A 230,686-nucleotide genomic window follows, 5' to 3' on the forward strand; every position below is an offset into this window, starting at 1 on the left:
TGCCAATGAAGAAAAAGCCATTTTAGATTACGCCCGGGAACATAACCTAGGTAAAATTGTCATCGGCCGTAAGCAAAATACGACCTGGAAACTGCTCAACTGGAAAATACGCCCTGATTTTGCTGAACGCTTAGGTAGACTAGGACCGGATTTAGATCTGATTATTATTGCGTTAGATGAAAATACCGCGTGGGAAAAAGAGACCGAACGCCGGCCACTAAATGACAAATGGCGAGGAAATATTCAGGGTTACCTATTCGCCGCTCTGTTATGTATTACCATCACCCTATTTTCTAATCGCTTTTTGCTTAATTTTGATCAGGCTAATGTTGTTACTGTTTATGTATTAGCGGTGGTTATTATCGCTCTGCTGTATGGTCGCAATCCTTCTATTTTTGCCGCATTTATTAATGTTATTGGTTTCGATCTTTTTATTGTCCAACCCCATTTTTCCTTTGTTGTTTTTGACATGCAATATTTGATAACCTTCATTGTTATGCTGGTTGTTGGTCTTTTAGTGGGCAATCTCGCAGCGGGAGTGCGCTATCAAGCCAGAGTCGCTCGTTATCGTGAACAACGGACTCGCCATCTTTACGAAATGACCAAAGAGTTAAGCCGAGCGCTGAATGAAATTGATATTGCAAAAACGGGTTATCACTTCCTTTCCAATGCCTTTAAAGCAAAAGTTAGCCTGTTGTTGCCTAATGATCAGCAACAACTGGTTGCGCTTAAATTGGCCGACTATGGACAGGTGCAAATTGATCAAGCCATTGCATTATGGAGTTTTGATAAAAATCAACCAGCAGGTGCCGGCACGGATACATTACCTAGCGTGCCTTATCAATTACAACCGATTGCAACGTCAAATGAAACTTTAGCTATATTAGCTATTGAACCGCAAAATTTGCGTCAATTACTGATCCCAGAACAGCAAAGACTACTACAAACTTTTACTGGCTTGATTGCCAATGCATTTGAACGATTACAGCTTGCTAGACAGGCAGAATCAGCCAAACTGGATGCTGAACGGGAACAACTGAGAAACTCTTTATTGGCCGCTCTTTCTCATGATTTGCGCACACCTTTGACGGTAATATTTGGCCAAACAGAAATATTGATGCTGGAATTAAGCGCTGAGCATTCACCCCATACGGAAAAAGTTAACCAAATTCGTCAACATATCCTAAGTACCTCAAGATTAGTCAATAATCTGCTTGATATGGCGCGGATCCAATCTGGTGGCATTGTACCAACTCTTGCCTGGGAATCATTACAAGAAATTATTGGCAGTGCATTACGTTCTCTCGAATATGCCTTAAAAAGCCATCCAACTAAAATTAATGTTCCTGCTGAACTATTACTTTATTGTGATGCCAATTTACTCGAACGTGTAATCATTAATTTACTGGAGAACGCGATAAAATACTCTGCTGAAAATTCACCGATCGGTATTGATGCCTATCCACAAGGTAAATATGTCCATATTGAGATTTGGGATAAAGGTATTGGCATACCAAAAGGACAGGAAGAACTTATTTTTGATAAATTTTCACGGGCTAAAAAAGAATCGTCCATTCCTGGGGTTGGTCTCGGGCTGGCTATTTGCCAGGCTATTATAAAGCTTCATAACGGCGAAATTTGGGCGGAAAATAATAAAAACAGTGGAGCTATTTTCCACTTTGTTTTACCTTTAATAGAAGTTCCTGCAATAGAGGAGGCCATTGAGACAGAGTGATTCAACACAATATTTTAATAATTGAAGACGAAAAAGAGATCAGACGATTTGTCAAACTGGCACTTGAAGGTGAAAATTTTCGCGTATATGAAGCCGAAACTTATCAGCGAGGACTTATCGAGTCAGCGACCCGCAAACCTGATCTCTTGATCCTTGATCTAGGCTTACCTGATGGTGACGGTATTAATTTGATCCGTGACTTACGTCAATGGAGTCAAATTCCTGTATTAGTACTGTCGGCAAGGGCAGATGAAGCAGACAAAGTCATGGCACTTGATGCTGGTGCTGATGATTATCTAACCAAACCTTTTGGTATCAGTGAACTGTTGGCCAGAGTAAGAGTTGCCTTACGCCGCTATACGCGTAAAAACCAACCAGATCCCGTATTTCGGTTTGGTGATATTAGTGTTGATTTAATCAACCGACGAGTAACTAAAAAACAGCAAGAACTCCACCTTACGCCAATTGAGTTTCGTTTACTGAGTGAATTTATCACTAATAGCGGCAAAGTCTTAACGCAACGTCATCTGCTACGACAAATATGGGGACCTAACTATATTGAACATAACCATTACTTACGTATTTACATGGGACATTTAAGGCAAAAGTTGGAAGACGATCCCACTCAGCCAGTACACCTGCTCACTGAGACAGGAATAGGTTATCGCTTTATGCCTTAATGATAATTCACTTTATCGAGATTAAGATAATGCACTTAATTATTGCATTATCATTTTCGTTATCAATATTTAACTCAGCAAATCTATTATGTCGTTTTTATTGAATAATAAACTGCTCAATCTGCAATAACTTGATTAACAATCTGAATAGCTTCCTGCTCAATTAACTTAAGATGCCCCTTACCACGAAAACTTTCACAGTAAATTTTATAAGCTTCTTCGGTGCCTGACGGTCGCGCAGTAAACCAACCATAATCCGTTATTACTTTTAAACCACCAATAGCCGCACCATTACCTGGTGCTTTGGTTAAGCGGGCAATAATCGGGTCACCAGCCAACATATCTGCCGTAACCATTTCAGCGCTCAGTTTAGCTAAACGCTGTTTTTGTTTATGGCTCGCTTTGGCTTGAATGCGACTATAGCAAGGTTCACCAAAACGCTGAGCAAGTTCTTGATAGTACTGCTGCGGATTTTTCCCAGTCACTGCGGTTATTTCGGCCGCTAATAAACAGAGAATGATCCCATCTTTGTCAGTCGTCCAGGGTGTTCCATCAAATCGGAGGAAAGTAGCACCCGCACTCTCTTCACCCGCAAAACCATACTCACCCTGATATAAACCATCAACAAACCATTTGAAACCAACCGGTACTTCAATTAATTTACGGCCTAAATCGGCCACCACCCGATCAATCATGGCACTAGAAACTAACGTTTTACCTACCGCGACCTCTTTTTTCCATTGTGGTCGATGGCGAAATAGATAATCGATAGCAACAGCAAGATAATGATTTGGATTCATTAATCCCGTTGGCGTTATAATTCCATGACGATCATAATCAGGATCATTAGCAAAAGCTAAATCAAATTTATTGCGCAAATCCAATAAACCTTTCATCGCCCAAGGCGAAGAACAATCCATTCGGATCACCCCATCATGATCTAACGGCATAAAACTAAATGTTGGATCGAGCTGTTCATTAACTAACTCTAAATCGAGTTGATAATATTCAGCAATGCGTTTCCAATAATTTATTCCAGCCCCCCCTAATGGATCGACACCTATTTTTAATCCAGCTTTTTTAATCGCCGTCATATCGATAACTTCACGCAAAGCAATGACATAAGGCTCAATAAAATCATGTTGCTGATAATGAGGATCTTTAATAGCAATTTGATAATTGATGCGTTGGATAGTTGATAATTGACATGCAATGATTTGATTCGCTCGCTGCTCAATTTCAATTGTCAGGCGCTCATCAGCTGGGCCACCATGGGGCGGATTATATTTGATCCCACCATCCTCTGGCGGATTATGTGAAGGCGTGATCACAATACCATCCGCTTTTTTTTCATGCTGGCGATTATAATCCAATATAGCGCGAGAAATAGCCGGTGTTGGTGTGAAACCGTCCTGTTGCTGCGCGATGACATTAACCCCATTTGCTATCAAGACTTCCACAACCGTCATAAAAGCCGGTGCGGATAAGGCATGAGTATCTTTTCCTACCAAACAGGGGCCAGTAATACCATTTAATCGACGAACTTCTACGATAGCTTGGGCGATAGCTAAAATATGTTGTTCATTAAAACTATGACGACATGCACTACCACGATGACCTGATGTACCAAATTGAACGTTTTGAGCAGGGTTTTTTATTTGCGGTTGTAGCGAATAATATTGTGCAACCAGTTGTTCAACGTTAATTAAATCACTTTGTTGGGCAGATTGCCCAGCACGTTTATGCAATGCCACTTATTTTCTCTCCGAAGGGGCAACGGTACACATAGCTTTAATCACTAAGTGACCAATAATATTTATTTAAATCGTACCACACACCTTCTCAACCAATTCAACTGGAAACTTCATATCTTGCATAATTTGTTCAATCATATTGCGTTTACGATTGGTATTGGTATTGGTGATCACCCAATAAGGCGTATCGGGTATCAGGCGAGGTTTTGTTTGCTTACCACTGGCTAATAAGGTCTGTTTATCGCTAGCAAAATAAATACGCGTTCTGCCATGGGTTGCTTCTGTTGCTGCCACAAAAGCGGGTTTATTTAAATTGTATAGGGTGGATAGAATAAGCATAAAGCGATCAATCGCTTTGTTTTTAGTAGCATAATTGTTGGAAAGCAATAAATCATGCATCACACTTGCAGCATCGTGGCAAGAAACTGATTCATTTTTTTTCCCTTCTGCCGCGATATTACTTACAGTTATCGAAAGTGGCATATGCGACTGACTAACGTCAAACCCTAACAGACGTCGTAATATAACCGATGCATTTTCACCTATATGCTGGGTATGGCTCGCGATATAGCGGTAAAGTTCTTCGTCAACTTCAATCGTTTTCATGTTATTTCAATCTATTTTAATTAAAATTACCTGCCAATTATAAGATATAAACCTAAAAAACAAAACAATGAATATTTCAATTACTTAACTTAGTCTTTTAATAAAAAAGTTTCCGCTTGATTGTCAATCCGTATAGAAATAGCTTAATAACTTTAGCTTGCCAAGCACAAAAATATCTTTATTGATATTGGAGATTAGTCACATTATTTATATAAATAGCAAAATATTATCGTGTCACTTACGCTTTTCAACCACTAACAATAGCGTAAATTTTAATAATCCCTGAGTTGATAATTGTTGGTTTCTGGCAATATCCATGTCATCATACTAATTATTGATTAATGAAATGTAATATGACTATGTCGCTAAATAACTGGCTAAATTATCGTATCCATCAACCGGAAAATCCTATCTCTTCTAGTGCGATTGTACTTATCCATGGCTTGTTTGGTGATAGGCAAAATTTAGGCGTATTAGCTCGCAATTTACAAAATTACTTCACCGTTATTCAACTAGATATTCGTAATCATGGTAACTCACCACAGGCAGCAACAATGCTTTATTCTGAAATGGCAACAGACATTTTAGCGCTGCTTGCTCATTCAAAGCAAACCAGCATTATTGCTATCGGACACTCTATGGGTGGAAAAATCGTCATGGCGATGACGGCAATAGCGCCTCAATTGATAGAAAAAATTATCGTTATAGATATTGCGCCAGTCACTTATCAAATTAATCGTCATGAAAATATATTTTCTGCTTTAGACGCAGTAACACAAGCAGGCGTAACTTCTCGACAGGAGGCTGCTGTTATTATGCGTAATACCCTTACTGAAGAAAGTGAAATTCAATTTTTATTAAAATCATTTGATCAAGGCAAATGGAAATTTAATTTACCGGTTTTAAAAAAACAATATAACCAATTGATGGGTTGGAAAACGATCCCAGCTTGGCCTCACCCAGCACTCTTTATCCGTGGCAGCCTTTCCGATTACATTAGCGAAAATTACCGCAAAGATATTCTTACTCAATTTCCGCAAGCTCAAGGCCAGATTATTTTAGGATGTGGTCACTGGGTACATGCTGAAAATCCAGCAGCTGTCATCCGAGCTATTCATCGTTTTCTGGCTATTCCTTCTGATAAATAATCAATCGCATACCATAATATTGCTTTTTTAATCTTGTTCATAAACTAATTTAAAACAAATAGTGACTTTAATTCAGTCTAAAAATATAACTAGTCTTAAAAACAGTAAGATCCTTTTTTTACACTTTTCATAATAAAATAAGTCGATAGAATAAACTTTCTAACTAAGTAATATAATAAAGCATTTTATTAATATTAAATATATTTATATGGCTTTATATTTTAATTTGTGGCTATTGACTATGGATGAAAATAATAAAAAAACGCTTTAATTAATTTCTATTATCATAAGACTAAATAATAAAATAAATATTAATGAATATAATAAAGAAATAATTCAAAATGATAATTTTGTTGATTGCACAAAAAAAATTCAACAAAAGTATCAAATTATATTAAAACAAAAACGCTGCCATAAAAAAGAGTTATCGCGTCTGATTCTACCTGCTATTTTTTATGATAATGATAATGTTCCATATATATTAGCCAGTTATAATGATGAACAAGTGTTAATACAATCTGCTGGCAATAAACCACCGGAAATTTGGCAGAAACAAGATTTTCTGCAACGTTGGAATGGCAATTGGCTTAAAATAAACCAAAAACAATCCCGCTTTGATATTCGTTGGTTTGTGCCTGAATTCTTAAAGCATAAACAGATATTTTTTGAAATCTTGTTTTTTTTCATTTGTATTACAAATATTAGCGCTGTTATCACCGATTGTTATTCAAGTTATTATGGATAAGGTGCTGATCCATCAAGCCTTTAGCACCTTAGATGTGCTTATTTTTACCTTAATAATAGCCGCTTTTATTGAAGTTATTTTAAAAGGTTTCAGAGAATATATTTATATCCATACCGCCAATCGTATTGACATCCGACTCGGATTAAAACTGATCAGGCATCTATTACACTTACCACTCTCCTTTTTCAAAAGCCGTCAGGTCGGCGCAATTGTAAACCGTGTTAGAGAACTAGAAACCATCCGTGAGTTTTTAACTGGTAGCATGTTTACTTTGCTGGTCGATGTTCTTTTCTTATTCGTCTTTATTTATGTAATGTCAATTCTATCAACAACATTAACACTTATTTTTCTGCTCTCAATTCCCTTTTATTTATTGCTGGCCTGGAAAATAACCCCAAAGATAGAAAAAGCAGCCGAAACACAATTTATGCATGCCGCAATCAATACCTCTTTTTTAACCGAGAGCGTGGCCGGCAGTGAAACCATTAAAAGCCTAGCTGTTGAACCACGTTTTATCCGCCGCTGGGATACACAAACTGCCGATATGGTTGCCAGTAATTTTCAAGCTCAACAAATAAACTCACAAGGCAGCCATATTGTTATTTTAATTGAAAAATTGACTATGGCGGTGATTTTATGGATTGGTGCAGCGGAAGTCCTAGCATTAAATATGACCATAGGCCAATTAATCGCTTTTCAAATGATGGTCTCTCACAGTAGTCAACCTTTAGGGAAATTGGTGCAATTATGGGGCGATTATATCCGTACTCGCGTTGCAATTGACAAACTAGCACAAATCATTAATTTACCAACCGAACAACATAGTGAAGGCTTACAACCGCAGTTAACCGGCAAGATCCACTTTCAAAATGTCGATTTTCGCTATCAACCAAATCTTCCTCTTACTATTAATCAATTTAATTTATCCATCAAAGCTGGAGAGATGATCGGCATTGTCGGTACTTCAGGTTCCGGTAAGAGTACTTTAGCACGTCTCTTATTACGTCTTTATACCCCAGAAAAAGGTAGCATATTACTTGATGATATCCCCCTTTATCAGCTCAATATCGCTACGTTACGCCAACAAATTGGTATCGTACTACAGGAAAATTTTCTCTTTAACCAATCTGTTTTTAACAATATTGCTCAATCAAAACCTGATGCAACTTTAGATGAAGTGATTGCTGCCGCCAAATTAGCAGGTGCGCATGATTTCATCTTAAAAATGCCTTTAGGTTACGACTCATTGATTGCTGAAGGAGGCCAATCATTATCAGGTGGCCAGCGCCAACGTATCGCTATTGCTCGTACATTACTAAGCAATCCTCGCATTCTGATCTTTGATGAAGCCACCAGCGCTTTAGATGATCAAACCCAAGCCATAATCCAACAAAATATGCAAAAAATTGCCCAAGGGCGGACCGTAATTACGATTGCTCACCGCTTATCAACAGTCAGTCATCACCATCATATTATTGTCATGGATCAGGGCAAAATTATTGAGCAAGGAAGCCATACACAATTATTGCAACTTAAAAAACATTACCACTATCTGTGGTCATTACAACAATCATTAAAGCAGCAGTAGGACACTTCATGACAAATCGCATTACACGGAAGTTTAAACAATTCTTTGTGCAATATAATTATGACTTCTTGCCCTCACATTTGGCGTTGATGAATAGCCCACCATCACCTTTTGCTCGTTTAACCGCACTGACCTTAAGTATGGGTGTTGTTATCACTATTGGTTGGGCCTACTGGGGGCTGCTAGATGTTCAAGCCACCTCAACCGGACGGCTTATCGTTTCCGGACACTCACAAGTTATTCAAGCTTATGAGCAGAGCCGATTAACGGAATTACATGTAAAAAAACGGGCAACATGTAAAAAAAGGGGAACCTCTGCTCACCCTTGACGCTCTAGGTGTTAGTCAGGATATCATCGGTATTTCTCATCAAATTGAGTATCATACGATTGAAAAATTGCTTTACCAATCGCTACTGGAAAACAAAATTCCCCATCAACAACTCAGCTTTCATCAATTAACAAAACGCCAACAAGAAAAAATTAGCAAAAACTATCACCATGAAAAAGCCCAGTTTGATGCGCAAGTTGCTAGCTTAACCTTTGAAATTGAAGTTAACCATACGTCGCAAAAAGCAAAAACCAATGATCTCAATGTGCTCTTTTTACTACAAAAGAATATCAAGCAGCGTTTAGAAGCCCGTAAAACATTAAGTCAAAAACAGATGATTAGTAAATCAGAATATTTAGAGCAGGAAAAAGAGTTATTAGAAATTAAACGTTTAATTGCCCAACAAAGCTCTGAACTAAATATTTTAAATTCGCAAGAAAAAAACCTAAAAGAACGGCTTAATGCTTTCCAATCACAAAAACAGCATGAATGGAATGATAAAAAAAAACAATCAGAGATCCAGCTCTCAATGCTAGAACAAGAATACGCAAAATTTGATGAGCGCGAACAGTTAGAAATTGTACGCTCACCGGTTACTGGCACCGTGCAACAATTAGCCACTTATACCTTAGGGGCAGTATTACAACCGGCACAAAATTTGATGGTCATTGTACCCGATAACGATGTACAACTTGCCGAAGTTAAGATCTTAAATAAAGATATTGGCTTTATTCGCCCTGGGCAAAAAGTTGCTGTCAAAGTCGACGCCTTTCCTTACACACGTTATGGCACTATTGAGGGAGAAGTATTATCAATTTCACGTAATTCGGCTCAAGATGAACAACTAGGTCTTATCTTTCCAGCGCAAATCAGTCTGAAACAAAATAATCTAATGGTTGATGGTCATGCAATTGATATCACCCCAGGTATGTCTATTGTGGCAGAAATCAAAACCGATAAACGGCGTGTGATAGATTATCTATTAAGCCCAATTCGTGAATACCTGTCTGAATCCATGCGGGAGAAATAAGCAATGGAAACTTTTTCTACCGTAGCAATAGCTAACAACACCACTAACCAAGCCTTAGATGCCATAACTTGGCTTGGTAAACAACTTAGTAAATCCATTACAATTAAACAATTAACTCACTCCTTAGGATTAGAATCTCAACATCTAACCGACTGGCAATTACGAGAGTGTGCGGATTTTATGCAATTAAAAAGTAAAGTAAACTTTCTTACACCTACTGAGCTGGAGCATATCCCGTTACCCGCATTAATTGAAATAGAAGGAATATGGTGGGTATTTACCCATATAACGCACCAAATCATTGAAGTAATAAATCCGTGTTCAGAGAAAACATTAACTTTTCCTCATCATAATAATCCAAATAATCCAATCAAATTTAAAGTATTGCTGGTTGCAGAAAAAAAATTAACTACCAAAAAAATCAAGTTTGGATTAGATTGGTTTTCCCCATCGGTTCTTAGACAAAATAAACAACTAAGAGATATTTTTATACTCGCCAGTGTAGTGCAAATATTTGCCCTTATTCATCCAATCCTTTTTCAACATCTCATTGATAAAGTCTTGGTAGGTCGTAGCCTAAATAGCTTACATGTTTTGGCATTTGCTATGGTTTCATTAGCCATAGCCGAACCTATTTATAGCTTTATTCGTAATAAAATTTTTAATCATACCTCTGGCCAAATTAATGCTGAATTATCTGGCCGCTTATATCGTCATTTATTAGGACTACCACTCGATTATTTTAGACAGCGACAAACAGGACAAATTATTGCCCGAGTTCGTGAAATGGCGCAAATTCGGCAATTCCTCACTGGCTCAACTTTAATGTTGTTTATCGATCTGTTTTTTGTCACCTTATTCATTGCTGTGTTGTTCAATTACAGTGCACTGCTCGCTGGTATCGTCGTTGGTTCATTAATAATCTATTTTATCTTTTGGTTATTAATTGGTCCCATTATCCGAAAACGGGTAGAAAAAGAGTATGAAGCTCAAGCCGATAATACGACTTTTCTTACTGAATCAATAACTGGCATTGAAACCATTAAAACAACTGCCACAGAGAATAGGTTTTTACAACGCTGGCAGAAAATTTTAAGTCACCAATTACAAAAGAGCTTCCAGGTGCAAAAAAGCGGTGTGATAGCCAGTCAAATCATTACCCTGGTTAATAAAATAACTACCGCTATTTTATTATGGTTTGGTGTTAAAGCCGTCATGCAAGGCCAACTCAGTCCAGGAGAATTAATTGCTTTTAATATGCTTAGTGCCCATGTTACCCAACCGATTCTTCGGCTGGCGCAGGTATGGCAAGATTTCCAACATACCCTTATCGCCCTTAAACGTGTTGGTGATATTCTTGATGAACCTACCGAATTTGGCCAAAAAGGGTTAACTAATACCGCATCTATTGAGGGTAATATTGAATTTAATCATATCAGATTTCGTTATGCTAACGACATGCCAGAAGTATTGCAGAATCTATCCTTGTCAATTAAAGCCGGACAATTTATTGGTATCACGGGCCCTTCAGGATCAGGAAAAAGTACCTTAACGAAACTATTACAACGACTTTATATTCCCCAGCAGGGTCAAATTACGATTGATGGTATGGATCTGGCTGTCGCCGATCCCATGGCTTTACGTCTTAATATGAGCGTAGTACTGCAAGAAAGTGTTTTGTTTGCTGGCTCCATAGCAGACAATATCCGCTTAAGCCAGCCGGCAGCTTCTGACGAAGCCGTGACCCAGGCCGCGCAAATGGCAGGCGCACTGGATTTTATTCAACAACTTCCGCACGGTTTCAATAGCCAGTTAGCAGAAAGGGGGATGAATTTATCAGGTGGCCAACGGCAACGTATAGCGCTTGCCCGTGCCCTGTTAACACAACCACGCATTTTAATTCTTGATGAGGCCACTTCTGCGCTAGATTATGACTCAGAAGCCGCTATCATGAAAAATATGCATTATCTGTCTGCTGGTCGAACCGTAATTAGTATTGCCCATCGGCTTAATACCATCCGTTATGCTGACAAAATTTGTGTGATAAATGAAGGACAAGTCGTTGAATGCGATAGCCATGATAATCTACTTAGGTTAAATGGGTTTTATGCTCAACTCTGGTATCAGCAAATAGGATCAAAGGCAAAAATAAACGCTTAAACATGACATGAGTCGCCAGTAAGCTCACATGTATCTGTTTTACTGGCTATGTCTAATTTAACTTGCTCACTAATAGATTGCTTTATCAATAGGATATATTTTATCTGATAGTAGCGATAGTTATCATGCTAGGGTATGATTGTTTTAAGTAACTAGCAAATTTCCATCAACATTTAAATTATGGCAAAAGAGCAGACTGATCGCACAACCCGGGATCTATTCGCCGATGAACTTAGACCAGGGCGTCCGAAAACCAATCCCTTATCTCGACATGAACAATTAAAAATCAATAAACGAAATCAATTAAAACGTGATAAGAGCAAAGGCTTACGTCGTGTCGAATTAAAAATCAATGAGCGTGCTGTTGCAACATTAAATATGCTAGCGCAAGAACAGAAAATAAGCCGTAGTGAACTAATAGAACAAATATTACTGACACAATTAGCAAAGAAAAAGCAATGAATTGCAGTTTTATTGGTTTATTTTGTCTAAAACACACAAAATTGACAGAATTATGCAGTTATTTTCGTCAAAATAATGGTCATTTAATTATTTATTAATCAACTGTTATTATCTTTCCTATTACTACTATTAGTAACAATAAGATAACTAAACAACGCAAATTAAAATTAAGAGGTTTATTTACTTTATGGCAATCATAGGTATCTTCTTCGGCAGTGATACTGGCAATACAGAAAATATTGCCAAAATGATCCAAGAAAAGCTTGGCGGCACTGATATTGCTGAAATTCATGATATTGCTAAAAGCAGTAAAGAGGATATTGAAGCATTTGATATTTTACTATTCGGTATTCCTACCTGGTATTATGGTGAAGCACAGTGTGACTGGGACGATTTCTTTCCGACATTGGAAGAAATTGATTTTGACGGTAAGCTGGTCGCTATTTTTGGTTGTGGCGATCAAGAAGATTATGCCGAATATTTTTGTGATGCTATGGGTACCGTAAAAGAGATTATTGAACCTAAAGGGGCTAGCATTATTGGCCACTGGCCAACTGAAGGTTACCACTTTGAAGCATCAAAAGGACTTGCTGATGACAATAACTTTATTGGTCTTGCCATTGATGAAGACCGGCAACCGGAACTAACCGATCAACGCGTGGAGTGTTGGGTAAATCAAATAATCGACGAGCTTGAATTGCAAGCCATCATTGATAGATAAATGTCATTTTTTTGTACATGATAATTCCTGCAAATTGTGTAATGATATTAAGACATATATAATTGTAAAATTAGTTTGAAAGAAACAGTATGCTACTGTTAACAATGTTTTGATATTATTGAATTCACTACTAATGCAACAAGGTAGGATCCGCATGACCGACAACAATAAAGCATTGAAGAATGCAGGGCTTAAAGTAACGCTTCCACGTTTGAAAATTTTAGAGGTATTACAAGAGCCAGAGTGCCATCACGTCAGTGCGGAAGATCTCTATAAAAAACTCATTGATATGGGGGAAGAGATTGGCCTCGCAACGGTTTATCGTGTTCTAAACCAATTTGATGAAGCGGGTATTGTTACTCGCCATAACTTTGAAGGCGGTAAATCAGTTTTTGAACTGACACAACAATATCACCACGATCACTTAATTTGTTTAGATTGTGGTAAAGTTATTGAATTTAGTGATGAATCGATTGAAACAAGACAAAAAAACATCGCCGAACGTCATGGTATTAAACTCTCTAATCACAGTCTCTATCTCTATGGACATTGCTCAAAAAAAGACCATTGTGATGAAAACGACTTGGGGCACCCTGCCCGCAATAGTAAAGAAGAAAAATAACCCTGCCTATCACTGTTTTTGTTATTAATCAGATAAAACAACGAAGCCCGCAGGTGCTAGCAACACCTACGAGCCTCTGACCACAACATTAACAGGAGTAATGCTATGGCTAGTAGCAATAGTATTATAAACACATATCTAAAGCGCAATACTTTCCTTCACTATCATACCCATAAGATAGGCTCGAAAAGCTAGTTATTACGCTTGATTTTCATATTGGTGAGAGAAAAAGTGCAAGCCCACGCGATATTGACCACGTTTCCATTATTACTTATCTGTCGTCAATCATTGGGGGTGCACAATGCTGTCTGATAGCAATATTCTTTTTTCCGAATTAGCTAATGTGCTTCGCAAGCTAGATATCTCACATTTGAGTACCGATGATATCCTACAGTTAGCAAATAGCAGCAAAGAGTGTTGCGCTGGATTATGCCATAATTTACATTTTCTGGCGAAAACCTTGCTTTCTTTGGCAGATAATAAAGTATCAAAGTTCTCTATGGCTAGCCTATGTCAATTAGGTCATGGATTGTCAGCTATTGCTATTTTGCTACCTGCTTTAATTCAACTACAAAAATCTGTTGAACAACAAATTAGCAATATTCCCGAGGATTAATATTAATCGTCGCTTCCATTTTGATTATCAATGGAAGCGTCAATAACGTTTATTTCTCTTTTACAATCCTGCGCACACAGCTTGAAAATGTATTCATTACATCAAAGAAATATTTTAACACTGATAAAAATAGGGTTAAAAAACGCTAGCAGCTATGTTCTCAAACTGCTTGCTGATACAAAGTACGAATATGATTTACATATCTGCTATGTGCGGCTAAGGCGCTATCTTTTTTCTCCGCTATCTGCGGAATAATTTTAACGCTACCAATATGATCAACCGCAAAAAATTTATCTAACTTTGGAATAATATCACCATCGATATAGTAGTGATTAATATTAGCCTTAACTTTTTTTAAGTTGGCTAAATTGCTATATTGCGCTAACAAGTCGTTCTGTAAACCTAAGCCAAGTTGAGCGCTGCTAAAACATTCTGCTCGAATAGCCTTTTCTGTAGTAGATACTTTCAGCGCAGAATAAGCGGCTAAGCCTCCGCCTAATGAATGACCGCTGGTTGAAAGACTATATTTTTGCCATTTCTCATGTTGCATAAGTAGTTGCAAATGATGCAGTAGCTGGCTAGCTTGCTTATAACAAGCAGGAATGTCACCAAACACATTATTAATATTCGCATTGCATTGATTAATAAAAGTTCTCGGATTCTTCATATAACGCGGCGCTCCACCACTTACCGCTTCACCACTGGTGGTACCACCAAAAACTAAGCGAATTTCCTGCCTAACTTTATTGTGAAAAATATAAGCGACTAATCCGGTTTTACTATCATTTAATAAACCATGCTGCGGATACAGTTTTATATTGCTCTTTTTAGATAGGAAGCTGGCCAATTCACGATCGATCCCCCACTGGGTGGCTTCTAATGTGGCAAGGTTACGGTTGTACACAAAATCAGCTAATAACGCATCATGATAATGTTGCTTGATGCTGGCTTTATTTAACAGGAGACTTAATTTTTGACAAGTATGCAACTTATTTAACGACGTTTTTTGTTGTAATATTTCCACATTACTATTATGGATAGTCTTTAATGAAGAGAGCATATTGTCCTTAGGAGATATTAGCTGCGACTCTTTAGGCAAAAACACATTTTTTATTAAATAGCTTGAATTGATAAAGTTTGGCATGGCATAACATCCTTATTAATGGCCAATGGGTCAGTTTAATAATTATATTTGCCAAAGAGTGATTATCTTGTTTTAACCAACTAGAAATCTATGACTTAAAGCCATATTTTTCTATTTAAAAAATATACTACCCAAATAAACCCTCTCTCTTCTTTTTAATAAAAAAAGCGTGGTTATCAACCACGCTTTTTATAGTGACTATCAATGATATAATTTCTTAGCTGGCTATTTTTGCCCAACTATCTCTTAACCCTACCGTGCGATTAAATACCAACTGTTCAGCCGTATGATCATGGCTATCAGCACAAAAATAGCCCTCGCGTTCAAACTGATAAGCTTTTCCAGCTTGCGCGGTAATTAAACTTGGTTCAACAAACCCACGCCGAATCACTAAAGAATCTGGATTAATAACGGCTAAAAAGTCCTCTTCTGCGGCAGGATTAGGCACCGTAAATAAGCGATCATACAACCTGATTTCTGCTGGCAGCGCATGTAATGCACTTACCCAATGGATAACCCCTTTGACTTTACGTCCGTCGGCAGGATCTTTATTTAATGTATCAGCATCATAAGTACAATAAATCGTAGTAATATTACCTGCTGCATCTTTATCAACCCGATTAGCCTGTACAATATAAGCATTACGTAAACGCACCTCTTTACCTAAAACTAAGCGCTTATATTGCCGATTAGCTTCTTCACGAAAATCAGCCCGATCAATATAAAGTTCTCGACTAAATGGGACTTGACGGGTACCCATCTCAGGTTTGTTCGGGTGATTATACATTGTCAGCATCTGCTCACTAGCAAGCATATTTTCAATCACTAATTTTATTGGATCTAATACCGCCATGGCTCGTGGTGCATTTTCATTTAGATCATCACGAATGCAAGACTCCAATGCTGCCATTTCAACCGTATTATCTTGCTTGGTAACGCCAATACGCCGACAAAACTCACGAATTGATGCAGCCGTATAGCCACGCCGACGTAAACCTGAAATAGTTGGCATTCTAGGATCATCCCAATTTTCAACCCTGTTTTCTGCCACTAACTGATTTAGTTTACGTTTTGACATCACCGTATAGGCAAGATTTAAACGTGAAAACTCATACTGTCTTGTATGACAATCAATGGTAATATTGTCTAATACCCAATCATATAAGCGGCGATTATCCTGAAATTCAAGGGTACAAAGTGAGTGAGTAATCCCCTCTAATGCGTCCGAAATACAATGGGTAAAATCATACATTGGATAAATACACCATTTATTACCTGATTGGTGGTGCTTAGCATATTTTATTCGATATAAAACCGGATCACGCATAACTATAAAAGGAGATGACATATCAATTTTAGCGCGCAAACAGGCCTTACCCTCTTCAAATTCACCCGCTCGCATCTTGTCAAATAGCTGCAAATTTTGCTCAATACTGCGATCACGATATGGACTATTTTTACCTGGCTGCTTTAAAGTTCCTCGATATTCACGAATAGCATCAGGACTTAATTCATCAACATAAGCTAAGCCTTTTTTAATCAGCTCAATAGCATATTGATAAAGGTCATCAAAATAATCTGACGAATATTTAACGTTACCACTCCAATTAAAACCTAGCCACTTCACATCTTCTTGAATAGAATTAACATATTCAACATCTTCTTTAACTGGATTAGTATCATCAAAACGCAAATTGCATTGACCCTGATAATCCTTAGCAATACCAAAATTCAGACAGATTGATTTCGCATGACCAATATGTAAATAACCATTTGGTTCAGGTGGAAAACGGGTATGTACATGAGTATGTTTACCTGTAGCCAAATCTTCATCAATAATCTGGCGAATGAAATTTGTTGGGCGAGTATCTGCCTCATTCATTGTCATAGTTCCTCAATGCAAAAGCATGTTAATAACGCTTTTATCATCTACGATATCCGAATTAGAAACAACCGTTTATTAACACATATTATTAGGCTTTATTGAATTAATGAAAAGCGCATAAAGGAAAAACGGGAGGTTCATAACCCTTCCCGTTTTTATCCATTATTAATTCTACGGTTATTATATCAAATCATAATAATAAAACACATCACTTCAATATATCATAAATTGGCGTTATTCCCGCGATTACTTCACCCGTTGCCACTATTGTCAATCCCTGATAATCATCAATATTACTGATAATAATTGGACTTATCATTGATTTAGCATGCTGCTCTAAGTAAGGCAGATCTAGTTTCAGGATTGGCTGACCTACCTTTACGTCACTATTTTCTGCAACTAAACGCTCGCAACCCTGCCCCTTTAACGCCACAGTATCAATACCCATATGAACGATCACTTCAACACCTTCATTCGTCACAATACAGAAAGCATGATTGGTAGCAAAAATTTTTACAATCTTACCCGCGACAGGCGCTAACACCTCACCATTCGTTGGCTTGATCGCTAAACCATCACCGACAATACGGCTGGCAAAAGCTTCATCAGGAACTTCATCAAGGGAATAAATTTCACCACTAACCGGCGCAACCAACGTTAAAATCGTTTGCCCAGCAGGTTTATTTTTTACTTTTAGTGCTGATTGTCGATTATCTTTCTCAACAAAATTTGATGGTGCAACAACTTCTCTTGCGGCAATCTTTTTCATTGCTTCTGCTATCATTTCTGCTCGCGTTCCAACAATAATTTGCACATTATGTTTATTTAAACGAATAATGCCTGATGCACCCAATTTTTTTACCAAATCATCATTAACAATATCAACGGTTTTTACACCTAGACGTAAACGAGTAATACAAGCATCGATTACTGTTAAATTATCGGTTCCCCCTACCGCCGCAAGATATTGGTATGCTTCATGGGTAATATTTTTATCACTGATCGTGATATCTTTGTCATAATCATCAACCTCTTGCTGCTCGTTTGTCATTTCGCGACCAGGAGTCATTAAATTGAACTTATTAATCACAAAACGAAATATGACATAATATAAACCAAAGAAAATTAAACCCTGGAAAATCAACATATACCAATGCACTGCTAATGGATTATGACTCTGCAGTAACATATCGACTAAACCCGCACTAAAGCCAAAACCCGAGATCCAATGCATTGCAGCGGCAATATAAACAGAAAATCCAGTTAATAGCGCATGAATGACATAAAGAATCGGCGCAACAAACATAAATGAGAATTCGAGTGGCTCAGTAATGCCAGTAAAAAAGGCGGCAAAAGCACCCGCCATCATGATACCAGCGACTTTTGCTTTATTTTCCGGGCGGGCACAGTGATAAATGGCCAATGCCGCGCCTGGCAAACCAAACATCATAATGGGGAAAAATCCAGCTTGATAACGCCCCGTAATCCCTTTTTCGGCCATACCTGCTGCCAACGATTTAGCTCCCGCCAAAAAGTTGGGAATATCATTAATACCCGCCACATCAAACCAAAATACTGAATTTAATGCATGATGTAATCCAACCGGGATCAACAGACGATTGAAAAAAGCATAAATACCGGCACCTAATGAACCCAAATCTTTAATATTTTCACCAAACACCACTAATACATTATAAATGAATGGCCAAACATACATCAGAACGAAGGACACCAGGATCATCAAAAATGAAGTCAATATAGGTACTAAACGGCGGCCACTAAAGAACGACAAAGCTTTTGGTAACTCGACACCACTATAGCGATTATAAAGTTCCGCAGCCAATACACCGACCAATATCCCGATAAACTGATTATTAATTTTGTTAAATGCCGCTGGGACCTGCTCGCTAGCAACGCCCATGATCATCGAAAAAGCAGTCGGAGAACATAGGGTGGTTACCACTAAAAAACCAACAAAACCGGTTAATGCCGCTGAACCATCTTTATCTTTCGACAAACCATAAGCAACACCAATTGCAAACAGGGTTGACATATTATCTATAATTGCCGCGCCAGATTTGAACAATAAAGCGGCAATGGTACTATTAGCCCCTAAGCCGTTAGGATCAATCCAATAACCAATCCCCATTAAAATGGCAGCGGCAGGTAACACAGCAACAGGTACCATTAGAGCACGACCTATTCGCTGCAAATAACTTAACACATTCACTCTGTTTTCCCCTTGAATAACCTCATTACTGAGATCTTATGGCTAAATATTATAAATATTCAATTTTTTGCATATATTATCATTAAGTCACTTAGACCCTATTATTTTGCATCACAAATTAAATCAGCTAAAGTTGTGATAAAAGTCTAAATGTCACTCTGTTATTTGATTAAAATAGTGGCTAAACAAAAAATCTTTTTTTTTTATGAAAAATATCTTATTTTTACTAGATTTCAGACGTTAACAAATAGACAATCTTTGCGTTATAAAAACTGAATTAATAGCAAAGAATAATACAAAATCATTAAAATATAGCTGATATGCAGCAAAATTAAGTGAGGTAAAAAATAATGAGGCTGATTCCTCTAACAACTGCAAAAAATGTCGGTCTTTTTTCCGCTAATTACATTGCAAATAAAATTAACCAATTCAATCCAACGGCTGCACATCCATTTGTATTAGGACTGCCCACAGGCGGAACACCTCTAGCTACTTATCATGAGCTGATTAATCTTTTTAAGGCAGGTAAAGTTAGTTTTAAAAATGTGGTTACTTTCAATATGGATGAATATGTCGGGATCCCGCAGAATCATCCCCAAAGCTATCATACTTTCATGTATGAAAATTTCTTTAACCATATCGATATCTCGAAAAATAATATTAACTTACTTGATGGTAATGCAAAAGATATCGACGCTGAATGTAAACGTTACGAAGATAAAATCAAGTCTTATGGTAAAATACATCTATTCATGGGGGGGGTTGGTAGTGATGGCCATATAGCCTTCAATGAGCCAGCTTCATCGCTTTCTTCTCGAACCCGGATCAAAACGCTAACACCAGAGACTCGGCAGGCAAATTCTCGTTTTTTTGACAACAATATCGATCTAGTGCCTAAATATGCTGTCACGGTTGGTGTTGGGACCCTACTTGATGCCGAAGAAATTTTAGTCCTGGCAACCGGTGCCAATAAGGCATTAGCCGTTGAAGCTGCGGTAGAAGGCTCGATTAACCATATGTGGACGATTAGTTGCCTACAAATGCATGCAAAATCAGCCCTGGTTTGTGATGAACCAGCAACCCTTGAGTTAAAAGTAAAAACTTTAAAATATTTCCGTCAATTAGAATCTGACATCATTAATCAATTTGCTAGTTAAATTAAGATAGTAAAATTCAATACTATCGCCTAGCTAAAAATAGGCTAATAATTTGATAGATTATCCTATTTTCTGTTTCTAATAAAAGAGTAAAATATCATGTATGCATTAACCAACTGCATTATTTATACAGGTTATGAAAAGCTTGACAATCATGCAGTTATTATTGAAAAAGAACAAATAAAACAGGTTTGTCCAATTGCAAAATTACCTCAGGATATTGAAATTCGTGATCTACAAAATGCCATTCTCGCGCCAGGATTTATTGATTTACAAGTTAATGGCTGCGGTGGCGTACAATTCAATGATAATCCAGCAGATATCTCAATTAAGACGCTGGAGATTATGCAAAAAACCAATGAACGAAATGGCTGTACTAGCTTCCTACCTACCTTGATCACTAGCCCTGATCCGTTGATCAAAACAGCCATAGAAACGATGCGTGATTATCTGGCCAAATATAAAAATCAGGCATTAGGGTTACATATTGAAGGACCTTACATTAACCCAGTCAAAAAAGGTACACATAATACCGAATATATTCGTAAACCTTCTGCCGAAATGATCAACTATTTATGTCAAAATGCCGATGTGATCACTAAAATTACCTTAGCACCAGAAATAGTTGCAGAAAAATATATTCATCAATTAGTTGAAGCAGGTATTGTTGTTTCAGCCGGTCATTCCAATGCAACTTACGAAGAGGCTCAGAATGGTTTCAAGGCAGGTATTCAATTCTCAACTCATATTTTCAATGCTATGCCTGCTATTTCAGGTCGTGCTCCTGGATTAGTTGGTGCTATTTACAATACACCAAATGTATATGCTGGAATTATTGCCGATGGTTTACATGTTCACTGGGCTAATATTCGTGATAGTAAACAATTAAAAGGCGATAAATTAATTCTAGTAACAGATGCCACCGCACCTGCTGGACTTGATCCTAATGGTAATGAAATGGATTATTTTACCTTTGCTGGTAAAACCATATATTATCGTGATGGATTATGTGTTGATAAAAATGGTACATTAAGCGGTTCATCTTTAACGATGATAGATGCTGTCAAAAATAGCGTTGAACATGTAGGTATTGCATTAGATGAAGCGCTACGAATGGCTACACTTTATCCGGCTCGTGCTATTGGTGTCGACAAAAAACTTGGGAGCATAGAAAAAGATAAAGTTGCCAACCTTATCGTATTTAATCGCGACTTCATTATCCGTAAAACCATTGTTAATGGCCGTGAAATCGAACTGTAACGAGCATATATACTGATGAGTCACAATTACATTTTGAAACAAATTGGTAATATTGATTTAGTTAAACAATTAAATAGTGCTGTGGTATATCGAATTATTGATCAGAATGGCCCTATTTCTCGAATTCAGATCTCAGAACAGAGCCAACTGGCGCCTGCTAGTGTAACCAAAATAACGCGCCAATTACTTGAGCGCGGCTTAATTAAAGAAGTCGCTCAACAAGCCTCCACCGGAGGTCGCCGACCCATTTCAATTATCTCTGAACATCACATTTTCATAGCATTGGCGTAAGATTAGGTCGTCGTGATTGTACATTAGCACTTTACGCCTTAAACGGCAAAATGCTTGCTGAAGCCCATTCACCATTACCCGAAACCGGCCAACAAGAAATAGAAAATCATTTAATCGCAGCTATTGAAAATTTCATTCAACAATATCAACGTCCTAATCGCGAGTTGATTGCTATTTCAGTCATTTTACCGGGCTTAGTCAATCCTAAAGCAGGAATTGTCCATTATATGCCCCATATAAAAGTACATAACTGGCAGTTACTGCGTAATCTGAAAGAGCATTTCAAAATGACCTGTTTTATCGGTCACGATATTCGTAGTTTTGCACTGGCAGAACATTATTTCGGTGCAACACAAAATTGCGCCGATTCAATTTTTGTACGCATCCATCATGGCGCTGGAGCAGGTGTGATTATGGGAGGTGAAATTTTATTGAACAACCGTTATAACCTGGGTGAAGTCGGTCATATACAAATAGATCCATTAGGTGAGCGTTGTCATTGCGGTAACTTTGGTTGTCTGGAAACAATTGCAGCTAATAGCGCTATTGAAAATAGAATTAGGCAACAACTTGAACAAAATTATCCAAGCCAATTAAAACCCAATAATTGTTCTATTAAAGCAATTTGCCAGGCAGCAAATAAAAACGATCCGTTAGCAATTGAAGTAATTAAACATGTAGGTCATCATCTTGGTAAAGCGATTGCCATTATTATTAACCTATTTAATCCACAAAAGGTTGTCATTGCAGGGGAAATCACAGCAGCCGAAAAAGTTCTCCTACCCGCCATGCAAAACTGTATCAAAACCCAAGCACTAAAAGATTTTCGTAATGATTTACCGATTGTTACTTCACAACTGGTACATAATTCAGCTATCGGCGCTTTCGCATTAACTAAACGTGCTATGTTAAACGGCGAACTTTTGCAACATTTGCTTGAATAGCAATAACGGTGTAATACATTGTTGGATATTTTTTACTAGCAGCAATATAAAAAATTTATGCTGCAAATAACATTTATCTATTAATTAAAAATTTTTAATACACAATAGCAATTATTAATCGCTGCAAAAGTTGCAGCTTAGATATACAATATTATGCGCTAACTAATAAATTGCTCAATCAACATTAACTTTTTATCTCAATAAATTAATAAATGCTTTTGGTTGTTAATGAAGATTATCACTATCATTGCAGTAAAAAGCATCGTTTATTTCATTAGCAAAAATGTCTTAACTTAATTAGTTTTTATATTTGCCATATCAAGCTATTATTATTTGGCGATAACACCGTTATTTTTTGTCGATTTTATCGACAAAATGATTACAAGCCAAACAAACAGATATTTTTCTGTGTAAATCGTAAAAAAATCAGTTGACGACTCGGGGCGATATACGCATAATGCGCCCCGCAACGCCAATAAAGGTTGTGCAAAAAGATGGCTACGTAGCTCAGCTGGTTAGAGCACAGCACTCATAATGCTGGGGTCACAGGTTCGATTCCCGTCGTAGCCACCATAATTTGCGGGAGTGGCGAAATTGGTAGACGCACCAGATTTAGGTTCTGGCGCCGCAAGGTGTGCGAGTTCAAGTCTCGCCTCCCGCACCATTCTTTATAAAAATAGTTTATATTCTTGTTGGGGTATCGCCAAGCGGTAAGGCACCAGGTTTTGATCCTGGCACTCCCTGGTTCGAATCCAGGTACCCCAGCCAATTTATAGATGTTAGTTAGTTTATCGTTTATTAAGTTGGGGTATCGCCAAGCGGTAAGGCACCAGGTTTTGATCCTGGCATTCCCAGGTTCGAATCCTGGTACCCCAGCCATATTATAAATTTCAACTATTATATCAACTATCCCCGATTGGGGTATCGCCAAGCGGTAAGGCACCGGATTCTGATTCCGGCATTCCCAGGTTCGAATCCTGGTACCCCAGCCATTGTTTGCAGTAAATTTTGTAAACGCTAAAGCATTTAAACCTCAATAAATCAAAAATTGCACCTTAATACACCATTGGTTAAAAATAGTATGCCGCGTATAAAAGCTGTAAAACCCGAAACAGTAAATACATACACTTCAGTTAACATGTGAGCTGTTAACTAAAGGAACACCGAAGAAGGTTTCAAAATGAAAAGTGGATTAATTAAAGATATTATTGAATGGGATATAGATAACTGGAAAAAATGTTTAAATTACTGGCCAAAAAACAGCGATATAAATCTTGATAACGCTTTAGTATTGGAGTTAGGCAGCAGAAATGGTGGGTTGTCATTATGGGCTGCAATGAATGGAGCAAACGTTATATGCTCCGATAAAGATGGACCTACTGATGATGCCAAACGAAAGCATAAAAAATATAGTGTTAGTCAATTAATACAATATAAAGAAGTGGATGTGCTAAAAATTCCATACGAAAATGAATTAGATGTCATCATGTCAAAATCCATACTAGGAGCACTAGGTTATGATGATAATATTACTAACCAAAAAATTGCCATATCTGAAATATATCGTGCGTTAAGAAAAGAGGGTGAATTTTGGTTCATAGAAAATCTTATTGCATCACCATTACATCAGTTGATGAGAAAAAAATTTGTAAAATGGGGTGATAACTGGAGATATGTTTCAATAAATGAAATGATGTTATTTTTAAATCAATTCTCATCTGTAAAATATAAAACATTTGGGGTTACTTCATGTTTTGGAAGAAACGAAAAGCAACGAAAAATATTAAGTAAATTTGATGATGTCGTGGCAAAAATTACTCCAAATGATTGGAAATACATTATTGTTGGCGTTGCTACCAAGTAAAAGAAATATGTACTATAAATTACAAATAAATTAAAACGATAATACAATAGCGTTAACAGCCATTAATTTTAATGGTTGTCGATCTAAAATCTGAGTTCAAACTTCCGTTATTTCTACTTTATTGATAAATCTTAGTTAAAATGGCACTTTTGCTGTGACAAAAACGAAGTAATTTTCGATTATAATTTATTCAAAACTAATGGTGCTATAAAGGCAAAGTATAAAAATAAAGATATAATTGTTATTTCTATTTTAGATACACGTTGTGACAGAGATATTTGTTTAGCAAAAATTGATAATCATAATATACCTATCGTTTGGGACTATGGATACTTAACATTAGAAGGTTCTGAATTTATTTCTAATAGTATTATTTATCCTGTATTAAAAAATTATTATCTAATTAGTTAACTAAAGATGGCTCATTCAAATACCGATCGTATCTTAAAACTTTTATTATATTAATTTGGGCTTTAAGCGGCTCAACCTCTAAAGGAGGTAGAGGTTAGCCTATACGGTTGAGAAAGCCTAACCATATCCCCTTGGAAGCTAAATTAAAATATAAGACATCGATAGCAAATGTTTTTATAAATTAGTGAGTAGTGAGTAGATACATAATTAACAACGCCGCTGAAAAACAGCGGCGATTTACTTCAAACGCATAAAATAAAAACATCAAAATAGGGCTATTAAAATCACACCAATATGATAGAAATAGTCAAAAATATATGCCAAGTTGACTGCCAACACCAGTAAAAAACGATAACTTTATGAACAAAAACAAATAACTATATACAGTATAACACGTGATTCACAAAGAAATGACAAAAATGATGGTTTTTTGATCCGTCTCACAATTTAATTAATTTTGTCATGGTGTTAGTCTAAAAAAAAGATTTGACGATACCGCAGTCAAAAAAACCATAACTGTCTTTATTTCATAAACCTAAAGCATATTTTAGTACCCTTTTCTTAACGCCATTTAGTCTTTGTACTAGCATTAAGGCTAAATTTCGGCCAGATTTTACAGCCGCTAATTGGGAACTAAACAGTGTATAGATAGTATCCATGCCTGCCTGCATCAATTTATTATCTAGCATTCTATCTTTTTGATAAATCAGCAAAGTGTTTTGGGCATAGCAAGGTAATAAATGCGCCTTGGCATCAATCAACACCTTTAATAGACTATCAACTTCACGGTAACCGAGATTTACGCCCTGCCCCGCAAGTGGGTTAATACTATGAGCAGCATCGCCAATCAACGCTAGCCCTTCGTCAACATAACGATTAGCATGATGGCGGTTTAGTGGAAAACTACCTTTAGCAACTACTTGCAGTGAGCCAAGGCGAGCTGGAAAAGCTGACATAATTTCTTGCCTCAGTTGCTCCAAAGACATAGCTTGCAGTTGTCTAATTCGGGCAGGTTTATCATACCAAACCAAACAGGCCCAATGATCAAATAAAGGCAAAAATGCGCGCGGGCCAGAAGGAAAAAATTGTTGCCAAGTAATATCCTGTTGTGGTTGTTCCATCTTAACCGTAATAAGCAGACATGATTGACCATATTGCCAACCACTACTACCAATTCCAGCTAAAGAACGCACCTGTGAACGGGCACCATCAGCAGCAATAATTAAATTTGCCAAAAATTGCTGGTTGTTATTTAAGGTAATTTTCCACTGTTGATGGTGACGCTGCATTGCAACCAATTTGGCGGGGCATAGCAAGGTAAGATTGGGATATTGAGAAAATTGTTGCCATAATGCCAATTGCAAAATACGGTTTTCAACCATATAACCCAGTTCAGGTAAACCAAGGCTGTTTGCTTCAAACATCACATGGGCATTATCTCCTTCCCATGTTTCTAATCTTCGATAAGGCGCAACCCGCATCTTTAAAACACTATTCCACACCCCAAGTTGCTTAAGTAGATCCACGGAAGTACAACTTAGCGCTGAAACCCGTAAATCAGGCTGTGCTAACGGATCGAAAGGTGCAGGTTTAATATGTTCAATTAATAGGATCCGCCAACCTTCTTTGGCTAATCCAATTGCCATAGCTGCACCTATCATACCCGCACCAACGACGACAATGTCATAATTTTCATCTATTTTATTCATATCATCTTAACTATCAATAGTTATCAATCTAATAGTAGGGCTAGTTTTTCTTAAGTCATTTACTAATAATCTATTCTACATACTGGTCAGCGATGCTCCAAACGAATACAATACATATCAAAATTTTCTAATTTAATACATAATGTTTTCAGTATGACAGATTTTGCTGCTGAAAACTTCGGATAGACAAAATGTTGACGAATAAAAAACTATACATTAAAACCTGGGGCTGCCAGATGAATGAATATGATTCATCAAAAATGGCTGACCTGCTCAACAGCACCCATGGATATCAATTAACAGAGATTGCCGAAGAAGCCGATATTCTACTACTAAATACCTGCTCAATTCGTGAAAAAGCGCAAGAAAAAGTATTTCATCAATTAGGACGCTGGAAAAATTTAAAAGAGGTTAATCCTGATATTATTATCGGAGTTGGTGGTTGTGTCGCTTCACAGGAGGGGGATTTCATTCGTCAACGTGCCCCTAGTGTTGATATCATTTTCGGCCCACAAACTTTGCATCGTCTACCAGAGATGATCAATCAAGTTAAAGGTACGCGTAGTCCAATTGTCGACATCAGTTTTCCAGAAATTGAAAAATTTGATCGATTACCGGAACCTCGAGCAGAAGGCCCTTCCGCTTATGTTTCCATTATGGAAGGCTGCAATAAATACTGCTCATTTTGTGTCGTGCCTTACACGCGGGGTGAGGAGGTAAGCCGACCATGTGATGATGTTTTATTTGAAATCGCACAGTTAGCGGCGCAAGGAGTACGTGAAATTCACTTATTAGGTCAAAACGTTAATGCCTATCGTGGAGCAACTTTTGACGGTAACATTTGTTCATTTGCGGAATTATTACGTCTGGTTGCCGCCATTGATGGCGTTGATCGCATCCGTTTTACCACCAGTCATCCAATTGAGTTTACCGACGATATTATCGCTGTCTATGAAGATACCCCTGAACTTGTTAGCTTCTTACATCTTCCCGTTCAAAGCGGCTCAGATCGTATTTTGACAATGATGAAAAGATCACATACGGCCCTGGAGTATAAAAGTATTATCCGTAAATTACGTAAAGCACGACCTGATATTCTCATTAGTTCCGATTTTATTGTTGGTTTTCCTGGTGAAACAGAAGATGATTTTCAAAAAACCATGCAACTAATTGCTGATGTTAATTTTGATATGAGTTTTAGTTTTATCTACTCACCACGCCCGGGTACCCCTGCTGCTGATTTGCCTGATGATGTGAGTGAAGATGAAAAGAAACAGCGCCTCTATCTACTTCAGCAACGTATTAATCAGCAAGCAATGAATTATAGCCGAACAATGTTGGGTAGCATTCAACGTATTCTGGTTGAAGGACCTTCCCGTAAAAATATTATGGAACTTTCTGGCCGCGCCGAAAATAATCGGGTGGTAAACTTTGAAGGTACACAAAATATGATCGGAAAGTTTGTCGATGTCGAAATTGTCGATGTCTATGCCAATTCTTTGCGCGGAAAGGTTGTCAAAAATGAAGATAGCATGGCGTTAAGGAGCCAAGAATCACCCGAATCGGTTATTGCTCGGACACGTAAAGAAGATGATCTTGGTGTAGCAAATTACCAACCTTAATATTAAATAGAGAGACTCTGTGACCCCAAAAGATAATTCACACATTGCCACTAGCGAAATATTTTTAGAACCGGCTGATAATCAACGGTTAATTAGCCTTTGTGGGCCGTTCGATGATAATATAAAGCAATTGGAGCGCAGACTCGGTATTGAAATTAATCGTCGAAATAACCGTTTCAAACTAATTGGCAAACCACTTAATATCAACGCAGCTAGTAATGTTTTACGCCGTTTATATGTTGATACAGCCCCTATTCGTGGCATTATCCCTGACATTGTCCCTGAACAAATCCACTTATCTATTATGGAAAGTAAATTTGTTGAACAATCAGTTGAAAATGTTGGCAATTACGATAAATTCATCAACATTAAAACCAAACGAGGCGCTATCAAACCACGCACAGCCAATCAGGCACAATATATTGCTAATATGCTTAGCCACGACATTACTTTCGGCATTGGTCCCGCCGGAACAGGTAAAACCTATCTCGCCGTTGCAGCTGCTGTTGATGCTTTAGAAAGACAAGAAATACGTCGAATCCTACTCACTCGCCCAGCTGTCGAGGCCGGTGAAAAACTTGGCTTTCTACCAGGTGATCTCAGTCAGAAAGTTGATCCTTATTTACGCCCTCTTTATGATGCCTTATTTGAAATGCTTGGTTTTGAAAAAGTAGAAAAATTGATTGAGCGCAATGTGATTGAAGTCGCACCCTTAGCCTATATGCGAGGTCGTACCCTGAATGATGCTTTTATCATTCTTGATGAAAGCCAGAATACCACGATTGAACAGATGAAAATGTTTTTGACCCGTATCGGGTTTAACTCTAAAACCGTGATCACTGGAGATTTAACGCAAATTGATCTATCGCGTGGCCATAAATCAGGTTTACGCCACGCAATTGAAGTACTTTCTGAAGTTAAAGAACTTAGCTTTAATTTCTTTCATAGTGATGATGTAGTACGTCATCCTATAGTGGCAAAAGTGGTTATTGCCTACGAAAATTGGGAAGCAAAAGAACAAGAACGCAAACAGTTACTTCGTCAACAAAAAGAGCCTTCAGGCGCTCTATAAAAAGGGAGATATTAGCTTGCAATCCGTTATTCTTGATCTCCAGCTTGCCTGTAGCGATCATCATGGCTTACCCGATGAAACGACATTCCAACATTGGCTTGAGTCTTTTCTGCCACAATTTCAAGCTGAAAGTGAAGTTACAATTCGTATTGTCGATATTACAGAAAGCCAATATTTAAATCTGACCTATCGAGGAAAAGATAAGCCAACAAATGTGCTATCCTTTCCATTTGAGGCATTAGATAATATTACATTACCCTTACTCGGTGATCTGGTTATTTGTCGTCAAGTAGTTGAAAAAGAAGCCATTGAACAACACAAAACCTTAGATGCTCACTGGGCGCATATGGTAATACATGGTTGTCTTCATCTACTAGGTTATGATCATCAGAATGACTTTGAGGCAGAAGAAATGGAGACAATAGAAACTGAAATTATGCAAAAATTAGGTTATCCTGATCCTTATCAGCATGAAAAAGCGTGATCATAATGCTAATTTCATGCTAAACAATGTATGATACGATTAACTACCGAGAGAAATATTAATAAAACGCCATGAGCGACGACCATCCTACCAACAATGACAATCACTCGAAAAAGAGTTTTTTCGGGCGCCTAAATCAATTATTTCACGGTGAACCAAAAAATCGTGATGACTTAGTTGAACTAATTCGTGATTCAGAACAAAAAGATGTTATTGATCCTGATACCAGAGAAATGCTTGAAGGCGTAATGAATATTTCTGACGAACGTGTTCGGGATATTATGATCCCACGCTCGCAGATAGTAACCTTAAAACGAAATCAATCGTTAGATGAATGCCTTGATGTAATTATCGACTCAGCCCATTCTCGTTTTCCAGTAATTAGTGAAGATAAAGATCATATTGAAGGTCTATTGATGGCGAAAGATTTACTGCCATTTATGCGTACCGATGCTGAACCTTTCAATATTGATAAAGTATTACGCCCTGCCGTAGTGGTACCTGAAAGTAAACGTGTTGATCTGTTATTAAAAGAGTTTCGCTCACAACGCTATCATATGGCAATTGTCATCGATGAATTTGGTGGTGTTTCCGGCTTAGTTACCATCGAAGATATTCTTGAATTAATTGTTGGTGAGATTGAAGACGAATATGATGATGAAGATGACATTGATATTCGCCAACTAAGCAAACATGCTTACTCTGTTCGTGCGTTAACCCAAATTGATGATTTCAACAAAGCATTTGGCACACGCTTTAACGATGAAGAAGTTGATACCATTGGTGGTTTGGTGATGCAAGCATTCGGCCATTTGCCCGCGCGTGGTGAAATTATCACGATTGATGGTTATATCTTTAAAATTACCATGGCTGATAGCCGTAAAATCATTCAAGTTCAGGTAAAAATCCCTGATGAAGCACCTATTCCAAATCTTGTAGAAGAATAGCATTAATGAAAAAAAAACCACTCTATCAATGTCAGTGGTTACGAGCCTTGATCGCGTTATTTTTCGGGCTCTGCGGAACACTGGCTTTTTCACCTTTTGATTTTTGGTTAGCCGCTCTTTTTTCTCTGTTTGGCCTACAACTGCTAATTGTTACCCGCTCGAGCAAACAAGCCAGTTTGATAGCATTTTGCTGGGGTATTGGTTTATTTGGCAGTGGTATTAACTGGGTTTATGTGAGTATTGCCGATTTTGGCGGTATGCCATTGCTGGTTAATGTCTTTTTAGTTATCTTATTGGCGGCTTATTTATCACTTTATCCCGCGCTATTTGCTTATCTGCTCAATAGATTCTTTTCACGCCTTAATATTGCACGCTTTTTTTTTGCCGCGCCAGCAATATGGCAAATAACTGAATATTTACGTGGCTGGATACTAACTGGTTTCCCTTGGTTGCAATTTGGTTACAGCCAAATTGATGGGCCACTTAAAGGCATTGCACCGATATTTGGCGTGGAGATGATAACCTTGCTATTGCTGATTATTAGCAGTTGTTTGGTTTTTGCTTGCATAAAACGTCGAGTTATTCCGTTAATCACGGCCGTGATCTTATTATTTTTACCGCTAGTAATTAAAAATTATCACTGGTTTACACCGGTCGCAGAAAAGAAATCACAAGTTGTTTTAGTTCAAGGTAATATTCCGCAAAGCTTAAAATGGCAACCAGGATTTCTCGAACAAACTATTAGCACCTATCTCGATCTATCCAGACCTTATTTTGGCAACGCTAATATCATTATTTGGCCTGAATCGGCTATACCCTCGATCGAATTAGATAATTACATTTGGCTAACCTCATTAGATAAGCTACTACACTTACAAAATACTCGCTTAATTACTGGCATTGTTGATGCCAAACCAAGCAAACAAGGCGTGAGTGATTTTTTTAATAGTATTATTGTGCTGGGAGAAAATAAACCTTATCAATATCCAACCAGTAACCGTTATCAAAAACACCACCTAGTGCCTTTTGGTGAATTTGTGCCATTAGAAGATATTCTTCGCCCCATTGCCCCTTTATTCAATTTACCCATGTCAGGTTTTAGTCGTGGTGATTATGAGCAACAGCAGTTATCTGCTGGCAATATTCATTTAACTGCCGTTATCTGCTATGAAATTATTTTAGGCTCCCAAGTCAGAGATAACTTTAAATCAAATACTGATTTTCTATTAACAGTTTCAAATGATGCCTGGTTTGGCCATTCTATCGGCCCATGGCAACACTTTCAAATGGCGCGCATGCGTGCGCTTGAGCTTGGCCGACCACTATTGCGTGCCACTAATAACGGTGTTACGGCAGTGATCACAGCCGATGGAGATATTCAGGCTAAACTTCCTCAATTTACTCGCTCAGTATTAAATACCGAGGTAACACCAACATCAGGTCTTACACCTTATGCACGTTGGAGTAACTGGCCTATGTGGGCCTTGGTGACTCTATTTCTTATATGGGCATGCTTTATTAAGCGAAAAGAAGATTAACTAATTTAGCATATATTAATTATCATCATGGATTAAACCACCGATGATCCGGTTTTATCTTGCTTATTAATATTTATCATTAAATTAATGTTCTCTTTTATTATAATAATTTATTATTTGTTAAAAAATTTGATTTTTTATTGATTTATTTAGATTTATGCTGGTCAGTTATCTGAAAAAGGACTATTAATGATTTCTTTAAAAAATGTTTCTAAATGGTATGGACAGTTTCAGGTGCTTTCTGATTGTTCGATGGATGTCAAAAAGGGGGAAGTTGTCGTTATCTGTGGCCCCTCTGGTTCAGGTAAATCAACATTAATAAAAACCATTAATGGTTTGGAGCCAATTCAAAGCGGTGAAATATATATTGATAATGTTCATGTTAATGACAAAAAGACCGATTTGGCTAAATTGCGGTCAAAAGTAGGTATGGTATTTCAACATTTTGAACTATTCCCTCATCTATCAATTATTGAAAATTTAACACTAGCACAAATAAAGGTCTTAAACAGAGATAAAAAAACCGCTGAAAGCACCGCCTTAAAACTATTAGAGCGAGTTGGATTAGCTAACCACACCAATAAATTTCCAGCTCAATTATCTGGTGGGCAACAACAACGCGTTGCCATTACCAGAGCACTCTGTATGGATCCGATTGCGATGCTATTTGACGAGCCAACCTCAGCATTAGATCCAGAAATGATCAACGAAGTACTTGATGTGATGATAAAGCTTGCTAATGAAGGCATGACCATGATAGTCGTCACTCACGAGATGGGATTTGCTAAAAAAGTTGCTCATCGAATGATTTTTATGAACGAAGGAAAAATTATTGAAGATAGCAATAAAGACGATTTCTTTGCTGCGCCGAAATCAGAACGTGCTAAAGAATTTCTTGCTAAGATCATACATTAATTCAACTATCCGTTATTGGGTGACAAAAACCGTTGCCCAATTAGCTAAATAATAATATAAAAAAAGGCCTAATTCGGGCTAGACGGATAATTTAAAACTTTACTCTTTGAATCTACAGAACTTTTGTCTAGATAAAATTAATTTAGCCTGGCCACTAAATATTCATCAATAGTTGTTGTTAGGGTCAATTATCCGCTATTCTATGCAGATCTATAATTCACAATTTTATTCGCGGCTAATGCCGCATTTTTCGCCATAGGAACATCGGTATCATGCAAGAACAATATCGACCAGAAGAGATAGAACAATACGTACAACGTCGTTGGGAAGAAAAACAAACATTTAAAGTATTAGAAGATAATAACAAAGAAAAATACTATTGCCTGTCAATGTTACCTTACCCATCTGGTCAACTACATATGGGCCATGTTCGCAACTATACCATTGGTGATGTTATCTCTCGTTATCAACGCATGCTAGGCAAAAATGTGCTGCAACCTATCGGCTGGGATGCTTTCGGTTTACCAGCAGAAGGGGCGGCGGTAAAAAATAATACCGCCCCAGCGCCTTGGACTTATGCCAATATTGATTACATGAAAAATCAATTAAAAATGCTCGGATTTGGTTATGACTGGAGCCGAAAAATTACAACTTGTACTCCTGAGTATTATCGTTGGGAGCAATGGTTTTTTACTAAGCTTTATGAAAAAGGTTTGGTTTATAAAAAAACCTCCGCCGTTAACTGGTGTCCAAATGATTTAACGGTCTTGGCTAACGAGCAAGTCATTGATGGTTGCTGCTGGCGTTGCGATACTCCTGTCGAGCGCAAAGAAATTCCCCAATGGTTCATAAAAATTACCGCATATGCTGAAGAGCTTCTCAATGATTTAGATAGACTCGATGGCTGGCCAGAACAAGTTAAAACCATGCAGCGTAACTGGATCGGCCGCTCAGAAGGGGTTGAAATTACCTTTGCACTGGCAGGCAAGGATGAAAAACTAACTGTTTATACTACGCGACCTGATACTTTTATGGGAGTGACTTATCTCGCTATTGCAGCCACTCATCCGCTAGCAAAAAACGCGGCAGAAAAAAATACTAAACTTAGCGCTTTCATTGATGAATGTCGCAATACCAAAGTTGCTGAAGCTGAAATGGCAACCATGGAAAAAAAAGGTATCGCCACCGATTTGTTCGCAATTCACCCGCTAACTAATGAAAAAATTCCGATCTGGATAGCCAATTTTGTATTAATGGAATATGGTACAGGCGCCGTCATGGCGGTTCCAGGGCATGATCAGCGCGACTGGGAATTTGCCAGTAAATATCATTTACCGATTAAAGCAGTTATTGTTGATAATGAAGGCCGGCTCCCCGATCTAAAAACTGGTCCATTGACTGAAAAAAATGCACTAATCAATTCAGGCGTATTTAGTGGTATGGACAACCAAACAGGCGCTAATGCGATAGCCGATAAACTGGTTGCACAAGGTACTGCTCAGCGTAAAGTTAATTATCGTCTACGTGACTGGGGCGTGTCTCGCCAACGTTATTGGGGAGCCCCCATTCCAATGGTAACCATGGAAGACGGCTCTGTTATGCCAGTACCAGAAGAACAACTACCTGTCATCTTACCTGAAGATGTTGTGATGAATGGGATCACAAGTCCAATCAAAGCCGATCCCCAATGGGCCAAAACCGACATCAATGGTCATGCGGCATTACGTGAAACCGATACCTTTGATACCTTTATGGAGTCATCCTGGTATTATGCTCGTTATACTTGTCCTAATTATGAGCAAGGAATGCTGGATCCGGCCGCGGCCAATTACTGGCTACCCGTTGATCAATATATCGGTGGTATTGAGCATGCCATTATGCATCTATTGTACTTCCGTTTTTTCCATAAATTAATGCGAGATGCTGGCTTAGTTAATTCCGATGAGCCAGCTAAGCGCTTGTTATGTCAAGGAATGGTTTTAGCCGATGCTTTTTATTACTTGGGTGAAAATGGACAACGGGTTTGGGTATCACCTGTTGATGCAACGGTTGAACGCGATGAAAAAGGTAAGATTGTCAAAGCAACCGATCAACATGGACATCAACTCTTCTATACCGGAATGAGTAAAATGTCCAAATCAAAAAATAACGGCATCGATCCACAATTAATGGTAGAAAAATATGGAGCTGATACGGTCCGCCTATTTATGATGTTTGCCGCTCCACCGGAACTAACTTTAGAATGGCAAGAATCCAGTGTAGAAGGTGCCAATCGTTTTGTTCGTCGTCTCTGGCGCACGGTTTTTGAACATACACAAAAAGGTAAAACAGCGCCATTAGATAGCACTAGTCTCACGCCAGAGCAGAAAAATTTACGGCGAGATCTGCATAAAACCATCGCTAAAGTGACCGATGATATCGGCCGTCGTTATGCCTTTAATACTGCGATTGCCGCTATTATGGAGTTTATGAATAAACTGACGCGTGCCCCCCATGACAGTGAGCAGGATCGTGCGTTACTCCAAGAATCTTTAGAGGCTATCGTGCGGATGCTGTCACCTATTATTCCTCATGCCTGCTTTATGATGTGGAAAGCACTTGGTCACCAGGAAGATATCGATAATGCGCCTTGGCCGATTGCGGACGAACAAGCAAAAATAGACGATACTAAATTAGTCATTATTCAAGTTAATGGTAAAGTGCGTGGACGTATTACTGTCGATATCAATGCATCACAAGATTCTGTTTTAGCTTTAGCAACGCAAGAATATGGTGTAGCAAAATACCTGGAAGGTATGAATATCCGTAAGGTAATTTACGTGCCTGGCAAGCTATTAAACCTGGTTGTCGGCTAATTTAATAAGGAGACAATGTGCGTTATTTAATTACCTTATTTCTAAGCTTAGCCGTGTTGATCACGGCTGGTTGTGGATTTCGCTTACAAGGTACGACGCAAGTACCTGAAGAACTAAAAACATTAAGATTAAGTAGCGGTGACCCTTATGGTCCGCTGGCACGCGCAATTAGACAGCAATTACGCCTGAATAATGTCAACTTAATCGATGATAATCTGCAGAATGTGCCCTTTTTAAAAATTGTCGGTTCATCGGAAAACACCAAAACTGTTTCTATCTACCAAGATGGTAAAAGTGCAGAAAAACAGTTAAATTTTTGGGTTAGCGCACAAATTATCCTACCCAACGGCGCTGTTTACCCAATCAAAACCCGTGTCGAGCGCGCTTTCTTTGATAATCCGTTAGAAACACTGGCAAAAGACGCCGAAAACGAACTTGTTAAACAAGAAATGCGTGAACAAGCTGCTCGTCAGTTAATTCGTAAGTTACTGATCGTTCATAGCACTATTCAAAATGAGCCTGAAGAATCAGTTGCTGTTGAAAAAGCGCTAGCGGAAGACTCAGAATGATCCGTCTTTACCCGGAACAGCTAACTTCGCAGCTTGCTGATAAGCTGCGAGCTTGTTACCTGATTTTTGGCAATGACCCTTTTTTAGCACAAGAAAGTGTGGATAAAATTTGTCAAGTAGCCAAGCAGCAAGGTTTTACAGAACGTTATAGCTATTCGCTAGATACAAACACCGAATGGGACACAATTTATCGTTTGAGTCAATCGCTTAGCCTGTTTGCCAGCCGACAAATCCTTATCTTGCTATTACCTGAAAGTGGCCCTACCACAGTCATAGCTGAAAAGCTGCTTAAGTTGGCTGAATTATTACATCCTGATTTATTACTTATATTACGCGGCGGCAAATTAACTAAAGCACAAGAGAATAGTGGCTGGTGTAAAAAAATAGGCCAAGATGGGATCTATATTAATTGTCTGACCCCAGAACAGTCCAGACTGACTCAATGGGTAACGCAACGAGCAAAAGCGATGTCTGTTACCTTAGATAAACAAGCTAATCAGCTTCTTTGCTATTGCTATGAAGGCAACTTACTGGCCCTTAATCAAGCATTAGAGCGTTTATCACTATTATATCCTGACGGTAACCTCACCTTACCGCGTGTCAAAGAAGCAGTAAATAATGCTGTTAATTTTACACCTTATCATTGGGTTGATGCACTACTTGCAGGCAAAATTAAACGCAGTTGGCATATCCTGCAACAATTACAACGCGAAGATTATGAAGCAGTGATTCTATTGCGTATAATTCAACGTGAGCTCATATTGCTTTGGACATTAAAACAACAAAGTAACGATAAAAATTTAAAAAAATTATTTGATCAGCATAAAATTTGGCAAGCGCGCCGCCCTCTTATTAGCGCTACGCTACAACGCTTACCACTGCGCGAACTACAACATGCAATACAGTTAATTACCCAAGCTGAATTACATTTAAAACAAGATTATGGTCACTCAATTTGGCCAAAATTAGAAACTTTATCTATGCTATTGTGCGGTAAATCACTGCCCGAGAGTTTTATTAATGACTCAACAAACTAAACAAACAACTAATTCCCCATCTATTCAAGCACTTTTCGGTGGCACCTTTGATCCGATTCACTATGGTCACTTACTTCCCGTAGAAGCGCTAGCCAAACAAGTTGGCTTACAACAGGTTGTTTTACTTCCTAATCATGTGCCACCACACCGCCCACAACCTGAAGCAACCGTTCAACAAAGACTCGCAATGATAAAATTAGCGATCAAAAATAATCCTCTATTTACTATTGATACCCGTGAGCTTAAACGCACAACCGCCTCCTATACTGTTGAAACATTACTCTCTTTCCGGCAACAGATCGGTTGGCAAAAACCATTAGCTTTTATTATCGGGCAAGATTCATTACTGTCGATCGATACCTGGTTTGATTGGCAAAAAATTTTAGATCTTTGTCATTTATTAGTTTGCGCCCGCCCAGGCTATACCACCTATTTTCCAACATCATCAATGCAACAATGGCTAAAACAACATCAAGTGCATGATCCGCAAATACTCAGCCATAAACCCTGTGGTGCCATATATCTGGCTGATACTCCCTTATTAAATATTTCCGCAACTGAAATTCGCGAACGAAAACGTAATAGGAAAAGTTGTAAAGATATATTGCCACCCGCAGTTTTGCGCTATATTGATAAACATCATCTTTATCAAAATTGCGCATAATTAACCAATAAATATAAAAAATTGACAAAAGTACCCTTAAACTATTGTGAGTATATAAGGTGATTGGTACTATCTTGGCGCTTTTTACACTACTGTTGAAAATAGAGCATAATTTCCGATAATTTATCCTAAAACTAATTATAAATATTCAACTGGTTTTACTAAAAATTAGATTAAAATATAGATTATCTTATGCTTATTTCTTTCAACAAAATTTTATAACTGAATAATATAAAACATTAATATTTTTTTTAACTTGAAATTAAAGGTGAACCTTTGCAAGGAACTGAACTCCAACAATTTATTATCGACCAACTGGTCGATACAAAAGCGCAAGATATTGTCACTATTGATGTAAGTGGAAAATCTAGCATTACTGATTGCATGATAATCTGTACCGGAACATCTAATCGTCACCTGACATCGGTTTCGGACAAATTAATTGAAGCATGCCGCAAGACAGGAATAATTCCTCTTGGTGTTGAAGGACAAGGTATTTCGGATTGGATCGTGGTTGATTTAGGCGATGCAATTGTTCATATCATGCAAGAAGATAGTCGCCGCATGTATGAACTTGAAAAACTCTGGAGTTAAATTTGAAATTACAACTGATTGCGGTTGGTAGCAAAATGGTTGATTGGATCCAAACAGGTTTTCAAGATTATCTTCATCGTTTTCCAAAAGATATGGCTTTTGAACTCATTGAGATCCCCGCGGGAAAACGCGGGAAAAATGCGGATATTAAACGTATTATCGAGAAAGAAGGAGAACAAATGCTGGCTGCTGTAGGCAAAGGTAACCGCATAATTACCCTAGATATACCTGGCACAAGCTGGACAACTCGACAACTTGCCGAACAATTAAATCAATGGAAACAAGATGGACGCAATATTAGCTTTCTCATTGGTGGCCCAGAAGGTCTTGCTCCTGCCTGTAAAGCAGCAGCAGAGCAAAGTTGGTCACTGTCATCCTTAACAATGCCTCATCCTTTAGTTCGAATATTTGTTGTTGAAAGCCTTTACCGGGCATGGAGCATTACAACAAATCATCCTTACCATCGGGAATAACATATATATGTAGGTTATGAGTGTGAATGCGAAGAAAGAAACAAAAAAAAAGAAGCGCACCCCTTTTCGCGATTACACCGCTGAATCTACTCTATTCATTCGTCGGGCGTTAATAACTTTTATTATCATCGTAATATTAGTCAGTATTTTAATTGCTAATCTTTATCATATACAAGTGGTTCGCCATGAAGATTACCAGACGCGCTCCAACGATAATCGGATAAAACTGGTTCCTGTTCCACCAAGTAGAGGTATTATTTATGACAGAAATGGTATTCCTCTCGCGTTAAATCGAACATTTTATCAATTAGAAGTCATTCCTGAGAAAGTCACTAATTTACCAGAGATATTAGCCCAATTGCGTGATGTGGTTGATCTTACTGACGACGACATTGCAAACTTCAAAAAAGAGCGTAAACGTTCACGCCGCTTTACCTCTATCCCATTGAAAACCTCATTAGATGAAGTACAAGTTGCACGTTTTGCCGTTAATCAATACCGGTTCCCCGGGATTGAAGTCAAAGGTTACCAACGCCGTTATTATCCTTATGGCTCGGCGCTAACCCATGTTATCGGTTATGTCGCCAAAATTAATGATAAGGATATAGAACGTCTAGAAAATGACGGTCTACTAAAAAATTACACTGCCACCCATGATATTGGTAAATTAGGTATTGAACGCTATTACGAAAATATTTTACATGGTAAAACAGGTTATGAAGAAGTTGAGGTGAATAGTCGGGGAAAAGTCATACGCCAACTACATGAACAACCACCGCAAGCTGGCAAAGATATTTATCTTACTATCGATCTCAATTTACAAATTGAGATTGAAAAATTGCTAACCACCAGCCGAGCTGCCGTTGTTGTCACCGATCCCCGCAACGGAGAAGTACTGGCTCTGGTATCCACTCCTAGCTATGATCCTAATCTATTTGTTAATGGTATCTCTAATAAGGATTATCAAGCTTTATTAAATAATCCCAATCGCCCACTAATTAACAGAACGACGCAGGGATTATATCCACCCGCCTCTACCGTTAAACCGTTTATTGCCGTTGCCGCATTAAGTGAAAATGTTGTCACCCCTAACTCAACAATTTTTGATCCTGGTTGGTGGCAGTTACCAAATTCCGAAAAACGTTATCGAGATTGGAAACGTTGGGGACACGGTAGATTAAATGTTGTCAGAGCCATTGTCGAATCAGCCGACACCTTTTTCTACCAGGTTGCTTATGATATGGGTATCGATCGTATCTCCGATTGGATGCAAAAATTTGGCTATGGTCACTATACTGGTATTGACCTGTCGGAAGAACGTTCAGGTATTATGCCAACGCGTGAATGGAAACAAAAACGTTATAAAAAACCCTGGTATCAAGGAGACACAATTCCAGTAGGCATTGGCCAAGGTTATTGGACGACAACACCAATCCAAATGGCCAAAGTATTAATGACGTCAATTAATGACGGCGTGGTTAAAATTCCCCACCTACTTTATGGCACTAAATTAGGTAACGCTATGCTACCCTATGAACAGAAAGAACATATCCAAATCGGCAATATTCATTCAGGCTTTTGGGAATTAGCTAAAGAAGGTATGTATGGGGTTGCTAATGCACCAAACGGTACAGCACGTAGAAGTTTTGCCAACACACCCTATAAAGCGGCAGTCAAATCAGGTACGGCACAGGTATTCAGTTATGAAACCTACAATGCCAGTAAATTGGCTGAGCACTTGCGTGATCATAAATTAATGATTGGATTTGCGCCTTACCAAAATCCAACCGTTTCCGTAACTATTATTTTGGAAAATGGTGGTGCCGGACCGGCCGTTGGCGATCTTGTTCGCAGTATTTTTGATTATGTATTGCTTGGTAAAAAAACGACATCACAAACACCGGATACGAATGTATCTCTAGAAGAAGATCAGTAATATATGAGCGATAATTCACGTAAATTACCTATTTGGACACGTTTACATATTGATATTCCAATGTTGCTGATTATTCTTGCCTTAACAATATATAGTGTCATGATCATGTGGAGCGCGAGTGGGCAAGATATTGATATGATGCAACGTAAACTAATACAAATCGCGATTGGATTTGTTGTTATGCTTGTTATGGCGCAAATTTCACCGCGTATATATGAAAATTGGGCGCCTTATCTCTATATTTTCTGTCTAATTTTATTAGTTTTTGTCGATGCATTTGGTCAAATCAGTAAAGGTGCACAAAGATGGTTAGATCTTGGCTTCATTCGTTTTCAACCCTCTGAAATTGCTAAAATTGCGGTTCCATTGATGGTAGCACGTTTTGTCAATCGCGATCTCTGTCCTCCCACACTAAAAAATACGCTATTAGCATTGATACTTATATTTCTGCCTACACTACTTGTTGCCGCTCAACCTGATCTGGGTACATCTATTCTAGTTGCTGCTTCCGGTTTGTTTATCCTTTTTTTAGCAGGCATGAATTGGAAATTGATTGCCATTGCAGCCACAGGTATTGCTTGTTTTATTCCCATTCTATGGTTCTTTTTGATGCATGATTATCAACGAGATCGCGTTATGATGTTACTCGATCCAGAAACGGATCCACTGGGAGCGGGTTATCATATTATCCAATCAAAAATTGCTATTGGTTCAGGGGGATTATTTGGCAAAGGCTGGTTACATGGCACCCAATCGCAATTAGAATTTCTACCAGAACGCCACACTGATTTTATTTTTGCAGTACTAGCTGAAGAGCTTGGCTTAATTGGCGTCGTTATTTTACTTGCATTATATCTATTGCTAATTATGCGCGGACTAATAATTGCTGCCAATGCACAAAATACCTTTGGTAGAATGATGGTTGGTGGCCTAATGTTAATTTTATTTGTCTATATATTCGTCAACATTGGCATGGTTAGCGGTATCTTACCTGTAGTGGGTGTTCCTTTACCATTGGTAAGTTATGGCGGCTCTGCATTAATCGTTTTAATGGCTGGGTTCGGTATTATTATGTCAATCCATACCCACCGAAAATTTCTGTCAAAAAGTTTATAACCATGAGGTCTGTAATGCACTATCACGGGCTTATGCTTAGCATTATAATAGCAATTTTAGCTGGCTGTGCTTCCCAAACTCAACAAAATACCGATATGCCTAAGATGCCGGTACAAGATATATTAGGAGCAGAGCCCCGTTACGAACCTTATCATGCTGGCGCTAATAATGACTATCAACTGAATGGTCTAACTTATCAAATAGTAAAAGATCCTGCTCATTTTAGTGAAACAGGTTTTGCCAGCATTTTTGGCTCTGAAGTTATCGGTAAAATAACTGCAACAGGTGAAAAAGCCAGCCCTTATGCGTTCACAGCTTCACACCCTACTTTACCTATTCCAAGTTATGCCCGCATTACTAATTTAATTAATGGCAGAATGATAATAGTACGCATTAATGATCGAGGACCCTATATATCAGGTAAAATTATTGCCCTATCACGAGCAGTTGCCGATAGATTAAATTTAATGCAAACGGCGCGTATTAAAATTGATCCGATCTTAGTTTCCCCTGCCGGCACTTTAACCGGACCTGGTACACTTGGTGTCAATATTGCTAAACAAAGTTATGCTTTACCTAAACCACCGAAATTAGAAACCCATTCCATAAACTTGGCTGCAAGCACCAATCAATCAACAGCGGGGAATCAGCCTCACCACCCAGCCGCTTTATCTCAATCAACCCAACCAATGACAATCGGCAATACGCTAGCAACGAATGGGATTGTTGAAAATAACCATCCTAAGCCGTCGCCAGTGAAATCAGCTAGTGGAGCTGCTAAACATTACTTTGTACAAATAGGTGCATTAAGTGATCAAGCAAAAGCAGAAGCATGGCAACAGTCTGTTTCGAAACAACTGAACACACCTGGCCGTATTCAAGCATTTAACAATATCTATCGCGTACAACTTGGCCCATTTCAAGATCCTCATACAGCGGAACAAATAAAAAATAAAATATTAACAGAGTTACAACAATCGAGCATTATCATAAATAGCGAATAATTTATTGATTAATCAATAAAATCTAATTAGAGTAAAACAAAAATCAACTAAGCTGGCATCTCTGTTTTAGAATAGAATATTGCTTTTTTATGCTGATAATAGGATGCCCACTCTATTAACATATTGCCCGCGGATCTCGTATATTATTATGAACTATGCAATTTTCTCCCGTTCTATCGGTAGTCTAATATTAATTACTAGTCTTATATTTTCCAGCACTCTATTAGCTAATAGCAATAATCCGATGCAAATCAATATGATACCTTCAGCACCAAATATTGACGCTGAAGCTTATATTCTTATTGATTATTATTCAGGCAAAGTTTTAGCAGAAAAAAATGCCGACCAACGTCGTGATCCTGCCAGTCTAACTAAAATGATGACCAGTTATATCATTGGTCAAAGCATTAAAGCCGGCAAAATTAGCATGAATGATATTGTTACTATCGACGAAAATGCTTGGGCTACTGGTAATCCGGTTTTTAAAGGCTCTTCGCTAATGTTCTTAAAACCCGGTGATCGCGTCTCTGTATCTCAACTGATACGTGGTATTAACCTGCAGTCTGGGAATGATGCATGTGTTGCAATGGCCGAGTATGTAGCGGGTGACGAAGCGAGTTTTGTCAAATTAATGAACGATAATGTGCAACGGCTTGGATTAAAAAATACTCACTTTCTTACTGTCCATGGCTTAGATGCCGATGGGCAATATAGTTCCGCACGTGATATGGCGTTAATCGGTCAAGCCTTGATCCGCGATGTGCCTGAAGAATATGCCATTTATAAAGAGAAAGAGTTCACCTTTAATAAAATCCGTCAATTAAATAGGAATGGTTTGTTATGGGATAAAAGTCTGAATGTAGATGGTATTAAGACCGGACACACTAGTGCTGCCGGTTACAATCTAGTTGCCTCTGCTACCGAGGGTAATATGCGACTAATATCTGTTGTATTAGGTGGTCATAGCAGTAAAGGGCGTGATGCAGAAAGTAAAAAATTACTCACTTGGGGCTTTCGCTTTTTTGAAACTGTTAACCCATTACAAGGCGGGATGGAATTTGCCTCTCAACCTGTTTGGTTTGCTAATACTGATCAAGTAAAGCTAGGTATTGAAAACGATCTTTATCTGACCATTCCCCGTGGCCGTATGAAAGATTTAAAAGCCAGTTACATATTAAACAATACTGAACTACAGGCGCCTTTAGCCAAAAACCAAGTGGTGGGCACGATTAACTTACAATTAGATGGTAAGATCATTGAACAACGGTCGCTGGTGGTATTGAAAGAAGTCGATGAAGGTGGATTTTTTAGTAAGATATTAGATTATATTAAATTGTTTTTTCAGCGCTGGTTTGGCTAAATATTGAAAAATTACATTGCAACCTTGATTATAGTAAATATGTTCAATTTATAACTTAATTTTAATTAAGAAATATGAATAAGTATACTATCTAAATCATATAACATTTAATATTGTAATAAGGGTGGTGGTAGTATTTTAGGAGAACCTATGAAAACCAGACTACATGAACTACTAGAGTTCCCTTGCTCATTTACATACAAAGTGATGGGAGTCGCTAAACCTGAGTTAACTGATCAAATTATTGAAGTGGTTCAACGGCATGTTCCGGGTGATTATGTACCATCAGTTAAACCAAGCAGTAAAGGTAACTTTCACTCAGTATCAATTACCATCACAGCAACCAATATTGAACAGATAGAAAAACTGTATGAAGAATTAGCTAAACTAGAATTAGTTCGTATGGTGTTGTAGACACAATTTATTACTGTGCTTGAAATTATAAACCGGAAAAACTGATATTTTCGAGTTTTATAATTTCAAGTGCCCTACTAGCTATGCTAGTAAGAATAATTTGCGCAGGTTATACTGCATAATTAGTGCATATACCCCTATCAGCGGCAGAAAAAGATTGTTAAAAGAAACTATTATATTACGTCAACTTGGGCTTCATACTTACCAACCCATTTCCGATGCGATGCATCAGTTTACTAAAAAACGCACGGTTGATACGCCAGATGAACTTTGGTTAGTGGAGCATTACCCTGTTTTTACCCAAGGCCAAGCTGGTAAAAAAGAGCACCTACTGGCGCCTGGAAATATTCCCGTTATCCAATCTGATCGTGGCGGACAAATCACCTACCATGGCCCGGGTCAGCAAATAATGTATGTTTTATTAGATCTAAAGCGTAATCAAATGAGTGTAAGAGAGCTGGTTACTACACTGGAAGATACGGTAATTAATACTTTATCTGAATTTGGTCTTTCCGCTTATGCACAGCGCGAAGCTCCCGGTGTTTATGTTGAACAAAAAAAAATATGCTCTGTCGGATTACGTATTCATAAAGGTTGTTCGTTTCATGGCCTAGCATTAAATATTAATATGGATCTTGCCCCCTTTCAGCGTATTAATCCTTGTGGCTATGCCGGTATGCAAATGACTCAACTTAATGATTTAGTTCCTGGCTGTCAGGTTAAAGATGTCGAACCTTTACTAGTAAAGCATTTCTGCAACCTATTAGGATTTCAACTTGCAGAATAAGTTGTTATAATTTTTTTATAATTATTAAAAAAAAATTGAAACATGGCATAAATAATGAGCATCTGTGTTAGCATAAAATATATCTATTATTGATCCGCAGCAGGAACCTAATGGAACTGGCATAATTATGAGTAGACCAATTCAAATGGAGCGTGGCGTTAAATATCGTGACGCTGATAAAATGGCACTGATCCCTGTCAAAACAGTTAGAACGGATCATACAGAAATTTTACCTAAACCTAAGTGGATGAAAATAAAACTTCCCGCTGATTCCAGTCGAATAAAAGAAATCAAAAACGCAATGCGTAAAAATGGCTTACATTCAGTTTGTGAAGAAGCCTCTTGTCCTAACCTGGCTGAATGCTTTAATCACGGTACTGCCACTTTTATGATTTTAGGTGCTATCTGTACTCGTCGCTGTCCATTCTGCGATGTTGCCCATGGACGACCTAATGCTCCTGATCCCAATGAACCCGAAAAATTAGCAGCAACCATTAAAGATATGGGATTAAAATACGTTGTCATTACTTCCGTTGATCGTGATGATCTGCGTGATGGCGGAGCCCAACACTTTGCTGATAGCATTACTGCTATTCGAGAGAAAAATCCAAACATCAAAATAGAAACGCTAGTGCCTGATTTTCGTGGCCGTATGGATCGCGCCTTAACAATTTTAGCCACCGCGCCACCTGATGTCTTTAATCATAACCTTGAGAATGTTCCGCGTATCTATCGCCAAGTGCGTCCTGGCGCTAATTACGAATGGTCATTACAACTACTTGCAAAATTCAAGCAAATGCATCCTGAAATACCCACAAAGTCAGGATTAATGGTTGGATTAGGTGAAACTAATGAAGAAATTGTTGATGTTATGCGTGACTTACGCCGCCACGGCGTTACCATGCTAACCTTGGGTCAATATCTGCAACCCAGCCGTCATCATCTGTCAGTAAAACGTTACGTCAGCCCGAAAGAATTTGAAGAAATGAAAAATGAGGCAATCGCAATGGGTTTCACGCATGCCGCCTGTGGCCCATTAGTTCGCTCATCTTATCATGCAGATTTACAAGCGAAAGGCATAGAAATTAAATGATAAATCATTTAATTTCATACCAACATAAAAACCCGTCTCATTAATTGAGACGGACTATTATAAATTCTTAAAGTAAATCAAATGGCGACAACGTTGATAGCAGATGGCCCTTTCTCCCCCTCAGTAATATCAAACTCGACTTTCTGACCTTCGGCCAAAGTCTTAAAACCTTCGGATTTAATAGCGGTGAAGTGAACGAAAACATCTTTACTGCCATCTTCTGGAGTGATAAAACCAAAACCTTTAGCTTCGTTGAACCACTTAACGTTACCTTTAACTTTTGACATCAAAATTACCTTTACTTAATAAAAACACACAGTTTGTGCCGCATATAGTACAGCAAAAATTATGCTTGATTGTCTACTACCAAGATCACGAAATTAATCAAAAACCTAAATTATCATTGTATATAGGATAACAACCTAAAAAAACAATAAAAAAAACTAATAATCGTGTTTATTAATATTTATTATAACATTTTTAGCCAATTTTTCGATTATTTCTATTCTTTTCATAACCTATAAGCCAGCTTTTGATATCTAACCCGCCGCTGTAACCTACCAATTTACCATCATGACCAATAACGCGATGACACGGAATAATAAGTGCAATAGGATTACGTGAATTGGCCATACCAACTGCTCTACAAAAATTAGCAGAACCTAGCGCAATTGCCAGTTTCTTATAACTCCAACATTGGCCATATGGAATTTCACTAAGTTGCTGCCAAACTCTTTTTTGAAAATAGCTACCGGTAGGATTTAGTAGTACAGAGAAATTGTTTCTTTCACCATTAAAATACTCCTGTAATTCTTTTATACACTGTTCGATATGCGCATTTTTACCTTCTTTTTCAATTATATTTTTAACAAAATTAACACTGGTTACTCCATGATTATCAGCGCTAATGTGAATGAAAGGTCTTGGAAAATCACTGGGAGTGGAAAAATAATGGTGGTACATAACAACTTCCTTAAAATAGAGAACTATTTTAACAATTCATTTTATTCCTCAAGCAAAATTAACTCTATTTGCAAAAATATTTCTGCCTATTGGAACATTGTTAAAAAAATATTATAAAAATACAAATTTTTTATTTCTTGTTGAAATAACAAGTTAGATATAATTCCTGCCACAAATCAGATAACACTATATATAGTATGGTTGAATAAAAATAAATCAAGATATAGTATTTATAATAATTGATCGATTGTAAACTTAGTCATTATGCATTAAGGAGCTAACAATGATTATTACCGTCTACAGCAAACCAGATTGTGTACAGTGCAATGCTACTTGTCTAGCACTAAAACGTAAAAACTTACCTTATGATGTTGTGGATTTAACCCAAGATCATGAAGCACTGCGTTTTATTACCAAATTGGGCTATCAACAGGTGCCCGTGGTTATTGCAGGTAAGCAACATTGGTCAGGCTTTCGTCCAGATATGATCAGTCAATTAGCCAGTAACTAAAACAATATCATGAAAACACAGTCGCTTATTTACTATTCCAGCAAATCGGAAAATTGCCATCGCTTTGTGCAAAGATTGGGGATCCCGGCTACCCGCATTCCCATGGATGCAAATGAAATGCTAACAAATGCGACACAGCCTTACGTTTTACTGCTACCTACCTATGGTGGTGGTGGCACATTAGGAGCTGTGCCTAAACCTGTTATTTACTTTTTAAATCAACAACAGAATCGAAAATTTTTACGAGGCGTCATTGCTTCAGGAAATAGTAATTTTGGTGAAACTTATGCTATAGCAGGCAACATTATTTCCGCTAAATGCCAAGTACCATTGCTCTATCGTTTTGAATTACTCGGTACTGAATGGGATCTTCAACAAGTACGCCAAGGGTTACAACAATTTTGGCAACAACAAATGCAGTAAAGTAATACGGAGCTTCCTTTATGACAGTACAGCCTCAAGAACAACTCGATTATCATGCGCTTAATGCCATGCTAAATCTGTATGATAACGATAATAAAATTCAACTCGATAAAGATAAGCAGGCGGCACATCATTACTTCCGCCACCATGTCAATCAAAACACGGTTTTTTTTCATAATTTACAAGAGAAACTGGATTTTTTATTAGCAGAAAATTATTACGAATCGGCAATACTGGCACAATATGAATTTACTTTTATAAAAAAACTTTTCCAGCAAGCCTATAACCACAAGTTTCGCTTTCAAACATTTCTTGGCGCTTTTAAATATTATACTAGTTATACCTTAAAAACTTTTGATGGTAGACGTTACTTAGAACGTTATGAAGATAGAGTATGCATGGTTGCTCTGACACTTGCACAAGGAAATCAGGAGTTAGCTAGCCAACTGGTAGATGAAATCATTAGTGGCCGCTTCCAACCAGCAACTCCCACTTTTTTAAATTGCGGTAAAAAACAGCGCGGTGAACTGGTATCTTGTTTCTTACTACGCATAGAAGATAACATGGAATCGATAGGCCGCTCTGTTAATTCGGCTTTACAACTGTCAAAACGTGGCGGCGGTGTGGCTTTCTTACTGACTAATTTACGTGAGGCTGGAGCCCCAATAAAGCTGATTGAGAATCAATCTTCTGGTGTCATACCTGTAATGAAAATGTTAGAAGATGCCTTTTCTTATGCCAATCAACTTGGTGCAAGACAAGGCGCTGGAGCCGTTTATCTTCACGCCCATCACCCCGATATTTTAAGCTTTTTAGATACTAAACGTGAAAACGCCGATGAAAAAATCCGCATTAAAACCTTATCACTAGGAGTAGTGATCCCGGATATTACCTTTCATTTGGCTAAAAATAATCAAGATATGTACCTATTCTCACCTTACGATATTGAGCGCTGTTATGGTGTCCCTATGTCAGAAATTAACATCACTGAAAAATATTCAGAGATGGTAAATAATAAAAACATTCGCAAACAGAAGATCAACGCCCGTGAGTTTTTTCTCACCTTAGCAGAAATTCAATTTGAATCAGGCTATCCCTATATTTTATTTGAAGATAATGCCAATCGTCTAAATCCTATTTATGGCCGAATTAATATGAGTAATCTGTGTTCAGAAATCTTACAAGTTAATAATGCCAGTATTTACGACGAAAATTTAGATTATCGCCATGTAGGTAAAGATATTAGTTGTAATTTAGGCTCAATGAATATTGCTAAAACGATGGATTCCCCAGACTTTGCACATTCAATTGAAATTGCTATTAGAGCATTGACGGCAGTTTCAGATATGAGCCAGATCCAATCAGTGCCTTCGATTCAAGAAGGTAATAAAAAATCACATGCTATTGGTTTAGGGCAAATGAATTTACATGGCTACCTAGCACGTGAACATATTTATTATGGTTCAGAAGAGGGGATTGATTTCACCAATATCTATTTTTATACCGTAACTTACTACGCATTGCAGGCCTCAAATAAGCTGGCTATTGAGCGTCAACACTATTTTAGCGGTTTTGAGCACTCTAAATACGCCTCTGGCGAATATTTTGAAAAATATATCAATCAGCAGTGGCAACCTAAAACTGAAAAAGTAAAACAGCTATTTCAACACTCGGCCATTCATATTCCCACTTCTAAAGATTGGCAAAAACTCAAGCAATCTATTATGGAGCATGGGATCTACAATCAGAATTTACAAGCCATTCCGCCAACTGGCTCTATTTCTTATATTAATCATTCAACTTCAAGTATTCATCCTATTGTTGCGCGTATTGAAATTCGTAAAGAAGGTAAAATTGGCCGCGTCTATTATCCTGCGCCTTACCTAACGAACGAAAATTTAGAGTATTATCAAGATGCTTATCAAATAGGCGCTGAAAAAATCATCGATACTTATGCGGCTGCTACTCAACATGTCGATCAAGGACTATCATTAACCCTTTTCTTTACTGATAACGCAACCACACGAGATATTAATCGCGCTCAGATATATGCCTGGAAAAAAGGTATAAAAACCCTTTATTACATTCGTATCCGCCAATCAACTTTAGAAGGAACTGAAGTCAAAGGCTGCGTTTCATGTGCACTATAATTTATAGGTTTAACAAATGGCGATAACAAATTCGATAGTACGAGCAATCAACTGGAACCGTATTGAGGATGATAAGGATCTAGAAGTATGGAATAAATTAACCACCAATTTTTGGTTACCAGAAAAAATTCCGCTTTCAAATGATATTCCAACTTGGAATACATTAACAAAAGAGGAAAAGAAACTAACAATACGTGTTTTTACTGGCTTAACCCTATTGGATACTATCCAAAACAACGTAGGAGCGCCTGCATTAATGGCAGATGCCTTAACACCTCATGAAGAGGCTGTCATGTCAAATATCAGCTTTATGGAGGCCGTTCATGCTCGTTCTTACAGCTCTATCTTTTCAACCCTTTGTCTGACTTCTGATGTTGATGATGCTTATCAATGGAGTGAAGAAAATAGCGCTTTACAAAAAAAAGCCCATTTAATACTGGAGCACTATTGTAATACTCATCCACTTAAGAAAAAAATTGCCAGTGTCTTTCTCGAATCCTTCCTCTTCTATTCCGGATTTTACCTGCCAATGTATTGGTCAAGCCGAGGCAAATTAACCAATACTGCCGATCTTATTCGGTTAATAATCCGTGACGAAGCAATCCATGGCTACTATATCGGTTATAAATTTCAAAAATCATTAATCAAATATAGTGCGAAAGAAAAAGACGAAATAAAAGATTTTGCTTACTTCTTATTATTAAACTTATATGAGAACGAAATTAAATATAGTGAATCTTTATATGATGACGTTGGTTGGACAGAAGATGTAAAAAAATTTCTTCACTATAATGCCAATAAAGCATTAATGAATTTGGGTTATGAGTCACTTTTCCCGGAAACAATGACTGATGTTAGCCCGGCAATCTTGTCAGCACTATCACCAAATGCCAATGAAAATCACGATTTCTTTTCTGGTTCAGGTTCTTCTTACATTATTGGTAAAACCATTACTACAGAAGATGAGGATTGGAATTTCTGATTTTTTAATATTTTTTTAAATAATGATAATAAAGCAGCTAAATAAATGCAGTTTAGAATATTATATATGCATACTTTATTTAGCCTGCTTTTTATTATCAATAACAGATATCAAATCAATTTCTCTCTTATCTTGATAACCGAAAACAAACCTATTTTCGCAATAATTACCCATAGCATTTGACTATAAAAAATAAAATTAATTAAATTCATAAATTAATTTAATTGGTAAATAAAAATTTATACTAAAGATCACTTGATAAAGCCAAAAATAACAGCCTTAATGAGAAATAAATATATTTACATTAATATCAATTAGTTATAAAACAAAACCTTATTATTTCAAAAACAAGTTGCGCCAAAATTAAGGCTCCATCCACATTCTCTCCAAAAAAACACCCTTCTTTTTGATTAATTTTATTAAATATAGGGTTGTCAGCATATTTCATTATGTTAGGTTATATAAAGCATAAATTTAAATAAGGATACGAAGAATTAATACACCATTAATTAACTAATCAAAGGATATTATTATTACATGTCATTTAAAATTGAAGTGAAAAATTTATACAAAATATTCGGAGATCACCCTAAACAAGCTTTTAAACTTATCGATAAAGGCTTAAATAAAGAACAAATATTTAATAAAACCGGTTTAACTGTTGGTGTCAAAAACGCCAATCTGGCCATTGAAGAAGGCGAAATCTTTGTCATTATGGGTCTATCGGGATCAGGAAAATCTACCCTAGTGCGCCTCCTCAATCGCCTAATCGAACCGACCAAAGGTCAAGTCTTAATCGACGGCGAAGATATTGCTAGCATTTCGCAGGAAAAATTACGAAAAGTCCGGCGTAAAAAAATTAGTATGGTATTTCAATCCTTTGCGTTAATGCCCCATCTCAATGTATTAGATAATGTCGCATTTGGTATGGAATTAGCCGGTGTTGCCAAACCAGAACGAACAGAAAAAGCATTAGTCGCATTACGACAAGTTAATCTTGAACAATGGGCACAATCTTTTCCAAACGAACTATCAGGAGGAATGCGTCAACGTATCGGTCTTGCGCGGGCATTGGCTAATGATCCTGACATTCTGCTGATGGATGAGGCCTTTTCTGCATTAGATCCGCTAATTAGAACAGAAATGCAAGATGAATTACTGTCTTTACAAGGTGATAAACAACGCACAATTATCTTTATCTCTCACGATCTAGATGAAGCGATGCGGATCGGCGATCGAATCGCTATTATGCAAGATGGCATTATTATCCAAGTCGGTACTCCTGATGAGATCTTAAATAATCCAGTTAACAATTATGTTAAAACGTTTTTTCGTGGCGTCGATATTAGCCAAGTCTTCTCTGCCAAGGATATTGCCCGCCGTCGACCTGACGCCCTATTACATGTTGCTCCTGGTTTTGGACCACGTTCAGCACTAAAAATACTGAATGATGAAGATCGTGATTATGGCTATCTAATTGAAAGAGGACAAAAATTTGTCGGTATCGTTTCGATTAGCTCATTGGAACAAGCATTACACGATAAAAAAAATATTGAGCAGGCAATTCTAACCTCACCTGGTGCTATTGATGCCAACACGCCACTTAATGAACTTATTTCAACCATTGCTCAATCTCCCTGTGCAGTTCCTGTCATTGGTGATAATCAACGTTATATTGGCGTTATTTCCAAAGGGATCTTACTGCAAGCATTAGATAAGGAGACAATAAATGGTTAATCAAGCTCACCTAAATCAAGAAATAATTAATGATCCTTGGAACACGGTAACGACAGAAAGCGCTACAGATTGGTTAGATAACCCCGTAGATGTAGCAACGGAACATTTTGATATCATGCATCCCTTCCAGCAGCCACTAATACCGCTGGACTCATGGGTTTCGCAGGCTATCGATTGGATAGTTTTACACTTTCGCCCATTGTTTCAGGGGATCCGTCTGCCAATTGATTTTATGTTAAGTCGTTTTGAACATATCCTAACCACATTACCTGCTACTTTTATCATTATTTGTTTCGCTCTGTTAGCCTGGCAGTTAGCAAATAAAAAAATAGCAGTAGCGACGTTTATCTCATTGGTTTTCATTGGAGCCATCGGCACCTGGTCAGAAGCAATGATCACTTTATCTCTGGTATTAACTTCCTTATTTTTCTGTCTGTTAATTGGTTTACCCTTGGGAATATGGTTAGCAAATAGCAAACCTGCAAGTCAAATAATTCGGCCGCTATTAGATGCAATGCAAACTACACCCGCGTTTGTTTATCTGGTCCCTATTGTCATGTTATTTGGAATTGGTAACGTCCCTGGTATTGTCGTTACAATTATTTTTGCTCTACCACCAATCATTCGATTAACTATTTTGGGAATAAGGCAAGTTCCTGATGATCTTATTGAAGCAGCAGAATCGTTTGGTGCCAGTCGAAATCAACTTTTATTTAAAGTTCAACTACCTCTTGCTGCGCCAACTATTATGGCGGGAGTTAATCAGACATTGATGTTATCACTTTCGATGGTTGTTATTGCCTCTATGATTGCTGTTGGCGGTTTGGGACAGATGGTACTAAGGGGAATTGGCCGATTAGATATGGGATTAGCGGCCGTAGGCGGTACAGGTATTGTCATATTGGCAATTATTCTGGATCGACTAACACAATCATTAGGTGAAAAAGCCAGCATTAAAAAAAATATCGCTTGGTATCACACGGGACCTATTGGCTTAATTATCTGTTTATTGCAAAAAACTAAAAGTCGCTTTGGGCAATAAACATAATGTTATTTTCATCAGCTAAAAAATTTTTAGCTCGCTCATCTGTCTGTGATCCCTAGAGAGGAAATAGCAATGCGCAACTCTGTTTTTCTGGCTGCGGTTTTAACAATATTAATTAGTATTAAACTTTCTGCTACTGAACTACCTGGCAAAGGTATAAAAGTACAACCTATTCAAAGCACCATTGCGGAAGAGACTTTCCAAACTTTGATCGTTAATAAAGCATTGCAGAAATTAGGTTACCAAATATTACCGACTCAAGAGGTCGACTATAACGTTGCTTACGCATCACTCGCTGCCGGTGATGCAACTTTTATGGCTGTCAATTGGCAGCCATTACACAATGCTCAATATGAAGCAGTTGGTGGCGATAAACGCCTATACCGCAAAGGTATCTATATCAGTAATGCAGTTCAAGGTTACCTAATAGATAAAAAAACGTCTGATAAATACCACATCACCAACTTAGCCCAATTTAAAGAAGCGAATATTGCTAAATTATTCGATACTAATGGTAACGGTAAAGCTGACCTCACTGGCTGTAACCCAGGTTGGGGTTGTGAAGCCGCAATTAATAACCATTTAAATGCTTATCACTTAAATACAACCGTAGAGCACAATCAGGGTAACTATGCGGCGATGATTGCAGATACCATCACTCGTTATAAAGAAGGTAAACCCATCCTCTACTATACCTGGGCACCTTATTGGGTCAACGCCTTGCTTAAACCGGGTAAAGACGTTGTCTGGTTGCAAGTTCCTTTTTCTTCACTACCAAACAATGATAAAAGTGATACCACTTTAGCAAATGGTAAAAATTATGGTTTTCCACCTAGCACAATGCATATCGTCGCTAATAAAATTTGGGCGGAAAAGAATCCTGCTGCGGCAAAACTATTTGCCATTATGAAAATTCCAATTACAGATATTAATGCCCAGAATCTTCGTATGCATAATGGTGAAGCTTCGCAAGCTGACATTGAACGTCATGCTCAAGGTTGGATAAAAGCTCATCAACAACTTTTTAATAACTGGATAAAGATGGCTTTAGAAAGCTAGCTTGTAAAAATCCTATCGTTACACATTTTATGTGATTTTCCATAAATAGGTTGAATGCTCTCTTTTCAACCTATTTTTATATTGTATTGCAACTTAATGACGATAAAGACATTCACCTATATTTAAATGAATAAGGAAATTAATTTTTACTTATTATCTTACAATCAAATAGATAGCTAGTTTAGATTAACCATTGTTTATTTTAATTTATATATGGTTAATTTAATGTTAGTGTTATAACAAAACAATCAATTAATATTAAATGTATATAATTTATTACAAATGATATTTATTTTTTATTAATTTGATAATGAAATTATTTTGCAAATAAGAAGTTATGGCCTATTTAAATCTATTTTAAAATTTATTTTTCTTATATTAACATTCAAAATATTTATGAATTAAATACCAATAACAAAATAAATTTCGCGATAATAAATAACTATAATTGATAATTTTAGCTTTTGATATACCATTTAGATTGATTATGACAGTTGCTATCTTACCAACTGAAACTAATAAGGTATATAAATAATGGAAAGCACACAAACACAAAAAGAAACTTCATTTTCTCCCATAGAGCAATTACTTAATGAGCGCAAACAACAACAACAAAAATCAATGATTCCGTTACCCTATCAGCAAATTTTACTAACACGCTTATGTATGCATGTTCAAGGTAAACTGTTAGAAAATAGAAATAGTATGCTTAAAAAACAAGGAATTAATGAAACGTTATTTATGGCATTAATAATTCTCGATACCCAAAAAACCCATAGTATACAACCCTCTGAACTTAGCGATGCTTTAGGTTCTTCGAGAACAAATGCAACGCGCATTGCAGATGAACTAGAAAATCGCAAATGGATTGAACGTAAGGAAAGTCACAATGATCGCCGCTGTTTACATCTCCATTTAACCGAAGAGGGGGCGAACTTTTTAAAAAAAATACTTCCTCGCCAAAACGAAAACTTAGAAAAAATTTGGTCTGTTTTTAGCGCTGAAGAAAAAAATACTATCGAAAAATTGATGAGAAAGTTATTAGTTAAACTTGATGATCTTGACAATCAAACAGTATGTTGATGATTACCATAAAACCAATCCCAATCATAAAAAATTATTAATAATAACCATACCGTTTCCAGTGGTATAATAGTAAGCTACTGGAAACTTTTGCTTATTAAGCGTAGATTAAACATTAGTAAAATGAATAATATGGAGTTTGATACAACATGGGCGTTAATGAACAACAAATAACAGCCACTAAAACACAAAAACGCCGAACTATAATTATACTAGTCAGTATTTTTTTTATTATTACTGCATTAATATGTGGAATTTATTGGTTTTTAGTGCTTCGACACCATCAAAGTACAGATAATGCTTACATTGCAGGCAATCAAATCCAATTAATGTCTCAGGTGCCTGGCAGCGTTATTACCGTTAACGTTGAAAATACTGATTTTGTAAAAAGTGGCACAGTGCTGGTAATGCTTGATCCCAAAGATGCTATTTTGGCATTGGAAAAAGCAAAAACTAATTTAGCTAATAGCGTGCGGCAAACCCATCAACATATGATTAATAGTCGACAGTATCAAGCTAATATCTCTCTTCGTCGTTCTGAACTAAATAAATTACAACAAGATCTTCAACGTCGTGAAATACTTGGCCAATCAAACGTTATTGGTAAAGAAGAATTACAACATGCTCGTGAAGCAGTGACCAGCGCTAAAGCCGCCTTAGATGTTGCTGTTGAGCAATTTAATGCTAATCAAGCTATCGTGTTAGATACCCCGCTTGATAAACAACCCGCGGTTTTACAAGCGGCCACTGAGCTTCGTAACGCTTGGTTAACTTTAAAACGAACTCAAATTGTTACCCCAATTGATGGCTATGTTTCACGTCGTAGTGTTCAAGTCGGTGCTCGTATTACCCCAGCAACACCGCTTATGGCGGTAGTACCCAGCGATAATATGTGGATTGACGCAAATTTTAAAGAAACCCAACATGCTGATATACGTATCGGTCAACCAGCAAAAATCACTACCGATTTTTATGGTAAAAGTGTTGTTTACCAAGGAAGCGTTGAAGGCTTAGATATGGGAACCGGTAGTGCTTTTTCACTATTACCGGCCCAAAATGCAAGTGGTAACTGGATCAAAATTGTTCAACGCTTACCCGTTCGGATAACCATTGATGCGGAACAGTTAAAGAAATATCCTCTAAGGATTGGACTATCAAGTGAAGTTACCGTCGATACAAGTAATAAAAATGGCCTGACACTTTCACAAAAAATTCGCGCTAATCCTGTTTACCATACTAATGTATTTAAAATTGATATGGCTCCCGTCGATCAACTCGTTACCGATATTATTAATAATAATTCAGGAACAAAATAAAAGGAGCTTATCGTGGCTAAAGAGCCATTACAAGGCGCAAAACTGGCATGGATGACATTAGCACTATCATTAGCGACCTTTATGCAGGTTTTGGATTCTACCATCGCTAATGTTGCAATCCCAACAATCGCAGGTAATTTAGGTGCTTCCAATTCACAAGGTACCTGGGTAATCACCTCCTTTGGAGTAGCTAATGCCATTTCGATCCCAATTACAGGTTGGTTGGCGAAACGTGTTGGCGAAGTTAAACTTTTTCTTTGGTCAACCGGGCTATTCACCCTGACATCATGGTTATGCGGTATTGCTGGCAGCTTGGAAACATTGATCTTCTTTCGCATCTTACAAGGAATGGTCGCGGGCCCACTGATTCCTTTGTCACAAAGCTTACTACTTAATAACTATCCTCCGCTTAAACGTAATATGGCGCTTGCGCTTTGGTCAATAACCATCGTCATTGCCCCTATTTGTGGTCCGATCTTGGGGGGTTATATTAGTGATAATTATCACTGGGGTTGGATTTTCTTTATTAATGTCCCGTTCGGTTTCGCTATTATTTTCATTATTATGCAAACACTCTCTGATCGTGAAACAGCAACCGAAATAAAACCCATTGATACTATTGGATTAACATTACTAATCATTGGTATCGGTGCATTACAAATTATGCTTGATCGAGGTAAAGAGCTAGATTGGTTTAATTCCACAGAAATTGTTGTGCTTGCGATAACCGCAGTAATTGCATTGAGCTTCCTTATTATTTGGGAATTAACAGATAATAACCCGGTTATTGATCTTTCACTGTTTAAAGAGCGTAACTTCACCATTGGCTGTTTATCACTCAGTCTGGCTTATATGCTCTACTTTGGTACGATTGTACTACTTCCGCAGTTATTACAGGAAGTGTTTGGCTATACGGCAACTTGGGCAGGTTTAGCCTCAGCGCCGGTCGGAATTTTACCCCTATTAATAACGCCGTTAATTGGGCGATTTAGCCATAAAATTGATATGCGTGTCATCGTTACCTTCAGCTTTATTGTTTACGCCATATGCTATTATTGGCGCGCGTGGACATTTGAGCCGGCAATGGATTTTGCCGCCGCAGCCTGGCCGCAATTCGTGCAAGGATTAGCTATTGCTTGCTTTTTCATGCCACTTACCACCATTACTTTATCTGGCTTGCCAGCTGAAAAGATCGCTTCAGCATCCAGTCTATCAAATTTTACCCGCACACTTGCCGGCGCGATAGGAACGTCTGTGACAACGACTTTATGGACACAAAGGGAAGCGATGCATTATGCCCATTTTACGGAGATTATTACCCCCTATAATCCAGAGTCACAACAATTCTACGCAAAATTATCCGCTCTAGGATTAAATGAGCAACAATCATCAGCTTATCTAGCCAAAATGATTACCGATCAAGGATTAATTATCTCAGCTAATGAAATTTTTTGGTTATCAGCAGGTGTTTTTATTGCTCTTTTAGTTTTACTTTGGTTGGCAAAACCTCCTTTCACTGCAGGGGACAGCCAAAACAGCGGAGGCGCACATTAATAGAAGGCGTGATAAAAAATAAGTTAGGCAATAATTATGCTAGTTGTTGAGATAGTTTAGTTTTACTCGCTATCTCAATAATATATGACTAAATTTTATTTTGTTGCCACCATTTAGCCAATATAATACCGGCAGCGACCGAAACGTTTAGACTTTTAACCTGACCGGTGCCTCCAATAGATAAACTCATATCGCCCTTCTGACAAAGACTTGTCGTCAATTCATCACTTTCCTGTTCCAATAGCAGTACTATTTTTTCCGGTAACTCTGCTTTAGCAATATCAATATTATCTTTATGACTAGACGTTGTAACAATGGTATAGCCTGCATGACGGAATTTATTCAATGTGGTAGCAAAATTATCTGATTGAATGCATTTAATATACTCGGCACCACCTGCTGCGGTTCTAACTGCAGATCCTGACTCCATTGCTGCAACATTATGTAGAATAATGCCTTGTGCGCCAAAATGAGCGCAACTACGCATAATTGCCCCTAAATTATGTGGATTACCAATATCCTCAACGGCTAATACACAATCAACTTTAGTTGATTGGGCTAAATAAGCTTCAGCATCAAACCCAGCACGCTTTTTAATTAAGAAACAAACTCCACCGTGATGTTCAGTACCAGAAGCTTTTACTAGCTCTTCTTCGTTAACCACATGATAGGCTTTGCGATTTGCTGCCATCCACTTGAGTGCATCACGGAAATGAGGAGTAATAGACTGAACAAACCAGGCGCGAACAATTGCCTCCGGACGATGTTTAAACATCGCTTGACAGGCATGCTCACCATAGATACGTGTCTCTTCTAAACGCTGGCGACGAATTTGTTCTGGATCAAGTAGACTTTTACCACTAATACCACTATGGCTAGTAACAGGATCTCGGCGTTGAGAAATCGCTTTCCAGGGATCATCCGTTAAACGTTCATTATTACGATCATTACGGCGTGATGACGATTTCTTATTTTTAGTGGAAAGATGTTTATTCTTTCGTCGATCATTGGTGGTGTTGCTGTCGTTATTACGAACATACATCACTTTTACTTTACCGTTTTTACCGCTATATGAATCATTCATGAGTGCCTCCAGCCACGTTATGCCAGGCAGATTACATGATGTTAGGATCAAACGCTACTGACTTTTTATACTTTATTATTAACGCTAAAAATAGAAAGCTGACGAATTAATTCAGAAAGATTAAATTTTGCTGCTATGGAAAGATTTTCAGCCAACTAAAGCATAAAAGACATTTCCCTGCTTTGGCCTTATCTATTGATAAGTTGCTATAGTGTAGCTTGTATAGGCTGTATCTCTACTCTTACAAAAGTGTTTTACTGCTCGCTAAGTTCTAAAAGCAAACATAGTCATAGTGTTTTTCATTCAACGTCGGCCTTAGTCAAAAATATTATTTTTTATAACAGCGTTGTTTTTTTTAAATCAGGCTTATTTAATTATTTGCTCCCCTTTAGGTTTACCTTATTTTTAGCTACCAATGTGTATTTTGACAAAACATAAAATATTTCAGGTCTATACCTGATCATGATTAAATTCTATTCATTTAATAATTAAACCATCTAATTTGTATTATTCGCAAGGGATAAACACATGAGAGATGAATTTGCGACTCAATTAACATTACTGTATGAAAATATTGGACTGCAATTACCAATAAATTTTAATCAAATTGATTTTTCCATCAGAGTCGATGGAAAATTTTCTGTTAGATTAATTGAGTACCCGGTGGGTAGATTGGTTTTATGCACTGTATTACAAACTCTCAATCAAGAAAAAATTCTTGAGTTGATGAAATTTAATTTAATAAATCATCAACTCTATCAACCCGTATTAGCAATAAGTGATGATAGACAGTTAGTTATTTGGCAAGGATTTACTGATATGGTTTTTTCTGAAAAAAACTTAATCGGCCGGTTTGATGAGTTTGTTCAATTTTCTGAATTAATGCTAGAAATCATAGCATAATCAATTTGTCATCATGAACTTATTTGTTACAAAAAAAGCAACCAATTGCCATTACTTAAGCATGATGAGTAAGTTTTTAGCAAAAAATTTAAATACACATAACTAATTTTAGGCTCAACCTTTAAATACTTAACTAGGGGGAAAAATGAAGATACTTAATGATTTAGTTGTTGGTGTTAATCAAGCACTATTTCCAAACCAAGTCGCTCCTGAGCAATTGAGCCAAACTCGACAACTGCTTTCAGAACAGACTCAGAATTGCCATCAACCGTTTGGTCAAGCAATATACAATATAAACGGTAGTATGGGAACTTACGGGGTAGATATACCCAGTTGGAAAGCTCGGCAGTATGCACAGGATAGCTCTGAGGTTGAAAATGGTTTTAGGTCTAATACCTCAGCCTTTGCCAGATCATCGGTAGGCTGGGCAAAAATTGGTGATCCTGTTGGTACAATAATGAATTTAGGCGGTGCACTATTAGCCGGCGCAATAGATGGCACTAATTACAGTACAGGACATATTTTCCGTATGGAAAAGTTAGCTTAATATGTTCATATATCACGGTGAGTTCTCTGAGTATTAATTCTTATCATTAGCTATCATTGGGCCTGTATGTTATAGATATCATGCTAAGTTTTAGTTTTACAACATACCATTGATTGTAAACCATTCAAATCAAATGTTGATGGGTAAAATGGCAATATGAAAACCGCTGTTAACCTAAGTCAGAGAACTCGCTATTATTTGCTAATAGACACTCAAAATAATATATAACCTCGTCAACGATAAAGCTAAAAAATCATCTCGATAAAATTTAGATTAATGTTTAATACCAATCAGGCGGCAATACTGTTGCTAATTGATTAGGAAATTGTTTCCTTGCGTGATCTATCATTTCACTGAACAATAGCGAAGTACAATAAAACTTTTTTCTAAGCCAAGCAATCGACTTTTCCACTCGGTAACTTGTTGTTCGGAATCAAAAATAGACGGGCAAATTTCATAAGCTTTATTCAACATCGCACAGGAAAAATATCTTAAAGCATTAGGTGATTCGGTTTCAGTACCCAAAATAGCACTAGAAGTATATTTGACAAATACCGCTGATAAGCTAAATATTTTTTCTGCTTTTTCCTTATCGGTTGCTTCATTTAATTTATAAGTATTGAGAATATCCTGATAAAATTTTTCTGTTAATTGATAATTAATTGGCGTGAGAACCTGATAGGCTTTATTAGTTAATAGCTTTTCTAATTGAATTTGTTCTTCTGGGTTAACTAATTTCTCTGTTGAAATAGCTTTTTTTGTTACTGCAATAAATAAGTCATACAATTTTTCATCTAAGTCTAATAAATCAAGCAAACGGTTAAAAGTATTTATTCGAAGCAGAGATTGATATCCGCTATAAAATATTGGAAATTTATTTTTTAAAATATCCTCTAATTGATAATCAGCTTGATTTAAATTATTTTGTTGCTGGTAAAGAAAAAATTGGTTTAATACTTGATCTTTGCCTGTTAGATTTGGCATTAACATTCCAGTTAGTACATTTTGCGACAACATCATGGCATAACCCTGTTCGTTAGGAGAAAATAGAATATAGTTTGCCGCATTTTTGTCTGACCAATCAGTTTTATTATCACCATAACAGCCAAAATCATCCAACTGGACATAAGGTTGGATTTGGCTACTTTTTAGGTAATGCTCATAAATAGCGATCGCTTTTTCTTTTAATTGCGCTGAATCAACTTTATATATAGCTTGAGAAATAGTCTGTATAAAGGCTGAATTACCGCTAAAAAGTAAATCAGGATAATGTTGGAAAGTATCAATCATCAAATTAATAACCGATTCTTTTTGTAATGGCATCGGCCAATCATTAAATTTTTCAATATAGCTAGCACAAACACTTTTTAGCCAATTTGAAATTTCAGTATCAGCATAAAAGGGTGGTTCAGCTAAAATATCGATTAATGATGCTGCGACAGCGGACGTGTCAACTCGCTGATTTGTTAATGATGCAATAATTTGTTTTATCATATCTATTTTTGCCACATCGGGCATTTTATCAATGCTGGCAATCTGGGTTAAAACACTATTAGTCTCTCGATTATTTATATGATTTAAATATCGATCAAGGCTATTTTGTTCCCACTTTTACTCAATCGATAAATTAATGGCTTTATGCAAAATAATCGACTGGAGATCTAAGTTAATAAACGATTGCAAAGATATTGTCGCACCACTTAAATTGCTGTTAGTGAGTTTAACATTGGTTAGATTAGCATTTTTTAAATTTGCATCCGTGAGATTTGCATTAGTTAAATCTGCGCCACATAAATCGGTCTTAATTAAACTGGCATTGGTAAAATCTACATTTTGCATCTTAGCGCTACGAAAATGAGCTCGCGTTAAGTCTGCACCTATTAATTTAGCATTAGTTAATATTGAACTTACCCCCCTGGCCTGTTCTAAATTAGCGTTAGTCAAATTAGCCTCCGTTAAATCTGTATTGGACATCTCAGCATTTAACATATTTGCGGCAGTTAAATCAGCACGTTGCATAATGCTACACAATAAAAATGCTTGCGATAAATTTGCTCCCTTCAACTTAGCTCTCATTAAATCAGCATACTGTAGATGAGCTCTGCTCAAATTAGCCATTGCCAAATTGCAATATTTTAAATTAGCATTCATGAGATCTATGTCTTGCAAATCCGCATTAGCGATATTCGCATCTGTTAAAATCGTCCACTTCAAAATGGCATTATTTAATTTGGCATTCCTTAAATCTATTTTGCTCAAATCCGCGCTAGACAAATTACTATGTTGTAAATCAGCATTAATCATCTTAACCGCCACTAATTTACTGTGCATTAAATTAACGTTACTAAGATCAATCTCTGCGGGTAATTCCATACCCGTCAAATCAATTTCAACTAACTCAAAGCAATCACCCGCTTCTCTGATTTGTAATTTCTCCAGTAAGCTAGCTAATTTTTTATTTTGCAAATCTTGCCTATCACCTAAACCACTATCTAAAGTTAATTTTTCGCTTAAAATTGCCAAGTCCTTTTTTACTTTAGGCTGTTCTTCGCTAATAAGGTCGGGCTCTATGGGGGAAATTAAAATATTTTCGTTTTTAAAGATCTTAAACATGTTTACCTCTATGATGTTGAATTCTCCATTATTGCCAATACCGTATCGCTCAAAACACCGTTTTATTAATTTCTTTTTAGAGTAATAATTACCACCAGTAATATGATGAAATTATTTTTTATTTAACAAAAAACAACATAATATTCTTTACTTTTTAAAATAATAAACTTTTATATTTTTTTACTTTTAAATTCCGCTCTCAAAAGCAAGCTAATTTTTTTAACACCACTTAATCTTTATCGTGTGAATCTGTGTGATATTAAAATAACAACCATTAAAGAATGAAAAAAATATTCATAAGAAACTAATAATTATGAAATTATGATTTCATAATTTATTTTTTATAAATAGTATCTGACCAACAAACTTTGTCCTCTGGCGGCAAAAATCACAGAAAAATGCGAAAATATCAGCTACATTGATAGACAATACCCATGACAAGGTAAATATCTATGAGCCAGCGTGGACTCGACGCATTATTGCGACCTAAATCCATTGCAGTTATTGGTGCCTCAGAAAAACCAGAACGAGCAGGATCTGTGATTATCAAGAATCTACTTTCTAGTGGCTTTACAGGCCCGATCCTGCCGGTTACACCAAATAAAAATGCGGTAATGGGAATACTCACCTATCCTACAATTGATAAATTACCATTTTCACCAGATTTAGCGGTTATCTGCACAAATTCAGATAGAAATTTAGCTTGTCTAAAACAACTGGGTAAAATGGGTTGTAAAGCGGCCATTATCCTCTCGTCGCCACCTTCTCAGTTTGTGAAACTTAAAGCATTAACACAGCAGTACAATATAAGATTATTGGGGCCCAATAGTTTGGGGATCCTAGCCCCCTGGCAACAACTAAACGCCAGCTTTTCACCAATTCCAATCTTAAAAGGCAAACTAGCTTTTATTTCTCAATCTGCTGCAGTTTCAAATATTATTCTGGACTGGGCACAACAGCGTAAAATTGGCTTTTCTTACTTTATTGCGCTGGGAAATAGTTTGGATATTGATATCGATGATCTACTTGATTTTCTGGCTAGAGATAATAAAACCAGCGCCATATTACTTTATATAGAACATATTCAGCAGGCGCGAAGATTCCTTTCAGCTGCTCGCAGTGCATCACGTAATAAACCGATTCTAGTTGTTAAAAGCGGACGTACTCAACAAGCACAATATTTACTAGGTGAAGTCCAAAGCTTTGATGCTGCTTATGACGCAGCTATTCAACGAGCGGGATTACTTCGAGTGCAAGATACCCATGAAATGTTTTCCGCAGTAGAAACATTAAGTCACATGTCTCCTTTAAAGGGGGACAGGCTCTCTATTATTAGTAATGGTAACGGGCCCGCCGCAATGGCCCTCGATGAGCTTTTTCGGCGCAAAGGAAAGCTGGCAAAACTGAATACTAATACGCAACAAAAAATTCAAGCCATTTTTCCCAATCTTCACTCAAATCAAAATCCAATTAATATCGGTGATGATGCAACCATAGAATGCTACATCAAAATCCTTAATATTATGTTAGATAGCCAGGATCATGATGCTATATTACTTATTCATTCGCCTAGTACTATTGCCCCCAGTTTATTTACCGCTGAGAGGATCATTCACACCATTCAATCACATCCCCGCGGTAAATGGTTAACTATATTAACTAACTGGTGTGGCGAATATTCATCCCAAGATGCCCGTAAACGTTTTAGTGAAACGAGTATTCCAACTTATCGAACACCGGAAGGCGCCATTACTGCTTATATGCATATGGTAGAATATCGCCGTAACCAAAAACAATTGACAGAAACACCGGCATTACCTATTGGATTAACCGCTAACACAACAAAAGCCCATGCATTAATTCAAAAAGCATTAAAAAAAGGGATAACCCAGCTTGATACGCATGAGGTGGAACCTATTTTACGCGCCTATGGCTTAAAAATATTACCCACATGGATAGCCCATAATAGTGATCAGGCAATCGCTATCGCTGAAAAAATTGGCTATCCGGTTGCTTTAAAATTACGCTCGGCAGATATTCCTCACAAATCTGATATTCAAGGCGTTATGCTTTATTTACGCAATGCCAAAGAAGTGGCAGATGCTAGCCAGGGAATTTTTGATCGCGCCGCTCAACACTTCCCTAACGCCATGATTCAAGGCCTATTAGTACAAAGTATGGCAAATAAAGCAGGTTCTCTCGAGTTAAAAATAGCAATTGAACAAGATCCCATTTTTGGTCCTTTGATCTTATTAGGTGATGGTGATATTGAATGGCAGCCAGAAACCCATGCTGCGGTAGCGCTCCCCCCTCTCAACATGACATTAGCCAGATATCTAGTTATTCAAGCAATTAAAAATCAAAAAATAAAATCAACAAATTCATCCCATCAACTAAATATTGATGGTCTTTGCCAATTACTCGTCCGTGTTTCAAACTTACTGATAGATTGTCCGCAGATTGTACGACTAAATATTCATCCCCTGCTGGCTTTTGAGGATGAATTCACTTTACTGGATGTTGCAATGGAACTCTGCCCTATTGTTGGTGATCCTAAGGCAAGATTAGCAATTAGACCTTATCCTAATGAATTAGAAGAAATTATTTCTCTTAAAAATGGCATAAAGTGTCTACTTAGACCTATCCTACCGGAAGATGAACATCTACTTAAAGATTTTATTACTCAGGTAACCAAAGAAGATCTTTATTATCGTTATTTTAGTGAAATTAGCGAATTTACCCCTGATGACTTAGCAAATATGACCCAAATCGACTATGACCGCGAAATGGCTTTTATTGCGATTAAAAAAAATTCCGAGATCATTGGCGTAGTTCGCGTAGTAGAGGATCCTGACAATCAGCAAGCAGAATTTGCCGTTTTAGTCCGTTCTGATATGAAAGGTAATACACTTGGATATCAACTAATGGATAAAATTATCAGATATAGCCGTAGCCGAGGTACTCAGCGACTTACCGCAATTACCATGCCTGAAAATAAAAAAATGCTACAACTAGCACAAAAATTAGGTTTTAATCTCGATCTTCAATTTGAAGATAGTATTGTCAACCTAGATTTAGCACTATAAAGAAAATAATCTTATAACTATATAGGCCTAATAATGTAGTAAATAATGACTGAACAATCGCTCAACATAGCTGGGATTAATAGATACAAAAAATTAAACTAATGGTATCATGAATCACTAATTTTCAATAAACCTAAACAAGAGTATATAATCTACTCCCTTAATAAAAAAGAGAAAATTTACACTGTGATGTTGTCCAAATTAAAAAAAGCAAAGCATCAACAATATCTTGAGCAATTAGCAAAATTACCTCAGTCTGCCACTGGCGTTGTCACGCTTTACCAAACAGAAAGTTTCCGTAAAGCCCTGTTAGACAAAATTGCCAACGCTCAACGGTATATTTATATTACTGCACTCTATTTCGAACATGATGATGCTGGACGCGACATATTAAATGCGCTTTACCAAGCAAAAAGGGCGCGACCTGAATTAGATATCAAAATAATGGTTGACTGGCATCGAGCGCAACGTGGTCGCATTGGTGCAGATGCCAGCGCAACTAATGCTGATTGGTATTATCAAATGGCGCTGGCTCATCCAGGAGTGAATATTGCTATTTTTGGTATCCCTGTCAATACACGTGAAGCACTAGGTGTTTTACATCTAAAAGGCTTCATCTTCGATGATACCGTTATTTATAGTGGTGCCAGTATTAATGATGTCTATCTGCAACAACATCAACGTTATCGCTACGATCGTTATCATATATTAGATAATGCCCAATTAGCAGCGACAATGAAAAGTTTTATCGACCAAAGCTTGCTATCTTCACCCGCCATTCAGCGTCTAGATCAAGCACATCGCCCGCGAAATACTCAAATTAAAAGTTTGATTAAACAATTTCGTCATAGTTTAAAAAGTTGTCACTATCAATGGCACAATAATGCCACCAATGAAGAGTTAGCAGTAACTCCATTAATCGGTTTAGGCAAAAAAAATGAATTAAATAAAGTTATTATGCATTTAATGAACAGTACAGAAAAAAAAATGACTATCTGTACCCCCTATTTTAATTTACCTACTATTTTAACGCGTATAATTAGTAAATTATTACGTGATGGCAAACATATTGAAATTATCATTGGCGATAAAACGGCTAATGATTTTTATATTCCACCAGAAAAACCTTTCAAAATTATCAGTGCATTACCATATTTATATGAAATTAATCTACGTCGATTTATCTGTCGGTTACAACACTTTGTAGATAGCCAACAATTAACCATCAGATTATGGAAAGACGGGGACAATAGCTATCATTTAAAAGGAATTTGGATAGATAATAATTGGCAATTACTTACTGGCAATAATCTCAATCCACGTGCATGGGGACTGGATTTGGAAAATGCAATTTTAATTCATGATCCCCAAAAAGTTCTACTACAGCAAAAAAACAAAGAATTAAAATGTATCACAACAAATACTCATATTGTGAAACATTATCAAGAGCTTGAAAATATCCAACGCTATCCAGTAAAAATTAAAAAACTTATTCGCCGTTTACGCAGGATCCGCGTAGATAGGTTAATACGTCGCATTCTCTAATAGGCTAGCTCAATTTCCTACCGCTAAATATGATTTTATTTTTTATATCTAAAATCAAAATATTATCAGTAGATAAAACGTCAAAAAGCCACCCTTAGGTGGCTTTTTAAACATAATTAACGTCTGGCAGCTCCCTACTCTCACATGGGGAGACCCCACACTACCATCGGCGCTACGGCATTTCACTTCTGAGTTCGGCATGGGATCAGGTGGCACCACCGCGCTATTACCGCCAGACAAATTCTTTTTTCGCTATCCTGTTTCGTTACGCTACTGCCTCGGGCGCTCATCTCGGCTGCCTCTCGCTATGCGCAGGCCATCTCGCCCGTTGACTTCTAGCGCCGTAACCGCTTACAGGCACCAATCTCTGAACAAGCTAAAATCTCTTCTCTCTTCTCAAAACACCTTCGGTGTTGTCAGGTTAAGCCTCTCGGGTCATTAGTACTGGTTAGCTCAACGTATCGCTACGCTTACACACCCAGCCTATCTACGTCCTCGTCTCGAACACCCCTTATAGGACATTACTGTCAGGGAAGACTCATCTTGAGGCAAGTTTCCCGCTTAGATGCTTTCAGCGGTTATCTCTTCCGCACTTAGCTACCAGGCGATGCCATTGGCATGACAACCTGTACACCAGTGGTGCGTCCACTCCGGTCCTCTCGTACTAGGAGCAGCCCCTCAATCTTCCTTCGCCCACGACAGATAGGGACCGAACTGTCTCACGACGTTCTAAACCCAGCTCGCGTACCACTTTAAATGGCGAACAGCCATACCCTTGGGACCTACTTCAGCCCCAGGATGTGATGAGCCGACATCGAGGTGCCAAACACCGCCGTCGATATGAACTCTTGGGCGGTATCAGCCTGTTATCCCCGGAGTACCTTTTATCCGTTGAGCGATGGCCCTTCCATTCAGAACCACCGGATCACTAAGACCTACTTTCGTACCTGCTCGCGCCGTCACGCTCGCAGTCAAGCTGGCTTATGCCTTTGCACTAACCTCACGATGTCCGACCGTGATTAGCCAACCTTCGTGCTCCTCCGTTACTCTTTGGGAGGAGACCGCCCCAGTCAAACTACCCACCAGACACTGTCCTCAGCCCGGATTACGGGCCCAAGTTAGAACATCAAACATTAAAGGGTGGTATTTCAACGTCGGCTCCATGCGAACTGGCGTCCACACTTCAAAGCCTCCCACCTATCCTACACATCAAGGCTCAATGTTCAGTGTCAAGCTATAGTAAAGGTTCACGGGGTCTTTCCGTCTTGCCGCGGGTACACTGCATCTTCACAGCGAGTTCAATTTCACTGAGTCTCGGGTGGAGACAGCCTGGCCATCATTACGCCATTCGTGCAGGTCGGAACTTACCCGACAAGGAATTTCGCTACCTTAGGACCGTTATAGTTACGGCCGCCGTTTACTGGGGCTTCGATCAAGAGCTTCGCCTTACGGCTTACCCCATCAATTAACCTTCCAGCACCGGGCAGGCGTCACACCGTATACGTCCACTTTCGTGTTTGCACAGTGCTGTGTTTTTAATAAACAGTTGCAGCCAGCTGGTATCTGCGACTGGCTTCAGCTCCATGGGCGAACCACTTCACCTAACGCCAGCGTGCCTTCTCCCGAAGTTACGGCACCATTTTGCCTAGTTCCTTCACCCGAGTTCTCTCAAGCGCCTGAGTATTCTCTACCTAACCACCTGTGTCGGTTTGGGGTACGATTAATGGTTACCTATCGCTTAGAGGCTTTTCCTGGAAGCCGGGCATCAACTACTTCACCACCTTAGTGGCTCGTCATCACGCCTCAGTGTCTTGGTCATGCGGATTTGCCGGCATAACCCACCTACACGCTTAAACCGGGACAACCGTCGCCCGGATAGCCTAGCCTTCTCCGTCCCCTTCGCAGTCACCCTTAGTACGGGAATATTAACCCGTTTCCCATCGACTACGCTTTTCAGCCTCGCCTTAGGGGTCGACTTACCCTGCCCCGATTAACGTTGGACAGGAACCCTTGGTCTTTCGGCGAGCGGGTTTTTCACCCGCTTTATCGTTACTTATGTCAGCATTCGCACTTCTGATACCTCCAGCAGACCTCTCAGTCCACCTTCGACGGCTTACAGAACGCTCCCCTACCCAACAACATTGCTGTCGCTGCCGCAGCTTCGGTGCATGGTTTAGCCCCGTTACATCTTCCGCGCAGGCCGACTCGACCAGTGAGCTATTACGCTTTCTTTAAATGATGGCTGCTTCTAAGCCAACATCCTGGCTGTCTAAGCCTTCCCACTTCGTTTCCCACTTAACCATGACTTTGGGACCTTAGCTGGCGGTCTGGGTTGTTTCCCTCTTCACGACGGACGTTAGCACCCGCCGTGTGTCTCCCGTGATTACATTCTTCGGTATTCGGAGTTTGCATCGGGTTGGTAAGTCGGGATGACCCCCTAGCCGAAACAGTGCTCTACCCCCGAAGATGAGTTCACGAGGCGCTACCTAAATAGCTTTCGGGGAGAACCAGCTATCTCCCGGTTTGATTGGCCTTTCACCCCCAGCCACAAGTCATCCGCTAATTTTTCAACATTAGTCGGTTCGGTCCTCCAGTTAGTGTTACCCAACCTTCAACCTGCCCATGGCTAGATCACCGGGTTTCGGGTCTATACCCTGCAACTTGACGCCCAGTTAAGACTCGGTTTCCCTACGGCTCCCCTATGCGGTTAACCTTGCTACAGAATATAAGTCGCTGACCCATTATACAAAAGGTACGCAGTCACCCCATCCTCAAATGTCCCGCTTGTCTTTGCGGCCAATCTTGTCCGCTTTTTTAACTTCCGCTGCTCGTGTACTTTTAGGTACACTGCGCTGCGGCTTGAAAAAACCGAACAACCTTGTTGGCAAAGCCTGCGCTGTTATTGTGATGGTATGCCATCACCCAACTGCCGAGGCACTTGAGTGATGGGGCTCCCACTGCTTGTACGTACACGGTTTCAGGTTCTTTTTCACTCCCCTCGCCGGGGTTCTTTTCGCCTTTCCCTCACGGTACTGGTTCACTATCGGTCAGTCAGGAGTATTTAGCCTTGGAGGATGGTCCCCCCATATTCAGACAGGATAACACGTGTCCCGCCCTACTCTTCGAGCTCACCATACTAACATCTTCGGATACAGGGCTATCACCCTTTATTGCGCGCCTTTCCAGACCCTTCTCCTGATGCTAATATCGATGCTGACTCTGGGCTGCTCCCCGTTCGCTCGCCGCTACTGGGGAATCTCGGTTGATTTCTTTTCCTCGGGGTACTGAGATGTTTCCAGTTCCCCGGTTCGCCTCGTTTGACTATGTATTCATCAAACGATAGTGCATTAATGCACTGGGTTTCCCCATTCGGACATCGCCGGCTATAACGCTTCATATCAGCTTACCGACGCTTTTCGCAGATTAGCACGTCCTTCATCGCCTCTGACTGCCTAGGCATCCACCGTGTACGCTTCATTCGCTTAACCTCACAACCCGAAGGTGTCTTTATTTCACTATCATTCTGATAGGTTATGGCTGCGCGTACAGTAATTCTTTGTTGGGTAGTGCTCGCAATGCTCACGTACTTTTGTACGCTGCGCTTGCTGCGCGCTGGCCGCCTCGAATTCCTGACTGCTCGCTCATAACGCCTGCCTTCCTGACTGTGATGACACTTCACGTTGGAGTATTGAGAGTTCTCCACATTATTTTCTCAATAATGTGTGTTTCAATTTTTAGCTTGTTCCAGATTGTTAAAGAGCATAATTGTTAAACCAACTCGTTGAATTGGCTTAATCATTATCAAGTAAAGCACCGGCTTCACACATCGGTTCATGCGCGGCCTTTCTAATCACCGAAGTGGCGTCCCCTAGGGATTCGAACCCTGTTACCGCCGTGAAAGGGCGATGTCCTAGGCCTCTAGACGAAGGGGACTACAAGGTCTTCAGTCAATCTTAGATTGGCTTTACTCTCATCTTCATCAGACAATCTGTGTGAACACTCACATTCCATCTATCTCGGTAAGGAGGTGATCCAACCGCAGGTTCCCCTACGGTTACCTTGTTACGACTTCACCCCAGTCATGAATCACAAAGTGGTAAGCGCCATCCCGAAGGTTAAGCTACCTACTTCTTTTGCAACCCACTCCCATGGTGTGACGGGCGGTGTGTACAAGGCCCGGGAACGTATTCACCGCGACATGCTGATCCGCGATTACTAGCGATTCCGACTTCATGGAGTCGAGTTGCAGACTCCAATCCGGACTTCGACGTACTTTCTGAGTTCCGCTTCCCCTCGCAGGCTCGCCTCTCTCTGTATACGCCATTGTAGCACGTGTGTAGCCCTACTCGTAAGGGCCATGATGACTTGACGTCGTCCCCACCTTCCTCCGGTTTATCACCGGCAGTCTCCTTTGAGTTCCCGACCTAATCGATGGCAACAAAGGATAAGGGTTGCGCTCGTTGCGGGACTTAACCCAACATTTCACAACACGAGCTGACGACAGCCATGCAGCACCTGTCTCAGCGCTCCCGAAGGCACGCCTTTATCTCTAAAGGCTTCGCTGGATGTCAAGAGTAGGTAAGGTTCTTCGCGTTGCATCGAATTAAACCACATGCTCCACCGCTTGTGCGGGCCCCCGTCAATTCATTTGAGTTTTAACCTTGCGACCGTACTCCCCAGGCGGTCGATTTAACGCGTTAGCTCCGGAGGCCACAATTCATGACCACAACCTCCAAATCGACATCGTTTACAGCGTGGACTACCAGGGTATCTAATCCTGTTTGCTCCCCACGCTTTCGCACATGAGCGTCAGTCTCTGTCCAGGGGGCCGCCTTCGCCACCGGTATTCCTCCACATCTCTACGCATTTCACCGCTACACATGGAATTCTACCCCCCTCTACAAGACTCTAGCTAACCAGTCTTGAATGCCATTCCCAGGTTAAGCCCGGGGATTTCACATCCAACTTAATTAACCGCCTGCGTGCCCTTTACGCCCAGTAATTCCGATTAACGCTCGCACCCTCCGTATTACCGCGGCTGCTGGCACGGAGTTAGCCGGTGCTTCTTCTGTCGCTAACGTCAATTGCTAAGAATATTAACCTTAACACCTTCCTCACGACTGAAAGTACTTTACAACCCGAAGGCCTTCTTCATACACGCGGCATGGCTGCATCAGGCTTGCGCCCATTGTGCAATATTCCCCACTGCTGCCTCCCGTAGGAGTCTGGGCCGTGTCTCAGTCCCAGTGTGGCTGATCATCCTCTCAGACCAGCTAGAGATCGTCGCCTAGGTGAGCCTTTACCCCACCTACTAGCTAATCTCATATGGGTTCATCCGAAGGTGTGAGGCCTAATGGTCCCCCACTTTGCTCCTTAGAGATTATGCGGTATTAGCCACCGTTTCCAGTGGTTATCCCCCGCCTTCGGCCAGATCCCCATACCTTACTCACCCGTCCGCCGCTCGCCGGCAAGAAAGCAAGCTTTCTCCCGCTGCCGCTCGACTTGCATGTGTTAGGCCTGCCGCCAGCGTTCAATCTGAGCCATGATCAAACTCTTCAATTAAAAGTTTGATGCTCAAAGAATGTTTTACTGGCCGTAACGCTTCTTTTTGCCACTTTGTCGACGTTTTAACGCCTTCGCTGTGGCCCAAAATCACGTTACTGCTTATTAGTTCATATATGAATTAACTGTTTTGTCACTCTTCAAGACTTAATCTTCAAATAGTTTTTGATGATGTCTTGCGAGTGCCCACACAGATTGTCTGATTAATTGTTAAAGAGCGTGCGACCCAGGTCGCGAGGTGGCGTATATTACGCTTTTCACCTTAATTCTCGTTATACTTTTATTCACTCGTTGATGAATAAGTCGCGATAACAGGAAGGGCATTATAGGAGGTTTTCTGAAACTAACAACTATTATTTGCATTTTTTCTGTTTAAGTGCTCATTTATTGTGCTAGCTTTAAGTTGATAGTATCAAAGCTAGTTGTTGATCACTTAAGCTAATAATGTTTTTTAATCAAGGTTATTGAATAGCTATAATAGATTGAAGAGGCAAATATTGCCTCTTCAAATAGGATTAACAATTTAATTTTATTTATTGCTTAGCAACAATAACACCTTTTTTAATATCTAAAGTTACTTGTTTGCCGGGCACTAACTTGCCTGATAACATCTGTTCAGCCAATGGATTTTCTATCTCTTGTTGGATCGCACGTTTCAAAGGACGTGCACCAAATACCGGGTCAAAGCCCGCTTCACCCAATTTTTCTAACGCTGCTGGCGTTATTTTTACTTTATAGCCTTGCTCTTCCATACGTTTATATAAGCGAGATAGTTGGATCTGTGCAATGTCTGTAATTTGCTCTTTATTAAGTGGATGAAATACCACAACTTCATCAATACGGTTAATAAATTCAGGTCGGAAACTACGGCTAACAACTTCCATGACAATCTCTTTCATTTCGTTGTAGCCCAGACTCCCAAAACGCTCTTGGATCAAATCAGAACCTAAGTTTGATGTCATAATGACAACCGTATTACGAAAATCGACGGTTCTTCCCTGCCCATCAGTTAAGCGTCCATCATCCAAAACTTGCAATAAAATATTGAAAACATCGGGATGCGCTTTTTCAATTTCATCAAGCAAAATAACAGAATAGGGGCGGCGTCTGATGGCCTCGGTTAAATAACCACCTTCTTCATATCCTACATAACCTGGAGGTGCACCAACAAGTCTGGACACAGTATGTTTTTCCATAAATTCGGACATATCAATGCGCACCATCGCATCATCACTATCAAATAAAAAATTTGCCAGTGCCTTACATAGCTCAGTTTTACCCACACCAGTAGGACCTAAAAATAAGAATGAACCAATAGGTCGATTTGGATCTGATAAACCAGCACGACTACGCCGAATGGCATTAGATACTGCGTCAACAGCTTCATTCTGACCAATGACACGCTTATGCAGATCCTGTTCCATATGAAGAAACTTTTCACGTTCACTTTCTAACATTCTGGAAACAGGAATGCCTGTCCAGCGAGCTAATATTTCAGCAATCTCAGCATCAGTCACTTTATTACGCAATAACTTCATGGTGTTGCTTTCTGCTTTAGTGGCAGCTGCAAGTTGTTTTTCTAATTCAGGAATTTTACCATATTGCAATTCTGACATTTTAGCTAAATCACCACTGCGCCGAGCCTGCTCCAAACTTATACGTGCGTTTTCTAACTCTGCTTTTATATGCTGTGTCCCGGTAAGCTCTGCTTTTTCTGCTTTCCACTCTTCTTCTAGCTCTGAATATTCTCGTTCTTTTTCTGTCAGTTCTTCTTCTAACATTTTAAGCCGCTTTTTACTGGCTTCATCAGATTCTTTTTTTAGTGCTTGTTGTTCAAGTTTTAATTGTATAACCCGGCGTTCTAAGCGATCAAGGGCTTCCGGTTTAGAGTCCATCTGCATCCGTAAGCTAGCACCTGCTTCATCAATTAAATCTATGGCTTTATCAGGTAGCATACGATCCGAAATATAACGATTTGATAAACTGGCAGCAGCAACAATAGCAGGGTCAGTTATCTGTACATGATGATGCAGTTCATAACGTTCTTTTAGTCCCCTTAATATTGCTATGGTGTCCTCAACAGTAGGTTCAGCAACATAAACTTTTTGGAAACGACGCTCTAATGCTGCATCCTTTTCAATATACTGACGATATTCATCAAGTGTGGTTGCACCGACGCAATGTAATTCTCCTCGTGCTAGTGCTGGTTTTAACATATTACCGGCGTCCATCGCACCTTCAGCTTTACCCGCACCAACCATAGTGTGCAACTCATCGATAAACAGAATCACATTTCCTTCTTGCTTGGCCAGATCATTCAAAACCGCCTTTAAGCGCTCTTCAAATTCGCCGCGATATTTTGCGCCAGCCAGCAAAGCACCCATATCTAAGGAGAGAACACGTTTATTTTTTAATCCTTCGGGGACTTCACCATTAACAATGCGTTGAGCGAGACCTTCGACAATCGCGGTTTTACCAACTCCTGGTTCACCAATTAAAACCGGATTGTTTTTTGTTCGGCGCTGAAGAACTTGGATTGTTCGGCGGATCTCTTCATCACGTCCAATAACAGGATCGAGTTTGCCTTGTTCAGCTCTTTCAGTTAAATCAATTGTGTATTTTTTTAGTGCTTGACGCTGCTCTTCAGCACTTTGATCATTAACATTTTCACCACCACGCATTTGTTCTATCGCCTTTTCTATATTTGCTTTATTGGCTCCCATCGTTTTAAGGGTATCTGCCAGGGAGGTTTTGGCATCAAAAATTGCCAGAAGAAATAACTCTGAGGAAATAAACGTATCACCGCGCTGTTGTGCTAACTTATCACACAAATTTAAGTGCCGAATAAGATCATTTGAGGGTTGGATATCACCCGCAGTGCCGTGCACTTGCGGTAAGGTATTAAGAATATCGTTTAATTTGTTACTTAATTGACTGATATTAACCCCTATAGATGTCAATAAAGGGCGTAAAGTGCCACCTTCTTGATCTAACAAGGCAACGAGTAAATGTACTGGTTCAATAAATTGATTATCTTGTCCAATTGCTAACGATTGAGCATCAGCTAGTGCTTGTTGGAATTTGTTGGTAAGACGATCCAAACGCATAATACCTCCAAAATACAATTTCAATCATTTATGCAGATTAAATGAGGTTTTATTTCACATTATTCAAGTTACTTACGATAAAAATCAACTGTTGATGTAAAAATAATAACTAATATTGTTAAAGATTTATTTTAACCAGATTAATGATGCCATTCGTCCCGTTACACCATCACGACGATAAGAAAAAAAACGCGTTGGCTCACTCATAGTACAATAGGTTCCTCCATAAATATGCTGGACGCCCATTGCGTTCAATTTTATACGCGCTAGCAAGTAGAGATCAGCGAGATACTTACCCTGTGCAAAAGCTTTAAAGCCTTGCGCTAATTCTGCATTATGTTCAATAAAAGCACTTCTCACTTCACTACCTACTTCAAATTTTTCCGCGCCAATTGCTGGCCCGAGCCAGGCCATAATAGAGTAAGCCGGTGATTTAAATTGTTTTATCGCTTTTTCCAGGATCCCATCACATAAACCTCGCCAGCCAGCATGTACGGCAGCAATTTCCGTGCCTTGTTCGTTACAGAGTAAAACAGGCAAACAGTCTGCTGTCATCACAACACACACCTGTCCTTGTTCACAACTGTAAGCAGCATCCGCTGACAAATTACCCTTTTTTTCTTTATCCAAATCGATAATACGCGTGCCATGTACCTGAGTAAGCCAACAAGGCTGGGTTGGTAGTTGTGCAATTTTCATTAAGATATTGCGGTTTTGTGTCACTAATCGCGGTTGATCACCAACATGTAGCCCTAAATTGAGGCTGTCATAAGGTGGCAAACTATTACCACCAATGCGTGTTGTGCTACAAGCCATGACTGTTTCAGGTTGTGGCCAGTTCGGATATATTAAGCTATCCATTTACCAATCCATCTCATCTCTATGCATCACTGCATCTGCTTTGAGTATATTAATTAGTATAACCATATCTGCAGGAATATCTGCGTGCCACTCCATTTCAATACCAGTAAGAGGGTGATATAAACGTAACATTGTGGCATGGAGCGCCTGACGATTAAAATTGTTCATAATTTGCCGAAACTCTTCCGAGACACCCTTTAAGGGGCGTGGGCGACCACCATATACCGGATCGCCAACTAAAGGATGATTAATATGCGCCATGTGAACGCGAATTTGATGCGTTCTACCTGATTCTAACCGCAATCTAAGTCTGGTATGAGCGCGAAAATGCTCCATTACCCGATAATGGGTAATTGCAGGTTTGCCCATTGGGTGAATAGCCATATGTGTTCGTTTAGTTGGGTGACGAGCAATCGGCTCATCTACCGTTCCCCCAGCGGTCATACGACCATTTACTACCGCTTCATATTCACGGGTAATTTCTCTTCGCTGCAAAGCTTCTACCAAATGAGTCTGAGCAGGTATCGTTTTTGCAATAACCATTAATCCGGTAGTATCTTTATCCAGCCGATGAACAATCCCTGCTCGTGGAACATTAATAATCTCAGGATAACGATACAAAAGAGCATTTAGCACCGTTCCATCTGAATTGCCAGCACCGGGATGAACCACCAAATCACGAGGTTTATTTATAACCAGAATTTCGTCATCTTCATAAATAATATTTAATGGAATATTTTGTGGCTGCCAACGCATATCTTCTTCAATCAGTACATCAATGGCAATTTGTTCACTGCCAAATACTTTTTCTTTCGGCCTATTTATGATTTTGCCATTTACCAGCACTCTATTATCTAAAATCCACTCTTTTATTCGTGAGCGAGAATAATCAGGAAATAATTCAGCTAGAGCTTGGTCTAAACGTTGGCCAAGTTGCGATTCTAGAATTTGCGCCTGAAGTTGTAATTGTTGAGCCATAAAATTATCTACAGTAAAGTTTACATTTTGACGGCAGTGCCGTTTTAATTAAAATATGTGCTATTGTAACTCATATTTCGTTAGGGGGCTTTATGGAGATCGCCCCAAACACATTCAGAGGAAACAACCACGTGATTATACGTATAAAATATCTGCTGGCAGCAGCCACATTGAGTTTATTTGTTACCGGATGCTCCAGCAATAAGGATGCTATACCAGAAAGCTCTCCCACTGATATCTATACCAGCAGCCAAGAGAAACTACAAAGCGGTAATTATAAAGGGGCAATCAAATTATTAGAAACTCTCGATAATCGTTATCCATTTGGCCCTTATGCCCAACAAGCGCAACTGGATATGATTTATGCCTACTATAAATCAGCTGAGCTACCATTAGCGATAGCAACTATTGACCGTTTTATTCGCCTTAATCCAACACATCCTAATATTGACTATGTTTTGTATATGCGTGGTCTTACAGCACAAGCGTTAGACGATAGTGCACTACAAGATTTTTTTGGTATTGATCGTTCAGATCGCGATCCTCAACATGCGCTCGTGGCTTTTAGAGACTTTAGCCAACTGGTTCGTTTTTATCCAAATAGCCTTTATGCAACAGATGCTAGCAAACGTTTAGTTTTTCTAAAAGAACGTTTAGCAAAATATGAGCTGGCTATTATTAAATATTATAATAAACGTGGCGCTTATGTTGCTGTTATTAATCGCACTGAACAAATGCTAAAAAATTATCCCGATACCCAGTCAACACGCAATGCACTAAAATATATGGAGATAGCCTACGATAAGTTAGGCTTAACCCAGGAAAAAAATAAGGTTGCACAATTAATCGCCGCTAACTCAGCCTAAGGGAATAATAATCACTAATATTTATTGATTAAAAACAGCAAAGCTATTTTGCTGTTTTTAATGTTAATCAACAAAAAAATAGTTTTAGCCAGATAATAATTTTTTAAACCGATAAAATAGATCAATTCATCAATAATGCAAAAAACGAGTATCTTATGCAAGAAACAAGCATTTTTTTTGATAATACATCCACACTCCCATCATTACTTTAGTAAGAGAGCAAATAAAACCGATCGAGATCACGTTTTTTCTATTAATTATCGCTATCCTAAAAACATCCATAACTTAATGATAAGTGAGGTAGCGATATGATAGTAAGTATAACAAGTAAGTGCATAGAAATTACACCTGCTATACGTCACCATATTGAAGAACGTTTGAATAAACTTAGCAAATGGCGAGTTTCTTTAATTAATCCTCACATTGTGCTGTCAAAAGAGCCTCAAGGGTTTATTGTTGATGCCAATATTCATACACCAAATGGAAAATTATTTGCTAGTGCGAAACATAGTAATTTTTATATTGCAACCAATGAATTAATAAATAAGCTAGAAAAACAACTTAATAAACGTCAACATAAAAATGAGGCTAGACGTGCTTATCCAATAGCAAAAGAGATAGATCTAGCCATTCAGCCATAAGTGTGTGCCATTTTATTTTTCTCTAAGCGTACTTATAGAAGTGCGCTTTTTATTATTTTATTTGTTTTGCTTAACATAAAAATAAGCTTCATAATTCATATTGATTAAAACAATTATTAATAACCTAGCTTAATCCTTATACTTACTGAATTTTTGTTAGCTTCTTGATAATTTTGATAAAAGCGTTTTTTTATTCGCATTCGCTACACAATAATAAAAAATAAAACAACAGAGAAAATAATTATGGAAAGTATATCTAATCTATTAAACATGCAGAAAAAAATAAACGAACTTGATCATTTGTTATTAAATTTACTGGCTGAGCGACATCATTTAGCGACTCATGTCGCTCAGGCTAAATTAAAACTGCATCAACCTATTGATAATATAAATCATGAACAGCAATTACTAAATAGATTAATAACTGAGGGAAAGAAACTCGGTCTGGATGGCTTTTATATTACTCGCCTTTTTCAAATCATCAACCAAGATTGTGTGTTAACTCAGCAAGCTGTGTTTCAGCAACATTTAAATCCGGTAGCTCATGGTTCTGCCCGAATTGCTTTTTTAGGGCCCAAGGGATCCTATTCTCATCTTGCAGCACGCCACTATTCAGCGCGCCATTTTAGTCAATCTATCGAATAAAGTTGTGATAAATTCCAAGATATCTTTGCTTTAGTTGAAAGCAAACAAGCTGATTACGGTATTTTACCTTTAGAAAATTCCAGCTCAGGGGCAATTAATGACGTTTACGATTTGCTGCAAAATACCCAACTTTCAATCGTAGGTGAGATGCGTTTACCCATTAATCACTGCCTACTTGCGATAACTCAAGTACCATTGGAAAATATCGAAACGGTGTATAGCCATTCGCAACCATTTCAACAATGCAGTCAATTTCTACAACAATATCCTAATTGGAAAATTAAATATTGCGATAGTAGCTCTAGTGCCATGCAAAAAGTAGTTAAAATCAATTCAGCTAAAGTGGCTGCTTTGGGTAGCGAAATGGGCGGTTCATTATATGGTTTGACCATTCTTGAACAAAATATTGCTAATCAACCCGATAATATGACACGTTTTATTGTTATCGCGCGCAATGCTGTACAAGTTTCCGAGCAAATTCCGGCTAAAACAACATTGTTGATCGCGACTAGTCAACATGCTGGTGCTTTAGTCGATGCATTATTAGTACTGAAAGAGCATAATATTGTTATGAGTAAGTTAGAATCCCGACCAATTAATAATAAACCATGGGAAGAGATGTTTTACATTGATGTACAGGCAAACTTACGCTCATTAGATATGCAACATGCATTAGAAAAGTTAACTGCAATAACACGTTCAATAAAAATTCTCGGCTGCTACCCAGCTGATAATTTAGTACCTACTGGCCTTACTAACTAAAAAACCGGTTATATAACCGGTTTTTTAACAGTATTAATTACAGCAAATTAACGACTAATGTCATTAGCTTGTTGTAATAATGCATTACTTTCTTGCATAAACCTTTTAGCATCCTGACCAAACCATTGACTAATTCTCGCAAATTGGGAAATAAACTTTGCCTTATCTTGCTCTTTAAGCAATGCCACAGAATGACCAAAACTTTGGTAATATTTAACAATTAAATCAATGTTTTCATCAGATGCCATAATGATATCTGCATAAAGTTGTGGATCCTGAGCAAATAGACGTCCAACCATTGCTAACTCTAATCGATATATAGGCGATGAAAGAGCTAACAATTGTTGAAGATCGATTTTTTGTTCAGATAAATATTGTCCATAAGCAAAAGTAGTAAAATGACGAAGCGCCTGAATAAATCCCATACATTTATCATGTTCTGTGGCATTAATTTTATGTAATCTAGCGCCCCAAACTGTCAATTGTTCTAATAGCCATTGGTATGCTGCTGGATTTCGCCCTTCACAATAAATAATTACCTGTTTAGCAATACTATTAACATCTGAGCCGAACATTGGGTGTAAGCCAACAACAGGCCCATTATGCACTGATAACATAGCTTCAAGCGGTTGTTGCTTAATAGAAGAGATATCCATCAATAATGTATCTTTAGACAACTTGGGCAATCTATGAATAACTTCTACCGTGGAATGAATTGGGACACTAATCATGACTACAGCAGCATTAGCCAATAATTTATCGGCTGTATCCCAATCTTCTTCGTTCAAACTATAAACCTCATAGCCAGAGAGGGTAAATAATCGACTAAATAATTTTCCCATCCGACCTTCGCCACCCACAATGATAATAGGTCCTAAATCAGCATTTAATTTTTTAAAGCCTTGATTATTTTCATGCTGGTAAGATTCACGCATAATGCGGCGTAAAATATCTTCAATCAGATCAGGGGCAATACCTATTTTTTGCGCTTCTTTGCGACGCGCTTCTAACATTGAAGCCTCACGCTCTGGTACATAGATAGGTAACCCTTGCCGGCTTTTTACTTCACCCACTGCCGTCACTAATTGCTCTCTTTTTGCGAGTAATGCGAGTAATGATTTGTCGATTTCATCAATCTGTTGACGTAATTGTAATAATTCTGCTGACATCAATTTACCTTGTATTAGCTTGCCTTTTCTAGGGTCTTAATACGCTCTTTAAGTACCGAGCGAATTTTAGTATGTAATTTTCTTAATACTGCGTCTGTTGTTTCCCAACTAATACAAGCATCAGTAACAGAAACACCATATTTCATTTTAGAACGTAATTGTTCGGAAGATTGATTTCCTTCATTAATATGGCTTTCAAGCATCATACCTGTAATTGACCGATTACCAGAAGTAATTTGCTCAATAATCGATTCCACCACCAACGGTTGTCGACGAAAATCTTTTCTCGAATTACCATGGCTACAATCAATCATTAAAGAGGGTAATAAATTAGCATTGCGCATCTGTATTTCACAATTTGCAATATCTTGCGCACTATAATTTGGCTTTTGCCCTCCCCTTAAAATGATATGACCATTAGGGTTACCTTGTGTTTGTAATAAACAAACTTGACCTGATTGATTAATGCCCATAAAGCGATGCGGCATTGCTGCTGCTCTCATTGCATTAATTGCCGTAACTAAATTACCATCAGTACCATTTTTAAAACCAACCGGCATGGAGAGTCCAGAAGCCATTTCACGATGTGTTTGTGATTCAGTTGTTCTAGCGCCTATAGCGGACCAACTAAATAAATCACCTAAATATTGTGGATTATTTGGATCAAGAGCTTCTGTGGCTAATGGCAATCCCATATCCACGAGCGATAACAGTAATTTACGTGCAATATGCAGCCCTTTTTCCATATCAAAAGAACCATCCATCATCGGGTCACTAATCAAACCTTTCCAACCAGCCGTGGTGCGGGGTTTTTCAAAATAAACTCGCATAACAATATATAAACTATCAGCAAGTTCTATTGCTAACTGCTTTAATCGATGGGCATATTCCAGCGCTGCATCTACGTCATGGATAGAACATGGACCACAAATAACTAACAGCCGTGGGTCACGATGCTGAATAATATCAGCAATTATTCGGCGAGAATGGGTAATTTTTTGCTGATTATTATGATCTATTGACATCCTCCCCCACCTTCACACTTCGTGACTCAGGAGGGGGATTCCCGTTAGTCGGAGACTATCTGATCGCTCAGAAGCCTGGTTCCTGCTGCTGACGGCATTACTGCACCGTTCACTTCACAGGCTAACACGGCATGTCCTGCCGCTAAAATGTTACGAGCTCCGTTGATATCTGCGTTCTCTGTATACCCGCACTCAAGGCACTCGAATCTACTTTGTGATTGACGATTTTCTTTCGCTGTATGACCACAACATGCACACCGTTGACTTGTATATGCCGGAGGCACAGCTAATACCTGACCACCGCGCCATAGCTGCTTGTACTCAAGCTGACGGCGCATTTCATACCAACCCTGATCCAGTATCGAACGGTTAAGTCCTGATTTTGCCCTGACATTCCGTCCGTGCTGCTCTTGTGTACCTTTTGCCGATTTCGACATGTTACTGACCTTTAAGTCCTCAATGACGATCATCGCGTGGTTTTTGCTGATTTCACTGGTGACTTTGTGAAGGTAGTCTTTGCGGATATTGGTTATATGCGAGTGGAGACGTTGGATTTTTCGCTTCTGTTTTTTCCAGTTATTGCTGAATTTAACTTTACAGCTTAACTGACGCTGGAATTTCGCCAGCTTTTTTTGGTTGGTTTTAAAACTGTTTACAGGTTCAAACACTGTGCCGTCTGACAGCGTGGCGAGTCTGGTTACACCTGCATCCAAACCAATCATTGTTGCTGACGAATGAGGCTGAATGTCCATTTCCAGTTCGACCTGAAACGATATATACCAGTGTCCCGCATGTTGGCTAACGGTTGCGTTTTTAATCTTACCGTACAGCTTTTGCGACTGCCGGAACTTTACCCATACCAAACCTGACGGTAATCTCACTCTGCCATTATCGAGCTGACAATATTTATCAAAATTAACAAAACGAACTGAATCACGCCCGTCATTTTTCCTTTTAAATACAGGAGCTTTTGCTGCCAGTTTTTATCAAAGCAGCGTTTCCATGCCCCGTGCAGATCTTTGAGTTTCTGCTGAAGATTATCCGTGTAGGCTTCTTGCAAAAGGAATGTTCCGGCTTTTTTTCCATTCTGTGAGCATCCGATTTAGTTCAAACGCTGACGGTAGTTTACCGCCGGATTCAATAATGCGTTGCGTCTCTGCTAGCCCGTAATTCCAGATAAAACGAGCGCATCCGCACAACTGCCGCAAACGTTGCGACTGTTTTCGGTTGGTTCGAGTCTGAATTTGTAGGCTTTTAGAATTAGCATTATTACTCAGTGTGTAGTAAATTATCTCACTATCTTACCGTATATCCGGTTAATTTCAATGCAAAAATATAAAATCAACCGTTCAAGACATGCAGCGTTTCTTTTACATGTTCACCTTGTCTTTGTGACTAAGTACCGAAAGAAAGTACTCAGTGGCTTGCACTACAAAGCATTTCATCAGTATGCAGGTGAAGTGTGTCGCGACTTTGGGGCTGATTTAAAGGAAAGTAACGGAGAGTCCGATCACGTTCATATGCTGATCGAGTACCCGCCCACAGTGCAGTTGTCAGTACTAGTAAACTCGCTGAAAGCGGTAACGTCTCGTCGTCTGCGTAATGAGTTTCTAGACTTGCGTGGGGCTTACGGCAAGCCAGTGTTGTGGTCTCGATCATACTTTGCAGGTTCGTGCGGGGGAGCACCGCTGGAAGTTGTTAAGCAATACATTCAAAATCAGCGTGGCTGATCATTCTTCGGGCTTTTCAAGCCCGACCAAATTCCCCTCCCACCTTATGTCGGTGGGAGTACCCTTTGGAGGTTAAGATGGATACGCGGTAAGAAAGTCTTAGCTGTGACTGAAGCACAGTCTTGTGTTTCCTGATGAGATACCACACAAGCCACTTCGCAGGTACGACAACCAATACATTTATTTGCATCAGTAATAATGAAACAATTCATTCACTTCTCCAGCAATGACAGTCAATAGAGAAATATATTCATAAACTGTGCCAATTTTAAGTTAACAAAAAATTGGCACGTGCTTGTCATCATCACGATTGACGATGATAAATATCGAAGTAATTCGGTTAAATCGTATTAGTAGGATAAAAATGCCTGTCTAAAACGAGAAAGTCATGTTAGCCAAGCCTCTTGCTACTATATACGATGAAACATTTATAGTGGCCGGAACTGCCTTAGCTGCTGAATATCAGCCAGACTGGCATAAACTGTTGCAACGGCTATTTTTACCGCTGCCGTCATCGGGTAATAAAAGCCGACAATATCTGGCTGGATACCTAAGAAAATCACCTCATTAGTATCCTCTTTTAGCTGCTCAATAAGATAGCTAAGTGGCATATTATGGGTCGACATAATAAACATATCAGCAATATCTTGTGGATCGATCTGCCGGATTTCACCAGCCGCCAGTCCCATGTCGGTAGCATCGACAATCAATAAACGATTTGGCTGTAATTGGCGAATAACGCCGATATCATTTTCTGGCGCACTACCACCATCAATTACTATCCATTCCCCTTGTGGTGTAGCACGACACATCTGTGCCAGCAATGGGCCTGCGCCGTCATCACCCATCATGCTATTGCCGACACAGAGTAAAACATCAGCCACGCTCCCTCCTTACCATCAAATAGATAGCACTCTCCTGCTGAATATTGGCTAGCATACTCAACATCTGCTGGCTCCAACTTTGCTGTTGGTTAGTCTGTTGGTTTAGCGCCGCGCTAAAAGCCTTTGCCAGCATTGCCACATGGCTGCTATCAATAACAATTTCGCCATAACGCGTAACACCCGCCATTTTCCGCTGCGCTTCACTTCCTGCTTCGAGGGTAGCAATCCAGAGCTGATATTCTGGCCAGGGACAGCTAAGCACAGCTTGTAAACAATCTATCACGCCTAAATGGTGACCAATGGCAAGTCCGTAATAGATAACTTGCTGTGCCTGCGGTGGCGTAGCTTCATTTTCATCAATAAATTTACGGCTCAGTTGACTGAACACCACCTTGTCACTCATTTAACCTGCTCCCGCTTAACGATCTGGCTAAGATTGGCAACAATTTCACTTAAGCGCGGATCATTTTCATCAGCCAGCCACTGCGCCACCCGATCTTCACCCTGCATAAGATAATTGATAAAATTGTCGGTAATCTGACGACCATAGCGATAGCCGGCTAAACGACGGGCAGCGCGGTCGATACGCACTCGTAAGGGTTGCACCATATCTGGATGTAGCATTTCTGCCGGCTGATTATCTTCTTCAGAAGGTTTGCGCAGATGAATTTTTTGCTCCAGCAGCCCTAACGCCATGGCAAAACCGTATAGCGTCGCAGCAGGGGTGGGTGGACAACCAGGAATATATACATCGACTGGCACAATCTTATCCGTTCCGCCCCAAACACAATAGAGATCATGAAAAATGCCACCTGAATTACCACAGGCGCCATAGGATATCGCAATTTTAGGATCAGGAGCCGAGTGCCAGGCGCGTAACGCTGGCGTACGCATTGCACGCGTAACTGCCCCAGTGAACAGCAATATATCAGCATGACGTGGGGAAGGAACGACCTTAATGCCAAAACGTTCGGCATCAAAAATGGGTGAAATGGTGGCAAAAATTTCAATTTCACAACCATTACAACCGCCACAGTCAACCCGATAAACATAAGCCGAGCGTTTAATTTTCTTCAACAATAATGCTTTCATTCGTGCGATAGATTCATCTATTGCTAGCGGTACCGGCATACCTTGCTGATCACGCGATGGCAAAAACTGGCTCATCAAATTGTCTCCTTCATTTCACGGCTTAAATCGATTTTATCTGACGGAGTCAATCCCTGTAACCGCTTGCAATTAGGGCAAGTTTCAAAACTTTGTCGATGATGTTCAGTCCGTGGGTCGCCATTATGTTTGAGTATCTCGATGACGTAGTTGATCGCTTTTTTTACTGCCAAAGGACGCTGACATAGCCGGCAATAACAAATAGCAAATTGTGCTTGCTGGCAAAGATCTTCTTTGCGCCATACTGCTAGTTCATATTCCTGTGACAAACGAATGGCTGCCGTTGGACAAACCTCTTCACAACGACCACAAAAAATGCAACGACCAAGGTTTAATTGCCAGCGCAACTGGCCTTTTGGCAAATCAATTTCGGTGGTTAATGCATTGGATGGACAAGCGTTGACGCATGCCGCACAACCGATACATTGTTGTGAATTATGTTGCGGTTTACCGCGAAAGTTTTTATCCACTTCAATTGGCGTCAGTGGATAATCTTCAGTAACAATCCCGGTTTTTAAAGCTTTCTTAATAAAATTAAACATGATAACTCCAGTTGGCTTTTGCTAACTGCGTGCAACTGGCGAAAGAAATTGCACCAGTTAATCATAAACGGCTTACCATTACCCAGATAAGATTCAAAGGTAAATAGTCTCAGCAAAAGCAAAAGTTATTTCAGCGGTGAATTCTTACGTTCAATACTGTAACGTTCTAGTTCTTTATAAGGCACCACTTGACTCTTTTTCTTACGCACATCGACAACAGTCATACGATCAGTACAGGAATAACAGGGATCAAGACTACCAATTATCAATGGCGCATCAGACACAGTATTGCCACGTAGCATATAGCGCAGTGTCGGCCAATTGGCATAAGTTGCCGCCCGACAGCGCCAGCGCCACAGTTTTTGATTGTCGCCGGTCATGCTCCAGTGAATATCATCGCCGCGTGGTGCTTCAGTAAAACCTAAAGCAAAACGGTGTGGAATATAAGTAAATCCCTCTACCATTAATGCACCAGCAGGAAGATTATCCAAACCAAAATCAATCATATTGAGTGAGGTAAAGACTTCATTGATACGAACTTTGAGGCGAGCAAGTACATCGCATCCTTGTTCGCTATGCACCTCTAACGGTAGTAAACCGTAACCGATAAAAGGGTGATCCCTGCGCGTATCACGGGCATGACCACTGGCGCGGACCATCGGGCCAACATTGCTAAAATCACGTGCGACTTGCGGATCTAAGCGCCCAATGCCGACAGTACGCTGCTCAATATTGGGCGTCGTTAATAATATCTCCACCAGCTCTTGCACTTCACGCCGCATCTGCTGAGCCAATTGGCGGGTCTTTTTCATGTCATCTTTAAGCAGATCACGACGAATACCGCCAATTAAGTTAAGTCCATAGGTTTTACGTGCCCCGGTCAGGATTTCAGCCATCTTCATAGAAGATTCACGTACGCGAAAAAATTGCATAAAACCTGAATCGAAACCAACAAAATGGCAGGCCAAACCTAAGTTAAGCAAATGGGAATGCAAACGTTCGATCTCTAGCAAAATGGCACGGATCATTTGGGCTCGCTCTGGGACCACAATTCCCATTGCATTCTCAATTGAGGTGGCATAAGCAGTACTGTGAGCAAAACCACAAATACCACAGACCCGATCAGACAAAAATGTCACTTCGTTATAACCCATCCGTGTTTCAGCCAATTTTTCCATACCACGGTGGACATAAAAGAGGCGATAATCAGCGTCAACAATATTTTCGCCATCAACAAATAAACGAAAGTGACCGGGTTCATCAGAAGTGACGTGTAATGGGCCAATGGGTAGCACATTATTTTTTTTATTACCCAGCTCATTAATAAATTGGTAAGTTTCGCTGTCAGTGGTCGGTGCAGGACGCTGACGATAATCCATACTATCCTTACGCAATGGATAGAGATCATCAGGCCAGTCATCGGGTAGTACCAGACGACGCTCATCGGGCAAACCAACAGGCATCAAACCGTACATATCGCGGACTTCACGTTCGCCCCATACAGCTGCCGGAACACGTGGAGTCACTGATGGAAACTCCGGTTTATCGGCATCCACTTCAACTCGAACGGTGATCCAAAATTTAATTCCCTGCTCCATGGAAAGTACATAATAAACCGCGTAGTGACCGCACAATTTGCGTTCATCATTACCGAATAATACCGATAACCACCCTCCTTGCTGGTAGTAAAGATACGCTATCACTTCAGGTAATGCGTTGATTTTTATCGTAATGGTTAATTGATCTTTAGTCTGCCAACCTTCCTCCAACACAACGCCGGGAAATGCCTGGCACAAAGCCGTAAGATAGTGTTGACCTAATTTTTCTTCAGACATGGTAATTCTCTAAAATCCTATCGCTAACAAAGAGACGAAAGCTAAAAAGCCAAAGCCAAAACCGAACCAGGTAACTTGTGATGTGGCCAAAAAACGTAATCGCGCCATGCTATTTTCTAACAAAGCAATCACTGTTACGCCGGCCAACAGTTTTATCAACGCCACCACCACTGCCAGTAGCAAACCTGCTACCGACAGATGTTCAATTTGTCCCCACGGTATAAACACGCCAACAAACAGTTGCAATACCACGAGCTGTTTGAGGCTAATTCCCCATTTCAACAACGCAAAACTGGCACCACTATATTCATAAAGCGGCCCTTCCTGTAGCTCCTGCTCAGCTTCGGCAAGATCAAACGGTAGCTTAGCCATTTCAACAAAGGTGGCAAAAGCACAGGCACAAAATGCCAGCACTAAAGGAACGCTTTGTTCTACAGGCCAATGGTAAATCGTCGCGGCGATTAAACTGATGTGGGTTGAACCTGCCACTTGTGCAACCACCCATAAAGCTAATAGTAAAATTGGCTCAACTAATACTCCCAACACCGCTTCACGGCTGGCACCAATGCCCGTAAACGGACTACCGGTATCCAGACCGGCCACCGCAAAAAAGAAACGGCCAATAGCAAATAGGTAAATAAGTGTGATCAGATCACCAAGCGGAGATAATGGCGATGCCACTGTCACCACGGGCAATGCAGTCGCGATAGTAAACATCACGCCGATCATCAAAAACGGCATAAGTCGGAATAGCCAACCTGAGGCTGTTGGCGCGATACTTTGGCGACCCAGTAATTTGATTAGATCTCGATACTCTTGTAACACTCCGGGCCCTTTGCGGTTATGTAGCCGAGCGCGTGCCATGCGACTGACGCCAGATAGTAGCGGCGCCAATGCAAATAGCACTAAAGCCTGCACAAGGGCAAAAAACAGCGAATTCATATTAGGCTCCCTAAGAAATCACAACCACCAGCAGTACCGCCAGTTCAATAAAAGCCACACGGCGAAACAACACCGGCAGGCTAGTTGTTTGCCAACCTGGTAATAACGACGCCGGATTGAGTATCCGTCCTAATTTAAACACCAAAGCAAACATCACTTTTACCGGTTGGGCAAAACCGGATGCAGTGATACTCATCGCCTGTTCGTATTGATAACCACAAACCCACGCTGAACCACGAGAACGAAATGGCAAACGTCCATCTTTGCAGACAATTAATAGAACAACCGGCAATAGCGTTGCCGCAATCAACAATAGCGTGATAATCGGCTGCGACACCATGGTGTGATTAGTCACTAACGGTAAAGGCACGACGTAGCTTAGTAATGGCATAATCCAAGGCGCAGCAACCCCACCAACAATGCAAAAAAATGCTAACGCAGCGAGCGAAATATTCATTAGCCAGGGTTTAGAATAGGCTTTTTCAGCAGCTTGCGTGCGGGGCGCACCACAAAACATAACGCCATACACTTTTGCCATACACATCACCGCTAAGGCACCCGTAATGGCAAGCCCGGTTGCTAATAATGGCCCTAGCAAACGACTGACAAATGCTGGCTGTTCACCCAGACGGAAAAAGGCTTGATAAATAACCCACTCGCCGGCAAAACCATTGAGAGGAGGGAGCGCTGCCATTGACATTAAGCCAACCAGCATCGACATTGCGAGAAGCGGCATACGTTTACCTATGCCGCCTAATTTTTCGATATCCAGATAACCGGTACGGAACCATACTGCACCCGCACCAAGCAATAACGTAGTTTTAAATAAGCTATGGCTAAACAGATGGTATAATCCCCCTATCATGCCGAGGGCAATCAAAAGTGGTTCATGCAGGGAGACACCAATAAGCCCGGCACCAAGCCCCAGCAGTATGATGCCGATATTCTCAAGGCTGTGATAAGCCAGTAATCGGTTAATATTGTGCTCCATTAATGCATACAGTCCGCCAATAAATGCCGTCAGCATACCGAGCAATAACAGCACAATTGCCCACCATAATGGTAATGTGGTATTCAGTAACGAAAGTAGCAAAATGCCATAGACACCCACTTTCAAGACCACAGTAGAAAATAATGCTGCAGCTGGCGCAGCAGCATTGGCATGAGCTGGCACCACCCAGCCATGCAGAGGAATGATGCCGGCTAATAAACCAAATCCAATTAGCCCCAACATCCAAGTTACACTGCTCATTGGTAGCGTTACCATAAGCAGACGCAGCTCAGCAATATTTAAGGTGCCATAAGTTCGCCAGATAATGACGCACATCATAGCCAATAGCAGCGTACCCAACCGGCCTAATACAAACCACACTTTACTTGCCTGATGGCAACCGGTCAGAAACAGCGCACATAGCGCCATAATTTCTGCCATTATCACCAACATAACAAGGTGCCCGGCCACCACGGCCAATGTTGCCGCTGCCAAGAACATATTTATTAACAGCCCATTAGACTGCGTTGCAGGATGTCGATGCCAACTGATATTAAACAAGCTGACAAAAATTCCTGGTAAGCCAAAAACCACTAACCACAATCCATTAAGTGCCGTGATATGCAGTGACCAGTTACCAACAGGTAACATAAAATCGCTGGCACTAGTGCTACCCAGCAGTACTTGTCCGCCGGCCAATAGCATAGCAAGATTAGCTAAAACACCACCAAGCCCAGCGATTAATCCACTTAACGGCTTGTTGAACATCAGTAATGCGGCTAACAAACCACTGATGACCAAGGTAAAAATTGCTCCGTTAATCAACATCTCGACACTCATTACAACTCTCCATTCTGGCCGTTAATTAACGACAAATCGCCTAACACCATCTGGATAGTCAGCTCACGCTTACGTTTATTAGCGTTGGCAATATCATGGTTATCAATCAGACGTAGCGCTTTAGTCGGGCAGGTACGTACACATGCCGGACCTCGTTCATCGAAATAGCACAGATCACATTTAACAGCGATAGCGCGAACACCAGCTATCCAGTCTAAAAACGGACTAACACGTGTCAGTTCCGGTGGTGCCGGCGGGGCAATCGGCGTATCACTATCAGCAGGAATACCCTGTGGGCGACTGCCACAAAATTCGATAGTACCAAACGGACAGGCGAGACCACATAACTTACAACTGACACACAAACTTTCGTTTAATTGAATAGCATTATTGATCCGATTAATGGCATTAACCGGACAAACCTGCGCGCAAGGCGCATCTTCACACTGATGACAGAGTTGCGGGGCTGATTCTTTTTCATTTCGCATCACTTTCAGACGCGCTTGCGTTTGTAGTCCTTGTAAGCGGTGATTTTCCGAGCAAGAAGCTTCACAAGTACGACAACCAATGCAAAGCGTAGAGTCAGCAATAACAAAACGATTCACCGCTGATCCTGTGGTGATAGTCATTTTTGATCCTTAAGTGATAGTCATTTTTGACGAAACCGTGTCGAAATTGTCACTTCCGACATTATCCAATAATCTATTTAGGCGGTAGTACATTAACTCAACATGATTATTTGCCGTAACCTAGCTTGCCCGGCTTCGCCAGTTTCAATGGTATGCGGCAAAGTATGACTAATGGTAATTAATGGCGAGATGATAAGAATCAAAATGCCCGCAAATAAACGATAAATTAATCCATTACTAAAACCACAAAAGATAAAACGATGCAGATACCCTTTAGCAAAGGAGAGAAATTGGCAGATAAGATAACCGTCGCAGTTGTGATAGCGTGGAGCCAGACGAGCGAGAGAGTAGCCAGCCATAACATCAGTTTTCTGGCTTAATGGTGAAAAGATCATAGTGATTGACTCCATTTATAAAAAAATAACCTCACTAAGCAGTTCTCATGCCAAAATATAATTATTTTATTTTCATATAATTAAATAATAAAACAGCCAACAAGCCGGCCGGTTAAATTGTTATTTAGATCTCATCGACATGAAATATCAGCAGCGGCTCATAATCTTGCGCTGTTTATTTTGTTACCGTGATAATTAATAGCAATAAAATAAACCTAGCGGCTGCATAACCGTTGGATAACACTTTTTTAATCTCCCTATTTATGTCAATAAAAGACCTATCATTGCTAATGAATGGCATCCATATTGCATTAATCAATGCAAACAGATGCTGGAGGCGTTATGCACGAAATCACCCTCTGCCAACAGGCATTGGAACTTATTGAGCAACAAGTAGCACTAAGCAACGCAAAAAGGGTCACCCAAGTGTGGTTTAAAATTGGCGCATTTGCCTGCGTAGAAAGCAGTGCGCTGCAATTTTGCTTTGAGTTAGTCTGCCGAGGTACTGTCGCGGAAGGTTGCCAACTTCATTTAGAACAACAGCAAGCGGAATGCTGGTGCCGTCAATGTCAGCAATTTATAAAACTCATAACCCATCGTGTAAGGCTCTGTCCAAAATGTAATAGCCATAATCTCCATATTGTGGCGGATGATGGACTACAAATCATGCGGTTAGAAATAGAATAGGAGTAAACCATGTGCACCATTTGTGGTTGCGAACCAGGCAACCAATATATTGAAGGCGATCAGCGCAACCCACATTCGGCTTTTCGCAGCGCCCCGTTCTCTCCCGCGCCGCGTCAATCATTACAAATAAAAGCCATTCATAAAACTAGCCACATTGCTAGTGAACCGCTGGCCACTAACCTGGATTATGGCCAAGGTGAAGCGGGTACTCATGCGCCCGGTTTAAGTCAGCGCAAAATGCTGGAAATTGAAATTAATGTACTGGAGAAAAATAACCGCTTAGCGCAGCGCAATCGCCGCCAATTCATCGCTAATAAACAGCTAGCACTAAATCTGGTTTCCAGTCCCGGATCAGGCAAAACTACGCTACTGACCGAAACGCTTAAACTGTTACAAAACGATATTCCTTGCGCGGTTATTGAAGGCGATCAACAAACCACTAACGACGCCGAAAGGATCCGCGCCACAGGAACCCCAGCTATTCAGGTAAATACCGGTAAAGGGTGTCATCTTGATGCACAGATGATCTTTGATGCCATGCAACGACTTCCACTGGCTGAAGGTGGGATTATGTTTATCGAAAACGTTGGCAATTTGGTCTGTCCTGCTGGATTTGATTTAGGCGAACATCACAAAGTTGCCGTCTTGTCGGTAACGGAAGGCGAAGACAAACCGCTCAAATATCCGCATATGTTTGCTGCCGCCTCCCTGATGCTGCTAAATAAGGTCGATTTACTACCCCACCTTAATTTTGACGTAGAAAAATGTATAGCCAGCGCCCGTCAAGTAAATCCACAGATTGAAATTTTGCAGGTATCGGCCACCACGGGTCAAGGGATGGACAACTGGCTAGCATGGTTGGAGAACCAGCAATGTGTATAGGTATTCCCGGAAAAATTAGTCAACTAACTGACAGCATGTTAGCCAAGGTGGTGATCGGCGGGGTGATACGTGATGTCGATTTAACGCTTGTTGGCAAGCATGACGAAAAGGGTAATAGTCGCCTTGGCCAGTGGGTGCTGATCCACGTTGGCTTTGCCATGAGCGTGATCGATGAACAGCAAGCGTTGGATACACTGGCTGCATTGCAAAATATGTACGACTTAGAGCCCGATGTGGGTGTCTTGCTCTATGGTGAGGAGAAGGGTTAATGCGTTTCATTGATGAATACCGTGATCGACAAAAAGTGATGCAACTTATTGAAATTCTGAATCAGCGCGCTAAACATCTACCATACAGTGAACAACGACCTTTTCGCATTATGGAAGTCTGCGGCGGACACACTCATGCCATTTTTAAGTTTGGTCTGGATCAACTATTACCGAAAAATGTTGAGTTTATTCATGGCCCAGGCTGCCCTGTTTGTGTACTGCCAATGGCACGTATTGATAGCTGCCTGGAAATTGCCAACCAACCACAAGTCATATTCTGCACTTTTGGTGATGCCATGCGTGTGCCAGGGAAAAATGGCTCATTGCTAACCGCCAGAGCCGGTGGAGATGACGTACGGATTATCTACTCACCGATCGATGCACTAAAACTTGCCCAACAAAATCCGACCAAAAAAGTGGTTCTATTTGGGCTTGGATTTGAAACGACCATGCCAACCACCGCGATCACCTTAATACAAGCAAAAGCAGCTAACATTGATAACTTTTATTTCTTTTGTCAGCACATAACCTTGATCCCGGTACTAAAAAATTTATTACAACAGCCTGATAATAGTATTGATGCATTTTTAGCGCCCGGACACGTCAGTATGATTATTGGTATTCACGCGTACAACTTTATTACGACACAATATCAACGTCCACTTGTTGTCGCTGGTTTTGAGCCAATTGATCTGCTGCAAGGGGTATTAATGTTAATTGAACAAAAAATAGCGGGCGCCAGTTGGGTTGAAAATCAGTATCGCCGTGTGGTACCTGACGCCGGCAACAGTAAAGCGCAAGCAGTGATGAAACAAGTATTCAGTATTAAAGGAACCAGCGAGTGGCGTGGCCTTGGCATGATACAACATTCTGGCGTTTACCTTAACACAACATATCAGCAATTTGATGCTGAACAGCATTTTCACTTATGTCCACCAACCGGTTATGATGATCCGCAGACCTATTGTGGCCTAGTACTAACCGGGCGTTGTAAACCTGTTCAATGTCCACGCTTTGGTCGACAATGTAACCCGCAAAATGCATTAGGGGCTTTGATGGTTTCTTCCGAAGGTGCTTGCAGTGCTTGGTATCAGTACCGTTCTCAGGAGTATCAAGTATGAAAACTATCACCCTCGCCCATGGTAGTGGTGGGCAAGCGATGCAGCAACTTATCAATCAGCTGTTTATTCAAGCCTTTGCTAACCCGTTACTTAATGAGCAGGAAGATCAGGCGCGGATCCCATTACATTTATTAACTCAGCAAGGGGATAGACTGGCTTTTTCCACTGACAGTTATGTTATTGATCCGTTATTTTTTCCTGGTGGAGATATTGGTAAACTGGCTGTTTGTGGCACTAGCAATGATGTGGCGGTGAGTGGTGCTTTTCCTCGGTGGCTCTCATGTAGTTTTATATTGGAAGAAGGATTAGCCATCGCCACACTGGAACGCATTGTTCATTGTATGGCAGCAACGGCAAAAGTTGCAGGTATCAGTATCGTAACCGGTGACACCAAAGTTGTCCCTCGCAAAGCGGCTGATAAAGTATTTATTAATACTGCTGGCATCGGTGTGATCCCTTGCCATCTGAACTGGGGCATGCGTCAGATCCAAGCTGGCGATCTGTTACTGATTAGTAATTCGCTAGGCGATCATGGTGCCACCATTCTAAATTTACGAGAACAACTTGGTATGGAAGGCGATTTACAAAGCGATTGCGCCTTGCTAACCCCACTAATCGAAATACTGCGTAACGAAGCTGGGATCAAAGCAATGCGTGATGCGACTCGCGGTGGCGTGAATGCTGTAGTTCATGAATTTGCTGCTAGTTGCGGCTGTGGGATCGAACTCAATGAAAACACGCTACCGATAAAACCTGCTGTGCGCGGTATTTGTGAGCTATTAGGTCTGGATCCTCTCAATTTTGCCAATGAAGGAAAGCTGGTCATCGCAGTTGAACGCAGTGCAGCAGAACGTATTCTGACGCGCATACAACAACATCCCTTAGGCTTAGACGCGGCAATTATTGGCCAAGTGGTGGCCCAGAAAGGAGTAAAGTTAACCGGACTTTATGGTATCAAACGTACACTCGATCTGCCCTACAGTGAACCATTACCCAGAATTTGCTAATCAACCACGCCACTAATTGGCAATTAATTTTCGGAATATGAGGTATGTCGTATACACCGACAAGTATAAGCAGTGAACAAGATTTATTTGATATTACTCGCACTTTACTGCAACAACCTGATCTCTGTGCGTTAGTCCAAGCGGTCAAAACCCATGTTCGGCAACTAAAATTGGCCGATCACGTTAATATACTACTGTGGCAATTTGAACGCCGTAGAGTCTGCCTGTTCAGTGTTGACCATCAACAACAAGATATTCGCTATGAGGATGAAACCTTGCTAGCTTGTGGACCGATTCGCCATATGCTTTCACGTCCAGATGTACTACATTGCCGCTATCAAGAATTTAACCAAACCTTGCCCCAACTTAATGAATTAAATCTCTATCCACTATTCAATTATTACAGTCTGATGCCGTTAACAGCTGAAGGCAAAATATTTGGTGGCTGCGAATTTCTGCGCAGTACAAATGAACCTTGGACGGAAGAAGCCTTCTCACGACTACAAACTCTTGCTCAAGTCATTAGTCTAGCAGTGGAACAGATCCAATTGCGTCTGAACAATAATATTAATTATGGCCACCTATGTCGTGAACGTGACGATTTTCGCTTGTTGGTAGCCATAACCAACGCTGTTTTATCCAAGCTAAATCTGGATGAACTGATCACTGAGGTTGCGCAAGAAATTCAGGCTAATTTTGCTATCGATTCGATTAGCATCGTATTACGCAATAATCATAAAGAGAAACTTAGCGTATATTCAATCCATTATGTAGATAAAAATATTCCGCTCCATGATCAACGTGAGATAGACGAAAAAGGCACTTTATACCAAAAGGTTATGCAAAAAAAAGAGATACTGTTGCTAAATCTTCACCAGTGCGATAAACACTCAGCATGCGTTCGTATGCTATTTGAATTATGGGATAAACAGGAGCAAACCTTGTGTTTGTTGCCACTAATTTTTAGCAATCGAGTACTGGGGGTATTAAAACTGGCACAAGTTCAAGCGCCGGTTTTTAGCTCCTCGACGTTGAAATTACTGCGTCAAATCGCAGAACGTGTTGCGATTGCGGTAGATAATGCCCTTGCTTATCAAGAAATCCGCCGTTTAAAGCAACGATTGATTGATGAAAATTTAGCGCTGACGGAACAAATTAATAATGTCAGCACAGATTTTGGTGAAATCGTTGGTCAAAGTGACGCTATGATGACAGTTATGAAACAGGTTGAAATGGTAGCGCATAGCAATAGCACCGTTTTGATCTTAGGCGAAACAGGAACCGGCAAAGAGCTGATTGCGCGTGCAATACATAAACTTAGTGGTCGTAATAACCGGCGGATGGTAAAACTTAATTGTGCCGCCATGCCAGCAGGCTTACTTGAAAGTGATCTGTTTGGTCATGAGCGTGGTGCATTTACTGGCGCTAACAACCAACGTATTGGTCGGTTTGAATTAGCAGACAAAAGCACGCTATTTTTAGATGAAGTAGGCGATATGTCACTGGAACTTCAACCTAAGCTGCTAAGGGTATTACAAGAACAAGAGTTTGAACGTCTAGGTGGCAATAGGATCATTCGGACAGATGTGCGTCTTATTGCTGCCACTAACCGTAACCTTCGGCAAATGGTGGCAGATCGTGAATTTAGAGCCGATCTTTATTATCGACTGAATGTTTTTCCTATCTACCTGCCCCCATTGCGTGAGCGGCCAAAAGATATTCCATTTTTAGCCAAAGCGTTTACCTTTAAAATTGCCAACCGTCTTGGACGCAAGATTGACAGTATTCCTGCCCAAACCTTACGGCTATTAAGTAAAATGGATTGGCCTGGCAATATACCTGAGTTAGAAAACGTGATTGAACGTGCTGTTTTATTGACGCGTGGTAATGTACTTCAGCTCTCATTAACTGAAATCAACTTTAATGGCAATGAAACAAAAACCTCGATAAAGTGCATAAATAATAATTTTCATCCGATAGACGATGAATATCAACGTATTGTTGATGTACTAAAAGAGACGAATGGTGTTATTGCCGGCCCTAAAGGTGCAGCGCTACGACTGGGACTAAAACGCACAACATTACTATCACGTATGAAACGACTTGGTATTGATAAAAATAGCCTGGTCTAACGCTATTTTTGTTAAGCAAATAAATTTATTAAACAATCTTGCGGTCATGTAGGCAACAATGCGTGGCAATCTTGTTTTGCCTGTTAAGTTGATTACTATAAAACATAACAAATTACAGCCTATTTCCCTTAACTAGCAGTGTTCATTAACTTAATACTATTATTCTTCAGTCTATAAGATTTAATCAATTAAATGTTATTGAAATGTTAAATAATAAGTGTATTATTAATATCGATTTATATCACTTACTAATCGAGGTAATTTATGCAACTTTTAAAGAAGCACTTATTGCTCTTTTTTTTCTCCTATTTCAGTTTTTTTTTCATTGTCAATCATCAACCCAATAAAGAGTACATTCACTGCATACCAGCAAAAGAGGGGCATAATTGTATAGAAACAATAAATGGAAAAGCTACGCAAGCTGTTTACGTTATTGGATTAAAATTTTTAATTTAATAGCCATAAAACATCAATAATTAATAAATTAAACAGAGTAATTTTCTATTTTGCCTACTTTTTTATGCTATGAACAATTTGTTTTTCACTGGTAAGCAAATCCAGATAATTCGTAAAAATATTATCAATATTTAATTATTTTAGGAGAATAATTCATGAAATCACCCGTTCAAATTTTCATCATTATTACACTTTTAATATTCTACTCTCTGCCTTCCTATGCGGGTTTTACTCAATGTTGCTACGGGATAGCAACAGCCTATACCGTTAATAAATTATTAACTAGCAATAATAAAACAAAGGCCGTTAATTGTAATGAAGAACCTAAAGTATGCATCATTCAACCGCAGGATAAAAATAGTGCAAAATAAATTTATTCTAGTTTAACTTTTCATTAGTCATTTATTTTAAAATAATTTCGTTAAGTTAAATGAATAATCATTAAAATTACATTTTAGGTAAGACTTTAAAATGTTAATTAATTGACATCCTCCCCCACCTTCACACTTCGTGACTCAGGAGGGGGATTCCCGTTAGTCGGAGACTATCTGATCGCTCAGAAGCCTGGTTCCTGCTGCTGACGGCATTACTGCACCGTTCACTTCACAGGCTAACACGGCATGTCCTGCCGCTAAAATGTTACGAGCTCCGTTGATATCTGCGTTCTCTGTATACCCGCACTCAAGGCACTCGAATCTACTTTGTGATTGACGATTTTCTTTCGCTGTATGACCACAACATGCACACCGTTGACTTGTATATGCCGGAGGCACAGCTAATACCTGACCACCGCGCCATAGCTGCTTGTACTCAAGCTGACGGCGCATTTCATACCAACCCTGATCCAGTATCGAACGGTTAAGTCCTGATTTTGCCCTGACATTCCGTCCGTGCTGCTCTTGTGTACCTTTTGCCGATTTCGACATGTTACTGACCTTTAAGTCCTCAATGACGATCATCGCGTGGTTTTGCTGATTTCACTGGTGACTTTGTGAAGGTAGTCTTTGCGGATATTGGTTATATGCGAGTGGAGACGTTGGATTTTTCGCTTCTGTTTTTCCAGTTATTGCTGAATTTAACTTTACAGCTTAACTGACGCTGGAATTTCGCCAGCTTTTTTTGGTTGGTTTTAAAACTGTTTACAGGTTCAAACACTGTGCCGTCTGACAGCGTGGCGAGTCTGGTTACACCTGCATCCAAACCAATCATTGTTGCTGACGAATGAGGCTGAATGTCCATTTCCAGTTCGACCTGAAACGATATATACCAGTGTCCCGCATGTTGGCTAACGGTTGCGTTTTTAATCTTACCGTACAGCTTTTGCGACTGCCGGAACTTTACCCATACCAAACCTGACGGTAATCTCACTCTGCCATTATCGAGCTGACAATATTTATCAAAATTAACAAAACGAACTGAATCACGCCCGTCATTTTTCCTTTTAAATACAGGAGCTTTTGCTGCCAGTTTTTTATCAAAGCAGCGTTTCCATGCCCCGTGCAGATCTTTGAGTTTCTGCTGAAGATTATCCGTGTAGGCTTCTTGCAAAAGGAATGTTCCGGCTTTTTTTTCCATTCTGTGAGCATCCGATTTAGTTCAAACGCTGACGGTAGTTTACCGCCGGATTCAATAATGCGTTGCGTCTCTGCTAGCCCGTAATTCCAGATAAAACGAGCGCATCCGCACAACTGCCGCAAACGTTGCGACTGTTTTCGGTTGGTTCGAGTCTGAATTTGTAGGCTTTTAGAATTAGCATTATTACTCAGTGTGTAGTAAATTATCTCACTATCTTACCGTATATCCGGTTAATTTCAATGCAAAAATATAAAATCAACCGTTCAAGACATGCAGCGTTTCTTTTACATGTTCACCTTGTCTTTGTGACTAAGTACCGAAAGAAAGTACTCAGTGGCTTGCACTACAAAGCATTTCATCAGTATGCAGGTGAAGTGTGTCGCGACTTTGGGGCTGATTTAAAGGAAAGTAACGGAGAGTCCGATCACGTTCATATGCTGATCGAGTACCCGCCCACAGTGCAGTTGTCAGTACTAGTAAACTCGCTGAAAGCGGTAACGTCTCGTCGTCTGCGTAATGAGTTTCTAGACTTGCGTGGGGCTTACGGCAAGCCAGTGTTGTGGTCTCGATCATACTTTGCAGGTTCGTGCGGGGGAGCACCGCTGGAAGTTGTTAAGCAATACATTCAAAATCAGCGTGGCTGATCATTCTTCGGGCTTTTCAAGCCCGACCAAATTCCCCTCCCACCTTATGTCGGTGGGAGTACCCTTTGGAGGTTAAGATAGAATGAAAGCTATATTTAACGATTACTTAGTTTATGTCAGTTAGACTATTAATCTTTAACAATATTTTATATTTCACATTGCTAAATTAAAAAATTTAGTTATTTTCATCTGATTTTTTAATCTCTATTATCGACAATATAAAGAATTTCACCTCTAACAGAACGGATATATTGTATTGGGTCAACCTCTTTTGCTCGCAAATATCCTTGATTCAACTGATTAGACTCATAGATATCAGGGATCGCTGTTAATTCTTTTTCTAACAATTGAATTTGCTGTGGAGAGAAAATACCTGTAGGAACCCATACCGTGATCACTTCTCTGCTATCTTCTGCAACTGATAAATGGATTTGTATATTAATATCACCTTGATGGTATTTATGGACAACTTTAGCAATCGTTTCATATTCAATAAGATATCCCATAAAATTAAAACTAATATTATTTCTTTTAATATTTGTTAATCGAACAATATCACCTTGTAGACTAATATCTGCACTATCACCAAAACTATAGCGTAATAATGGAATAACATTCATATTATCCAGACTGGTTATTAATAATCGATCCTGATAACGCTCAATAAAAAATTGGTTTGTCAGTAATTCATAATTATTGTTATCCTCATCCAGACTAAAAGCAATTATTCCCGCTTCTGAACAGCCATAAGCACCAATAATATGCACATCATTACCAAAAGTATTCCTTATTATTTCCCTTTGATATGCTTTAAGCGCTTCACCGGCAAAAATAACTTTATTAATAGCAAGATGTTTACCTTTCTTTTGCATTAATTGAATAAATTGAATAATTTCACAAGGAATACCTATTAGAACATTAGTATTCACATCAATTAATGCATCAAAATGCTCACTTGCTAATACATTAAAATCACCGATCGAAATAATATTAGCACCACAAGCGCTCGCCACATTACTAAATAAGCAATGAGCGGAAAAAAGTAAGTTAATGGTAAAAAGATTAGCGCATGTATCCGTCGAGGAAAATATATTATATTCTATATATCCCTTTACGTTGTATACATCACCACTCATTTTATAAAGACACCGTTTCAAAGTACCACTGGTGCCACTAATAAATCCAATAAGATAACTATTTTCATCATTAAGCAGATGGAGGCTTTGATCATTTTTAGCCAAATAGTCTTTCTTTTCCATAACCGGAATAGATTGGCTAAATTGCTGATACGTCCATTGTCTTATTGCCGATAACTGAAACAGGGTGGCTATTTTATCTTTTACCTTATTCCATACCATTTCTTCTTTATATATAGATAACATTTTTCTCTCCATGAATGAATGTATTATTAATTTATATTCAATATTTTATATCAAATTGTATATTTTGATTTAAGATAACAAAACATTACTAATAATGAAAATAATTTATTGCTATTAGAAGATTAAATACAAAAGAATAAATACAGCAATTAATTTTTAAATTGTTAATTATTATTTTATTACCAAAATATTTTTTAATAAAAATAATTTTTTCAAAATGTTAATGATATTTAAATATACCTGGTTATTTTTCTATGTTAAATACGCTATTGTAGCATCTTCTTATAACAGAGATTACTTTCATCAAGAGGTATTTGGTATGAAAAAAGATAAAATTATTATTAAATTTAACCAAAATGTTATTGCGTATAGAAAAAATAATAACTTATTATTAAAACCATTAGCTTTACAAAATAACTTATTTAACCAATTGGGTTATATTGCTGTTGTACCTGATGAAATATTACAAACTCAAGGTCAAATAAATAACATTAATTTTTCCAGCCTCAGTGGCATGTTTTATATTAAAGGATCTGAGTCGCTAACTGTCAACGAAAAACAGCAACTATTAACCCAACTTAATGGCTATGATTTTATCGAATATGCTGAACTGGAATGCACCCGGCTAGCCTCATCAATACTGTCAAGATCCGAGCAACTAAATGATATTGAGACACCCGATTTTACTAAAAAACAGGAATACAAATTAGGTGCAGGACAATTTTGGACAGGTATTGATATGGAATATGCCTGGTCTCTTGGTGTGACAGGTAAAGGTATTCGTATTGCCGATATCGAAGCCGCGTTTAACTACCAACATATTAATTTACAAAGAGATAGTTTTATTCCTTTAGTTGTTAGCGATGATGTCAATGAGCTTGAAATCAATCATGGTACCGCCGTAGCGGGTTGATGTATGCAAAAGAGCTGGGATTTGGTGTAAAAGGAATGGTGCATGGCGCTGATGCACTGTATGGCATTTCGGTAAAACCTTATGATGCCGCCGGTGGTATTGTAAGAGGATTACAACATTTAAGAGCGGGTGATATTTTCATTTACGAATTATCTATCCAATCCAGAGCGGATGATGATACAACTCAAGTCCCTGCTGATTTTTGCCAATCAGTCTGGGATATCACTAAAGCCGCCACCGATGCCGGGATTATTATTATTGCTGCCGCTGGTAATGGTGGTGAAAATCTGGATGATGATTTTTATGCACCATATCGCGCTCGCGGTGATAATGGCGCTATTCGTGTTGGTGCTGGCTCTAAAAATCAAATATGTCGTGCATTTTCTACTTATGGCAAAACCATGATCCATGTCCAGGCTTGGGGTGATAGTGTTGTCACAACTGGCTTTGGTACTTTGTACGATGGTGGCCCTAATAATAATTATGCCAGTAACTTTGATGGCACCTCAGCCGCTACCCCAATTGTGGCTTCAGCAGCAATTGCCATACAATCATGGTATAAGCAACAAACTGGCCGGGTTCTCACACCAAAAGAAATGAGAAGTCTGTTGATAGAAACCGGTACACCACAACGACCTGGCTTTATCAATAACCATATTGGCCCGCTACCGAATGTTCGTAATGCAATTAATGTATTACAACAAGGTTTACCACAATAAAATAATATAATTAGTGCAATATTTTGCTAAATAAAAATATGACTTAGCTATCAGACCACATCAGAGGGCTGTCTCTTGCTCACAAGTCTTGTTCAAGAGACAGGTGCATCGGCTGGATCTTAATGTTTATGATGACAAAATTAAGCCATAATCTATTATTATTTTTTACCATAGCCTTGTGGATTTTGACATTGCCAACGCCAGGCATCAGCAGCCATATCTTGAATCGAACGAGTGGCTTTCCATCCCAAATCACACTCAGCTTTCAATGGACTTGACCAACACTCAGCAATATCACCTGGTCGGCGAGATTTAATTTCATAAGCGATTTTTTTACCGCAAGCTTCTTCAAAAGCTTTCAGCATCGCTAATACACTCGTGCCTTTACCAGTGCCTAAATTGTAGATGTGTAAGCCAGGTTTTAAACCAACCGATTTAAGCGCTGCAATATGTCCATCTGCCAGATCCATGACATGAATATAATCACGCACGCCTGTGCCATCTGGGGTAGGATAATCGTCACCAAAAATCATCAGTTTTTGCTGCCGGCCAATGGCTACCTGGGTAATATAGGGGGTTAAATTATTAGGTATACCTTGCGGATCTTCCCCCATGGTGCCGGACGGATGGGCGCCAACCGGATTAAAATAGCGAAGCAAGGTAACCGACCAGCTATTATCAGCATACTGTAGATCCGATAAACAACGTTCAACCATATATTTACTGCTACCATATGGATTGGTGGTATTGCCAATCGGAAATTCTTCGGTAATGGGAACCGTTGCCGGATCACCGTAAACAGTGGCAGAAGAACTAAAAATAATATTTTTTATACCAGCTCGCTGCATACTACGCGCTAATACTAGCGTGCCATTCACATTGTTATCATAATATTCAAGAGGTTTAGAGACAGATTCACCAACCGCTTTTAACCCAGCAAAATGGATAACAGCTTGAATAGAATGGTTGGAAAAAATGGTGTCTAACAATTTTTCATCACGCACATCCCCATGATAAAAAACCGGGCGACAACCGGTTAATGTTTCCATTCGCGTCAATACTTGACGACTGGCATTACACAAATTATCTAATATAACAGGCTGCATACCTGCTGCAAACATCTGAACGCAAGTATGACTACCAATATAACCCATACCGCCTGTTACTAGTATTTCCACATTTACCTCTTTTCCAAGCATAATAAAATCAGACTAAAGTTTGTATGGCTCGATAACCAATAATAGGCATAATATTATACTATCTGAGCCAATTATTTATCGATATAGGCAGCATTTTTGCTAACTAATATGCTATGCGCCAATATAATCGCTTATACTATAAATCAGCTATTATATTCCTCAATCTTTTAATAGCCAATATAAACTCAGTAGCGACCATAATATTTATCAGTAAGGAAATGACTTATTGAATTTCAACCGGATCTATATGGATCATGACATTTAAGATGGCCGGATTTTCAAGTAATTTTTTTCGCGCAGAAACCGCAATTTGATGTCCTTGTTCTACCGTTAAAAGACCATTCACTTCAAGATGAACATCCACCAACAAATAATCGCCAGATTTACGCGTCTTAAGATCATGAATATCAACCACCCCTTCCATTGCCAACAGCTGTTTACGGATAGCCGCAAGTGTCTGTTCATCAGCCCCCTTATCCATCAGATTGTTAAACGCTTGATAAGTAAATTTATACCCCATTTTAATAACCAGGGCACCAACAATTAATGCGGCAATCGGATCAAAGATCTTAATACCGCATAAACTACCAACGATACCAATAGCAACCACCAAAGAAGAAGCGGCGTCTGAACGTGCATGCCAGGCATTAGCAACTAACATACTTGAATTAACCCTATTTGCCACAGCAAGCATATAACGAAACAGACCTTCTTTAACAATAAGTGATAATAGCGCGACAACCAGCGCAATAATATGCACATCAGGAATTTCAGCTGGATTTAGCATTTTTTCAATTGCTTTCCATACCATGCCAGCCCCAACCACGAGCAAAATTGTTCCTAATACTAAAGATGTCCCATTTTCATAGCGGAAGTGGCCATAAGGATGGTCGGCATCTGGTTGCTTATGGCTATGTTTATTAGCAATCAACACCACAAAATCTGCCAATAAATCTGATAATGAGTGAAGTCCATCAGCAATCAAACCTTGGGAGTGTGCCAAAAAGCCGATAATAATTTGCCATAAAGAGAGAAAAAAATTCACAACGATACTAACAATAGTGCTCTTTCTGGCGGCTTTAAATTTTATTCGTTGCTCGTCGGAAACAAAATATGAGTGTTTTTCTTCGCGAAGTTTAGTTCGTGTCATAATCAAATTCTAAAGTTAATTATTTTCAGTAAAATGAGGGGAAAATTGATAGTAAACCTTAAAAACAATCTTGTTATTATTAATACTAATTTTATTCAAAAAAATATTAATCTAGTTTCCTATAATATGACACAAAAAATTATATTTGTCTTGATTTTTCATTTTTACAATCAGGTATTTCAATAAAGTATAATTGATAATTATTCGCTTATTTATTTCTACTACTATTTATAATTAAATAGAAATAATATTTATTTTCAACTAGGTTAATTTAGGCAAAACAATTTGATTATTTTAAATATGGTTTCTTCATATTAAGTTAATTATGCAAAATAATAAGCCAATAAAAATATCACGACATCATTTTTTACTATTGCTACAATATAATTAGATAACAATATGATGCGAGGGTATCATGTATAATAAGATCTTAGTTCCTATCGATATTGTTGAAGATGAATTGAATCAGAAAGTGATTAAGCATGTTGAAACACTGGTTTCCTTTAACCAATCCAACAAACCAGAAGTTCACTTCTTATCTGTGCTACCAAATTTAGAAATATTTTTTGGGATTGAAATTGCGGCGCTACCAGAGAGTCAACAAGATTCCGAACAGCGCAGCCGAGTGGCACTGGAACTACTAAAACAGATCATCAAAAAAGTAAACATTCCAACTAAGCAAATTACCTACAAAATTGGCATTGGCCCAACAAAAGAGGAAATTCTAAGCTATGCATCAGATATCGACGCCGATTTAATTCTTATTGCCTCTCATAGCCCCAATTCTTCCAGTTACCTACTTGGATCAACCGCAGCTAGCATTGTTCGTCATGCAAAAATAACAGTTTTAGTGGCTCGTTAAAATAAACCAATAATAACTGTAGCCATCTTAATTAAGATGGCTTATTGGTTAAATTAAAACGTTATTTGATCACTGCACTATTTAGTTTTTCCGGTGCTGACCATATACGATATTTAACTGCCATATCTTTAGGAACATATACCACAATCGGTAACTTGCTATTATAGCGAACGATATTTCCATCACCGAGATGCGTGGTAATAAACTTCTTGGTTTGTTTTTTATCTGGACAAGCCATTAAGGTTGCCGCTGGACCGGATACTTTTTTTAATTCGTAATAGTCATAACCCCAACCTTTCAGCTCTTTTTTGGCAAAATCCCCACCAAACCAATGATGATTACAATCTACCAGCATGGATTTACCAATAACCAGTTCCACCATAAAATTATTCTCATTTTCTTTTTTGCCTAGCTGAATAACATAGCGCTGCATATCTTTCTCAGCGGCTGGGTATGGAGCTATTTTGGACAAATTATCATTTGCCATCGCATAGGGTGTTGTTAGGAGCATTGCCAATAATGGAAAGGTATATTTATTCATTGCCACATCCTACTTTATAAATAGTGATAAAAGTGATATTAACTATAACTGATAAGAAAAAGTTTTATACTTAACTAAATCGAAGATCTACTTTAGTATAACTGTCGTGCCAGAAAGTAAAAAATCGTAAAGAGTAAATCAACCATTTAATTTGTAAATATTATTAAAAATCAAATAATTATATATAACATTTAACAATGTAAATTATTGTGTTCACGATAATAAAATTTTAATTATTGTTATACTTGAATTGACCCTCAATAATTTTGCCGGAGGTTATATGTTGCTGTCGGATCATGAGTTATTTTCTCACCTAAAACGCTCTCATCCACGCTTCCAATCACTATTTGAAAAGCATCATCAACTGGATAAACAGATCACTGAATTAGAAGGCCCAAATGGTGCAGGCTATAATGATAAAGTCATCAAATTAAAAAAAGAAAAGCTCCATTTAAAAGATGAAATGCAGCGTATTATTCACCAACAAATTAGGCTTAAATAATGCCAATCCGCCTGCTGGAGTAGCAGGCGTGTTAATCCTCACGAAGTGTTTACCTATCAATTAGCGCGCTTTTTTAACCATTGCTGCTGATTGAGGCGATAAAGAATATGTTGCTGTAAGGGATGCGCCGATGGTAACGCCGGATGTAAAAAATTATGCGCATCTTTTTCCATGGCTAATTTTTTCATCAAACATTCAGAGGGGTGATTAATTTTAGCGGTAAAAGAGATAATTTCCTGCATTTGTTGCTGTAAAAAAGCAAAATCTAATACCCGACAGGCGGCTTCATAAGCCAGTCCTTGTCGCCAAAATGGCTTAGCCAGCCGCCAACCAATTTCAGTACAAGGCATAAAAGGCAGATCATAAGCGGGAATATTGAGTCCGACAAAACCAATGAATTGTTTCTCTGCTCGTAACTCTACTGCCCACAATCCCCAACCTTGCTGTTGAATAAACTTTTGCCTAATACGATCAATAAAGGCATCACTTTGTATTTTTGAAAGTAAATGTGGGAAATAACGCATAACATCAGGATCACTATTCAGACGATAGAAAGGGAGCCGATCAGCTTCTCGCCATTCCCTTAGTATCAAACGAGGTGTCTTTAGGATAATAACCATGCACTAGCCACGACTGATTGAAAAAGCGCTTACCATTAATATAACATGGCATCTTATCGCATGAACAGAAAATGCTTATTTAATTTTAGGTAGCTCTTCAACAGTTTCTAATTTAATCACTTTTTCAGATTGATGCTCAATTTTTTCAGACTGACCAATGAATATACCCCCTCGCTTAATTGACATATGACTAACTCGACTGATCCCGCGCAATTCACCATGTTCCAGGATATCTAGATTATTTCCCAAGCATGCACCATCAACTAAGCCATCAATAATCATATCAGGAGCTTCAATTTCACCTTCAATTTTGCCCCCGGGCATGATATGAATTGTCCCTTCTGTCACCGTGACATTACCTTTAATATGTCCCCAGACATGAATGTCACCTGCAATAGTTATGTTACCTTTAAAAAAGCTCTCTTCTGAAATAATTGTTACATCTTTTTGTTTAGGATCGCTTTTTTTATCACCCTTCATCACAAATATATTGGTATTTGAAATATCTGACTTTTTATTTCTAAACATCGAAATCAACCTCACTCTTATAATGATAAATTGCAGGATAAGAACGAACGAAAAAACTAAAACAAAAAACCATGTCTTTGCAATCATATTTGTTAAATACAACACCACGACTAGCACCCATAGGAACCAGATAAAATAAAGACTCAAGTTTTCTCTATCGCTAAATGTTTTCATTCTTATCTAATAAACTCATTAATGATACCTAACCAGAAATTATGCAATTAAGTTATTAGTATAGAATATCAACTGGCGCTGGTATTGATATAGTGATTAACACGACAGAAAGGCAATTTATATTGAAATTAATAGCAGACTAAGGCGTTATTGAAACTAACAGTAAACAGAGTAAAATCCGCATTCCCTATTAGGATACACATAAATCCTTATGCCTTATTTAGCTCTGAATACCGTTAGGACACTCACTATAAAATGATATAGTGCAATGAAATATCAAGTTTACGGTAAAAATTTATTACATTCCGCTGGCTTTAGTGAAATTAGCTAAAAATTGATCTAACTAGTCCTGTTTGTCAATTGAAAAAGTTAAAATAGTACTCATCAAGTATAAATATTCGCCTTCTCAATGAGTCAGCCTTATGGCAAATGATAAACAAGATGAAAGCTACTATCGTGCATTCATGTCACATCGTTATGTTAGCCGTCGCGGATTGTTGCGAGGATTATTCAATGCCAGTAAGACATTTAGCCCTGAGCTCAATAACAAAACACTCGCTCGTCAGGTTGGCCGCCCACCACAAGCGATTAATGAAACTGATTTTCAGCAACTATGTATTGGCTGCAACAACTGCCGGCAAGCTTGCCCTTATGGCTTAATCTCAATTAATCATAATCTGGCCGAGATCTCTATCGATTTTTGTTGTTGTACGACCCACAACTGTTTAGCCTGTACGCTGGTTTGCCCTACCGGCGCGCTCAATCAGCAAATAAAACCCGATACCGCACTTTGGCCGGCAATCTCTCAATCTTGTTTTGGTCGCCATAGTAACAGTTGCCGTTTATGTGTCCATGCTTGCCCACAACAAGCGCTCTCGTTTTCAGCCGAAAATTGGCCGATAATTGATGAAGAAAAGTGTGATGGCTGCGGTCAATGTCAAATTGCTTGTATACACGGATTGCTGAACTTAAAACCCGGTCTACCGCAATTGACAAAAATTTAACTGCCAAACCCTTAAACTATAATCATAGACTGGAATATAACTAACTTTTTAGCAAGGTAATAATATGTATATTAAACGAGCTGCTAGCAGTGATTTTGCTCAATTAATCCTAATTTGGGAAAATTCGGTACGCGCTACCCATGATTTTCTGCCAGAAGAAATGATTGCCACGTTACGTCCACTAATTTTAAATAATTATCTACCTAATTTGCAGGTTTACATGTCAGTCGATGAGCAAAACCATATTACCGGTTTTATGGCTATCAAGCAGAATCGATTAGAAATGCTATTTATTGCCCCTCTTTCACGCAGAAAGGGGATTGGCAAAGCATTGCTGCAATACGCCGTGAACCATTTTGCCGTCAATGAAGTCGATGTTAATGAACAAAATAAACAAGCGATAGATTTTTATCAACAGCAAGGTTTTGAGGTGTATGATCGCTCCGAATTAGATGGCCAAGGCAACCCTTTTCCACTGTTACATATGCGGCTGATCAATACTAGTATCGACAATCCGGATAACAGGCTTTCGGTCGCAAATTGATAGTGAGCTTTGTTTGATTTTCGATAACTTGCTGATAAGTTGCCTGAACAAATTGACTATCCGACCAAGCTAAGGTTGCCTGAAGATAAATTTTTTGCTGTGCTTGGTAGATTTCAGGGGCAGTAAAAGTAAAAACGAGCGGTAGTAAATCCAAACGGTACTGTAACTGATTCATTAGCAATAACCGCCCATTTTTTTGCGCGTAAAAGCGAATATTAACCTCTGCTGTTTTATATAATCGCACCGGCAACGTGACTTTACCCGTTACAACGGTTTGTAACGGATCATTGGGCTGATAATGAATACAGCCGGTTAAACAGCCTATAGCAATCAATATGGCATAATGCTTCATAACACTTCTATATGGCGTGTAGCTAGCGGTGGGTGAATACCTTGTACCAAACGCGCCAAATGCTGCTGTTGCTGTACAGTAACATCCGGTAATAGCGCAGATAATTGGGGTCTATTTTGCTCTACCTGTCTATCCACCGACACACTTCTGCCATTAAAAAGCCGAGATGAAACAATGGGATCACTATAAGCCGCCTGATTTAAAGTTACTTGTTTAATTAGCATAATCCTTACACCTTCATTCCTTGAAATTGACCTTTATAAACTGACTTTTTTACTGGTTCACACAATAATTCCTGCCAAAATTCAGCATGATCGAGTATTGACGTCAAACAATGTTCAAATTTATCTAATGTCAAATTGGCAATCGTTAGTTGACTATATAATTGTATTTTTAAACTGCTTTCGTCGAAACCAAAATGCAGATTAAATTGATACCAATAGCGATTAAAGCTTGCCAACTGACGAAAAATTCCCTCACTAACTTCTGATAAATCAGCAATATCTATCTGTAACGCCAGCAACTCTTGTTCCTGTAGAAAGATACAACAAACCTGTAATTTTTCATCAAAGCGTAAAGCCGCAATTCCTTCTTGATTTAGCATCAATAGTGGCAATTGATATTTCTGACTAAACTGGCCAAAAATTTGATCAATGCAATCTTTAACATCCATATTTCTCTCCCGGCAATTTAGTCATAAGCTAACCTGTGAATTGTCATTTCTCTGTCAAATATCGCTATTTTTTTACTAAAAAAAGGCAGACCATCGATATGTTCTGCCTTTAAATGATATTGATGGACATTAAGCAGCTGGAGTGGCAGCACGTAATGCCTGAGTTTGTCCTTGAGAAAGTTGAATCATCAACTGGTTAAGTTTAGTGCTTAAACCATTTAAATAATCGGTTTCATTACGACTTTTTTGCTGCACTTGCTGAGCACTACTTTCTTTTGCTTGTTCTTGCGTGACAGTCTGTTGAGTTTTTATCTCCTTGGCGCCACTAAATTTATCAACGTATGTGCTTCCTTGCTGAAGCGCCGAGTTAGCTAAATCAAACCACTTTTGACTCGCAGCGCTAGCATCATTCAACATTTTCAATTGCAGGTTATCAGCTTTATTCAGATCCTTTAATTTAGCTATTTCAACTTTCAAATTATCTTTTTGCTTGACTGATAATGTCTTATCCTTCAGTTGACTGGTTTTGCTCTTAACCAGTTCGGTACGTTCATTAATTGATTGCTGTAACGTATTTTTCTGCTGTTGAGTTTTATTGGCTTTAAAAGCCGATATTGCACTTAATGCTGACATGCCAAAGTTTAATACCCCGGAAACAATGGATAAGGCTAACTGCCAATCCGAGTTTTTGTCCATCTCCTGCGCTTGTTTTTTCTGACTTTCGGCTACCGCGGTAGCCTGATTAGTGGCAACGGCATCATTTGATTGGCGAACCTGTTGCTGGGCTTTAACCAGCAAAGCAATACAATCCATCATTTGCGTGGCAGTACTTAACAATTGACTGGCATTAATTAGATCCAATTTAGGCGCGGCTAATTTGACACTGTCAGTTGATTGTTTTGCCGTTGGCTGAGTTTTTGGTAACGTCTGTATCTCAACTTTGTTTACTGCCTCACTTTTTTTTGTCGCTGTACTCTTTACCACGGGTGCGGCATCGTGAGTATTAGCCAGTGGACGTTGATGCACATTATTATTGATAGTAGCCATATAAATCTCCTTATTAACAGCTAATGACAGCCAATTAATTTCTATTAAATTGTTTTCGGGCGCACTGCTAACTCACGCAATACTTCCCCTTTTTCATGGATCATCTGCGCCAGTGTTTCCATCACCTGCTGATAATCATCGGTCATTTTTGCTAACTCACTATTGAGTTTATCTAAAATACTTTGACTCATGGTCATCACACTTTCGAGCATTTTAGCATCGGCTATTTTGTCACTGGCAATACTATGCGTGATGGAACTGGCCAATTGTGACGCAGTTTCTCCGACATCAGCGACTAAATTACCAACCTCTAAACCAGTCTTAACATTATTGGCCACCGACTGAGTTGTCGCCGTTACACCGGAAGAGACCATAGCAGGCAATTTAGCGGTAACCTCAGCTGCCTTACCACCAATTTTGGCGCCAACTTGGGCAATGGCTGTCGCCGCTGGCCCACCAAAACTGACCGCAATGGAAGCAATACCCACTGCAATCTGTATTCCCATCAAGGTCGGCCCTAACCATTTCATCGTTTCAGGGCTAATCAAACCGGCAGCAGCCGCTTCTTGGACAATTTGGTTAGCCGCACTGGCCACCGCACCGGCAATCATTAAAGCGCCAGCCACCGCTCCAACTCCCGTTGCGACCAAAATAGCACCGACAACGGCAGAAACAGCAGTACTGATCCAACCAAAAATTTTGGCGGCCAAACCCGATTTTTGCGACTGCTTTACTGCATCTTCTGATTCTTGGATTTTGGTTTGATTTTCATCCATTTTTAACGCATTTTGCTGTTTAATACGTTGAATATCTTCTAATTTCAATTTTTGCTGATTAGTTTTTAATTCACTAGTCACTTTACTTAATTCCACCTCAAACGAGGCAGGTGAAGTTAATGCCAGCGAAAGTAGCTTCAGTGATGATTTCACATCAATAGCCGGAACCACCTCCTGTTGCAAAACATTCAATTTTGCTAACAGTGTGTCACTATTGGTTGATTTTGCAGCCAAATTAGCATTGGGTTCTGGCAATAACACTCGATTAGGTTGCAACGATGGCTTTGCTGCTGATAAAGCCGGACTTTTTTCCAATGCAATATTAGGTGTGCTCTTTTTTGTTATTGGCGTAATAGGGCTATTATTAACTAGGTTTTGAACACTACTGGTATCGGGTTTAGTGGTGATTGTGCTCATTTTGCTGCTCCCTTTTTATATTAATCACTTCCAACATGGTTTCAGCCTGTAAGACAATATCTTCATATTCCGGCTTATCGGTCGCTAATAAACGCGCCGATTCAAAACCACATTGTGCGCCATCGAAATCATTCAATTGCATTAAACATTCGGCGGCGTGAAACGGAAAACGGGGATCATTAACATCTAAAAAAGTAGCGAAGCTATAAGTTTCTAATGCCGCGCTCCAATTCTCTGTCGCTTGGCGGCAAGCCCCCAAACCTAAAAAGAAACGACTATCATAGTGATCTAACATACAAAGCAGTTGAAATACCGCCATTGCATCTTGTTGTTTACCCGATTGATAAAGGTTATAAGCCAGGGTATAAAATTGCTCTAACTCTTCAGCAGAAACCTCTTTCAACATCGCGAGGGTGCCACCGCAAGTCAGAAAAGACTCAATTTCATGTTCCATTTTGCCTGTTGTGGTTTCCATTTGCTGTTCCATATGCTTTCCTTAAATTGCTCTCAGAATATCCTGGATAACTGAGTCATATTTTTGAATAAAACGATTGAGTGCTTCGATGGCAGCGTTATAACGTCCACTAATATCATTCAATCGAGTGGTTTTTTCACTGATACTGTCAGACAATGGCCGAGAACGATCACTGACCATAGTAGAAAAATTAGCCAGACGATTATTATCCTTATCATATTTATAAGAATTCTCTACCCGACTCATTGCACCACTCTTTTTATCGGCACTGAGTAAAAACTGTTTTATCGTTACCGTGGTTGAGGATGGGGCGATTTTTTGCAAGAACTGGTATTCAGCTTTCGTTTTAAATTCTGCCACTGATGAATAGCCATAAAGCTGGTAATTCATTATATTGATACCATTTTGATCGGTATTAATTGTTTGTGAACTGGCTGCTGATAATGCGCTATTAATTTCCGACTGAATAACACTATAAACTTTCATCTCAGCGGAAATTTCTTCCAATTCAGTTTTTAATTCTTTACGTTTATCATCGTGATAGACCATGTTTTTAGCAAACACAGCAATAATATCTTCATCCAGACTGGCATAAGAAAAGTAGCTTTCTATCACTGTTAACAGCATATTTGCCGATACCAAGGAAGCACCTTGTCGCTGACTATCTAACTTTGCCATAAAATCTTGAATATCATTTTCAGCATCAGTTGAATTTTTTATATTTCGTGGCTGCGCTAATTGAAAAATCTGACTAAATAATTGTTCTAATTTATCCCTCTCAGCAGGAACATTAGCATCCAACGTTTGCTTACCACCGGCAACCGATTGATCTAATTCTACTCTTACGCCCAATTGAGCTAATTTATTGATAATTGCATTGGTTATTTTATTAATATCTGGCGTGGTGGTTGTTGGTACCAAAAGATTATTGATATAATTTTGATTTGTTACGTTATTAGATGATCCATTTATTGTAGCCATAACGATCCCCTGTGATTAAATAATAAAATCATCCGCACATTAAATTTTATTAAAATAAATATGGTTAAAATCTATTTATTATTTGAATCTAACGTAAATTTAATAACTATTCTGTCAGTTAGCGGATAATATTTTTTTAATTTTGTTATTTTTTAAACTAATCACTTTACCCACAGCTAATTCAAACCAGCCGCTGTCAACTTCAACCGCCCCTGTCCAGCGTTGATAAAATTGTTGTAATCGCTGTTGTGTTAAAGGTGAGCGGCTTAATACATTAACTTGACCATATAAAGAATAGTGTTCACCTAACACTTCTTTTATTATATCGGCCAAAATATATAATGGCTTGAATGCATTACCTAAGCCTAAATTTTTTTTCTTTTCGTCTTAACATTAAAATCCATATTCGGCTTCCTTCACAACGCCAGGCAATTTCAATATTATTAATGACGGTAAAATAGCCTATTGGCCAATGGCTTTTTTGCCAATAATAGGGAGCGACAAAATAGCCTTGCTGTTTAAAATAATTATCTAAGGGATCGCTATTCATAATAATATTTTCCCCAATGGCTGAATGTTAATTTTATTAGTTAATTCTTGATAAGATAAAATCGGTAATTCATTAAATTAATTTTCTAATAATTTACGCACATAACGGCGAATATCCATCGAAACAATCACCACCGGTTTATTAGCCAATTTTTGAATATTACCCACGGTATTACGTACATTTTCAATCAGCTTTTCACTCACATTGGGTTCCAGTGCTAAATAACTGCGGGCATTGGTTTGCCTTATACTGTCGCGAATAATTTCTTCCAGTTGTTGATCAAAGAGATAAGCCGGTAAAAAATTATTACCACTGGCATATTTATAACAAATATACCTTTTCAAACTGCTGCGAATATATTCCGTCAATTGCACAATATCTTTCTCTTTTTGCCCCCATTCAACGAGTGCCTCTAATATAGTGCGCATATTGCGAATGGAAATATTTTCACTGACTAAACGTTGTAATACTTCAGTGATCCGATAAAGCGGTAATAAACGTTGTACCTCCTTGACCAATTCACTATAGTGAGATTCCATCTTCTCCAGTAAGTAACGCGTTTCTTGGATGCCAATAAAATCGGCAGCATACTCTTTTAACACAAAAGATAAGTGCCAGGTTAACACCTGTGACATTGTCAGCACCGATAGATTTGAGCGAACTAATCGCTCTAAATATTGTTCTTCCACCCAAAGCGCTCTTTTGCCTGTTAATAGCATGTCGCCTTTTTCATAGGGAATAGCCAACAAATTGAGCTGTTTCTCATTTTCTTGTACCAACAATTTACCTGCTTTTAATACACCTCGCGTCACAGGTACTTCTTGTAATTCAAAAATATATTCACCCTCTGCCATGCCATCATTAAATCTTAAATAAATACCGGGAAATGGCACTCCCAGATCCAAATAAAGCGCCCTTCTTACACGCATTAATTCTTCATTAAACGCCACCGCTTCTAACTGTTCTTTTAATTTAATATCCAAATCAATTAATAGCGGTACCGTTAAAGCAAATTCTTCCTGTCGTTCTAATTTATCGTTTTTTAACGGCGCACTATTTTTCTTTTTGATTGCCGGTGCGCCAGCACCTTGGTTGATCAAGGTATTAATATCACTCGGTGGTTTTTCTGCGCTTTGCTTATTTTGCCTAATTAACCAGTAACCACCGGCTGTCATCAATGCGGCTAAAATAAAAAAAGTGATGGTCGGAAAGCCGGGGATCAAACCAAATAACATTAATAACACGCCACCAATAAAAATCGCTTTTGGTTGGGCAATAATCTATTCACCGATATCTGATCCTAAATCAGCGGAGTTTTCTGACGAAACACGGGTAACGATAATGCCAGAAGTGATAGCGATTAATAACGCTGGCACCTGAGAAACCATACCATCGCCAACCGTCAAGATGGAATAAAGGCTCAACGCATCTGAAGCACTCATACCACGCTGGCTGACGCCAATGGCAATACCGCCTAGAATATTAACTAAAATAATGACCAGGCCGGCAATGGCATCACCCTTGACAAACTTCATGGCGCCATCCATTGAGCCAAACATCTGACTCTCTTTTTCAACCTGACTGCGCCTTTCGCGGGCTTCGTCCATGTCAATAACACCGGCCCGCATATCACCATCAATACTCATTTGTTTACCCGGCATCGCATCCAGCGAAAAACGAGCACTCACCTCGGCAACTCGCTCTGAACCTTTGGTGATCACTAAAAATTGCACAATGGTAATAATTAAAAAGATCACGATACCGACGATCAAATTACCGCCAACCACAAATTGACCAAAGGTATAAACAATTTGTCCTGCATCAGCTTGTAATAAAATCATTCGCGTCGTACTGACCGCTAAAGCTAAACGAAACAGCGTGGTTACTAATAACAACACCGGAAAAACCGAAAACTGTAATGGCGAAGTGATATAAACCGAGACCATCAATAATACGACTGAAATAGTCATATTAATCGCAATTAGGACATCCAGGATCACCGTCGGCAATGGCAATACCATCATAAATACCACAGCAAGTAGTAAAATAGCTAACATAATATCTTTACGTTGGCCAAGCTGTTGCAACAGCATTATTCCTTTATTCATCAATTAGATTTCCATAACAGATAATTGTGATAGGCCTGTTGCGCCTTTTCCTGTTGTTCCATCATCAAATAGGCCTGTGATTCACATAGCCATAGTTCAGCCTCATTGATGTTAGCGTTTTTTAGCTTTGTGCAATGGATCAGTACCTGTTCAGGCAGATCAAGTTTTAATAACACCACAATAAGCATTTTTCTGGCTTGATAATCATCTGGCGCCATTTTTAACAAGGCTTCAAGCAATATTTGACTACGAGCCAACTGGCCATATTGCAGTGCTAACCATCCTTGCAGTAATAAGGCATTTTGGGTAATGGGATCTAAAATCAACTTTATCCTCGATGCAGTAAGCCGGTTGCCAGTTCCAATTGCCGCTCTAGATTATCCAGTTCCATTAATAGGTCATAAGCGGCCTCTACTTCTGGCAAATTTACAGCGGCTAATTGTTGTTTGAGACGTGCCATGGTTAATTTAAAAAAAATAGGTGTCATTAATAACGGCGTAATTAACTTAGGTGTTACATAATTTAATAATGCCGCCTCTAGACAAAAAGTCGGGTATAGATGGGAAAAATGTGCCGCTACCGCTTGACTATTCGGCAGTAACAAAACTTGTTCTATTTCGTTATGCTCGACAATTTCGCTGAAAAAATGGTCGCTAATGGCCGTTATTGCTGATGGTGAATCTAACCTAGTTATTTTTCTCATGTGTATTGTTCATTATTTATTTTTTGGATATGAGTATAGAGTTAGATAATCTCGCTGGATGTCATTAGAAGTCGCTATTTTTAATAGCTGGCTGGAATAAAAAAAACCGAGCCAAAAACTAAACATTTATTGCTGTTGTTCCGATATGTTTTGCATTGAGGTAAACAATGCAAAGCAAGCTTAAACTTTATTCTATTCCAGAAAAAATGCTAGCGGCACTGAGAACATGCCGGCCAGTACTGCTAAGAGGACGTGTAACGGCAGTTACAGGTACCTTGATCACAGCCCAACTGCCTGGCGTTAAAGTGGGTGAGCTATGCAAATTATACAATAGCGATACTGGAGAGTCGTTAACTGCCGAGATCATTGGTTTTAAACAACAACAAGCTATTCTTACTCCGTTTGGTGATACACGTGGTTTATCCATTTATACGGAAGTGTGCCCAACAGGAACCCGTCACTTAGTTGGCGTTGGCCGTCATCTATTAGGCAAAGTACTTGATGGATTAGGTAATCCCTTTACGGCAGAAAATTATATTGAGCCTGAACAATGGTATCCTATCTATCGTGATGCCCCCGCCCCCATGCAGCGAAAATTAATCGAAAAATCACTTTCTCTGGGTATAAGAGCGATTGATGGCTTATTAACCTGTGCAGAAGGGCAAAGAATGGGCATTTTTGCTGCTGCTGGCGGTGGCAAAAGTACTCTGCTAGCCTCTCTCATTCGAGGTGCTGAGGTGGATGTGATTGTCTTGGCATTGATTGGTGAACGTGGGCGCGAAGTGCGCGAATTTATTGAAGAAGATTTAGGCGAAGAAGGATTAAAGCGCAGCGTTTTAATTGTAGCAACTTCTGATCGCCCAGCCATTGAACGCGCCAAAGCCGGTTTTGTCGCAACCAGTATCGCTGAATATTTTCGTGACCAAAATATGCGCGTATTGTTGTTAATGGATTCGGTTACCCGTTTTGCCAGAGCGCAACGAGAAATCGGACTTGCTGCTGGTGAACCACCAACCCGACGAGGTTTTCCACCTTCCGTTTTTGCTGAACTGCCACGCTTAATGGAGCGTGCCGGCCAGTCTGATAAAGGTTCGATCACTGCCCTTTATACGGTGTTGGTTGAAGGCGATGATATGACTGAACCAATTGCCGATGAAACCCGTTCAATTTTAGATGGACATATTATTCTGTCACGAAAATTGGCCGCAGCCAGCCACTATCCTGCTATTGATGTTTTACGCTCAGCCAGTCGCGTGATGGATCGGGTTATCAGTCAAAAACATCAACAACAAGCACAACAGCTAAGAAAATGGTTAGCCAAATACGAAGAAATAGAATTATTGCTACAAATTGGTGAATATCAGCCAGGCAATGATCCATTGGCCGATGAAGCGATCAAACGTTATCCACAAATTCAAAGCTGGCTTTGTCAATCTACTGATGAAAAAAGTTGCTATGAGCAAACCCTGAACCAATTAGATGTAATCAATCAATGATATTTTTCCACTTATTAAAAATTAAACAATTAAGAAAACAAAAAGCAGAAAAACAGGTTTTGCAACAAAAAAACAACTCACTGAACAACAACAACAATTAAATATAACTAAGCAACAATTAGATATGCTGTACCACAACCATAAAGAGCGGGAAGAAAAATTTTTTCAAGCACATCAGCAAAAGGCTATTTCTGCCGCCCAATGGCACCACTGGCAAGCACAACGACAATACTTTCAATGGCAAAAAGACAACTTAATTAAAGATATTGCATTACATACCGATAAAGTTAATCAATTAGAAAGCCAACTTATCAAATTAAGAAAAAAACTCAATTTTTGTATACAGCAAACAGAAAAATTTACTCAACTGACACAACAAGAAAAATATGCTGTTGAGCATTTAAATGAACAACGAGAAGAACAAGAACAGGAAGAGTTTGTTAGGTTATCTATAGGGAAATAATATAATATGAAAAAACAGCAGATCAGCCATATATCACATGATCGACAATCGCAGTCTTTGTCGCTACCATCAATCGCCAAATTACCATTAGAAAGTGATCCTGTTTTAAAAAAAAGATTTGAATCAGCGCTCAAATTAGCCGGTTCAGCGACGCCTGTCTCCCCTTTAGTAACAGATAAAAGCTCCTCCGTTGCTAGTTATCTATTAGCTGAGCAACCATCAATGGATGCTTATCCCTTCAGCCATGGAATTAAAAAAAAATCAACCGCACAGGCAGAAGATAAAGCACACCACAGATTATCTATCGCTACTGAGGAAAGAACGGATAATTGCGGCCAACCCTATGGCAATCCGCCCTACACCACTATTGAGAATAAAACGGCAACCAAAACCGGCAATAATGACAAATTACCGCCATCGACTAGTAAACAGAAGCTGCCAACGGCTAAAGCTGGGCGAAATAATCCGCTAAAAGCTCCACTATCAGCTAATACTTTATTGGCCAATCCAATAACTAATCAACCAATAGTATCGGCTGATTTAGCAAAACCTATCGTAAACTTGCCAACAGGTGAGCAAATAGTGATGACTTCTCCAGTTAACAAGCGACAGCCACTTAGCACAAAAAAAATATCATCGGTCACTGATCCAAATAAAATTACTGATCCAATGGAAGCTATTTTTCCATCAGAAAAAAAACCACATTCAGCTAATAAAGAGCAAGATAAAGGCAAGCGGCAGGAAAATAGTATTGAACCGCCCAGTTTGCCAGCCGTCATATCGACGGCAACGACAACAGAAAAAATGTTAGCCACTGTCGATAATGAGAAAACCTCGGCCTCGTTACTTAATACACTATTTAACAAACTCAATGCGGTTATAAATGTCGAGGTCAACAAAAACTATCAGCCACCAATCATCCAATTAAACTTAGCGCAGATTGGACATCTACAAATTAAAATTCAACAACAGCAACAACATATTATGATCGAATTTGTCGCCCAGACAATGGGACAAAAGATATTACTCGACCACCAACAAGATCTCATTAACAAGTTACAGCGCATTCATCCTGAGCAACATATCCAACTGGTCATCTTAAATGATCAACAGTCAGAAGAGCGATCAAAAGATCGGTCACAATCATTGGATGACTTTGAAGAAGAGATGACTTAATGCGGACACCCACATTGCCTACGATCAGTGAACATGAGTTTCAGCTTAGAAAATGTTTTATGCAATATCGTCATCATTTTCAATTTGCTGAACAATTATTAACATTAACACTGGAACAGGCCGATGCTAACTATAATTTAAAGCTAACCATACTATTAAAAAATACTACCGTTATCGCTTATTGCAATCAGTCTCTGTTAACTAACTGGTTATCTGAGGCATTAGATAGCGCCGATTTTAGTTATCTGCCGCTCGAGTTACAACTTAGTTTATTAAAAGAACATGGAAAATTTTTTCCTTCATTACAATGGCTAAATATTGAGTCACTACATATCAATGAAGCTAAATTAGGCATTAAAGGCCATTTCAATATGGCGGGTAAAAGCCTTTCACTTTGGTTTCCACAAATCGAAGCTATTCAGCGGTTATTACCAAAACGACGAAAGGCAGAAAAATATCCGCTTGTTGTCAGTTTATCAATATGCATGGTTCCCATTTACTTAACGATAAATACCCTTAACACGTTAGAAATCGGCGATATCCTGTTACAACCTCATTACTTAAAAAGACAGCAACAACAACTGGCCTATATTGAACATTTACCCTGGGCATGGGTTTCTTTGTCTTCTCACCAATTGGAACTTATTAATATGTATTCTGAAACCGATAATTTAGCTAATCAGTCACTAACTAACTTAGAGGAAATTCAAATTCCTATTCGTTTTGAAGTGGGCCGACAATATATTGAATTACAAGCTCTCACTCATCTCAGTGAGGGATCATGATTGATCTTGCGGTGCCTGTTAATGGTGACGTCAGAATTATCGCCAATCAGCAACCATTGGGCAAAGGACAACTGGTCGAAATTCAAGGAAGGTTAGGCATTAAAGTCGTCGAATTATTTGCTAAAAAGACTGAACCGTTATTTGCACAGAGCGAAGAATTAAGCCCATTAACAAATCCAAGCGATGAAAATGAGGAACTCTCTTCATGAACCAACTACCTGATGAGTTATCGCTGATTATTGGTTTAATTTTATTAGCATTAATCCCGTTTATTGCTGTCATGGCCACTTCATTTGTCAAAATGGCGATGGTTTTTTCATTGCTACGTAATGCGCTAGGGGTGCAACAAATACCCCCTAATATGGCGATTTATGGTTTATCAATCATTCTTACACTCTATGTTATGGCACCAGTTGCACTTACAACCAAAGATTTTCTTAACGAAAATCCGATCTCTTTATCGGCAAGCGCTTCTATTGACTATTTTTTTGATGAGGGCACTAAACCCTATAAATCTTTCCTGACAAAACATATTCACGATAAAGAGAAAGCTTTTTTTAACGAAAATATTGCTAAATTATGGCCAGCAAAATATGCCAATAGCGTGTCATCAGACAGTTTATTTATCTTGTTACCTGCTTTTACTATTAGCGAGCTGACTCGAGCCTTTGAAATTGGTTTTTTACTCTATTTACCCTTTATTGCCATTGATTTAATTGTGTCAAATATTCTATTAGCAATGGGAATGATGATGGTTTCGCCGATGACAATTTCCTTACCCTTCAAATTACTTCTTTTCGTTATGTTTGATGGCTGGAGTCGTCTGAGCCACGGATTAGTATTGAGTTATGGTGGGTAAGATTAAGATGAATAGCCTAGATTTTATTTACCTATCAGAACAATCATTATGGTTAGTTTTTATGCTATCGATGCCGCCTATTGTGGTTGCCGCCACGGTCGGCACTTTAGTCTCATTAATTCAAGCTTTAACCCAGATCCAGGAACAAACATTAGGATTTTTATTTAAGCTAATCAGTGTCATTGTCACTTTGCTGGTCATTGCCGATTGGGTGGGGCATGAAATCTATCGTTTCACTGATCTGATTTTTCAACGGATAGTAAACTTATAATGCTTTTTCAAGAGTTACAACAATATTTATTAACTTATTCGCTATTTATTCCTCGGTTATTGGGATGTTTCACCACATTACCTATTTTGAGTAAAAAATTATTAGGCGGAACCCTGTTGAGAAATGGCATCCTATTTTCTTTAATATTTTTTTTAATACCTACTATTGATACACAATTAATCATCAATATCAGTGGCAATGAATATATTTTACTCATCATTAAAGAAATATTACTCGGCTTTTTTTTCGGCTTTATCGCTGCAATACCTTTCTGGATGATGCAATCTATCGGTTTTATGATCGATAACCAACGCGGTACCACAATGGCTTCTATTGTTAACCCATTATTTGATGAACAAACCTCGCCAATGGGATTATTTTTTAGTCAAGCATTTACCACGCTATTCTTTATTAGTGGTAATTTTCTATTTCTAGTACAAACCCTTTATCACAGTTTTTCCGTTTGGCCTATCTATCACTTTTTACCTGGCTTTAATCAGCAATTATTCATATTTTTCATTCAGCAATTTAAATTGATGTTAGATAACTTTCTGCTATTAGCTGCACCCTTGGTGATTGCGATGTTTATTGTTGAATGGGGATTAGCACTAATTAGCCGTTTTGCCCCTTCACTAAATGTTTTTATCTTATCTATGCCCTTGAAGGGGGCCATTTCTAGTTTATTGTTAGTCAGCTATTTTAGTGTATTAATTTTTAACGCTGAAATGATACAAAATCAAATAAATAAAAGTTTTAAAATATTAATTCAAATGATGAGCTAAATAATGAGTGGTGAAAAAACCGAAGCCCCAACCGCAAAAAAAATAAAAGATGCACGCCAAAAAAGACAAATACTTAAAAGTAAAGAAATTGTTTCCAGTTGTATTATTGTTATTCTGTTATCACTGCTATTAAGTTTATCCTCTTTCTTCATTGAACATTTTTTATCACTCTTTGCTTATCTACAAGACAGTAGTTTGCTGGATTTCTCAACGGCAAAAGCGAAGATTGTGCCCCATATCTGGCATATTGCGCTTAATATTTTATTACCAATTATAATCATAACAATACTTATTATCGTATTATCTCATCTTGCTCAGTTTGGTTTTTTACTTAGCCCATCATCTTTAAAACCTGATATTAAACATATTAATCCGATTGCCGGTGCAAAAAAAATATTTTCACTTAAAAATTTACTTGAATTTTTTAAATCATTATTAAAAGTTATTTTTATCGGTTTTATTGTCTGGTTTGTTATTAAAGGAAATATTAATTTTTTTTCCACCTGCCAAAATGTGGATTAAAATGTATTCCAATATTTATTGGACAATTACTTACTCAACTAACTATTATTTGCGTATTGGGATTTATTATCATTTCACTTTTAGATTATTGTCTTGAATATCATTTTTATATTAAACAGTTAAAAATGAGCAAAGAAGAAATAAAAAAAGAATATAAAGAAATGGATGGCAATCCGGAAATTAAAGGTAGAAGAAAACAATTACATAAAGAACTACTGGTTAATAACATCCGCAAACAAGTCAAACAATCTTCAGTCATTATCACTAATCCAACTCATATTGCCATTGGCATACGTTACATTAAGCATCAAACACCTTTACCTATCATCACCTTAAAACAAACAGATGCCTTAGCGCAATTGGTAAAAAAAATTGCTATCCAAGAAAATATCCCAATTATTCAACGAATTCCGTTAGCCCGCAGCTTATATGCTGAAGGTATTATTGATCAATATATTCCAGAAAATACCATTGAGACTATGGCTGAAGTACTACATTGGTTAATCCAAATCAGCCAAGCAAATGATTATCGTTAATATCATCAACTAGGTGATTATAAACCTGTTAGAAATTCTTATAGTTAATTTTTTGACCATTTTGACGCTAACACTTAATACGAGTAAAAACCAAATTTAAATCTTATTTTTTACCAAAAAAATATATTTTATTAACATAAATTTAACTTATATTATTAACCGGTAACTGGATAAACCAGTCAAATCATTAAAAATATTTATCAATTGAGCAAATATTAAGCAAAAATCATCCATTTATTGCCATTAAAAGCGCTTTTTAAAAATTTTTTAGCCTAAAAATGCAATTTAAGCCTAATATTATATGTTAAAATTGATCAAATTTTTAATAAAAAAAGATCAAAATTAACAAAATATAAACAATATTGATATTTTTATTAACCTAGGCTGGGTGATTATCGATCATTAAAAACGGAAAAAACGAATGATAACATAGCTTCCAATCAATTATGTAAATAAGGTCATATTTTTTAATATTTGGAAATATATTCTGACAATTAGAAAAATAAAATATATAATTATTTATAACTCACAAACATAGTGAGATATTAAAATATTACTTAAACCCTATAAAAAATTGACTAATTTAATATGGCATTATTCTTATGGCTAGGACCACTATTATCCGTGGTACTTGTAATAAGATATTTCACAGTAATATAAAAAATCGGAATATTATATGATATGAAAGAAAATATCAGTTTTGATGAAGGCTTTGTGAGCACAATTGTGTGGAATATGCCTAATTATAATATTATAGAACACCGGAACAAGGGACTTTATATTGTGTTAGATGGGAAAGTTAGCTGGCAAGATCCCGCCAACACTTATCAAGTATTGAGTAATGAAATTATCTTTATCAGACAAGGGAGTTATACGGTAAAAACTGAAGAAAAAGCCAGCACACTTCTCTGGATACCTCTGTATGACGATTTCCTAAGAAATTTTATGAGCCGATTTGGCACCTTATTAAGTGAAATTAAGCGGGATGAAAATAATACTGCCAGTTTAATTGCCTTTAGCCATTCACCCTTATTGGAAGAAAGTATTAAGGGATTAAAAACACTATTAAGTTATGATTGCCATAGCGCCTTAATTGACTTACGCATTAAAGAATTACTATTATTACTTGCTCATGGGCAACAGGGTGCAAGTCTGTTATCGGTATTTCGCCAACTCAGCAATCGACAAGCTGAGCGTTTGCAATCTTTTATGGAAAATAATTACTTAAAAGAGTGGAAACTTAATGAGTTTGCCAGAGAATTTGGTATGGGACTAACCACATTTAAGGAGTTATTCAGTACCATTTATAACACTTCTCCCCGTGCATGGATCAGTGAAAGACGTATTATGTATGCTCATCAATTATTGATAAATACGGATCTGAGTATTGTAGATATTTCAATGGAAGCCGGTTTTTCCAGTCAGTCCTATTTTACTCAAAGTTATCGTAAAAGATTTGGCTTTACTCCAAGTCGGGCTCGAGGTGATCATGACGAATAATTAAAAATTATTGGCTATTATTACAATCTGAAAAAAAAATGTTTAATTAAGATAAAGCGATATTATGCAATATTAAATAACGGACAATAAGGTAAATAACGATGGGATCTATTAACAATCGCTTGCATTCTAACCCTGTATTGTCTAATAGAAAGATTACTATAATAAATCCAGCTAACTTGAATCGTAATCATTTATTAGGAAATGAGGTCATTACTCATTATAAGCATGCCGAACCCATTCATGCACATCAAATTGAGCTACTCAGACGCTTACTACCACGAACCCTATTTGAATCGTTTTTTGCTTCAACCTGGTTCAAACGTCGAGTGGAATGCAATATTCCGCTTGAACGTGAAGAACTAAAATTTATTATTCGAACTGCATCTAAACAATCCATTAATTGGGATCATCTTTTAGGCGATACCATTAATTTAACTGAACCCCATTTTTTACGTTACTGGCTATTGGAGCCAGTTTATCAATGGTGGTTAACCAGCTTAGCACCCTCTTATCCAATACTGCAAAATGAATTAATCCAGCTACAAGTTCATATTAACCAGTTGAAAGCCCAGTCTGAATTTTGGGCAATAACCCACACTGAGTTAGTCAATAAATCATCAATCCAACAAGATATTGAGCAAAAAAAGCGTTTATCTTTAGATCAACAGCGAGATTATCAGCATAAAATTCATCAAATAGAACAAACAGCAACACAGATGTGGCCAAACTGGTTTGTTGGCATTGAACAAATGAGTCAACAGATCAATCTGACCACATTTATGGAAGTACCTGAAAATATCCGTGATCTTTGGTTACTACTGATTCAACTTGCCAAGGGAAAAGATGTTTCAGCACTGATACATGATTGGTTGTATGTTCGTCATCTATGCTTGGAGAACGACAGTTTTTACTGGTGTTCAGACTAATAACAAAGGTAAATAGAGTAGACAATTTATGTGCCCCGATCATCGTTATCATGGAATGGGCGGACCATTTCTTTTTTTTTTCCTTTTTTTTGCTATTAATAGCTATGCACAAGATTTAGATTGGCTACCTATCCCCTATAGTTATATTGCTAAAGATGAAAGTTTAACGGACATTCTGGTTAATTTCGGCGCTAATTATGATAGCGCCGTTATTGTCAGCCACAAAGTAAACGAACAGGTCACTGGCCACTTTGCTCAAGAGACACCAAAAGCGTTCCTGCAACAACTAACTAATCTTTATATCTTACTTGGTATTACGATGGTAGTGTACTTTATGTTTTTAAAACCAGTGAAGTGCAATCAAAGCTGATCAAATTAGAAAACACTACCGTTAAAACATTAAGAAAAGCATTAATTGACTCAGGCATATGGGATAAAAAATTTAGTTGGAAGCCTGATCCCCACCATCAATTAGTTTATGTTTCTGGCCCGCCTCGTTATATTGAATTAGTCATGCAGACTGTATCCGCGCTAGAACAACAAGCTACTATGCAACAAGAACAGGGTCTACCCTTAGCAATTCAAGTTTTCAGTTTAAAATATGCTTCTGCTGTTGATCGGATCATCAAATATCGTGACGAACAAATTCAAGTACCTGGCCTGGCTAGCATCTTAGCAAATATGGTCAGTACCGCAGAAATTAGCCAAATCAATGATGACAAGATAACAACACAAAAACCCAATGGCCATAAAGCTATGATCCAACCAGAGCCGTCTATTAATGCCATTATTGTGCGTGATCTGCCTGAAAGAATGCCAATGTATCAACGCCTGATCCATTCGCTCGATAAACCAACTGCCAGAATTGAAGTTGCGCTCTCAATTATTGATGTCAATGCCGATAATCTCTCGGAATTAGGTATCGATTGGTGGGTCGGGCTGAAAGCTGGACAACATCATCAAATAAATATTGCCTCCACATTAACTCAAGCCGCCTCGCCGGTACTGGGTAGCCTGCTTGATAAACAAGGGTTAAATTATTTAGTGGCTAAAGTCAGTTTATTGCAAAGCCAGGGCATTGCTCAAGTTGTCTCTAAACCCACTTTACTTACCCAAGAAAATACCCAAGCCATCATCGATCACAATGAAACCTACTATATCAAAGTCAATGGAGAACGGGTCGCCGAATTAAAAGGCATTACTTATGGCACTCTGCTACAGATGACACCAAGAGTAATTCAAATCGGTGATAAACCTGAAATTCATCTAGTTTTACACATTGAAGATGGCAATCAAAAACCCAATAGTTCCGGGGTTGATGGTATTCCGACCATTAATAGAACCATTATCCACACGGTTGCTCGGGTTGAACAGGGACAAAGCCTCGTTATCGGCGGTATATTCCGTGATGAAGTGATTAAAACCAGTAGAAAAGTGCCTTTACTTGGTGATATTCCATTATTAGGTGCACTATTTCGTAGTAACGGCAATCAAACCCGCCGAGCTGTCAGGATTTTCATTGTTGAGCCAAAAATTATTGATAAAGGTTTAGCCAAATACTTATCGGTCGGTAATCAAAGAATATTACCCAAGCGATTATTAAATATTGATCAAATCTCCAATCAGAACCTACCATTAAGCAAAATTTTAAGCGATGCCCAATGCCAATCCCTTGATCAAGCAAAACGCATTCAAACCCTGTTTAAACAGGCTAATAAAGAGGCGATTATTGTCAGTTGTAATAAAGGTAATCAGCCAGGCTGGCGAGTTATTGATCTCTCTTGCAGTGAAGACCAAATAGAATGTATTTATAAGGCATACCAATGAATTGGAAAATTCGCTTTTACAGTGGATTAAATAAGGGCGTTGAGACAGAACTGGCTAATGGGCGCTTCATTATTGGCTCAGATCCGGTACAAGCCGATTTAATTCTGGTTGATGCGGGTATTGAAGCCGTTCATTTGATCCTAGAAATTGAAGAAGAAGGTATTAGAGTTATTGACTGGTCTTGTGAAGAAACGCCACAACAAAATGGCCAGGCGATAAGTCAGGGTGAAATGCTGCTTCCCTACAACCGGCAAGATGCCGGTATGCTGATTTGGAGCTATAGCACGGTCAAACAGCAACTGCCTGCTAATCCAGATGAGTTAACTGATAATCATATTAAGCGGATTAATAATCAACAACAGCATAGACACAAAAAAAGAGTTATTTTTATTGTTATTGCTATTTTTCAATATTATTTGTCAGTTTGTATCTGTTGTTTTTAGCCGGGCCCGCTGAAATTGATTATATTCAGGAACAACATAAACTACAAAATTACCTGAATAAAGAAGAGTACAAATACATTACCATGCGCATCGAGCAAGAAAAGCAACTCTTTATTTTGGGTGGTTATGTACAAAATAATCAGCAACGTTTGTTAATAAAACGTTATCTGGATAACAATAACTTAAATCATCAATTAAATATTTATTCGATTGAAGAAATTAAACAAAGTGTAAAATATATACTACACACAATGGGTTATAATCATATTGAAGTGAACAATAGCGAAAAAATCGGTTGGATCGATCTATTTGGTGAAGTACGTTTTATTAATAATAAATCCTGGAGTAACTTAGCAACGATTCTTAAACGCGATGTTACCGGCTTAAAAGGAATTAATAATCATGTGAAAATAAACGACGATCACCTAAAAAAATTAGTCGAATTACTAGAGCAATATGAATTGATAAATGTTCTTATTTATAATGAAAAAGAGAATAATATTATTGAATTGTATGGTTATTTAAATGAAAAACAGCGGCAACAATTTATTGAATTACAGCAAACATTCAATATTGAATTTAAGCAGAGGTATAAACTTAAATTAATCAAGGCCGATAATAATATTAAAAAAAAAGAAATAAGATTGGATATTAAAGGTATTTCACTGGGGCGTTCACCTTATCTTATTCTAAGAAATAATATGAAATATCCGATAAATGCAACTCTACCCACAGGAGAAACTATTACTGCAATCGAAGATAATAAAATTATTCTTAAAAAAAATAGTCAGGAAATTATCATTACATTAAAGGAATAAGCAATGTTGACAGAGCTAGAACAAATAGTCAGTGATAACGCTGAATATATTAAAATTCAACATTATCTTTATGACCAACTAAATAATTGTCGTAAAAAGCTCAATAAACCCCTATTACCTGATGAGCATCAGCAAATCGCCCAGCAACAAACCGCTATTTGGGCAGGGATCACTGTTTTAGAAAAGATTAAACGGAGTTAATATGGCTGCTATTTTTGATCATAATAAAGGCATAAAACTAGATGATGTTGCAGATAAACTAAAAGGCATTGCAGATACAACATCTGAAGATGTCAAAAATGCTATTGATGCGCTCAATACTTCCCCAGACAACCCAGCATTAGTGGATGAACTACAGCATAAAATTAATAATTGGTCAGCCATTTTTAATATGAATTCAACGATTACCCGCTCAATGCGCGATATGATCCAGAGTATTTTACAAAAAATCTAATATAGCCATGCAAATAGAAAAACTATTAATTGAGCTGGCAATTATCGCCATAGAAAAAGAGTTTTTAACGGAAGCTAGTGATATTTATGGCTGGCTAAAACAATTAGATGAAAAATATCTAGAATCAGCATTACTGATAAAAATACTTATTTTGCTGCGTCAGGAGCAATATCAAACTATTTTAGAGCTGGCACAACAACATCAGCAGCTAAATTTAATGCCTTTTTTTATTTTATCTGCCCATCAGCTAGGATTAGCCAAAGAGGAAAATGACTTTTTCACTAAACTGGCTATTAATAAAAACCAACATACAGATTTAATTAATTTTGCTATAGCGTTAATTGAAAATAAATAAAATATTATGAAAATAAATAAACATTTTTATCAATACAATTTTGAAATAAAAGAGCAAGTTACAGATAATAATCAAATTATCGCTACAACAGATAATATTGCGCTTAAAAAACAGAAAATTTTATTTGATGGATTAATAAAAAACTTAAGTCAACATACTCATCAAATTGACAAGGATGAATAATGGATATTAAACAGCTCAATAGCAACATAAAATTTAATTTAGATGAAATTAATCAATCGATAGAAAATGGTAATCCCACTAATAATCAATTCGTGACTACATGGAGCTCAACAACGCATGGCGTCAGTTTTATTGAGCAAATAGAAGCAGTACGAAAAAATATGAGTCAAGCAAAAAGCGAATTTCAGCAAAATATCAATAATGAAGAGTTATCACCGCAAAAATTAATGCAGGTACAGTGGTCGCTGATGCGAATTACCTTACAAGAAGAATTAATTGCTAAAACAGCCGGAAAAATCACACAAAGTATGGAAACTTTATTAAAAGCACAATAAAAATGAACAAAACGCCGATTACCTTAACGCTTTTATTATTTCTGCTGCTAACTGGCTGTAAAACAGATCTCTATACTGGCCTGTCGCAAAAAGAAGCCAATGAGATGTATGCATTACTCAGAAATGAGGGAATTTCTATTCATAAAGAAACTGATAAAGAAAATACGATTAAATTGTTGGTTGATGAATCCGACATCGCTCAGGCGACTGAGATCCTAAAGCAGCATGGTTATCCGAGAGAAGTTTTCTTTTCGTTAAAAGACGTTTTTCCCAAAGACAGTTTGATTTCTTCTCCCGTTGAAGAGCAAGCTCGGCTTAATTTTGTCAAAGAGCAGGCGCTGGCAAAAACTATATCACAAATAGATGGTGTCCTTAATGCGCGGGTTCACGTGGTGTTGCCGGATAGCAATGACAAAAATAGCCACTCTTCAGCTTCTGTATTTATAAAATATGCACCCAATGCTCAATTAGACAATTATACTCCACAAATAAAGCGATTAATTAATAACAGTATTGCTGGATTAGAATATGATAGAATTAGCGTAGCACTGATACCTGGCAATGAAATCTTACCCAGCAATACCTTTAGTCATGATAAGCATTTTTTAGGTATTGAGATTAATGAAAACTCTTATAATAAATTTATTATTCTTATTTGTTTACTCATTTTTTTACTTGTCAGCACTAATCTACTGCAATATTTCCTTAATAAAAGGAAATCGTAATAAAATATGCTGACACTTTTCCAATTACAATATTGCCCTGCTCTTTATATTAATATTGAAAATTTCCCTAATCTTTGGCAAAAATCACTACAAAGTCTACCTCATTGGCGCCACTCAAAAAATATAAATAAAATTATTTTTAAACATTATAAATTAAATAACAATATTATAAAAATTGAAAAAAATGAAAATATCGCCCTTTTCCCTGAATATGAATTCAATCAAATTTTAGCTTTATTAGGCATAATGTTACATATCAAATCGCTTTCTCATTGTATTAATAGCAAACAAATCGGTATTGTAATTAATGAGATCGGTAAAGAGAAATAGCGCTTTTGCTTAGCCAATGCGAATTTTATTATTGGTAATTGGCCAGAAGGCTGGCAACAAAAATTACCCCTTGAGATGCATATAAACTATTTTCGTCAAGTTGGACTCAATTTTTGGTTAGAAACAATCAACCAAAATAATGTCGATTTAATTAAACGCCTAAAACTACGGTTACCCAAAAAAAAGATAGAGAAAAATATCACCCTAGCCGATAAATATAAACCCGCTGCAGAGATATTATGTCAAAAGATAACCAAAGAAGTGAATTTACAATGTTACCATTTACTCAAATAGATGGTCAGATTGAAATTAACGATGAAATAAAAATTTTAAAAAAAAATGATTATCAATCCTATCTTAATGGCCAAGAGTTTATTGATATTGCTAAACAACATGCTAGAAAAATTGAAAATGATGCGGATAGTATTTATGAAGTTCGTTACACCGCAGGCTGGCAAGAAGGTTTAGCACAATCAACCCAACAACAAGCAGAAATCATTCATCAAACTTTAATAAATTGCCAAATTTTTTATCAACAAGTTGAAAGCCAATTAGTTAATATCACTATAGAAGCGATGCGAAAAATTATTGCTAATTATGAACCTGATGAGCTTTTATATAAAAATATCAGCCAAAATCTTGCACTCGTACATCAACATAAAAAAGTTATCTTACGCATTTCCCCTAAGCAAGTTAATTTTTTGCAAACTAAATTAATCGAACTACATAAAATACAACCAGAAATTGAGTATATCGATATTGTAGAAGATCCAAGATTAGAAGAGAAAGATTGTATTTTAGAAACTGAAGTCGGTATGTTAAATGCCACTATTGAGAGTCAACTTAATGCAATAAAGCAAGCCTTACTAGGAAAATAAGCATTATTTTAATTAATAGCAATAAGTAAAAATTAAATAATATTATTCTGCGAGCAAAAGTTCATTTTCCACACCCGGCAATGACAAGTGGTAATCAGATTTACAGTAAACTTGTTATGAGAAAATTCTTATATTTAGTTTGCTTTTTAATAATTCAAAAAAAAAGATTACTAAATAGTGAATTACTATTTTAGTATAGATATTAATAAGTTAAATTATCATTTTTAATTCAAATTAATCCAGTAAAATATTAATTGAAATATATTACACTGTTTAGTCAGTGAGTTTAATCAAATAACAACAACCAAACATTGCTGGCACAAAAGCATAATTTTATCTATATTGGAAAATTATTAAACTACATTATTTGTTTAATTTAGATAACATGCAAAGCATAATAGGAGAAGGCATGATCACCTGTGATAAAAAAGTTTTATGGATGACATTTTTTATTAGCCCACTTGCAATTGGTAATGACAGCTTATTTACCGTTATGGATGATCCTGCAACGGCAAAAAAGGATGTTGAAATGTCAATATCAGGTGGTTATCAAGTACAAACAGGAAACTCTAAAAATTCAAACTTAACAGCAAAAACAGCACTAACACTCTATTCTTCAAACTTAGCTTATAGCTTTTGGGGAAATGCCACCAACAACTCCTCCAATGATCAAAGATCATCGGAAACCTATCAGTTAGGTGCCAGGGCAAGATACAATTTAACTAAATTTGATTATCTATTCACTCAAGCTAGCTGGTTAACGGATCGGTATAATGGTTTTGATTCTAAAGACGTATTTGCCGTCGGTTATGGTCGACAAATCTTTGATGGCCCCATTCATTCACTGAAAGTTGAAGCTGGCCCAAGTGTTAGATATGAACATTTTACTGATGGTGGCCATGAAATAACAGGATTAGGTTACATTGGTGCCAACTATGAATGGAAAATTAGTGACAATACTAAATTCAAACAAGGTATATCATTTTTTACCCGACTCAGTAATGACTCTTCCGCTATTTCAGAAACTGCTTTGCAAGTTGCCATGAGTGAACGCCTGTCACTTAATTTGATTTACAATGTTAACTGGAATGATAATCCTCCACTCTCGGCTCCAAAACGGATCAGTACCAAAACATCCATTCAACTAGGTTATGCATTCTGATGTATATATTAGCCATACTCATTTATTAACAAACTTGTTTTATGAGTAATTAATAAAATAATAAATAGACCTATCTAATTAGGTCTATTTAAAAAATCATTAAAATTCTTGCCGAGTTGGACGAAATAAAATTTCATCAATATCAACATTTTCTGGTTGTTTTATAGCAAAAATTACCGCTCTATCATAGGAATCGGCAGGAATAGCATAATCGTGATAAAAAGATCGCATCCTGGCAGCGATATCTGGATCAGTAATACTATCAAGTAACTCACTCGTGATTGCTCCTGGCGAAATCACGGTTGTCCTAATATGATAGGGTATCATTTCTTGACGCAAACCTTCCGAGATCACCCGCACCGCCGCCTTGCTAGCTGAATAAACTGCACTGCCTGGTTTTACCTTATGGCCTGCAACTGATGATGTATTAATAATATGGCCACTCATCTGTTTTTTCATATAGGGTAACGCTGCTGCTATGCCATAAAGCACACCTTTTAAATTAATATCGATCATCTCATTCCATTCACTAATATGACAATCCTCTAACAGTGATTGCGGCATAATACCGGCATTATTAACTATTACATCAATTCGGTTATACAAACTAATGGCTCGATCAACTAATGCCTGCACTTGTTCAGGTTTCGTCACATCGGTTGGGACAACAGCTTCTTTATCAAGATTTAATTCTTCGGCTAATGATTGCAACCGATCTAGACGACGCGCCCCTAAAACCAGCCTGGCGCCTTCTTTGACTAAATGGCGAGCCAACTCTTCACCTATTCCACTACTTGCTCCGACCACGACAATAACTTTATTTGCAATTCCTCGTGTCATAATCTTTATCCTTTTTTATAAACTCTTCATTAGGATGCTTGTCTCAGCAGTTGACCGTTTTTTAATTTAATCTATTGAAAAAATATTTTTATGAGCCATCAAGCGGCGCTATATCTTAAGGTTTCATATCTAACTGAAATAAATAGTGCAGATAAAAATAATCAATGCCTTAATGTGTTCAGCACCTTATTGTTTAACCACCGTATTTATCTCTAAGAAAATTTTGCCATCGATTGAATCCTTGCTTGTTAGATAAAAGATAACCTGTAATGAACATTCGTTAATTCTAACTATAGTAAAAAATAGGCCACTGATGTTTGATAAAAGGAATAAAAACGCTAGCACACCTATCGCAACCACTTGATTTATTTTTATACAAAAATAATATGCCATCATTTACATAAAATAAGATTAATATTTTATTTTTTTACAAAAATAAAAACCTTATTATCTATTTAGCTTTATTATCTGTAATTATATAAAAACAATTAATTAAAAAAAATGATATTATTTTCACATCAATAACAGATAAACTTTTAATATTAAGCCAACTTGTTTTTAACTATAATAATAATCTACTACTCAACTTAATTTAATCGAAAATACTATTAATCATGATCAATAAAATAACAAATATTGTTTTTTGATAATATTTCAAATAATCCTTTTATTCACTTTTCGTAAAAAGTGTAAATAACTACTTTGCTCACTGTGCTAAGTATTTTTTATTTTGTGATCCCTATCACTAGCCCTACTGTATAAGCAATGATACTGTGACTAAATAAAATATCTTTCGTTTTAATTGTGCATGTTTTTTTATCAAACGCCATATTATCTGGTTTAAATTTCATTAATAAAAAAATCAACACAATATTATTACTTTCGATATTTCATAAATCGAAAGTAATTTAAGCCCAATATTCTATAAAAATGAACTTTAATCAGGATCACAGTTTCGTTTACTTGCTTTTGTTGTAATTACTAATGCGTTGTTTGTGCAATTAACTTTAGTTTCTATTGTTTACCACCACGATTTAATAACGTAACAGGAGTTTAAATGAGTACTGATACAATAAAACGCCGAGAAACTATTATCGACATGCTTTACCATAATGGTAGTGTAAAAGTTGCAACCCTTAGCCAGCGTTTTAATGTCTCCCTAGTGACCATTCGTAATGATTTGCGTTATTTAGAAAAAAAAGGCTGTGCCTTACGCTCGTATGGTGGCGCAATGGCAAATAATAAATTTGCTTTTGACCGACCTTTTCAAATAAAAGGTCAAATAGATAGAGCACTAAAAATATTGATCGCAGCAAAAGCCGCTGAGTTTGTCCAAGATGGCGATTCATTAATTCTCGACTCAGGCTCAACAACTGCTGAAATGGTGCCTTTTTTACGTAATCACCATGCGTTGGTGGTTATGACCAATGCGCTTAATATCGCTTACGAATTAGCCAATTTTGAGCAAATTGATGTGATGGTTCTAGGCGGAAATACACGTAAAAACTCCTACTCAATTTATGGTTCTGTGGCAGAACAACAACTAACTCAATATCGTTTCAATACCTTGTTTCTTGGGGTTGATGGTTTTGATCTTGAAGCCGGCATCACAACCCCTCATCCAGGCGAGGCCCATCTTAATCGTATTATGTGTGATGTTGCACAGCAGATTATTGCTGTAACAGATGGCAGTAAATTTGGCCGTAAGAGCTTTTGTTTAATTTGTGAAACAAAGCAGATTCATCATCTTATTACTGATAGCCGGATCCCACAACAGTATCGAGAAAAACTGGCTGAACTTGGGGTTAATGTCATTATTGTCGACGAATAACGCCCTATTGATTTAATTCTAAAGATAAATATACATCAGCTAGCAGGGAAATATTATGCAGTCGCTATTACAACTGATTCATCGTCACAAAGCAGGTGACGCAGTCGGGATCTATTCGGTCTGTTCCGCCCACCCTTGGGTATTAGAAAGTGCTTTACAGGTTGCAAAAGAAAGAAAAACAGCAGTATTAATTGAAGCTACTTCTAATCAAGTAAATCAATTTGGCGGCTATACTGGCATGCAGCCGAGAGATTTTCGCGATAAAATATTTGACATCGCTAATAAACTAGATTTTCCCACCCAACAAATTTGGCTAGGGGGTGATCATCTAGGGCCTAATGTCTGGCAGGAACATAGTGCAGAACAAGCCATGACATTTTCAGAAACACTGATCTATGACTATGTCAAAGCAGGATTTCGAAAAATTCATCTTGATTGTTCAATGCCTTGTGCTGATGATGTAGCACCTTTAACCGACGAAATTGTTGCTCAGCGAGCAGCCCGTTTGTGCGCAGTGGCAGAGCGTAGTTGGCGAGAAAATGGCGGTGAAGCACCGGTTTACGTTATTGGTACTGAGGTTCCTACCCCTGGTGGCATTAAATCAGCACTTACCCAAGTGCAAATCACATCAGCTAAAGCCGCCGCCACGACCCTTAATATTCATCAAAACGCTTGGCACAATGCAGGACTCATCGACGTTTGGCCTAGAGTCATCGCTTTAGTTGTTCAACCAGGCGTTGAATTTAGCCATCACCAAGTAGAACACTATCAAGTAGAAAAAGCGAAAGCACTTAGCCATTATATTGAAAGCCATCCTCATATCGTTTACGAAGCCCACTCAACAGATTATCAAACACCACAAAGCTATCAAGATTTGGTACGCGATCATTTTGCTATTTTAAAAGTGGGGCCGGCATTAACCTTTGCCCTGCGCGAAGGCCTGTTTGCACTTGATAAATTAGATCGTGAATGGAATGGAAAACAGCTTGCCGCATACCTCAGTGAAACCCTTGAACAAGTGATGCTTGAACAACCAAAGCGCTGGCAGCTTTATTACCAAGGCAGTGCACATCAGCAATATATTGATCGCCAATACAGTTTAAGTGATCGCATTCGCTATTATTGGACAAATCCTAAAGTCGAGGCAGCAGTTGAAAAGTTATTAACCAACTTACGCCAGCGTCCAGTGCCCCTCTCGATGTTAAGCCAATATCTACCAGAACAAAGGGCAGCCATTAATGCAGGTCGCTTATCAGCGACTGATCCAAAAGAGTGGGTAAAGGATAAAATTCGTTCGGTATTAATGCATTATGCCAGCGCTTGTGAGACAAAAACAGAAGGAGCCATTGTATTATGATGCCTTTTTTTTCATATGATCCTCTATGGCTTAAAACCCATAAGGCGCAATATACAGTACAAGAAATTCAGCAACAACCTCAGTTATGGCGTAACTTATATCAAACGCTAACAGATAATTCAGCTGCGTGGCAAAACTTCCTTTACCCATTATTAAAACAAGCTAATTTACAAATTATTCTGTGTGGCGCAGGCTCTTCCGCGTTTGTGGGCAAATCAATCGCACCTTGGTTACGTGAACATAGACATTTAAACGTTTATGCCTTTGCTTCAACGGATATTGTACCCACGCCAAAGCAATATCTGGATAAAAGTAAACCCACTTTATTTGTCTCTTATGCCCGCTCGGGTAATAGTCCAGAGAGCGTTGCAGCCATAAAGCTCGCTGATCAATGCTTAACAGAATGCCATCACTTAATATTAACCTGTAACCCCCAAAGCACACTTACAGACTATGCAAAAAACCGAGCAAATGTCTGTTTACTCACTATGCCAGAAGGATCAAACGATCGTGGTTTTGCAATGACATCTAGTTTTAGTTGCATGGCATTAGCGACCATATTGTTATTAGGCAATTCAAGCTTGAATCATGCACAACAAAATTTAGCCACCTTAATCACTTTATGTGAAAAGCAAGCCGCCAACTGGCAAAGGATTATTCAACCTATCATTCAACAAGGTTTCAAGCGTATGATAGTTTTGGGCTCCCACTGTTTTACCGGTATTAGTGAGGAGGCTGCGCTTAAAATGTTAGAGTTAACCGCGGGGCAAGTGGCCACCCGTTATGACTCAACGATGGGAGTGCGACATGGGCCAAAATTTTTTATTAATGAAGAAACCTTAGTTATTATTCTACTTTCTCAAGAAGCCTATTGCCGACGTTATGATTTGGATCTGCTTAATGAATTAAAACAGGATGGACGAGCAAAAAAAATTTTGGCCTTAAGTAGTCTACCTGATAACAATGCCATTGCACTTAACACCACGCTAGCTGATATTTGGCTTATTTTTCCCTACCTATTATTTTTGCAATTAATCGCGGTCGAAACTTCACTATCTTTGGGGCTATCGCCTGATAATCCCTGTCCAACCGGTGAAGTGAATCGGGTAGTAAAAGGTGTCCATATTTATCCCTATATGTAACCAGAACAATAATAAGGAGCGTATATGTCCCCCCCAAACATCTTAATGACTCGCATTGACAATCGTCTGATCCATGGTCAAGTCGGTATCACTTGGACCAATTCACTTGGTGCCAACTTAGTTGTCGTTGCTAATGATGAAGCAGCCAATGATCCAATTCAGCAATCACTAATGGACATGGTGGTATCCGATGGCGTCCAAACCCGCTATTTTACCTTACAAAAAACGATCGACATTATTCATAAGGCAGCGGAGCGGCAGAAAATTTTTATTGTTTGCAAAACACCGCAGGATGTATTGACGCTAGTAAAAGGTGGGGTACCCATCAATTTTGTCAATATTGGTAATATGCATTTCTGCGAAGGAAAAAAACAGATCCATAAAACCGTTTCCGTTGATCACAATGATATAGAGGCTTTTCGTCAGCTTAATCAATTAGGCATCCCCTGTGAAATTCGCCGCGTGCCAGACGAAACGGGTGAAAATATTACCAATCTGCTGAATTAATGGAGACAAATATGTTTACTGATGCATTATTGATCGCCTTATTAGCAGGCATTGCCGGCGTTGATCTATTTGATGGGCTCACTCATCTTCATCGTCCAATTGTAATAGGCCCCATTGTGGGATTAATTTTAGGTGATGTGCAGACGGGTCTATTAGTTGGTGGAACATTAGAACTTGTTTGGATGGGAATGGTACCACTTGCTGGGGCACAACCTCCCAATGTGGTTATCGGTGGTATTATTGGTACCGCTTTTGCCATTCTCACCCAGTCTGATCCTAAAGTTGCTATTGGAATTGCCATTCCCTTTTCAATTGCGGTGCAAGGTTGCATTACCCTATTATTTACCCTTTATTCACCCATGATGCATAAATGCGATCAAATGGTCAAAAATCTCAATTGGCGCGGCGTTGAATGGGTAAACTATCTTGGCATTATTATTCTATTCTGTTTTTACTTTATCGTTGCCTTCTTACCTATTTATTTCGGCGCTGACGCTGCCAGTGCTATGGTACAAAAAGCCCCACAATGGCTGCTCGATGGACTGGCGGTTGCCGGTGGTATGATGCCGGCAATCGGCTTCGCTCTGCTAATGAAAATCATGATGAAAAAAACTTATGTCGCTTATTTTATCTTAGGTTTTCTCGCAGTCACCTTCCTAGATCTACCGATTATCGCCATCGCTTTAGGTGCCTTTGCTATTGCTTTAATCGATTTCTTTAACCGCACTCGTAATAATGATGGCGAGACAGCAAACATGCCATCACAAACCAATCAACAGGAGATGAATGATGGCATTTAATCGAGCTGATGAAGAAATGGCAAAAAAAAGTGAAAAACGCATGGCACAAGCTCTTGCCACCAGCCAGGTAGAGAGTGATGACTATATTGATACCACGCCCGGCAAAGCATTAACATCCTATGACATCAATGTTATGGCGCTACGCTCATTGCTTTTGCAAGCTTCATTTAACTATGAACGTATGCAAGCCGGTGGATGGTTATATACCCTAATCCCCGCTTTGCGGAAAATTCATAAAAATCCACAAGATCTCGCCAATTCCATGAAAATGCATATGGAATTTATTAATGTTCACCCGTTTGATGTCACTTTTTTATCCGGCCTAGTATTAGCAATGGAGCGCAGTAAAGAAAAAATTTCTACTATCCGTGCGGTTAAAGTAGCCTTGATGGGGCCTTTAGGGGGAATTGGTGATGCCCTATTTTGGCTTACTCTACTACCAATCTGTGCCGGTATTGGTGCTTCACTTGCCTTACAGGGCAGTATTTTTGGCCCGATCGTTTTCTTTCTGCTATTTAATATCGTTAATTTTGCCTTACGCTTTGGTTTAGCGCATTACGGTTATCAGGCAGGGACTAAAGCGATTGCAATACTAAAAACTCACACCAAAAATATTTCTCATGCCGCCTCTATTGTCGGTATGACGGTAATTGGGGCATTGGTAGCGTCTTATGTTCATCTCTCTACGCCATTAGTACTAAAAGCCGGTGAGGCTAAAGTAGCATTACAAACAGATGTATTGGATAAATTAATGCCCAATTTATTACCGCTAGCTTTTACCCTAATCGTCTACGTTTTTTTGAAACGTGGCTTTTCACCAGTAAAAATGATTGGCATTACCATCCTATTTGGGCTGGCAGGTAAATTAGTTGGATTCTTATAAGGAGTAAATATGTTAGGCATTGTCATTACCGGCCATGGAAGCTTTGCTAGTGGTTTAATGCAAGCAATGGAGCAAATTGTTGGCAAACAATCGCAGTGCACTGCAATTGATTTTACTGAGGGCATGACAACAGAAGAGTTATATCAAGCCCTAAATCAAGCCAGTAAAATTTGTGATAAGGGTGACGGCTTAGTATTTCTTACTGATTTACTAGGCGGCACACCATTTTCTCAAGCCGCACAGTTAACATTGACCCATCCACAATGGCAAGTCCTAACGGGAACCAATATGCAAATGGCTGTTGAAATGATGCTAGAACGCCAAACTCTGGATGCAGAAAAATTTCGTGATATGGCGCTGGATTGTGGCCACCAAGGATTAACCAGTTTATGGCATCAGCAACAGCAAAATAAAGGATCCCATAATAATGATGGTATTTAAGGAGTTACCATGTATTTAATTTCTAGCCGAGAAATGCTAAAAAATGCCCAACGGGGGCAATATGCGATACCCGCGTTTAATGTTCACAATTTAGAAACTATCCAAGTGGTTGTAGAAACTGCGGCCCAAATGGCTTCACCGGTCATTCTGGCCGGTACACCGAGTACCTTTACCTACGCCGGCCTGGAATACATGGTATCTATTTGCACCCAAGCCGCTTCATTAAACAAACTACCCCTTGCGCTTCATCTGGATCATCATGAAGAATTGACCGATATCTGCCATAAAGTTAAAGCCGGCGTTCGCTCGGTGATGATCGATGCCTCCCATCTACCCTTTGCAGAAAACATCGATACAGTGGCAAATGTTGTTCAATTTTGCCAACGTTACGATGTGAGTGTCGAAGCGGAATTAGGGCGCTTAGGGGGTCAAGAAGATGAATTAGTGGTTGATAGTAAAGAGAGTTTTTATACCGACCCGAGTGCCGCTAAAGAATATGTTGAGCAAACCGGCATAGATTCACTGGCCGTTGCCATCGGTTCTGCTCATGGACTCTACCACGATGAACCTCACCTTGACTTTAAACGCCTGGCTGAGATCCAATGTCAAGTTGATATTCCATTAGTTTTACATGGCGCATCAGGTATATCTGAAGAGATGATACGTCAATCTATTTCATTAGGGATCTGTAAAGTCAATGTGGCCACCGACTTAAAGATTGCCTTTGCTGATGCAGTAAAACAATATTTATCTGAACATCCGGATGCTAACGATCCGCGCCAATATATCACACCAGGAAAACAAGCAATGCAGCAAGTGGTAGAGAATAAGATTTTGATGTGTAATAGTGCCGGTAAAATCTAGCGCGATATTTCCACATTCAGCCACTAGTATTTAACAAAATCCGATGATTAATTATCTGTTAATAGCTTATTGCAACAACATTAAATAACAAAACTGGCTTAATCTTCATTAAAACAGATAAAAAATAGCAATGATAAAAATAAATCATCCCACGAGTGACCAAATATTTGCGTTCAAATAAATTGATATTCAGCAGGTATAAATAACTAATTAAAATCAGTTGTTTTGTTTGACAACAAAACAACTATTATCCTGCAATAGCATTAAGTAAAAGCAGCCCATAAAGGATCTGTTGCAATATCGGAGATCAAAAACCCAGTGTCTGTCGGCGTCAAGGTTACGGTGGCGGGTTGCAAAAAACGATATTGCTGCTGTTCATCATTATCATAAATCAATGCTTCTCGCTGATCTTTTGATAACCCTAAGTAAACCAGATCGTGATTAGCATCTAAACTACTTCCACCCTGTACTATCCGGCCGGCTAAACTATCATACCAACCCCTGATCGGGTTTCCATCTCGATCCTGCAAGCCCTGCAACATTATGTGATCAGCTGAGTGTGGCATCGTTTCAATCAGTTTCTCCAACTCTAACGTGACATCGACACTATGCTGACGTAACCAGTCCTGTGAAACCCCAAGTAATACATTTCTTCACTGGTTATCCAACAAACTGAATATCCCATTTTGTCGCAAACTAAATAATTTATTATTGATAGGAAAAAGCGTTTTAATATTAGTCGCGACTAATTGCGCCTGATTATTGGATAAACCATCATCTGGTTGGAAATAGAGGGTATGTTTTTGGAAATTATAAAAATAATAACCGGGCGACTCCCCCATCGTGGTCGCAGCAAGAATAAATTCTGACAGCGGTGCTAACGACAGCGATTGATTAACAATAGTATCATCATTAGGCAGCGGTACCTCCTCCTGCTCAACTAAAGTTGGCAGATTTAAACGAATTACTTTATGTCCATGGTTTGCTGTGGGTATTAACCAGTAATGCTGTTTCTGTTTGTCAATATAACCAGATAAATAGAGCACTTCAGCAACCCGGCTCGGAACAAGCTCGGCTGTGGAGATAAGCTTAGAAATAGTATCAATTTTAATAGGTGAGGAATTACCAAACTGGGTAGCTTCGGATAATAATAACGTGGCAGTATTTTTATTCTGTCCAGTAAAATCCATCAACTGTTTAAAATTATCTAATTGATTCAGCAGATCTTTACTACCATTAATTGCAACCAAGTTCAGCGCTGCATCCTCAACAGTATAGACACAGCGCATTCCATTGTCATGATTAATCACAAATAATAATTGGCCATTTCCCTGGATGGTATTGCTAGTAATAGCTACATTACCTACAGCAGGAAAACCAAATGGCAGATATTGCCGCAATAGCTGTCCAGTGCTAATTTCTACCTGCCAGATAGCCGTATCGCGATAAAACCAGGCTTTATCGCCTTCAACTTTAGCTAAAACCGCTTGGCTGAGAAATTCCGCCGCATCTGGCAGATTAGTATAAATCATACGGTTACGAGCCGTATCATAATAGGCTCTACCCACTTCACCTTTGCCACCTTCTGGCTGATAGTGATTGATGATCACAAATGCCGAAGAGAGTGACTCACTATTGGCTAACATTTTTAGATATTTATCTAGTGAATCTCTATTATTAAAATGCGATCCATCCACATTAATGAGTCGCATTTGTTGATTTTTTTCATCAAAAATGAAAGTTCCCTGTTTATTTATCACCTTAATCTGTTTGGCGTTTTTTGGTAATGTTATTGTTACATTATCTATATAGAGATCGTTATCCACTTTATTAAACTGCATATTGGTGCCCGGGTTTAGATAACGGGCATCCAATACCCAACGTGTATTGGCATGATTTGATAGCAAAGTTATTGACGCCTCTTTTGCTAAACTAATCCGATATTCTCCTTCGCCACCAACTAATAACTGATATAGCGTTGAAAATCCTTTGGTAATGCAGGGATCAGCAAATCCCGATCGCGATCGTCCAAAATCACTTTAATGGGGGTTGCAACATAATCTGGAATAATCCTATAGATTGCCCGTTCACCGGGAAAAGCATAAAAATCAAAGTCAAACCGACCATCTTCTTCCAGTTTTCTTAATATATCAAATCCCCTATCATATCGAGCAGTGACAAAGGGTAAAATCATATATACATAATCTAAATAGGTAACAGGAGTACCTGGCAGAACCAGAACATCATTACCCGGTTTAAAGTTGAATTGACTACTTTGATAGCCTAAGCCGTTTCGAATATTGATCGCCTGGCTTTTATCTTGATTTACGCCTCGATTGGGCCAAAACACAAAATAATCACTTCTTCCTGACCCAACCGTATTAGTAGGATCATTACGATAGAGATACTGGCTATCAAAAGTGAGTTTATTTTGCCGTAAGTCCAGTTCGGTAATGACTGCCCCAGGGATCGGCTCCATAAAAGTAATAACCGCAACATTGTCAGCTATTTTTTTTTTATTTGCCGATAACCACCCTGCTTATAAGCCCAATCAATATCAGCAAAATAGTTGCCTACTATCTGTACATTGTGAGTGACGTTACCAAACGCTTCTGCCAACGCGGTGATGCCTATGCCTAACCCTGCCAGTGGTACAGATAAGGCGCCAGTAAATGCAGCAACGGTAGTTGCCCCCAGCATGCCAGAACCGATTCCTATGCCAATTACGGCTAAATTAGTAATATCAACTCCTAACTGAGCACTAAAAACCGCCCGTTGCAGATCATTTTGCGCATTAGCTAACTCAATACTATCCAAAACAATACTGGCAATATTAAATACCCCCCCTAGAAAATAGCTACCATAAAACAATGGGCTCAATAATCCTTTCGTAGTTAGCTGTCCGGGGTAGGCAGCCAGTTGATATAAATTAACCAACCGCAATGTATCTTCTACTGTTCCATGCACTATTTGCGTCAAATTGAGATACGTATGTATATCCAGCGCCATACTAAGGGTTTCTGATAACTCATGATCCACCACCCCAAGCCTTTTTTATTGGCAAACCAGGGGATCAATTCTTTGATGAGAAAAGCCGCATTTAATCCATGTACACTATCTGCATCAGTGATATCACCTCGCAAAGCTAATGTCTTTCCGTTGTAATGATACACTTTCATAACCATTGCCAGATATTGATTATATTTATTAATAAAATCAATGATATGTTTATTATTTGTGACTAATTTCTTTATTTGATTAGTTTCATTATTAATAAACTGTAAATCATAACTGCCCAGTTGCGCTTTACTCTTAGTAAAACTAGCGAAAAACGGCACCCAGGTTTGTAGCGACAATTTATGATAATGATAAAACTGGCTTATAGTGGACTGAAATTGTTCAGCTAATTTAATGAAAGACAATAATTTATAAGATACAGAGTCTAACCCAGCAGGATCACCTAAGGCTACTTTTTCCATCTCTTTTTTCGTCAGGCTGTTGGCTGTTTTACCGGGCACATTCTCCATAAACCAATGATTATTATCATGATTAAAAAACAGCGTGGTTTTATTACCCGTTTCTGTTAATCGTTTTCTGCCCTCATCATTGACCATCAGCCTGGAAGAGTAGGCAGAGACAGAATAGGGTCGAATCGTTTTATCTAAAGCTTCAGCAAATTGTCTGACATAACTGGTTTGCTGCTGATCGTCAGCCAACGAACAACCAACCAGATTGATATGTTTCGGTGAAATAGTTATCTGCAAATCCGTCGCCAATTGTTTTAACTGCTGTGCCAGCGGTTTAGCTTCACGCCAGGCCAGGCTGACATGTTCTCCATCAAGGAGGCTATCTCGACCATGGCCAACTAACTGCCAGCGCTGCTGAGTTTGCTGCCGCAAATGCTCGATATTGCCATGCACCGTAAAACGATTTCCCTCACTATCCAGCTGCACTAAAACCGATATTTGCGGATGTTTTTTTAGTAATTGGCTCGCCGCTTCTCTTACTATCGAATCATTTTCCAGTTGTATAATTAATTGACCATCAAACCGGCTACTTTCACCTTCATGCTGAAAATTCACAGCTGGCCGTTGCCAACTTGACACCACACGAGCAGAGATCAATGTAGCATAATCCCAAATTGAACCATCCAGGCTAAGATTAATTGGCAGATGAATTGACTCAGCTTTGAGTTGATTTCCGGTAAAGTTAAATTTTATTAATTTATCTGGAATATGATCAGGCAAGGCAATAAGTTGGTTATTACTGGCATCAATCCTTATTAATGAATTGGGCAAATAATTGGTTAATATTTTTAATTTATTATTACTTACAATCAGGTTGGTTAAATTTGCCGGCAGGCTATCAGGTAAAAAGGTTAATTGGTTATTATCGACATTAAGCAATTGTAATTGAGCAGGCAAATTATCCGATAAGCGAATCAATTGATTGTAACTAATATCTAAACTGGCCAAAGTGGCTGGCAATTTATTTGCTAACTCTGCCAACCGGTTATGGCTTACATCCAATTGTATTAACCCTTTAGGCAGCGTATCTGGTAGAGAAGTTAACTGATTATTATAAGCATATAACATCTCGATGGTGGCTGGCAGATGAGCTGGCAACGACGTCAATTGGTTGCCGTTAATATTTAGTGATAACAGATTATCGGGGAGATAATCCGGTAAGCTGGTTAGATTTAAGTTTGATAGATCAAGGGATCGTTCTTGCGAACGAAGACAATCAACCACTCGATCAAATGGGTTTTTCTACCAACCATTTCCTTTGCCGGTGCTCGTACTAACCATTCTGACCATTCTAAAATTAATTCACCTTTAGAGCGGGATAACTCAGGTAATTGAGCTCCCTGTTTTATTTCAATATCAGTAACAGAAAGAGGGACATGACCCATAATGATCGGGTTATTGTCAATATCAAGAAAAAGTAGTTTATTAGGGAAGTGAGCGGGTAATTCTTTCAACTGATTACTGTTAACATTCAAATATTTTAATTTAGCCGGCAGATTAGGCGGCAAAACCGTTAGCTCATTATCACTAACATTAAGGTATCTTAGTTTGTCAGATAGATGATTAGATAAAGTGGTCAATCTGTTATGACTAACATCTAAGTATTTTAATTTATTAGACAAGCTTCCTGGCATTATTCCCAATTGATTATAACTGACATTAAGATGCCCTAACTGATTGGGTAGACTGTCAGGTAAAACAGTTAATTGATTATCACCAATATTGAGTTTTTTTAATCTATTAGATAAATTATCTGGCAGAGATTGTAGCAGATTATGACTAACATCCAAAGTAATTAAAATATCAGGCAGATGAGTTGGTAAAGAGGTCAATAAATTATTATGACCATCAAAATGTTTTAACATAATAGGCAATGTATTCGGCAAAGCGGTCAGGTTATTGACGCTAACATCAAGATAAATTAAGGAATTAGGCAGATTGCCCGGTAAAGCATTTAACTGATTATCTGCCGCATATAAATATTTTAGATTGGCGGGCAAGCTAGTCGGCAAAACCGATAGTTGATTGTTGTTGATTCTAAGTTCGGTAATGCTTGCAGGCAAATTATCCGGTAAACGGGTTAAATATAAACCAGATAAATCAAGTGACTGACTATTATTATCCTTAATGCAATCCATTATTCTTTCAAGCGCAACATCTCTACTATTAGCTTCGTCATGCGTAATATTTTTATCAGCAGCCCAATCAAGTAACTCCTCTTCTGAAATGTCTATACTATGCTCAACGCTATGCCATTGAGGGAATTGCAATGGATAACGAGTAGGTATTGAATCCAAGGGATTACCAGTAAAGTCACTGTACTCCAACTCTAAAGGCAGATGCTCAGGTAAGATGACTATCTGATTATTATGTACATCAAAAAAGACCAAATCTTCGGATAAATGGGCAGGTAAAGCCTGCAAATGATTATTATGCAGAATAAGCGTAATCAATTCATCGGGCAAATCAGGGGGAAATTCTGTTAATCGGTTATAACTGGCATCAAGGTATTCTACATCATCAAAAAAATGCGGTAATTCGGTTAATTGGTTATGATATAGCACAATATGCTCTAAGGAAGGAGGCATAATTGGAGGTAATTGAGTTAATTGATTATTATTAACAATCAATGTCACAAGGTCGCCAGGTAACCGATCGGGCAACAAAAAGAGTTGATTATGGCTAACAATAAGATATTGTATGCTATCCGATAAACTATTAGGCAAACTGGTAAGTTTATTATAGCAAGCTTCCAACGTGATTAGTGATGAGGGTAAAGCATCGGGTAATGTCGTTGATAGATTATGGCTAACAACTAATGTTTCTATCCCGTCTGGTAAACCCTCAGGTAGCACAGTTAATCTATTATGCTCAAGATAGAATTCGGTAAGCCCGGCCGGCAACTCACTGGATAATGAAGTTAATTGATTACCCGCCAGAGATAAAATTTGTAACAAGTCAGGTAATTTAATGGTTAGTGAAACTAACTGATTATAACTGGCATTAAGCGCGGTTATTGAATTTGGTAAATGGTCAGGCAATTTTGTTAGTTGATTTCGATTAGCATATAATATGAATAAATTAGCCGGCAAATCGACGGGTAAAGCAGTTAATTGATTATCACCAACATCCAATACTATTAAGCCTGCTGGTAATTTATCAGGTAAAAATTTTAATTGATTGCCGCAAAGTTTAAGAATTTTTAATTCACTGGGTAAATCTGATGGTAGCAAAGTCAGTAGAATGTCATTAGCGCGTAAGCTACGTAATTCATGCGGTAAAATTTCCGGCAGCTTTTTTAACTGATTATTACCAACATCAAGGTTAATTAAATTACTTGGCAACTCATCTGGCAGTTTCTGTAATTTATTATCTGCTACACTAAGCACTTTCAACATTTTTGGCAGTTGAGGGGGTAATGTGCTTAGCAGATTTTTATCGAGTTTAAGTTCTTGTAAGTGAGTTGGAAGTTTAGCGGGCAGCGCGGTTATCTGGTTATTGTTGACATAAAGAGAGCATAACTTGTTAGGAAGCATGCTTGGTAATGCCGTTAAATATGCCCCATTAACCTCTAATCTTTCTAGCCAATATGGCAACTGATTAGGCAATGCAGTCAATGGATTATCATTAGCTTTGAGTTCAAATATGTTACTTGGTAGCTTATCAGGCAAGCTCTCCAGATTGTTTTTATCCACATACAAAATGCTTAAAAATGTTGGTAAACTACTCGGTAATACGGTCAATTCATTATCATTAACATTTAATATTGATAATTTTGTGGGCAGTTGATCAGGCAGGCTACTTAATTCATTTTGGTTAGCATTTAATATGGTTAATTTTTTTGGTAGCTTATCTGGTAACCAAGTCAGCCTATTATGCTGAATATTTAATTCAAGTAATGTGTCAGGTAGATGTTCAGGCAAGCTGGTTAATTGATTGTTACCCGCATTCAAATTGGTTAATTGTTTTGGTAGATTATTGGGCAGCGTGGTTAACTGATTATCATTAATATTTAATTGTGTAATCCATTCCGGTAAATCAGGCAACGAAGTCAAAGACAAACCAGCTAAATTCAGCCATGAATTATCTTCGTTAATACAACTCAAAAGTCTATTTAGCGCAATGTCTCTCCGTTCCATTGGATCGATATCTGGTTCTGATGCCAAATCTCGCCATTCTGTTACTAACTCCAAAAGAGCAGGTGTTATATCCATAATTTTGCCATCCAAATGCACGTAAATTGTTAAAAACAACTTATTAATTTAGCAAAATTTAACAATTGAACTATTCAAGAATGTTAACTGCATCAAATATTGCATAAAATGATTGATAGAAAATGGCAAGTGTTGGCAAAAAATGGAATGAATAAAAAGCGAATTGTTGCTAGCCACAAGATTATTAATTTGTCACTGGCAGTTGCATTGCGCGCATAGAAGAGTGCATTAAAAAATTATCATATCATCACTCCGCTTGAGCAAGATAACTAATAATAAATAGCGGCTTGCTTGCCAGTGATTCAAGTTCTAATGCATCAGGATATTGTGCCAAGAGCCGCAGAAAAACTGATTGGCCAATAATACTGCGACCCAGTGGCGCTGCCGGTCTTAACAACAAAATAACGATTATCCGGAAAGACCACTAAGCAAAAGCGGCCCATAAAGGATCTGTCGGAATATCTGAGATCAAAAGTCCATTTTCTGTCGGCGTCAATGTGACGTTGGCGGGTTGCAAAAAACGATATTGCTGCTGTTCGTCATTATCATAAATCAATGCTTCCTGCCGATCTTCTGATAGACCTAAATAAACCAGATCATGATTAGCATCTAAACTACTTCCCGCTTGTACTATTCGACCGGCTTTACTATCATACCAACCTCTTATCGGATTTCCATCTCAATCCTGTAAACCCTGCAACATGATGTAATCAGCTGAATCTGGCATCCCATTAATCAGTTTATGCAAATCTAATATAACATTGTCATTATGCTTACGTAACCAATCCTGAGAAATCCCAATTAAGATATTTTTCCCCTGGTTATCCAATAAACTAAATATCCCATCTTCTCGCTGACAAAATAATTTATTATTAATGGGAAAAAGTGATCGAATATTACTCGCAACCAATTGCGCCTGGCTATTGGACAAACCATTATCTGGTTGAAAATAGAGAGCATGTGTTTGTGGATTATAAAAATAATAACCGGTTGACTCCCCTGTCGTGGTTGCCACAAGAATAAATTCTGACAGCGATGTTGACGAGTGCGCTTGGTTGGCAATCACCTCATCGCCATGGGGTAGCTCATCACTCTTTGATTGAGCGACTAAGTTTAAACGGATCATCTTGTTTGCATTCTTACCCTCAGTTATTAACCAATAATGCTGCTCTTGCCCGCCATTATAACCCGATAAATAGACTATTTTTGCCAGTTGGCTGGGAATAAAAGCGGCTGATGAAGCAAGCTTATCTAAGTGATGCATATCAAAGCTTGGAGAGGCACCAAATTGATTATGTTCAGATAACAACAACTCTGGTTTTTTATTTTGGCCAACAAAATCTACCAGCTGTTTGAGCCGATTTAACAGGTTTAACAGAGCTTTACTACCATTAATCGCAACCAAATTCAGCGCACTATCCTCAACGGTATAAACACAACGCATGCCATTTTGCTCAATCACAAACAGCAATTGACCATTTCCCTGAATCGTATAGCTACGAATAGCGGCATCATTTACCACAGGAAAACTAAATGGCAGATATTGCCGCAATAACTGCCCCGTACTAATTTCTACCTGCCAAATAGCGGTATCGCGATAAAACCAGGCTTTATCACCGTCAACTTTGGCTAACATCGCTTGACTGAGAAATTCCGCTGCATCTGGCCGATTGGTATAAATCATACGGCTACGGGCGGTTTCATAATAAGCTCTGCCGACATGTCCAACAGCATTATCTGGTTGATAGTGATCGATGATGACAAATGGAGTTGGATGATCCTGAATATTGGCTAACATTTTTAGATATTCATCCAGTGAATCACTATTATTGAAATGCATCGCATCCATATGAATGATATGCATTTGCTGACTATTTTCATCAAAGACGAAGGTTCCCTGTTTATTTATCACCGTAATCCGACTGGCATTTTTTGGTAACGTGACAATAACATTATCTATATAGAGATAGTTACCCTCTTCGCTAACCTGCATATTAGTGCCCAACTCAAGATAACGTGCATCCAATAGCCAACGCGTATTGGCATGATTTGATTGTAAGGTTATTGACACGCCTCTCGCTAAGCTAATCCGATATTCTCCTTCACCACCAATCAACTGATAACTAATATAATGCTGAAACTCGACCGGTAATGTAGGTAGCACCAAGTTCCGATCGCGATCGTCTAAAATCACTTTAATCGGGGTTGCCACATAATTGGGTATAATCCGATAGATTGCCCGTTCACCGGGAAAAGCATAAAAATCGAAATCAAACCGACCGTCTTCTTCCAGTTTTCTTAATAGAGCAAAACCTCTATCATCACGTGTGGTGACAAAAGGTAAGATCATATAGGCATAATCTAGGTAGGTAATCGGCGTACCTGGCAGGATCAGAACATCATCACCTGACTTAAAGTTGGATTGACTACTTTGATAGCCCAATCCCTGTCGAATATTGATCGCCTGGCTTTTATCTCGATTTACGCCTCGATTGGGCCAGAACAAGAAATAATTACTGTGGCCTGATCCGCTGGAATAAGTAGGATCATTACGATAAAGATATTGGCTATCATAAGTCAGTGTATTGTGTCGTAAGTCCAGTTCAGTAATGACGGCGCCTGGAATCGGCTGCATAATTGTGATAACCGCATCACTGTCAGTGATTTTTTTCGTTATCCGCCGATAGCCACCATCTTGATAAGCCAAATCGATATCGGCAAAATAGTTGCCGACTATCTGAACACTATGGGTTACCTTACCAAACGCTTCAGCCAACGCAGTGACGCCGATCCCTACCCCTGCTAATGGGACAGCTAACGCACCAGTAAAAGTAGCAACTGTGGTTGCCCCTAGCATGCTAGCCCCTATTCCTATGCCAACAACCACTAAATTAGTAATATCAACCCCTAACTGAGCACTAAAAACCACTCGTTGCAGATCATTTTGCGCATGCGCTAATTCAATACTATCCAAAACAATACTGGCAATATTAAAGACACCTGCTAAAACGTAGCTGCCATAAAACAACGGGCTAAATAATCCTTTTGTTGCCTGCTGCCCCTGGTAGGCAGCCATTTGATATAAATTAACCAACCTTAATGTATCTTCCACTGTCCCGTGCACTATTTGTGTCAAATTGAGATAAGTGTGTATATTCAGTGCCATACTGAGGGTTTCTGATAACTCATTATCCATCACACCAAGCCGATGTTTATTGGCAAACCAGGGGATCAATTCTTTGAGCAGGAAAGCGGCATTTAATCCATGCACACTATCAACATCTGTCATATTACCCCGCAAAACTAATGTTTTACCGTTGTAATAATAAACTTTAATAATCATTTCCAAATATTGATTAAATTTATTAATAAAATCAATAATATGTTTATTATTAGTAATTAATTTCTTCAATTGATGGGTCTCATTATGAATAAAATGTAAATCATAACTGCCCGGCTGCATTTTACTTTTGCTTAAACTAGTAAAAAGCGGTACCCACTTTTGTAGCGACAAGCGATGATAATGATAAAACTGACTCATAATCGACTGAAATTGTTCAGCCTGCTTAATGAAAGACATTAATTTATAAGAGATAGACTCCAGCCTGGCAGGAGCACCTAAGGTCGCGGGTTCAATCGCTGATTTTGCCAGGTTATTAACGGTTTTACCGGCCACCTTCTCTATATGCCAGTCATTTTTCTCATTATTAAAAAACAGCGTGGTTTTATTACCCGTTTCTATCAATCGTTTTCTGCCCTCATTATTGACCATCAGCTTAGACGAATAAGCAGAGACAGAATAGGGTCGAATCGTTTCATCTAAGGCTACAGCAAATTGTTTGACATAACTGATTTGCTGCTGATCGTCTGCCAACGAACAACCCACCAGATTGATATGTTTGGGCGAAATAGTTATCTGCAAATCTATCGCCAATTGTTTTAATTGCTGTGCCAGCGATTTAGCCTCACGCCAGGCCAGGCTGACATATTCTCCATCAGGCAGGCTACGGCCATGGCCAACTAACTGCCAGTGCTGCTTAGTTTGCTGCCGCAAATGCTCGATATTGCCATGCACCTTAAAACTATTTCCCTCACTATCCAGTTGCACTAAAACCGATATTTGCGGATGTTTTTTAAATAATTTACTCGCCGCCTCTCTCACTAGTAGATCATCTTCCAGTTGGATAATTAATTGGCCATCGAAACGACTGCTTTCACCTTCATGCTGAAAACTCACTGCTGGCAGTTGCCAATCTGATACCTTACGATCAAAGTTCAAGCTAGCATAATCCCGACTAGAATCAGTCAAGCGAAGGTTAATAGGCAGATATATCGACTCAGCACTGAGTTGATTTTTCGTAAAGTTAAATTTTATTAATTTATCAGGAATATGATCAGGCAAGGCTGTAAGTTGATTATTACTGACATCAATCCTGATTAATGAATTTGGCAAATAGTTAGTTAACGTTTTTAATTCATTATTACCCACGAACAGATGCGTTAAACTGGCCGGCAGGCTATCAGGTAAGAAGGTTAATTGGTTATTATTGGCATTCAGTAATAGTAAACCAGCTGGTAAATTATTCGGTAATCGAATCAATTGATTGTTACTAATATCTATACCGAGCAACGTGGTTGGCAAATTATTGCCTAACGCCATTAACTGGTTATGGTTAACATCCAATAGTATTAACCTTTCAGGTAGGTTAACAGGCAGAGAAGTTAACTGATTATTAGAAGCATAAAGCTTTTGGATAGTGGATGGGAGTTCCGCCGGTAACACTGCAAGTTGGTTATCGTTAACATTTAATGATATCAGATTGTAAGGTACATGAGCGGGAAGGCTAGTAAGATTTAAGTTGGATAAATCAAGTGATCGTTCTTGCAAACAAAGACAATCAATCATTCGATGAACGGCAATTTCTCTAGCATTGGCTTCCTTTGTGGGGGCTTGATCTAACCATTTGAACCATTCTGGAATTAATTCATATATAGGCCTGAATAACTTAGATAATTGTGCAGTCTGCTTGCTTTCAATAGCCGCAATGGAAATAGCGGCATGATCACTAGTGAGCGGATTGTTATCAATATCAAGAAAAAGTAGTTTATTAGGGAAGTGAGCGGGTAATTCTTTCAACTGATTACTGTTAACATTCAAATATTTTAATTTAGCCGGCAGATTAGGCGGCAAAACCGTTAGCTCATTATCACTAACATTAAGGTATCTTAGTTTGTCAGATAGATGATTAGATAAAGTGGTTAATCTGTTATGACTAACATCTAAGTATTTTAATTTATTAGACAAGCTTCCTGGCATTATTCCCAATTGATTATAACTGACATTAAGATGCCCTAATTGATTAGGCAGACTGTCAGGTAAGGCTGTTAATTGATTATCACTAATATCGAGTTTCTTTAATTTATTTGATAAATTATTTGGCAGGGATATCAGTTGATTATGACTAACATCCAAGGTAATTAAAATATTGGGTAGATTAGTTGGCAAATAGGTCAATAAATTATTATGACCATCTAAATGTTGTAACATAATAGGCAACGTATTCGGCAAAGCCGTCAGTTTATTGCCACTAACATCAAGATAAATTAAGGAATTAGGCAGATTGCCCGGTAAAGCATTTAACTGATTATCTGCCGCATATAAATATTTTAGATTCGCTGGCAAGCTAGTCGGCAAAACCGACAGTTGATTGTTGTTGATTCTAAGTTCGGTAATGCTTGCAGGCAAATGAGCCGGTAAACGGGTTAAATGTAAACCGGATAAATCAAGTGACTTACTATTATTATCATTAATGCAAGCGTTTATTCTTTTTACTGCAATATTTCTGCCGTGATATTCATCAGCACTAATATATTTATCATGTGCCCAATGAAGTAACTCCTCCTCTGAAATATCTATACTATGCTCGTCGTCACGCGATTGTTGGAGTTGCAATGGAAAACGAGTAGGTATTGAGTCCAATGGGTTACCACTAAAGTCACTGTACTGCAACAGTAAAGGCAGATGGTCAGGTAAGCTAGTGATCTGATTATTATGTACATCAAAAAAATCAGATCTTGGAATAAATGAGCAGGTAAAGCTGGTAACTGATTATTATGCAGAATAAGAGTCACCACATCAGTAGGCAAATGTGCAGGAAACTCAGTTAACCGGTTATAACTTGCATCAAGATAGGATAAATTTTCAAAAAAATGCGGCAATTCAGTTAATTGATTATTATGTACCACGATCTGCTGTAAAAAAACAGGCATAACTTCCGGCAATTGAGTTAATTCATTATTATTAACAATCAGAATGTTAAGGTTAAAAGGTAATGGATCAGGCAGCAAATTGAGTTGGTTATGGTGAGCAACAAGATATTGTAAGCTTGGCGGTAAATGAGCAGGCAAGCTTACAAATTTGTTATAGCTGGCATCCAAAATTTCTAGTGATGTGGGTATATGATCAGGAAATACCCTTAATTGATTGTGGCTAACATCTAATTCAGTGATGCCATCTGGCAAGTCCTCGGGTAACGCCTTTAGTTGATTGCGCTTAACATCTAATTGGGTGAGCCCGCGCGGCAAATTCCTGCCTAGCCAAGTTAATTGATTGCCGGCAATCAATAAGCGGTTTAATGCAGCAGACAATTTATCAGGTAGTGAAACTAGTTCATTATAACTCGCATCAATTTCTACTAAAGAATCTGGTAAATGGTCAGGCAATTTTTTTAGCTGATTTCGACTAACATTTAACAGTTTTAATTCATCCGGTAAAGCGCCTTGAATGGCCGTTAATTGGTTATCACCAATATCTAATACTGTTAACCAAGGTGGTAGTTGATCGGGTATATTTTTTAACTGATTACCATAAACTTTAACAATATTTAAATCTCGTGGTAAAAATGGTAGCGAGGCCAGTTGATTATCATTAGCGAGTAAGGTAAGTAAGTTGTTTGGTAAAATTTTAGGCAGTGCTTTTAATTGGTTATGACTAACATCCAGCACAATTAAATCTACGGGCAAGACTTGCGGTAAGCTTGTTAATTTATTAGATGCTACATTCAGCATTCTTAATAGTGCTGGCAGTTGATTGGGTAATACGCTTAACTGATTGATATCGATTGTCAGTGCTTGTAACTTAGGCGGAAGTTTAGTGGGCAGCGCGGTTATTTGATTGTTGCTGACACTTAGATGGTATAACTCGTCAGGCAAAGTATTTGGTAATGCGGTCAAAAATGCGTTATTAACCATTAATTTTTCTAGCTTAAATGGTAATTTATTAGGTAAAGCAGTCAATGGATTGTCGCTGGCATCAAGATAAAATAGGTTATTTGGTAGATTATCAGACAAACTTTCGAGGTTATTTTTATTAACAGACAAAATGGTTAATGATAGGGGTAAATTATGAGGTATAGTCGTCAATTGGTTATCACTAACATCTAATACTGATAATCCGTCAGGCAGATGCTCAGGCAAACTACTTAATCGATTATGATCAGCATTTAACATAGATAAGTTTTTTGGCAGATTATCAGGTAGCCTAGTTAACTTATTATGATCAACCCTTATTTCTATTAATGTTTCAGGTAGATGCTCAGGCAAGCTAGTTAATTGATTTTTACCTGCATCCAAATGAGTTAATGTTTTGGGCAAATTAGCGGCCAGTGTGGTTAACTGATTATTATGAATATCTAATGTTATTAACCATTCTGGTAAGGTAGGCAACGAAGTTAAAGACAAGTGGGATAAATCAAGATGTGGATCTTTTTTAATGATACAGTCAAAAACTCTGTTTAATGCAGTCTCTCTCTGTTCCGATGGATCAATATTTGGTTCTGATGCCCAATCACGCCATTGAGCGATTAGACTCCATAAAGCAGGTGATAGATCCATTATGCACCATCCTAAGATAAGTAAATTGTTAAAAATGACTTATTAATTTAGCAAAATTTAACAATTGAGCTATTCAAGAATGTTAACTGCATCAAATATTACATAAATGATTGCTAGAAAATAGTAAGCGTTAGCAAACATCTGGATGAACAAATAGAGAATTGTTGCCAGCCGCAAGATTGTTAATTTGCCACTGGCAGTTGCATTGCGTTAATAAAAGGGGGCGAGGGAAAAATTTATCAAATCATCATCACTCTGCTTGATCGAGATAGCTAATAATAAATAGCGGCTTGCTTGCCAGTGATTCAAGTTCTGGTGCATCAGGATATTGAGCCAACAGCGGCAGAAAAACGGACTGGCCAATAATACTGCGACTCGGTGGCGCTGCGGGTCTCAATCCCCATACATTATGGTAGATTATCGGTACAGGACGCCCCTGCCAATTTGAGTTACCAACATACAACATAATATGACCTTGTATATAGATTAATGTTTTAAATGGCTGGCCATATTTCATCAAATAAGCAATCCGTTCATTGGTTGAATAATCGCTCAGGTCAATTCGCTTACCAATTAACGATTGGGGTAGTGAATTTCTTGGCAGAAAAATACCAAAAGGCAACATAAGATTTCTCACTTCCGCCGAACAGTCATTAAAACCATAAAGACTTCCCCAGCCATAATCCTTGCCTTGCATATATTGGATGATATGTGCCATATTTTCGGCGGTCGGTAAGATAGGTACCTGACGCACTTGTTGTTCAAACTGTGGTGCATAACGAATAACAGCATAACCATTGCCATCCGATACTGGTAATACAATCTTTGCTTTACCTTTAATCAATTTTAATGGCAATAATGTGCCCGTACGGGCGGTAAATCTAAAAATGCCCTGTTCATCAGTAAAACTGGCATTATCATTAATAACCGCAGCCAGCTTTTTGTTCGCCATGGCTGTCCACTGCTGGATAAAATGATTATTTGCTTTAGCAATATGTGAGCTATCCACCCATCCCATGACCGTTGATGAAATAATGAAACTCCAAGATTTATCTGCTGTTACTGCCGCAATGTAAACCGGTTCAGCTGGATGAAGGGCTGAGTTTTGCAGCATATCGAAAGGATAACCTTGACCGGCTTCACGCGGATCTTCAAAAGCAGGATAAGCCGTTGGTAGGAATCTTACCGCGGTTTCACGCAAAGTGATCCCTCGGTCAGCAACAGTAAAATGCTCAGCTATCGGCACGGATACCCGATATTGCATTTTTGCTTTCCAGTTAGCATCTAGTAAGCGAAAATTTTCGCCATAGTGACTCACATTAGGCGCAGTAAACTTTTCTGCAAAATGGGATAAATTTCTTTTCGCATTTTTTACATCCGATACATCCTGTGCATCCTGTAAAACTGACTGAATGTAATTACCATTCCAGGGTGATTGTTCCCCAAAATAGCGCGCTAACAGGTTATCGAACGCCTCTTTTTGTTGTATTTCAGTTAAAAATGGTTGTCGGTAACCCGGTTCATGAGGCGGGATCCAGCGAGCGCTATTTTGGGGATAATTAGCAATTGGAAAAAGTTTTTTGGTTTGATCAATAAAGATAATATCTTGCTTATTACTAAATGATGGCGATGTAGGCGGTGTTTTATTACCACAACCAATCAGTAATAACAGAATGCTAAAGCTAATAATCTTTTTCATTAATGCCAGCTCCTCGAGATTTACTACTTTTTACTATATCCATGTCATGCTAACTTATTTAAATTTTAATATTAAGCTTAATTAAAATGACTGTTTAAATTATATTACACTATTTATTATAAATAATGAAAACAAATAAATCGTAAATTTAAAATATTTAGTCGGTTACTGATAATGAACAATTTATCGTATTTATGGTTAATCGATTAAAAAAGATAGTTTTTATATTTATTATCCATTTTTAATGCATTAAAATGGACAATTTCATTAACTATAAAAATAGTAAAATCATTTTATTTTTAATACCCATATTATTGATAATGATAAAAATAACCATTTATCTATTTTTTTATAATTGAATATTGAACATGGAAATAACTTATTAATTTCATACTAAATTATTGTCATATTAAAACAGGTTTTAATTCTATTATTTGCTATTTTGAAGTTTGATATAATAGGTAAAATAAAAAACAATAGATAAAATAGTAGCTGAAAATTGTCTAGCAATATCTTTCACCAGCAATATTTACAATTATATCACCAATTATATTTAATAAAAAAATAAATATAATTACACATAATGTTAACAAATGATTTAAATTAATTTGGTTATTATTTACAAGAATATCCAGCGTAAGTAAATAAAATACTATATTAACAATAGGACATTAATATGACTCTTTACATGAAAAATAAATTCTTAATATTATCAATCATTTTTATACTACCACGCTTCTTTTCAGCCACAACTACTGCGTCATTAGAGGAAGAAAAAAATATCATTGCACTGGCAGCATGGTTGATACAAATAATATAGATCAAAGCGAATGGGATAGGTTTTTCTCTTATAATACGAGTGATTCAAAAAGAAGCAATAATAAAAGCAAACAAGGAATACCAAGAAATTACCAACATAAAATCAGATAGTACCATTATCAACGTTGATAGCTGTAAAATTTCACACTAAATTAAAATAAAAAAATGAACTGTTAATATCCTCCATGCCAACAAGGACAAGGAGGTATTTGTATTTTGAGGCTAATTAACTGAATTATGCTTTTTAAGCGCAAATCCTAGCCAATATTTTATCGTCCTTTTTTTTCTCTATCAGGCTCTAATAACATAACAACCGTTTCAAAAGGCGATAATGTCACTAATGTTGATTTATTAATCTTAGTCGGTTTTTTACTGCCATTTTTACTAATATAATTTAGGCTAACTTGATAACTTTGTGGCGCGCCAGCCGGTAATTCTAAATCATGCTGTAAATCCAAATAATATTCTTGGAGTTTATCCGATGGGTTTCTTAAACTGATAATCGATTTATTATTACTCCAGGCAGCCCAACCATAGATCGCTAATTTGGTCGGATCACTACCTATCCAATGGCTGTCAAATAAAATAGCTTGATTTTCACGGGCCCAATTTGCTGCAGTAGCTAATACATGCCAATTATTATCGCTCAACAGCTCAGGCGTAATATACAATTCTTGTAACTGAGTGCCGGTAGCAAAATAACTCCAAACCTGATCAGCAAAGTCCTGCTCAGACTGTCGATTAAGATATTTGGCTTGTTTAGCATAAATAATACCATGCAACATTAAAGAATTAAGAGGAAATAATGGGCCTTTCATCACAATTGAACGATAGGTTTCAGCATCGCGATAAGTCAGCCATTGTTGTACTTTAGGACCGGGGCCATAATAGTTGACATCATCACCACCACGCCAAATCGAATCAGCGTAAAAAAGCCAGGATGGTGTCGCTTGGGTGCCAGTGGTCAAGTTAACATAAAGATTATTATTGGCTTTTCGCATATCACTAATCATATGGATTGCCGCAGCAAAATCACTAGTAAATGGGCTACCTGGAATCACCTTATCTGCGTTGCCGGTACCATCCAATTTAAACATAGTAATATTTTGTTGTTTTATTAACGCTAAAATACGTTTATGAAAATTGGCATAATAATTAGCACCGGATAAAGCCAATTTACCATCCATTATTTCATAACCAAATTCAGCTGCATGTGAAACGCGAATATCGCGTGGTTTATTATATCCGCCCCAAGGTGATAACCAAATGCCTAAGGCCGCATGATATTTTTCGGCCGCTAATTTTAATTTCTTAAACTCATTAGGAAAATTGCTACTGAATCCCCAGTTACCTTTTAAATTATCCCATCCATCATCAAATAAATAACCATTTAATTTAATACCGCGTTTATTAACCAACGCTTCGCCATACTGTTCAATACGTAGTAATGCTTGCTTTTCGGTATAAGGATTAAAAAAACCAATATCAAGCCAGGAATTATAGTGCAAATACGGATTATAAGGACGAGCACGAACAACATTTAAAAACTGATTAACATGACGACGCAATTGGCCACTTTTATAAGTGCCAATATAAGTTTTATAACTGAGGGTATGAGCGGGTTGTAAAGGAATGGCCTGCCCTATTTTTTGCGTTACACCGCCTTCATAAGCCGTGGTATTGGTTAACGGATTTTCTGGAATAATAAAAAATGAATCACTAATAATTGGAGAACTAACAACTGAACCATAAACAAAAGGCGCTTGGGTTTTAAAAGGCATTAATGAAACCATACTCATGTTTAAGGGTTTATTTTCAGCAGTGATGCGGATTTCGTAACGAGCAAAATTTGCTTGATCATATAAAGCAAGTATCGTTGTTACTTTAATATTATTCCTAATATAATTTATTGTGATGGTATTTTTATCTTGCTTAATATTTTGCAAGTTAAAATCCTTTTCAGTTAATTTTTTTGCTGAATTAAAACTAATCTCAAATAAATTATCGGCTTTAATGACATCATTATTTTTGTTATTTTTAAACCAAACTAATATATCTTTAGTCTTATCGGATAACAGAATATTGATATTTTTACCCGTTAATTGATACTCTTTTGCTTGTAAAGATTTTACTAAACATAATGATATAAATAGACTTAATATAATGACCCTCGATGCTCTCATGCAATAAACTCCTATTGACTACTTAATTATGTTATTTTGCAAAAATCAAGTCCAAAAGCATGTAACACGCGTTATTACAGCAAAAACTTTATCAAGAAATTGTGAACAGGTTGGCAGTTGCTGGTTTATTTAACTCAAGATAATCTGCTAAAGCAATATTTTGCGATGCAAAAACAGATAAAAAGCAATTTTTTCAATAAAAAATTCTGTTATTAAAATATTTAACAATTTATTAAAATTTTCTATCGCTTACTCTTTTAATTTAACACATTCAATTTCAGTATAAATTTTTGCTATTTATTTATAATTAATTCACGCTATTTTTAGCAAAATCTTTTACACTAAATATTGATTACTAAATTTTATTTAGCTTCCTTTTTTCTATCACTTGCAATAGTTGAAATATTATCTTATTACAATATTTCATATAAAAGTATTTTAATTTAACTAGATATTTATATGCTTTAATTCCTGAACGAAAAATTATCCAATATTGTATTAATATCCAATAAAATAAATTTTTATATCAATCAACGTCAATTTAATTTCTGCTTAAGTCAAATGTAGTGAATGCCTTTATCACTTATCACTAGTCATAAATCTTCTTTGCCTCATAACAAACAAATTTGACCCAAAAAATAAAAAGGCTATTATATATGTCTTGCTTGCTGTTATTATTAGCCCTATTATCGATTACTATAAAAATTTGCAACCATGGATAAATTTACCCGTCCTAAACTAACGCTGCCTAATGGCGCTAATAAATTATTACTGCACTCTTGTTGTGCTCCCTGTTCAGGTGAAGTGATGGAAGCACTAAGTGCTTCAGGTATTGATTATACTATTTTTTTCTATAATCCAAATATTCATCCACAACGAGAATACGAGATCCGCAAAAACGAAAATATTCGTTTCGCTGAGCAGCATAATGTGCCGTTTATTGATGCTGATTATGATAGTGATAACTGGTTTACCCGTGCTAAAGGAATGGAACAAGAACCTGAGCGCGGAATTCGTTGCACTATGTGTTTTGATATGCGATTTGAGCGTACCGCGCTCTACGCTGCTGAACATGGTTTTAGCATTATCTCCAGTTCATTAGGCATTTCTCGCTGGAAGAATATGCAACAAATCAATGATTGTGGTAAGCGTGCTGCCAGCCATTACGATGGCCTTACTTACTGGGACTATAACTGGCGTAAGCAAGGCGGCTCAGCCAGAATGGTTGAAATTAGTAAGCGCGAACAATTTTATCAACAAGAATATTGCGGTTGTATCTATTCTCTGCGAGATACCAATAAACATCGGCGCTCACAAGGACGCGAAATTATTCGCATTGGGGTTAAATATTACACTGCCGACAAATAATAGATCGAACAAAAATAACAATGCCTGGCTAAAGCCAGGCATTGTTTATGCAATCTAATAGGCTATTTACCAGGCCGTAATGCTGGAAACAGAATAACATCACGAATTGTATGGCTATCCGTTAATAACATGATCATCCGATCAATACCGATACCTAAACCGGCCGTTGGTGGCAATCCATGCTCCAGTGCGGTGATATAATCCTCATCATAAAACATGGCTTCATCATCACCTTCATCTTTCTGTCGAACCTGCTGTGCAAAGCGCTCGGCTTGATCTTCTGCATCATTAAGCTCAGAAAAACCATTACCAATTTCACGACCACCAATGAAGAATTCAAATCGATCGGTAATAAATGGATTATTATCATTACGACGAGCTAAGGGAGACACTTCTGCCGGATATTCCGTAATAAATGTCGGTTGGATCAAATGGCTTTCTGCCACTGCCTCAAAAATTTCACATTGTAGACGACCTAATCCCCAGCCTTTTTCTGGCTCAATATTTAGTGATTTTGCGATCGCTGTCGCTTTAGTCATATCATCCAAATCAGCCAGCACCGTTTCCGCACGATATTTGACTATCGCTTCTTTCATGGTCATTTTGCTAAAAGGCTGCCCGAAATCAAATAGATGCTCACCATATTTTACCTGAGATGTACCTAATACTTCTTGAGTTACCGTTCGGAATAATTCTTCGGTTAATACAATAAGATCTTTATAATCAGCATAAGCCATATAAAGTTCCATCATGGTAAACTCTGGATTATGCCGCGGCGAAATACCTTCATTGCGAAAATTACGATTAATTTCAAAAACTCGCTCAAATCCACCAACAACTAAACGTTTCAAATAAAGTTCTGGCGCAATACGCAGATACATATCAATATCTAACGCATTATGATGAGTAATAAATGGACGAGCTGCTGCGCCACCCGGTATAACCTGCATCATGGGTGTTTCAACTTCCATGAAATCTTTACTAACCATAAAGTTACGTAAAGCAGATAGCACACGTGAACGCGTAATAAAAGTCTGCCGTGATCGATCATTAGCAATAAGATCAAGATAACGTTGGCGATAACGCGTTTCCTGATCTGCCAGCCCATGGAATTTATCTGGTAAAGGACGCAATGCTTTGGTTAATAAATAAACTTCATAACCATGAATGGTTAATTCGCCGGTTTTGGTCTTGAATAATTTACCTTTAACACCGAGAATATCGCCCAGATCCCATTTCTTAAATTGTTCGTTATAGATCCTTTCAGGTAAATCATCACGAGAAATATAAATCTGAATGCGCCCCCCCATATCTTGTAAGGTAGCAAAAGAGGCTTTACCCATGATACGGCGTGTAATCATTCGTCCGGCAACAGAGACATCAATATTCAGTGCTGTAAGCTGCTCCGCATCCTGATCCGCATACTTACCATGTAAATCGCTAGATAAATACTCCCGGCGAAAATCATTAGGAAAAGCAATGCCATTATTACGCAATCCCGCCAGTTTTTCTCGACGAGTTTTTAATTCATTATTTAAATCAAGGGCCTGATCAGTACCCTGTTGTTGTTGAGACATCTTTTTTCCTCATAAGCCAGCTTTCAAGCTGGCTTCAATGAATTTGTCCAGATCACCATCCAGTACCGCTTGGGTATTGCGATTTTCAACACCTGTACGTAGATCTTTAATTCGAGAATCATCCAGCACATAAGAACGAATTTGGCTACCCCAGCCAATATCAGATTTATTTTCTTCTAATGCTTGTTTATCGGCATTTTTCTTTTGCATCTCAAGCTCATATAATTTTGCTTTTAGTTGCTTAAAAGCCTGATCTTTATTCTTATGCTGTGAACGGTCATTCTGACATTGAGTAACAATGCCAGTTGGAATATGAGTTATACGTACCGCTGACTCTGTTTTATTAACATGTTGACCACCAGCCCCTGATGCTCGATAAACATCAATACGCAAATCCGCCGGATTAATTTCAATATCAATATCATCATCCACTTCAGGATAAATAAAGGCTGAGCTAAAAGAAGTATGGCGGCGACCGCCTGAATCAAAAGGACTTTTACGCACTAATCGATGAACACCCGTTTCAGTACGTAACCACCCATACGCATACTCACCAATAATTTTTATCGTGGCAGATTTTAAACCAGCCACATCGCCATCTGACGCTTCAATAATCTCAGTTTTAAAACCTTTTGACTCAGCCCAACGCAGATACATACGCATTAACATGCTAGCCCAGTCTTGTGCCTCCGTTCCTCCCGAGCCTGCCTGTAAATCAAGATAACAGTTAGCACTGTCATACTGCCCTGAAAACATACGGCGAAATTCCAATTGCCCCAGTTTTCCTTCCAATTGCGCTAACTCTGCTACCGCCTCATGAAAAGTTTCTTCGTCATCAGCTTCGATTGCTAGATCGAGCAAACCAGATACATCATCTAAACCTTGTATTAACGCGTCGATGGTTTCTACTATGGCTTCAAGAGAAGAACGTTCCTTACCCAATGCTTGGGCTCGCTCAGGTTCGTTCCATACATCAGGCTGTTCAAGTTCTGCGTTTACTTCTTCCAAACGCTCTTTCTTGGCATCATAGTCAAAGATACCCCCTCAAGATCTTCGTCCGCTCAGACAGATCCTGAATTTGATTTTTTATTGGATTAATTTCAAACATACCCTTGTATCTTATTTATGTAATTTTCATTAAAAAGTCATAAAAATATAAACCGCCTATTGTAGCGGATCTGATTGCGGGATTATAGTTTTTCAGTCAATATGCTTCATGATAACCCCTTTTAGCAACCAAATGACCGCTTTTAATCAGTAAATGCCACGATAAGAAAGTGCTTTAAATCTAACTATTAGCAAATTAGTAGCAGAAATATATTGATTATAATAAGGAAAATCATAGCCATACCCTACCACTTTCAGTGAAAAATAATGGTCAGATTAGGCTAAAGACTATTCGCAAGGCCATAAATGTTGAATAAGTAACTGGATGTTACGATTACCACGATACTCATTGACATCAAGTTTATAAGCCAATTCGACCATTTTAATACTATTGTCAGGCCAATAAGCAGTATCAATATTAAAGGCAATACCATCTATCATCGGGCCACCAGTCAGAGGTTCTAGCATCACTTTTAAATGACTATCACCCACAAGACGTTGTTGCAGTAACCTAAATTTGCCATCAAAGATAGGCTCAGGAAAAGCCTGTCCCCATGGCCCGCCATTTCTAATTTGTTCAGCAATATCCAGCGACAACTCTTCATTATTTAGCTCACCATCACTCCAAATAACCCCTTCAAGCATATCGTTATCTAGCAGTTCTGCCATCAGATTAGAAAAGTTCTCTTGAAACTGAGTAAACTTCTGCTCCTCCAGAGTTAATCCTGCCGCCATGGCATGGCCGCCAAACTTTAAAATTAATCCTGGATTAAGTGTATCTAAGCGCTCAAGTGCATCTCGTAAATGTAAACCATTGATGGAACGCCCTGAACCCTTTAAAATCCCTTCGCCTGCTGGCGCGAAGGCGATAACCGGACGATGAAAACGTTCTTTGATGCGAGAAGCCAATATTCCTACTACTCCCTGATGCCATTCGGGATGATAGAGTGCTAGACCATTAGGTATTTGATGACGTTTTTTTTCTATTTGTGAAAAAATATGCCAAGCCTCTTGCTGCATATCTTGTTCAATTTCGCGGCGGGTACGATTTAAGCTATCTAATTCATTAGCCAATTTCCTAGCGTGCACGATATCGTCAGTCAATAGCAGCTCCACGCCGATTGACATATCATCTAATCTTCCAGCAGCATTGAGCCGTGGTCCAATGGAGAAACCTAAATCATTAGCAACCAGACGACTAACATCACGTTTGGAAACTTCAATCAAAGCTTTGATCCCGACACAGCTGCGGCCCGCCCGAATACGATTTAAACCTTGATAAACTAAAATACGATTATTACTATCCAAGGGAACAACATCCGCCACCGTCCCTAATGCCACCAAATCTAGTAATTCAGCCAGATTAGGCATCTTACGTGACTGTTGCTCAAACCAACCGGTCTGGCGCAACGCTGCACGTAATGCTGACATCAAATAAAAACTGACACCAACCCCGGCTAATGCTTTTGATGGAAAGTGACAATCAGCTAAATTAGGATTAATAATTGCTTCTGCACAAGGCAGTTTTTCTCCTGGCAAATGGTGGTCGGTAATGATCACTTTTATACCGTGTCGATGAGCAACAGCAACGCCTTCATGGGAGGATATGCCATTATCAACGGTAATAATAAGTTGCGCTTTTCTTTTAATAACTTCATTAACAACCTGCGGGCTAAGCCCATATCCATCTTCAAATCGGTTAGGCACCAAATAATCAAAATGACGATATCCCATCGCGCTCAGCGCTCGCAGTGTCAATGCGGTACTCGTTGCACCATCGGCATCGAAATCACCGACCACAATAATCCGCCAATGTTCATGTAGGGCAGTGATTAATAGTTGAACCGCAGTTTCAATCCCATTCAGTGATTGGTAATTAAGTAATCCTTTAGCTCCTGTTTCTAACTCATTTTCTGACAACACACCTCTCATAGCATACAAACGGCGTAATAGCGGAGATAAATGAGCTGGAAGGTGGCTATCATCTGCTTTTGGTCGGCGACGAAGCTGTATTTTCATATTTATTGTTAACTCATTATTATTTTTTCTTAAGTTTTGCTAACCCTTTAACTAAATCATCGGCTGTCATATAACCAGGTATTACTGTGCCATCTTCTAACACCAAAGCGGGTGTTCCATTGATACCAAGCATGTGACCAATATTAAACTGAGCCTTAATATCGACTGTTTTGCATTTTTCAATTGGAGAAATCGTTTCACCTTTAAAAGCTTCTGTTAATACTTTTTGTCGATCAGCGCTACACCAGATAGATGTCATTGTTTTAGCTGATTCATGGTGAAGACCATTGCTAGGAAATGCTAAATAACGTACAGTGACCCCCTTTTTATTATATTCTGCTATGTCTTGATGAAATTTTTTGCAATAACCGCAGGTAACATCAGTAAACACGGTAACAATATATTTTTCCTCTGGTGCCTTAAATATGATCATCTGATCACTCATCGCTTCTATTTTTTTTGCTAAGATCTGATTTGTGACATTAACCGGCATTTGACCACTTAAATCATAAATAGGCCCTTCTAATAAATACTTACCGTCTTCGGTTACATAAACCAGGCCTTGGTTAGTGATCACTGTACTCAGACCGACAATAGGTGACGGATGGATATTCTCAGTTTCTATGCCCATTTTATTCAATGTTCTTTTAATAGCGACATCATCAGCCAAAGCAGAATGTGACATTGCGGCCAGAAGACTAATTACCCATACAATATTTTTTTTCATTTAAAATTTCCTTGAACCACAATCAACCTCGAGGATGATGTTGTTGATGCAATTGCCTTAACCGCTCTGTGGCAACATGGGTATAGATCTGTGTAGTAGAAAGATCACTGTGTCCTAGCAACATTTGTACTACACGCAGATCTGCGCCATGATTTAGCAAATGGGTGGCAAATGCATGTCTTAATACGTGAGGAGAAAGTTTTTCACTATCAATTCCAGCAATTGCTGCATAATATTTAATCCGATGCCAAAAAGTCTGACGCGTCATTTGCGTACCTCTTTTACTCGGAAATAACACATCATTGGTCAGTCCATTAAGTAAGATTGGACGACTTTCCGTTAAATAAGTTTCCAACCAATAAATAGCCTCTTCACCTAAAGGTACCAACCGTTCTTTATTCCCTTTTCCCACTACCCGAATAACACCCTGACGCAAACTAATATCTGTTAATGTTAGCCCAACCAGTTCAGAAACACGTAGCCCACATGCATAAAGCACCTCAAGCATTGTTTTATCTCTTAATTCAATCGGATCATGGATGGTAGGCGCATGCAATAAATCTTCAACTTGCTTCTCATTAAGATCTTTAGGTAGCCGTCTTGGCAATTTAGGTGCCGACAATTGTGCCGTTGGATCATCGCTACGGAGTTTCTCTCGATAGAAATACTGGAATAAGCGCCGCATAGCACTAAGTAAACGAGCAGAACTCGTTGCTTTATAACCGCCCTCTACGCGTTCAGCCAGAAAAGATTGTAAATCCGTGACCTCTACCGTAAGCAGATCATAACCATGGCGCGACAACCAACCAACTAATGTTTGTAAATCAGTACGATAAGAAGAAAGCGTATTAGCGGCTAAATCGTGCTCAAGCCAAATAGTATCGAGAAATTGTTCTATCAACGGATGAATGTCTCTGTTTTTTTCTGTTGACACAACAGCACTCCTAGTAAATTAATTGCACCATATTATGCCTCAAAAAATACTTTCTGCCACAATGCCACACTAACATTTATGCAGGTTGTTTCTTTATTAATTAAATTAGAATAATAATTTATATACCTAATTAAAATTAATAAGCTAAATCAAAATTCACTGATTAATTATAGTATTAAATATTGTGAACTAGGCATAAGCAACGCTCTATTCCTCTTAGTTTTTATCAACTAATAACGATTATCTACAATAATCATTATTTAAATTGGTAAAAAATAAAAATTTGAGATGTTATTATAAATATTCTAATCAAAAATATAAAAATAAATCAACCACGCTATTATTTAATTAATTTTGCTATAACCAATTGATATTTTATAAATTGATATTCCAATAAGATATTACCAGAAAAACACTATACCAAATAAAACTAAAAATAATTTAATGGGATAAACCAATGACTAACAGTAGAAAGATATAGTATTAATTATTTGATAGGTCTTGCTGATTCGATTTCTGAATATGAAATCTGGAATGAACCCGATCTTGCTTTCTTGTGGACAACTGCCAAAAATAATCAGCGCCCAGTTGTCGAGTTTTATGATTTTTATCGTGCCGTTATCAATACGATCCGAGCAAGCACACCTTGGGTAAAAAATTGGTAGTTGCGGAACTACTTTTGTTTTTAAAAATGAAAATTTTGTCGATAACTTTCTTGTCTATATAAAAAACAGTCATGTTCCTTTTTGATTTTTACTCATATCATTATTACGCAATTGATACCGCCAATCCGAAAAACATTTAATGAAATCCAAGATCATGTGCATAATAGACTCGCTAAACGTGGCTTTCAGCAGATAAACGCTATATCACTAAATGGGCGTTAACCGCTTATGCCAGTAAAATTAATAATACTAAGAAGAACCAAAGTCGTGTTGCTGCCGCCTATTTACTCTATTTTTGATTCACGCAGAACAGGCGGGCGTAGATAAAGCCTGTCTATATCGGGTTGACGGAGTAAAATTTGGTTTATTCAATAACCACAGTTACGCTAGTTATGCCGCCCAAGCATTTTAGTTATATAATCAATTTGCTTTAATAATGAGCGAATTTGGCTAACTTCCATGTTGTTTTCGTCATTGGGGGAAATTTCAAACCTATTATAAATAATAATAGATTGTTATTAATCGACAACTAAATAATATTTTTACTGGTCAGATATCACGATTAATTTAAATAATAGATTTATTTTTTAATAAATTTCATTACTTAGATAATGATAAAAAATCATTTAAATAGTAATAAAGTAAAAACTTATTCTTATAAAAATAAAAACTATCTTATACACTTTAAGTATATCAAAATAACAAATTAAAAAAATTATTTCTCGCCGCCCTATTAACATTAATTTATTTAATTATTAAACGCCTTATTTAACATATTTTAGTTATAAAAAAACCTCTTCCATTAATTTTGTGAAACTATTCATAGAATGAAAATAAATTAAATTTGATTACTTAAACCGATAAAATAATCTTCATCAATTTTAATTATCTTAAATAAAAATTATTATGTTAAATTTTTTCTTCGCTAACTAAGCGAAATAATAATGATAAATCAGCTTTAATAATATGGAGCTTAACAATGAAAAAACATAAATTTATTATAAAATTCAATAAATCTGTTATCCAAGAAAGAAAAGATAATAATAAATTAATTTTAAAACCTGCTGTTTTAAAAGATAGCTTTCTGAATGACTTTAATTACTATTCTATTGTTGATGATGATTTACTCACAATAAAAAACCAGTTAATTAATTGCCAAAACCTTACTGGTATTTGCTATGTTGCAGAAGCGGACAATATGCCATTGGATGAACTACAAAGTTTAGCAGATAAAATAAATAGTTATGATTTTGTTGAATACGCCTATATAGAACATACCGACACACCACCACCATTTAGGCAGTTATCAGATCATAAGACAGGGCAAATTCATAATACACCTAATTTTAATCCCCTTCAGGGCTATCAAGGTGGGACAACTGTAGATCATATTGGTATTGATATTGAGTATGCCTGGTCACTTGGTATCACAGGACAAGGGATCCGCTGTGCAGATATAGAAGGTGGATTTGATTTTAACCATGTTAATTTACAAAGAAAAAGTTTTATTAATCTGTCACCAGAATATCCGTTTAAAAATGAACATGGCACAGCAGTTGCTGGAATAATGTATGCCAAAGATATGGGATTGGGGATAAAAGGATTAGTGCATGGCGCAGATTCTTTTTATGGCGTTTCAGAAGCACCGGCTGGGCGCGTTAATGGAATTGCTAAAGCATTAAAATACTTAAGGCCAGGAGATATATTCATCTACGAATTACAATCAATGGGACCACGTATTAAATATGTTCCAGCCGATTATCAAAAAGCGGTCTGGGATATCACAAAAGAAGCCACTGATGCAGGCATAATTGTCATTATGGCAGCGGGCAATGGCGCTGAGGATTTAGATCATAAATTATATAATGAATATAGAAACCGTAATGATGATGGCGATAACGGTGCAATTCGTGTTGGTGCGGGCGATAAAAAATACCTGATACCAACAGATTTCACCACTTATGGCAGCATGGTACATGTGCAAGGATGGGGTTTAAATGTCGTCACAACCGGTTATAACGATCTATATGATAGCGGTGAGCATAATAATTATACCCATACTTTCTCGGGGACATCATCTGCAACACCGATTGTTGCTTCCGCTGTCGTGGCAATCCAATCATGGTATAAACAGCATATTGGTGATGTTATTAAACCTAAGGACATGCGTGCACTTTTAATCGAAACAGGTACACCACAAGGATTCCATCAAACGAGCAATAAATGGATAAATATTGGCCCATTATCTAATGTACGTCGAGCAATTAATACCTTACAGAGGCGTTTCCAATAAAAAGTGTTAACTATGCGTTACTAATAATAAAAGAGATTGCCATTTAGCAATCTAACTTTAAAACCAGATCGCAAATTTTTTAACAGATAAAGATCTGGTTTTTTAAACGTATTATCGAGAAATTGCAATATTAAATATTATAAAAAACAGAAAATAGCATAAAAAAAAGCCAGTTTAAACTGGCAAACATATCAAACACAACACCAGGGAAAGTCTCTATCTAACAAGAATGAAATGAACAAATAAGGCGTAGAAATTGCAAGGACTAATTAGAGAATAGGTTAAAAATAATTATTTTCTATCTTTATTGATGATAATATGAGGCATATCAAAAAAACAACCATATCTATTAACATTAATGAAATAATATAACTGATAATTTGATCTGCAAATCAAACTTAATTTACTGAATTATAATATTTTTTGCTACAATACTTTATTATTAATTGCAAAATGACAACCAGTTGCAAAATGAAAATAGGTCTTTTTTATGGTTCTAGTACCTGCTACACCGAAATGGTAGCAGAGAAAATCCAATATAATTTAGGTGAAGAGTTAGTTGATTTACATAATATTAAAGATATTTCGCCGCAATTAATGGAAAATTACCAAATCCTGATTTTAGGTATTCCTACCTGGGATTTTGGCGAACTACAGGAAGATTGGCAAACCATTTGGGATGAACTCTGTTCGTTAAATCTCGCCGGCAAAATTGTATGCCTTTATGGTTTAGGTGATCAAATTGATTATGGCGATTGGTTTCTTGATGCACTTGGTATGCTTTATCATCAATTATTACTGATGCAAGTTAAATTTGTCGGTTTTTGGCCCACATCAGGGTATACCTTTAGCAGTCTTAAACCCTTAACAACGGATGGTAGTCAGTTTGTTGGACTAGCGCTCGATGAAACTAACCAATTCGAACAAACAGACGAACGAATAGAACAGTGGTGTATGCAAATATTAAATGAAATAGAAGCCTTATTATAAGGCTTCTATTTCATATCAAATATCAGGGTACTGCAACAGCAATTGATTTAAATTCCGCCACTCCTCTTCTGGCATACTATCTGAAGCAATCCATAACCGAATCCGCTTATTACATTGCCATGAGCGAAGAGTAAGTTTTACACCAAAAAAACAAAACCAAGGTTTTTTAACAATCAGCCATTCGCTTTTCTTCCACTGTATCTTATTACCATTAAGTAAAACTAAGCTACCTTTACAACGACTTATATTTTTTTGACTCCTTACCCAACTTGCCACAATCAATAAGGTCGCTATCAACCAAGTGACCAGATTATTTGGCGGCCAAGATGAAAAGAAAACTAACAAGCCAATTCCCACATGAACACCCGTTGAAAAAAGCTGCGTCAGCCACGAAACATTGATATTAAATTTCCAAAGAACCACGTTGTTTATTTCTACTCTGTATCAATTGAATCATATGATAAAGACCATCATCATCAGGACGTCCATGATTCATCAACCAGTTGAACAAATCAGGATCTGCACACTCTAGTAAACGAACAAACAGACATTTCTCATCCTCTGTGAGTGAATCATATTCATACTCAAAAAAAGGCATAATGGCGATGTCCAACTCACGCATTCCCCTGCGACATGCCCAGTGGATCCTGGGTTTATGATTGATATCCATAAAATAAAATAACCTTAAATACTTTTGTGAATAATTTTTGCTTCCATATCATAATTTAGCGTAGCAAATTCTAATCAATATCGAAATGATTTAAGTAACATTTTTGTAAAAACCACAACTAGTCACTAACTAAAAACTTTATATAGAAAAATTATTCGACATAAATTTTGTTAGTTAATTTTGATAATATTACTTGCTTTGTCAGCTAGCTATTTTACCATTATGACAACTCTTATCCAGGTTACTAACGGATGATCACATGATAAGCCTAAATAAATTTACACCAGAGACTGGCAAAACAGAGCACCAATTACCATTAACATTAATGTCACTTAACGACTGGAGTTTTATCACAGCAACAGGGATTGATGCCGAAAAATATTTACAGGGTCAATTAACCGCGGATATTACCACGTTAACGCCACAACAACATATATTCACCGCCCACTGTGATGCCAAAGGGAAAATGTGGAGCACGCTACGTTTATTTCACTATAACGAAGGCTTTGGCTATATTTTACGCTCCAATGTGGCAGTAAAACAACTAAGTGAACTGAAAAAATACGCGGTTTTCTCGCAAATAACCCTCAGTCAGCAACCTAATATTATGTTGTTAGGAGTTGCTGGCCAAGGGGCTCGCGCTACCTTGAGCAATCACTTTGCTCAATTGCCTAATCAGGAAAAACCAGTTATACATCTTGAGCAAACGACTTTACTCCACTTTAATGTACCATCCGAACGTTTTTTAATTGTTACCGATAGCGCGACTGCAGCTAAACTGACAAAACATTTCCCCCAACATGGTGATAGTCAGCAATGGCTAGCTTTAGATATTGCTGCCGGTATTGCTAATATTGATATTGAAAATAGTGAACAATTTATTCCACAAGCCGTTAATCTACAAGCATTACCGGCCAGTATCAGTTTTCACAAAGGCTGCTACAGCGGACAGGAAACGGTCGCTCGAGCAAAATATCGCGGTGCCAATAAACGCGCCATGTTTTGGTTAGCAGGGTCAGCAAACACGCTGCCAAAAGCCGGAGAAGCTATCGAATGGAAAATTGGTGATAACTGGCGGCGTACTGGAATAGTATTGGCGGCCGTTAACTTGGTAAAGGGTTTTATTAGTATTCAAGTTGTTATGAATAATGATATGGCTAAAGAGAGTGTTTTCCGTGTGGCAGGAGAAGAACAAAGCCAACTTACTATTCAACCCTTGCCTTATTTATTGACGGAAGAGGAATAGCATATGCATTGATTGCTAATAAAAATTTATTCCGTTAAGCATTTTTCCTATGGCAAAACAGGGATCTTGAAAATAGCCCTGTTATAAAATTAATCTCTAATTAAGTCATCTTATTAATTTCATTGGTAAAAACCAAAGCAGCATATCAATTATCGCCTATACAATTATAGTTTAAAGATTCAGAATGACTCTGATGAATGGGTAGATTTGCCAATTAATTAATCAGTTGGTTGATATTAGAGAGTTTGGGTGGATGGATATATTTTACTTAAATATTATTCGCTTCAATGGCGAACCTTTAATTATATTCTATAAAAGTTTTGGATCTTTTTTATCTTACACTTACCAATTGCTTATGGTTGAAAATAAGAACCCGTCAATTTAGCAACAACTTCATCATCCTTGAGGTAATCACCATTACCTACGACCATGCAACACGTTTTCTCTGTTGTTAATCCCTTTCCCTGACCATAAAATACACAAAAATTTATTCGCAACTACAGCAAATTGCATTAATGTTATTTTATGCAGCTATTTACCAATCAAACCTGGCAACGTGACTAGTAATATTAAACCCATATAAATGCAATATAACTTATTTTGTTGAATAAATTTAATAATTATAAAAATATATATTTTTAGATTAAAACAACCTGATACTTGCATAAAGTCATAAATGGTTATCGGCAGAATAACGCTTAATAATAACTGGCAGCATAATGGCATAATATTCACAGCTAAACCTTCGTCACATCATTCTGACTTTAATTAAACTGGAATCAAATAGGCAAGAACCAAATAAAAATAGCGCCAAAATATAACTCTAGCGCTATTGTTATTACTAGAAAAATATTCGTTATCGCGGTTAATTCATTCTTAATGTAGGAGTAATAGCTGCTACAAGGGAAATCATAGCCTCTGTCTGAATAATATTATTCATTATTACTGCCACACTTTCATTAGCAGCAGCAAAAGTAACTGTAGCATCAGTCAAAATCTCAGCTATTTCATCTATACTATCTGCCATTTGTAGTGTTGATTCGGTTATCGCTTTTACTAACAATATATCAAGTTTATCACCAAAAACACCATCTATTAATAATGGGTTAGAATATGATTGATAATATTCCTCTAGGGATTGTTCTGATGATTTGCCATTATTATTAGTTTGAGAAGTGATTGTACTTTCCATTTTTTATCCTTTCCTTGATTAAATAACAGTATAAATCCTACATATTAAATAGTGTTATAATAAAAAAATATAACAATGAAACTTGTTCTAATGATACATTATCTAACAATGTAAATAACAATCAATTACTTATAAAGATATCTTTAACCTGATATCCAGTATTATTTATATTAATTACCTAATAATAAGCATCCGATTTATTGATAATTATTTTTTATATCATAAATATATTAATTATTTTTTCATCACTATTACCAATCAATACAAGATTTATAATTTGTTTTTTTAGGCAGCATATTATTCTGTGTCAACCAATCAGAAAGAACAATAAATCTAAAACCAATAATTAGCTTTAGATCGTCATGAGATAAGGTAGAATTTAAAAATTTAAGTTCTATTTTTGCTATCTCAATTTTCCGCTCTGACTCCTCAACAGGCTTATATTTTTTGTCCTCTTCGTCATAACATATTTTTATTTCAGCTGAATATAAATATAACCTGATAACATTAGATTCTGAGCTTAATACGGTATGGGTAAACAAAATACCGTTATTTTTGTCAGTAGTATTGGCAATAGAATGATTGAGCAGGGTCTTTAATGATGAATTAATATATTGTTTTTCTTGCTCTGATATATTTTGATATTGCTGTAATAATTTTTCTAATATATCTTTATAATTATTATTATCATAATAAATTTTATAATTAGATGAAGTTTCGACTAGAAACATGCTACTAGATAAGAGTATGGAAAGATACTTATGATAATTTTCATCATTATTTTTTTTATCTGGATCCAGCGGATCCCAATCACAGATTTCTTTAATAAAAGAGAGATAAGATGTTACAAAGTGTTGTGGATTATCAGTAAGTTTTGATAATAATTTTTCTACTTCATTATTACTATGCATCTCTTTTAATAAATCTTCTTCTGCTAATACCCTTTCTATATCATTACCAATGGCAATTGCTCCACTAGTAACTAAATCTGATTTTGAATTTTCGTTTTTAATTATATAGTTATTAAGAATAGAATTATATGCTCCACTCAGAATTGAATATAAATTTTTATCTTTAAATAGCTTCATAAAATATCCTTTTATATTAGGATGTAATATGGTCAAAAATAGTTAACTTTTATGCTTAAACAGTAAATAAAAATAAGAAAAGGTAATAGTTATTATTTATTTCCAAAACAATAGTTCATTGCTTTTTTATTATCCTTTGCTTTTGTTTTCATTTTTCTTATCCATTCATCTAAATCACTTCTAGTCGTATCCAGTAAAATTTCCGCAATTTTTTTGTCATAAATAAAAGTATGCATTTTTAGCACCAGATTTTTTATTTGTATACGAGAAACATATTTATCCGTAGGTTCACTTTTAGTTTTGCCTGTCTGTCTTTCAAATAGAATATGCGAAGAATTTATATAAAATTTCACATCATCTTTATTTGCCGATGCGATAACACCTTGGGTAAATAATACACTGTTATTTTTTTGTTCAGAATAAGATAATGCAGCTTTAGCTAACTGAGTAACAGAATTTTTAATTTTCTGCTTATCAGCACCAGTAATACTATCATATATATCCACAATCTTATCAATGAGATCATCATAATTCTCTTCTCGATAATTAAGATCAAGTAATTTATCTTCTTCTACCATCATTAGCACATTTTTTTTCATTTCTTCGGCATATGTTATATATGCTTCGGAATTACCCAACATAATAGCTTTTTGTGGTTCATAACCAACGCCACCCATTGCAATGGTACTTATAATAGCCAGACCATTAGCTGGCGATTCCGCCAATTTTTCGGCAGTAATATCCTTTGATTTTCCATCTCGATTCATTTCATTAAGCTGTTGAGCAATTATCAAATCTTTATCTTGATGAGCGCCAATAACATCCCCTGTAGATACTGTAATTTTTGAGTCACTATAATAGTCTTGGTTTAATGATGCGGATACTGGTCTTAACGATTTGATCCAATCAATTAGTTTTTCATATTGCTCTTCCATATTTATTTCATTCATAAACACTCCATATTTAATAATAAAAAATTTAATATAAATAATATTTATTTTAAACTGGTAAAAATAACCTAATACAACCATTTAAATTTAAATAAATAAATAAATAAATAAATAAAACAATTACCATACAGTTGCTATAAAAACTCAATACGCTGTTCACCCCAACATCATATTTTATTTTGCTGTTTATTTTAATTTGCATTTTATCACGAATAATAACATTGTAATCAATAACAATTGTCATTAATGATATATGGTTTTATTAAATAAAAATAACTGATTAAAGTAGTATCTATTTAATTATGTTCATTGTCGTTTTATTATTAACCCACTAATTTTTTAATAAAATAAACGTAAAAAATATAATTAAATAACTTTAGTTAATTAATGCTTTTCCATAACGAACAAAGCTAGGTTTTACAACCTGCACTGACTTCTCATGTTTTTTTATTTGCACAACCGCTTGCATGCCAATATTCAATGGTACTCGTGCTAAAGCAATACTTAAGCCCAAAGTTGGCGAAAAAGTGCCACTGGTAATGATCCCTTCACACAACTTGCCTGCTGGATCTGTAAAACGAACGGGTAAATCGGCTTGTAATGTCCCTCTATCACGCATTACTAAACCAACCAATTTTTCTGTGCCTACCTGACGTTGCCTTTCTAATGCATCTCGGCCGATAAAATAGCGCTCTTCCGGCTGCCAAGCAATTGTCCATTCCATATTAGCAGCCAGTGGTGATACCAATTCACTCATTTCTTGTCCATAAAAATTCATTCCAGCTTCTAGACGAAGAGTATCACGCGTTGCCAATCCTGCCGGTTTAATATCTAAATCAAGTAATTTTTGCCAAAAATTGACAGCTTGCTCTTTCGGCAGTGCTATCTCATAACCTAATTCACCGGTATAACCTCCGGTAGTAATAAACCAATCATCGATTTGTTTACCATAAAAGAGTGGCATATTAATAACTGCGCTTTTCTGTTGTTCATTAAGCAGAGATTGCACTTTCAGTTGCGCATCTGGCCCTTGAATAGCAATAAATGCCAGATCATCACGTACCTGCACATCAATTAAATAATTTTTAATATGCTCATTGATCCAAGCTAAGTCTTTTTGCCGGGTGGCAGAATTGGCAATTAAGCGATAGTAGTCATCATCAAAATAGTAGACAACTAAATCATCGATCACGCCGCCAGAAGCATTTAACATACCAGTATAAAGCGCTTCACCAGTCTGCTTCAGTTTTGCTACATCATTGGCTAATAAATAACGTAGAAAATCTCGGCACTGTTCACCATGTAGATCAATAATTGTCTGGTAAGAAATATCAAACATGCCAGCAGCGGTACGAACAGCATGGTGTTCAGCGATTTGTGAACCATAATGCAATGGCATCCTCCAACCATGAAAATCAATCATAGTTGCATTGCAGGCCAAATGCTGATCATATAATGAAGTCTGTTTTACCGTCATTGTTCTATATACCTCATTAATAGGTATAGGCAAACTAAGTTGTTAAATCAAAATACCTATGCATAGATGTAACATATTAATTTTAAAAACAGAGTTGCGACATGGCAAAAAAATAAGCAAAGTTGCTAAATCAAATTAATTGAAACAACTATTTCAAGCCGACAGCGTTATTTCCTGTAAAACGATAGATTAAGCGCAATGCAGTGATAAGTTACACTATTTCTGCGGAGTTGGTTGTGACCTTTGCTAACCATTCAGGCATATCATGTGATCCTAACGCATAACTTAGCAACTTTGGTTTTATGCCTGGCACTGTATTAGTCAACAGTAATCCAACATCACGAACCATTTTTTTGATTGGGTTATTGCCATCAAATAATTGGCGCAACCCCTGCATACTAGCCAACATCAATACGGCACTATATTTACGTTTACGTTCATAACTTTGTAAATAAAGATACTGGCCGATATCTTTACCTGCGGTATTCAAACGTCGTAATTGCCCAATCAATTCAGCAACATCCATCAAGCCTAAATTTACTCCTTGCCCTGCTAAAGGGTGGATGGTGTGGGCTGCATCACCTATTAAAGCGATACGTTGACCGGCAAAATTTCGTGCATACTGGCCTATAAGTGGAAAAATTTGACGTTCACTGATTAACTGACAAAAACCGAGGCGCATATCTAAAGCTACGCTTAACTCTTTTTCAAAGGTAGACACTTCTAAATCCAGGCGTCTATGCGCTTGCATTGCCGGCAAAGACCAAACGATTGAGCAAAGATGAGGATCGTATAACGGTAAAAAAGCTAAAATGCTATCGCTATGAAAAGATTGACGAGCAGTATGCATATGGGGCAGCTCAGTTCGAATGGTGGCGACTAATGCCGTATGTTCATAGTCCCAAAAGCTAAGTGGAATATCCGCTTGTTCCCTTAGCCATGATTTAGCACCATCCGCACCAACAACTAACCTTGCAGTCAGCATCTGCTCATTATCAACAGTCATAAATACTTCATTCTCACCCCAAACAATTTTTTTCAACCTATTTTCTGTTAATAAGGTAATATCTGTGCTTGATTGAGCCTGTTGCCATAAAGTTCCACGAATAATCGAATTTTCAATGATATGTCCGAGACCGGTTAAATAATGCTCCTTGGCATCAAATTGAATATGACCAAAGCTATCCTGCTGCCAAACCTCCATGTGCTGATAACGACCAACTCGTTTTTGCACAATTGCCTGCCAAACACCTAAATGTTCGAGTAATTTCTGACTCGCTGCATTAATAGCAGACACTCTAAGTGAAGGCGCCTGTTGCGCATCAAATTGATGTTGTGGGGGAGAATTTTCAATAATGGCAATTCTCATACCACAACCCCGTAATCCACAAGCTAGAGCGAGGCCAACCATACCACCACCCACAATAACCACATCAAACGATTGCATAGTTAAAATATTCCTTGTTAAATAGCTAGAGATGAAACGATCGCCCCATTGCTTGGTGGGCTAAAATGTCACGCATAAGTGGTAGAGTCTCCATTGCCATTAATCCAACATTACGGCCGATAGCAAAAATCAAATGATTATTTGAAAATAAATGAACCAGATTATCAGTTAACTTTATGGTGCAATGTCTATCATTACAACGATGCTTTTGATACTGACTAAGAACTGAATAAGCCCCCATATCACCACCATAATTGCCTACTCCACTAATTATAGTGGCAAGGAGCATGACATCGCGCATAGCCAGATTAAACCCCTGACCGGCAATAGGATGTAAAGTTTGTGCCGCATTGCCAACCAAGACTAATCGATGACTTATAACTCTTTTTGCTTGAGAAAGTGTCAATGGAAAACAGTAACGCTCGCTAACAGCCTTAATTTCACCTAACCGCCAGCCAAACCATTTTTGTAATTCGGCCATAAATTGGTCATTACTCCATTGCATAATATGCTGCTGGTTTTCCAACGGATGACACCAAACCAATGAACTACGCCCTTTAGTCATAGGTAACATTGCCAGCGGGCCATATTGGGTAAAACGCTCAAAAGCTCGGCCGTGTGGCGCTTCGCTAGTCAAAACATTAGCAATAATTGCACACTGTTGGTATGAGTCTCGCTGCCATTCAATTTGACTGGCTTTACCAATCATTGAATCGCTGCCATCAGCCGCAACTAATAACTGTCCGGTTAAAACTTTACCCGTCTTTAATTTAACTGATACCTGCTCAATCGTGCGCTCAACAGAGATGACTTCATCAGGGCAATATAACTCAATATTTGGCGCTTTTTCCAGCTGCTCAAATAAGTGATTTCCCGCATCATGTAATTCAACCACATAACCAAGTGCAGACAGAGAATAGTCTTTGGCATACATATTCACTGCTCCAGCATGGCCATATTCTGAAACATGAATATGGGTAATTGGCGTTACATACTTTTTTAACCCGTGCCAAATACCAATTTGCTCAAACTGACGACAAGTGTCATAAGCCAATGCAATTGTTCTAGCATCAAAACCAGGATGTGATTTATTCGGTAAGCTTGCTTCAATTAATGCAACTTGAACTTTTCCCTGACTGAAAGCCGAAATAGCAAGTGCTAAGGATGCGCCGGTCATACCTCCGCCAACAATAATCACTTTCATCGTTTCATATCTCCCAACCTACTTTGCTCCAGCCATCAGTGCCTCTATCTCATCAGGATCCTTAATAACAGCCGCTGTCAGGTTTTCATTCCCCTCTTCAGTGATCACAATATCGTCTTCAATGCGGATACCAATTCCTCGATAAGCTTCGGGTACATTAGCATCCGGTGCAATATAAAGCCCAGGTTCAACGGTCAATACCATACCCGGCTCTAACGGGCGATTGCGATTGCTACCATAATCACCAACATCATGGACATCAAGCCCTAACCAATGACTTAAACCATGCATAAAAAAATGCAGGTGCGCTTTACTTTCGATGAGTTTGTCTACCTCACCTTGCAAAAGACCCAACTTAATTAAGCCTGCGATCTTTATTTTTATCACCGCCGTCATCACTTGATGAATTGTGATCCCTGGTCGATATAAGGCTAAAGCAGTGTTTAGTGCCATTAAGACAATGTCATAAATTTCACGCTGGGGTTGACTAAATTTACCATTGACTGGATAGGTACGAGTAATATCACTGGAATAACCTTGATATTCGGCGCCGGCATCAACCAGGACTAAATCGCCCGCTTTCATCACTGTATCATTTTCGGTGTAATGCAAAATACAGGCATTTTCCCCGCTGCCTACAATGGTAGTATAAGCAGGCGATTTTGCTCCTTGACTGGCAAACTGATATTCGATTTCTGCAGCTAACTGATATTCATATATATCAGGCTGGCAGGTTTGCATCGCTTTAAGGTGTGCATCAGCAGAAATTTTGCTAGCTTTACGCATTAGAGCAAGCTCTTCAGGGGATTTAAATAATCGCATTTCGTGCAACATTGGCCGCCAGTCAATTTGCGTAGATGGGGCTTTTAATTTTTGCCGACTACCTTGCCTTAACCGATTAAGTGCAGCAGCAACAATCCGATCTGCATAGGCAAATTCACCCTGAGCATGATAAACAACAGCTAAACCGTTTAATAATTGATAAAGTTGTTGATCAATTTCAGCGAAAGGTAATGCCTGATCTACGCCCAGTTCTGTCATCGCAGCTTGCTGTCCTAAACGACGACCAAACCAGGTTTCCATCGCTTGATCGCGCACACGATTAAAAAGTATGCTCTCACTAGAGGTTTTATTATATTTAATGATAACCAATACAGCTTCAGGTTCACTAAAACCAGTTAAATAGAGAAAATCACTGTGTTGCCGATAAGGATATTCACAATCTGCATTGCGCAAAACAGACGGAGCGGCAAAAAAAATCGCTGCACTGGCAGGTGCCATTTTTTTTAATAGCCTGTGGCGACGAGAAATAAATGGTTGTTGAATCATGCCTTCTCCTGCAAATGATTAAGCAATGAAATAGGTTAGAATATTATGCTTATCAATGTAATGTTGGTTTATTTTTTTTTGCTTTCATTCGCCGAACTTTTACCTCCATAAAGGCAATAAAACAGAGCTGAACTGCGACCTTAACATACTCAATGATCTCTTCCAAAGCCTGTTCTAACTCATTTTGATCGTCATTTTTGTCATAACCCAACATACCAATATTACGTAAATCCGTAACAAGTTCTTTTAGTTCTTTTTTTTCCATTAACTTTGGTTGCGTAACACCCAAGCCTAATAAAAAATGGTTAACCCAACCGGCTAAAGCATCAGCCTGCTCAAACACCTTACCATCTTCAGGTAACAACAAATTAAAAATAAAATCATTTTTATCTAAAGAGGTAAGTGTAAAGTCATAAAGTTCACGTAGTGGGTTAGTCAATATCTGTGAAAAAGCTAATCCATCATTGGTTAGTTCATAAATCGACTTTTTCCAGTTATAATCGTGATTACCTCCACAAATTAGGCCTGTAATTAAGCCGTGCATTTCTGCGGCTGTTAAAGCAACATTCTGTTGTTGCAATAGTAGCTCAAGAGTTTGATAATTAGGTAAAGATTTCTGTATTGGCATGTCTGCTCAGTTACGTTAATAATATTGATATGTAATATGCTACCATCAAGGACGGTCGCTATACTAGATAAGTGCACAAATTGCACATATATTAATCATAATTATTTTAATAGCATCAATAGAATTATGGGCAGCGAAATGCTACCACCATATTTCGTCTCCCCACATAATCAGGAAGGTATAATGTCTGCACAACCTGTTGATATTCAAATTTTAGGACGAACATTAAGGGTTAATTGCCCAAAAGAACAACAAGATGCCTTAAAATCGTCGGCGGCTGAGCTTGAGCAACGGCTAAAAGATCTCAAAAATCGAACTGGCGTTACAAATACCGAACAACTTATTTTTATCGTCGCTTTGAACATTTGCCATGAACTTGCGCAAGAAAAAATCAAAACACAGGACTACACTGATAATATGGAACAAAAAATCCGCGTATTGCAACATACAATTGAACAGGCATTACAAGAGCAAGCGCGCATTACTGGACGAACAATTACTCCGTTAGAATAAAAAAGGTGAACAAAACAACATTAGTACCAAAATAGAGTAAGAATAGGTTGCTTTCTGTATTTACTTTAATACAATAGAGACTAAGATATAGTTTAGAATTCTCTGAGATGCTCGTCAGCGGGTGAGTCCCCTGAGCCGATATTTCAAACACTTCGAATGTGGATATCTGTTTATGGTGTGCATGCCTGGTCAGCTAGGGAGAACCTAGCCACCAGGAAGCCTAAAGTTAACGATGCTACGTTCACCTTGAACCCCGGGTTCAAGGGTTACAGCCCGCAACGGCATCTTGGAGGTCCTCAATTGTTATACTACTATACTCATAATTTTACCATCCAAATATACTAAACTTCCGTATACAAAACCTGAATGATACGACAATAAATGATCCTATTATTTTATTTGGCTAGATAGATAATCCCCAATTTTATGTCTAATAACTTACAAAAACGGCAGAAAATTATCCGGCAAACAGTACGACAATATCGTCGACAATTAACATGCGAACAACAACATAGTGCGGCAGATAAAATAACTCAGCTTGCGTTAGCGCACGAACTTATACGATCTGCCTCCCATCTGGGGTTATTTCTTTCATATGATGGCGAAATCAATACTGCTCCATTAATTAAAAATCTCTGGGCCCAAAACAAAAAAGTTTACCTACCGGTTTTACATCCCTTTAATCGCTATCAGTTACTGTTTCTACAATATCGTCCTGACACTTTACTGATAAAAAACCGCTTTAATATTGCAGAGCCAACCCTTAATGTTATGGATGTTATACCAATAGCGCAATTAGATGTTCTGTTTGTGCCATTAGTGGCATTTGATAAACAAGGCCAGCGGTTAGGTATGGGAGGTGGATTTTACGATAGGTTGCTATTCAATTGGCGCAAAAAAAATTTTTTCCCAATTGGATTAGCTCATGATTGCCAATTGGTTGATAAAATTCCCACTGCACCATGGGATATTCAATTACCTGAAATTATCACACCATCAAAAAGATGGTGCTGGTAAATAATTTAACAGGAATTATCCTCATATTATATCAAGATCATAATATGTTTTTTTATGATTAAATGGTTTTTATCGGCTGTTTTTTTCCCTTGATAATATTCTGTTGCAAAATAGCAATATTTTTTTCATAAGAATTACGATAAACATCATAATGGCCGTTACTTTTATTTAAATATATTCGTTTACCCTGATATTTATCCAAATCTTGTTTATGCTGTTGGATAAAATGCTTTATTTCATCCACAGACTGGCAATCGATAGTTAATTTTATTTTTTTATTAAAAATTTTTTTATGGTTAATAATTTCCAACTGGGTTGTTTGCGTTTTTTCATCTATCGCAATAAATTTTAATGATATTTTTTCATCAATTTTTATTTTGTTTTGATTATCAATAAGTTTAGCTAAAGCAATAATTGAGATTTCATTATTGTTAACCAAAAAACGATTTAACTGTCTTTCTTTTTGATGATCTTGTTGATGAGCTAGGTGACTCTTTTTAACAAAACTTCCCATGGCAAAAGTGAAATTTCCATCGGCTTGTTTTTCCACTGCATAGATAGAAGCAAGCTGATTAAAAAACTCAGTTAATTTTTGTTTATCGGTAAAATGATAAACCCCTGCATTTGAATCAAATAGAGTAAAAATGGGTTTATAATTCTCATCATTCTCAATTGTTAGCATCACTGAATGCGCTTTTAAGCCAATATTCAAATAAATACCATCAGAATTAGCATGGAATCTATCCAATATATCAGCAAAAGATTGTGAAGAAGCTTCTAGCAAACAATAGCGTTCTATTCCAGTTATATTATCGTATCCGATATTATAGTTAGACAGAAAAAATTCAATATCCTTAGAATATGAATTAATAACATTTGCTTTTGCCTGTTTAAATTTGAAAAGAATATCTTGTATAGATAAAATATTTTCTGCTGTACAAATACGCTGCCATTCTACATAAATGTCTCTATGCCATTTAAATTGAACCAATTCATTATTTTGATTAATACTTTCTGCATAAAATTTATCAATAAAACAATTAACATCGTTTCTATTGGTAAAATGCTTACTACCTATACAAATCTCCATAATATCTTTATTATTTTGATTAATGACTTGCCTTAAATTAACCAATTTTGTTGCATAAAGTAATGCATATTTATTAATGAAATTATGCAAATAAATTGCTTCGTTAAGTAAATCATTAATTTTTGCATTAGCATGTAGTTTTTTAGCTTCAATAATGATTTTGTCATAATCATCCATATCATGTGTAATGGCTAAATTACTTAGCTGATTTAATTCTTTAATTGATTCCAAGAATTTATCACCTTGCACATAGCCACCCTGTGCAAACTGGCACATATACATTAAAGACAAGCCATAACATATTCCTTCATCAATTTGAAACCGCTTATCAGTTAAATCTAATCTAAAATACTTCTTTTTCAATAGTGCTATTTTTTGATTAAAATCTTCAAAAATATGTTTATTTTGAGAAAAAATAACATCTGGATTTTTAATTCCATTAATTGACATAATAGCTTCCTTAAAATATATCCTTCCAAGTTAATTAGATGAAATTTTAAATAAATTCAAATTCGAATTAAACCAATAATAAATACTTTTTTATTATAAAATAGTACTAATTAGTTATATTTCATATTGCTAAATTAAATAAGTTAAATTAAATATATTAATAAAAACAAATAAAACCAGCCCGCTTTAACGGGCCGTCTATTAGAAAAATAAATAAGTATAATTTATTAATAAAGCAGACGTGTGCGAATAGTACCAGGTAAAGATTTTAATTTTTGTAATAAGGCTTTTGCTATTTTTTCCGGTTGACTTGTAATATCAATCACAACATAACCAATATTCCCCCTAGTTTGCAAATATTGTGCCGCTATATTAATTTCGTCTTCCATAAAGATCTGATTAATACGATTTAACATTCCTGGACGATTTTCATGAATATGTAATAAACGATTAGTCTCTTCTGTATGGATAGGTAATGAAACCTCAGGAAAATTGACCGCCGATAAAGTAGAGCCATTATCAGAATATTTTGCTAACTTACTAGCCACTTCATGACCAATATTCTCCTGTGCTTCTTGGGTAGAACCACCAATATGAGGCGTTAAAATTACATTATCAAATCCAATTAACGGCGAGCTAAAAGGATCACCATTACTGGCTGGTTCTTTAGGAAAGACATCAATTGCCGCACCAGAAATATGCTGACTTTTCAATGCCTCACTTAATGCCGGAATATCAACTACGCTACCACGTGAAGCATTGATCAAAATCGCGCCGGGTTTCATCAACGTCAGTTGTTCTTTGGCAAACATATTCTTAGTAGTTGCTGTTTCAGGAACATGTAAGCTAATTACATCACTCATATTGAGTAATTCGGTCATAGTAGGAACTTGGCAAGCGTTACCTAGCGGTAACTTATTTTCAATATCATAGAAATAAACATGCATTCCTATATTTTCAGCTAAGATACCTAATTGAGTACCAATATGACCATAACCAATGATACCTAATTTCTTACCTCGTGCTTCGTAGCTTCCTTTGGCTTGTTTATTCCATATTCCACGATGCGCTTTCATACTCGCTTCTGGAATACGACGCAAAAGTAATAATAATTCGCCAAGTACCATTTCTGCCACTGAGCGAGTGTTGGAAAAAGGAGCATTAAAAACCGGGATGCCCCGCTTAGCCGCAGCTTGAATATCAACTTGATTGGTACCAATGCAAAAGCAACCGATTGCAATTAATTTTTCCGCTGCGGCCAAAACTTTTTCGCTAAGATAAGTGCGAGAGCGAATACCGATAAAATGGACATCAGGCATCACTGCGATTAATTCTTCTGTTGATAATGCACCTTCATGGTATTCAATATTTTCATAACCTGCTGCCCGCAGATTATTAATTGCACTTTGATGCACTCCCTCTAAAAGCAAAAATTTAATTTTCTGTTTTTGTAAAGATACATTAACCATCTACCCCATCCTATCATTAAGATTGCGGCTATCACCGATTTTTCATACCGCCATAACAAAAATTTTTTCAGTAGCAACACTATCGTTTATGCAAACAACAAAACTCATCTCAATAAAAACGCTATAACGAACAAAGAGGAAACTAACCAGGCAAAAGTAAGATTTTCATCATATTAAAACAATTATAATGATATAACTCACTAAATTTGATAGTAAAAAAATTTAAATTTAATCGAGGCAATAAATACTGCCTCAATAACCGTTCAGGGTTTTAAAAACCAGCAAACTATAGGTTTTTAGCCGTCAATTTTTCTACTCCAGTTGGCGTTGCCAGCAAAACAATATCCGCCGCGCGATTAGCAAATAAGCCTACCGTAACAACACCGGCAATTGCATTAATTTTATTTTCTAGCTCAATTGGATCGAGGATCTTTAGATTGTGAACATCAAGAATAACATTACCATTATCCGTAACCACATTTTGCCGATATTCTGGCAGACCACCTAATTTTACTAATTGACGAGCGACGTAAGCACGTGCCATCGGAATTACTTCAACGGGTAATGGAAATTCACCTAAAATATCAACCTGCTTAGATTTATCCGCGATAGCGATAAATTGCTTAGCCATTGCAGCAATAACTTTTTCACGCGTTAAAGCCGCTCCACCACCTTTGATCATCATTAAATCTGGATTAAATTCATCAGCGCCATCAATATAAATATCAACACCATCCACATCATTACTATCAAGAATGGGAATATCTAACGCGCTTAATTTGTCTGTAGAAGCAACTGAACTAGAGACTGCACCTTTGATTAAATGCTTTTGTGTCGCTAAGCTATCAATGAAATGTGCAACGGTAGAGCCTGTACCAACACCAACCACCATATCGGCTTTGATATATTCCACAGCGGCCCAGCCAACCATTTTTTTTAATTCATCCTGTGTCATAATTAGTTGCCTTATTATTTTTTATTGCTAAAACCTACTAATTAATTAGTATAACGAAATTTCCCCGGCTTTCGATTGGAAAAATATTGCATAGTAAGATATAGAATAACATCTGAATTGAATTTTAAAGAGATTTTTTCGTGATTAAACGTCCTGACTATCGAGCACTACAAGCATTGGATACCGTGATCCGTGAACGTGGCTTTGAGCGCGCAGCGCAAAAGCTATGTATCACTCAATCTGCCGTTTCTCAAAGAATTAAGCAGCTTGAAAATCTATTTGGTCAGCCATTATTGGTAAGAACGCTCCCTCCTCAACCGACTGAGCAAGGACAAAAACTACTTGCTCTGTTACATCAAGTTGAATTATTGGAAGAGCAATGGCTTGGTGACGAAAGCAGTGGAGCTACTCCGTTGTTGCTATCAGTGGCAGTAAATGCTGATAGTTTAGCAACCTGGTTTCTGCCCGCGCTCAATCCAGTACTACATGACACGCCTATCCGCCTTAATATTCAAGTCGAAGATGAAACCCGGACGCAGGAGCTGTTACGTAGAGGAGAAGTCGTTGGCGCGATTAGTATTCAATCAGAACCTTTGCCTGGCTGTCTGGTAGATAAACTGGGTGCACTAGATTATTTATTTGTTGCGTCGCCCACATTTGCGGAGCGTTATTTCCCTACCGGCGTGACAAAAAGCGCACTTTTAAGAGCGCCGGCTGTTGCCTTTGATCATCTGGATGATATGCATCAAGCTTTTGTTCAACAGAATTTTAACCTATCGCCGGGTAGTGTTCCTTGCCATATTGTTAACTCATCAGAGGCCTTTGTTCAACTTGCTAAGCAAGGTTCAACTTGTTGTATGATCCCGCATTTACAAATTATTAATGAATTGAACTCAGGTCAACTAGTCGATCTTACTCCCGGTCTATGTCAGCGTAGAATGCTATACTGGCACCGCTTTTCACCCGAAAGCAGGACAATGAAGAAAGTGACTGACGCCCTAGTAATAACCGGACGCCAGATATTAAAACAAGAAGATAATAATGTAGAAAACAATAATTAACGTTTCAATTCAAAAACAACGTCAATTTGATCGGTAAAGTCAATACTCTGTCGTTCATAAGTTTGATTGCTATCACTGGCAGCGGCAGCCTCCATTTGCGTCATCGCCTTCATTTTTGGCATTGGGTGAGGGGTTGCATCACGTGTCCGGTAATTAATACTATAATCTTTACCTAATTTAACATTAAATCCTGCTGCTAACGCCTTCGTTTGCACATTGTCAATGCCTAATTACATACTTTATACTAATTTGAACACCTACTTTGAGTTAAATATTTCAGAGATAGAGCATCAGTTAAATTCTATTTCAATGAAAAACTTAAATTTTAATAGTTTTTCTTTTATTTATTATATGAGCTATTTTTATTTATTGTTAAACTAGCTAGTAAATTATTTCAATAAAAAAATTAAAATTAATTAAAAATTATTGTAATATAATAAATATACTTAATTTAAATAATAAATTATTATGTTTAATATTAGTAAAAAATATTTAATCATACTGTACAAAAAAATTAATTTATATTTTATTATAATTAATCAAAATAGTAAAAAAGCAAAGAAAGTATTTCTTTGCTTTAATCATATTATAAAAGAGTTAATTTTATTTAATAATTATACTGCGATGTCACAAAAATATTTTGCTCATCGCCATTGTTAATAAAATCAATCAAATTTAATGATGCTCTGTCTTTTCCTTTATTAAAAGCTGATAGCTTATCGATCAAGATATTTATGCTATCACTATCCAGATATTTACCATTATTTATTCCTCCATAAACTTTTATTTTATCATCATTTGCCACTGCATTTTTAATAGTAATACTAGATTTGTTATCTCTTGATTTAATAAAATAATCTTGTTGGTTATCTGTTATATATAATCGTATATTATCATCAGAAAAATAGTGATCAAAATTTTGAATGTAAATCGTATCTGTACCACCAGCATGATTAATAGTTACATGCCCAACTTGATGATTATTAAATATTGCATTGTTCCCTTTACCACCATTAATCTCATCATATCCATTAGTAGTAATAATAGTATCATCACCTATACCACTATTAACAATATCATTCCCTTCACCTGGTAAAATAATATTATTATCCTTTGCGGTAGCAACAATATCATCCCCTATTCCAGTATCAATAATATTATTGCCATTTATCACTGTCACCATATCATCTCCAGGGCCAGCTTTAATTATATTATCGCGTCCACTTAAATCAGTAATAATATCATCACCTGCCATAGTATCTAATCGATTTTCATTCAAGCGATAACCAACTGGCAACTCAATTATATCATGACCCGACGTAGGTTCTTTAATTACAGTCATTGGAACAATTTTATTTTCGCCCTTTTTTAATGACATCATAAAACGTTGCTGATTTTTATCCTGTAGCAGGATATTTATAATTTCATTGTCAGGCATATCCTTAAAAACAATATTAGCAATTTTGCCAACTTTATCTTTATGAATAAGACAATTACCCTCAAACTCAAAATCATAGCCACTATATTCTAGTATTGTAATAATAATCTTATCTTTACTATCCAAACTATTTTTTACTTTGCTAAAATCAAAAATGATATCTTCATTAAGAGTAAAAGTAGTATCAACGTCAGGCAAATTTTTTAATGTCATGCTCTTAATAAGATAGAAGTCATTACCTTTTGAAACATAAATATAATACTGTGGAGCCAAAGCAATAATCTGATCATCGTTATCCCCAATAATAGTCATCCCATTTGATGTTAAAAATTTTGCCATGACTTTAATACCAGTAGGCATTTTATAGATATCTTTGCTAAAAACCTTAAAACTATTGTGCGCAAAATTAACTTCAACATCATTGGTATAGACATTTCCTTCATTGGGATATTTTGGTCTGACATATGCAGCTTTAAAATATTCAGTTGGATTTTTATTTTTATCTTTTTTTGAAACTAATATAGGTGATAGTAAAAAGCTATTTTGACATTTCACATTATATTCATGATTAGTAAAATAGTTGCCTTTTTCATCCTGCGCATAAACGTTTTTTAATCTTATTGCGATATGGCTTATTATGTTATTTTTAATAAATTTGGCGTTATTGATAATCTCAATTTCAATAACAATATCGTTGCCCGATCTGGAAACTGATTTTATTTCATTAATATCATAATCCAGGTAAACCACACTCTGTTGATTAGTATTTCGATAACTGTCATCAATGACAATATGTGCATTATAAGAATAGCCATTGTTAAAACGAAACGTTGAATTGGTCGCAGATGCAGATGCAATTTGTTCACTACTGCTCGTATCAGCAAAAACAAAAGCGCCTTTTATTGGATCCCAATGCTGATATTTCAAATTATCATCAGCAAATATCTCAATATGATCTTGCCAGTTATAGCGCTTAATGCGATAAACATCATGACCTTCACCACCATCAGCAATACCTTGAGTTAAAATTAAAGTATCATTACCTTTACCGCCATACAATCTATCATTACCCAGGTTACCATCTAAAACATTATCCCGCGCATCACCAACAATAATATCGGCACTATTAGCTACTACGGTTACATTTTCCATGTTTTTGATGGTAGCAAGCAACTGCGATTGCATAAATGAAGAGGATTTTTCATTATCATAACTATTAACAGCATACTGGTGATCATCAATTATCCAGATCTTTTCTTGTTCTAAATTGATCAATACACCATCCTGTCTGGTAAATCTATCCTTATCAACCCCCTGTAAATTAGTACTATTTTTTTCTGTATCAACATTAGAATTAGATTTAATTACAGGTAATTGATTAATAATTATAGAATTACTACCTGCATGTCCATCTAAATAACGAGTCTCATTCGGATAATGTGCATCAAACTTTAATATGAAAGTGTCATTTTTTTCGCCACCGATAAAGATTTTATTACCGTTATAGATCTCAAATCTATTTTTATACTGTTTAAAACCAACAATGGTATCATTACCATTGGCCGTGTTAAAAATAATACCCCCATTCTCTCCTGGCACTGACAACTGATATAGTAGCTGATTTCTATCAACTGGAATGGATTTAACTTCTTCATGATCGGTTAAATAAATAAATTGCGTATTTTTTTCAATATAAGAATAAATTGATTCTATTTTTTTTCCTGCCAGATAAAAATCTAAATCCTTTCTTTCTGGATCAAATATAAAAGTTTCATTGCTTGTTGAACTCATTACTGGGGCATAATTTTTTATTACAACAGATTCAGCTAAATATTTATCAGGATATGCCGTGGTAATTCTACTAGCTTGATCTTCGGTAAATCGGTATTTTGGATAAGTAAAGAAAGAATTATCTAAAGATTTATAGTCTATAATGCCCGCCAAAAAGGACATATCAAGGTAATTGTAATTTTCTGTTGCTTGTTCATGGGCAGAAACTTGTATTTTAGAACCATTTAATTTTTCAAGGGTTAATACTTTTGCTTGCTCCTTAGTTGTCAAACACAAACCTGATTCAATATCCCGTATATTAAACAGCGGCACTTCTGCCATTTGATAACGCTCTTTTACATACAGAGCTCGGCCATATCCTTCTGTACGAAAAATGCTAATTTGGTTCTTTATGCGTTGTAATAGTGACTCCTGGTAACCTTCTTCTTCATTATAGGCTTGTAACTTGTTAAGAACACTGGCGGGTGGTTGTTCACCAAAAGCGGTGCTAATTCCTGTCGCAAACACTTCCCATCCTGTAAGCTTGACCTTTTCTTCAATACGTTCAACAGCTCAAATGCCATTATAAATCATGCCACCAACCATTAATCCAGCTCCTACAGCAATGCCTATTGGCCCGGCAGCAGAAGAACCGGCTAAAAGAGCAACCGAAACAGTGATACTGACCGCTGCACTTACGACCGCAAGTGCTCCATTAACGATCAAATCTTGTCGCACCTCTGGATCAGTTTCGGTCGATAATTGGTGTAATGACTGATAAGCACTGTAAATATCAAATCCGGCCGACAAAGCATTTAATACTGATGTTGCGCGGCCGGCAAATTTGGCCGCAATCTCTGTTGAATCAGTTATTTTAGTTACTGATTTAAAGATGATAGGTTGCAAGATATCGGTACCAAAATTGGCCGCTGCAGCTCCATATGCCAACGCAAGTTGCCGCCTAATTTCCACTTTTTGCTCATTGGATAAACGCGGATCCTGTAATTGATCTGCCGCCCGGTTAGTTAAAATCCAAAGTTGAGCAATCCCTATAGCTTGTGAACCATAGCCCACTTTACTCATTATTCGTGCATAACGAGGCAACTTAAAGCTGGTATTATTCATTTCATGCCACATTGCAGCATCAATTACTTCACCTTTAACATAGCGATCAACATAGCCTAATTGCTGTTTTACCATCCCTACATCAGCCAACTGCGCTCGCGTTGTGAGCAGGTTATCTTGCCCTTTTTGATTGATTAGTGATTTAATTAATTTAATAAATTGCAGATCATCATGACTACCATCAAGTAGCATCAAGTGATGGCTTAACATAGCGGCGTCAAACGTCAATCGCTCAGGCCAGTCTGGCAATGATTGAATATGTCTGACTGATAGAGATTGGCCATCAATTTGTGCTCCAGCCCGTATTAATAATGGCAAGCTAATCTCAATATTATTTATTTTAACCAAATAAGTGTTAGTATCTAGCTTGGGGGGAGTGAATTGCCAAAAAACTTGTGTTTTTTCAACTGCCTGATGATCAAGTGTTAATTCATAGATGTCAAAGAGATAATCACCATTAATGTTTTCAATCATCAAATCAGCTTTCCGCTCTTTGTTCTCATTAAGGTATCGGGTCTCTTTATCTAAATACGTTTGAGATACAAGGAAAAAATCCTTTTGGGCTTGTTTGCGTTTACCACTACTAATAACAAGCTCACCAGCTTTCGGATCATAAAGCTGATATTGAAAAATATTATCTTGCCGCTTAATCACAACAGTAAAAGCATGCTCACCTGACTGCAAATAGTAAGCGCCATCCAATGCTTGCATTAACCAGTTTTTTAGTGATTGATTTTCAATCCGTGCAATATAATTAATCTTTTGCAGGTGGCTGATCGCAGCGTCAAACTCGGTTAAAAATTGCTGATCTTGAATACTAAGCTCACTTTTGCTACTAAGCTCAAGCAAAGCCTGTTGGTATGCTAATATTTTAATAAATTGTGCTTGCTTCCCTTGCTGACATGCTATGACATAAAGAGCACCCAAGGCTTGTTCAATACCCAGGCTATTAGCATTTATCTTATCCAAATAATATCCATGACTAACCGCAGATAGGGTTGCCTCACTCTGCGAACATTGTGCTGATTTAGTTAAACTGACTATATTATCCAAAACCCGTTGGCGCCAAGTAGAACTCTTCATCAAAGCTTGTTTTAATGAAAGTCCATCAAACTCACTGCCAATTTTTAAACCAAAAAACTCCTGTAATTGAGTTTGGATAAATTCAATATATTCTGGATTTGCTAGTGCCTGCATTAAATAAATTGTATCCAGTTCATTATTACTGGATGAAAAATATTGTCCTAATAGATAGCGACTATGATCGCTTAAATAGCGAACAGCATAGGGATTTGCCTGTAATTCACCAACCAGAAAAGATAATTCTGCCGATTGCTGATTTAAGGATAAACTTTTTTCCGCAATAAAAAGGGCCTTCCAGCGTAACCGAGCATCATTAGCATGATAATCACCATGAGCAAAATACTGGTTAACCTTGATACTTAACAACGGATCATAAATTGTTTGCTTAAGTTTCTTAATATTAAGTTTACCCTGCCGATCAGCAAAACTAGACAGTAATATTGCAGGATTTTCAGCAGTAATTTCTGCTAGCGTTATTTTCCCTGTTACAATATCGAGTAACATTGCCTTAATTGGTGGTTCCCCATTAATCATCAATTTTTGCGTTGTGCTATCAAGCTGAAAAGTGTTTTTTTGCTGATCATGATAATCATCCAGGAAAATACCAAGTTCAGAATCTGACGACATAAATTCTGATTTTAGTGGGTAAATTGAAACCGAAGAATTTAACCCTTTTTCCGCCAATTTTTGGCATAAACGAACAGCTACATACTGAGGATCATAAATAGCAGTATTTTCTCTTTTGCCATTATCATTAACTAGTTTGATCTCGCTTGGCACTTTAAGCGGGTATTTTTGCCGTAAAGCCAGTAATGATTGTGATAAAGTATCAGGATCCAATAACGGCAACTCATTGCCATCTAAAATCGTCCAACTGTGATTGCCGATCAATGTTAAACGTGACAAATCGCCATATTCAATAAATGACTGTTTATTTTTAACATCATACTGAATAATAATGGTATTTTCCGGTCTAAATATGGCATATAATTGCGCTTTAGTCAGATTCTGTTTATCACTAGTTAGACGAATAATGATATTCAATTTATCATTATGCTGATGAGAAAAATTTAATTTATTTTCATTAATATAATTTTTATTTACTGTCTTCCATATTGGCGCTTCATCAATGCCGTTATTAATCATTTCACTCGTTATTTTATTATAAAAATTCTCATAATCATTGTAGTCTGACTCATTAATTGCATTTTTAAATAAATCATAAGCTCGTTGGTCATAGGCAATTTTTTTGATTAGATCAATATTTAATTCTCCAGTTAGATCAGAAAATAATGGGGTCAATAATGGCTGATTATCAGTAATAAATCGTTCAAAGGAGACTTTGTCCGCCTGCAAATCATGCAATAAAGATAAAATGGCGGGCTTACCGTTAATTGTGATACTGTCTGTTGCGTGGTGATATTGATAGGTTTTTTTATAAATTCGGGCAGGCAGAAATTCATTACTTTCACTATTGATATAACCAATCCGTTTACCATGGTTATCAATAAATAAATCATTAGTATAAGCAATGATATTAGCATCAAGCGCATTTTTATTGAGTAATTGGGTCATATTAAAAGCAAAGTCTTCTTTTGCTGTTCCTGCAGCTAATTCACAACCCATTAGCACAATTTTAGCCGGCGTTTGTTTTAGTGCTAAATCATTCTTTAACCATTGCAATCCATCAACAACGGCCTTTGGTGAGAGTTGAGCAAATTGAGAAACTTGTCCATTGCCTCGATAATTTCCGTGACCAACAACTATCCAACGTGTCTTACCTGCTGGCAGTAAATTTTCGTGGTGACCATAAGCAAGTCGTCTTTTCTTTGCCGCAATATCAAATTGCCATAAAATGGTTTTTTCCGGATGTTTAGCAATTAAACCCGCAACTACCTGGTCAAGAATATTATCAGATTGAATTTGAATAATAATCGTTCGTTCATATTCCAAATATAAGTTGTTCTGTTCACTATTATTAGTTATCAACTCCGACTGTATTATCGGCAGCCCCCACTTATCAAAATCAATATTCCGATTATTATCGCCATTCATTCTTGGCGCCCGACTAAGTATTTCATAGCTTTGAGTAGTGCTATCTGGCACTACTTTATAAGCAGGCGTTGGCAATGTGTCATAAATATCATTTATATTAGCCGAAAGATCAAAATCATCCGGTAACCGGTAAACCTGAATATTATCTTTATCAAAACGAGTAAATAAATTTCGATGGGACAATGCAAATAAATTATCTTGTTCCTTATTGACCAAGTAAATTATTGTTCTTATATCAATTTGGTCAGTGCTCATAATAATTTTTTTATTTTCATATTCAATATTTGATTTTTTTTCTATTGAAAATGTGACTGTATTATTATATTGATTCAACAGTAAAAATTTTATTTCTGCACCATCATTAGTTGGAATAATATTTCTCTGACTGATTATATTATTGAGAACCATTAAGCTAATATTATCTTTTGGTGGTGTCAAATCAATTAATTTGTCACTAAACGCGCTAACTTTAACAAAAGGAATTACACATATTCTTGGGTTATCTATTTTTGCTATATTCCATTGATACTTTTCGCTAGTATATTTACTAAATTCAATAATAAAATTTTTTGCCTCAGCAAGATCATTAAATAGATATAATCCTTTATTACAATCAAAGAACGTTATATTTTTCTCATTATTACTCGGATTTACGGTAACCGTTAACACCATAGCATGATTATTCGTATATATTTCATAAAACACATCTTGATGATCGTTTTCAATACGTGAAAATAATCTATCAATATCTATAGAATGTCTGTGATAAATAGTGGAGTTTTTTGGCTTTACATAAACAATTCCACGATTTTTCAGATAATTAATTTCATCATCTACATAAATCTTATAAATTTTAATTTTAGCTTCTTCAATTGCTAATTGTATTTCGGCAATAGATTTTTTATCGGATTCCGTAAAATTTTTTTTTGCTATTAAGAAAATATCTATAAACCATCTCTCTTTAACTAATTCAGGCTTTTTAATTGTTTCATCTTTATAAATCCGCTTAATTATTTTATGCGCATTGACAGCAGCAGGATCCTCTTTAGTACGTATATAGTTTTTTACTTCTGGAATAACATAACCCCTCAATAAATTTATGTTATTAGCATAAGTATGTTCATTAAGGATATCAAAAAACACTTTATCTAAAATAACGTTTGCATATCGCCTTTCCGCTTCTATTTGATAACGTTCAATAATCCCGGCATTAATAGGAATTTCTCTATTGGCCATTTTAATTAAACGATAAAATTTAATAAAAAACATCGCTGAGTTTTGTTGCCCATTTTGAGCAATATGTGTCATATAATAACGTGTTAATCCCAAACATATACCATCGTATATTATTTTTTTCCTTTCATTACTAGTGCGTAGGAAGAATTTATTACTATTATAATCTAACCATTTTTTTGCAAACTTAAGAATTATTTCTTTTTGGTTGAAATCAATATCCCCACGTTTTATTTGATTCACCGGCATAATAAATTACCTGTTGTTAATAATCATTTTTGATTTAAATTAACACATAATATTAATAATATATAAATAACATTTTAAATATTTTTAGTAAAAAAGTTTTATTATTTATAACAATTAACTTATCTTAAATTACAAAAAATATTAAAGGTTTATTCACCTATGTTGCTTAAAAATATAAATAATAATCATTATAAATATTATCTAACTATTTTAATATCAGCATATATTCATTCTATTAATTAATAGCAGAATAAAATCCCATTTCAAACCATAATAAAAGTATAATTTTTTTTGGCTAATAAAAAGAATGATAAAAAAGAGTAAATATATAATAGATATAAATATGTATTATCTAATTATAAGTATATTGATGATAATTGATGATAATTGATGATAATTGATGATAATTGATGATAATTGATGATAATTGATGATAATTGATGATATAAAAAATATAATTATATTAATCTTAGACACTAGCTATATTTGAAATATTTACTTATAATTTTTTAATAATATTATTAATATTTCATCAAAGCTTAATAACGAATTTGTCTTCTGGTTATCATATTGTTCTATAACAATCAGAAAAAGGTATACTTAATATTAATAATGAAGCTAAAGTCTTTAGCTAAAGTTTTAACCTCAAGGATATAAGTACTAATTGCTACTTCTCAATTTTTACAATCCATTTTTTTGTTAGCTGATATATCCTGTCTGCTTGCCTTAAAAAATTTCATCCTTATGACAATAAGCTCAGTTTAGCAATCAGAGATAATGAACTTAATATAGTTTGGCTAAATAAAATACGACTATCTTTATCATTCATATTTTTATCGAAAGCCTGACGCCCGAGTAAAAACCGGACGCCAGATATTAAAACAAGACAACAATAATTGTAGAAAACAACAATTAACGTTTCAATTCAAAAACAACGTCAATTTGATCGGTAAAATCAATACTCTGCTGTTCATAAGTTTGATTGCTATCACTGGCAGCGGCAGCCACCATTTGCGTCATCGCCTTCATTCTTGGCATTGGGTAAGGGGTTGCATCAGGTGCCCGGTAATTAATACTATAAACTTTACCTAATTTAACATTAAATCCAGTTGCTAACGCTTCTGCTTGCGCTTTAGCATTATCAATTGCTCTATTACGTGCTTCATCGCGATAATGTTTAGGATCCTTAACGCCAAATTGCACCGCATTGATTTCATTTAAACCGGCCGCTAAAGCACCATCCAATAACGGATTTAGCTGATCCAGTTTATATACTTTAACTTCTACTGAACGTTCTGCAGTATAACCAATTATTTTAGATTTTTCTGCTGCTTTATCATATTCATATTTCGGTTGAGTGGTGATATTTGCCGCATTGATATCGCTACTCGCTATCCCTTTATTGTTGAGAAAATCAAAATATTCTTTGACACGTTTATCAACTGCCGCTTTAGCTGATGCAGCATTTTTTTCAGTTACAGCAACATTAATTAATAAGGTTACCATATCTGGTGTGGCTTTTATCGTTGCATTGCCTGAGGTCACAATGTGTGGCCCATTAGGTAAGGAATTAGCTTGAGCAAGTAATGGTAATGAACTCACTGACATCATCGCTAAAAATATAATCGAACTAAGCTTCACGAGACCTCCTGCACATAATTAATCAACTCTAGATAGACTATTTGCTAGCCAATAATCGTTTATTCTTAACATAATAGAATATTAAAAAGCATAATGGTTAGATTAATCATAATGAATAATTTAAATCAACGCGAACTAATGCCGGTCAATAAATAGAACGATAGATTCCTAACTAATAAAAATATTGGTGTGAAACGAATCCGCACCAATAGGATTGGTTAGCCGTTTTTGCTTTGATATAAATGAACATCCATTTGTGGAAAAGGTATACCTATATTATGTGCATCTAACTGTTTTTTAAAATTCTCCATTAAGTCCCAATAAACATTCCATGCATCAGCGTTAGTCGTCCAAACACGTACGACAAAATTAAGCGAAGAAGGTGCCATTTCATGTAAACGAATAGTAACCCCTTTATCATGCTGAATACGTTCATCTGCCGCAATAACATCGCCTAACACTTTTTTAACAATGTCAATATCCGCATTATAAGCGACACCTACCATTATTTGCGTACGCCGATTTGGCTCACGAGAGGTGTTAATGATATTGTCATTAATTACTTTGCTATTGGGTATGACAACAATGCGATCATCGGCAGTACGTAATGAAGTTGAGAAAATCTGTACATGCTCCACGGTTCCTTCCACCGAGCCTAAAATGACATATTCCCCTGCGCGTAATGGCCTAAAAATAACCAATAGTACTCCAGCTGCGAAATTAGATAATGAGCCCTGTAAAGCTAAACCAATCGCTAAACCGGCAGCACCTAAAACAGCAATGACAGAGGCGGTTTGCACGCCTAACTTACTTAATACTGCGATTAAGGTAAATGCTATAATGCCATAACGAACAATTGCTGATAAAAAATCTCTGACCGTCTTGTCTATACCGCGTAAGGACATTAATCGATTAGTAATATGACTGATCCATCTAGCAACAATCAAACCAGCAAATAAGATAACTAATGCAAAAACAATATTTACCGCATACTGAATTAATAGATCCTGGTGATTAACAAACCAACTCTTTGCCTGATCGATCGTTTCAACCACACCATTTTCATTCATCTCAATCCCCTCTAGAAAATAAACAATCACTAATCATATATCAAAAACTGCATTATCTTAGACATGAAATTAACACAATAAATAACAGTTTTGCCATCGCTTATTCGATGCTATTTGATAAGATAAAGTTACGATAGTTTTCCAGCATGTTAATAAAATCATCTAAACCACAAAAAGCAATACTTTCATTATCGTAATAACACATTCCATCTTCTAAATCTTCCGTTTGAAAATGTAACTGGTTAGCTCGGATCATAATTTCCTTATCATCCATAAACAATGTATATTCACGCCCAATTTTTTTCCATTGCCGACCACTACCTTTTATAGAATGATAACCCGTCTGGATCTGTTCTAACTGATATAAATCACCGTTAATTTCCTCATTTAACCAATAACCAATTGCTTCATGATCCATTGAAAATCGAGCAATGACATTGCCTGTGACATTCTGCTGAAATTCATAATCCATATCGCATCTCCATCCTTTTACTCTAGTGCGACTTTAACTCGTCATTTAACCGCTCAAAATATTATCATTACAATAAAAATACTTTATTTTTTCGACAATATAAATACGAAGTTATTTATAGAAAGATTCACTTAAAAATTGACGATTAGTAAGCAATAACCTGTTACCAATAACTAGGCTCGGCTTAGCTTATTCTATACCACAGTGCGATATTTAAGAGAATTTATAACCATGTTTCGTTGTAGCTATACTTCTTAATGTGTAAGCTTTAATTAAGTGTGCAAAAACTGTTTCTTCGTGAAATGGCTGAATGACTATCATTTACTATATGGAATATATCATTTTATAAAAGGATCTAAATTATGGATACAAAAGAAATTAATGATAGATTATATAAAGTTATAAATGAAGTATATATAAACGAGGCCTATAAGGATGGTAAAATTAATAATGAAGAGATTCAGAATATTCGTGACATAGCGGATCTTGTTTTTGAAAAACTCATCATTGAAGCAGTTAACAGTGGTAAAAATAACGCTATAACAGCATTCCAGAAATCATGTGATGTAACGGTTCAATTAATGCAAGATTCTTTTTTCATATTGAAAAAAGAAAATCTTAACAGCTGTCAAAAAGATTTGGTTAAAACTGCATTTAATGCGCAACTTACTTATATAAAAGCTAATTTCGATCGCTTTTTTAATTCACTTTAACAAATCTAATTCAGTGTTGCTTGGAAAATAAGTAACTACATAAATAATAGATATAAAGCTTAAAGCAGGTATAAAACTTTAGATAACAGACAGAATAATCTAAACCTTATACCCTATTTCTAATTACTGACAGCAAGAAATAAGGGTATAACAAAAGTCATTGTTTTAAACTGCAGACTGAAAAATTATCTTGTCTGCTTTATCTGTATATTGAGGTAGTAAGTCAAAATTTAAATATTGATAAATATTTTGGCTGTTATTACCCACACCATTAATAAATTGCAAATACTCTTCCACTGTTGGCAAATAGCCCAATAATGAAGCCACTGCAGCAAGTTCTGCTGATGCAAGAAAAACTTTAGCTCCAGCTCCTAATCGATTGGGGAAATTACGGGTAGAGGTTGAAACCACCGTTGCACCATCCATTACACGCGCCTGATTTCCCATACAGAGTGAACAACCAGGAATTTCAATTCGTGCGCCACTTTTACCAAAAAATATGATAATAACCCTCTTCGACTAGCTTAGCCGCATCCATTTTCGTCGGCGGAGCAATCCATAAACAAGTGGGAATTTGCCCTTTATATTGTTGCAAAAGCTCACCTGCAGCACGAAAATGACCAATATTAGTCATACAAGAGCCAATGAAAACCTCATCAATTTTTTCATGTGCCACTGAAGATAATAAACGTGCATCATCAGGATCATTCGGCGCACATAAAATGGGCTCGATTATTTCATTTAAATTTATTTCAATGATAGCCGCATAATCTGCATCGGCATCTGCGGTTAATAATTGCGGATCAGCCAACCATTTATTCATTGAATTAATGCGACGTTCAAGAGTACGGCGATCACCATATCCCTCAGCAATCATCCATTTCAATAATACAATATTAGATTGTAAATATTCGATAATCGGTTGTTTATCTAATTTGATAGTACAGCCCGCTGCTGATCGTTCCGCCGAGGCATCTGCTAATTCAAACGCTTGTTCAACTTTTAATTGTGGTAAACCTTCAAATTCCAGGATCCTGCCAGAAAAAATATTTTTTTTACCTTGCTTTTCGACTGTTAATAATCCTTGCCCAATAGCATAGTAAGGGATCGCATGAACTAAATCGCGTAATGTGATACCCGGCTGCATTTGACCTTTAAAGCGGACTAATACCGATTCAGGCATATCTAAAGGCATAACCCCAGTCGCCGCAGCAAAAGCAACTAATCCAGAACCTGCAGGAAATGAAATACCGATAGGAAAACGCGTATGTGAATCACCACCTGTTCCCACGGTATCTGGCAGTAACATGCGATTTAACCAAGAATGAATAATGCCATCGCCGGGACGCAAAGAAACCCCACCACGATCCATAACAAAATCGGGTAAAGTATCATGCGTTGTCACATCGATAGGTTTTGGATAAGCAGCAGTATGACAAAATGACTGCATAACTAAATCGGCTGAAAAACCTAAACAAGCTAAATCTTTAAGTTCATCTCGTGTCATTGGCCCAGTAGTGTCCTGCGAGCCAACCGACGTCATCTTAGGTTCACAGTATTCGCCAGGACGAATTCCAGGCTTATTACAAGCACGACCAACCATTTTTTGTGCCAGGGTAAATCCTCGATCACTTTGTATAACTGATTTAGCCTGACGAAATACTTCGCTAATAGACAAGTCCAAAGACTCTCGCGCTTTTGCTGTCAGTCCGCGGCCAATAATTAGTGCAATCCGCCCGCCAGCTCGAACTTCATCAAGTAAAACATCGGTTTTTAACGCAAAGGTTGCTAATAACGCATTAGATGACTTTAAATACAAAAAACCATAAATATCAATCATTTATAAAAATATAGCTCACTTAATATACATATTTACACGTAAAAACAAGCGATTTCACTCACTATAAATCAATTAGTTACGGCTTATAGTGAGTTCTAATTTTAGCTCATTTCGGCTAAAATCTCAGTCTAAATTCACACTCATTTTCAATTCCAAAAACACCCTAACCATTCGTTTAACTACGATTACAAAATACCCATTGACGAAAGAAGAAATCATGCGCTATAGTTTGTGTGCATCTGATAATTCAGGTGTCGGGATTGACCTCTCGCCGTAAACTACCGCGACATGCACACGCCGCGAGCGTGTTTTTTAATGTCGTAATCTAGCCACAATTCAATGGTGGGCTGGATAGGGCAGCTGAAAAGCTGGCCGGTCGGTAGTTCCGGTAAGGTCAACCCTGTTCAGTTCACCACCCAAGATTGACCTCAACGGTGGTGAGAAATTTTAATACTACCATCGGAGGTCATATGACACTTCAACTTTCTACTATCACACCTAAAGTTATTATTCATAATGGCAAAGCTGTTACCTCATCTCAAGATGTTTCTCATTATTTTGGTAAGCGACATGATGATGTTTTAAAGAAAATTCGCAACCTAGATTGTTCGTCTGAATTTCATGTCCGCAATTTTGCGGAGATGTTCCAGAAAATAAATATAGGCAAAGGTGCAAAACGAGAATCTAAATACTACGAAATGACCAAAGATGGTTTCGTATTTTTAGTGATGGGGTTTACAGGCAAAAAAGCTGCACAATTCAAAGAAGCCTATATTGCTGAATTTAACCGCATGGAAGCAGAGCTACATTCTGCACCAAAATACCAACCCGAAGCTCACGAAAAGTTCAGCAGCAAAGATACCCAAAATCTCGCCCGTATCATTGCACTGATGACGCAAAACTTTCGTTTCAGGGACGCATGGAATAATGCTATCTGGTATGCATTGAGAGAAGTTACCGGCATTCCTTCACCCTATCCAATGGAAGTACTACTAGTCCCTTCTATCGCTACAGAGTGTGAGCGTATCTGGCACGTAACGGAAGAGCTTCAGGATAAAATAGCCGATGCAGAAAAAACAGCGATTAAACGCATTATTCGCAAACGTGAAAATGCCGACAAAGTTATTGCTGAGATAGAAACTTTGTTATCTCAGACTACACAGGATAACCAGCTAATGCTAAATGGTGCGCTATCAAACTGGCATAAAGCGGAATTGACCCACTTCCTCCAACGCTGCTAATAGGATGCCCCTGTGACGGGGCTATTAGTTTTGCGCATGCTGCCGATTCCAGATTGAATCAACGGGCATTTCTACACGGATATCTAGCCATGTTGAAGGTGGAATATCAACTTGTTCACCGTCAGCGTAATAAACTGGTTTTTCGTTAATAATTTCTTTAACTCGCCAATTCTGAAAATCTTCTGGCAAATGACTGTGCTGACGGTGGAATGTTTGTATTTCAATATTACCGTCAGGTAGGATTTTATCTTTAATATAAATAAGCTCCAAACCATTATTATTTTTAGGTACTGATGCGCCGGAGTTTGTACCCCATCCACCATCCGAGTTATAGCCCATAACACCTGAGATGAAATAGACTCCTAATCCAGTTCGCTGGACATTGACTCCTGCTGATTCTTGGTTAGTTTCAAAGCTTCCGGATGGATGGATTTTGACTATTGGCGATGCTCTTTTTAAAACCCATTTGCATCAAATGTTGTATTTGCTTTAGTTAAAATATTTACCCATGCAGACCATACGTTTTTTTTCTTAATGCGCAACTTCAAGTCATTAGTTAAATTTTCCTTTCCTATTTGAAAACAATAATTATCACCATTGGACTGTATGAAATTTGTTCCGCCTGCGCCACTCGGTACACCAGTAGCATTTCCATTAGCACTATAAAATCCTGCTTCAAGTGTTACATTTATATCTTTAAGGGAGGCTGGATTAACAATACCGATGCCAAAATCTCCGACATGCATCAATGTACCGTTCTTATCTTGAAAAACATGATCAGTAACATTGTTTGCATTCTTTGCTTTTATTTTTCCTGTGTTTAATTGCACATCGCCGGTTATCTGACCGCCAGTTTTATCATACTTTTTATCTAAGTTTTCGCTAATTTCAGTAACACTACTCGCATCAGCTTTTCCTTCTACTGCTGTTTTTATCTCTTCAACACTACTCGCATCAGCTTTTCCTTCTACTGCTGTTTTTATCTCTTCAACACTACTCGCATCAGCTTTTCCTTCTACTGCTGTTTTTATCTCTTCAACACTACTCGCATCAGCTTTTCCTTCTACTAACTCTTGTAGTGCTTTAATCGACTCTAACTTGACTGTTTTACCGCTCGGTAACGTTATTTCAACGACACCGTTGTCCCCCATCCAGGTATCCATGTTTTGCAGAAAGTAAAGGATGTAAGTGTTAGCTGCAACTAGTGCTCTTGCCGCATCAGAATTATTATTGGGTTCAGTGAGATTAATGCTGTAAGTGGTATCTGTTGCGCTAAAAGTCGGCTTATCTGCTAACGTTAATTCAGTGTCACTATTAACTGCCAATATCATGTAAGGATAGTTTATATCGCCGTTTTTAATCAGCATTAACATGCCTGGTGATACGAGTGGATTATTACTATTCCATTTCGTGCCTGTGCCTTTGACAATAGGAGAGGCTGACACGGTTGTAATTGTGCCTGTGTTGTATATCATTGAGGGCGCCCTTAATCGTATTCAGCAGTGTCAATATAAACTATTCGGCTATGAATGCCTGTGAATCTCTCTGAGTGAACCTCATTGTAATTAAAATCTTCACCTGCATAGCGATAGCCTATTTCAGTTGTGTTACCGTTCTTGTACGCATAAGGTATATAGAAAACGTATATCGGTAAAAATATATTGCTCCCTTCAGGATTATAAGGATTAACTAAAAAAAAACCATATCCTGCTACCGTATCTAACACAGCGACACTCCCTTTAATTTTTTCTTTATATCTTCTTATATGCCAATATTTTTTATCATTACTTATGTTTTGCAAAGAACCCTTAACATTTAGTGTTTTACTTTTTGTATGTACAATACATTTCCCATTCTCATCCCAAAAACTGACAGCCCATTGACCAATAGGCGGTTGTTGATGCTCATTCGTAAAAAGATAATATCTTGCCAACTTTTTTTGCTGGTCGTATTGAAAAAAACGCAAACTCAATATGCCATCTGGCAATCCTGGCAAATCTTTTACATCATTGACTATGGCTTTAAGACATAGCGGAGTACTTTGTGGGAGAATCCATGGGGTTCCATCTGGGGCGGTCAATAAAGCGCCAAACATTAATTTCTCCTATAAAATACTAAGATCTGTTTTTCAGTCGAAGAAGGTATACCCCATGAAGAAGGATAACCTATCACTTCATTATTGTTGATTTTGATATCAAATGTATTTTTTGTTTCCAGATTGGATATGATATCTCCTCCTCCGTCTATTATCGTATAATCCAGTTTATAGCCTGACGGCAAATCATACTGGTAGCTAAAATTGGTTTGATTTTTCTTGACCGTTATTATTCCTGCCGTTAAAAACGGAATAACGCCGGAATTATTTATTCGGCCTGCTCCATCCCATGTTCGAAAACCCCACATCAAAAAACCCCCGTTATTTTACCAATTTGCACTCTTAAGCGTCCCTGATTATCAGCTATACTAATTGTGGTATTTGTTTGCTTCATCTTCCCTTGTTTATCAGAGCCAATATTCTCCATTTGACCATTTTGCATATTCCAATAAAATCCAGATCGCCCTGGAATGTAATTTTTAGAACGAATCTCCATACCGACTACTACACTTTCAATGGTTGCCTTACTTATTAACGCATCATTAATAAAAGTTTGCCCATTCTGAATACTAAACATAGGAACTTTTTTCCCATTAACCGGATTGTAAATAATGAAAGTCTGCGCACTAAAGCCAATCTGTGTACTAACTTTACCGTTTTTAAGCTCAGCCCCAATCACCATGCCAGCGTCATAGTCAACGCCGTCATAGTGAATCTTGACTAACGATGTCCAAGTTGCAGAAGCTTCACCCTTTTTCATGTCATACTTAGCTTGTAGCGAATTCTGAGCGGCTGCCCATGACTTATCCGCTGTCGCTCTCACCTGATGGATAGACTCGGCTAAGGCTTTAGTCTCGGTTACCACATAATTGTCAACCCTGATGATTTCCGCCTTCATCTTGCCGTTTTGACGCATGAAGTACTGCGTATTGCCGTTGAGTCCTTTTGCGTTTTCCAGTATGGCTTCCGTGCTGCTGTCTATCCCTTTCTTTAACTGCTTAATCGCTTCCGTGTCGTTAATTTTTTTGTCTATTTCATCAAGAATGTCACCCGGTAAACTATCGGGTTTGCCTGATGCTTCAACAAAAGGTGATTTTCCATAGCTATTTATGGTGCGAATATAGAAAAAATACTCGTGACCAACCTTAAGGTTTTCCTGTGTCCAAAACTGCCCTTGTCCGACTTTAGTGGCATGATTATTGACTTCATGTTCTGATGCGTCTGGCAATTTTTTATCGCTAAACCAAAATTCAAAGGTACTGCCATAGGAGGCTGAATCGCCTAACCTAGGAGCAGCGGTTAATGAAAACATGCCGACAGTGATATCAACACTTATGGGAGCTGGAGGAGCTTCAATAGAAAAATCACGAATGGTGGGTTGCGATATTGCCCCTACTGTGTTAACGGCTCTGACCTCAACGCGATAGGCTCCTCTTGGTAATCCAGCAATATCAACACGCTCGCCTGGCACCTGAATGGTTTGAATCACTTTACCTTGTTCAAGGATATTTACTGTACTGTAACGTACATCCGCCGCGGCATTTTGCCAGCTTAAGTAACCTTGAACCACATCACCGATATTGACAGGCATAAAGGTAAGATTTATTGGGGGTGCAATGCCACCTGTTGGTAATTCAGTGAATGGAGGCCTTTCAAATGGCTTACCAATAATATCCTCGTAAATATACGCGCCGTCTTCTTCTAATAGGATTTCCACGCCTTCCTGTGGATGAAATTTCCACTCAGCTACACGAAATTCAAGCGATTTAATGCCTAAATTCGGTAAATCGAGCAATACCACATCACCAGGACGATAAGCGTAGCCATCCAAGTTTAATGTTAGTTGAACACGCCGTCCAGCCCGTTTCTTGCGTAAATAAAGATTGGCTAACCGCTGCGCCTGGTAAGGACTGCTGACAAAGCGATAATCCATATTTTCTTTAATCTCAAGTCCATCTTCTTCTATCCATTTATCTACTACAATGGGGCTAAAGTCCGTTTTAGTGTATTTCTGCTCCGCATCAACAAAAGTACCATAAATAGCATTGGTAGCCTCACTTAACGGCAGTTCAGGCGTAATACTCACCGTGTCGATGATTTGATGTGGTTCAATTTTGAGCACAGCAGGGCCATGATAAGCCCACATTAATATGCCGTGTTGTCCTGCAATGTATGTCGGCTCTGCACCAATACAACGGTGCATATGTTCAAGGATAGAGGCAGGGGATTCCGATAACTCATAAGCACCATTTATCGTATAACGCGGCTCAGACTTACCCTCTGGGGTCGTCACTGACTCATCACATAAATCCGCTGCAATCTTAAAAGCATTGAAATCGATATCACTATCGGGGACTTTTAGGTAACTACGATAATAGTCTAAAATCACCAGCGCGCCGTTATTGCTCCAAGTGGTTCTATTCGTTCTTGGGTCAAACAGTTCTTTCCCCCACACTTCGACTTTAACGTTAGGCACACCATAGGGAAATTTTTCAGCATCATAGTGCAGCGTTAATCTAAGCCAGGCTAAGCCTCTGCCTATCATGTCCTTTTTCCAGCTTGGAGCATTTTTAACGAGATAAGGGTCGGCGGTTGTTCTATCGTTATGTAATTCGTAATCTGCTTTATCGCCAAAAGAGTCAATCGTATCGTCGTTGAGCCAAACCTGACCAATGCGATTGATTTTATGTCCGGCCAGTGTGATCGCCAAGAAAAGTTTTTCGTTTTTATCCTGTTCGCCTTTTTCTTCTTCTGCAAAAAAGAGTAACCCTGAGCAAACCGTTTTACCCACAATCACCGTTTCTGATGCCGTTGATGAGCGTAGAATCTGCTTACGCTCCGCCTGGTCACGATAGCCACCAGAAGGCATCTTATCCTGAAACAACAATGAGCCTGCGGTCTGCACGGCCAAACCCGCTGCCATCAACGCCAATCCCAAACCGCCCGTTGCCAGTACGCCAGCGACCATCAACCCTGCGCCAATTATGCTTGTGACCGTTTTACCCATTACTCAATTCTCCATGCCATTAAAGGAATTTTATCAACGGGTCTTGCGCCAATATCCGTCACCGCCCAAATCTTATTGGCCCACAAAACACCCAGTGTCAATCCTTCATCCCCATCAAACATCACAACATCGCCACGCCTCACCTGTTCAACGGGTATTGTGTTGAAAAAACGGCTTACCCCTTGCTGTAAATTGCCAAATTCATTTTTTAGCACCCGTAATGCCTCTGCTTTTGAGCGATAACACCCACGAATTTCAGCGCACGGATCAAAATCACAAACGGCTATTACGCAATCCGCGGCAAACAAACAACAGTCATGTTCGCCCCATGAAAAAGGGCGACTCATCGCCGCCCTTAGGGTATTTGGAAGTCTGGTTGCCCAGTCTGAATGTCGCATTAGAATTTATAGCCTAAACCAACCGTGAATGCGTCAGTTTTCCATTCACCACTGCCTGAACGTTCATAGCCAGCATCAAGGGTAATCCCCTCGTAAACATTCACTTGTAAACCAACACCATAGGCCAGTTCATTTTTACTGTCACTCTTTGATTGTTTTTCGTCTTTAATTAAAGTACCGTTTTTAAAAGCATTCCCACCAAATTCATAAGACATTTTTTTGTTTGCCAATCCGACTAGCGCATAAGCGTTAACATATTCATTAAATCGATAAGTAGGTCCAACCATCAATGAGATATATTTCCCTTTCACGCGCCCATCAACTCTAGAACTGTCTTTCTCTTTATTTGTGGTTCCAAACGCTGAAGTACTGAAATCACTTTCAGAGTAAGATGCTGAACCAATAACACCGAACCCATCATTTAACTCATACGTGTAGCGTATAAAGGCACCGCCTGGATTAGAATAATTATCAGAATCAATTCTAGCTGAAACACCTAAACTATTAGAAATTGCATCACCAGCAAGTTTGTTTGACTGATTTAATAAATCAACATCCTTTTTAAGTCCATCTGATCTAATCTGTATGTATCCCATCGAAAGCGTACTCTCACCGGCTTTCGCCAATACCGCGCCAGAAAATAATGTCGGGATAACTAGTAACAATATTTTTTTCATTATTCTTCCTTTTATTAGGTAAAAGCATTTCATGAGTATAGTGTGAATTAATCTTTGTTCAAATTTCACCTATACACAAAAGCGGGCGCATCTTTCTTACTGCCCCAGTAAATCGCTCGCTCAGCCATTTGCGCCACATACCGGAAAATCCGGTCATCACTTTTCCGTTTGCGCCATGACTCATCCGTAAATCTGTCCGGCAATCCCATGGACCAGCGCTCAAAGCGATTCGATACCGTCACCGCCACCGCATTCTCTTCACCGGTTGTTACCCCAATCGTTGAGATTTGCCCTGCAAATATCACCTCGGCAATTTCGGGCTTCCCTTCCTGGTTGATAGCAACCAGCATTAACCGTACATTCCGGCCTCGACTGCGCTCATTCATCACATCACCAATCAGCAGAGAGTCAAATCCTGACAATGACAAGATAAGTTGCTGTGGGCTGGTATTGTTCTGTTCCTTAACCTGTTCCACTTTACCAAATTGACCCACGCCTTGATAAAGCTCACCTGCAATAACCAAATCTCCCACACCGGTATGCGCGCGCGTCACGCCAGATTTTAAATCCAAACGGGCGGCGATAACAAGCTCATCGCTCTCATTTATCGCTTTTACCATTTTATTTGAAAAAGGATGATAGAACATTAATAAAGGGCCTCCTCAAACGCCAAGGTGACAGTCGAAAATACACCAGGACGATACTGAAAATTCCCCTGGTCATTGGTTGTTAGCTTAAAAATCCCAAACGGGGAGCGGGTTTCTATTTTATCATTTATTTTAGGCGCGTATCGCAACATCGGTGAAATCGGTATGGCAGCATGACCATTAACATCACTTGTCACATTATCTGTCACCATTTTTAATTCATTGTTAATCGTCAGATAATCGCCTTTTCGCATCACAATTGAACTGACCTCCCAATCCTTGGTTTGCAGTATTCTACCTGTTTGATTCGCAACGCTCACTGCCGGCTTGCCCCTGCCCGTTAAACCTTTTCGTATCCAGTTGTAAATTTTTATTCGTCCGCTTTCGCCGTCAAGTTCAGCAGCCAATGCTTCAAGTTCACGCGAATGAGTCTCAGTCAGGTTATTAAAAGTTAAGCTACACCGCCAACGGCTTCCAGGGAAACGCACTGTCTGTACACTTCCGGTAAACGTTGAGGTAAACGTTTTACTGTTACTCACTAGTTGCCAGTTCATAGTCGAAGGGACGATATTTTCCGGCCATTCCTTTACCGCCATCTTAACCTCCTAATAATCTTCTTGTTCGACCATTCGTGGCAAAATCCCGCTGAATGCGTGCAATGGCATCATCTGCACCTTTTTGTGCCCCCGCGTAGGTTGCCTGTTTCATCGCCTCAGTAAGTGCTTTATCGCCATTACCGGTCACATTGATAACCTGATGAATATGGATAGTGCTTACACCTTGGGTCTCTGATGAGCCACCGACGGCCCTGACACCCAGCGACCCATCACGACCACGGGTCAATGGCATAATGGCTTCAGGCCCCGCTTCACCCATTAACCCTATTCCTTTGGCAAATGGGAATAACGTCGGCGAATCCACAACGGTATTACTATAGGCACTTAAACCAGACGAACGATAAACACCGCCAAGTGCATTCGCTTTTATGCCAAGGAAATTACCCAACCCCGTTCCGCCTAAACTGGATTCCAGGGCTTTAAATATCATCATTTTAACAATCATGCGGGTAATATCATTAACGACAGACTGAGCAAAATCAGAAAAGTTAAATTTACCCGTCGTCACAAAGTCAGCCAGCGTATTTGACATGCCATCGAAAGCGTTTTTAGTAATGTTTCGCATATTATCAAACACGTTTTCTGTTTCCGCACCAAAATCCTGCCAACCTTTGGCGACACCTTGGCTACCATCTTGCGCAACCTTCGCCTTACTTAATGCCGCAACTCTCACTATCTCAATCTGTTTTTGTTCTTCTTGCGCTAAAAACTGCGTCTGTTCTGCATAAAGTTGTGAGGTCTTATCTGAAACTTCCTTATCAAGCTGATATCGCCGATTGCGAAAGTCATCCATGATGCGTTGTTCTTCAAGCATCAAATCATAATCCACTTTGGGCATAGTCATTTGCAGAATTTGATTCTGCGCTTCCTGCTGCATTTGAGCCGTACGTTTTGTGATTTCAAAATCCTGATCTGCAAATCGTTGCTTTAATGCTTTTAACTGTAATTCACGCTCTAGTCCGGTATTGATTTGCAACTGCGTACGAATTTCATCCGCATGAACTAACACGCTCTTCTGCGAGGCATTCAGCGTTTGCCCTTTTAATCGATTGATTTCTTGCTCAAAGACTGCCAATTTCCGTTCTGAATCAAGGAGCTTTTCATTTTCCATTAACTGCGCTTGTAAAGTCGCCGTTTGTTGTTGCAGTTGCTCAATTCGCTGACGTCCGGTATCCAGGGTTACCTCTAAACTTTTTTGTGGGGAGGCGTACAGTTTATCGAGTCCTTTCAGCGCTTGGGTGTACTCATTTAATGTTAAACTGCCCTCTTTATAGCGTTGATTAATTTCCTGCTGAATTCTGGTTCTTTCTTTCAGCGGATCTTTACCCGCATTAATGGCCGCGTTAATTTGTGCAGCGGTTTCGATGGTATGAATGGCGAGCTGCCTTTCCGTTTTTGTTTCTGCTTCACGCTCTTCGCGTTGTTTGGCGTAAATCGCTTCCTGCTTGTCCTTTTCTTTTTGCAATACCTGATTATACAGTGTCAGACTTTGTGTTGATGCCGCCATCAACACCTTAAAACTGCCGGTTAGACTATCGAGTGATTTTTTATGCGCCTGGGTTAAACGATCACTCTCTTTAATATTCTCCTGATACTGTTTTTCATAGGCGGTTCTTGCAAGCTCCTTCGCCTCTTCGGTTTGCCCGCGTCTTTCCAAGGCAGCAATTTGCTCGTAAATCGATTGCGTTAATACCACCCCTTCTGCCGCGCAATTTCGCAAGGCTTTTAACGGTTGGTCACCGATTGCCGATAGCTTGCTGACCAACATATCGACGCTACCGCCAGACTCCTCAAGTTGAGCGCCAAACTCCGCCACCTCTTCCAGTAGCTTGCCAGTAAACCCTGCACTGGCGGCAGAAGTCACCGCTTTATAGGCTTCGGCTGTCCCGCCTAGACGGTCGGCTAACAGACTCAACTCAACCGTTGTTGTCGATAAAAATAAACCGCCTTTTTGAAGGGCTGCATAGAAAGACTTCTGCCTTTCTTCGGCTTCCTTAAACTGCGAATACAAATAAAACACTGTCCCTGCCGTTGCCATCAAGCCGACATTGACAGGGCCACCCATAAGGGTAATCAGATTGCTGAAGCCACTTGCCACCCTACCCGTTATGCGCTGCAGAGCGGACAACTCCGTATTTGCAACGGCAAGTTGCTGCTTGGCTAAAGCTAATTGTCGCGTGCCCGCGGTTTCCGCTGCTTGCGCTGTCGTTAATTGCGCAGAAGCGGTGGCGGCTTTTTGACTTGCGCTGATTTCAGCCAGATTCGCTTCCGCTATTACTCTGGCATTAGTGGCATTTTGCGCCGCATATGCCTTTTCGATTTCAGCCGTATTCAGTCCATTTTGGGCGTTGGCCTCGCGCATCTTTTCAAGATATTCATCCGAAGCAAACGCCTGTTCACGTTGCGCGATAGCCTGTACTTTCATGGCTTGCGCGGTTTTTAATCCCTGCTGTGCTCTTCTGGCCTCTGCCTTCGCCACATCAATAGTAGACTGAGCATACTCTACCGCACTTTGTGCGGCTTCTTTCGCCATTTGCCGTTGAGTATCAAAAGGGGTGCCATGCGTAGCGCCAAACAATCTTTCAAAAGCCGGCACCAACGCATTTGAAATCGTACTGGCGGCAACATTGCTGCCAGAAACCAGCTCCGTTAACACATGGTGAAGTTGTCCAAAACCTTGTGCGGCTTGACCACTAGAACGCTTAGCTTGGGTCGCCATTTGGTTAATGGCGCGTGCGCTTGCATTGGAGCCAGTTTCAACCTGACGGGTGAATTTGCGTGATTCATTCGCGGCGGTACTGTACGCATCCGTTAGCTGCGCTTTAAAGCTGGCGGCATTTAAATGCAATGCTACAGCCAGACTGGCGACATCAGCCATTTAATATCCTCATAACGTTATTACATTGTTGATTAACATCATTATGTGCAATGACTTTATTTTCCGTAATATCTGCGCCTTTGAGTTCACTTTCCAGCAGAAAAAACGCTTGCCAGTGCGTGAGTATTTCGTTCGGTAAAGCGGCGATTTTACGCGGGTCAGGTTGACCCCATCTATCAGCCAGTTGGAAAATAAAGCGTAAGCGAGCGGAGTCGGTTAGTTTTTTTTAGCGCCATCCAGACTGCCACAGCTAAATTGCTGAACAAACTTGAGCGCTTCAATCAATGATTGCGTGGATTTGGTAGTAATTAATTCCTCTGCGGTGGGCAATTCTTCTGTGGGTAAGGGTTTCCCTGCTTTATCGCAAAGTGTTTTTAAAATCAGGTTTGCTCCCGCAATACTTGCCTGTGTGTTAGAGCCACTGTCTTGCGCCTGTTTTAATGCTTGCTCATAGGTATCTAGCTCTGCAATTGTTAAGCGGCGTAGATAGACTTCAACATCAAAAATAGCATGTTTTTCAACATAGCTATCCGGTGCCAATAAGCGTGCTTTAAGTGATGTCATGTTATTTCCTACCCTTTATGTGTTCTTGTTCTTTGTGCTGTCAGTTGTTAACTTTGTATTATCCGCCGTAAATTTCGTCGTATCGGCGGTTATGACTTTGGGGGTACCGTTCCCCAGGTGAGATTATTCTGTTTGCCTTTCACCGTAATTTGAATGACTTCACTTGCAGGGGCATTGATGTCATTCATCTCCCAACCTGATAATGACAGAACCATTGTCGCTGTCCGCTTGTTTGGCAACTCAACATAAAGCTGAACCGTTTCTCTCTTTTGCGCCGCATTTAAAAATGCCGTAAAATTTTCATTTTCCGGATCATCAACAAAACCTAGTGATTTTTCTGGGCCTTCTGGCAAGTCAGATATAAATTGTTTATTTTTATCGATTAGTACTGTACAGTCGATAAAACTGCCGCTTAATCCTGTCGCACCTAATGTTTTACAGTTTATTAGTGGCTTCATTTGCTCAACTGTCTCATCGGGTTTACCGAATTTTACTATTGTACCAGCGGGTAACTTTGCATATTCCGGTGAGGATTTTACATGTTCTTCAGCCATTACTGACTCCTTAAATTAAAAAAATAGTGTTCGAAAGCCGCGTTGATTTACGCAGACATTTAATTAAGTGAAATTTTTAGGGATATTTAGTTGCGGATGGATAAGATGATTTTTGTTTTAATTAATGAATTGTTATCGATAATTTTCAATACTATTGCGGATTTCTTCTGTTAGTGTGTTAAGCACAAACTGGCGGTTATAATCGAGCGCTGGTCTGATAAATGGGCGTGCGATCTGTTTAACTGTGCCAAATTCTTGAAAACGCGCTTTCATTGCATGTTGTTTGGATGGACTAACTCGTATTGTTACTACTGTTTGCGTTTTATTATCATTTATCCTGCTATTTGTACGTATTTTAATGCTATCTCGCATATGTTCTTTGTTACTTAAAACGTTATAACCAGCATGTAATTTCATGTCTTCTAACACCGGTTTCATCGCTTCTCGTCCAGCATCACGCAGAACTTTAACAGCAATCTCATCGCCTAGTTTTTTTAATGCGTATTCAAGCTCTCTTAAGCCTTTAATTTCTACTCGCGTTCTCATTCTGCATCCTCAGCGTATGTCAGTATAAAATCACGACCAATACGATAAATCTTACGGTTATCTGTCTGCTCTTCCATATCTTGCCAAAAATTACCTCGTTCTACCGTTTGCACCGGATAATTTCCTAAATAACCATGTTCGATACTTTCCCATTCGTCACGGATTTTATCGCTTATAAGTAGTGCTTTTTCATAATCATCAGCTAACTGAACAACAACTTGAAATCTGGCTTGTACCAGTTTAGTTTTTGCTAATCCGGTAAACATTTTGGGATCACTGACGCGAAGATAAACTATACCCTCTAAATGATTGGACGGTAATGCAACATAATAAGTGGATAATCCACTAATTCGTTCTAAATCGTTTTTTATATCAGTTTCTATCATGCCTAATATCCGCTTCAGTGATAACAATGAGTCGATCAGGTAAATTTCTATCAACCGCACGCACGGTAAAATTGCGATTTTGATAACCGACTAACCAGTTGATATCGACATCATTACGTGGCCTAATTGTAAATCGCATTGTTTCAATCACTTGTTGTTGCTCAGCTGTTCGTATTTTACGATTAGATATTGCTTCAGCTTTAGCCCAGACTTCAGTAACCAGCTCTGTAACAACTTTCTCACCACCCAGATCATCACGAATAATCTTAAATTTTGATAATGTAATACGTTTAGTGAGTTGGCCAGCTAACATAAAAACCTCAAATAATTACTGGTTTGTGTAGTGAATTAATGAGAGAAACCACTGGATATGGCAACTCTCCTTTCGGGTATAAACCTTTGTCTGCACCATCAGGATCACGATAAAGAATACCAATCAAAATAAGGACAGCACTTTTCACACGATTAAAGTCCTGGGAATCCTTTATTTTTACTTCATCGTTATCATTTTTTTGTACCCAATAATCGATAAAATCCAAGATTGCCGCACTAGAACTGGCAATTTTATTTTGCAAATCAGCGTCTAAAACATCATGGTCAATCCTTAAGTGGGATTTAACTTCTGCTAATGTCACAATCTCTATCATGCTCTATCCTTTCCATCACGGCCACGTTTAACAATCAGCGTCCAACCTTTTGAATTATGTTCGCCAGGCTTATCTTTGGTCTGTTCATTGCAATGCCAGAGTGAACCACCCCAAGTAGTCACATCACCTTTTTGATATTCTTTTTCAGAAGAATAGACACCGCAATAAATCATTGTTGGAATAGTATATTCACTGGTATTAACCTGACCGTCAGCCATTTCAGATCGAATAACTAATGTCCTGGCATCTTTCATTTCCCTATTTTCTGCATAATGCCCATTAATTACGCATTCCCAACCATGCATACCGGTTGTTTTCTGAAAAGCTCGCCAGATACCACCACGATGTGTTGCAAATGTCCCACGTGGATAATTTTTTGATTCATCAATATCTGGTAAAATTTCAATATCTAATGCGTCTCTACCATCTTGCCCGTCTTTAGGCTTAGGCATTAATTCAAGTAGTTTTTTAGCGACAATATCCGGATCAGCATCTTCGCCATCTTTTGGTGTGGGTATATCCGCAACATGTTTTTTAACTTCCTCAGTTATCACACTTCTTACATCATCAAGACTGACACTTTTGCCATCTTTCGGTGGAGGTAGTTTACTGATAGCATCAGTAATTAAAGCATCGATATCCGGTATCTTTTGAGCAGGAAGTAATTTAGCTAAATCAGCGATTTTTGTATTTATTAACTGTTCAATATCTCGCAAACTAATTTCTGGTTGCTGTTTTGCTTTTTCTTCTAATAACTGTTTATCGATAGTATTTTGTTTTTGTAGTTCTGAAATTTTTGTTTCAAAACTTTCTTTAATAGCATTTATTTTATTGACGAAATCATTTTCTTGTTTAATCAATTCTTGTTTGATCGTTGCTCCGATCAATTGTAATAACGACATATCTCGTTTATTCATCGTGTGATAATTCCTTTAAGGATTGATTGATATGCCCATTTTTCACTATCTGTTAAATCTTCATTATCATTATTAACTGTTTCCTGAATTGGTGTAGTTTCAGTTGGTTCAATCGGCATATTATCTCGGCGGGAAAGAGCGGATAAACTGTAGTTTTGTTGCTGCAAATATGGCGTTTCTCCTCCTTCCACTGCTAGTAAGTTTTCTTTTTTACGGACTTCATTCGGTGACAACCAACCACCTTTTACACCTTCGTTGTAAGACTTAAATCTGGTTGATGTATCCATCCTCAATAGCGCATCTAGATCAAACTCAATTTTGTGTTTCTCTGGTAGCTCTAATCCTTCGGCTAACAATACTTCGATTGCCTCAATATGTGATTGCAAACACTGTGAATAGTATTGTTGGTCTAATGCTTCAACATTGTTATAAGAAGGAACTTGGCCAAGGCCAATTTTGTACAAAGGTACATGAAATACTGAACAGCATATTTCTGCTGTTAATCCAAGTTGTTCAACTAATTGAGAATCTGCCGGGCTTGCCGATGCTGGATTATATTTTGCACTTTCTGTTAAAACTGCTGTTTTTCCTGCGTTTTCGCCTCCGTAACCACTTTCCCAGGCTTCTTTTATCTCGCGTACTGCATCTTCTGAAAGTTTTCCTGGTATCTCAATAATTCCACCTGGTTTTCCACCGTTAACAAACAAACGGGTAGCATTTTTCATAATTGCCGTACCTTGTGAGGCTGCCATCGCACAAGCATAAATCGGTGGCAATCCGACCAAGGGATGATAAAGACAGTTAAAGCGATCATGAATAATTTCAGTGGCAGGTGCTGTTACTGATTCTTTAATACCAGATACATTATCAACAGATACTTGATAAAATATTTCTCCATCATCACTAACAAGAGGAGTTATTCTGTTTGGGTCAAGAATATGAAGTGAAGAAACTTTTCCTTTTGTATTTCTTCTTTTAAAAACGTAGGTGTTACCACTTGAAAGCTTTGAATTAAGCCAGTTTTCAAAAAATTGATTGCGTGTTTGTAGTGAGTTTGGTTTTTTGATGACAGCGATATTTTTATCATCTGTATCTATCCAAATACCGTTACTATCCCGTTTTTTCAACAGCAATGGCAATTTTGAAATATCAGAAGCAATAAGCGTGATACACGCAAAAATAGGGTGATAAGCGAGTATATCTTCTCTGCTTAGCTCGACATTTTGTTGCCAGGCACCAGCATAAGGCTCTCTAATCGTTAACGGAAACCAGCCGCCCATTCCCAATCTGCTTCCTGAAAATGACCGACGCAAAAATCCGCCTAATTTTTTGAAAACGGGCATAAATTATCCATTTTTAATAAAAAGGCGCATTTAGCGCCTTGTCATTTAGCTTTATTTATTACCAGAAACGTTGACTTATGGTTTAGCGTCTTCTAATGCTTTAACCCGTTCGGTCAATGCTGCAAGCTCAGTTGACAAATCCTTCCCGGGTGCAACGTCCTTACCAGGATCGCCTTTGTCTCCCTTTTCACCTTTTGCACCAGGAGCGCCATCTTTTCCTGCTGGGCCAGTATCACCTTTAGGTCCAGCTGGACCTTGTGGTCCTTGCTCACCAGGATCCCCTTTTTCACCTTTTCCAGTTTCCGCATTGAGTGTTTCAAAGTTATCATTTACTTTGCCAAAAGCATCACGGATTGGGTCTCCTGTGCCATCATCAGGTTTAGCTCCAATATTAATTTTTTTAATATCAGCCATTAGTTAACTCTCCTCTTTGTACTATCCGCCCTAATTTTCGTACTATCGGCGGTTATGACTTTGGGTCAGGATCGGGTTTGCCATCTACTGGGGTTTTGTAATTGACGTCAGAAACGTAGGCAACTGCTTCAGCTCGACGCTTACGCCAGTTGATAAAGCGTTCTGCTCGGATTGCTACACTGTTTGTCTGAAACATTGAAACAAGGGAGGCACCCTTACCGGTTTTGCTATTGTTGGTAGGTTCGCTTTCCATCTCCAACGAGGCTTCACGGCTGGCTTCGATAACTACTTGACCATCGTCAGCCAGGTAAATATCTGAGGCGTTCACTAGAATCAGATTGGTGCCAACATATTGAGAGACAATAGCTGGTAATCCTTGGAAAGTGCCACCTAGCAATGTCAATTCAGGATACATTTTCTGACCAAGTGGATTTTTCATCTTAGATAGTGCTAGTGCTGTCATTGATGACATTAGCCATACACCATTGGTTGGTGAAAGATTTTTCTCAATAAATTTTTCAAAAAGCAATTCAACATCGGCTTCAGGATTACCCGTTGACTTAATTGCAGTGACATCATTTGTGATAGAGGCGGGTGATACACCTGCAACTTCTGCTTTTGTAGGATTAATAAAATCAATATCAATACGTTCAATAATGGCAGCAGCTAAAGCATTTCGTACTAACAGGTCAGCTGAAGGGGTGCTAAATCTAACAAGTTCATCTGTTAATACTGCAATATTAGCGACTTTAGCAAAACCTAACGTAATTGATTTAAAATCGACTTTAGTTAATGGCTTAGGCGATGCTTCACCAACCCAATATCCGTCACCCCCGCTAATCTGGCCAGGAATACGAACATTGAAAGGAACATTAAATAAAGATGGGATAATTCCTGTGCCGAATTGTCCAATGATGGTTTTGGGTCGTAAAAATTCGATGAAATCACCAGCAAAATTTTGATATTCAACTAGCGCACCAGCCCACTCAGGGTTAGTTGTTGTACCTGCACTAACAGCGGCTTTTAAAACATTTT

General features: G+C 37.9%; 199 protein-coding genes, 6 tRNA genes, 3 rRNA genes, 1 other RNA gene and 12 pseudogenes (2 of these 221 cut by a window edge). 114 read left to right on the forward strand and 107 right to left on the reverse strand.

Annotation, left to right across the window (positions count from 1 at the left end; all coding sequences use genetic code 11):
- Together kdpD and kdpE are read left to right on the forward strand one after the other, a co-directional pair.
- On the forward strand, window positions 1–1,735 hold the 3' portion of the coding sequence (gene kdpD, locus LDL57_RS10685) for a two-component system sensor histidine kinase KdpD (protein ID WP_225505584.1). 965 nt of this gene lie to the left of the window's left edge; the window shows 1,735 of its 2,700 coding nt (coding positions 966–2,700); the start codon falls outside the window, past its left edge; its stop codon occupies window positions 1,733–1,735.
- Window positions 1,732–2,415 (forward strand): two-component system response regulator KdpE, encoded by a 684-nt coding sequence (gene kdpE, locus LDL57_RS10690; RefSeq protein ID WP_225505586.1) that lies wholly within the window; start codon window positions 1,732–1,734, stop codon window positions 2,413–2,415. The genes kdpD and kdpE overlap by 4 nt, the downstream gene beginning before the upstream one ends.
- A gap of 116 nt (window positions 2,416–2,531) precedes the next feature.
- Here the strand turns inward: kdpE and pgm are convergent, their stop codons facing one another.
- Together pgm and seqA are read right to left on the reverse strand one after the other, a co-directional pair.
- Window positions 2,532–4,169, reverse strand: a complete 1,638-nt coding sequence (gene pgm / locus LDL57_RS10695; RefSeq protein WP_180559020.1) for a phosphoglucomutase (alpha-D-glucose-1,6-bisphosphate-dependent) — start codon at window positions 4,167–4,169, stop codon at window positions 2,532–2,534.
- A gap of 66 nt (window positions 4,170–4,235) precedes the next feature.
- The gene (gene seqA / locus LDL57_RS10700; protein WP_180559021.1) at window positions 4,236–4,775 is read right to left on the reverse strand and encodes a replication initiation negative regulator SeqA; all 540 of its coding nucleotides are present in this window, start codon (window positions 4,773–4,775) and stop codon (window positions 4,236–4,238) included.
- Window positions 4,776–5,134: 359 nt separating this feature from the next.
- Between seqA and LDL57_RS10705 the strand changes: the two genes are divergently transcribed.
- The 9 genes and pseudogenes from LDL57_RS10705 to LDL57_RS10740 all read left to right on the forward strand — a co-directional run bounded on the left by LDL57_RS10705 (window position 5,135) and on the right by LDL57_RS10740 (window position 14,196).
- Entirely contained in the window at window positions 5,135–5,923 is a 789-nt protein-coding gene (locus tag LDL57_RS10705) for an alpha/beta fold hydrolase (RefSeq protein ID WP_180559033.1), read from the forward strand.
- Window positions 5,924–6,197: 274 nt separating this feature from the next.
- Window positions 6,198–8,256, forward strand: a pseudogene (locus tag LDL57_RS10710) (peptidase domain-containing ABC transporter).
- An 8-nt stretch (window positions 8,257–8,264) separates the two neighbouring features.
- A complete protein-coding gene (locus LDL57_RS17970; RefSeq protein ID WP_310740118.1) occupies window positions 8,265–8,585 on the forward strand; it encodes a hypothetical protein in 321 nt (106 codons plus the stop codon).
- Complete coding sequence (locus LDL57_RS10715; protein WP_310740188.1) at window positions 8,572–9,615, forward strand: HlyD family type I secretion periplasmic adaptor subunit; 1,044 nt, start codon at window positions 8,572–8,574, stop codon at window positions 9,613–9,615. Before LDL57_RS17970 ends, LDL57_RS10715 begins: the two co-directional genes overlap by 14 nt.
- 3 nt (window positions 9,616–9,618) lie before the next feature.
- Window positions 9,619–11,775 (forward strand): type I secretion system permease/ATPase, encoded by a 2,157-nt coding sequence (locus LDL57_RS10720; RefSeq protein ID WP_180559022.1) that lies wholly within the window; start codon window positions 9,619–9,621, stop codon window positions 11,773–11,775.
- A 180-nt stretch (window positions 11,776–11,955) separates the two neighbouring features.
- Window positions 11,956–12,237 carry a LexA regulated protein gene (gene ybfE, locus LDL57_RS10725; RefSeq protein WP_180559023.1) on the forward strand — a complete coding sequence of 94 codons (282 nt, stop codon included), beginning with the start codon at window positions 11,956–11,958 and terminating at the stop codon, window positions 12,235–12,237.
- Between the two features lie 187 nt (window positions 12,238–12,424).
- Window positions 12,425–12,958, forward strand: a complete 534-nt coding sequence (gene fldA / locus LDL57_RS10730; RefSeq protein WP_180559024.1) for a flavodoxin FldA — start codon at window positions 12,425–12,427, stop codon at window positions 12,956–12,958.
- Between the two features lie 154 nt (window positions 12,959–13,112).
- Window positions 13,113–13,580 (forward strand): ferric iron uptake transcriptional regulator, encoded by a 468-nt coding sequence (gene fur, locus LDL57_RS10735; RefSeq protein ID WP_225505588.1) that lies wholly within the window; start codon window positions 13,113–13,115, stop codon window positions 13,578–13,580.
- A 301-nt stretch (window positions 13,581–13,881) separates the two neighbouring features.
- A complete protein-coding gene (locus LDL57_RS10740) occupies window positions 13,882–14,196 on the forward strand; it encodes a hypothetical protein (protein WP_225505590.1) in 315 nt (104 codons plus the stop codon).
- A gap of 160 nt (window positions 14,197–14,356) precedes the next feature.
- Here the strand turns inward: LDL57_RS10740 and LDL57_RS10745 are convergent, their stop codons facing one another.
- The 3 genes from LDL57_RS10745 to nagE all read right to left on the reverse strand — a co-directional run bounded on the left by LDL57_RS10745 (window position 14,357) and on the right by nagE (window position 19,455).
- Window positions 14,357–15,340 carry a Tle-like phospholipase domain-containing protein gene (locus LDL57_RS10745; protein WP_225505592.1) on the reverse strand — a complete coding sequence of 328 codons (984 nt, stop codon included), beginning with the start codon at window positions 15,338–15,340 and terminating at the stop codon, window positions 14,357–14,359.
- Between the two features lie 217 nt (window positions 15,341–15,557).
- Window positions 15,558–17,222, reverse strand: a complete 1,665-nt coding sequence (glnS, locus tag LDL57_RS10750; protein WP_225505594.1) for a glutamine--tRNA ligase — start codon at window positions 17,220–17,222, stop codon at window positions 15,558–15,560.
- Window positions 17,223–17,433: 211 nt separating this feature from the next.
- Complete coding sequence (nagE, locus tag LDL57_RS10755; protein WP_180559029.1) at window positions 17,434–19,455, reverse strand: N-acetylglucosamine-specific PTS transporter subunit IIBC; 2,022 nt, start codon at window positions 19,453–19,455, stop codon at window positions 17,434–17,436.
- A gap of 350 nt (window positions 19,456–19,805) precedes the next feature.
- On the opposite strand from nagE, the gene nagB reads away from it, so the two are divergent.
- From nagB to LDL57_RS10800, 9 genes and pseudogenes are all read left to right on the forward strand, one after another.
- The gene (gene nagB / locus LDL57_RS10760; RefSeq protein WP_180559030.1) at window positions 19,806–20,612 is read left to right on the forward strand and encodes a glucosamine-6-phosphate deaminase; all 807 of its coding nucleotides are present in this window, start codon (window positions 19,806–19,808) and stop codon (window positions 20,610–20,612) included.
- A 99-nt stretch (window positions 20,613–20,711) separates the two neighbouring features.
- Window positions 20,712–21,872, forward strand: coding sequence for an N-acetylglucosamine-6-phosphate deacetylase (gene nagA, locus LDL57_RS10765; protein ID WP_180559031.1), 1,161 nt, complete (start codon window positions 20,712–20,714; stop codon window positions 21,870–21,872).
- A gap of 15 nt (window positions 21,873–21,887) precedes the next feature.
- Window positions 21,888–23,107 (forward strand): annotated as a pseudogene (gene nagC, locus LDL57_RS10770) (DNA-binding transcriptional regulator NagC).
- A gap of 496 nt (window positions 23,108–23,603) precedes the next feature.
- Window positions 23,604–23,680 (forward strand) — tRNA-Met (locus LDL57_RS10775).
- A gap of 6 nt (window positions 23,681–23,686) precedes the next feature.
- A tRNA-Leu gene (locus LDL57_RS10780) sits at window positions 23,687–23,771 on the forward strand.
- A gap of 29 nt (window positions 23,772–23,800) precedes the next feature.
- Window positions 23,801–23,875: transfer RNA gene (locus LDL57_RS10785), tRNA-Gln, on the forward strand.
- Between the two features lie 36 nt (window positions 23,876–23,911).
- Window positions 23,912–23,986, forward strand: a tRNA-Gln gene (locus tag LDL57_RS10790).
- Window positions 23,987–24,024: 38 nt separating this feature from the next.
- Window positions 24,025–24,099: transfer RNA gene (locus tag LDL57_RS10795), tRNA-Gln, on the forward strand.
- A gap of 188 nt (window positions 24,100–24,287) precedes the next feature.
- Window positions 24,288–24,971 (forward strand): methyltransferase domain-containing protein, encoded by a 684-nt coding sequence (locus tag LDL57_RS10800; RefSeq protein ID WP_180559032.1) that lies wholly within the window; start codon window positions 24,288–24,290, stop codon window positions 24,969–24,971.
- Window positions 24,972–25,909: 938 nt separating this feature from the next.
- Here the strand turns inward: LDL57_RS10800 and ubiF are convergent.
- Window positions 25,910–27,091, reverse strand: coding sequence for a 3-demethoxyubiquinol 3-hydroxylase (ubiF, locus tag LDL57_RS10805; protein ID WP_225505603.1), 1,182 nt, complete (start codon window positions 27,089–27,091; stop codon window positions 25,910–25,912).
- Window positions 27,092–27,282: 191 nt separating this feature from the next.
- On the opposite strand from ubiF, the gene miaB reads away from it, so the two are divergent.
- The 19 genes from miaB (at window position 27,283) to lipA (ending at window position 47,571) form a co-directional block, all read left to right on the forward strand.
- The gene (gene miaB / locus LDL57_RS10810) at window positions 27,283–28,713 is read left to right on the forward strand and encodes a tRNA (N6-isopentenyl adenosine(37)-C2)-methylthiotransferase MiaB (RefSeq protein WP_180559577.1); all 1,431 of its coding nucleotides are present in this window, start codon (window positions 27,283–27,285) and stop codon (window positions 28,711–28,713) included.
- A 19-nt stretch (window positions 28,714–28,732) separates the two neighbouring features.
- A complete protein-coding gene (locus tag LDL57_RS10815; protein WP_180559576.1) occupies window positions 28,733–29,785 on the forward strand; it encodes a PhoH family protein in 1,053 nt (350 codons plus the stop codon).
- Window positions 29,786–29,801: 16 nt separating this feature from the next.
- On the forward strand, window positions 29,802–30,269 hold the full coding sequence (gene ybeY, locus LDL57_RS10820; protein ID WP_180559575.1) for an rRNA maturation RNase YbeY: 468 nt from the start codon (window positions 29,802–29,804) through the stop codon (window positions 30,267–30,269).
- A 71-nt stretch (window positions 30,270–30,340) separates the two neighbouring features.
- On the forward strand, window positions 30,341–31,216 hold the full coding sequence (corC, locus tag LDL57_RS10825) for a CNNM family magnesium/cobalt transport protein CorC (RefSeq protein ID WP_180559574.1): 876 nt from the start codon (window positions 30,341–30,343) through the stop codon (window positions 31,214–31,216).
- Window positions 31,217–31,221: 5 nt separating this feature from the next.
- Window positions 31,222–32,754, forward strand: a complete 1,533-nt coding sequence (gene lnt / locus LDL57_RS10830) for an apolipoprotein N-acyltransferase (protein ID WP_180559573.1) — start codon at window positions 31,222–31,224, stop codon at window positions 32,752–32,754.
- 189 nt (window positions 32,755–32,943) lie between these two features.
- Complete coding sequence (locus LDL57_RS10835) at window positions 32,944–33,669, forward strand: amino acid ABC transporter ATP-binding protein (protein ID WP_180559572.1); 726 nt, start codon at window positions 32,944–32,946, stop codon at window positions 33,667–33,669.
- A 272-nt stretch (window positions 33,670–33,941) separates the two neighbouring features.
- Window positions 33,942–36,524, forward strand: a complete 2,583-nt coding sequence (gene leuS, locus LDL57_RS10840) for a leucine--tRNA ligase (protein WP_180559571.1) — start codon at window positions 33,942–33,944, stop codon at window positions 36,522–36,524.
- 17 nt (window positions 36,525–36,541) lie between these two features.
- The gene (lptE, locus tag LDL57_RS10845) at window positions 36,542–37,093 is read left to right on the forward strand and encodes an LPS assembly lipoprotein LptE (RefSeq protein WP_180559570.1); all 552 of its coding nucleotides are present in this window, start codon (window positions 36,542–36,544) and stop codon (window positions 37,091–37,093) included.
- The gene (gene holA, locus LDL57_RS10850; RefSeq protein WP_180559569.1) at window positions 37,090–38,130 is read left to right on the forward strand and encodes a DNA polymerase III subunit delta; all 1,041 of its coding nucleotides are present in this window, start codon (window positions 37,090–37,092) and stop codon (window positions 38,128–38,130) included. Before lptE ends, holA begins: the two co-directional genes overlap by 4 nt.
- Window positions 38,114–38,794, forward strand: coding sequence for a nicotinate-nucleotide adenylyltransferase (gene nadD / locus LDL57_RS10855; protein ID WP_225505605.1), 681 nt, complete (start codon window positions 38,114–38,116; stop codon window positions 38,792–38,794). Before holA ends, nadD begins: the two co-directional genes overlap by 17 nt.
- Before the next feature lie 276 nt (window positions 38,795–39,070).
- Window positions 39,071–39,388 carry a ribosome silencing factor gene (rsfS, locus tag LDL57_RS10860; protein ID WP_180559567.1) on the forward strand — a complete coding sequence of 106 codons (318 nt, stop codon included), beginning with the start codon at window positions 39,071–39,073 and terminating at the stop codon, window positions 39,386–39,388.
- A gap of 2 nt (window positions 39,389–39,390) precedes the next feature.
- A complete protein-coding gene (gene rlmH / locus LDL57_RS10865) occupies window positions 39,391–39,861 on the forward strand; it encodes a 23S rRNA (pseudouridine(1915)-N(3))-methyltransferase RlmH (RefSeq protein ID WP_180559566.1) in 471 nt (156 codons plus the stop codon).
- Between the two features lie 22 nt (window positions 39,862–39,883).
- Window positions 39,884–41,797 carry a peptidoglycan DD-transpeptidase MrdA gene (gene mrdA, locus LDL57_RS10870; RefSeq protein ID WP_225505607.1) on the forward strand — a complete coding sequence of 638 codons (1,914 nt, stop codon included), beginning with the start codon at window positions 39,884–39,886 and terminating at the stop codon, window positions 41,795–41,797.
- A 3-nt stretch (window positions 41,798–41,800) separates the two neighbouring features.
- On the forward strand, window positions 41,801–42,913 hold the full coding sequence (mrdB, locus tag LDL57_RS10875) for a peptidoglycan glycosyltransferase MrdB (RefSeq protein WP_180559564.1): 1,113 nt from the start codon (window positions 41,801–41,803) through the stop codon (window positions 42,911–42,913).
- 32 nt (window positions 42,914–42,945) lie between these two features.
- Window positions 42,946–43,917, forward strand: coding sequence for an endolytic peptidoglycan transglycosylase RlpA (rlpA, locus tag LDL57_RS10880; RefSeq protein ID WP_255653860.1), 972 nt, complete (start codon window positions 42,946–42,948; stop codon window positions 43,915–43,917).
- Window positions 43,918–44,065: 148 nt separating this feature from the next.
- On the forward strand, window positions 44,066–45,277 hold the full coding sequence (gene dacA / locus LDL57_RS10885) for a D-alanyl-D-alanine carboxypeptidase DacA (RefSeq protein ID WP_180559563.1): 1,212 nt from the start codon (window positions 44,066–44,068) through the stop codon (window positions 45,275–45,277).
- 150 nt (window positions 45,278–45,427) lie between these two features.
- Window positions 45,428–45,691 carry a DUF493 family protein YbeD gene (gene ybeD / locus LDL57_RS10890; protein WP_026822448.1) on the forward strand — a complete coding sequence of 88 codons (264 nt, stop codon included), beginning with the start codon at window positions 45,428–45,430 and terminating at the stop codon, window positions 45,689–45,691.
- 157 nt (window positions 45,692–45,848) lie between these two features.
- Window positions 45,849–46,478, forward strand: a complete 630-nt coding sequence (lipB, locus tag LDL57_RS10895) for a lipoyl(octanoyl) transferase LipB (RefSeq protein ID WP_180559562.1) — start codon at window positions 45,849–45,851, stop codon at window positions 46,476–46,478.
- A 127-nt stretch (window positions 46,479–46,605) separates the two neighbouring features.
- On the forward strand, window positions 46,606–47,571 hold the full coding sequence (gene lipA / locus LDL57_RS10900; protein WP_180559561.1) for a lipoyl synthase: 966 nt from the start codon (window positions 46,606–46,608) through the stop codon (window positions 47,569–47,571).
- Window positions 47,572–47,648: 77 nt separating this feature from the next.
- Here lipA and cspE read toward each other — a convergent pair whose 3' ends face one another.
- Window positions 47,649–47,858: a transcription antiterminator/RNA stability regulator CspE gene (cspE, locus tag LDL57_RS10905; RefSeq protein WP_026822451.1), complete on the reverse strand. Its 210-nt coding sequence runs from the start codon at window positions 47,856–47,858 to the stop codon at window positions 47,649–47,651.
- Between the two features lie 193 nt (window positions 47,859–48,051).
- A complete protein-coding gene (locus LDL57_RS10910) occupies window positions 48,052–48,534 on the reverse strand; it encodes a methylated-DNA--[protein]-cysteine S-methyltransferase (protein WP_180559560.1) in 483 nt (160 codons plus the stop codon).
- Window positions 48,535–48,817: 283 nt separating this feature from the next.
- Here LDL57_RS10910 and LDL57_RS10915 point away from each other — a divergent pair, with 283 nt between their 5' ends.
- The 10 genes from LDL57_RS10915 (at window position 48,818) to emrB (ending at window position 60,394) form a co-directional block, all read left to right on the forward strand.
- Window positions 48,818–49,045, forward strand: coding sequence for a glutaredoxin family protein (locus tag LDL57_RS10915; protein ID WP_180559559.1), 228 nt, complete (start codon window positions 48,818–48,820; stop codon window positions 49,043–49,045).
- Window positions 49,046–49,054: 9 nt separating this feature from the next.
- Window positions 49,055–49,468, forward strand: a complete 414-nt coding sequence (nrdI, locus tag LDL57_RS10920; protein ID WP_180559558.1) for a class Ib ribonucleoside-diphosphate reductase assembly flavoprotein NrdI — start codon at window positions 49,055–49,057, stop codon at window positions 49,466–49,468.
- Between the two features lie 20 nt (window positions 49,469–49,488).
- Complete coding sequence (gene nrdE / locus LDL57_RS10925) at window positions 49,489–51,618, forward strand: class 1b ribonucleoside-diphosphate reductase subunit alpha (protein ID WP_180559557.1); 2,130 nt, start codon at window positions 49,489–49,491, stop codon at window positions 51,616–51,618.
- A 16-nt stretch (window positions 51,619–51,634) separates the two neighbouring features.
- Window positions 51,635–52,600: a class 1b ribonucleoside-diphosphate reductase subunit beta gene (gene nrdF / locus LDL57_RS10930; protein WP_180559556.1), complete on the forward strand. Its 966-nt coding sequence runs from the start codon at window positions 51,635–51,637 to the stop codon at window positions 52,598–52,600.
- A gap of 537 nt (window positions 52,601–53,137) precedes the next feature.
- Window positions 53,138–54,337: a glycine betaine/L-proline ABC transporter ATP-binding protein ProV gene (gene proV, locus LDL57_RS10935; protein WP_225505609.1), complete on the forward strand. Its 1,200-nt coding sequence runs from the start codon at window positions 53,138–53,140 to the stop codon at window positions 54,335–54,337.
- Window positions 54,330–55,379, forward strand: coding sequence for a glycine betaine/L-proline ABC transporter permease ProW (gene proW, locus LDL57_RS10940; protein ID WP_180559554.1), 1,050 nt, complete (start codon window positions 54,330–54,332; stop codon window positions 55,377–55,379). The genes proV and proW overlap by 8 nt, the downstream gene beginning before the upstream one ends.
- A 75-nt stretch (window positions 55,380–55,454) precedes the next feature.
- Window positions 55,455–56,441: a glycine betaine/L-proline ABC transporter substrate-binding protein ProX gene (proX, locus tag LDL57_RS10945; RefSeq protein ID WP_180559553.1), complete on the forward strand. Its 987-nt coding sequence runs from the start codon at window positions 55,455–55,457 to the stop codon at window positions 56,439–56,441.
- A 534-nt stretch (window positions 56,442–56,975) separates the two neighbouring features.
- Window positions 56,976–57,524 (forward strand): transcriptional repressor MprA, encoded by a 549-nt coding sequence (gene mprA / locus LDL57_RS10950; protein ID WP_180559552.1) that lies wholly within the window; start codon window positions 56,976–56,978, stop codon window positions 57,522–57,524.
- A gap of 149 nt (window positions 57,525–57,673) precedes the next feature.
- A complete protein-coding gene (gene emrA, locus LDL57_RS10955) occupies window positions 57,674–58,840 on the forward strand; it encodes a multidrug efflux MFS transporter periplasmic adaptor subunit EmrA (protein WP_225505611.1) in 1,167 nt (388 codons plus the stop codon).
- A gap of 12 nt (window positions 58,841–58,852) precedes the next feature.
- Window positions 58,853–60,394, forward strand: coding sequence for a multidrug efflux MFS transporter permease subunit EmrB (gene emrB, locus LDL57_RS10960; RefSeq protein WP_225505618.1), 1,542 nt, complete (start codon window positions 58,853–58,855; stop codon window positions 60,392–60,394).
- Window positions 60,395–60,482: 88 nt separating this feature from the next.
- Here emrB and LDL57_RS10965 read toward each other — a convergent pair whose 3' ends face one another.
- Window positions 60,483–61,478 carry a tRNA/rRNA methyltransferase gene (locus tag LDL57_RS10965; protein WP_225505620.1) on the reverse strand — a complete coding sequence of 332 codons (996 nt, stop codon included), beginning with the start codon at window positions 61,476–61,478 and terminating at the stop codon, window positions 60,483–60,485.
- Between the two features lie 528 nt (window positions 61,479–62,006).
- On the opposite strand from LDL57_RS10965, the gene LDL57_RS10970 reads away from it, so the two are divergent.
- Both LDL57_RS10970 and LDL57_RS10975 read left to right on the forward strand, forming a co-directional pair.
- Window positions 62,007–62,381, forward strand: a complete 375-nt coding sequence (locus LDL57_RS10970; protein WP_180559548.1) for a type III secretion system chaperone family protein — start codon at window positions 62,007–62,009, stop codon at window positions 62,379–62,381.
- Between the two features lie 145 nt (window positions 62,382–62,526).
- Window positions 62,527–62,928: a hypothetical protein gene (locus tag LDL57_RS10975; RefSeq protein WP_180559547.1), complete on the forward strand. Its 402-nt coding sequence runs from the start codon at window positions 62,527–62,529 to the stop codon at window positions 62,926–62,928.
- A 280-nt stretch (window positions 62,929–63,208) separates the two neighbouring features.
- Here the strand turns inward: LDL57_RS10975 and LDL57_RS10980 are convergent.
- Together LDL57_RS10980 and LDL57_RS10985 are read right to left on the reverse strand one after the other, a co-directional pair.
- A pseudogene (locus LDL57_RS10980) lies at window positions 63,209–64,446 on the reverse strand (hypothetical protein).
- Between the two features lie 93 nt (window positions 64,447–64,539).
- The gene (locus LDL57_RS10985) at window positions 64,540–65,541 is read right to left on the reverse strand and encodes a pentapeptide repeat-containing protein (RefSeq protein WP_180559545.1); all 1,002 of its coding nucleotides are present in this window, start codon (window positions 65,539–65,541) and stop codon (window positions 64,540–64,542) included.
- A gap of 452 nt (window positions 65,542–65,993) precedes the next feature.
- Between LDL57_RS10985 and LDL57_RS10990 the strand changes: the two genes are divergently transcribed.
- A complete protein-coding gene (locus LDL57_RS10990; RefSeq protein WP_225505622.1) occupies window positions 65,994–68,627 on the forward strand; it encodes a bifunctional acetate--CoA ligase family protein/GNAT family N-acetyltransferase in 2,634 nt (877 codons plus the stop codon).
- 189 nt (window positions 68,628–68,816) lie between these two features.
- Complete coding sequence (gene pssA, locus LDL57_RS10995; protein WP_180559543.1) at window positions 68,817–70,172, forward strand: CDP-diacylglycerol--serine O-phosphatidyltransferase; 1,356 nt, start codon at window positions 68,817–68,819, stop codon at window positions 70,170–70,172.
- A gap of 121 nt (window positions 70,173–70,293) precedes the next feature.
- On the opposite strand, the gene rrf is transcribed toward pssA, so the two are convergent.
- The 7 genes from rrf to rluD all read right to left on the reverse strand — a co-directional run bounded on the left by rrf (window position 70,294) and on the right by rluD (window position 80,680).
- Window positions 70,294–70,409, reverse strand: a 5S ribosomal RNA gene (gene rrf, locus LDL57_RS11000).
- 180 nt (window positions 70,410–70,589) lie between these two features.
- Window positions 70,590–73,660: ribosomal RNA gene (locus LDL57_RS11005) — 23S ribosomal RNA — on the reverse strand.
- A 371-nt stretch (window positions 73,661–74,031) separates the two neighbouring features.
- Window positions 74,032–74,105, reverse strand: a tRNA-Glu gene (locus LDL57_RS11010).
- A gap of 87 nt (window positions 74,106–74,192) precedes the next feature.
- Window positions 74,193–75,734 (reverse strand): 16S ribosomal RNA (locus LDL57_RS11015).
- Together the 16S, 23S and 5S rRNA genes with 1 tRNA gene alongside form the textbook arrangement of a ribosomal RNA operon.
- A 533-nt stretch (window positions 75,735–76,267) precedes the next feature.
- Window positions 76,268–78,841 (reverse strand): ATP-dependent chaperone ClpB, encoded by a 2,574-nt coding sequence (gene clpB, locus LDL57_RS11020; protein WP_225505624.1) that lies wholly within the window; start codon window positions 78,839–78,841, stop codon window positions 76,268–76,270.
- A 126-nt stretch (window positions 78,842–78,967) separates the two neighbouring features.
- Window positions 78,968–79,702, reverse strand: coding sequence for a purine nucleoside phosphorylase YfiH (gene yfiH / locus LDL57_RS11025; RefSeq protein WP_180559013.1), 735 nt, complete (start codon window positions 79,700–79,702; stop codon window positions 78,968–78,970).
- A complete protein-coding gene (gene rluD / locus LDL57_RS11030) occupies window positions 79,703–80,680 on the reverse strand; it encodes a 23S rRNA pseudouridine(1911/1915/1917) synthase RluD (RefSeq protein ID WP_180559012.1) in 978 nt (325 codons plus the stop codon). It lies immediately after the preceding gene.
- A 134-nt stretch (window positions 80,681–80,814) separates the two neighbouring features.
- Between rluD and bamD the strand changes: the two genes are divergently transcribed.
- The 3 genes and pseudogenes from bamD (at window position 80,815) to pheA (ending at window position 83,594) form a co-directional block, all read left to right on the forward strand.
- Window positions 80,815–81,546: an outer membrane protein assembly factor BamD gene (bamD, locus tag LDL57_RS11035; protein ID WP_180559015.1), complete on the forward strand. Its 732-nt coding sequence runs from the start codon at window positions 80,815–80,817 to the stop codon at window positions 81,544–81,546.
- Between the two features lie 308 nt (window positions 81,547–81,854).
- Window positions 81,855–82,187 (forward strand): ribosome-associated translation inhibitor RaiA, encoded by a 333-nt coding sequence (gene raiA / locus LDL57_RS11040; protein ID WP_180559011.1) that lies wholly within the window; start codon window positions 81,855–81,857, stop codon window positions 82,185–82,187.
- Window positions 82,188–82,430: 243 nt separating this feature from the next.
- Window positions 82,431–83,594: pseudogene (gene pheA, locus LDL57_RS11045) on the forward strand (bifunctional chorismate mutase/prephenate dehydratase).
- A 47-nt stretch (window positions 83,595–83,641) separates the two neighbouring features.
- On the opposite strand, the gene tyrA reads toward pheA, so the two are convergent.
- The 3 genes and pseudogenes from tyrA to LDL57_RS11060 form a co-directional block, all read right to left on the reverse strand.
- Window positions 83,642–84,763, reverse strand: a complete 1,122-nt coding sequence (tyrA, locus tag LDL57_RS11050) for a bifunctional chorismate mutase/prephenate dehydrogenase (RefSeq protein ID WP_180559010.1) — start codon at window positions 84,761–84,763, stop codon at window positions 83,642–83,644.
- A 14-nt stretch (window positions 84,764–84,777) separates the two neighbouring features.
- Window positions 84,778–85,788 (reverse strand): 3-deoxy-7-phosphoheptulonate synthase, encoded by a 1,011-nt coding sequence (locus LDL57_RS11055; protein WP_180559009.1) that lies wholly within the window; start codon window positions 85,786–85,788, stop codon window positions 84,778–84,780.
- A gap of 44 nt (window positions 85,789–85,832) precedes the next feature.
- Window positions 85,833–87,055 (reverse strand): annotated as a pseudogene (locus LDL57_RS11060) (RNA-guided endonuclease InsQ/TnpB family protein).
- A gap of 58 nt (window positions 87,056–87,113) precedes the next feature.
- Between LDL57_RS11060 and tnpA (LDL57_RS11065) the strand changes: the two are divergent.
- Window positions 87,114–87,518 carry an IS200/IS605 family transposase gene (gene tnpA, locus LDL57_RS11065; protein WP_225505529.1) on the forward strand — a complete coding sequence of 135 codons (405 nt, stop codon included), beginning with the start codon at window positions 87,114–87,116 and terminating at the stop codon, window positions 87,516–87,518.
- A gap of 74 nt (window positions 87,519–87,592) precedes the next feature.
- On the opposite strand, the pseudogene LDL57_RS11070 reads toward tnpA (LDL57_RS11065), so the two are convergent.
- From LDL57_RS11070 to LDL57_RS11115, 10 genes and pseudogenes are all read right to left on the reverse strand, one after another.
- Window positions 87,593–87,730: pseudogene (locus LDL57_RS11070) on the reverse strand (electron transport protein HydN); the annotation flags it as partial.
- Window positions 87,731–87,946: 216 nt separating this feature from the next.
- A complete protein-coding gene (hycI, locus tag LDL57_RS11075; protein WP_180559239.1) occupies window positions 87,947–88,402 on the reverse strand; it encodes a hydrogenase maturation peptidase HycI in 456 nt (151 codons plus the stop codon).
- A complete protein-coding gene (locus LDL57_RS11080) occupies window positions 88,395–88,805 on the reverse strand; it encodes a formate hydrogenlyase maturation HycH family protein (protein ID WP_180559238.1) in 411 nt (136 codons plus the stop codon). The genes hycI and LDL57_RS11080 overlap by 8 nt, the downstream gene beginning before the upstream one ends.
- Complete coding sequence (locus LDL57_RS11085; RefSeq protein ID WP_180559237.1) at window positions 88,802–89,569, reverse strand: NADH-quinone oxidoreductase subunit B family protein; 768 nt, start codon at window positions 89,567–89,569, stop codon at window positions 88,802–88,804. Before LDL57_RS11085 ends, LDL57_RS11080 begins: the two co-directional genes overlap by 4 nt.
- On the reverse strand, window positions 89,569–90,111 hold the full coding sequence (locus tag LDL57_RS11090; protein WP_180559236.1) for a formate hydrogenlyase complex iron-sulfur subunit: 543 nt from the start codon (window positions 90,109–90,111) through the stop codon (window positions 89,569–89,571). The genes LDL57_RS11085 and LDL57_RS11090 overlap by 1 nt, the downstream gene beginning before the upstream one ends.
- A 125-nt stretch (window positions 90,112–90,236) precedes the next feature.
- Window positions 90,237–91,946 (reverse strand): hydrogenase large subunit, encoded by a 1,710-nt coding sequence (locus tag LDL57_RS11095; RefSeq protein ID WP_180559235.1) that lies wholly within the window; start codon window positions 91,944–91,946, stop codon window positions 90,237–90,239.
- A 9-nt stretch (window positions 91,947–91,955) separates the two neighbouring features.
- On the reverse strand, window positions 91,956–92,888 hold the full coding sequence (locus tag LDL57_RS11100) for a respiratory chain complex I subunit 1 family protein (RefSeq protein WP_180559234.1): 933 nt from the start codon (window positions 92,886–92,888) through the stop codon (window positions 91,956–91,958).
- 10 nt (window positions 92,889–92,898) lie between these two features.
- On the reverse strand, window positions 92,899–94,719 hold the full coding sequence (gene hycC, locus LDL57_RS11105; RefSeq protein ID WP_180559233.1) for a formate hydrogenlyase subunit 3: 1,821 nt from the start codon (window positions 94,717–94,719) through the stop codon (window positions 92,899–92,901).
- Window positions 94,719–95,324, reverse strand: coding sequence for a 4Fe-4S dicluster domain-containing protein (locus tag LDL57_RS11110; RefSeq protein WP_180559250.1), 606 nt, complete (start codon window positions 95,322–95,324; stop codon window positions 94,719–94,721). The genes hycC and LDL57_RS11110 overlap by 1 nt, the downstream gene beginning before the upstream one ends.
- 116 nt (window positions 95,325–95,440) lie before the next feature.
- Window positions 95,441–95,758: a hypothetical protein gene (locus tag LDL57_RS11115; RefSeq protein WP_180559232.1), complete on the reverse strand. Its 318-nt coding sequence runs from the start codon at window positions 95,756–95,758 to the stop codon at window positions 95,441–95,443.
- 327 nt (window positions 95,759–96,085) lie between these two features.
- On the opposite strand from LDL57_RS11115, the gene hypA reads away from it, so the two are divergent.
- The 7 genes from hypA to LDL57_RS11150 all read left to right on the forward strand — a co-directional run bounded on the left by hypA (window position 96,086) and on the right by LDL57_RS11150 (window position 102,668).
- Entirely contained in the window at window positions 96,086–96,430 is a 345-nt protein-coding gene (gene hypA / locus LDL57_RS11120) for a hydrogenase maturation nickel metallochaperone HypA (RefSeq protein ID WP_180559231.1), read from the forward strand.
- A 9-nt stretch (window positions 96,431–96,439) separates the two neighbouring features.
- Entirely contained in the window at window positions 96,440–97,312 is an 873-nt protein-coding gene (gene hypB / locus LDL57_RS11125) for a hydrogenase nickel incorporation protein HypB (protein ID WP_180559230.1), read from the forward strand.
- A complete protein-coding gene (locus tag LDL57_RS11130) occupies window positions 97,303–97,581 on the forward strand; it encodes a HypC/HybG/HupF family hydrogenase formation chaperone (protein WP_180559229.1) in 279 nt (92 codons plus the stop codon). The genes hypB and LDL57_RS11130 overlap by 10 nt, the downstream gene beginning before the upstream one ends.
- Window positions 97,581–98,702 (forward strand): hydrogenase formation protein HypD, encoded by a 1,122-nt coding sequence (gene hypD, locus LDL57_RS11135; RefSeq protein WP_180559228.1) that lies wholly within the window; start codon window positions 97,581–97,583, stop codon window positions 98,700–98,702. The genes LDL57_RS11130 and hypD overlap by 1 nt, the downstream gene beginning before the upstream one ends.
- Window positions 98,699–99,709 (forward strand): hydrogenase expression/formation protein HypE, encoded by a 1,011-nt coding sequence (hypE, locus tag LDL57_RS11140; protein ID WP_180559227.1) that lies wholly within the window; start codon window positions 98,699–98,701, stop codon window positions 99,707–99,709. Before hypD ends, hypE begins: the two co-directional genes overlap by 4 nt.
- A gap of 44 nt (window positions 99,710–99,753) precedes the next feature.
- Entirely contained in the window at window positions 99,754–101,841 is a 2,088-nt protein-coding gene (gene flhA / locus LDL57_RS11145) for a formate hydrogenlyase transcriptional activator FlhA (protein ID WP_225505626.1), read from the forward strand.
- Window positions 101,842–102,452: 611 nt separating this feature from the next.
- Complete coding sequence (locus tag LDL57_RS11150; protein ID WP_180559225.1) at window positions 102,453–102,668, forward strand: hypothetical protein; 216 nt, start codon at window positions 102,453–102,455, stop codon at window positions 102,666–102,668.
- A gap of 162 nt (window positions 102,669–102,830) precedes the next feature.
- On the opposite strand, the pseudogene LDL57_RS11155 reads toward LDL57_RS11150, so the two are convergent.
- A pseudogene (locus LDL57_RS11155) lies at window positions 102,831–104,063 on the reverse strand (RNA-guided endonuclease InsQ/TnpB family protein).
- Window positions 104,064–104,111: 48 nt separating this feature from the next.
- On the opposite strand from LDL57_RS11155, the gene tnpA (LDL57_RS11160) reads away from it, so the two are divergent.
- A complete protein-coding gene (gene tnpA, locus LDL57_RS11160) occupies window positions 104,112–104,516 on the forward strand; it encodes an IS200/IS605 family transposase (RefSeq protein ID WP_225505529.1) in 405 nt (134 codons plus the stop codon).
- A gap of 197 nt (window positions 104,517–104,713) precedes the next feature.
- Here tnpA (LDL57_RS11160) and LDL57_RS11165 read toward each other — a convergent pair whose 3' ends face one another.
- Window positions 104,714–105,898 (reverse strand): AMP-binding protein, encoded by a 1,185-nt coding sequence (locus tag LDL57_RS11165; protein WP_180558835.1) that lies wholly within the window; start codon window positions 105,896–105,898, stop codon window positions 104,714–104,716.
- Window positions 105,899–106,217: 319 nt separating this feature from the next.
- On the opposite strand from LDL57_RS11165, the gene LDL57_RS11170 reads away from it, so the two are divergent.
- Window positions 106,218–106,811: a S8/S53 family peptidase gene (locus LDL57_RS11170; RefSeq protein ID WP_225505628.1), complete on the forward strand. Its 594-nt coding sequence runs from the start codon at window positions 106,218–106,220 to the stop codon at window positions 106,809–106,811.
- Entirely contained in the window at window positions 106,811–107,530 is a 720-nt protein-coding gene (locus tag LDL57_RS11175; RefSeq protein ID WP_180558833.1) for a S8 family serine peptidase, read from the forward strand. Before LDL57_RS11170 ends, LDL57_RS11175 begins: the two co-directional genes overlap by 1 nt.
- A 158-nt stretch (window positions 107,531–107,688) precedes the next feature.
- On the opposite strand, the gene galE is transcribed toward LDL57_RS11175, so the two are convergent.
- Window positions 107,689–108,708, reverse strand: a complete 1,020-nt coding sequence (galE, locus tag LDL57_RS11180) for a UDP-glucose 4-epimerase GalE (RefSeq protein WP_180558832.1) — start codon at window positions 108,706–108,708, stop codon at window positions 107,689–107,691.
- Window positions 108,709–108,952: 244 nt separating this feature from the next.
- A complete protein-coding gene (locus LDL57_RS11185) occupies window positions 108,953–109,879 on the reverse strand; it encodes a cation diffusion facilitator family transporter (protein WP_180558831.1) in 927 nt (308 codons plus the stop codon).
- A 415-nt stretch (window positions 109,880–110,294) separates the two neighbouring features.
- On the opposite strand from LDL57_RS11185, the gene LDL57_RS11190 reads away from it, so the two are divergent.
- Window positions 110,295–110,741 (forward strand): universal stress protein, encoded by a 447-nt coding sequence (locus tag LDL57_RS11190; RefSeq protein ID WP_180558830.1) that lies wholly within the window; start codon window positions 110,295–110,297, stop codon window positions 110,739–110,741.
- 61 nt (window positions 110,742–110,802) lie between these two features.
- Here the strand turns inward: LDL57_RS11190 and eco are convergent, their stop codons facing one another.
- Window positions 110,803–111,282: a serine protease inhibitor ecotin gene (gene eco, locus LDL57_RS11195; protein ID WP_180558829.1), complete on the reverse strand. Its 480-nt coding sequence runs from the start codon at window positions 111,280–111,282 to the stop codon at window positions 110,803–110,805.
- Between the two features lie 280 nt (window positions 111,283–111,562).
- Between eco and LDL57_RS11200 the strand changes: the two genes are divergently transcribed.
- The gene (locus LDL57_RS11200) at window positions 111,563–111,784 is read left to right on the forward strand and encodes a DUF465 domain-containing protein (RefSeq protein WP_225505630.1); all 222 of its coding nucleotides are present in this window, start codon (window positions 111,563–111,565) and stop codon (window positions 111,782–111,784) included.
- A 56-nt stretch (window positions 111,785–111,840) separates the two neighbouring features.
- Here the strand turns inward: LDL57_RS11200 and LDL57_RS11205 are convergent, their stop codons facing one another.
- Window positions 111,841–112,404, reverse strand: coding sequence for a GNAT family N-acetyltransferase (locus LDL57_RS11205; protein ID WP_180558827.1), 564 nt, complete (start codon window positions 112,402–112,404; stop codon window positions 111,841–111,843).
- 75 nt (window positions 112,405–112,479) lie between these two features.
- Complete coding sequence (locus tag LDL57_RS11210; RefSeq protein ID WP_180558826.1) at window positions 112,480–112,932, reverse strand: bactofilin family protein; 453 nt, start codon at window positions 112,930–112,932, stop codon at window positions 112,480–112,482.
- Window positions 112,933–113,528: 596 nt separating this feature from the next.
- Between LDL57_RS11210 and LDL57_RS11215 the strand changes: the two genes are divergently transcribed.
- A complete protein-coding gene (locus tag LDL57_RS11215; protein ID WP_180558825.1) occupies window positions 113,529–114,110 on the forward strand; it encodes a 4Fe-4S binding protein in 582 nt (193 codons plus the stop codon).
- 64 nt (window positions 114,111–114,174) lie between these two features.
- On the forward strand, window positions 114,175–114,654 hold the full coding sequence (locus LDL57_RS11220) for an acetyltransferase (protein WP_180558824.1): 480 nt from the start codon (window positions 114,175–114,177) through the stop codon (window positions 114,652–114,654).
- On the opposite strand, the gene LDL57_RS11225 is transcribed toward LDL57_RS11220, so the two are convergent.
- From LDL57_RS11225 to sctX, 12 genes and pseudogenes are all read right to left on the reverse strand, one after another.
- The gene (locus LDL57_RS11225) at window positions 114,611–115,006 is read right to left on the reverse strand and encodes a YscW family type III secretion system pilotin (RefSeq protein WP_180558823.1); all 396 of its coding nucleotides are present in this window, start codon (window positions 115,004–115,006) and stop codon (window positions 114,611–114,613) included. The genes LDL57_RS11220 and LDL57_RS11225 overlap by 44 nt on opposite strands.
- On the reverse strand, window positions 115,003–115,230 hold the full coding sequence (locus tag LDL57_RS11230; RefSeq protein ID WP_180558822.1) for a hypothetical protein: 228 nt from the start codon (window positions 115,228–115,230) through the stop codon (window positions 115,003–115,005). The genes LDL57_RS11225 and LDL57_RS11230 overlap by 4 nt, the downstream gene beginning before the upstream one ends.
- 5 nt (window positions 115,231–115,235) lie before the next feature.
- A complete protein-coding gene (locus tag LDL57_RS11235; protein WP_180558821.1) occupies window positions 115,236–115,679 on the reverse strand; it encodes a type III secretion system chaperone in 444 nt (147 codons plus the stop codon).
- Between the two features lie 129 nt (window positions 115,680–115,808).
- Window positions 115,809–116,726: a type III secretion system translocon subunit SctB gene (gene sctB / locus LDL57_RS11240; RefSeq protein ID WP_180558820.1), complete on the reverse strand. Its 918-nt coding sequence runs from the start codon at window positions 116,724–116,726 to the stop codon at window positions 115,809–115,811.
- A 44-nt stretch (window positions 116,727–116,770) separates the two neighbouring features.
- On the reverse strand, window positions 116,771–117,919 hold the full coding sequence (gene sctE / locus LDL57_RS11245) for a type III secretion system translocon subunit SseC family protein (protein WP_180558819.1): 1,149 nt from the start codon (window positions 117,917–117,919) through the stop codon (window positions 116,771–116,773).
- Window positions 117,900–118,406 (reverse strand): SycD/LcrH family type III secretion system chaperone, encoded by a 507-nt coding sequence (locus tag LDL57_RS11250; RefSeq protein WP_180558818.1) that lies wholly within the window; start codon window positions 118,404–118,406, stop codon window positions 117,900–117,902. The genes sctE and LDL57_RS11250 overlap by 20 nt, the downstream gene beginning before the upstream one ends.
- A 9-nt stretch (window positions 118,407–118,415) precedes the next feature.
- On the reverse strand, window positions 118,416–119,375 hold the full coding sequence (locus tag LDL57_RS11255) for a virulence-associated V antigen (RefSeq protein WP_180558817.1): 960 nt from the start codon (window positions 119,373–119,375) through the stop codon (window positions 118,416–118,418).
- A 114-nt stretch (window positions 119,376–119,489) separates the two neighbouring features.
- The gene (locus tag LDL57_RS17790; RefSeq protein ID WP_255498975.1) at window positions 119,490–119,708 is read right to left on the reverse strand and encodes a hypothetical protein; all 219 of its coding nucleotides are present in this window, start codon (window positions 119,706–119,708) and stop codon (window positions 119,490–119,492) included.
- A gap of 22 nt (window positions 119,709–119,730) precedes the next feature.
- Entirely contained in the window at window positions 119,731–119,925 is a 195-nt protein-coding gene (locus tag LDL57_RS17795) for a hypothetical protein (protein ID WP_180558816.1), read from the reverse strand.
- Window positions 119,922–122,033, reverse strand: a pseudogene (gene sctV / locus LDL57_RS11265) (type III secretion system export apparatus subunit SctV). Before sctV ends, LDL57_RS17795 begins: the two are co-directional and overlap by 4 nt.
- Window positions 122,033–122,359, reverse strand: a complete 327-nt coding sequence (gene sctY, locus LDL57_RS11270; RefSeq protein WP_180558815.1) for a type III secretion apparatus assembly chaperone SctY — start codon at window positions 122,357–122,359, stop codon at window positions 122,033–122,035. Before sctY ends, sctV begins: the two are co-directional and overlap by 1 nt.
- 2 nt (window positions 122,360–122,361) lie before the next feature.
- Window positions 122,362–122,736: a type III secretion apparatus assembly protein SctX gene (gene sctX, locus LDL57_RS11275; RefSeq protein ID WP_180558814.1), complete on the reverse strand. Its 375-nt coding sequence runs from the start codon at window positions 122,734–122,736 to the stop codon at window positions 122,362–122,364.
- A 167-nt stretch (window positions 122,737–122,903) separates the two neighbouring features.
- Here sctX and sctN point away from each other — a divergent pair, with 167 nt between their 5' ends.
- The 24 genes and pseudogenes from sctN (at window position 122,904) to LDL57_RS11395 (ending at window position 139,565) form a co-directional block, all read left to right on the forward strand.
- Complete coding sequence (gene sctN / locus LDL57_RS11280) at window positions 122,904–124,232, forward strand: type III secretion system ATPase SctN (RefSeq protein ID WP_180558813.1); 1,329 nt, start codon at window positions 122,904–122,906, stop codon at window positions 124,230–124,232.
- 124 nt (window positions 124,233–124,356) lie between these two features.
- The gene (gene sctO, locus LDL57_RS11285; RefSeq protein ID WP_225505633.1) at window positions 124,357–124,695 is read left to right on the forward strand and encodes a type III secretion system stalk subunit SctO; all 339 of its coding nucleotides are present in this window, start codon (window positions 124,357–124,359) and stop codon (window positions 124,693–124,695) included.
- A 6-nt stretch (window positions 124,696–124,701) separates the two neighbouring features.
- Window positions 124,702–125,871, forward strand: a complete 1,170-nt coding sequence (locus LDL57_RS11290; protein ID WP_180558812.1) for a hypothetical protein — start codon at window positions 124,702–124,704, stop codon at window positions 125,869–125,871.
- Window positions 125,871–126,656, forward strand: coding sequence for a hypothetical protein (locus LDL57_RS11295; protein ID WP_180558811.1), 786 nt, complete (start codon window positions 125,871–125,873; stop codon window positions 126,654–126,656). Before LDL57_RS11290 ends, LDL57_RS11295 begins: the two co-directional genes overlap by 1 nt.
- A complete protein-coding gene (locus LDL57_RS11300) occupies window positions 126,653–126,865 on the forward strand; it encodes a FliM/FliN family flagellar motor switch protein (protein ID WP_180558810.1) in 213 nt (70 codons plus the stop codon). The genes LDL57_RS11295 and LDL57_RS11300 overlap by 4 nt, the downstream gene beginning before the upstream one ends.
- The gene (sctR, locus tag LDL57_RS11305; RefSeq protein ID WP_180558809.1) at window positions 126,862–127,515 is read left to right on the forward strand and encodes a type III secretion system export apparatus subunit SctR; all 654 of its coding nucleotides are present in this window, start codon (window positions 126,862–126,864) and stop codon (window positions 127,513–127,515) included. Before LDL57_RS11300 ends, sctR begins: the two co-directional genes overlap by 4 nt.
- 7 nt (window positions 127,516–127,522) lie before the next feature.
- Complete coding sequence (gene sctS / locus LDL57_RS11310) at window positions 127,523–127,786, forward strand: type III secretion system export apparatus subunit SctS (protein WP_180558808.1); 264 nt, start codon at window positions 127,523–127,525, stop codon at window positions 127,784–127,786.
- Window positions 127,786–128,568 (forward strand): type III secretion system export apparatus subunit SctT, encoded by a 783-nt coding sequence (gene sctT / locus LDL57_RS11315; RefSeq protein WP_180558807.1) that lies wholly within the window; start codon window positions 127,786–127,788, stop codon window positions 128,566–128,568. Before sctS ends, sctT begins: the two co-directional genes overlap by 1 nt.
- A 3-nt stretch (window positions 128,569–128,571) precedes the next feature.
- Window positions 128,572–129,626: pseudogene (gene sctU / locus LDL57_RS11320) on the forward strand (type III secretion system export apparatus subunit SctU).
- A 681-nt stretch (window positions 129,627–130,307) separates the two neighbouring features.
- Window positions 130,308–131,126 carry a helix-turn-helix transcriptional regulator gene (locus LDL57_RS11325; RefSeq protein WP_180558806.1) on the forward strand — a complete coding sequence of 273 codons (819 nt, stop codon included), beginning with the start codon at window positions 130,308–130,310 and terminating at the stop codon, window positions 131,124–131,126.
- A 101-nt stretch (window positions 131,127–131,227) separates the two neighbouring features.
- A complete protein-coding gene (locus LDL57_RS11330) occupies window positions 131,228–132,055 on the forward strand; it encodes a T3SS regulon anti-activator ExsD domain-containing protein (RefSeq protein WP_180558805.1) in 828 nt (275 codons plus the stop codon).
- A 28-nt stretch (window positions 132,056–132,083) separates the two neighbouring features.
- Entirely contained in the window at window positions 132,084–132,425 is a 342-nt protein-coding gene (locus LDL57_RS11335) for a hypothetical protein (RefSeq protein ID WP_225505642.1), read from the forward strand.
- Entirely contained in the window at window positions 132,410–133,882 is a 1,473-nt protein-coding gene (gene sctC, locus LDL57_RS11340; protein WP_225505644.1) for a type III secretion system outer membrane ring subunit SctC, read from the forward strand. The genes LDL57_RS11335 and sctC overlap by 16 nt, the downstream gene beginning before the upstream one ends.
- Window positions 133,879–134,325: an FHA domain-containing protein gene (locus LDL57_RS11345; protein ID WP_180558804.1), complete on the forward strand. Its 447-nt coding sequence runs from the start codon at window positions 133,879–133,881 to the stop codon at window positions 134,323–134,325. The genes sctC and LDL57_RS11345 overlap by 4 nt, the downstream gene beginning before the upstream one ends.
- The gene (gene sctD, locus LDL57_RS11350) at window positions 134,316–135,143 is read left to right on the forward strand and encodes a type III secretion system inner membrane ring subunit SctD (RefSeq protein ID WP_180558803.1); all 828 of its coding nucleotides are present in this window, start codon (window positions 134,316–134,318) and stop codon (window positions 135,141–135,143) included. The genes LDL57_RS11345 and sctD overlap by 10 nt, the downstream gene beginning before the upstream one ends.
- 3 nt (window positions 135,144–135,146) lie before the next feature.
- On the forward strand, window positions 135,147–135,344 hold the full coding sequence (locus LDL57_RS11355) for an EscE/YscE/SsaE family type III secretion system needle protein co-chaperone (protein ID WP_180558802.1): 198 nt from the start codon (window positions 135,147–135,149) through the stop codon (window positions 135,342–135,344).
- A gap of 1 nt (window position 135,345) precedes the next feature.
- The gene (gene sctF, locus LDL57_RS11360) at window positions 135,346–135,597 is read left to right on the forward strand and encodes a type III secretion system needle filament subunit SctF (RefSeq protein ID WP_180558801.1); all 252 of its coding nucleotides are present in this window, start codon (window positions 135,346–135,348) and stop codon (window positions 135,595–135,597) included.
- Window positions 135,598–135,604: 7 nt separating this feature from the next.
- The gene (locus tag LDL57_RS11365; protein WP_180558800.1) at window positions 135,605–135,952 is read left to right on the forward strand and encodes a YscG family type III secretion protein; all 348 of its coding nucleotides are present in this window, start codon (window positions 135,605–135,607) and stop codon (window positions 135,950–135,952) included.
- 6 nt (window positions 135,953–135,958) lie between these two features.
- Window positions 135,959–136,135: a hypothetical protein gene (locus LDL57_RS11370; RefSeq protein WP_180558799.1), complete on the forward strand. Its 177-nt coding sequence runs from the start codon at window positions 135,959–135,961 to the stop codon at window positions 136,133–136,135.
- Window positions 136,135–136,470, forward strand: a complete 336-nt coding sequence (sctI, locus tag LDL57_RS11375) for a type III secretion system inner rod subunit SctI (protein WP_180558798.1) — start codon at window positions 136,135–136,137, stop codon at window positions 136,468–136,470. Before LDL57_RS11370 ends, sctI begins: the two co-directional genes overlap by 1 nt.
- Window positions 136,471–136,472: 2 nt before the next feature.
- Window positions 136,473–137,195, forward strand: a complete 723-nt coding sequence (sctJ, locus tag LDL57_RS11380; protein ID WP_180558797.1) for a type III secretion system inner membrane ring lipoprotein SctJ — start codon at window positions 136,473–136,475, stop codon at window positions 137,193–137,195.
- A gap of 6 nt (window positions 137,196–137,201) precedes the next feature.
- Window positions 137,202–137,819 (forward strand): annotated as a pseudogene (locus LDL57_RS11385) (SctK family type III secretion system sorting platform protein).
- The gene (locus LDL57_RS11390; RefSeq protein ID WP_180558795.1) at window positions 137,765–138,403 is read left to right on the forward strand and encodes an HrpE/YscL family type III secretion apparatus protein; all 639 of its coding nucleotides are present in this window, start codon (window positions 137,765–137,767) and stop codon (window positions 138,401–138,403) included. The pseudogene LDL57_RS11385 and the gene LDL57_RS11390 overlap by 55 nt, the downstream one beginning before the upstream one ends.
- A gap of 409 nt (window positions 138,404–138,812) precedes the next feature.
- Window positions 138,813–139,565 carry a DUF481 domain-containing protein gene (locus tag LDL57_RS11395; RefSeq protein WP_180558794.1) on the forward strand — a complete coding sequence of 251 codons (753 nt, stop codon included), beginning with the start codon at window positions 138,813–138,815 and terminating at the stop codon, window positions 139,563–139,565.
- 99 nt (window positions 139,566–139,664) lie between these two features.
- Here the strand turns inward: LDL57_RS11395 and LDL57_RS11400 are convergent, their stop codons facing one another.
- Window positions 139,665–140,405 (reverse strand): SDR family oxidoreductase, encoded by a 741-nt coding sequence (locus tag LDL57_RS11400; protein ID WP_180558793.1) that lies wholly within the window; start codon window positions 140,403–140,405, stop codon window positions 139,665–139,667.
- A gap of 1,057 nt (window positions 140,406–141,462) precedes the next feature.
- Here LDL57_RS11400 and agaR point away from each other — a divergent pair.
- The 8 genes from agaR to LDL57_RS11440 are packed head-to-tail and all read left to right on the forward strand — an operon-like array spanning window position 141,463 to window position 148,230.
- A complete protein-coding gene (agaR, locus tag LDL57_RS11405; RefSeq protein ID WP_180558792.1) occupies window positions 141,463–142,236 on the forward strand; it encodes a transcriptional repressor AgaR in 774 nt (257 codons plus the stop codon).
- A gap of 55 nt (window positions 142,237–142,291) precedes the next feature.
- On the forward strand, window positions 142,292–143,593 hold the full coding sequence (locus LDL57_RS11410; RefSeq protein ID WP_180558791.1) for a D-tagatose-bisphosphate aldolase, class II, non-catalytic subunit: 1,302 nt from the start codon (window positions 142,292–142,294) through the stop codon (window positions 143,591–143,593).
- Entirely contained in the window at window positions 143,590–144,735 is a 1,146-nt protein-coding gene (locus tag LDL57_RS11415) for an SIS domain-containing protein (protein ID WP_180558790.1), read from the forward strand. The genes LDL57_RS11410 and LDL57_RS11415 overlap by 4 nt, the downstream gene beginning before the upstream one ends.
- 24 nt (window positions 144,736–144,759) lie before the next feature.
- Window positions 144,760–145,242, forward strand: a complete 483-nt coding sequence (gene agaV / locus LDL57_RS11420) for a PTS N-acetylgalactosamine transporter subunit IIB (protein WP_180558789.1) — start codon at window positions 144,760–144,762, stop codon at window positions 145,240–145,242.
- Window positions 145,242–146,042: a PTS N-acetylgalactosamine transporter subunit IIC gene (gene agaW / locus LDL57_RS11425; protein WP_375141945.1), complete on the forward strand. Its 801-nt coding sequence runs from the start codon at window positions 145,242–145,244 to the stop codon at window positions 146,040–146,042. Before agaV ends, agaW begins: the two co-directional genes overlap by 1 nt.
- Window positions 146,032–146,925: a PTS system mannose/fructose/sorbose family transporter subunit IID gene (locus LDL57_RS11430; RefSeq protein ID WP_180558844.1), complete on the forward strand. Its 894-nt coding sequence runs from the start codon at window positions 146,032–146,034 to the stop codon at window positions 146,923–146,925. The genes agaW and LDL57_RS11430 overlap by 11 nt, the downstream gene beginning before the upstream one ends.
- A 9-nt stretch (window positions 146,926–146,934) precedes the next feature.
- On the forward strand, window positions 146,935–147,366 hold the full coding sequence (agaF, locus tag LDL57_RS11435; RefSeq protein WP_180558787.1) for a PTS galactosamine/N-acetylgalactosamine transporter subunit IIA: 432 nt from the start codon (window positions 146,935–146,937) through the stop codon (window positions 147,364–147,366).
- A 9-nt stretch (window positions 147,367–147,375) separates the two neighbouring features.
- The gene (locus LDL57_RS11440; RefSeq protein ID WP_180558786.1) at window positions 147,376–148,230 is read left to right on the forward strand and encodes a tagatose bisphosphate family class II aldolase; all 855 of its coding nucleotides are present in this window, start codon (window positions 147,376–147,378) and stop codon (window positions 148,228–148,230) included.
- Between the two features lie 263 nt (window positions 148,231–148,493).
- Here the strand turns inward: LDL57_RS11440 and LDL57_RS11445 are convergent, their stop codons facing one another.
- The 11 genes and pseudogenes from LDL57_RS11445 to LDL57_RS11480 all read right to left on the reverse strand — a co-directional run bounded on the left by LDL57_RS11445 (window position 148,494) and on the right by LDL57_RS11480 (window position 168,565).
- Window positions 148,494–148,796 (reverse strand): hypothetical protein, encoded by a 303-nt coding sequence (locus tag LDL57_RS11445; protein WP_180558785.1) that lies wholly within the window; start codon window positions 148,794–148,796, stop codon window positions 148,494–148,496.
- 87 nt (window positions 148,797–148,883) lie between these two features.
- Window positions 148,884–150,709 (reverse strand): annotated as a pseudogene (locus tag LDL57_RS17800) (TcdA/TcdB pore-forming domain-containing protein).
- A gap of 26 nt (window positions 150,710–150,735) precedes the next feature.
- The gene (locus LDL57_RS17805) at window positions 150,736–151,239 is read right to left on the reverse strand and encodes a TcdA/TcdB pore-forming domain-containing protein (RefSeq protein ID WP_180558783.1); all 504 of its coding nucleotides are present in this window, start codon (window positions 151,237–151,239) and stop codon (window positions 150,736–150,738) included.
- Entirely contained in the window at window positions 151,206–152,981 is a 1,776-nt protein-coding gene (locus LDL57_RS17810) for a C80 family cysteine peptidase (RefSeq protein ID WP_180558782.1), read from the reverse strand. The genes LDL57_RS17805 and LDL57_RS17810 overlap by 34 nt, the downstream gene beginning before the upstream one ends.
- Window positions 152,930–155,971, reverse strand: a complete 3,042-nt coding sequence (locus LDL57_RS11455; RefSeq protein WP_225505647.1) for a leucine-rich repeat domain-containing protein — start codon at window positions 155,969–155,971, stop codon at window positions 152,930–152,932. Before LDL57_RS11455 ends, LDL57_RS17810 begins: the two co-directional genes overlap by 52 nt.
- A 247-nt stretch (window positions 155,972–156,218) precedes the next feature.
- A complete protein-coding gene (locus LDL57_RS11460) occupies window positions 156,219–156,371 on the reverse strand; it encodes a hypothetical protein (protein ID WP_180558780.1) in 153 nt (50 codons plus the stop codon).
- Between the two features lie 24 nt (window positions 156,372–156,395).
- Window positions 156,396–156,527, reverse strand: coding sequence for a hypothetical protein (locus LDL57_RS17815; RefSeq protein ID WP_255653867.1), 132 nt, complete (start codon window positions 156,525–156,527; stop codon window positions 156,396–156,398).
- A gap of 123 nt (window positions 156,528–156,650) precedes the next feature.
- Window positions 156,651–161,951, reverse strand: coding sequence for a TcdA/TcdB pore-forming domain-containing protein (locus LDL57_RS11465; protein ID WP_225505648.1), 5,301 nt, complete (start codon window positions 161,949–161,951; stop codon window positions 156,651–156,653).
- On the reverse strand, window positions 161,885–163,864 hold the full coding sequence (locus LDL57_RS11470) for a hypothetical protein (RefSeq protein WP_225505649.1): 1,980 nt from the start codon (window positions 163,862–163,864) through the stop codon (window positions 161,885–161,887). Before LDL57_RS11470 ends, LDL57_RS11465 begins: the two co-directional genes overlap by 67 nt.
- Before the next feature lie 250 nt (window positions 163,865–164,114).
- The gene (locus tag LDL57_RS11475) at window positions 164,115–165,563 is read right to left on the reverse strand and encodes an SH3 domain-containing protein (RefSeq protein ID WP_180558778.1); all 1,449 of its coding nucleotides are present in this window, start codon (window positions 165,561–165,563) and stop codon (window positions 164,115–164,117) included.
- 1,088 nt (window positions 165,564–166,651) lie between these two features.
- Window positions 166,652–168,565, reverse strand: a complete 1,914-nt coding sequence (locus LDL57_RS11480) for an enterotoxin (RefSeq protein WP_180558777.1) — start codon at window positions 168,563–168,565, stop codon at window positions 166,652–166,654.
- A 714-nt stretch (window positions 168,566–169,279) separates the two neighbouring features.
- Between LDL57_RS11480 and LDL57_RS11485 the strand changes: the two genes are divergently transcribed.
- Window positions 169,280–169,933 carry an epoxyqueuosine reductase QueH gene (locus LDL57_RS11485; protein WP_180558776.1) on the forward strand — a complete coding sequence of 218 codons (654 nt, stop codon included), beginning with the start codon at window positions 169,280–169,282 and terminating at the stop codon, window positions 169,931–169,933.
- Window positions 169,934–169,995: 62 nt separating this feature from the next.
- Here the strand turns inward: LDL57_RS11485 and lysS are convergent, their stop codons facing one another.
- From lysS to xerD, 5 genes are all read right to left on the reverse strand, one after another.
- Complete coding sequence (gene lysS, locus LDL57_RS11490; RefSeq protein WP_225505651.1) at window positions 169,996–171,510, reverse strand: lysine--tRNA ligase; 1,515 nt, start codon at window positions 171,508–171,510, stop codon at window positions 169,996–169,998.
- A 9-nt stretch (window positions 171,511–171,519) separates the two neighbouring features.
- Window positions 171,520–172,618 (reverse strand): peptide chain release factor 2 gene (gene prfB / locus LDL57_RS11495; protein ID WP_180558774.1). Its coding sequence is split into 2 segments (ribosomal slippage): window positions 171,520–172,542 and window positions 172,544–172,618, totalling 1,098 coding nucleotides; the frame shifts between segments, so codons are not numbered across the junction.
- 287 nt (window positions 172,619–172,905) lie between these two features.
- Window positions 172,906–174,642, reverse strand: coding sequence for a single-stranded-DNA-specific exonuclease RecJ (gene recJ / locus LDL57_RS11500; protein WP_180558842.1), 1,737 nt, complete (start codon window positions 174,640–174,642; stop codon window positions 172,906–172,908).
- A 13-nt stretch (window positions 174,643–174,655) separates the two neighbouring features.
- Complete coding sequence (gene dsbC, locus LDL57_RS11505; protein WP_180558773.1) at window positions 174,656–175,363, reverse strand: bifunctional protein-disulfide isomerase/oxidoreductase DsbC; 708 nt, start codon at window positions 175,361–175,363, stop codon at window positions 174,656–174,658.
- Between the two features lie 22 nt (window positions 175,364–175,385).
- The gene (gene xerD / locus LDL57_RS11510) at window positions 175,386–176,273 is read right to left on the reverse strand and encodes a site-specific tyrosine recombinase XerD (protein WP_370520634.1); all 888 of its coding nucleotides are present in this window, start codon (window positions 176,271–176,273) and stop codon (window positions 175,386–175,388) included.
- Window positions 176,274–176,788: 515 nt separating this feature from the next.
- Between xerD and LDL57_RS11515 the strand changes: the two genes are divergently transcribed.
- The 3 genes from LDL57_RS11515 (at window position 176,789) to fldB (ending at window position 180,245) form a co-directional block, all read left to right on the forward strand.
- Window positions 176,789–176,962 (forward strand): hypothetical protein, encoded by a 174-nt coding sequence (locus tag LDL57_RS11515; protein ID WP_180558771.1) that lies wholly within the window; start codon window positions 176,789–176,791, stop codon window positions 176,960–176,962.
- A 979-nt stretch (window positions 176,963–177,941) separates the two neighbouring features.
- Complete coding sequence (locus LDL57_RS11520; protein WP_180558770.1) at window positions 177,942–179,255, forward strand: S8 family serine peptidase; 1,314 nt, start codon at window positions 177,942–177,944, stop codon at window positions 179,253–179,255.
- Between the two features lie 471 nt (window positions 179,256–179,726).
- Window positions 179,727–180,245: a flavodoxin FldB gene (fldB, locus tag LDL57_RS11525; RefSeq protein ID WP_180558769.1), complete on the forward strand. Its 519-nt coding sequence runs from the start codon at window positions 179,727–179,729 to the stop codon at window positions 180,243–180,245.
- A 15-nt stretch (window positions 180,246–180,260) separates the two neighbouring features.
- On the opposite strand, the gene LDL57_RS11530 is transcribed toward fldB, so the two are convergent.
- Window positions 180,261–180,668: a protein YgfX gene (locus LDL57_RS11530; RefSeq protein WP_180558768.1), complete on the reverse strand. Its 408-nt coding sequence runs from the start codon at window positions 180,666–180,668 to the stop codon at window positions 180,261–180,263.
- Window positions 180,649–180,915 (reverse strand): FAD assembly factor SdhE, encoded by a 267-nt coding sequence (gene sdhE, locus LDL57_RS11535; RefSeq protein WP_026821812.1) that lies wholly within the window; start codon window positions 180,913–180,915, stop codon window positions 180,649–180,651. Before sdhE ends, LDL57_RS11530 begins: the two co-directional genes overlap by 20 nt.
- A 259-nt stretch (window positions 180,916–181,174) precedes the next feature.
- Between sdhE and ygfZ the strand changes: the two genes are divergently transcribed.
- The gene (ygfZ, locus tag LDL57_RS11540) at window positions 181,175–182,161 is read left to right on the forward strand and encodes a tRNA-modifying protein YgfZ (protein WP_180558767.1); all 987 of its coding nucleotides are present in this window, start codon (window positions 181,175–181,177) and stop codon (window positions 182,159–182,161) included.
- 865 nt (window positions 182,162–183,026) lie between these two features.
- Here the strand turns inward: ygfZ and LDL57_RS11545 are convergent.
- From LDL57_RS11545 to LDL57_RS11580, 8 genes are all read right to left on the reverse strand, one after another.
- Window positions 183,027–183,353 carry a hypothetical protein gene (locus tag LDL57_RS11545; protein ID WP_180558765.1) on the reverse strand — a complete coding sequence of 109 codons (327 nt, stop codon included), beginning with the start codon at window positions 183,351–183,353 and terminating at the stop codon, window positions 183,027–183,029.
- 251 nt (window positions 183,354–183,604) lie between these two features.
- Entirely contained in the window at window positions 183,605–184,441 is an 837-nt protein-coding gene (locus LDL57_RS11550) for a hypothetical protein (RefSeq protein WP_180558764.1), read from the reverse strand.
- Window positions 184,442–184,533: 92 nt separating this feature from the next.
- Window positions 184,534–185,391 (reverse strand): hypothetical protein, encoded by an 858-nt coding sequence (locus LDL57_RS11555; protein WP_180558763.1) that lies wholly within the window; start codon window positions 185,389–185,391, stop codon window positions 184,534–184,536.
- A gap of 376 nt (window positions 185,392–185,767) precedes the next feature.
- On the reverse strand, window positions 185,768–186,868 hold the full coding sequence (gene gcvT, locus LDL57_RS11560; RefSeq protein WP_225505660.1) for a glycine cleavage system aminomethyltransferase GcvT: 1,101 nt from the start codon (window positions 186,866–186,868) through the stop codon (window positions 185,768–185,770).
- A gap of 211 nt (window positions 186,869–187,079) precedes the next feature.
- Window positions 187,080–188,315, reverse strand: a complete 1,236-nt coding sequence (gene ubiI / locus LDL57_RS11565; protein ID WP_180558761.1) for an FAD-dependent 2-octaprenylphenol hydroxylase — start codon at window positions 188,313–188,315, stop codon at window positions 187,080–187,082.
- A 25-nt stretch (window positions 188,316–188,340) separates the two neighbouring features.
- Window positions 188,341–189,519 (reverse strand): 2-octaprenyl-6-methoxyphenyl hydroxylase, encoded by a 1,179-nt coding sequence (gene ubiH / locus LDL57_RS11570; RefSeq protein ID WP_180558760.1) that lies wholly within the window; start codon window positions 189,517–189,519, stop codon window positions 188,341–188,343.
- 18 nt (window positions 189,520–189,537) lie between these two features.
- Entirely contained in the window at window positions 189,538–190,848 is a 1,311-nt protein-coding gene (gene pepP / locus LDL57_RS11575; protein ID WP_180558759.1) for a Xaa-Pro aminopeptidase, read from the reverse strand.
- A 52-nt stretch (window positions 190,849–190,900) separates the two neighbouring features.
- The gene (locus LDL57_RS11580; protein WP_180558758.1) at window positions 190,901–191,476 is read right to left on the reverse strand and encodes a YecA/YgfB family protein; all 576 of its coding nucleotides are present in this window, start codon (window positions 191,474–191,476) and stop codon (window positions 190,901–190,903) included.
- Between the two features lie 183 nt (window positions 191,477–191,659).
- Between LDL57_RS11580 and zapA the strand changes: the two genes are divergently transcribed.
- The 3 genes from zapA to LDL57_RS11595 all read left to right on the forward strand — a co-directional run bounded on the left by zapA (window position 191,660) and on the right by LDL57_RS11595 (window position 193,006).
- Complete coding sequence (zapA, locus tag LDL57_RS11585; RefSeq protein WP_026821802.1) at window positions 191,660–191,989, forward strand: cell division protein ZapA; 330 nt, start codon at window positions 191,660–191,662, stop codon at window positions 191,987–191,989.
- 96 nt (window positions 191,990–192,085) lie between these two features.
- Window positions 192,086–192,286: non-coding RNA, 6S RNA (gene ssrS, locus LDL57_RS11590), on the forward strand.
- Window positions 192,287–192,415: 129 nt separating this feature from the next.
- A complete protein-coding gene (locus tag LDL57_RS11595; protein WP_180558757.1) occupies window positions 192,416–193,006 on the forward strand; it encodes a 5-formyltetrahydrofolate cyclo-ligase in 591 nt (196 codons plus the stop codon).
- Window positions 193,007–193,064: 58 nt separating this feature from the next.
- Here LDL57_RS11595 and LDL57_RS11600 read toward each other — a convergent pair whose 3' ends face one another.
- The 3 genes from LDL57_RS11600 to rpiA all read right to left on the reverse strand — a co-directional run bounded on the left by LDL57_RS11600 (window position 193,065) and on the right by rpiA (window position 196,970).
- The gene (locus tag LDL57_RS11600; protein ID WP_180558756.1) at window positions 193,065–194,546 is read right to left on the reverse strand and encodes a hypothetical protein; all 1,482 of its coding nucleotides are present in this window, start codon (window positions 194,544–194,546) and stop codon (window positions 193,065–193,067) included.
- Between the two features lie 227 nt (window positions 194,547–194,773).
- Window positions 194,774–196,015: a phosphoglycerate dehydrogenase gene (serA, locus tag LDL57_RS11605; RefSeq protein WP_180558755.1), complete on the reverse strand. Its 1,242-nt coding sequence runs from the start codon at window positions 196,013–196,015 to the stop codon at window positions 194,774–194,776.
- Window positions 196,016–196,301: 286 nt separating this feature from the next.
- Window positions 196,302–196,970 (reverse strand): ribose-5-phosphate isomerase RpiA, encoded by a 669-nt coding sequence (gene rpiA, locus LDL57_RS11610; protein WP_180558754.1) that lies wholly within the window; start codon window positions 196,968–196,970, stop codon window positions 196,302–196,304.
- Window positions 196,971–197,113: 143 nt separating this feature from the next.
- Between rpiA and LDL57_RS11615 the strand changes: the two genes are divergently transcribed.
- Complete coding sequence (locus LDL57_RS11615) at window positions 197,114–198,031, forward strand: LysR family transcriptional regulator ArgP (RefSeq protein ID WP_180558841.1); 918 nt, start codon at window positions 197,114–197,116, stop codon at window positions 198,029–198,031.
- Here LDL57_RS11615 and LDL57_RS11620 read toward each other — a convergent pair.
- From LDL57_RS11620 to LDL57_RS11645, 6 genes are all read right to left on the reverse strand, one after another.
- On the reverse strand, window positions 198,028–198,246 hold the full coding sequence (locus tag LDL57_RS11620; RefSeq protein WP_180558753.1) for an SIMPL domain-containing protein: 219 nt from the start codon (window positions 198,244–198,246) through the stop codon (window positions 198,028–198,030). The two genes, LDL57_RS11615 and LDL57_RS11620, sit on opposite strands and share 4 nt — an antisense overlap.
- A 392-nt stretch (window positions 198,247–198,638) precedes the next feature.
- Entirely contained in the window at window positions 198,639–201,581 is a 2,943-nt protein-coding gene (locus LDL57_RS11625; RefSeq protein WP_225505663.1) for a calcium-binding protein, read from the reverse strand.
- 231 nt (window positions 201,582–201,812) lie between these two features.
- The gene (locus LDL57_RS11630) at window positions 201,813–206,984 is read right to left on the reverse strand and encodes a C80 family cysteine peptidase (protein ID WP_225505672.1); all 5,172 of its coding nucleotides are present in this window, start codon (window positions 206,982–206,984) and stop codon (window positions 201,813–201,815) included.
- A 912-nt stretch (window positions 206,985–207,896) separates the two neighbouring features.
- Window positions 207,897–208,625 carry an oxidative stress defense protein gene (locus LDL57_RS11635; protein WP_180558750.1) on the reverse strand — a complete coding sequence of 243 codons (729 nt, stop codon included), beginning with the start codon at window positions 208,623–208,625 and terminating at the stop codon, window positions 207,897–207,899.
- Window positions 208,626–208,843: 218 nt separating this feature from the next.
- The gene (mscS, locus tag LDL57_RS11640; protein WP_180558749.1) at window positions 208,844–209,695 is read right to left on the reverse strand and encodes a small-conductance mechanosensitive channel MscS; all 852 of its coding nucleotides are present in this window, start codon (window positions 209,693–209,695) and stop codon (window positions 208,844–208,846) included.
- Between the two features lie 100 nt (window positions 209,696–209,795).
- The gene (locus LDL57_RS11645) at window positions 209,796–210,167 is read right to left on the reverse strand and encodes a YacL family protein (protein ID WP_225505681.1); all 372 of its coding nucleotides are present in this window, start codon (window positions 210,165–210,167) and stop codon (window positions 209,796–209,798) included.
- A gap of 362 nt (window positions 210,168–210,529) precedes the next feature.
- Here LDL57_RS11645 and LDL57_RS11650 point away from each other — a divergent pair, with 362 nt between their 5' ends.
- On the forward strand, window positions 210,530–210,880 hold the full coding sequence (locus LDL57_RS11650; RefSeq protein ID WP_180558748.1) for a hypothetical protein: 351 nt from the start codon (window positions 210,530–210,532) through the stop codon (window positions 210,878–210,880).
- Between the two features lie 165 nt (window positions 210,881–211,045).
- Here LDL57_RS11650 and LDL57_RS11655 read toward each other — a convergent pair.
- Window positions 211,046–212,678, reverse strand: a pseudogene (locus tag LDL57_RS11655) (bifunctional aconitate hydratase 2/2-methylisocitrate dehydratase); the annotation flags it as partial.
- Window positions 212,679–213,190: 512 nt separating this feature from the next.
- On the opposite strand from LDL57_RS11655, the gene LDL57_RS11660 reads away from it, so the two are divergent.
- On the forward strand, window positions 213,191–213,961 hold the full coding sequence (locus tag LDL57_RS11660; RefSeq protein WP_225505683.1) for a Rha family transcriptional regulator: 771 nt from the start codon (window positions 213,191–213,193) through the stop codon (window positions 213,959–213,961).
- Between the two features lie 24 nt (window positions 213,962–213,985).
- Here the strand turns inward: LDL57_RS11660 and LDL57_RS11665 are convergent, their stop codons facing one another.
- The 20 genes from LDL57_RS11665 to LDL57_RS11760 all read right to left on the reverse strand — a co-directional run.
- Window positions 213,986–214,402: a phage tail fiber protein gene (locus LDL57_RS11665; RefSeq protein ID WP_445661346.1), complete on the reverse strand. Its 417-nt coding sequence runs from the start codon at window positions 214,400–214,402 to the stop codon at window positions 213,986–213,988.
- A gap of 14 nt (window positions 214,403–214,416) precedes the next feature.
- Window positions 214,417–215,436, reverse strand: a complete 1,020-nt coding sequence (locus LDL57_RS11670; protein ID WP_225505687.1) for a hypothetical protein — start codon at window positions 215,434–215,436, stop codon at window positions 214,417–214,419.
- An 11-nt stretch (window positions 215,437–215,447) separates the two neighbouring features.
- Window positions 215,448–216,056, reverse strand: coding sequence for a hypothetical protein (locus tag LDL57_RS11675; protein ID WP_225505697.1), 609 nt, complete (start codon window positions 216,054–216,056; stop codon window positions 215,448–215,450).
- On the reverse strand, window positions 216,056–216,364 hold the full coding sequence (locus LDL57_RS11680; RefSeq protein ID WP_225505699.1) for a hypothetical protein: 309 nt from the start codon (window positions 216,362–216,364) through the stop codon (window positions 216,056–216,058). The genes LDL57_RS11675 and LDL57_RS11680 overlap by 1 nt, the downstream gene beginning before the upstream one ends.
- Window positions 216,364–219,063, reverse strand: coding sequence for a phage tail tip protein J-related protein (locus LDL57_RS11685; RefSeq protein ID WP_225505701.1), 2,700 nt, complete (start codon window positions 219,061–219,063; stop codon window positions 216,364–216,366). Before LDL57_RS11685 ends, LDL57_RS11680 begins: the two co-directional genes overlap by 1 nt.
- Window positions 219,063–219,461: a DUF6950 family protein gene (locus LDL57_RS11690; protein WP_225505703.1), complete on the reverse strand. Its 399-nt coding sequence runs from the start codon at window positions 219,459–219,461 to the stop codon at window positions 219,063–219,065. Before LDL57_RS11690 ends, LDL57_RS11685 begins: the two co-directional genes overlap by 1 nt.
- Complete coding sequence (locus tag LDL57_RS11695) at window positions 219,461–220,138, reverse strand: Ail/Lom family outer membrane beta-barrel protein (RefSeq protein WP_225505705.1); 678 nt, start codon at window positions 220,136–220,138, stop codon at window positions 219,461–219,463. The genes LDL57_RS11690 and LDL57_RS11695 overlap by 1 nt, the downstream gene beginning before the upstream one ends.
- Window positions 220,139–220,203: 65 nt before the next feature.
- Window positions 220,204–220,785, reverse strand: coding sequence for a hypothetical protein (locus LDL57_RS11700; protein WP_225505706.1), 582 nt, complete (start codon window positions 220,783–220,785; stop codon window positions 220,204–220,206).
- A complete protein-coding gene (locus LDL57_RS11705; RefSeq protein ID WP_225505708.1) occupies window positions 220,785–221,381 on the reverse strand; it encodes a hypothetical protein in 597 nt (198 codons plus the stop codon). The genes LDL57_RS11700 and LDL57_RS11705 overlap by 1 nt, the downstream gene beginning before the upstream one ends.
- A 1-nt stretch (window position 221,382) precedes the next feature.
- Window positions 221,383–224,280, reverse strand: coding sequence for a phage tail tape measure protein (locus tag LDL57_RS11710; RefSeq protein ID WP_225505710.1), 2,898 nt, complete (start codon window positions 224,278–224,280; stop codon window positions 221,383–221,385).
- Between the two features lie 216 nt (window positions 224,281–224,496).
- The gene (locus LDL57_RS11715) at window positions 224,497–224,844 is read right to left on the reverse strand and encodes a phage tail protein (RefSeq protein WP_225505712.1); all 348 of its coding nucleotides are present in this window, start codon (window positions 224,842–224,844) and stop codon (window positions 224,497–224,499) included.
- Window positions 224,845–224,933: 89 nt separating this feature from the next.
- On the reverse strand, window positions 224,934–225,398 hold the full coding sequence (locus tag LDL57_RS11720; RefSeq protein WP_225505722.1) for a phage tail protein: 465 nt from the start codon (window positions 225,396–225,398) through the stop codon (window positions 224,934–224,936).
- 132 nt (window positions 225,399–225,530) lie between these two features.
- On the reverse strand, window positions 225,531–225,944 hold the full coding sequence (locus LDL57_RS11725) for an HK97-gp10 family putative phage morphogenesis protein (RefSeq protein ID WP_225505724.1): 414 nt from the start codon (window positions 225,942–225,944) through the stop codon (window positions 225,531–225,533).
- Window positions 225,941–226,330, reverse strand: a complete 390-nt coding sequence (locus LDL57_RS11730; protein ID WP_225505726.1) for a hypothetical protein — start codon at window positions 226,328–226,330, stop codon at window positions 225,941–225,943. Before LDL57_RS11730 ends, LDL57_RS11725 begins: the two co-directional genes overlap by 4 nt.
- Entirely contained in the window at window positions 226,317–226,643 is a 327-nt protein-coding gene (locus tag LDL57_RS11735) for a phage head closure protein (RefSeq protein ID WP_225505728.1), read from the reverse strand. Before LDL57_RS11735 ends, LDL57_RS11730 begins: the two co-directional genes overlap by 14 nt.
- Before the next feature lie 7 nt (window positions 226,644–226,650).
- A complete protein-coding gene (locus tag LDL57_RS11740) occupies window positions 226,651–226,977 on the reverse strand; it encodes a head-tail connector protein (RefSeq protein WP_225505730.1) in 327 nt (108 codons plus the stop codon).
- Window positions 226,974–227,894 carry a hypothetical protein gene (locus tag LDL57_RS11745; RefSeq protein WP_225505732.1) on the reverse strand — a complete coding sequence of 307 codons (921 nt, stop codon included), beginning with the start codon at window positions 227,892–227,894 and terminating at the stop codon, window positions 226,974–226,976. The genes LDL57_RS11740 and LDL57_RS11745 overlap by 4 nt, the downstream gene beginning before the upstream one ends.
- Window positions 227,891–229,237: a phage portal protein gene (locus LDL57_RS11750; RefSeq protein WP_225505733.1), complete on the reverse strand. Its 1,347-nt coding sequence runs from the start codon at window positions 229,235–229,237 to the stop codon at window positions 227,891–227,893. Before LDL57_RS11750 ends, LDL57_RS11745 begins: the two co-directional genes overlap by 4 nt.
- Window positions 229,238–229,312: 75 nt before the next feature.
- Window positions 229,313–229,651, reverse strand: a complete 339-nt coding sequence (locus LDL57_RS17975; RefSeq protein ID WP_310740124.1) for a hypothetical protein — start codon at window positions 229,649–229,651, stop codon at window positions 229,313–229,315.
- Between the two features lie 52 nt (window positions 229,652–229,703).
- Window positions 229,704–230,686, reverse strand: partial view of a phage major capsid protein gene (locus LDL57_RS11760; protein ID WP_225505734.1) — the 3' portion only. The gene runs 970 nt beyond the window's last position; only the last 983 of its 1,953 coding nucleotides appear in the window; its start codon lies beyond the right edge, outside the window — the gene reads right to left on this strand; its stop codon occupies window positions 229,704–229,706.

This window comes from Arsenophonus apicola, assembly GCF_020268605.1.
GTDB classification, from domain to species: domain Bacteria; phylum Pseudomonadota; class Gammaproteobacteria; order Enterobacterales; family Enterobacteriaceae; genus Arsenophonus; species Arsenophonus apicola.

Excerpts from the sequence above, each read along its gene's own strand:
- eco (WP_180558829.1), bottom strand. The coding sequence starts at position 111,282 with ATGAATAAATATACCTTTCCATTATTGGCAATGCTCCTAACAACACCC.
- sctR (WP_180558809.1), top strand. The coding sequence starts at position 126,862 with ATGAACCAACTACCTGATGAGTTATCGCTGATTATTGGTTTAATTTTA.
- LDL57_RS11475 (WP_180558778.1), bottom strand. The coding sequence starts at position 165,563 with ATGAAAAAGATTATTAGCTTTAGCATTCTGTTATTACTGATTGGTTGT.
- LDL57_RS17805 (WP_180558783.1), bottom strand. The coding sequence starts at position 151,239 with ATGGCGCTGGATATACATACGTATCTCAATTTGACGCAAATAGTGCAT.
- LDL57_RS11430 (WP_180558844.1), top strand. The coding sequence starts at position 146,032 with ATGGCATTTAATCGAGCTGATGAAGAAATGGCAAAAAAAAGTGAAAAA.
- LDL57_RS10910 (WP_180559560.1), bottom strand. The coding sequence starts at position 48,534 with ATGTACCACCATTATTTTTCCACTCCCAGTGATTTTCCAAGACCTTTC.
- LDL57_RS11650 (WP_180558748.1), top strand. The coding sequence starts at position 210,530 with ATGGATACAAAAGAAATTAATGATAGATTATATAAAGTTATAAATGAA.
- LDL57_RS11085 (WP_180559237.1), bottom strand. The coding sequence starts at position 89,569 with ATGAGCCAGTTTTTGCCATCGCGTGATCAGCAAGGTATGCCGGTACCG.
- LDL57_RS11225 (WP_180558823.1), bottom strand. The coding sequence starts at position 115,006 with ATGAAGCATTATGCCATATTGATTGCTATAGGCTGTTTAACCGGCTGT.
- LDL57_RS11295 (WP_180558811.1), top strand. The coding sequence starts at position 125,871 with ATGCGGACACCCACATTGCCTACGATCAGTGAACATGAGTTTCAGCTT.
- LDL57_RS11470 (WP_225505649.1), bottom strand. The coding sequence starts at position 163,864 with ATGGATCTATCACCTGCTTTATGGAGTCTAATCGCTCAATGGCGTGAT.
- LDL57_RS10705 (WP_180559033.1), top strand. The coding sequence starts at position 5,135 with ATGTCGCTAAATAACTGGCTAAATTATCGTATCCATCAACCGGAAAAT.
- LDL57_RS11595 (WP_180558757.1), top strand. The coding sequence starts at position 192,416 with ATGTCTAATAACTTACAAAAACGGCAGAAAATTATCCGGCAAACAGTA.
- miaB (WP_180559577.1), top strand. The coding sequence starts at position 27,283 with ATGTTGACGAATAAAAAACTATACATTAAAACCTGGGGCTGCCAGATG.
- LDL57_RS11335 (WP_225505642.1), top strand. The coding sequence starts at position 132,084 with ATGTGCCCCGATCATCGTTATCATGGAATGGGCGGACCATTTCTTTTT.
- LDL57_RS11710 (WP_225505710.1), bottom strand. The coding sequence starts at position 224,280 with ATGGCTGATGTCGCCAGTCTGGCTGTAGCATTGCATTTAAATGCCGCC.
- sctI (WP_180558798.1), top strand. The coding sequence starts at position 136,135 with ATGGATATTAAACAGCTCAATAGCAACATAAAATTTAATTTAGATGAA.
- nagB (WP_180559030.1), top strand. The coding sequence starts at position 19,806 with ATGAGGCTGATTCCTCTAACAACTGCAAAAAATGTCGGTCTTTTTTCC.
- LDL57_RS17975 (WP_310740124.1), bottom strand. The coding sequence starts at position 229,651 with ATGGCTGATATTAAAAAAATTAATATTGGAGCTAAACCTGATGATGGC.
- LDL57_RS11700 (WP_225505706.1), bottom strand. The coding sequence starts at position 220,785 with ATGTTCTATCATCCTTTTTCAAATAAAATGGTAAAAGCGATAAATGAG.
- LDL57_RS11750 (WP_225505733.1), bottom strand. The coding sequence starts at position 229,237 with ATGCCCGTTTTCAAAAAATTAGGCGGATTTTTGCGTCGGTCATTTTCA.
- LDL57_RS11100 (WP_180559234.1), bottom strand. The coding sequence starts at position 92,888 with ATGAATTCGCTGTTTTTTGCCCTTGTGCAGGCTTTAGTGCTATTTGCA.
- fur (WP_225505588.1), top strand. The coding sequence starts at position 13,113 with ATGACCGACAACAATAAAGCATTGAAGAATGCAGGGCTTAAAGTAACG.
- ybeD (WP_026822448.1), top strand. The coding sequence starts at position 45,428 with ATGAAAACCAGACTACATGAACTACTAGAGTTCCCTTGCTCATTTACA.
- LDL57_RS11630 (WP_225505672.1), bottom strand. The coding sequence starts at position 206,984 with ATGCCGGTGAATCAAATAAAACGTGGGGATATTGATTTCAACCAAAAA.
- LDL57_RS11370 (WP_180558799.1), top strand. The coding sequence starts at position 135,959 with ATGAAAATAAATAAACATTTTTATCAATACAATTTTGAAATAAAAGAG.
- sctT (WP_180558807.1), top strand. The coding sequence starts at position 127,786 with ATGCTTTTTCAAGAGTTACAACAATATTTATTAACTTATTCGCTATTT.
- LDL57_RS11730 (WP_225505726.1), bottom strand. The coding sequence starts at position 226,330 with ATGATAGAAACTGATATAAAAAACGATTTAGAACGAATTAGTGGATTA.
- dacA (WP_180559563.1), top strand. The coding sequence starts at position 44,066 with ATGAACTATGCAATTTTCTCCCGTTCTATCGGTAGTCTAATATTAATT.
- LDL57_RS11555 (WP_180558763.1), bottom strand. The coding sequence starts at position 185,391 with ATGAATGAAATAAATATGGAAGAGCAATATGAAAAACTAATTGATTGG.
- LDL57_RS11235 (WP_180558821.1), bottom strand. The coding sequence starts at position 115,679 with ATGGATGTTAAAGATTGCATTGATCAAATTTTTGGCCAGTTTAGTCAG.
- LDL57_RS11720 (WP_225505722.1), bottom strand. The coding sequence starts at position 225,398 with ATGGCTGAAGAACATGTAAAATCCTCACCGGAATATGCAAAGTTACCC.
- LDL57_RS11440 (WP_180558786.1), top strand. The coding sequence starts at position 147,376 with ATGTATTTAATTTCTAGCCGAGAAATGCTAAAAAATGCCCAACGGGGG.
- LDL57_RS11680 (WP_225505699.1), bottom strand. The coding sequence starts at position 216,364 with ATGTGGGGTTTTCGAACATGGGATGGAGCAGGCCGAATAAATAATTCC.
- sctF (WP_180558801.1), top strand. The coding sequence starts at position 135,346 with ATGGCTGCTATTTTTGATCATAATAAAGGCATAAAACTAGATGATGTT.
- hycC (WP_180559233.1), bottom strand. The coding sequence starts at position 94,719 with ATGAGTGTCGAGATGTTGATTAACGGAGCAATTTTTACCTTGGTCATC.
- LDL57_RS11355 (WP_180558802.1), top strand. The coding sequence starts at position 135,147 with ATGTTGACAGAGCTAGAACAAATAGTCAGTGATAACGCTGAATATATT.
- ygfZ (WP_180558767.1), top strand. The coding sequence starts at position 181,175 with ATGATAAGCCTAAATAAATTTACACCAGAGACTGGCAAAACAGAGCAC.
- proX (WP_180559553.1), top strand. The coding sequence starts at position 55,455 with ATGCGCAACTCTGTTTTTCTGGCTGCGGTTTTAACAATATTAATTAGT.
- LDL57_RS11660 (WP_225505683.1), top strand. The coding sequence starts at position 213,191 with ATGACACTTCAACTTTCTACTATCACACCTAAAGTTATTATTCATAAT.
- LDL57_RS10720 (WP_180559022.1), top strand. The coding sequence starts at position 9,619 with ATGGAAACTTTTTCTACCGTAGCAATAGCTAACAACACCACTAACCAA.
- LDL57_RS10740 (WP_225505590.1), top strand. The coding sequence starts at position 13,882 with ATGCTGTCTGATAGCAATATTCTTTTTTCCGAATTAGCTAATGTGCTT.
- hypD (WP_180559228.1), top strand. The coding sequence starts at position 97,581 with ATGCGTTTCATTGATGAATACCGTGATCGACAAAAAGTGATGCAACTT.
- LDL57_RS11545 (WP_180558765.1), bottom strand. The coding sequence starts at position 183,353 with ATGGAAAGTACAATCACTTCTCAAACTAATAATAATGGCAAATCATCA.
- LDL57_RS10970 (WP_180559548.1), top strand. The coding sequence starts at position 62,007 with ATGAGAGATGAATTTGCGACTCAATTAACATTACTGTATGAAAATATT.
- yfiH (WP_180559013.1), bottom strand. The coding sequence starts at position 79,702 with ATGGATAGCTTAATATATCCGAACTGGCCACAACCTGAAACAGTCATG.
- LDL57_RS11400 (WP_180558793.1), bottom strand. The coding sequence starts at position 140,405 with ATGACACGAGGAATTGCAAATAAAGTTATTGTCGTGGTCGGAGCAAGT.
- LDL57_RS11345 (WP_180558804.1), top strand. The coding sequence starts at position 133,879 with ATGAATTGGAAAATTCGCTTTTACAGTGGATTAAATAAGGGCGTTGAG.
- LDL57_RS11690 (WP_225505703.1), bottom strand. The coding sequence starts at position 219,461 with ATGCGACATTCAGACTGGGCAACCAGACTTCCAAATACCCTAAGGGCG.
- LDL57_RS11685 (WP_225505701.1), bottom strand. The coding sequence starts at position 219,063 with ATGGGTAAAACGGTCACAAGCATAATTGGCGCAGGGTTGATGGTCGCT.
- LDL57_RS11715 (WP_225505712.1), bottom strand. The coding sequence starts at position 224,844 with ATGACATCACTTAAAGCACGCTTATTGGCACCGGATAGCTATGTTGAA.
- rpiA (WP_180558754.1), bottom strand. The coding sequence starts at position 196,970 with ATGACACAGGATGAATTAAAAAAAATGGTTGGCTGGGCCGCTGTGGAA.
- corC (WP_180559574.1), top strand. The coding sequence starts at position 30,341 with ATGAGCGACGACCATCCTACCAACAATGACAATCACTCGAAAAAGAGT.
- LDL57_RS11705 (WP_225505708.1), bottom strand. The coding sequence starts at position 221,381 with ATGGCGGTAAAGGAATGGCCGGAAAATATCGTCCCTTCGACTATGAAC.
- LDL57_RS11325 (WP_180558806.1), top strand. The coding sequence starts at position 130,308 with ATGAAAGAAAATATCAGTTTTGATGAAGGCTTTGTGAGCACAATTGTG.
- sctE (WP_180558819.1), bottom strand. The coding sequence starts at position 117,919 with ATGAGCACAATCACCACTAAACCCGATACCAGTAGTGTTCAAAACCTA.
- dsbC (WP_180558773.1), bottom strand. The coding sequence starts at position 175,363 with ATGAAAAAAAATATTGTATGGGTAATTAGTCTTCTGGCCGCAATGTCA.
- lysS (WP_225505651.1), bottom strand. The coding sequence starts at position 171,510 with ATGTCTCAACAACAACAGGGTACTGATCAGGCCCTTGATTTAAATAAT.
- LDL57_RS11725 (WP_225505724.1), bottom strand. The coding sequence starts at position 225,944 with ATGAGAACGCGAGTAGAAATTAAAGGCTTAAGAGAGCTTGAATACGCA.
- LDL57_RS10835 (WP_180559572.1), top strand. The coding sequence starts at position 32,944 with ATGATTTCTTTAAAAAATGTTTCTAAATGGTATGGACAGTTTCAGGTG.
- hypA (WP_180559231.1), top strand. The coding sequence starts at position 96,086 with ATGCACGAAATCACCCTCTGCCAACAGGCATTGGAACTTATTGAGCAA.
- raiA (WP_180559011.1), top strand. The coding sequence starts at position 81,855 with ATGATAGTAAGTATAACAAGTAAGTGCATAGAAATTACACCTGCTATA.
- pssA (WP_180559543.1), top strand. The coding sequence starts at position 68,817 with ATGTTGTCCAAATTAAAAAAAGCAAAGCATCAACAATATCTTGAGCAA.
- LDL57_RS11290 (WP_180558812.1), top strand. The coding sequence starts at position 124,702 with ATGAAAAAACAGCAGATCAGCCATATATCACATGATCGACAATCGCAG.
- LDL57_RS11185 (WP_180558831.1), bottom strand. The coding sequence starts at position 109,879 with ATGACACGAACTAAACTTCGCGAAGAAAAACACTCATATTTTGTTTCC.
- LDL57_RS11170 (WP_225505628.1), top strand. The coding sequence starts at position 106,218 with ATGAAAAAAGATAAAATTATTATTAAATTTAACCAAAATGTTATTGCG.
- LDL57_RS11200 (WP_225505630.1), top strand. The coding sequence starts at position 111,563 with ATGTTGCTGTCGGATCATGAGTTATTTTCTCACCTAAAACGCTCTCAT.
- agaF (WP_180558787.1), top strand. The coding sequence starts at position 146,935 with ATGTTAGGCATTGTCATTACCGGCCATGGAAGCTTTGCTAGTGGTTTA.
- mrdB (WP_180559564.1), top strand. The coding sequence starts at position 41,801 with ATGAGCGATAATTCACGTAAATTACCTATTTGGACACGTTTACATATT.
- tyrA (WP_180559010.1), bottom strand. The coding sequence starts at position 84,763 with ATGTCAGCAGAATTATTACAATTACGTCAACAGATTGATGAAATCGAC.
- mscS (WP_180558749.1), bottom strand. The coding sequence starts at position 209,695 with ATGAATGAAAATGGTGTGGTTGAAACGATCGATCAGGCAAAGAGTTGG.
- sctO (WP_225505633.1), top strand. The coding sequence starts at position 124,357 with ATGCTGTACCACAACCATAAAGAGCGGGAAGAAAAATTTTTTCAAGCA.
- LDL57_RS11395 (WP_180558794.1), top strand. The coding sequence starts at position 138,813 with ATGATCACCTGTGATAAAAAAGTTTTATGGATGACATTTTTTATTAGC.
- LDL57_RS11625 (WP_225505663.1), bottom strand. The coding sequence starts at position 201,581 with ATGGCAGAAGTGCCGCTGTTTAATATACGGGATATTGAATCAGGTTTG.
- lnt (WP_180559573.1), top strand. The coding sequence starts at position 31,222 with ATGAAAAAAAAACCACTCTATCAATGTCAGTGGTTACGAGCCTTGATC.
- LDL57_RS10745 (WP_225505592.1), bottom strand. The coding sequence starts at position 15,340 with ATGCCAAACTTTATCAATTCAAGCTATTTAATAAAAAATGTGTTTTTG.
- LDL57_RS11175 (WP_180558833.1), top strand. The coding sequence starts at position 106,811 with ATGTATGCAAAAGAGCTGGGATTTGGTGTAAAAGGAATGGTGCATGGC.
- agaV (WP_180558789.1), top strand. The coding sequence starts at position 144,760 with ATGTCCCCCCCAAACATCTTAATGACTCGCATTGACAATCGTCTGATC.
- LDL57_RS11455 (WP_225505647.1), bottom strand. The coding sequence starts at position 155,971 with ATGGATATAACACCTGCTCTTTTGGAGTTAGTAACAGAATGGCGAGAT.
- ybfE (WP_180559023.1), top strand. The coding sequence starts at position 11,956 with ATGGCAAAAGAGCAGACTGATCGCACAACCCGGGATCTATTCGCCGAT.
- LDL57_RS11210 (WP_180558826.1), bottom strand. The coding sequence starts at position 112,932 with ATGTTTAGAAATAAAAAGTCAGATATTTCAAATACCAATATATTTGTG.
- LDL57_RS11190 (WP_180558830.1), top strand. The coding sequence starts at position 110,295 with ATGTATAATAAGATCTTAGTTCCTATCGATATTGTTGAAGATGAATTG.
- hypB (WP_180559230.1), top strand. The coding sequence starts at position 96,440 with ATGTGCACCATTTGTGGTTGCGAACCAGGCAACCAATATATTGAAGGC.
- rlpA (WP_255653860.1), top strand. The coding sequence starts at position 42,946 with ATGCTTAGCATTATAATAGCAATTTTAGCTGGCTGTGCTTCCCAAACT.
- LDL57_RS17970 (WP_310740118.1), top strand. The coding sequence starts at position 8,265 with ATGACAAATCGCATTACACGGAAGTTTAAACAATTCTTTGTGCAATAT.
- sctS (WP_180558808.1), top strand. The coding sequence starts at position 127,523 with ATGAATAGCCTAGATTTTATTTACCTATCAGAACAATCATTATGGTTA.
- LDL57_RS11695 (WP_225505705.1), bottom strand. The coding sequence starts at position 220,138 with ATGAAAAAAATATTGTTACTAGTTATCCCGACATTATTTTCTGGCGCG.
- LDL57_RS11230 (WP_180558822.1), bottom strand. The coding sequence starts at position 115,230 with ATGCTAATTAAACAAGTAACTTTAAATCAGGCGGCTTATAGTGATCCC.
- LDL57_RS11410 (WP_180558791.1), top strand. The coding sequence starts at position 142,292 with ATGCAGTCGCTATTACAACTGATTCATCGTCACAAAGCAGGTGACGCA.
- LDL57_RS11095 (WP_180559235.1), bottom strand. The coding sequence starts at position 91,946 with ATGTCTGAAGAAAAATTAGGTCAACACTATCTTACGGCTTTGTGCCAG.
- pepP (WP_180558759.1), bottom strand. The coding sequence starts at position 190,848 with ATGATTCAACAACCATTTATTTCTCGTCGCCACAGGCTATTAAAAAAA.
- fldB (WP_180558769.1), top strand. The coding sequence starts at position 179,727 with ATGAAAATAGGTCTTTTTTATGGTTCTAGTACCTGCTACACCGAAATG.
- proW (WP_180559554.1), top strand. The coding sequence starts at position 54,330 with ATGGTTAATCAAGCTCACCTAAATCAAGAAATAATTAATGATCCTTGG.
- LDL57_RS11600 (WP_180558756.1), bottom strand. The coding sequence starts at position 194,546 with ATGTCAATTAATGGAATTAAAAATCCAGATGTTATTTTTTCTCAAAAT.
- lipA (WP_180559561.1), top strand. The coding sequence starts at position 46,606 with ATGAGTAGACCAATTCAAATGGAGCGTGGCGTTAAATATCGTGACGCT.
- LDL57_RS11055 (WP_180559009.1), bottom strand. The coding sequence starts at position 85,788 with ATGTCAATAGATCATAATAATCAGCAAAAAATTACCCATTCTCGCCGA.
- nrdF (WP_180559556.1), top strand. The coding sequence starts at position 51,635 with ATGGCGATAACAAATTCGATAGTACGAGCAATCAACTGGAACCGTATT.
- hypE (WP_180559227.1), top strand. The coding sequence starts at position 98,699 with ATGAAAACTATCACCCTCGCCCATGGTAGTGGTGGGCAAGCGATGCAG.
- zapA (WP_026821802.1), top strand. The coding sequence starts at position 191,660 with ATGTCTGCACAACCTGTTGATATTCAAATTTTAGGACGAACATTAAGG.
- ubiF (WP_225505603.1), bottom strand. The coding sequence starts at position 27,091 with ATGAATAAAATAGATGAAAATTATGACATTGTCGTCGTTGGTGCGGGT.
- LDL57_RS11250 (WP_180558818.1), bottom strand. The coding sequence starts at position 118,406 with ATGGAACAGCAAATGGAAACCACAACAGGCAAAATGGAACATGAAATT.
- LDL57_RS11080 (WP_180559238.1), bottom strand. The coding sequence starts at position 88,805 with ATGAGTGACAAGGTGGTGTTCAGTCAACTGAGCCGTAAATTTATTGAT.
- tnpA (WP_225505529.1), top strand. The coding sequence starts at position 87,114 with ATGCAAAAATATAAAATCAACCGTTCAAGACATGCAGCGTTTCTTTTA.
- agaW (WP_375141945.1), top strand. The coding sequence starts at position 145,242 with ATGGAGACAAATATGTTTACTGATGCATTATTGATCGCCTTATTAGCA.
- LDL57_RS11735 (WP_225505728.1), bottom strand. The coding sequence starts at position 226,643 with ATGTTAGCTGGCCAACTCACTAAACGTATTACATTATCAAAATTTAAG.
- sctB (WP_180558820.1), bottom strand. The coding sequence starts at position 116,726 with ATGGCTACTATCAATAATAATGTGCATCAACGTCCACTGGCTAATACT.
- LDL57_RS11645 (WP_225505681.1), bottom strand. The coding sequence starts at position 210,167 with ATGGATTATGAATTTCAGCAGAATGTCACAGGCAATGTCATTGCTCGA.
- clpB (WP_225505624.1), bottom strand. The coding sequence starts at position 78,841 with ATGCGTTTGGATCGTCTTACCAACAAATTCCAACAAGCACTAGCTGAT.
- LDL57_RS11165 (WP_180558835.1), bottom strand. The coding sequence starts at position 105,898 with ATGTTATCTATATATAAAGAAGAAATGGTATGGAATAAGGTAAAAGAT.
- LDL57_RS11300 (WP_180558810.1), top strand. The coding sequence starts at position 126,653 with ATGATTGATCTTGCGGTGCCTGTTAATGGTGACGTCAGAATTATCGCC.
- holA (WP_180559569.1), top strand. The coding sequence starts at position 37,090 with ATGATCCGTCTTTACCCGGAACAGCTAACTTCGCAGCTTGCTGATAAG.
- LDL57_RS10965 (WP_225505620.1), bottom strand. The coding sequence starts at position 61,478 with ATGAATGATTCATATAGCGGTAAAAACGGTAAAGTAAAAGTGATGTAT.
- LDL57_RS10800 (WP_180559032.1), top strand. The coding sequence starts at position 24,288 with ATGAAAAGTGGATTAATTAAAGATATTATTGAATGGGATATAGATAAC.
- LDL57_RS11205 (WP_180558827.1), bottom strand. The coding sequence starts at position 112,404 with ATGGTTATTATCCTAAAGACACCTCGTTTGATACTAAGGGAATGGCGA.
- LDL57_RS11115 (WP_180559232.1), bottom strand. The coding sequence starts at position 95,758 with ATGGAGTCAATCACTATGATCTTTTCACCATTAAGCCAGAAAACTGAT.
- nrdI (WP_180559558.1), top strand. The coding sequence starts at position 49,055 with ATGAAAACACAGTCGCTTATTTACTATTCCAGCAAATCGGAAAATTGC.
- LDL57_RS11130 (WP_180559229.1), top strand. The coding sequence starts at position 97,303 with ATGTGTATAGGTATTCCCGGAAAAATTAGTCAACTAACTGACAGCATG.
- emrA (WP_225505611.1), top strand. The coding sequence starts at position 57,674 with ATGGGCGTTAATGAACAACAAATAACAGCCACTAAAACACAAAAACGC.
- ubiH (WP_180558760.1), bottom strand. The coding sequence starts at position 189,519 with ATGAAAGTGATTATTGTTGGCGGAGGTATGACCGGCGCATCCTTAGCA.
- LDL57_RS10975 (WP_180559547.1), top strand. The coding sequence starts at position 62,527 with ATGAAGATACTTAATGATTTAGTTGTTGGTGTTAATCAAGCACTATTT.
- LDL57_RS10915 (WP_180559559.1), top strand. The coding sequence starts at position 48,818 with ATGATTATTACCGTCTACAGCAAACCAGATTGTGTACAGTGCAATGCT.
- seqA (WP_180559021.1), bottom strand. The coding sequence starts at position 4,775 with ATGAAAACGATTGAAGTTGACGAAGAACTTTACCGCTATATCGCGAGC.
- LDL57_RS11215 (WP_180558825.1), top strand. The coding sequence starts at position 113,529 with ATGGCAAATGATAAACAAGATGAAAGCTACTATCGTGCATTCATGTCA.
- mprA (WP_180559552.1), top strand. The coding sequence starts at position 56,976 with ATGGAAAGCACACAAACACAAAAAGAAACTTCATTTTCTCCCATAGAG.
- gcvT (WP_225505660.1), bottom strand. The coding sequence starts at position 186,868 with ATGACGGTAAAACAGACTTCATTATATGATCAGCATTTGGCCTGCAAT.
- LDL57_RS10985 (WP_180559545.1), bottom strand. The coding sequence starts at position 65,541 with ATGTTTAAGATCTTTAAAAACGAAAATATTTTAATTTCCCCCATAGAG.
- LDL57_RS11390 (WP_180558795.1), top strand. The coding sequence starts at position 137,765 with ATGTCAAAAGATAACCAAAGAAGTGAATTTACAATGTTACCATTTACT.
- flhA (WP_225505626.1), top strand. The coding sequence starts at position 99,754 with ATGTCGTATACACCGACAAGTATAAGCAGTGAACAAGATTTATTTGAT.
- LDL57_RS11675 (WP_225505697.1), bottom strand. The coding sequence starts at position 216,056 with ATGTTTGGCGCTTTATTGACCGCCCCAGATGGAACCCCATGGATTCTC.
- LDL57_RS11090 (WP_180559236.1), bottom strand. The coding sequence starts at position 90,111 with ATGTTTAATTTTATTAAGAAAGCTTTAAAAACCGGGATTGTTACTGAA.
- LDL57_RS11445 (WP_180558785.1), bottom strand. The coding sequence starts at position 148,796 with ATGCCACACTCAGCTGATCACATAATGTTGCAGGGCTTGCAGGATCGA.
- sctX (WP_180558814.1), bottom strand. The coding sequence starts at position 122,736 with ATGAGAAAAATAACTAGGTTAGATTCACCATCAGCAATAACGGCCATT.
- leuS (WP_180559571.1), top strand. The coding sequence starts at position 33,942 with ATGCAAGAACAATATCGACCAGAAGAGATAGAACAATACGTACAACGT.
- nagA (WP_180559031.1), top strand. The coding sequence starts at position 20,712 with ATGTATGCATTAACCAACTGCATTATTTATACAGGTTATGAAAAGCTT.
- nrdE (WP_180559557.1), top strand. The coding sequence starts at position 49,489 with ATGACAGTACAGCCTCAAGAACAACTCGATTATCATGCGCTTAATGCC.
- LDL57_RS11415 (WP_180558790.1), top strand. The coding sequence starts at position 143,590 with ATGATGCCTTTTTTTTCATATGATCCTCTATGGCTTAAAACCCATAAG.
- serA (WP_180558755.1), bottom strand. The coding sequence starts at position 196,015 with ATGGTTAATGTATCTTTACAAAAACAGAAAATTAAATTTTTGCTTTTA.
- ubiI (WP_180558761.1), bottom strand. The coding sequence starts at position 188,315 with ATGCAATCGTTTGATGTGGTTATTGTGGGTGGTGGTATGGTTGGCCTC.
- LDL57_RS11745 (WP_225505732.1), bottom strand. The coding sequence starts at position 227,894 with ATGAATAAACGAGATATGTCGTTATTACAATTGATCGGAGCAACGATC.
- LDL57_RS11580 (WP_180558758.1), bottom strand. The coding sequence starts at position 191,476 with ATGCCAATACAGAAATCTTTACCTAATTATCAAACTCTTGAGCTACTA.
- fldA (WP_180559024.1), top strand. The coding sequence starts at position 12,425 with ATGGCAATCATAGGTATCTTCTTCGGCAGTGATACTGGCAATACAGAA.
- proV (WP_225505609.1), top strand. The coding sequence starts at position 53,138 with ATGTCATTTAAAATTGAAGTGAAAAATTTATACAAAATATTCGGAGAT.
- agaR (WP_180558792.1), top strand. The coding sequence starts at position 141,463 with ATGAGTACTGATACAATAAAACGCCGAGAAACTATTATCGACATGCTT.
- LDL57_RS11150 (WP_180559225.1), top strand. The coding sequence starts at position 102,453 with ATGAAATCACCCGTTCAAATTTTCATCATTATTACACTTTTAATATTC.
- glnS (WP_225505594.1), bottom strand. The coding sequence starts at position 17,222 with ATGAATGAGGCAGATACTCGCCCAACAAATTTCATTCGCCAGATTATT.
- LDL57_RS11670 (WP_225505687.1), bottom strand. The coding sequence starts at position 215,436 with ATGATATACAACACAGGCACAATTACAACCGTGTCAGCCTCTCCTATT.
- LDL57_RS11520 (WP_180558770.1), top strand. The coding sequence starts at position 177,942 with ATGAAAAAACATAAATTTATTATAAAATTCAATAAATCTGTTATCCAA.
- LDL57_RS11220 (WP_180558824.1), top strand. The coding sequence starts at position 114,175 with ATGTATATTAAACGAGCTGCTAGCAGTGATTTTGCTCAATTAATCCTA.
- cspE (WP_026822451.1), bottom strand. The coding sequence starts at position 47,858 with ATGTCAAAAGTTAAAGGTAACGTTAAGTGGTTCAACGAAGCTAAAGGT.
- LDL57_RS11365 (WP_180558800.1), top strand. The coding sequence starts at position 135,605 with ATGCAAATAGAAAAACTATTAATTGAGCTGGCAATTATCGCCATAGAA.
- sctN (WP_180558813.1), top strand. The coding sequence starts at position 122,904 with ATGCAAAGCAAGCTTAAACTTTATTCTATTCCAGAAAAAATGCTAGCG.
- nadD (WP_225505605.1), top strand. The coding sequence starts at position 38,114 with ATGACTCAACAAACTAAACAAACAACTAATTCCCCATCTATTCAAGCA.
- rluD (WP_180559012.1), bottom strand. The coding sequence starts at position 80,680 with ATGGCTCAACAATTACAACTTCAGGCGCAAATTCTAGAATCGCAACTT.
- LDL57_RS11330 (WP_180558805.1), top strand. The coding sequence starts at position 131,228 with ATGGGATCTATTAACAATCGCTTGCATTCTAACCCTGTATTGTCTAAT.
- LDL57_RS17795 (WP_180558816.1), bottom strand. The coding sequence starts at position 119,925 with ATGAATAGCGATCCCTTAGATAATTATTTTAAACAGCAAGGCTATTTT.
- sdhE (WP_026821812.1), bottom strand. The coding sequence starts at position 180,915 with ATGGATATCAATCATAAACCCAGGATCCACTGGGCATGTCGCAGGGGA.
- LDL57_RS11485 (WP_180558776.1), top strand. The coding sequence starts at position 169,280 with ATGGATAAATTTACCCGTCCTAAACTAACGCTGCCTAATGGCGCTAAT.
- LDL57_RS11255 (WP_180558817.1), bottom strand. The coding sequence starts at position 119,375 with ATGGCTACAATAAATGGATCATCTAATAACGTAACAAATCAAAATTAT.
- LDL57_RS11550 (WP_180558764.1), bottom strand. The coding sequence starts at position 184,441 with ATGAAGCTATTTAAAGATAAAAATTTATATTCAATTCTGAGTGGAGCA.
- LDL57_RS10990 (WP_225505622.1), top strand. The coding sequence starts at position 65,994 with ATGAGCCAGCGTGGACTCGACGCATTATTGCGACCTAAATCCATTGCA.
- sctJ (WP_180558797.1), top strand. The coding sequence starts at position 136,473 with ATGAACAAAACGCCGATTACCTTAACGCTTTTATTATTTCTGCTGCTA.
- tnpA (WP_225505529.1), top strand. The coding sequence starts at position 104,112 with ATGCAAAAATATAAAATCAACCGTTCAAGACATGCAGCGTTTCTTTTA.
- LDL57_RS11480 (WP_180558777.1), bottom strand. The coding sequence starts at position 168,565 with ATGAGAGCATCGAGGGTCATTATATTAAGTCTATTTATATCATTATGT.
- LDL57_RS11740 (WP_225505730.1), bottom strand. The coding sequence starts at position 226,977 with ATGATAGAGATTGTGACATTAGCAGAAGTTAAATCCCACTTAAGGATT.